The sequence below is a fragment of the Anaerococcus sp. Marseille-P9784 genome (assembly GCF_902500265.1).
Lineage (GTDB): Bacteria > Bacillota > Clostridia > Tissierellales > Peptoniphilaceae > Anaerococcus.
Genome location: NZ_CABVOZ010000002.1, coordinates 345,885 through 562,901 on the forward strand (window position 1 = coordinate 345,885; position 217,017 = coordinate 562,901).

The 217,017-nt window shown below is 32.0% G+C and carries 208 protein-coding genes and 5 tRNA genes (1 of these 213 cut by a window edge); 50 read left to right on the forward strand and 163 right to left on the reverse strand.

The window, feature by feature from the left end:
- Window positions 1-138 carry the 5' portion of an RNA-binding S4 domain-containing protein gene (locus GAN53_RS05550; protein WP_151409872.1) on the reverse strand. Its footprint begins 108 nt before the window's first position, so only the first 138 of its 246 coding nucleotides appear in the window; its start codon is at window positions 136-138; the stop codon falls past the left edge of the window.
- Between the two features lie 141 nt (window positions 139-279).
- Here GAN53_RS05550 and GAN53_RS05555 point away from each other — a divergent pair, with 141 nt between their 5' ends.
- Complete coding sequence (locus GAN53_RS05555; RefSeq protein WP_151409873.1) at window positions 280-1,314, forward strand: DNA polymerase IV; 1,035 nt, start codon at window positions 280-282, stop codon at window positions 1,312-1,314.
- 55 nt (window positions 1,315-1,369) lie between these two features.
- On the opposite strand, the gene GAN53_RS05560 is transcribed toward GAN53_RS05555, so the two are convergent.
- Both GAN53_RS05560 and GAN53_RS05565 read right to left on the reverse strand, forming a co-directional pair.
- Window positions 1,370-1,455: transfer RNA gene (locus GAN53_RS05560), tRNA-Leu, on the reverse strand.
- A 1-nt stretch (window position 1,456) separates the two neighbouring features.
- Window positions 1,457-1,533: transfer RNA gene (locus GAN53_RS05565), tRNA-His, on the reverse strand.
- Window positions 1,534-1,833: 300 nt separating this feature from the next.
- Between GAN53_RS05565 and GAN53_RS05570 the strand changes: the two genes are divergently transcribed.
- Together GAN53_RS05570 and GAN53_RS05575 are read left to right on the forward strand one after the other, a co-directional pair.
- Window positions 1,834-2,439, forward strand: coding sequence for a regulatory protein RecX (locus GAN53_RS05570; protein WP_151409874.1), 606 nt, complete (start codon window positions 1,834-1,836; stop codon window positions 2,437-2,439).
- Window positions 2,436-2,693: a GIY-YIG nuclease family protein gene (locus GAN53_RS05575; protein ID WP_151409875.1), complete on the forward strand. Its 258-nt coding sequence runs from the start codon at window positions 2,436-2,438 to the stop codon at window positions 2,691-2,693. The genes GAN53_RS05570 and GAN53_RS05575 overlap by 4 nt, the downstream gene beginning before the upstream one ends.
- Before the next feature lie 21 nt (window positions 2,694-2,714).
- On the opposite strand, the gene GAN53_RS05580 is transcribed toward GAN53_RS05575, so the two are convergent.
- From GAN53_RS05580 to GAN53_RS05700, 25 genes are all read right to left on the reverse strand, one after another.
- The gene (locus GAN53_RS05580; RefSeq protein ID WP_151409876.1) at window positions 2,715-3,341 is read right to left on the reverse strand and encodes a MinD/ParA family protein; all 627 of its coding nucleotides are present in this window, start codon (window positions 3,339-3,341) and stop codon (window positions 2,715-2,717) included.
- Window positions 3,342-3,355: 14 nt separating this feature from the next.
- Entirely contained in the window at window positions 3,356-6,805 is a 3,450-nt protein-coding gene (locus GAN53_RS05585) for a penicillin-binding transpeptidase domain-containing protein (protein ID WP_151409877.1), read from the reverse strand.
- Window positions 6,806-6,817: 12 nt separating this feature from the next.
- Window positions 6,818-7,306, reverse strand: a complete 489-nt coding sequence (gene mreD, locus GAN53_RS05590; protein ID WP_151409878.1) for a rod shape-determining protein MreD — start codon at window positions 7,304-7,306, stop codon at window positions 6,818-6,820.
- Window positions 7,299-8,195, reverse strand: a complete 897-nt coding sequence (gene mreC, locus GAN53_RS05595; RefSeq protein WP_151409879.1) for a rod shape-determining protein MreC — start codon at window positions 8,193-8,195, stop codon at window positions 7,299-7,301. The genes mreD and mreC overlap by 8 nt, the downstream gene beginning before the upstream one ends.
- A gap of 7 nt (window positions 8,196-8,202) precedes the next feature.
- Window positions 8,203-9,213 carry a rod shape-determining protein gene (locus tag GAN53_RS05600; protein ID WP_151409880.1) on the reverse strand — a complete coding sequence of 337 codons (1,011 nt, stop codon included), beginning with the start codon at window positions 9,211-9,213 and terminating at the stop codon, window positions 8,203-8,205.
- A 13-nt stretch (window positions 9,214-9,226) separates the two neighbouring features.
- The gene (gene radC / locus GAN53_RS05605) at window positions 9,227-9,907 is read right to left on the reverse strand and encodes a RadC family protein (RefSeq protein WP_151409881.1); all 681 of its coding nucleotides are present in this window, start codon (window positions 9,905-9,907) and stop codon (window positions 9,227-9,229) included.
- Entirely contained in the window at window positions 9,882-10,421 is a 540-nt protein-coding gene (locus GAN53_RS05610) for a Gx transporter family protein (protein WP_151409882.1), read from the reverse strand. Before GAN53_RS05610 ends, radC begins: the two co-directional genes overlap by 26 nt.
- Before the next feature lies 1 nt (window position 10,422).
- Complete coding sequence (locus GAN53_RS05615; protein ID WP_151409883.1) at window positions 10,423-10,803, reverse strand: NusG domain II-containing protein; 381 nt, start codon at window positions 10,801-10,803, stop codon at window positions 10,423-10,425.
- Window positions 10,804-10,910: 107 nt separating this feature from the next.
- Complete coding sequence (locus GAN53_RS05620; protein ID WP_151409884.1) at window positions 10,911-11,711, reverse strand: RnfABCDGE type electron transport complex subunit B; 801 nt, start codon at window positions 11,709-11,711, stop codon at window positions 10,911-10,913.
- A gap of 9 nt (window positions 11,712-11,720) precedes the next feature.
- The gene (locus tag GAN53_RS05625; protein WP_151409885.1) at window positions 11,721-12,293 is read right to left on the reverse strand and encodes an electron transport complex protein RnfA; all 573 of its coding nucleotides are present in this window, start codon (window positions 12,291-12,293) and stop codon (window positions 11,721-11,723) included.
- Window positions 12,294-12,302: 9 nt separating this feature from the next.
- Window positions 12,303-12,965, reverse strand: a complete 663-nt coding sequence (rsxE, locus tag GAN53_RS05630; RefSeq protein WP_151409886.1) for an electron transport complex subunit RsxE — start codon at window positions 12,963-12,965, stop codon at window positions 12,303-12,305.
- Window positions 12,966-12,973: 8 nt separating this feature from the next.
- Entirely contained in the window at window positions 12,974-13,516 is a 543-nt protein-coding gene (locus GAN53_RS05635; RefSeq protein ID WP_151409887.1) for an FMN-binding protein, read from the reverse strand.
- A complete protein-coding gene (locus GAN53_RS05640) occupies window positions 13,509-14,483 on the reverse strand; it encodes an RnfABCDGE type electron transport complex subunit D (protein ID WP_151409888.1) in 975 nt (324 codons plus the stop codon). The genes GAN53_RS05635 and GAN53_RS05640 overlap by 8 nt, the downstream gene beginning before the upstream one ends.
- Before the next feature lie 10 nt (window positions 14,484-14,493).
- The gene (gene rsxC, locus GAN53_RS05645; RefSeq protein ID WP_151409889.1) at window positions 14,494-15,813 is read right to left on the reverse strand and encodes an electron transport complex subunit RsxC; all 1,320 of its coding nucleotides are present in this window, start codon (window positions 15,811-15,813) and stop codon (window positions 14,494-14,496) included.
- Between the two features lie 64 nt (window positions 15,814-15,877).
- Window positions 15,878-16,534: a lytic transglycosylase domain-containing protein gene (locus tag GAN53_RS05650; protein ID WP_151409890.1), complete on the reverse strand. Its 657-nt coding sequence runs from the start codon at window positions 16,532-16,534 to the stop codon at window positions 15,878-15,880.
- Window positions 16,531-17,124 (reverse strand): dephospho-CoA kinase, encoded by a 594-nt coding sequence (coaE, locus tag GAN53_RS05655; RefSeq protein WP_151409891.1) that lies wholly within the window; start codon window positions 17,122-17,124, stop codon window positions 16,531-16,533. The genes GAN53_RS05650 and coaE overlap by 4 nt, the downstream gene beginning before the upstream one ends.
- A complete protein-coding gene (gene polA, locus GAN53_RS05660) occupies window positions 17,111-19,756 on the reverse strand; it encodes a DNA polymerase I (protein ID WP_151409892.1) in 2,646 nt (881 codons plus the stop codon). Before polA ends, coaE begins: the two co-directional genes overlap by 14 nt.
- A 235-nt stretch (window positions 19,757-19,991) precedes the next feature.
- Window positions 19,992-20,081: transfer RNA gene (locus tag GAN53_RS05665), tRNA-Leu, on the reverse strand.
- 103 nt (window positions 20,082-20,184) lie between these two features.
- A complete protein-coding gene (locus tag GAN53_RS05670) occupies window positions 20,185-22,146 on the reverse strand; it encodes a sodium-translocating pyrophosphatase (RefSeq protein WP_151409893.1) in 1,962 nt (653 codons plus the stop codon).
- A 157-nt stretch (window positions 22,147-22,303) separates the two neighbouring features.
- Window positions 22,304-22,534 carry a 30S ribosomal protein S18 gene (rpsR, locus tag GAN53_RS05675; protein ID WP_099320978.1) on the reverse strand — a complete coding sequence of 77 codons (231 nt, stop codon included), beginning with the start codon at window positions 22,532-22,534 and terminating at the stop codon, window positions 22,304-22,306.
- Window positions 22,535-22,555: 21 nt separating this feature from the next.
- Window positions 22,556-23,113 (reverse strand): single-stranded DNA-binding protein, encoded by a 558-nt coding sequence (ssb, locus tag GAN53_RS05680; protein WP_151409894.1) that lies wholly within the window; start codon window positions 23,111-23,113, stop codon window positions 22,556-22,558.
- Between the two features lie 3 nt (window positions 23,114-23,116).
- Window positions 23,117-23,401 (reverse strand): 30S ribosomal protein S6, encoded by a 285-nt coding sequence (gene rpsF / locus GAN53_RS05685; RefSeq protein ID WP_151409895.1) that lies wholly within the window; start codon window positions 23,399-23,401, stop codon window positions 23,117-23,119.
- 199 nt (window positions 23,402-23,600) lie between these two features.
- Entirely contained in the window at window positions 23,601-24,545 is a 945-nt protein-coding gene (locus GAN53_RS05690) for a P1 family peptidase (protein WP_151409896.1), read from the reverse strand.
- A gap of 10 nt (window positions 24,546-24,555) precedes the next feature.
- On the reverse strand, window positions 24,556-25,245 hold the full coding sequence (locus GAN53_RS05695; RefSeq protein ID WP_151409897.1) for a hydrolase: 690 nt from the start codon (window positions 25,243-25,245) through the stop codon (window positions 24,556-24,558).
- Between the two features lie 26 nt (window positions 25,246-25,271).
- Window positions 25,272-26,429, reverse strand: coding sequence for a nucleotide sugar dehydrogenase (locus tag GAN53_RS05700; protein WP_151409898.1), 1,158 nt, complete (start codon window positions 26,427-26,429; stop codon window positions 25,272-25,274).
- Window positions 26,430-26,722: 293 nt separating this feature from the next.
- Here GAN53_RS05700 and GAN53_RS05705 point away from each other — a divergent pair, with 293 nt between their 5' ends.
- Together GAN53_RS05705 and GAN53_RS05710 are read left to right on the forward strand one after the other, a co-directional pair.
- Window positions 26,723-27,724 carry an MsnO8 family LLM class oxidoreductase gene (locus GAN53_RS05705; RefSeq protein ID WP_151409899.1) on the forward strand — a complete coding sequence of 334 codons (1,002 nt, stop codon included), beginning with the start codon at window positions 26,723-26,725 and terminating at the stop codon, window positions 27,722-27,724.
- A gap of 146 nt (window positions 27,725-27,870) precedes the next feature.
- Entirely contained in the window at window positions 27,871-28,770 is a 900-nt protein-coding gene (locus tag GAN53_RS05710; RefSeq protein WP_151409900.1) for a diacylglycerol/lipid kinase family protein, read from the forward strand.
- A 117-nt stretch (window positions 28,771-28,887) separates the two neighbouring features.
- Here GAN53_RS05710 and GAN53_RS05715 read toward each other — a convergent pair whose 3' ends face one another.
- From GAN53_RS05715 to rpsL, 9 genes are all read right to left on the reverse strand, one after another.
- Window positions 28,888-29,802: an IS3 family transposase gene (locus GAN53_RS05715; protein ID WP_151409096.1), complete on the reverse strand. Its 915-nt coding sequence runs from the start codon at window positions 29,800-29,802 to the stop codon at window positions 28,888-28,890.
- Window positions 29,745-30,338, reverse strand: coding sequence for a helix-turn-helix domain-containing protein (locus GAN53_RS05720; RefSeq protein ID WP_151409095.1), 594 nt, complete (start codon window positions 30,336-30,338; stop codon window positions 29,745-29,747). The genes GAN53_RS05715 and GAN53_RS05720 overlap by 58 nt, the downstream gene beginning before the upstream one ends.
- Window positions 30,339-30,416: 78 nt before the next feature.
- Window positions 30,417-31,652, reverse strand: coding sequence for a hypothetical protein (locus GAN53_RS05725; protein WP_151409901.1), 1,236 nt, complete (start codon window positions 31,650-31,652; stop codon window positions 30,417-30,419).
- Between the two features lie 130 nt (window positions 31,653-31,782).
- Window positions 31,783-33,183 carry a beta-Ala-His dipeptidase gene (gene pepD / locus GAN53_RS05730; RefSeq protein ID WP_151409902.1) on the reverse strand — a complete coding sequence of 467 codons (1,401 nt, stop codon included), beginning with the start codon at window positions 33,181-33,183 and terminating at the stop codon, window positions 31,783-31,785.
- Window positions 33,183-34,403 (reverse strand): peptidase T, encoded by a 1,221-nt coding sequence (gene pepT / locus GAN53_RS05735; protein WP_263969947.1) that lies wholly within the window; start codon window positions 34,401-34,403, stop codon window positions 33,183-33,185. Before pepT ends, pepD begins: the two co-directional genes overlap by 1 nt.
- A gap of 133 nt (window positions 34,404-34,536) precedes the next feature.
- A complete protein-coding gene (gene tuf / locus GAN53_RS05740; protein WP_151409903.1) occupies window positions 34,537-35,733 on the reverse strand; it encodes an elongation factor Tu in 1,197 nt (398 codons plus the stop codon).
- A 15-nt stretch (window positions 35,734-35,748) separates the two neighbouring features.
- Complete coding sequence (gene fusA, locus GAN53_RS05745) at window positions 35,749-37,821, reverse strand: elongation factor G (protein ID WP_151409904.1); 2,073 nt, start codon at window positions 37,819-37,821, stop codon at window positions 35,749-35,751.
- Between the two features lie 14 nt (window positions 37,822-37,835).
- Window positions 37,836-38,306, reverse strand: a complete 471-nt coding sequence (rpsG, locus tag GAN53_RS05750) for a 30S ribosomal protein S7 (protein ID WP_151409905.1) — start codon at window positions 38,304-38,306, stop codon at window positions 37,836-37,838.
- Between the two features lie 117 nt (window positions 38,307-38,423).
- On the reverse strand, window positions 38,424-38,837 hold the full coding sequence (gene rpsL, locus GAN53_RS05755; protein ID WP_099320990.1) for a 30S ribosomal protein S12: 414 nt from the start codon (window positions 38,835-38,837) through the stop codon (window positions 38,424-38,426).
- Between the two features lie 205 nt (window positions 38,838-39,042).
- Between rpsL and tpx the strand changes: the two genes are divergently transcribed.
- Window positions 39,043-39,540, forward strand: coding sequence for a thiol peroxidase (gene tpx / locus GAN53_RS05760; protein ID WP_151409906.1), 498 nt, complete (start codon window positions 39,043-39,045; stop codon window positions 39,538-39,540).
- A 246-nt stretch (window positions 39,541-39,786) separates the two neighbouring features.
- A complete protein-coding gene (locus tag GAN53_RS05765; protein ID WP_151409907.1) occupies window positions 39,787-40,596 on the forward strand; it encodes a PepSY domain-containing protein in 810 nt (269 codons plus the stop codon).
- Window positions 40,597-40,648: 52 nt separating this feature from the next.
- Here the strand turns inward: GAN53_RS05765 and GAN53_RS05770 are convergent, their stop codons facing one another.
- The 8 genes from GAN53_RS05770 to GAN53_RS05805 form a co-directional block, all read right to left on the reverse strand.
- Window positions 40,649-41,941 carry a ClC family H(+)/Cl(-) exchange transporter gene (locus GAN53_RS05770; protein ID WP_151409909.1) on the reverse strand — a complete coding sequence of 431 codons (1,293 nt, stop codon included), beginning with the start codon at window positions 41,939-41,941 and terminating at the stop codon, window positions 40,649-40,651.
- A 141-nt stretch (window positions 41,942-42,082) separates the two neighbouring features.
- A complete protein-coding gene (locus tag GAN53_RS05775) occupies window positions 42,083-43,129 on the reverse strand; it encodes an ABC transporter ATP-binding protein (RefSeq protein WP_151409912.1) in 1,047 nt (348 codons plus the stop codon).
- Window positions 43,130-43,137: 8 nt separating this feature from the next.
- Window positions 43,138-44,268, reverse strand: coding sequence for an ABC transporter ATP-binding protein (locus tag GAN53_RS05780; RefSeq protein WP_151409914.1), 1,131 nt, complete (start codon window positions 44,266-44,268; stop codon window positions 43,138-43,140).
- A 5-nt stretch (window positions 44,269-44,273) separates the two neighbouring features.
- Window positions 44,274-45,191, reverse strand: coding sequence for an ABC transporter permease (locus GAN53_RS05785; RefSeq protein WP_151409916.1), 918 nt, complete (start codon window positions 45,189-45,191; stop codon window positions 44,274-44,276).
- An 8-nt stretch (window positions 45,192-45,199) separates the two neighbouring features.
- Window positions 45,200-46,126, reverse strand: a complete 927-nt coding sequence (locus GAN53_RS05790; RefSeq protein WP_151409918.1) for an ABC transporter permease — start codon at window positions 46,124-46,126, stop codon at window positions 45,200-45,202.
- Between the two features lie 70 nt (window positions 46,127-46,196).
- Window positions 46,197-47,894, reverse strand: coding sequence for a peptide ABC transporter substrate-binding protein (locus tag GAN53_RS05795; RefSeq protein WP_151409920.1), 1,698 nt, complete (start codon window positions 47,892-47,894; stop codon window positions 46,197-46,199).
- Between the two features lie 286 nt (window positions 47,895-48,180).
- Window positions 48,181-51,732 (reverse strand): DNA-directed RNA polymerase subunit beta', encoded by a 3,552-nt coding sequence (gene rpoC, locus GAN53_RS05800; protein ID WP_151409922.1) that lies wholly within the window; start codon window positions 51,730-51,732, stop codon window positions 48,181-48,183.
- An 8-nt stretch (window positions 51,733-51,740) separates the two neighbouring features.
- The gene (locus GAN53_RS05805; RefSeq protein WP_151409924.1) at window positions 51,741-55,508 is read right to left on the reverse strand and encodes a DNA-directed RNA polymerase subunit beta; all 3,768 of its coding nucleotides are present in this window, start codon (window positions 55,506-55,508) and stop codon (window positions 51,741-51,743) included.
- Window positions 55,509-55,801: 293 nt separating this feature from the next.
- Here GAN53_RS05805 and GAN53_RS05810 point away from each other — a divergent pair, with 293 nt between their 5' ends.
- Together GAN53_RS05810 and GAN53_RS05815 are read left to right on the forward strand one after the other, a co-directional pair.
- Window positions 55,802-56,590, forward strand: coding sequence for a hypothetical protein (locus tag GAN53_RS05810; protein ID WP_151409925.1), 789 nt, complete (start codon window positions 55,802-55,804; stop codon window positions 56,588-56,590).
- Window positions 56,591-56,633: 43 nt separating this feature from the next.
- Window positions 56,634-58,532: a fructose-bisphosphatase class III gene (locus GAN53_RS05815; protein ID WP_151409927.1), complete on the forward strand. Its 1,899-nt coding sequence runs from the start codon at window positions 56,634-56,636 to the stop codon at window positions 58,530-58,532.
- Window positions 58,533-58,671: 139 nt separating this feature from the next.
- Here the strand turns inward: GAN53_RS05815 and GAN53_RS05820 are convergent, their stop codons facing one another.
- The gene (locus tag GAN53_RS05820; RefSeq protein ID WP_151409928.1) at window positions 58,672-59,193 is read right to left on the reverse strand and encodes a peptidylprolyl isomerase; all 522 of its coding nucleotides are present in this window, start codon (window positions 59,191-59,193) and stop codon (window positions 58,672-58,674) included.
- Window positions 59,194-59,307: 114 nt separating this feature from the next.
- Entirely contained in the window at window positions 59,308-60,162 is an 855-nt protein-coding gene (locus tag GAN53_RS05825) for an SH3 domain-containing protein (RefSeq protein ID WP_151409930.1), read from the reverse strand.
- Between the two features lie 378 nt (window positions 60,163-60,540).
- On the opposite strand from GAN53_RS05825, the gene GAN53_RS05830 reads away from it, so the two are divergent.
- From GAN53_RS05830 to GAN53_RS05840, 3 genes are read left to right on the forward strand one after another with little or no spacing between them, the layout of a single operon-like run.
- Window positions 60,541-61,584, forward strand: a complete 1,044-nt coding sequence (locus tag GAN53_RS05830; RefSeq protein WP_151409932.1) for a D-alanine--D-alanine ligase family protein — start codon at window positions 60,541-60,543, stop codon at window positions 61,582-61,584.
- A complete protein-coding gene (locus GAN53_RS05835) occupies window positions 61,574-62,956 on the forward strand; it encodes a UDP-N-acetylmuramoyl-tripeptide--D-alanyl-D-alanine ligase (protein ID WP_151409934.1) in 1,383 nt (460 codons plus the stop codon). Before GAN53_RS05830 ends, GAN53_RS05835 begins: the two co-directional genes overlap by 11 nt.
- 9 nt (window positions 62,957-62,965) lie before the next feature.
- A complete protein-coding gene (locus GAN53_RS05840; RefSeq protein ID WP_151409936.1) occupies window positions 62,966-63,898 on the forward strand; it encodes a 1-phosphofructokinase family hexose kinase in 933 nt (310 codons plus the stop codon).
- Window positions 63,899-63,957: 59 nt separating this feature from the next.
- Here GAN53_RS05840 and udp read toward each other — a convergent pair whose 3' ends face one another.
- The 6 genes from udp to cls all read right to left on the reverse strand — a co-directional run bounded on the left by udp (window position 63,958) and on the right by cls (window position 69,404).
- Entirely contained in the window at window positions 63,958-64,731 is a 774-nt protein-coding gene (gene udp / locus GAN53_RS05845; protein ID WP_151409937.1) for a uridine phosphorylase, read from the reverse strand.
- 3 nt (window positions 64,732-64,734) lie between these two features.
- Window positions 64,735-65,181: a deoxycytidylate deaminase gene (locus tag GAN53_RS05850; protein ID WP_151409939.1), complete on the reverse strand. Its 447-nt coding sequence runs from the start codon at window positions 65,179-65,181 to the stop codon at window positions 64,735-64,737.
- A 9-nt stretch (window positions 65,182-65,190) separates the two neighbouring features.
- Window positions 65,191-66,450 (reverse strand): hypothetical protein, encoded by a 1,260-nt coding sequence (locus tag GAN53_RS05855; protein WP_151409941.1) that lies wholly within the window; start codon window positions 66,448-66,450, stop codon window positions 65,191-65,193.
- Window positions 66,447-67,313, reverse strand: a complete 867-nt coding sequence (locus tag GAN53_RS05860) for an ATP-binding cassette domain-containing protein (protein WP_151409944.1) — start codon at window positions 67,311-67,313, stop codon at window positions 66,447-66,449. The genes GAN53_RS05855 and GAN53_RS05860 overlap by 4 nt, the downstream gene beginning before the upstream one ends.
- Window positions 67,303-67,674: a GntR family transcriptional regulator gene (locus GAN53_RS05865; RefSeq protein WP_151409945.1), complete on the reverse strand. Its 372-nt coding sequence runs from the start codon at window positions 67,672-67,674 to the stop codon at window positions 67,303-67,305. Before GAN53_RS05865 ends, GAN53_RS05860 begins: the two co-directional genes overlap by 11 nt.
- 137 nt (window positions 67,675-67,811) lie before the next feature.
- Complete coding sequence (gene cls, locus GAN53_RS05870; RefSeq protein ID WP_151409947.1) at window positions 67,812-69,404, reverse strand: cardiolipin synthase; 1,593 nt, start codon at window positions 69,402-69,404, stop codon at window positions 67,812-67,814.
- A 630-nt stretch (window positions 69,405-70,034) separates the two neighbouring features.
- On the opposite strand from cls, the gene GAN53_RS09770 reads away from it, so the two are divergent.
- The 6 genes from GAN53_RS09770 to GAN53_RS05895 all read left to right on the forward strand — a co-directional run bounded on the left by GAN53_RS09770 (window position 70,035) and on the right by GAN53_RS05895 (window position 76,771).
- Window positions 70,035-70,199: a hypothetical protein gene (locus GAN53_RS09770; protein ID WP_192574096.1), complete on the forward strand. Its 165-nt coding sequence runs from the start codon at window positions 70,035-70,037 to the stop codon at window positions 70,197-70,199.
- A gap of 285 nt (window positions 70,200-70,484) precedes the next feature.
- Window positions 70,485-70,760, forward strand: a complete 276-nt coding sequence (locus GAN53_RS05875) for a type II toxin-antitoxin system RelB/DinJ family antitoxin (protein WP_151409949.1) — start codon at window positions 70,485-70,487, stop codon at window positions 70,758-70,760.
- Window positions 70,760-71,038 carry a type II toxin-antitoxin system YafQ family toxin gene (locus GAN53_RS05880; RefSeq protein WP_151409952.1) on the forward strand — a complete coding sequence of 93 codons (279 nt, stop codon included), beginning with the start codon at window positions 70,760-70,762 and terminating at the stop codon, window positions 71,036-71,038. Before GAN53_RS05875 ends, GAN53_RS05880 begins: the two co-directional genes overlap by 1 nt.
- A 427-nt stretch (window positions 71,039-71,465) precedes the next feature.
- A complete protein-coding gene (locus GAN53_RS05885; RefSeq protein ID WP_151409954.1) occupies window positions 71,466-72,239 on the forward strand; it encodes a bifunctional hydroxymethylpyrimidine kinase/phosphomethylpyrimidine kinase in 774 nt (257 codons plus the stop codon).
- Window positions 72,232-73,572 carry an MATE family efflux transporter gene (locus tag GAN53_RS05890; protein ID WP_151409956.1) on the forward strand — a complete coding sequence of 447 codons (1,341 nt, stop codon included), beginning with the start codon at window positions 72,232-72,234 and terminating at the stop codon, window positions 73,570-73,572. Before GAN53_RS05885 ends, GAN53_RS05890 begins: the two co-directional genes overlap by 8 nt.
- 127 nt (window positions 73,573-73,699) lie before the next feature.
- Window positions 73,700-76,771: a S8 family serine peptidase gene (locus tag GAN53_RS05895; RefSeq protein WP_151409957.1), complete on the forward strand. Its 3,072-nt coding sequence runs from the start codon at window positions 73,700-73,702 to the stop codon at window positions 76,769-76,771.
- Window positions 76,772-76,845: 74 nt separating this feature from the next.
- On the opposite strand, the gene GAN53_RS05900 is transcribed toward GAN53_RS05895, so the two are convergent.
- The 4 genes from GAN53_RS05900 to GAN53_RS05915 all read right to left on the reverse strand — a co-directional run bounded on the left by GAN53_RS05900 (window position 76,846) and on the right by GAN53_RS05915 (window position 80,858).
- Complete coding sequence (locus tag GAN53_RS05900) at window positions 76,846-77,085, reverse strand: Veg family protein (RefSeq protein WP_099321018.1); 240 nt, start codon at window positions 77,083-77,085, stop codon at window positions 76,846-76,848.
- 93 nt (window positions 77,086-77,178) lie between these two features.
- Window positions 77,179-78,561, reverse strand: coding sequence for an aminopeptidase (locus tag GAN53_RS05905; RefSeq protein WP_151409959.1), 1,383 nt, complete (start codon window positions 78,559-78,561; stop codon window positions 77,179-77,181).
- Between the two features lie 8 nt (window positions 78,562-78,569).
- Window positions 78,570-80,411 (reverse strand): molecular chaperone HtpG, encoded by a 1,842-nt coding sequence (gene htpG / locus GAN53_RS05910; protein ID WP_151409961.1) that lies wholly within the window; start codon window positions 80,409-80,411, stop codon window positions 78,570-78,572.
- 66 nt (window positions 80,412-80,477) lie between these two features.
- Complete coding sequence (locus GAN53_RS05915) at window positions 80,478-80,858, reverse strand: hypothetical protein (protein ID WP_151409963.1); 381 nt, start codon at window positions 80,856-80,858, stop codon at window positions 80,478-80,480.
- A gap of 94 nt (window positions 80,859-80,952) precedes the next feature.
- Here GAN53_RS05915 and GAN53_RS05920 point away from each other — a divergent pair, with 94 nt between their 5' ends.
- Window positions 80,953-81,165, forward strand: coding sequence for a DUF1858 domain-containing protein (locus GAN53_RS05920; protein WP_225791832.1), 213 nt, complete (start codon window positions 80,953-80,955; stop codon window positions 81,163-81,165).
- 57 nt (window positions 81,166-81,222) lie between these two features.
- Here GAN53_RS05920 and GAN53_RS05925 read toward each other — a convergent pair whose 3' ends face one another.
- The 13 genes from GAN53_RS05925 to GAN53_RS05985 all read right to left on the reverse strand — a co-directional run bounded on the left by GAN53_RS05925 (window position 81,223) and on the right by GAN53_RS05985 (window position 96,983).
- A complete protein-coding gene (locus GAN53_RS05925) occupies window positions 81,223-82,872 on the reverse strand; it encodes a putative manganese-dependent inorganic diphosphatase (RefSeq protein WP_151409965.1) in 1,650 nt (549 codons plus the stop codon).
- 9 nt (window positions 82,873-82,881) lie between these two features.
- The gene (locus GAN53_RS05930) at window positions 82,882-84,126 is read right to left on the reverse strand and encodes a hemolysin family protein (protein ID WP_151409967.1); all 1,245 of its coding nucleotides are present in this window, start codon (window positions 84,124-84,126) and stop codon (window positions 82,882-82,884) included.
- Between the two features lie 120 nt (window positions 84,127-84,246).
- Window positions 84,247-85,053 carry an ADP-ribosylglycohydrolase family protein gene (locus GAN53_RS05935; RefSeq protein WP_151409969.1) on the reverse strand — a complete coding sequence of 269 codons (807 nt, stop codon included), beginning with the start codon at window positions 85,051-85,053 and terminating at the stop codon, window positions 84,247-84,249.
- A 96-nt stretch (window positions 85,054-85,149) separates the two neighbouring features.
- Window positions 85,150-88,191 (reverse strand): type I restriction endonuclease subunit R, EcoR124 family, encoded by a 3,042-nt coding sequence (locus tag GAN53_RS05940; RefSeq protein ID WP_151409971.1) that lies wholly within the window; start codon window positions 88,189-88,191, stop codon window positions 85,150-85,152.
- 8 nt (window positions 88,192-88,199) lie between these two features.
- Entirely contained in the window at window positions 88,200-89,294 is a 1,095-nt protein-coding gene (locus GAN53_RS05945) for a restriction endonuclease subunit S (protein ID WP_151409972.1), read from the reverse strand.
- A complete protein-coding gene (locus GAN53_RS05950) occupies window positions 89,291-90,883 on the reverse strand; it encodes a type I restriction-modification system subunit M (protein ID WP_151409974.1) in 1,593 nt (530 codons plus the stop codon). Before GAN53_RS05950 ends, GAN53_RS05945 begins: the two co-directional genes overlap by 4 nt.
- 105 nt (window positions 90,884-90,988) lie before the next feature.
- Window positions 90,989-91,099 carry an N-6 DNA methylase gene (locus GAN53_RS09975; RefSeq protein WP_151410275.1) on the reverse strand — a complete coding sequence of 37 codons (111 nt, stop codon included), beginning with the start codon at window positions 91,097-91,099 and terminating at the stop codon, window positions 90,989-90,991.
- 122 nt (window positions 91,100-91,221) lie between these two features.
- The gene (locus GAN53_RS05960; protein WP_151409976.1) at window positions 91,222-91,560 is read right to left on the reverse strand and encodes an SdpI family protein; all 339 of its coding nucleotides are present in this window, start codon (window positions 91,558-91,560) and stop codon (window positions 91,222-91,224) included.
- 70 nt (window positions 91,561-91,630) lie between these two features.
- On the reverse strand, window positions 91,631-92,434 hold the full coding sequence (locus tag GAN53_RS05965; protein WP_151409978.1) for a class I SAM-dependent methyltransferase: 804 nt from the start codon (window positions 92,432-92,434) through the stop codon (window positions 91,631-91,633).
- Between the two features lie 92 nt (window positions 92,435-92,526).
- A complete protein-coding gene (locus tag GAN53_RS05970) occupies window positions 92,527-92,934 on the reverse strand; it encodes a GNAT family N-acetyltransferase (RefSeq protein WP_151409980.1) in 408 nt (135 codons plus the stop codon).
- A 10-nt stretch (window positions 92,935-92,944) separates the two neighbouring features.
- Window positions 92,945-94,198, reverse strand: a complete 1,254-nt coding sequence (locus GAN53_RS05975) for an ATP-binding protein (RefSeq protein WP_151409981.1) — start codon at window positions 94,196-94,198, stop codon at window positions 92,945-92,947.
- A 581-nt stretch (window positions 94,199-94,779) separates the two neighbouring features.
- On the reverse strand, window positions 94,780-96,429 hold the full coding sequence (locus GAN53_RS05980) for a hypothetical protein (protein WP_151409983.1): 1,650 nt from the start codon (window positions 96,427-96,429) through the stop codon (window positions 94,780-94,782).
- On the reverse strand, window positions 96,426-96,983 hold the full coding sequence (locus GAN53_RS05985) for an RNA polymerase sigma factor (RefSeq protein ID WP_151409985.1): 558 nt from the start codon (window positions 96,981-96,983) through the stop codon (window positions 96,426-96,428). The genes GAN53_RS05980 and GAN53_RS05985 overlap by 4 nt, the downstream gene beginning before the upstream one ends.
- Before the next feature lie 210 nt (window positions 96,984-97,193).
- Between GAN53_RS05985 and GAN53_RS05990 the strand changes: the two genes are divergently transcribed.
- Window positions 97,194-98,513: an NCS2 family permease gene (locus GAN53_RS05990; protein WP_151409987.1), complete on the forward strand. Its 1,320-nt coding sequence runs from the start codon at window positions 97,194-97,196 to the stop codon at window positions 98,511-98,513.
- A 60-nt stretch (window positions 98,514-98,573) separates the two neighbouring features.
- Here GAN53_RS05990 and GAN53_RS05995 read toward each other — a convergent pair whose 3' ends face one another.
- From GAN53_RS05995 to GAN53_RS06010, 4 genes are all read right to left on the reverse strand, one after another.
- Complete coding sequence (locus GAN53_RS05995) at window positions 98,574-98,870, reverse strand: MTH1187 family thiamine-binding protein (RefSeq protein WP_151409989.1); 297 nt, start codon at window positions 98,868-98,870, stop codon at window positions 98,574-98,576.
- Between the two features lie 9 nt (window positions 98,871-98,879).
- Complete coding sequence (locus tag GAN53_RS06000; RefSeq protein ID WP_151409990.1) at window positions 98,880-100,154, reverse strand: M18 family aminopeptidase; 1,275 nt, start codon at window positions 100,152-100,154, stop codon at window positions 98,880-98,882.
- A 102-nt stretch (window positions 100,155-100,256) separates the two neighbouring features.
- The gene (locus tag GAN53_RS06005; RefSeq protein WP_151409992.1) at window positions 100,257-100,514 is read right to left on the reverse strand and encodes a Txe/YoeB family addiction module toxin; all 258 of its coding nucleotides are present in this window, start codon (window positions 100,512-100,514) and stop codon (window positions 100,257-100,259) included.
- Complete coding sequence (locus GAN53_RS06010; RefSeq protein ID WP_151409994.1) at window positions 100,511-100,765, reverse strand: type II toxin-antitoxin system Phd/YefM family antitoxin; 255 nt, start codon at window positions 100,763-100,765, stop codon at window positions 100,511-100,513. Before GAN53_RS06010 ends, GAN53_RS06005 begins: the two co-directional genes overlap by 4 nt.
- A 178-nt stretch (window positions 100,766-100,943) precedes the next feature.
- On the opposite strand from GAN53_RS06010, the gene GAN53_RS06015 reads away from it, so the two are divergent.
- The 4 genes from GAN53_RS06015 to agaD all read left to right on the forward strand — a co-directional run bounded on the left by GAN53_RS06015 (window position 100,944) and on the right by agaD (window position 103,715).
- A complete protein-coding gene (locus GAN53_RS06015; protein ID WP_151409996.1) occupies window positions 100,944-101,519 on the forward strand; it encodes a xanthine phosphoribosyltransferase in 576 nt (191 codons plus the stop codon).
- A 111-nt stretch (window positions 101,520-101,630) separates the two neighbouring features.
- Window positions 101,631-102,104 (forward strand): PTS galactosamine transporter subunit IIB, encoded by a 474-nt coding sequence (gene agaB, locus GAN53_RS06020; RefSeq protein ID WP_151409998.1) that lies wholly within the window; start codon window positions 101,631-101,633, stop codon window positions 102,102-102,104.
- Between the two features lie 8 nt (window positions 102,105-102,112).
- Window positions 102,113-102,913, forward strand: coding sequence for a PTS galactosamine transporter subunit IIC (agaC, locus tag GAN53_RS06025; RefSeq protein ID WP_151409999.1), 801 nt, complete (start codon window positions 102,113-102,115; stop codon window positions 102,911-102,913).
- Window positions 102,903-103,715, forward strand: coding sequence for a PTS galactosamine transporter subunit IID (gene agaD, locus GAN53_RS06030; protein ID WP_151410001.1), 813 nt, complete (start codon window positions 102,903-102,905; stop codon window positions 103,713-103,715). Before agaC ends, agaD begins: the two co-directional genes overlap by 11 nt.
- 51 nt (window positions 103,716-103,766) lie before the next feature.
- Here agaD and GAN53_RS06035 read toward each other — a convergent pair whose 3' ends face one another.
- From GAN53_RS06035 to GAN53_RS06105, 15 genes are all read right to left on the reverse strand, one after another.
- The gene (locus tag GAN53_RS06035; protein WP_151410003.1) at window positions 103,767-104,408 is read right to left on the reverse strand and encodes an HAD family hydrolase; all 642 of its coding nucleotides are present in this window, start codon (window positions 104,406-104,408) and stop codon (window positions 103,767-103,769) included.
- Window positions 104,409-104,445: 37 nt separating this feature from the next.
- On the reverse strand, window positions 104,446-105,033 hold the full coding sequence (gene yihA / locus GAN53_RS06040) for a ribosome biogenesis GTP-binding protein YihA/YsxC (RefSeq protein ID WP_151410006.1): 588 nt from the start codon (window positions 105,031-105,033) through the stop codon (window positions 104,446-104,448).
- The gene (lon, locus tag GAN53_RS06045) at window positions 105,030-107,360 is read right to left on the reverse strand and encodes an endopeptidase La (RefSeq protein ID WP_151410008.1); all 2,331 of its coding nucleotides are present in this window, start codon (window positions 107,358-107,360) and stop codon (window positions 105,030-105,032) included. The genes yihA and lon overlap by 4 nt, the downstream gene beginning before the upstream one ends.
- Before the next feature lie 45 nt (window positions 107,361-107,405).
- Window positions 107,406-108,626 carry an ATP-dependent Clp protease ATP-binding subunit ClpX gene (gene clpX / locus GAN53_RS06050; protein WP_151410010.1) on the reverse strand — a complete coding sequence of 407 codons (1,221 nt, stop codon included), beginning with the start codon at window positions 108,624-108,626 and terminating at the stop codon, window positions 107,406-107,408.
- Window positions 108,627-108,629: 3 nt separating this feature from the next.
- On the reverse strand, window positions 108,630-109,223 hold the full coding sequence (gene clpP, locus GAN53_RS06055) for an ATP-dependent Clp endopeptidase proteolytic subunit ClpP (protein WP_099321044.1): 594 nt from the start codon (window positions 109,221-109,223) through the stop codon (window positions 108,630-108,632).
- A gap of 36 nt (window positions 109,224-109,259) precedes the next feature.
- Window positions 109,260-110,627: a trigger factor gene (gene tig / locus GAN53_RS06060; RefSeq protein ID WP_151410012.1), complete on the reverse strand. Its 1,368-nt coding sequence runs from the start codon at window positions 110,625-110,627 to the stop codon at window positions 109,260-109,262.
- A 66-nt stretch (window positions 110,628-110,693) separates the two neighbouring features.
- Entirely contained in the window at window positions 110,694-112,004 is a 1,311-nt protein-coding gene (locus tag GAN53_RS06065; protein WP_225791833.1) for a CCA tRNA nucleotidyltransferase, read from the reverse strand.
- On the reverse strand, window positions 111,991-112,953 hold the full coding sequence (locus GAN53_RS06070) for a YbbR-like domain-containing protein (RefSeq protein WP_151410014.1): 963 nt from the start codon (window positions 112,951-112,953) through the stop codon (window positions 111,991-111,993). Before GAN53_RS06070 ends, GAN53_RS06065 begins: the two co-directional genes overlap by 14 nt.
- Window positions 112,940-113,755 (reverse strand): diadenylate cyclase CdaA, encoded by an 816-nt coding sequence (cdaA, locus tag GAN53_RS06075; RefSeq protein WP_151410016.1) that lies wholly within the window; start codon window positions 113,753-113,755, stop codon window positions 112,940-112,942. Before cdaA ends, GAN53_RS06070 begins: the two co-directional genes overlap by 14 nt.
- A gap of 104 nt (window positions 113,756-113,859) precedes the next feature.
- Window positions 113,860-114,654, reverse strand: coding sequence for a ZIP family metal transporter (locus GAN53_RS06080; protein WP_151410017.1), 795 nt, complete (start codon window positions 114,652-114,654; stop codon window positions 113,860-113,862).
- A 5-nt stretch (window positions 114,655-114,659) separates the two neighbouring features.
- On the reverse strand, window positions 114,660-117,059 hold the full coding sequence (locus tag GAN53_RS06085; RefSeq protein ID WP_151410019.1) for a glycogen/starch/alpha-glucan phosphorylase: 2,400 nt from the start codon (window positions 117,057-117,059) through the stop codon (window positions 114,660-114,662).
- On the reverse strand, window positions 117,052-118,560 hold the full coding sequence (malQ, locus tag GAN53_RS06090; RefSeq protein WP_151410021.1) for a 4-alpha-glucanotransferase: 1,509 nt from the start codon (window positions 118,558-118,560) through the stop codon (window positions 117,052-117,054). The genes GAN53_RS06085 and malQ overlap by 8 nt, the downstream gene beginning before the upstream one ends.
- 10 nt (window positions 118,561-118,570) lie before the next feature.
- Window positions 118,571-118,873 (reverse strand): hypothetical protein, encoded by a 303-nt coding sequence (locus GAN53_RS06095; RefSeq protein ID WP_225791834.1) that lies wholly within the window; start codon window positions 118,871-118,873, stop codon window positions 118,571-118,573.
- Window positions 118,874-118,892: 19 nt separating this feature from the next.
- Window positions 118,893-119,495, reverse strand: a complete 603-nt coding sequence (locus GAN53_RS06100) for a hypothetical protein (protein WP_151410025.1) — start codon at window positions 119,493-119,495, stop codon at window positions 118,893-118,895.
- Complete coding sequence (locus GAN53_RS06105; RefSeq protein ID WP_225791835.1) at window positions 119,482-120,681, reverse strand: AI-2E family transporter; 1,200 nt, start codon at window positions 120,679-120,681, stop codon at window positions 119,482-119,484. Before GAN53_RS06105 ends, GAN53_RS06100 begins: the two co-directional genes overlap by 14 nt.
- Before the next feature lie 107 nt (window positions 120,682-120,788).
- Between GAN53_RS06105 and GAN53_RS06110 the strand changes: the two genes are divergently transcribed.
- The gene (locus GAN53_RS06110; protein WP_151410029.1) at window positions 120,789-121,412 is read left to right on the forward strand and encodes a thiamine diphosphokinase; all 624 of its coding nucleotides are present in this window, start codon (window positions 120,789-120,791) and stop codon (window positions 121,410-121,412) included.
- Window positions 121,413-121,459: 47 nt separating this feature from the next.
- Here the strand turns inward: GAN53_RS06110 and abc-f are convergent, their stop codons facing one another.
- The 5 genes from abc-f to GAN53_RS06135 all read right to left on the reverse strand — a co-directional run bounded on the left by abc-f (window position 121,460) and on the right by GAN53_RS06135 (window position 127,059).
- Window positions 121,460-123,382 carry a ribosomal protection-like ABC-F family protein gene (abc-f, locus tag GAN53_RS06115; RefSeq protein WP_151410031.1) on the reverse strand — a complete coding sequence of 641 codons (1,923 nt, stop codon included), beginning with the start codon at window positions 123,380-123,382 and terminating at the stop codon, window positions 121,460-121,462.
- Window positions 123,382-124,020 (reverse strand): redox-sensing transcriptional repressor Rex, encoded by a 639-nt coding sequence (locus GAN53_RS06120; RefSeq protein ID WP_151410281.1) that lies wholly within the window; start codon window positions 124,018-124,020, stop codon window positions 123,382-123,384. Before GAN53_RS06120 ends, abc-f begins: the two co-directional genes overlap by 1 nt.
- The gene (locus tag GAN53_RS06125) at window positions 124,013-124,735 is read right to left on the reverse strand and encodes a hypothetical protein (protein ID WP_151410033.1); all 723 of its coding nucleotides are present in this window, start codon (window positions 124,733-124,735) and stop codon (window positions 124,013-124,015) included. Before GAN53_RS06125 ends, GAN53_RS06120 begins: the two co-directional genes overlap by 8 nt.
- Before the next feature lie 9 nt (window positions 124,736-124,744).
- Window positions 124,745-126,565, reverse strand: a complete 1,821-nt coding sequence (typA, locus tag GAN53_RS06130) for a translational GTPase TypA (protein ID WP_151410035.1) — start codon at window positions 126,563-126,565, stop codon at window positions 124,745-124,747.
- Between the two features lie 107 nt (window positions 126,566-126,672).
- The gene (locus GAN53_RS06135) at window positions 126,673-127,059 is read right to left on the reverse strand and encodes an ATP-binding protein (protein WP_151410037.1); all 387 of its coding nucleotides are present in this window, start codon (window positions 127,057-127,059) and stop codon (window positions 126,673-126,675) included.
- 116 nt (window positions 127,060-127,175) lie between these two features.
- Between GAN53_RS06135 and rd the strand changes: the two genes are divergently transcribed.
- Entirely contained in the window at window positions 127,176-127,334 is a 159-nt protein-coding gene (gene rd, locus GAN53_RS06140) for a rubredoxin (protein ID WP_151410039.1), read from the forward strand.
- Window positions 127,335-127,514: 180 nt separating this feature from the next.
- Here rd and GAN53_RS06145 read toward each other — a convergent pair whose 3' ends face one another.
- The 8 genes from GAN53_RS06145 to GAN53_RS06180 all read right to left on the reverse strand — a co-directional run bounded on the left by GAN53_RS06145 (window position 127,515) and on the right by GAN53_RS06180 (window position 133,700).
- Complete coding sequence (locus tag GAN53_RS06145) at window positions 127,515-128,492, reverse strand: hypothetical protein (protein ID WP_151410041.1); 978 nt, start codon at window positions 128,490-128,492, stop codon at window positions 127,515-127,517.
- A gap of 81 nt (window positions 128,493-128,573) precedes the next feature.
- On the reverse strand, window positions 128,574-129,533 hold the full coding sequence (locus GAN53_RS06150; RefSeq protein WP_318655660.1) for a YitT family protein: 960 nt from the start codon (window positions 129,531-129,533) through the stop codon (window positions 128,574-128,576).
- A 19-nt stretch (window positions 129,534-129,552) separates the two neighbouring features.
- Window positions 129,553-130,734 (reverse strand): coenzyme F420-0:L-glutamate ligase, encoded by a 1,182-nt coding sequence (locus GAN53_RS06155; RefSeq protein WP_151410043.1) that lies wholly within the window; start codon window positions 130,732-130,734, stop codon window positions 129,553-129,555.
- Window positions 130,735-130,793: 59 nt separating this feature from the next.
- Entirely contained in the window at window positions 130,794-131,177 is a 384-nt protein-coding gene (locus GAN53_RS06160) for a hypothetical protein (RefSeq protein ID WP_151410044.1), read from the reverse strand.
- Window positions 131,167-131,910, reverse strand: a complete 744-nt coding sequence (locus tag GAN53_RS06165) for an NAD-dependent protein deacylase (RefSeq protein WP_151410046.1) — start codon at window positions 131,908-131,910, stop codon at window positions 131,167-131,169. The genes GAN53_RS06160 and GAN53_RS06165 overlap by 11 nt, the downstream gene beginning before the upstream one ends.
- Before the next feature lie 9 nt (window positions 131,911-131,919).
- Complete coding sequence (locus GAN53_RS06170) at window positions 131,920-132,657, reverse strand: hypothetical protein (RefSeq protein WP_151410048.1); 738 nt, start codon at window positions 132,655-132,657, stop codon at window positions 131,920-131,922.
- A 1-nt stretch (window position 132,658) separates the two neighbouring features.
- Window positions 132,659-133,357 (reverse strand): ATP-binding cassette domain-containing protein, encoded by a 699-nt coding sequence (locus GAN53_RS06175; RefSeq protein ID WP_151410049.1) that lies wholly within the window; start codon window positions 133,355-133,357, stop codon window positions 132,659-132,661.
- Complete coding sequence (locus GAN53_RS06180; protein WP_151410051.1) at window positions 133,350-133,700, reverse strand: hypothetical protein; 351 nt, start codon at window positions 133,698-133,700, stop codon at window positions 133,350-133,352. Before GAN53_RS06180 ends, GAN53_RS06175 begins: the two co-directional genes overlap by 8 nt.
- Window positions 133,701-133,881: 181 nt before the next feature.
- On the opposite strand from GAN53_RS06180, the gene GAN53_RS06185 reads away from it, so the two are divergent.
- The 3 genes from GAN53_RS06185 (at window position 133,882) to GAN53_RS06195 (ending at window position 134,892) form a co-directional block, all read left to right on the forward strand.
- A tRNA-Pro gene (locus tag GAN53_RS06185) sits at window positions 133,882-133,958 on the forward strand.
- A 399-nt stretch (window positions 133,959-134,357) separates the two neighbouring features.
- Entirely contained in the window at window positions 134,358-134,636 is a 279-nt protein-coding gene (locus tag GAN53_RS06190) for a hypothetical protein (protein ID WP_151410053.1), read from the forward strand.
- Window positions 134,617-134,892: a type II toxin-antitoxin system RelE family toxin gene (locus GAN53_RS06195; RefSeq protein WP_151410055.1), complete on the forward strand. Its 276-nt coding sequence runs from the start codon at window positions 134,617-134,619 to the stop codon at window positions 134,890-134,892. The genes GAN53_RS06190 and GAN53_RS06195 overlap by 20 nt, the downstream gene beginning before the upstream one ends.
- A 160-nt stretch (window positions 134,893-135,052) precedes the next feature.
- On the opposite strand, the gene GAN53_RS06200 is transcribed toward GAN53_RS06195, so the two are convergent.
- From GAN53_RS06200 to GAN53_RS06220, 5 genes are all read right to left on the reverse strand, one after another.
- The gene (locus tag GAN53_RS06200) at window positions 135,053-137,374 is read right to left on the reverse strand and encodes a zinc ribbon domain-containing protein (protein ID WP_151410057.1); all 2,322 of its coding nucleotides are present in this window, start codon (window positions 137,372-137,374) and stop codon (window positions 135,053-135,055) included.
- A gap of 69 nt (window positions 137,375-137,443) precedes the next feature.
- Window positions 137,444-138,379 carry an ABC transporter permease gene (locus GAN53_RS06205; RefSeq protein ID WP_151410059.1) on the reverse strand — a complete coding sequence of 312 codons (936 nt, stop codon included), beginning with the start codon at window positions 138,377-138,379 and terminating at the stop codon, window positions 137,444-137,446.
- A complete protein-coding gene (locus GAN53_RS06210; RefSeq protein WP_151410062.1) occupies window positions 138,376-139,620 on the reverse strand; it encodes an ABC transporter permease in 1,245 nt (414 codons plus the stop codon). Before GAN53_RS06210 ends, GAN53_RS06205 begins: the two co-directional genes overlap by 4 nt.
- Entirely contained in the window at window positions 139,617-141,140 is a 1,524-nt protein-coding gene (locus tag GAN53_RS06215) for an ABC transporter ATP-binding protein (protein WP_151410064.1), read from the reverse strand. Before GAN53_RS06215 ends, GAN53_RS06210 begins: the two co-directional genes overlap by 4 nt.
- A 143-nt stretch (window positions 141,141-141,283) precedes the next feature.
- Entirely contained in the window at window positions 141,284-142,456 is a 1,173-nt protein-coding gene (locus GAN53_RS06220) for a BMP family lipoprotein (protein ID WP_151410065.1), read from the reverse strand.
- Window positions 142,457-142,727: 271 nt separating this feature from the next.
- Between GAN53_RS06220 and GAN53_RS06225 the strand changes: the two genes are divergently transcribed.
- Window positions 142,728-143,447: an MIP/aquaporin family protein gene (locus tag GAN53_RS06225; protein WP_151410067.1), complete on the forward strand. Its 720-nt coding sequence runs from the start codon at window positions 142,728-142,730 to the stop codon at window positions 143,445-143,447.
- Window positions 143,448-143,527: 80 nt separating this feature from the next.
- Complete coding sequence (locus GAN53_RS06230) at window positions 143,528-145,033, forward strand: NAD(P)/FAD-dependent oxidoreductase (protein WP_151410070.1); 1,506 nt, start codon at window positions 143,528-143,530, stop codon at window positions 145,031-145,033.
- A gap of 83 nt (window positions 145,034-145,116) precedes the next feature.
- Here the strand turns inward: GAN53_RS06230 and GAN53_RS06235 are convergent, their stop codons facing one another.
- The 10 genes from GAN53_RS06235 to GAN53_RS06280 form a co-directional block, all read right to left on the reverse strand.
- Window positions 145,117-145,473 carry a DUF1667 domain-containing protein gene (locus GAN53_RS06235; RefSeq protein ID WP_151410072.1) on the reverse strand — a complete coding sequence of 119 codons (357 nt, stop codon included), beginning with the start codon at window positions 145,471-145,473 and terminating at the stop codon, window positions 145,117-145,119.
- Window positions 145,473-146,729 carry an NAD(P)/FAD-dependent oxidoreductase gene (locus GAN53_RS06240; protein ID WP_151410074.1) on the reverse strand — a complete coding sequence of 419 codons (1,257 nt, stop codon included), beginning with the start codon at window positions 146,727-146,729 and terminating at the stop codon, window positions 145,473-145,475. The genes GAN53_RS06235 and GAN53_RS06240 overlap by 1 nt, the downstream gene beginning before the upstream one ends.
- 10 nt (window positions 146,730-146,739) lie before the next feature.
- Entirely contained in the window at window positions 146,740-148,167 is a 1,428-nt protein-coding gene (locus tag GAN53_RS06245; protein ID WP_151410076.1) for an NAD(P)/FAD-dependent oxidoreductase, read from the reverse strand.
- A gap of 116 nt (window positions 148,168-148,283) precedes the next feature.
- Window positions 148,284-149,786 carry a glycerol kinase GlpK gene (gene glpK, locus GAN53_RS06250; protein WP_151410078.1) on the reverse strand — a complete coding sequence of 501 codons (1,503 nt, stop codon included), beginning with the start codon at window positions 149,784-149,786 and terminating at the stop codon, window positions 148,284-148,286.
- Between the two features lie 11 nt (window positions 149,787-149,797).
- A complete protein-coding gene (locus tag GAN53_RS06255; protein ID WP_151410080.1) occupies window positions 149,798-150,367 on the reverse strand; it encodes a glycerol-3-phosphate responsive antiterminator in 570 nt (189 codons plus the stop codon).
- A 125-nt stretch (window positions 150,368-150,492) separates the two neighbouring features.
- Window positions 150,493-151,089 (reverse strand): sugar transferase, encoded by a 597-nt coding sequence (locus tag GAN53_RS06260; protein ID WP_151410082.1) that lies wholly within the window; start codon window positions 151,087-151,089, stop codon window positions 150,493-150,495.
- Between the two features lie 44 nt (window positions 151,090-151,133).
- Window positions 151,134-151,832 carry a 16S rRNA pseudouridine(516) synthase gene (locus GAN53_RS06265; RefSeq protein WP_151410084.1) on the reverse strand — a complete coding sequence of 233 codons (699 nt, stop codon included), beginning with the start codon at window positions 151,830-151,832 and terminating at the stop codon, window positions 151,134-151,136.
- Window positions 151,829-152,155 (reverse strand): PadR family transcriptional regulator, encoded by a 327-nt coding sequence (locus GAN53_RS06270; RefSeq protein WP_192574098.1) that lies wholly within the window; start codon window positions 152,153-152,155, stop codon window positions 151,829-151,831. Before GAN53_RS06270 ends, GAN53_RS06265 begins: the two co-directional genes overlap by 4 nt.
- A 40-nt stretch (window positions 152,156-152,195) precedes the next feature.
- Entirely contained in the window at window positions 152,196-154,766 is a 2,571-nt protein-coding gene (locus GAN53_RS06275) for an ATP-dependent DNA helicase (protein WP_151410086.1), read from the reverse strand.
- On the reverse strand, window positions 154,763-155,263 hold the full coding sequence (locus tag GAN53_RS06280) for a GNAT family N-acetyltransferase (RefSeq protein WP_151410094.1): 501 nt from the start codon (window positions 155,261-155,263) through the stop codon (window positions 154,763-154,765). Before GAN53_RS06280 ends, GAN53_RS06275 begins: the two co-directional genes overlap by 4 nt.
- Before the next feature lie 93 nt (window positions 155,264-155,356).
- On the opposite strand from GAN53_RS06280, the gene GAN53_RS06285 reads away from it, so the two are divergent.
- From GAN53_RS06285 to GAN53_RS06295, 3 genes are all read left to right on the forward strand, one after another.
- A complete protein-coding gene (locus tag GAN53_RS06285; RefSeq protein WP_151410096.1) occupies window positions 155,357-156,532 on the forward strand; it encodes an NAD(P)/FAD-dependent oxidoreductase in 1,176 nt (391 codons plus the stop codon).
- Between the two features lie 91 nt (window positions 156,533-156,623).
- Window positions 156,624-157,217, forward strand: a complete 594-nt coding sequence (locus GAN53_RS06290; RefSeq protein WP_151409095.1) for a helix-turn-helix domain-containing protein — start codon at window positions 156,624-156,626, stop codon at window positions 157,215-157,217.
- Window positions 157,205-158,074: an IS3 family transposase gene (locus GAN53_RS06295; RefSeq protein ID WP_263969942.1), complete on the forward strand. Its 870-nt coding sequence runs from the start codon at window positions 157,205-157,207 to the stop codon at window positions 158,072-158,074. The genes GAN53_RS06290 and GAN53_RS06295 overlap by 13 nt, the downstream gene beginning before the upstream one ends.
- 122 nt (window positions 158,075-158,196) lie before the next feature.
- Here GAN53_RS06295 and GAN53_RS06300 read toward each other — a convergent pair whose 3' ends face one another.
- The 9 genes from GAN53_RS06300 to metG all read right to left on the reverse strand — a co-directional run bounded on the left by GAN53_RS06300 (window position 158,197) and on the right by metG (window position 167,749).
- On the reverse strand, window positions 158,197-159,489 hold the full coding sequence (locus tag GAN53_RS06300) for an NAD(P)H-dependent oxidoreductase (protein WP_151410097.1): 1,293 nt from the start codon (window positions 159,487-159,489) through the stop codon (window positions 158,197-158,199).
- Window positions 159,482-160,690, reverse strand: a complete 1,209-nt coding sequence (locus GAN53_RS06305; RefSeq protein WP_151410100.1) for an aminoacetone oxidase family FAD-binding enzyme — start codon at window positions 160,688-160,690, stop codon at window positions 159,482-159,484. The genes GAN53_RS06300 and GAN53_RS06305 overlap by 8 nt, the downstream gene beginning before the upstream one ends.
- Window positions 160,687-162,114 carry a UDP-N-acetylmuramoyl-L-alanyl-D-glutamate--2,6-diaminopimelate ligase gene (locus GAN53_RS06310; RefSeq protein ID WP_151410102.1) on the reverse strand — a complete coding sequence of 476 codons (1,428 nt, stop codon included), beginning with the start codon at window positions 162,112-162,114 and terminating at the stop codon, window positions 160,687-160,689. The genes GAN53_RS06305 and GAN53_RS06310 overlap by 4 nt, the downstream gene beginning before the upstream one ends.
- Window positions 162,111-163,295 carry a threonine ammonia-lyase gene (gene ilvA, locus GAN53_RS06315; protein WP_151410104.1) on the reverse strand — a complete coding sequence of 395 codons (1,185 nt, stop codon included), beginning with the start codon at window positions 163,293-163,295 and terminating at the stop codon, window positions 162,111-162,113. Before ilvA ends, GAN53_RS06310 begins: the two co-directional genes overlap by 4 nt.
- Before the next feature lie 113 nt (window positions 163,296-163,408).
- Window positions 163,409-163,639, reverse strand: coding sequence for a glutaredoxin family protein (locus tag GAN53_RS06320; protein ID WP_099321169.1), 231 nt, complete (start codon window positions 163,637-163,639; stop codon window positions 163,409-163,411).
- 45 nt (window positions 163,640-163,684) lie between these two features.
- A complete protein-coding gene (gene rsmA, locus GAN53_RS06325) occupies window positions 163,685-164,518 on the reverse strand; it encodes a 16S rRNA (adenine(1518)-N(6)/adenine(1519)-N(6))-dimethyltransferase RsmA (protein WP_151410106.1) in 834 nt (277 codons plus the stop codon).
- The gene (gene rnmV / locus GAN53_RS06330; protein WP_151410108.1) at window positions 164,515-165,045 is read right to left on the reverse strand and encodes a ribonuclease M5; all 531 of its coding nucleotides are present in this window, start codon (window positions 165,043-165,045) and stop codon (window positions 164,515-164,517) included. Before rnmV ends, rsmA begins: the two co-directional genes overlap by 4 nt.
- On the reverse strand, window positions 165,042-165,803 hold the full coding sequence (locus tag GAN53_RS06335) for a TatD family hydrolase (RefSeq protein ID WP_151410111.1): 762 nt from the start codon (window positions 165,801-165,803) through the stop codon (window positions 165,042-165,044). Before GAN53_RS06335 ends, rnmV begins: the two co-directional genes overlap by 4 nt.
- Window positions 165,803-167,749: a methionine--tRNA ligase gene (gene metG, locus GAN53_RS06340; RefSeq protein ID WP_151410113.1), complete on the reverse strand. Its 1,947-nt coding sequence runs from the start codon at window positions 167,747-167,749 to the stop codon at window positions 165,803-165,805. The genes GAN53_RS06335 and metG overlap by 1 nt, the downstream gene beginning before the upstream one ends.
- Window positions 167,750-168,009: 260 nt before the next feature.
- On the opposite strand from metG, the gene tyrS reads away from it, so the two are divergent.
- Window positions 168,010-169,260, forward strand: a complete 1,251-nt coding sequence (tyrS, locus tag GAN53_RS06345; protein WP_151410115.1) for a tyrosine--tRNA ligase — start codon at window positions 168,010-168,012, stop codon at window positions 169,258-169,260.
- Between the two features lie 155 nt (window positions 169,261-169,415).
- Here the strand turns inward: tyrS and GAN53_RS06350 are convergent, their stop codons facing one another.
- The 6 genes from GAN53_RS06350 to GAN53_RS06375 all read right to left on the reverse strand — a co-directional run bounded on the left by GAN53_RS06350 (window position 169,416) and on the right by GAN53_RS06375 (window position 173,303).
- Window positions 169,416-169,964 (reverse strand): DUF3793 family protein, encoded by a 549-nt coding sequence (locus GAN53_RS06350; RefSeq protein WP_151410118.1) that lies wholly within the window; start codon window positions 169,962-169,964, stop codon window positions 169,416-169,418.
- On the reverse strand, window positions 169,965-170,393 hold the full coding sequence (locus GAN53_RS06355) for a flavodoxin (protein WP_151410121.1): 429 nt from the start codon (window positions 170,391-170,393) through the stop codon (window positions 169,965-169,967).
- Between the two features lie 153 nt (window positions 170,394-170,546).
- Window positions 170,547-170,693 (reverse strand): FeoB-associated Cys-rich membrane protein, encoded by a 147-nt coding sequence (locus tag GAN53_RS06360; protein ID WP_151410123.1) that lies wholly within the window; start codon window positions 170,691-170,693, stop codon window positions 170,547-170,549.
- Between the two features lie 14 nt (window positions 170,694-170,707).
- Window positions 170,708-172,858 (reverse strand): ferrous iron transport protein B, encoded by a 2,151-nt coding sequence (gene feoB / locus GAN53_RS06365; protein ID WP_151410126.1) that lies wholly within the window; start codon window positions 172,856-172,858, stop codon window positions 170,708-170,710.
- The gene (locus GAN53_RS06370) at window positions 172,855-173,082 is read right to left on the reverse strand and encodes a FeoA family protein (protein ID WP_151410131.1); all 228 of its coding nucleotides are present in this window, start codon (window positions 173,080-173,082) and stop codon (window positions 172,855-172,857) included. Before GAN53_RS06370 ends, feoB begins: the two co-directional genes overlap by 4 nt.
- Window positions 173,082-173,303 (reverse strand): FeoA family protein, encoded by a 222-nt coding sequence (locus GAN53_RS06375; protein WP_099321180.1) that lies wholly within the window; start codon window positions 173,301-173,303, stop codon window positions 173,082-173,084. Before GAN53_RS06375 ends, GAN53_RS06370 begins: the two co-directional genes overlap by 1 nt.
- Window positions 173,304-173,682: 379 nt before the next feature.
- On the opposite strand from GAN53_RS06375, the gene GAN53_RS06380 reads away from it, so the two are divergent.
- Genes GAN53_RS06380 through GAN53_RS06390 form a run of 3 tightly spaced genes read left to right on the forward strand, consistent with a single transcriptional unit; the run spans window position 173,683 to window position 176,902 of the window.
- A complete protein-coding gene (locus GAN53_RS06380; RefSeq protein ID WP_151410134.1) occupies window positions 173,683-174,069 on the forward strand; it encodes a hypothetical protein in 387 nt (128 codons plus the stop codon).
- Window positions 174,050-175,867 (forward strand): acyltransferase family protein, encoded by a 1,818-nt coding sequence (locus GAN53_RS06385; protein WP_151410136.1) that lies wholly within the window; start codon window positions 174,050-174,052, stop codon window positions 175,865-175,867. The genes GAN53_RS06380 and GAN53_RS06385 overlap by 20 nt, the downstream gene beginning before the upstream one ends.
- Window positions 175,868-176,902 carry a threonine aldolase family protein gene (locus GAN53_RS06390; RefSeq protein ID WP_151410139.1) on the forward strand — a complete coding sequence of 345 codons (1,035 nt, stop codon included), beginning with the start codon at window positions 175,868-175,870 and terminating at the stop codon, window positions 176,900-176,902. It abuts the gene before it with no gap.
- A 48-nt stretch (window positions 176,903-176,950) separates the two neighbouring features.
- Here the strand turns inward: GAN53_RS06390 and GAN53_RS06395 are convergent, their stop codons facing one another.
- The 9 genes from GAN53_RS06395 to GAN53_RS06435 are packed head-to-tail and all read right to left on the reverse strand — an operon-like array spanning window position 176,951 to window position 182,356.
- Window positions 176,951-177,448 carry a YtxH domain-containing protein gene (locus tag GAN53_RS06395; RefSeq protein WP_151410142.1) on the reverse strand — a complete coding sequence of 166 codons (498 nt, stop codon included), beginning with the start codon at window positions 177,446-177,448 and terminating at the stop codon, window positions 176,951-176,953.
- A gap of 45 nt (window positions 177,449-177,493) precedes the next feature.
- On the reverse strand, window positions 177,494-177,700 hold the full coding sequence (locus GAN53_RS06400; protein ID WP_151410145.1) for a hypothetical protein: 207 nt from the start codon (window positions 177,698-177,700) through the stop codon (window positions 177,494-177,496).
- A gap of 9 nt (window positions 177,701-177,709) precedes the next feature.
- The gene (locus GAN53_RS06405) at window positions 177,710-178,174 is read right to left on the reverse strand and encodes a GyrI-like domain-containing protein (RefSeq protein ID WP_151410147.1); all 465 of its coding nucleotides are present in this window, start codon (window positions 178,172-178,174) and stop codon (window positions 177,710-177,712) included.
- Between the two features lie 58 nt (window positions 178,175-178,232).
- Entirely contained in the window at window positions 178,233-178,562 is a 330-nt protein-coding gene (locus GAN53_RS06410) for a hypothetical protein (protein WP_151410150.1), read from the reverse strand.
- 22 nt (window positions 178,563-178,584) lie between these two features.
- Window positions 178,585-178,986: an SH3 domain-containing protein gene (locus GAN53_RS06415; RefSeq protein ID WP_151410151.1), complete on the reverse strand. Its 402-nt coding sequence runs from the start codon at window positions 178,984-178,986 to the stop codon at window positions 178,585-178,587.
- Window positions 178,979-179,644 carry a CpsD/CapB family tyrosine-protein kinase gene (locus tag GAN53_RS06420; protein ID WP_151410154.1) on the reverse strand — a complete coding sequence of 222 codons (666 nt, stop codon included), beginning with the start codon at window positions 179,642-179,644 and terminating at the stop codon, window positions 178,979-178,981. Before GAN53_RS06420 ends, GAN53_RS06415 begins: the two co-directional genes overlap by 8 nt.
- Entirely contained in the window at window positions 179,637-180,431 is a 795-nt protein-coding gene (locus GAN53_RS06425; protein WP_151410157.1) for a chain-length determining protein, read from the reverse strand. The genes GAN53_RS06420 and GAN53_RS06425 overlap by 8 nt, the downstream gene beginning before the upstream one ends.
- Complete coding sequence (locus GAN53_RS06430) at window positions 180,421-181,206, reverse strand: glycosyltransferase family A protein (protein WP_151410161.1); 786 nt, start codon at window positions 181,204-181,206, stop codon at window positions 180,421-180,423. The genes GAN53_RS06425 and GAN53_RS06430 overlap by 11 nt, the downstream gene beginning before the upstream one ends.
- Window positions 181,196-182,356 (reverse strand): glycosyltransferase, encoded by a 1,161-nt coding sequence (locus GAN53_RS06435; protein WP_151410164.1) that lies wholly within the window; start codon window positions 182,354-182,356, stop codon window positions 181,196-181,198. Before GAN53_RS06435 ends, GAN53_RS06430 begins: the two co-directional genes overlap by 11 nt.
- A 117-nt stretch (window positions 182,357-182,473) precedes the next feature.
- Between GAN53_RS06435 and gltS the strand changes: the two genes are divergently transcribed.
- A complete protein-coding gene (gltS, locus tag GAN53_RS06440) occupies window positions 182,474-183,652 on the forward strand; it encodes a sodium/glutamate symporter (RefSeq protein WP_151410167.1) in 1,179 nt (392 codons plus the stop codon).
- 118 nt (window positions 183,653-183,770) lie between these two features.
- On the opposite strand, the gene GAN53_RS06445 is transcribed toward gltS, so the two are convergent.
- The 6 genes from GAN53_RS06445 to GAN53_RS06470 form a co-directional block, all read right to left on the reverse strand.
- Window positions 183,771-185,234 carry an APC family permease gene (locus GAN53_RS06445; RefSeq protein ID WP_151410170.1) on the reverse strand — a complete coding sequence of 488 codons (1,464 nt, stop codon included), beginning with the start codon at window positions 185,232-185,234 and terminating at the stop codon, window positions 183,771-183,773.
- A 116-nt stretch (window positions 185,235-185,350) separates the two neighbouring features.
- Window positions 185,351-186,232, reverse strand: coding sequence for an undecaprenyl-diphosphate phosphatase (locus tag GAN53_RS06450; protein WP_412835127.1), 882 nt, complete (start codon window positions 186,230-186,232; stop codon window positions 185,351-185,353).
- A complete protein-coding gene (locus GAN53_RS06455) occupies window positions 186,225-187,037 on the reverse strand; it encodes a tRNA 2-thiocytidine biosynthesis TtcA family protein (RefSeq protein ID WP_151410176.1) in 813 nt (270 codons plus the stop codon). Before GAN53_RS06455 ends, GAN53_RS06450 begins: the two co-directional genes overlap by 8 nt.
- A gap of 9 nt (window positions 187,038-187,046) precedes the next feature.
- Window positions 187,047-187,838, reverse strand: coding sequence for an MBL fold metallo-hydrolase (locus GAN53_RS06460; RefSeq protein ID WP_151410179.1), 792 nt, complete (start codon window positions 187,836-187,838; stop codon window positions 187,047-187,049).
- A gap of 635 nt (window positions 187,839-188,473) precedes the next feature.
- A complete protein-coding gene (locus tag GAN53_RS06465) occupies window positions 188,474-189,181 on the reverse strand; it encodes a hypothetical protein (protein ID WP_151410183.1) in 708 nt (235 codons plus the stop codon).
- 262 nt (window positions 189,182-189,443) lie between these two features.
- A complete protein-coding gene (locus GAN53_RS06470; protein ID WP_151410186.1) occupies window positions 189,444-190,595 on the reverse strand; it encodes an NADP-dependent malic enzyme in 1,152 nt (383 codons plus the stop codon).
- Window positions 190,596-190,795: 200 nt separating this feature from the next.
- Here GAN53_RS06470 and GAN53_RS06475 point away from each other — a divergent pair.
- Window positions 190,796-190,872 (forward strand) — tRNA-Pro (locus GAN53_RS06475).
- Between the two features lie 336 nt (window positions 190,873-191,208).
- Here GAN53_RS06475 and groL read toward each other — a convergent pair.
- Window positions 191,209-192,825 (reverse strand): chaperonin GroEL, encoded by a 1,617-nt coding sequence (gene groL, locus GAN53_RS06480; protein ID WP_151410189.1) that lies wholly within the window; start codon window positions 192,823-192,825, stop codon window positions 191,209-191,211.
- 15 nt (window positions 192,826-192,840) lie between these two features.
- The gene (groES, locus tag GAN53_RS06485) at window positions 192,841-193,122 is read right to left on the reverse strand and encodes a co-chaperone GroES (RefSeq protein WP_151410192.1); all 282 of its coding nucleotides are present in this window, start codon (window positions 193,120-193,122) and stop codon (window positions 192,841-192,843) included.
- A 135-nt stretch (window positions 193,123-193,257) separates the two neighbouring features.
- On the opposite strand from groES, the gene msrB reads away from it, so the two are divergent.
- A complete protein-coding gene (gene msrB, locus GAN53_RS06490) occupies window positions 193,258-193,698 on the forward strand; it encodes a peptide-methionine (R)-S-oxide reductase MsrB (RefSeq protein ID WP_151410195.1) in 441 nt (146 codons plus the stop codon).
- A gap of 55 nt (window positions 193,699-193,753) precedes the next feature.
- Here msrB and GAN53_RS06495 read toward each other — a convergent pair whose 3' ends face one another.
- Both GAN53_RS06495 and GAN53_RS06500 read right to left on the reverse strand, forming a co-directional pair.
- Window positions 193,754-193,915 (reverse strand): ATP-binding cassette domain-containing protein, encoded by a 162-nt coding sequence (locus tag GAN53_RS06495; RefSeq protein WP_225791836.1) that lies wholly within the window; start codon window positions 193,913-193,915, stop codon window positions 193,754-193,756.
- Between the two features lie 94 nt (window positions 193,916-194,009).
- Window positions 194,010-194,780, reverse strand: coding sequence for a hypothetical protein (locus tag GAN53_RS06500; protein WP_151410197.1), 771 nt, complete (start codon window positions 194,778-194,780; stop codon window positions 194,010-194,012).
- A 282-nt stretch (window positions 194,781-195,062) separates the two neighbouring features.
- Here GAN53_RS06500 and GAN53_RS06505 point away from each other — a divergent pair, with 282 nt between their 5' ends.
- Window positions 195,063-195,965, forward strand: coding sequence for a helix-turn-helix domain-containing protein (locus GAN53_RS06505; protein WP_151410200.1), 903 nt, complete (start codon window positions 195,063-195,065; stop codon window positions 195,963-195,965).
- 57 nt (window positions 195,966-196,022) lie between these two features.
- Here GAN53_RS06505 and GAN53_RS06510 read toward each other — a convergent pair whose 3' ends face one another.
- From GAN53_RS06510 to GAN53_RS06525, 4 genes are all read right to left on the reverse strand, one after another.
- On the reverse strand, window positions 196,023-197,198 hold the full coding sequence (locus GAN53_RS06510) for an ABC transporter permease (protein ID WP_151410202.1): 1,176 nt from the start codon (window positions 197,196-197,198) through the stop codon (window positions 196,023-196,025).
- Window positions 197,191-198,081, reverse strand: coding sequence for an ABC transporter ATP-binding protein (locus GAN53_RS06515; RefSeq protein WP_151410205.1), 891 nt, complete (start codon window positions 198,079-198,081; stop codon window positions 197,191-197,193). The genes GAN53_RS06510 and GAN53_RS06515 overlap by 8 nt, the downstream gene beginning before the upstream one ends.
- A gap of 82 nt (window positions 198,082-198,163) precedes the next feature.
- Complete coding sequence (locus tag GAN53_RS06520; protein WP_151410208.1) at window positions 198,164-198,370, reverse strand: helix-turn-helix transcriptional regulator; 207 nt, start codon at window positions 198,368-198,370, stop codon at window positions 198,164-198,166.
- Between the two features lie 14 nt (window positions 198,371-198,384).
- The gene (locus GAN53_RS06525; protein WP_151410211.1) at window positions 198,385-198,702 is read right to left on the reverse strand and encodes a DUF6442 family protein; all 318 of its coding nucleotides are present in this window, start codon (window positions 198,700-198,702) and stop codon (window positions 198,385-198,387) included.
- 239 nt (window positions 198,703-198,941) lie between these two features.
- Here GAN53_RS06525 and GAN53_RS06530 point away from each other — a divergent pair, with 239 nt between their 5' ends.
- Together GAN53_RS06530 and GAN53_RS06535 are read left to right on the forward strand one after the other, a co-directional pair.
- Window positions 198,942-200,261 carry a DUF438 domain-containing protein gene (locus tag GAN53_RS06530; protein ID WP_151410214.1) on the forward strand — a complete coding sequence of 440 codons (1,320 nt, stop codon included), beginning with the start codon at window positions 198,942-198,944 and terminating at the stop codon, window positions 200,259-200,261.
- Window positions 200,262-200,505: 244 nt separating this feature from the next.
- Window positions 200,506-200,682, forward strand: a complete 177-nt coding sequence (locus tag GAN53_RS06535) for an IS3 family transposase (protein ID WP_151410217.1) — start codon at window positions 200,506-200,508, stop codon at window positions 200,680-200,682.
- 105 nt (window positions 200,683-200,787) lie between these two features.
- Here GAN53_RS06535 and GAN53_RS06540 read toward each other — a convergent pair whose 3' ends face one another.
- Genes GAN53_RS06540 through uvrB form a run of 3 tightly spaced genes read right to left on the reverse strand, consistent with a single transcriptional unit; the run spans window position 200,788 to window position 205,849 of the window.
- Window positions 200,788-201,051 carry a hypothetical protein gene (locus GAN53_RS06540; protein WP_151410220.1) on the reverse strand — a complete coding sequence of 88 codons (264 nt, stop codon included), beginning with the start codon at window positions 201,049-201,051 and terminating at the stop codon, window positions 200,788-200,790.
- 9 nt (window positions 201,052-201,060) lie between these two features.
- Window positions 201,061-203,880 (reverse strand): excinuclease ABC subunit UvrA, encoded by a 2,820-nt coding sequence (gene uvrA / locus GAN53_RS06545; protein ID WP_151410223.1) that lies wholly within the window; start codon window positions 203,878-203,880, stop codon window positions 201,061-201,063.
- 1 nt (window position 203,881) lies between these two features.
- Window positions 203,882-205,849: an excinuclease ABC subunit UvrB gene (gene uvrB, locus GAN53_RS06550; protein WP_151410225.1), complete on the reverse strand. Its 1,968-nt coding sequence runs from the start codon at window positions 205,847-205,849 to the stop codon at window positions 203,882-203,884.
- Window positions 205,850-206,046: 197 nt separating this feature from the next.
- Here uvrB and dhaK point away from each other — a divergent pair, with 197 nt between their 5' ends.
- From dhaK to dhaM, 3 genes are read left to right on the forward strand one after another with little or no spacing between them, the layout of a single operon-like run.
- Complete coding sequence (dhaK, locus tag GAN53_RS06555; protein WP_151410229.1) at window positions 206,047-207,024, forward strand: dihydroxyacetone kinase subunit DhaK; 978 nt, start codon at window positions 206,047-206,049, stop codon at window positions 207,022-207,024.
- Window positions 207,024-207,623 carry a dihydroxyacetone kinase subunit DhaL gene (gene dhaL, locus GAN53_RS06560; RefSeq protein ID WP_151410232.1) on the forward strand — a complete coding sequence of 200 codons (600 nt, stop codon included), beginning with the start codon at window positions 207,024-207,026 and terminating at the stop codon, window positions 207,621-207,623. Before dhaK ends, dhaL begins: the two co-directional genes overlap by 1 nt.
- Window positions 207,616-208,002 carry a dihydroxyacetone kinase phosphoryl donor subunit DhaM gene (gene dhaM / locus GAN53_RS06565; protein WP_151410235.1) on the forward strand — a complete coding sequence of 129 codons (387 nt, stop codon included), beginning with the start codon at window positions 207,616-207,618 and terminating at the stop codon, window positions 208,000-208,002. Before dhaL ends, dhaM begins: the two co-directional genes overlap by 8 nt.
- A 122-nt stretch (window positions 208,003-208,124) precedes the next feature.
- On the opposite strand, the gene GAN53_RS06570 is transcribed toward dhaM, so the two are convergent.
- The 3 genes from GAN53_RS06570 to GAN53_RS09775 form a co-directional block, all read right to left on the reverse strand.
- On the reverse strand, window positions 208,125-209,039 hold the full coding sequence (locus GAN53_RS06570) for an IS3 family transposase (protein ID WP_151409096.1): 915 nt from the start codon (window positions 209,037-209,039) through the stop codon (window positions 208,125-208,127).
- Entirely contained in the window at window positions 208,982-209,575 is a 594-nt protein-coding gene (locus GAN53_RS06575) for a helix-turn-helix domain-containing protein (RefSeq protein ID WP_151409095.1), read from the reverse strand. The genes GAN53_RS06570 and GAN53_RS06575 overlap by 58 nt, the downstream gene beginning before the upstream one ends.
- A 956-nt stretch (window positions 209,576-210,531) precedes the next feature.
- The gene (locus tag GAN53_RS09775) at window positions 210,532-210,693 is read right to left on the reverse strand and encodes a hypothetical protein (RefSeq protein ID WP_180753310.1); all 162 of its coding nucleotides are present in this window, start codon (window positions 210,691-210,693) and stop codon (window positions 210,532-210,534) included.
- A 117-nt stretch (window positions 210,694-210,810) separates the two neighbouring features.
- On the opposite strand from GAN53_RS09775, the gene GAN53_RS06580 reads away from it, so the two are divergent.
- The 3 genes from GAN53_RS06580 to GAN53_RS06590 are packed head-to-tail and all read left to right on the forward strand — an operon-like array spanning window position 210,811 to window position 213,189.
- A complete protein-coding gene (locus GAN53_RS06580; RefSeq protein ID WP_151410238.1) occupies window positions 210,811-211,107 on the forward strand; it encodes an ArsR/SmtB family transcription factor in 297 nt (98 codons plus the stop codon).
- Window positions 211,108-211,335 (forward strand): heavy-metal-associated domain-containing protein, encoded by a 228-nt coding sequence (locus GAN53_RS06585; protein WP_151410241.1) that lies wholly within the window; start codon window positions 211,108-211,110, stop codon window positions 211,333-211,335.
- A 6-nt stretch (window positions 211,336-211,341) separates the two neighbouring features.
- Complete coding sequence (locus GAN53_RS06590; RefSeq protein ID WP_151410243.1) at window positions 211,342-213,189, forward strand: heavy metal translocating P-type ATPase; 1,848 nt, start codon at window positions 211,342-211,344, stop codon at window positions 213,187-213,189.
- A 101-nt stretch (window positions 213,190-213,290) separates the two neighbouring features.
- Here the strand turns inward: GAN53_RS06590 and GAN53_RS06595 are convergent, their stop codons facing one another.
- Together GAN53_RS06595 and GAN53_RS06600 are read right to left on the reverse strand one after the other, a co-directional pair.
- Window positions 213,291-213,989 carry a hypothetical protein gene (locus GAN53_RS06595; RefSeq protein ID WP_151410246.1) on the reverse strand — a complete coding sequence of 233 codons (699 nt, stop codon included), beginning with the start codon at window positions 213,987-213,989 and terminating at the stop codon, window positions 213,291-213,293.
- Between the two features lie 979 nt (window positions 213,990-214,968).
- Window positions 214,969-216,393 carry a hypothetical protein gene (locus GAN53_RS06600; protein ID WP_151410249.1) on the reverse strand — a complete coding sequence of 475 codons (1,425 nt, stop codon included), beginning with the start codon at window positions 216,391-216,393 and terminating at the stop codon, window positions 214,969-214,971.
- Between the last annotated feature and the right edge of the window lie 624 nt (window positions 216,394-217,017).

The following is a 217,017-nucleotide window of genomic DNA, read 5'->3' on the forward strand; positions in this document are numbered from 1 at the left end:
AATATCGCCTTTATCAATCGTGGAAGAAGCCTTTGCAATTGAGCCATTTATCAAAACTCGCTCGTTTTCGCAAGCTTCTTTTGCAACTTGTCTTCTTTTTATAATTCTAGAATTTTTCAAAAATTTATCTACTCTCATAAATCAATTTTACTAGATATATGGTTTTTTATCCACTTAAATGAAAAGCTTTAGCAAATTATCTATCGATTTGCAAAAAAGACTCGAAATCAGGCGAATTTATAGAAAATATTATAATAGTATAATGGTATTGGTGATAATATGAACGATATTTTGCACATCGATTGCGATGCTTTTTACGCATCTTGTGAAGAACTTAGAAATCCAAATTTAAAAGATAAGGCCCTTGCTGTTGGCGGACTTAGTAATAAATCAATAATTACAACAGCAAATTATAAGGCTCGCCAATATGGCATACATTCTGCAATGCCGGTATTTATGGCAAGAGAACTTTGTCCAAATTTGATTCTAATTCCAGTTGACCACAAATATTACAGGCAAAAATCCAAGGAAGTTTTTGATATAATTAGACCCTTTGGAGAAATTTTGGAACAAGTTTCAATAGATGAGGCTTATCTTAAAATAAATAGCAACAATCCCCTAGCCTTAGCACAAAAAATCCAAAATGAAGTTTATAGCAAAACAAAAATTGGAGTTTCCATTGGAGTATCCTACAATAAATTTCTAGCAAAACTTGCTAGCGATTGGAATAAACCTAAAGGTATCAAAGAAATTTCCAAAGAGGATCTGCCAGAAATTCTCCTAGACTTAGACATATCCAAAGTCCATGGTCTTGGCAATCATGGAGTAGAAAAATTACAAAAAATTGGCATATATAAAATTTCCGACCTAATGAAATTAGACCTTTCCTACTTGAAAAATGCTTTTGGCAAGCAAGGAGAATACATATACAATGTAATTCGAGGAGAAGATAATAGAAAAGTAAAAGAATCAAGACTTAGAAAATCCATAGGCAGAGAAAGAACATTTAGAGCAAACACCAAAAATAAAGATGTATTAGAAAACTATTTAAAACAAATATCAGAAAAACTAGAAGATGACATGAACAAAAATAATTTAATGGGCAAAACCGTAAATCTCAAAGTAAAAAATTCTAACTTCAAAATATATAGCAAATCAAAAACACTCCAAGAACCAATTTGTAAAAATGGAGACATATACCACATTTCCAAAGAATTGTTAGATGAAATATATAAGGGTGAAGAAATAAGACTAATAGGAATCTCAATTTCCAAACTATCAAAAAAAGAAACAAACCAGTTAAGTTTTTTGTAATAATAATATTACACAAAAAAAGAAGTGCTAATTTCTAGCACTTCTTTTTACTTGCTGGTGCGGGATAAAGGAGTTGAACCTTCACGAGAAATTCTCACTAGATCCTAAGTCTAGCGCGTCTGCCAATTCCGCCAATCCCGCATGGGGTGAGTAGTGAGACTCGAACTCACGGCCTCCTGGGCCACAACCAGGTGTCTTAACCAACTGGACCATACCCACCAGGTCATTACCTATTTAGTATACACTATTTAAAATATAAGTCAAGCTTTTTTATAAATTTTATATACTTTTTAAGGCCGATTTTTTAATACGTTACTTATTATACAAATTTTTATTTTTCTTGTCAATAGGAAGTTGAATTTTTTTAAATAAAATGTAATTTTCCCAAATTATAGTAAAATACCTATGAGGTGAATTTATGAAAGGCAGAAAAACTATTCTAAAAATTTTTGCTATTGTTATAGCAATTGCAATGATCGCACCAATTATATATAGTGCATACGAATCAATGGCTAGATTATGATTGTCGAGAGTATTGATTATTCAGATAAATTAAATTTAGTTATTATCACTATTGATGGCGAGAAATTTTTGATTTCTTATGATCTGTATTATGATTTGAATCTAAGTTCTGAAAGCCAAATAGATTTTGATAGCTACAAAGTTATTTTAAAAGACGATCAATATAATAAGGCAAAAAATTTAGCTCTTAGAAAAATTTCTTTTAGTCCAAAATCTTCAAGCGAAATTAATAAAATTCTAAAAGGCCAACATTTTGACCAGGATATTATAGAGAAAACTATAAATTTCCTCAAAGATTTTGATTTGATTGACGATGAGGCTTTTGTTAGGAGTTTTATTACTGACAAGCATAATATTTCTAAGTGGCCAAAAAATAAAATCCGCTATGCTTTAAGATCTAAAAATATTGATGATTATATTATTGAAGAATATTTAAGCGAAATTAGCGATGAAGATGAATATCAAAATGCCTATGATTTTGCTATAAACAAGGCTAAGGGAGATGATTCTTTTCAAATGAGGCAAAAAGTTTTTAGATTTTTGGCTTCTAAGGGTTTTGATTTTGATATTATAAATAATGTTCTTGGAGATATTTTCCAATGACTTATGGTTATGTTTATATTTTAAGGTGTGCTGATAATTCTCTTTATACGGGTTGGTGCAGAAATTTGGAAAAAAGAGTTATTTTACATAATTCTGGCAAAGGTGCCAAATATACCAGAGCCAAGGGTCCTTGTAAACTTGTTTATTACGAGGAAATTTCTGATATGTCTGAGGCTTTAAAAAGAGAAATTTCTATCAAAAAATTAAGTAAAAGAAAAAAAGAAGAGCTGGTAAAAAGTTTTAAAATCAATTGATTCTTTCTACCAGCTCTTTTTTTAGTGCTTAAATGCCATCTTTATTTTTTCAAAAAATGATATTTTAGGTATTTCTATTTTTTTATCTTCTAGCAAGTTTTCTATAACATCATTAAAGTATTGACCGTTTTTGACTAGTCCTAAGAATCTTTTATTTTTAGCTTCAATGGCGTTCTTATCATTTCTTATATCGTAATCTTCGCTTGCCTTGTTGATAAAGAAATAATCTCCTTCAATTTCTTTATTCAAGGAATCTGTATCGATAATTTCTATTATGATTTTATCTTTGATAAGATCCTTTGAAAGATTATCGATTACAAGATAATCATAGGAAATTTCGCCTAATAATTTTTCGACATCTTCTCCCCTAAATATATATTTATCTTCCAAAAGTGGACTTATGATAAAATCTAAGTTCTCATTTTCGTGGACAATTACCTTTTCTAATGGGGCAAGGGAAGAAAAATAATCTCCTATATCGTAAGTTATCATTCCATCTTTTTGAAAATAGTCTTCTATATTGGAATTTGGATTTCTTTTTGTCTGTAAAAGTAAGACTTTTCCGGTTTTTTGCAAATATTCTGCTAGATTTACCGAAAAATCTGTCTTGCCTATTCCTTCTTTTCCATTGATAATATATGTTTTCATTTTACTGCCTGACCTTAATTTCTTTTATTTGAATCGTTTTGGTTATTGGTAGAGTTGTTTTGATTATTTAGATTATTTGGATTTAGGTTTTCAATTATATTTCCAATTTCATTTGTTGGATTATCTCCCATTTGTCCCCTATCAACATTTGCTCCAGTATCTCCAGTATTGGTAAGATATACATCTAAATCGAAATATTTTGCAACTATATCGCGCATAATGGCTGAAGCATTATAAGAAGTATCGCCTTGGGTTAGGACTATACTTATTGCAATTTCTGGATCATCATAAGGTGCAAATCCTACCATCCAAGCGTAACTGTCGTATTTTACTCCATCGGCATTTTCGCCTTCTACTTCTGCTGTACCAGTTTTTATACCGATTTCTACTGGCAGTTGTGATAAGATTTTATTATTTTGTGCTACAAGCAAGGCACCGTATTTTATATCCTCAAGATATTTTCTATCTTTTAGGTCAATTCTGTTGCCTTCTGGAACATTGTTGAATAGAACATCTTGTGAATCATGATTTGTAACTTTGTCCACCAAGGTGTATTTGTAAAGATATCCGCCGTTTGTTAGGGTTGCAATCGCCCTATTCATTTGAATTGGCGTATAGGAGTTTTGTCCTTGGCCTATAACTATATTTAACATATCTGTTATATCCCAAACAGCTTGATTTAAATAAGTATATTTTATGGTATCGGCAAGACCTGCTCTTTGACCCTCAAGAATATGCTCTGGATCGTAACCTCTTTCATCTAAAAAGTCTAAAATTTTCTTACGTGTCCAGCTTTCAGGATCGTCTGTAAAGTTTACTATGTCTACTACATCATTTTCAAATTCGCTTTTTGATTTTTTTACATCATTTTTTAGGTGCAGTGGTAATTCTTTTTCCAGATAATTTTTAAGCATTAATCTTGTTACTTCTATTTTCTTATTTATTGAAGGGATATTTCCTGTTGCTTCTTTTGGTATATTTATTTCTATGCCTGTAGGTTTATCTAGGCCTAATTTTTCTGCAGCAATTCTTATGTCGTTTAATTCCAACTTCACTCCGACAGATCTGCCATCGCCTGGATTTTCGCCTAGAGCTAGACAATAGAAAAAGTAGTTACAAGAATCTCTAATTGCTCCATAAAGATTTTCTTCACCATGAGTTGTGCCTTTTTCTGTCCAGATTAGACAATTAAATCTTCTATTTCCTATATCCAAAAATCCATGGCAAGTATTGATAGCTTGTGGGTCAAGCCCTTTTTCTAAGGCTGCAAGGCTTGATACAAGTTTAAATGTTGAACCTGGAACTACTGCAGTTTGACTTGCTATGTTTAACATTGGTCTTGGAACTAGTGGTCCACTGTCTTCTTCTACTTGTAAGCTTTCCCAATCTGATTGAGAAATTCCTGTGGCAAATAAATTTGGATCGTAATTTGGTAAGGATGCCATAGCCAAAACTTGACCAGTTTTTACATCGGAAACTACTACTGCTCCACTTTCTGCATAGGCCGCTCTTCTTATCGGCATAAATAATCCATATTCGGATTCGTAAGCGTGGCCATTTCTAATGGCATCAAGAACTCCTGCCAAAGATTTTTCAGCTTGTTCTTGTAAGTCCAAATCAATTGAAAGATATAAGTCATCACCAGGTTCTGATGGGCTTTGAGATATGGTTTCTTTTCTATTGCCAGATGAGTCGACTGTTACTAAGCTTTTACCGTTTTTGCCCTTTAAATTATCCTGATAAGATTCCTCAATTCCTGCCTTACCTATTATCTCATCTCTTAAATAATCACGTTTTTTGACGTATTTTTCAATTTCAGCTTCTGTTGCAATTGGTCCCATATATCCCAAAATGTGACTTGCCACATATCTATTTGGATATGATCTAATTGGTATTGTATTTACAGCTATTCCAGATGTTTTTTTGATATTTTCTTTTATCTTTAAAACTGTGGATTCATCGATATTATATACCAAGTTAATCGGCCTATAGCCAAAGTTTCCTTGAGTATTAATCTTGTTATCTATCGTTAGGATTCCCAAGGCTTCTGTGTCAGAATAATCTTCCAATTTATTTATTTTTTTTAGGTATTGTAAGATAATTTTAGGATCAGTTTCCTTATTTAAGGTTTCGACAATTTTTTTGCTAGGATTTACCCTATCTTTGCTAGCATAATAGGTGTAAAAGTTTTTCTTTTCAATATTAAAGGTGTAATCCCATTTTTCAGGGTCATCATCGGTTACATCAATATTCGGATAAATATTATTTCTTGTGTTGGCATTTTGTGCCATGTATTTTACATCATTTGACAAAATCAACGGCTTTAGCAAGTTGTTTTTTTCTGCAAGTCTTGCCAATTCTTCTACTGGTGAACCTGCTTGTTGATTTTTAAAACTTACTTTTACCTTGTATTCATTTTTTTGATCGTCATTTTCGGTAATTACTTCTGTTTCAAAATTTGCGTAGACACCAAGATTTTCCAATTGTTGAATCAAAATATCTGCAGGTATAACATAAGCTCCATCATCCTTAACTACAGCTTGAGTTAAGACATCGCTTATGGTGGAATTTTTTACAATTTCGTAGAAATCATCGCATACTTTGCTATTAAGGTTGATTTTTTGATAAACTTTTGATAGTTTTGCTTTTTTCTCTACAAAATCCTCATCTGCTTTTACTGCACAAGGTTTTAAAACTATACTTCCCAATAGATTATTTTGATCCAAAATATCGTAGGCAAGCTTTCTTGCAAATGAATTTTCAAGCACTGATAACAATACCGATTTATCATCGCCTATGGCTTTTACAATATCTTCCATTGGATCATCGTTAATATCATAGCCAATTGACTTTAATTTTTCTGCAGAGTTTTCTTTAAAAGTAACTCTTAGATTGCCATTTTTTTGACTTACATGACAAGGAATATCTATTCCACGTTTTTTTAGGGCCAAAAGAGCAGTTTTTACGGTTTCGTATTCAATATTGTCATCTTTGTAGGTTGAGCTAATAAATTCATTTACCAATTCATTATCTACAAGTGTTGAAACTACAAGCTCATTAGGCATTTGCCCTAGGATAAAGTAATCTTCAGTCCTTTTGTAGGCAAAGGAATTAAGCTTTATGGCAAAGTCGTTGGTGTAATTAATTCCATCGCTTTCTAGAATTTTAACAAGTTCTGATATGTTTTTTATCCTATCTTCTGGATCAAGATTTGAAAGCTCATCTTTGTAAATTTGAATTGTAAAAGCTGGTATACTTGTTGCAAGCAACTTACCATTTCTATCGTATATATTGCCACGGCTTGCAAGATCGTCTACTTCTTTAACTTTTCTATTATCTGATAAATCTCTATAATAATCTCCTTGACTTATCATTACTGTGTGAAGTCTTATTACAATTATCGCTAGTAAGATTACTACTAATATTTGTATAAAACTTAATCTTTTTTCTTTTTGATTTCTCACTAGTTTTCACCCCTACATCCTATATGTTGGAATATACATAATTTTTTTAACTAATCCTATATAAATAAAGTATATAAGTCCGTTTAATAGAGATTCTACAATTAGTGGCAATGGCAAATAATTAAAAAATCCAGATTGGCGAGTCAAAATATAATAAATTAGACTTAGCAAAAGAAAATTAAAAATACTTGCTAATATTGTCAAAATAAAGCCTGTCGTTTTGCCTTTTCCAAATCTAAATGAATCGCTAGCTACAAAAGATCCTATCAAAAAATATGATAAGGATCTTACTCCAATAAAGCTAGTAAAGAGAAAATCTTCTAATAAGCCAAAGAATAGGGCAGAGTAGCTACTAGTTTTGCAAGATAAAACTTGGCTAATTGCTACAATTGCTGGCAAAAGCAAATTAACATTAGCTCCAAAAATATCAATTTTTGAAAATATGGTCGTTTGTAGGATGAATGATACTAGTAAAATTATAAAAGTTTTAAATTTATTCATTGGCTTTTACATCCTCCATTTCTCCATCTTCATTTATTTCATCATTAGAGAAATCGGCATCTCTTTTTAGGACTAGAACCCTATAAAGATGGCTAAAGTCTACTGGTGAATTGATTGTAATATTTTTTCTTAGTGAATCTTCGCTCATAGAAACATTGTTTATCTTTCCTATATAAATTCCAAAAGGATAAACTCCTCCCAAACCACTTGTAAGAATAATATCGGAATTTTTGGCATCGCCATCGACATCAAGCATAAAACCTTGGATTGTTTTTGCTGTGAATTTATCGATTATACCATAATCATTGGATCTGGCATTTACAAAGGAAACATCATTGGCTTCATTATTTATCGTTATAATTCTTGCAGTATTCTCAAAAACTTTGCTAACTTTACCAACTAAGCCAGTATAATAATTACTATCTCCAATTGCTTGTAAAATTATATCATTTTCTTCAATTCCATCAGCTCTTCCCTTATCAATTGTAAAAGTTTCTGCCATGGAATTAAGATCGGAATTTATAACGCTGGCCTTAATATAGGTGTTATTAGATTTATCTATAGCTTCTTTTTCATCTTTTAGAAATTTTTCCTTATTTATTATTGAATTTAATCTTGCATTTTCTAAAACCAAAGATTTGTTTAAGGCCTCTAATCTATTTACTTCAGCTCTAGTTTCCTTAGAACCGACAGTTTTTTCAACTTGTTCTATTATCTCTGATGAGATTGAATAAGTTACTTTCTCTATCGGCTTAAAGATAGTATTTGCCAAATTAGATCCAGCGCCAGAAATTTTATCCGTTTGTGAAGAAATTCCTATTAGAAATATTAGAATTATTAGTGTAATTATAAAAGATTTGTTTGATTTTTGTTTTCTTCTATATGTCATTTTTCCCCTACTTGCGATATTTAAAAAATCTTTCTGGATCTTCGAGAATTACTCCTGCGCCGTTGATGGCATCTGTTAATGGATTATCTGAAACATTGGAATTGATATTGGTCTTTGTTTCTATAAATTCTCTAATTCCTTTAAGCAAGCTAAATCCACCTGTTAAATAAAATCCATCTCTTTTTATGTCAGCGGTTAATTCTGGTGGAATTTGTTCAAAAACTTCATAGATTCCATTTACAAGCTCATCTGCATAAGGCAAAATAATTTCCACCAAGTCTTTACTGGTGATTTCTATAGATTTTGGGCTAGCTGAAAGCATATCTCTGCCTTCAACATTCATGGCCAAATCTTTATCTTTTATTTTTAGGCTTAGAATATTTACCTTTATTTTTTCTGCAGTATTAAGACCTATATCTAATTTTCTAATATCTCTAAAATAATCTACTATTTTTTGGTCGATAAAATCTCCACCCTTGTTGATGGATTTGCCTGCAACTATGCCATTTAAAGATATCACAGAAATTTCTGTGCTTCCAGCTCCCATACTTATGATCAATCTTCCCTTAGGATCTTCTGGTGATAAATTCATGCCAAAAGCTTGAGCTAAAGTTTGCTCAACTAAAATAATATCTCTAGATCCTGCATGCAAAGCTGCATCTAAAATCGCCCTAGTTTCTATATCTGTAATTCCTGATGGAATACAAAGGACAATTTTTGCTTGTATAAGCGACATTCCAGGATTTACCTTGGCGAAAAAATAATTTAGCATGGCCTCTGTTAGGTTAAAATCACTTATAACTCCGTTAACTATTGGCTTTACAACTTGCAAATTTGACGGAGTTTTGCCCATCATTTCCTTAGCTTTTTCTCCAATAGCTAAAACTTTTGTATTTGTATCATCAAGTACCATAATAGAAGGTTCGCTTAAAATTATTCCTTGATTTTTCTTATATACTAGTACATTGCTAGTTCCTAAATCAATTGCAAAATCATTTGCAATCATTCTAAATTTCATCTAATTATTGCTCCTATATATAATTCTCTCTTTTAAAACTATAATAATCGTTCTCACCTATTATTATATGGTCAAGAACGGTAATATCTAATAATTCACCAATTTTTACAAGCCTATCTGTTATTGCAAAATCATCCTTTGATGGTTTTGGATTTCCTGATGGATGATTGTGGGCAAAAATTATGCTTTTTGCCGATTTTTTAATAGCAGATTTAAAAGCTTCTCTAGGGTGAACTAGAGATTGATCTAGCGTTCCTTTGCTAATTAGTTCTTTAGATATTATAACATTTTTTGTATCAAGTAGGATAGCATAAAAGTATTCGTTTTTGGCGTTTTTCAATTCATCTTTTAGATATAAAAACACATCCTTGCTCTCTTTTATACTTTTTATCTCTTTTTGATTAAGTCTTTGGGCAATTCTTCTGCCAAATTTTAGGCTTGCAACAACTTTGCTGGCCTTGGCATTTTTGATTCCATTAATTTTACTTAATTCATTTACCTCAATATCGAGCAATTCCTCATAAGAAAAAGTGTTTAAAATTTCTCTTGCAAGCTCGATTGCGTTTTTATCCTTTGTCCCAGTTGATAAGATTATCGCCAAAAGTTCTTCATCTGTTAAGCTATCCGAACCTTCTTTGATTAATTTCTCGCGAGGTCTATCATCTTCATCAAAATCTTTTATCGATCTTTTCATTTTTAATATCTCCAAAATTTATCTTATCCATGTGACTAGTTATATAATTTACGCTTAAACCAACAAAAAAACTTGTAAATATGCCCATAATAACCAATATTGGAAAATAAAGATACATTTTAATATTTCCCATTACAAAAGATGCAACTAATATTTGACCAAAATTATGAAAAAATGCACCAATTTCACTTATTCCAACAAAACTAAAGGTTTTACCCCGTAATTTTAAACTTATTCCCATGGCAAGGGCTGAAAAAATAGCTCCACTTATCGAATAAAAAAACGAGCTTACAGATCCTGTAATAAGCATTAGCAAAAAAGATTTTAAAATTCCTACAAGCAAGGCGTATTTTAATGGATATAAATATAGGCAAATTAAAATAATCATATTGGAAAAACCAAGTTTTGCACCAGGAATCGGGACTGGAAGTGGAATCATCTGCTCTATTAAAGAAATTGCAAGGGCCATTGCTGTAAGTAAGGCTACATTTGTAACTTTCTTTGTACTATTCATTTTACCTTACCACCTTGTCAATTTCTGGTTGATTTTTTGGATTTTTATCGACAATTTCCAAAAAAACTTTGTTGGGTAAGCAAATAATTGTTTCACCACTTTTGCTAATGTCATGCATATGTACACAAATTTGATCTGGGCAATTGGCCTCATACATTGTGGCTTTGCCATTTTTTATGATGATTTTATTGTAATGATTTTTATCTTCTAAAACTATTTCTCTATCTATACTCAAATCATATTCTCCGTATAGTTTTGAGTCTTTTTCAATTCTTAAAACTTTTGGCGAATTGCTATTAGTTTTGCCCAATACTACTGCTAATATTATGCTCAATACCAATAAAGCCAAAGATAAAATTATATCTGCCCTTTTGATTTTCATAAAAATACCTCATTATATGAGTTTATATTAAATTTTTTTTATTGTCAATTATAGAATAAGTAAATTTAGGTAAAAAAATAAACCGGATAACCGGCTTATTTTACAATTTATTTATATACTTTAATACACTTGTTTGGACACTTATCAGCTGCTTCTTGCAATAAAAGTAAATCTAAATCAGGATTTATATTTTCTTCTGATAGATTTTTCTTCATTTCAAAGCCTTCTGGATAAGTTTTGGCACATATTGTACAACCTATACAAGCTTTGCTACATTTCTTTCTAGCATCCTTTCCTTTTTCTTGGTTAGAACAAAGAACTACTGCTTTTTGAACAAATGGTACTAAGGTTATTATATCTTTTGGACAAATTTTAACGCATTTTCCGCAGGCTACGCACTTGTTACGATCTACAAGAGCAAGACCATTATGGACATGTATAGCATCAAATGGACAAGCTTTTTCGCAAGATCCACATCCTAAACAGCCATAGTTACATTCTTTTTTGCCACCAAATAGGGAAATTTGTGCTCTACAATCATTTATTCCTGCATATTGATACTTATCTTTTGCACTTTCGCAATCGCCATTACATTTTACAACTGCTACTTGCTTTTCTCCACCTGCAACAGTTTCAACTCCCATGGCTTTTGCAACATCTGCTGTTGTTGCTGGTCCACCTATTACGCAAGCATCGACTGGAGCTTCTCCATTTGCTATGGCTTTTGCACAACCATCACAACCTGGATATCCACAAGCTCCACAGTTAGCTCCTGGTAAAGCTGCTCTAACTGATTCTTCTTCTATTGAAGTTTCTACATGAAATTTCTCACTAATTACTCCCAAAGCTATGGCAAAGATAAATCCTAATAAGGCAAGAACGATTACAGGGGTTATAATACTAGTCATTTCTACCTCCTATAATCCTGCAAAACCCATAAAGGCTATTGACATAAGGCCTAGAGTGATTAATGATAATGGAGCTCCTTTGAAAGCTTCTGGCATATCATTATCTTGAGTTTTTTCTCTTAAAAATGCAAGTATCAACAAAGCTAGCATAAATCCTACTGATGCAGATATTGCATATACTAAAGTTTGAATTAGATTATAACCATTGTCTATAACTTTTATTGCAACTCCCAAAACTACACAGTTTGTAGTTATCAATGGCAAATAAACACCAAGAGCTGCATATAAGCTTGGTAGTGATTTTTTCATTACTGCTTCTACTGATTGAACTAAAGTTGCAATTACAAGTATAAATACAACTGTTTGCAAATATTGAATGTTAAATTTTTCTAACAAATAATATTGAATAATCCATGTGATTAGGGAAGCTAGTGTTATTACGAAAACTACTGCAAATCCCATACCTGTTGCGGTTTCTACTTTGCTTGTTACACCAAGTGTAGGGCAGATACCTAAGAATTGTCCTAATACATAGTTAGATACAAAAATTGTTCCTATTATTATTGAAATTAAGCCACTCATTTTTATCTCCTAATTTGCTTTCTTTTTCTTACTTGTCAATGCAGCAAATCCTGCAAACAATAAGCCTAGCAAGATAAAAGATGATGCTGGTTGTAAGAAAAATCCTATCGTGTATTCTTTTGCAATAATTCGTACTCCAAATAAAGTCCCTGAACCAAAAAGCTCTCTTATAGATGCAAGTATTGAAATAGCAATAGTATAACCTAAGCCTTGGCTAATTCCATCTACGATTGATTCTATTGGACCGTTTTGTGAAGCAAATCCTTCAGCACGAGCAAGAATTATACAGTTTACTACTATAAGTGGAATGAAAATTCCTAGAGATTTATCTAAAGCTGGTGAGTATGCTTTTATTAACATCTGTACGATAGTTACAAATCCTGCTATAACTACTATAAATGATGGAATTCTAACTTCATCTTCTATGAAATTTCTAAGTAGGGATATTACTAAGTTACTCATTGTCAATACAAAAATTACTGCAATTCCCATTCCTATAGCATTAGTTAAGCTTGAAGATATAGCTAATACTGAACACATACCAACCATTTGTACAAGTACTGGGTTGTTTGTTAAGACACCATCTTTAAATATTTTGCCGAAATCGTGTTTTTTCTTTTCTTCTGTTTTTTCTTCTACATTTTCAATAAGTCTATCGATTTGTTGTTCCATAATAACTCCTATTTAAGCTTCTCTAATACGCTTCTGGCATCGTTGATACCACGAAGAATTGTAGTTGTTGAAATGGTGGCACCAGAAATTCCTACGATCTCATTTTCGCCACCTGTTTTTGAAGCCTTAACTTCACTATCCATACTAACTCCTACAGTTCCTTCTTTGAAAGCGTCTTCTTCCATTTGTTGGCCAAATCCTGCTGATTCGGAATGACTTAGTGGTGCAAAACCAGTAATTTTATTTTCACCATCTACTCCGATTAGAAATTCTATATTTCCACCATAACCACCAGGTGAATTAATTTGAAATACATAACCATCGCCATCAGCTGAGCTTGCCTTGTAGACATTTGTGACAGTATCTGGTTTTTCAACTTCAATTTCTTCATATTTATCAGCTGGATATACAATTGCCAATGATTGTTTTAGCTCTTCTGCCTTCCTTTCAGCAATAACTGGTGCTGTCATATTATTGGTAAAGGCTAAAAGCAAACCTGTTACAGTTGTAATAAGAAGTAATTTTAATCCAAGTTTTAAACTTTTATTCATTTGCTACTCCTTTGTTTTTTGTATAATCAACACCAAATACTTTTGGCATGGTATATTTTTCTATGATTGGTACTACAAGGTTTGCAAGTAATATTGAATAGCTTACACCTTCTGGATATCCTCCAAAAGATCTTATAATAGCAGTTAAAAATCCTGCCAAGACTGCAAATACAATTTGACCATTTGGTGTTACTGGGCTTGTTGTATAATCTGTTAGCATGAAAAATGCACCAAGTAACATTCCACCTGATAAAATATCTCTTAAAATATTATCAAAACCGTTGAACAAGCCTAAAAGTACGCTTGCTGTAACTATGTATATTAAAGGCATTTTTATGCTTACTACTCTTCTTATTAATAAATAAACAAAACCTATCATTAAAGCAAGTGCTGACACTTCTCCTAATGATCCAGGAATATTTCCTAAGAATAAATCCATTAATTTATAGCTTTCTGGATCAGATAAAGGTGTTGCAGATGTTATTGCAGCAATATCTACTCCATCTTTTAGTTGTGAAATTTTATCTGGAGCTATGAAATTTGTCATAGCGCTTGGCCATGATGCAAGCATAAATGCACGAGCTGCCAAGGCAGGGTTTACAATATTTTGTCCAATTCCACCAAAGGCCATTTTTACAACAACTATTGCAAAGGCTGCTCCTATAACAATTTGCCAAACTGGTAGTGTGCATGGTACGTTAAAGGCTAACAAAATACCAGTAACTATAGCTGAGCAATCTTTTATAGTATTTTCCTTTTTTATTGCTTTGTTAAACAAAGTTTCTGATAGTAGACATGTTAAAACTGATACAGCAATTAGTAATAAAGCTCTTAAACCAAAATAATAAATTGCTGCAAGTCCAGCAGGTACAAGTGCTATTACTACATCTAGCATTTCCTTTTGGACACTTCTATTACTTCTCACATGAGGAGAAGATGTAACTAATAATTTTTCTGTATTTTCCATATTTCTCCCCTTATTTTCCTGCTTGTCTTATTTGTCTTTTGCCAAATCTTATAGCTTCAACTAAAGGTCTTTTTGATGGACAAATATAAGAGCAAGATCCACATTCTATACAATCCATAATTCTGTATGATTCTGCCATATCTAATTTTTCCTTTAGGGCAAATTTGTGAATATACAAAGGCATTAAATTAACTGGGCAAACTTCAACGCATCTTGCACATCTTATACAAGGTTCAGTAACTTGTGGAATTGCTTCTTCTTTAGTTTGAACTAAGATACAGTTTGTAGCTTTTTCAATTGGTTTATCGTTTGTTGGTTGAGCAATTCCCATCATTGGACCACCGTTTATGATTTTGCCGATTTCCCCTTTTGTACCGGCTGCTTGATCTATTGCATATTCAAAAGCTGTTCCTATTTTTACCAACATATTTGTTGGTTTGTTAATATTATGACCTGTTACAGTCATCACTCTTTCATACAAAGGTTTATCGTAATAAATTGCTTCATAAACTGCATTTACTGAAGAAACGTTTGATACATTTACTCCGACATCCATTGGTAAACCACCTGATGGAACATGTCTATGAAGTACTGCATCAATAATTCTTTTTTCATCACCTTGTGGATATTTGGTAGCTAATTTTACTACTCTTAATTTTACTGGAGCATCATAATTTTTTAGATAATTTGAAATACTTTCGTAAGCTTTTGGCTTATTATCTTCGATTGCTATAATTCCTTCTTTGGCATCAACTGCCTTTACTAATAAAGAAAGTCCTTTTACAATCGCTTCAGGCTTGTTTTTAAGTATGTAATCATCACATGTGACATAAGGCTCACATTCTGCACCGTTAACAATTACTGTATCAATTGGTTTTGGAGGAGTGTATTTGATGTGAGTTGGAAAAGCTGCTCCACCCATTCCTACAATTCCTGCATCCTTGATTTTGCTAACGATTTCTTCTTTGCTTAAATCTACATGCTCATTTAATATGTACTCTTTGTTTTGATCAAAGCCTTCTGTATCAATTACGACAGCTTGAGCATTTTTACCTGAGGCTGTTTGTATATCAATGATATCTGTAACAACGCCAGCTACTGATGAGTGAATATTAGCTGAAAAATTACCGACTGCTTGACCGATTAATTGACCAACTGCCACTTCATCTTTTTTGTTTACTAAGCACTTACTAGGGGCACCTATGTGTTGAGTAAGCGGAATTACCACTTGTTTAGGAACTTCAAGTACTAATAGATTGCTATCTTCTGATAGTTCCTTAAACTCATCTATATGTACACCCTTTTTAAATGTTAAAACATCTTGGGCCATATTTCTCTCCTTTTTTTCTTTTGCTCTCTTATATTATAAATTAAATTGTTAAATTTCTCAATCATTATCTTATATCCGATAAAATTTGGTCAATAAATTTCATGTAATTATTGTAAGATAATTGTCCCAAATCCGATAATTCCATGTTTGTAGGCAAGCCATCTTTGTAAAAAGTTTTGTATACATTATAATTTGACAATACCTTAGTCACATATTGTCTAGTTTCATTAAAAGGAATTTTTGAAATGTCTGGATCGTCTTTATCCAATAGCCCCTCATCTATCCATTTATCGACATTTCCTACTCCACCGTTGTAGGCTGCAAGGGCAAGTTCTTTATTATTGTAATATTTGAAAAGATAATCATAATAACCTACGCCTAAATTTAGGTTATAATCGATATCGTTTAATTTTTCTGGATAATACTTTTCACCTATAACTTCTGCTGAATGTTTGGCGGTTTCATCTAATAGTTGCATAAGTCCCTTGGCATTTTGGTGGCTTTGGGCATCGTTATCAAAATCAGACTCGACTTTTACAATTGCTGCAGTCAAAAGCGGATCAACATTGTATTTATCGGAATATTTTTTTATTTGATCTTGGTAATTTATCTGAGTTCTTGAGGTCTGATAAGCTATTATTCCATAACTTAGGCCAATAACCGTAAGTATTGTTAGGATTATAAAACCTATAATTTTTCCTAAAAATTTTAAAACTTTCATAATAAATCCTTTTTTTCTAAAATTTCTTTTAATTTTTTATTAAGTTCATCAACTGAGGAACTATTATCAAAAACTACTTGACTTTTATCTATCATATTTTCCGTAGTTTTTTGACTTTCTAACTTGGTTTTGGCAAAAGTTAAATCTATGCCATCTCTTTTTGCTAGTCTTTGCAACTGAACTTGCTCATTTGCCATAACTAGCCAAACTTCATCTGCGGCAAATTTTTCCTTCATTTGAAAATACAAGGGAATTTCAATAAAAACAGCTTTCTTTGAAATTCGGCTTATTTCTTTATTTATTTCTTCCAAAATATTTTTATGAGTAAGTTCATTTAGTAGGGAAAGTTTCTTAGGGTCTGAAAAAATAATTTCCGCTAATTTTTTCTTATCTAAAAATTCTCCATCAAAAGCCTGATCAAAACATCTGGAATTTTTGATGGCAAGATAATTTTTTTCTCCTTTTTCAAGGAGTTTTTTGTTGATTTCATCAGCAGATATTAGATCAAAACCATATTCCTTTAAAAGATTTGACAAGGTTGATTTGCCCGAAGCTATCGTCCCTGTAATTACAATTTTACTTGGATTCATACATACTTTCTCCACTGTCAATTTCCACTTCCAAAGCTACTTTAAGTTTTGCTGCACTTTCCATGGAATCTTTTAATATCTTTTCAGCTTTTTGTTTATCTTCAATTGTTGATTCTAGGATAATCTCATCGTGGATTTGTAGGATTATTCTAGCGTTTACTTTCTCTTTTTTGAGATTTTCGTAAGTTTTTATCATGGCAATTTTGATTATATCCGCAGCTGTTCCTTGGATTGGAGTGTTTAAGGCAACTCTTTCGCCAAAACTTCTTACATTAAAATTCTTAGAAGAAATTTCTGGTATATATCTTCTCCTATTAAAAAGTGTTTGAGTGTAGCCTTTTTCTCTTGCATCTTTAACAATGTCTTCCATGTATTTTTTGATATTTGGATAAGATTTTTTATAATTATCTATATATTCTTTGGCAACTTTTCTTGGTATATTTAGATTTTGCGACAAACCATAATCGCTTATACCATATATTATACCAAAATTTACAGCCTTAGCTCTGTATCTTTCTTCTTTAGTGACCTCATCTATTGGTCTTTTAAATACCTCTGAAGCAGTTTTTGTATGAATATCAACTCCGTGATTAAAAGCATCGATCATATTTTGATCATTTGCCAAGGAAGCTAAAATTCTAAGCTCGATTTGAGAATAATCTGCATCAATTAAAATCATTTCAGGACTTGCTTTGAAAGCTTTTCTAATTTTCCTACCTTCTTCAGTTCGAATCGGTAGATTTTGCAAATTTGGTTCTGTTGAGGATAATCTGCCAGTTGATGCGATATTTTGTCTAAAGGTTGATCTAATTCTTCCATCTTCGTCTATTGAATTTTCCAAGCCTTCAATGTAAGTTGAGCGCAATTTATACATTTCTCTGTATTTTTCAATCTTTGGTATTATTTGATGCTTATCTCTAAGTTTTTCCAAAACTTTGGCATCTGTGGAAAATCCAGTTTTGGTTTTCTTTATTACTGGCAAATCTAAATCCTTAAATAAAATTTCGCCCAATTGCTTTGGAGAGTTTATATTAAATTCACTTCCAGCTAATTCGTATATATCTTTTGTTAAATCTTCTAATATTTGGTCGATTTCTTTTTTCAAATCTTCCAAGACATTGATATCAGTCACAAAACCATTTATTTCCATATCCGCCAAGACTTTTGATAGTGGGATTTCAATATCCTTATAAAGATCCAGCATCTTATAATTTTCTAATTCGCCTATAAGTTTTTCTTTGGAATTTTCTAGTGTGTACAAAAAAGAAGCCATATAATTATATAATTTTTCTTCTTCAAGTTTTTCTAAAGCTATTTTTTTAGCACCCTTACCTAGCAAATCACTTTCATTTAAAACTTCTTTGTCAGAAAAAGATTGGCTTAAATTTTTGATATCGTAGGAAGATCTTGATGGATCGATTAGATAATGCATGAGCATCAAATCATCATAAGCCATATTTACATTTATTCCTAATTTATCGAGCAAAACCAAATCTTCTTTTATATCAAAAGAAATTTTGTTAATTTTGGGATTTTCAAAAACTTCCTTAAAACTTTCAACAAATTTTTTATTTGGATCAATTACATAAGTTTCTGAATCTCTTGTTTTTATGGCAATTTTATAAATCTTAGAATGGATATAATTTTCACCATCAAAAAATGATTTAAAATAAAATTCTTTATCTTTATCTATACTTTTTAGTAATTTCTCAAAATCTTTTGAAATAACATAGTCAAAATCATGAATTTTTTCATCCTTGGTCTTACTATTATTTTCAAGTTTTTCTAAAAATCTATTGAAATTGTATTTGGAAAATTTTTCCTTTAGTTCTTCGATATTAGCTTCTCCCAAAGCTAAATCACTTAGATCTAAATCTACTGGAGCATTGGTAACAATAGTTCCTATTTTTTTGCTAAGATATGCTATATGCTCATTGTCAATTAGGCTTTCTTTAGTTTTTTTGCCAGAAACTTCATCTATGTGTTCGTAAAGTCCTTCCAAGGATCCGTATTCTTTGATAAAGCCTATAGCTTTTTTAGGTCCAATGCCATCTACTCCAGGAATATTATCAGACTTATCGCCCTGTAAGCCTTTTACATCTATAAGTTGTTTTGGAAAAAGGCCATACTCTTCTTTTATGGAATCAACGGTATATTCTGCCATATCAGAAATACCTTTTTTGGTTAAATATACAAAAATATTATCATCGACTAATTGCAAATAATCCCTATCGCCAGTTATTATTACAACTTTGTACCCATCTTCTTGGCCCATATTAGCATAGGTTCCAACTATATCATCTGCCTCATAACCTTCAAGATCAGTATATTTGATATTCATAGAATCTAAAATATCTTTTAAAATTCCAAATTGATAAGAAAGCTCTGAGGGCATCTTATCTCTTGTGGCCTTATAATCTTTAAATTCCTCATGACGGAAAGTCTTGCTACTTCTATCAAAGGCTACAAGCACAGAATCCGGCTTATATTTATCAAAGGCATTTTGATACATGGTCAAAAAACCATAAACTCCATTTGTCATTACCCCATCGTTATTAGTTAGATTTGGCAAAGCAAAAAACGCCCTAAATATTAAAGAAGAACCATCTATTAGCATTAGTGTTTTACTCATTACTCACTCCTTAACTAATAGTATAACTTAAATATGAAATAAATTAAAGAAAATCTATAAATTTAACAAAAAAGGACAGTATTGAATTGTCCTTTTAATATGTAAAATAAAAAAACTACAAGCATTTTATTTTATATCCGTTTATATTCTATTGTATAGAAATAAATTTATAAATATAAAAAGATATCAGCATAAATCAGCCAATATCTTTTTATAACCTTGTATAAATATTCTATGGTGCAGGATAGAAGATTTGAACTTCCACGACCTAAAATCGGTCACAAGATCCTTAGTCTTGCGCGTCTGCCAATTCCGCCAATCCTGCGTAAATACTAGATAATTATATAATTAATTTTTATTTTTGTCAAATAAGTCTATTCAAAGTTTGGTTTAAAAAAAGCGAGGATTTCTCCTCGCCTTTTGTTTTCTTATATAAATAATCCTGCAAATACTACAGAAACTATTGTCATAAGTTTGATTAAAATGTTTAGTGATGGTCCTGAAGTATCTTTGAATGGATCTCCAACTGTATCACCTACTACTGAAGCTTTGTGAGCATCTGAACCTTTGCCGCCTTCTACACCGCCTTCGATGTATTTCTTAGCGTTATCCCAAGCTCCACCAGCATTTGACATAAATATTGCCATCATTACTCCTGTTACCAAAGCTCCTGCAAGTAATCCACCAAGAGCGTGAGGTCCTAAGATAAATCCAACAATTATTGGTACAACAATTGCAAGAATACCAGGGATAATCATCTCTCTTAGAGAAGCTGTTGTTGAAATTTGGATACAATTTTGATAGTCTGGATCTGCATTTCCTTCAAGGATTTGATCATTTTCTCTAAATTGTCTTCTAACTTCATCGATCATTTGGCTTGCTGCTTTTCCTACAGAGTTCATTGTCAAAGCTGAAAATAGGAATGGAAGCATTGCTCCAATAAACATTCCAGCTACTACTCTACTATCAAGTATAGAAATTTCTGTTATATTTATTGATTCTGCATAAGAGATGAATAGTGAAAGTGCTGTTAATGCAGCAGATCCAATTGCAAATCCTTTACCAATTGCAGCAGTTGTATTTCCTATTGAATCAAGTCCATCTGTAATATCACGAACGCTTTCTGGTAGGTAGCTCATTTCTGCTATACCACCAGCATTGTCTGTTATTGGACCGTAAGCATCAACTGTTACTGTAATTCCTGTTATTGAAAGCATTCCTACAGCAGCAAGTGCTATACCAAATACTCCCATAACTTTAAATGAAAGCATAATTGCAATAGCAATTACTATGATAGGAAATACTGTTGAAAGCATACCAGTTGAAAGTCCAGCAATGATGTTGGTTGCAACACCTGTTGATGATTCTTTCGCAATATATTTTACGTGTTTATATTTATCTGAAGTATAAATTTCAGTTAATAATCCTATTAAAATACCAGCTACAAGTCCTGTAATTACAGCAAGAGCTGCACTGTAATTGCCAAAATATTTATTTGATAAGAATAAAGCACCAACAAGAACAATGGCTCCTGAGATATATAAGGTTCCCATTAAAGATTTTTGTGGATTGTTATGTTTACTTACTAAAAATACTATAGAAGCTATGATTGATGCACAAATTCCTAGAGCAGATAAGAATAAAGTAAATTCTATACCAGCATTTTGGAAATAAACTAGACCTAATGTCATAGAAGAAATTATTGCTCCTACATATGATTCAAATAAATCTGCACCCATTCCAGCAACATCGCCTACGTTATCTCCAACGTTATCAGCTATAACAGCTGGGTTTCTTGGGTCATCTTCTGGAATTCCTGCTTCTACTTTACCAACTAAATCAGCTCCAAGGTCAGCAGCTTTGGTATAAATACCACCACCAACTCTGGCAAATAATGCAACAGATGAAGCTCCTAGAGAATATCCCATAAGGATAGCTGGGTCTTTAAAATTGATATATGCAATAATTACTCCAATAAATCCAAGACCTGTTACAGCCATTCCCATTACAGAACCGCCTGAAAATGCAACCTTTAAAGCTCCATCTTGACCTTCTTGGTGAGCTTGGTTAGCACATCTTACGTTACTTGCTGTAGAAACTCTCATACCAATAAAACCTGCAAGCATTGATAACATAGAACCAAGTAAATAACAAATCATGATTCTAACATTTAAAAATATTGCTAGTAAAATTGCTACAACAACGACAAAAATTGCAATGAAGGAATATTCTCTCTTAATGAAAGTCATTGCTCCGTTTCTAATATAGCTTGAGATTTGTTGCATACGCTCATTTCCTTCTGATAGTGGCATGATTTTTGCTTTTATGTTAAAGCCCATGAACACTATAGCTAAAATGGCTACAACTAAAGATAAAATCTCAACAGACATAAAAATACCTCCTAAAAATTTGTATATATATATTTTAATGTATTTGTCAAAGATTTACAATGTTTTCTTAAATTAATAAATAAAAAACGCTTAAGCCATACACACATGCATTAACCTTAAGCGCTTATTATTGCTTATTGAATGTTTAATTTTTATTTTAGTTTTCTTCGTATGGTAATAATGCTACTTGTCTAGCACGTTTAATTGCACGTGTGATTTCTCTTTGATGCTTTGCATTAAGACCTGTCACTCTTCTTGGTAAGATCTTTCCTCTGTCGGAAATAAATCTTTTTAAAGTTTCAATATCTTTATAATCGATCACTTTTGAAGGATCTTTTACAAATGGATCAACCTTTTTTCTAGGTTTGAATCTTCTATTTGGTGCCATGTTATTCCTTTCTTTCTATTTTTAGAATGGAATCCTACCATCATCCTCAATTTCTGTGAAATCATCATCAAAGAAATCGTCGTTATCATCAAAAGCTCCTTGGCTTTGATTATTGTTTTGATAGCCTGTTTGAGAGTAATTATTATTGCCATAATCTTGGTTGCCACCATAATTATTGTTACCATAATCTTGGTTATCACCATAATTACTATTATTGTAGCCGTTAGATTGATTATCATTTCTTGAGCCTATAAATTCAACATTATTAGCCCAAACTTCTGTAGTATAAACAGTTTTACCTGTTTCTCTATCTTGATAAGAACCTGTATTTATGCTACCTTCAACAGCGCATTGACTTCCTTTTCTTAGATATCTGGATGCATTTTCACCTTGTTTACCCCATACAGTTATGCGGATAAAATCAGCTGTCGGACGATTTAAAGATTCTGCTTCTGCTCTTTTTTCTCTACTAAGTCTTTTGTCAACAGCAAGAGTAAAACTTGCCACTGCTTGGTTATTTTGAGTATATCTTAATTCCGGATCTCTTGTTAATCTGCCAATAAGTATAACTCTATTCATTGATTAGTCCTCTTTTCTGATAACCATGTATCTGATTATGGATTCTGAAAGTCTAAGTCTTCTTTCAAATTCCTTGATATGGTCAGGCTCTGATTTAAAGTCTACGATATAATAATATCCATCTCTCATATAATTAATCTCGTAAGCTAATCTTCTTTTGCCCCAGTCATCAACGCTTGTAACTTCACCATTTTCTGCAATTATATTTTTGAATTTTTCTAATAGTTCAGTTCTGCTTTCATCTGTCATATCAGCTTTGAAAATCAATACTGCTTCATAATTATTCATCTTTTCACCTCCCTTTGGTCAACGACCCCGTTAATTGCTCACGGAGTAGAGTGTTACTGATATATTCTACTATTTTAATTTTATTAAGTCAATATTTTCTTATTTAATATTATTATTTTTTTAATAAAATTAATTTTTTTATCTGATCTAGTTGTTCGAAGTAGTTCTATATGATTTTAATAACATCGTCGATTAATTTTCACTTGCTTTTTATTCCATTTTTACTTGTGCTAGCATAAATTGCATTTGCTATGGCTCTTGAAACAACTTTAGCTGCCAAAGCTCCAACTAGATTAAGGTCTGAATTTATTTCGTTAGTTGATAGAGCAAATATTGTATCGCCATCAAATCCTGTGTGAACTGGATTTATCGATCTTGCAAAACCATCATGAGCCATTTGAGAAATTTTTTTAAGCCTTGTTTTATCAAATTTTGCATTTGTTGCAATTATTCCAATTGTTGTATTTTTGTTGGCAAAGCTTGTAAAATCTACCATTGTTTTTGGCATTATATCAAGCGTATTTAAAATTTTCCCATCGACTTTTGGCCCTGCAATTTGGCTTTGTTTTTCATAATCGTAGATATCTCCAAAGGCGTTAACTGCAACTATGGCTGCTACAATCAGATCTTTTACTTTTATACTTGCAGATCCTAGGCCAGATTTCATTGCATTTTCCATGCCCAAAATTTTTCCAACAGTTGCTCCTGTGCCAGCTCCAATTATTCCTTGACGATTTTCATTTTCATTTGCATTTTTGTAGGCAATTTCACCCATTTTTTCATCAGGACGAATTTTCCAATCTTTATAAGCAAGGTCAAATAAAACTGCTTGGCTTACTATTGGCACTTTGCAAACTCCAACATCAAATCCCAAACCATCTTTTTCTAAAGCGTGCATTACCCCACTTGCAGCATCAAGTCCATAAGCTGAGCCACCACTTAAAATTATGGCATTTACAGATTCTACGCTGTTTATTGGATCTAATAAATCAGTTTCACGAGTCCCTGGTGCTGATCCCCTTACTTCTACTGAGCAAGTGTTATTTGCAGGCGGGATTAAGACTGTAAGTCCTGTTCCTGCTTTTAGATTTTCACTATGTCCAATTTTTATACCTTTTATATCGGTAATGTAACCTTCATACATATATAATTCCTTATTGTGCTATATCTTCATTTCTATATTTGTCCATCATTTGGGCAAATACTTCTGCACTTGATGGTGGTGTGTAGCTTATTGCATTAGCTCCTGCTTCTATCGTTTCTAAAATTTGCTCTCCAGTTTTGCCACCTGTTGCAATTATTGGAAATTTATCTCCTATATCAGCTCTAATTTTTCTTACTAAATCTGCTGTATATCTGCCACCAGAAATATTTAAAATTTCTGCACCTGCTTTGATTTTGCCCATATAATCATTTTTAAGACTTGTAACAGTTGCTATTACTGGTATATCGACAAATTCAGATATTTCTTTTATATCGGAATTTGGCATTGGAGAATTTACTACAACTCCATAAGCTCCGGCAAGTTCTGCTTCTATTGCAACATATTTTGATCTCAAACCTTGAGTTGTTCCACCTCCTGCTCCAATAAAACATGGAACATTTGCAACATTAATTATTGCATCAGAAATGGAGTTTTGTGGGGTGTAAGGATATACAACCATAATGCTATCGGCATTGGTATTTCTTATTATTGCAAGATCTGTGGTAAATAGTAGGGATTTAATTCTTTTTTCAAAAATTACAATGCCACTTGCCTTATAAATTTCTTTTGGAACTGTAATAAAAGATTTTCTTAATTTTGAATGAACCAAGGGTACGTATTTTTCTTTTTTCTCGCTCATAAATTACCTCTCGAAAATAATATAATTTAATCTTTGTTATAAATATCTCTTGTGTAAATCTTATTTTTTACATCGACTATTTTTTCATCAATTCTATTGGCAACGATTAGGTCGGATTTTTTAAATTCTTCTAGGTCGTTTACAATTTTTAGTCCGTAAAAATCACTTTCTTTTATGGTTGGTTCATAGATTATTACATTGGTTTTATCCTTAATGTTACTAATTACATCAAAAATCGCGGATTTTCTAAAATTATCTGAACCTTTTTTCATAACTAATCTATATATGCCTACAGTTTTTGGCTTATCTTTGAGAATTTGCTTACTAACAAAATCTTTTCTTATTTTGTTTGACTCAATTACCGCGCCAAAAATGGAATTTGGTACATTTTCATAATTTGCATAAAGTTGTTTGCTATCTTTTGGAAGACAATATCCACCATAACCAAAAGATGGATTGTTATAATAATTTCCAATTCTTGGATCGGAAGATACTCCATCTATGATATCTTTTGTCTTTAAGCCTTTGATTTCTGCAAAAGTATCTAATTCGTTAAAATATGAAACTCTCATTGCAAGGTAGGTATTGGCAAATAATTTCACCGCCTCAGCTTCTGTAGAATCCATAAAAAAGACTTGAGGATCATTTTTGGCTTGATTTTGGTACAATCTAGCAATTTTTTCTGCTAAGTTACCCCTATGACCAATTATAATCCTTGAAGGATAGAAGCTATCTTCTAAGGCCTTACCCTCACGCAAAAATTCTGGTGAAAATATTATATTATCACATTGATATTCTTCTCTTTTTGCCTTTGTGTATCCAACTGGTATGGTTGATTTTATTAAAATCGGAAGATTTTTATTTTCTTTTTTGATTTTTTCAATTACTTCATCTAAAAAAGATGTATCAAAATATTTTGTATCTTCATCATAATTTGTTGGCAATGCTAAGATAGCAAGATCACTATCAGCAAATAAGCCCTCTGGATTAGTCCTAACTTCTAAATTTAAATCTTCATTTGCCAAATAGGAAATTATCATTTTATCTTCTAAAGGTGATTGTTTTTTTGAAATCAAATCAACTTTATTTTTGTCAACATCTATTCCTATTACTTGGTTGTCTATAGATAATAAAATGGCATTGGATAATCCTACATATCCAAGTCCAAAAACTAAAATTTTCATAAATACACCTCATCAACAAATATCATACATTTAGAAAACAACTTTACAATATAATTTTGTCAATTTATAAGAATATCAAACTCTTGAAATAAAAAATAAGATCTATAATTACATAGTTGTTGAGAAAAATTATAGATTTTATCAGTTAAAATATTTCTAAAATTTATAAAATGATAATCCATAAGTTTTTTATATGACTAATTGTTATTTTATGAAATATATGTAATTATCAAAGCTTTATTTCAATCTGGTATAATTATATATATCATTTATATTATTAAAAGGAGGATTTAGTGAAACTAGGAGTTCATGATTTATTAATTAGAGAAGTTAACCAAAGTAACGAAGAAGTCTTTGAAAATACAAAAAAATTAGTTGAAGAATTAGATAAACTTTCTTATGATAGGTATTGGTTTGCAGAGCATCATGGATTTGAGAATTTACTTTCTGTATCCCCTGAAATATTAGCTAGTTTTTTTCTATCAAGAACTAAAAATTTAAATATAGGAACTGGTGGAACCATGGTTATGCATTATTCTCCACTAAAAATCGCAGAAACTTTTAAAACTATGGAATATCTTGCCCAAGGCAGAGTAGATCTTGGAATTGGTCGTGCTCCTGGTGCCGGTGCTTATGAAATTCGTGCCTTAAATAAAAATTTCTCAAGTAAATCTCGTGATTTATTTGATGAAATCAAAACCTTGCTTGATTATTTACAAGATAGAAAGCCAGATGACTTTACCTATTCTATGGCAAAGGCCATGCCAAAAAGTGGTGAAAATCTTCCCCGTCCATGGATGCTAGGATCAACTGGTCAAGCTATTAAAAAGGCTTCTGAATTTGGAATTGCTTACTCACACGCAAAGTTTTTTTCTGTAGAAACACCAGCAAAATTATTTGAAGACTACAAAAAAAATTTCAAACAATCAGCCTTTGCGGATAAAGCATATATTTCTATGTCCTATCAAATCCTAATTTCAGATGACAAAGAGGAGCTAGAGTATTTGGGGAAATCCTTTGATTATTTTCATATTCAACAATATAGGGGTAGCTCCAAAGGGTTAATCGATCCTGAAGAATTAAAAGATTATAAGTTTACCAGTCAAGAAGAGTCAATTCTTAAAAAATCTTATGATGCTAGGTTTATATTAAAAGGAAGCAAAAAAGAAATTGCTAATATTTTGGAATATGAAATTAAAACTTATGGTATTGATGAAATTCTTGGATTTACACCAATATATGGACTAAAAAATAGGATTAAAACCTACAAGGCTCTAAAGGAAATATTTGAATAAACATCGATTAATCATAAAAAAATTGTTTCTTAAAATTTATAAGCAAGAGTAATCTCGAATAATTTTATGCAAAAGATTTTTTTACTTAATTTTAAAGAATATCTATTAATTAATTTTAGCTACAAATAATTGAATAGGATGATTTTATGAGAAAGTTATTTTTAATAAGCTCACTTGCTGGTGCAACTGAGTTTGATTTTTCTAAAAAACAAATTGAAGAAATTTACAAGTCCTATGGCAAAGAAGATGAGATAATTGTCAAAGAAACCAAATACAAGGATCATATCAAAGAAATTGTTAATGATTTTCTAAAATCTGATTTTGACGAAAAAGTTATTATCCTTCTTGGTGGTGATGGATCCTTAAATGAAGTTATTAATCTTTGCCAAGGTAAAGATGTTGCTATTGGCTTAATTCCAACAGGGACTGGCAATGATTTTTCTAAAAACTTCGATTATTCTAATTTTAAAATCGAAGATACTTTTGATTTTGAAATTAGACCTATAGATCTGATAAAAGTGAATGAAAAATATTGTATCAACGTCACAAGTCTTGGTTTTGATACAGAAATTTTGTCAAAAGCCTACCAATATTTAGAAAAAGATAAGTCATTGGGCAAAAAAGCCTATGTGAAAGCAGTTATTAATAGAATTTTTCATCTTTCCTATATGGAATTAGATATTTCTTTGACCTTGGCTGACCAAAGGAAAATCAATCTTAACAATGAATATCTAATTTCTGCCATTTGTAACGGCTCTTACTATGGTTCAGGCTTTAATCCTGCACCAGATGGGAAAATTGACGATGGGATAATCAATTTAGTTCTTTGTGAAAAATTCCCAAAATTTAATCTCATTCCCCTAATATTAAAATATAAAAAAGGCAAACACCAAAATTCCAAATATTTATCTGAGTATAGGATAAAGAGTGGAAAAATACAAGCAAATAAGGAAATTTTGGCAAATATTGACGGAGAAATTTTTAAAACAAAAGAAATAAACTTTGAAATTTGCCCAAAAGCCTTAAATTGGTTGTATTATAAATAAAAAAGCTGGTAATTATATTCTAAGGTGACCCCACAAAGTTGGACCTAATACCAGAGTTAGAACTAAACTAGCCCTGGTATTTCTTTGTCCTATCCTACCCCTAGGGGTAGGAAATTTTTATGCTGCATTCTTCTTTCTGTATTCTATTGGTGATAAGTATCCTAATTTTTCTTTTATTCTTTCTTCGTTGTAATATTTTATGAAATCTTCAATTGTTTGTTTTAAGTGCTCGTATGAATAGAATTTATTTCCGTAATATATTTCTTGTTTTAATATCCCAAAGAAATTTTCCATTGGTGAGTTGTCTAAGCAATTTCCTTTTCTTGACATGGATTGAGTGATGTCATTTTCTTCTAGTTTTGATGTGTATTGCTTTACTTGGTATGCCCAGCCTTGATCAGAGTGGAATATTCTTTTTTCTTTATTTTTATTAGTTACCTCTATTGCTTTGTCTAAGGCTTTTAAGATTGGTTCTATTGTTGGGTGTTTTGATATTTCATAGCTAAGTATTTCACTGTTGTACATATCTAGGTATGGGTTTAGATAGAGTTTCTTTATTTGATATGTTCCTGTTTTATCTTTTTCTAAATACTTAAATTCTGTTGTGTCTGTTGTTATTTGTGTGTATGGTGTTTCCACTTTAAAGTTTCTTTTTATTTTGTTGTCTGATATTTTTCCTACCTGTCCTTTGTAGGATGAGTATTTTCTTGTTTTTCTTGAATAGCTTTTTACTTGAAGTTTTAACTTTTGAACTAATCGTTGTACTTTCTTTTTGTTTATTATCAGTCCTGATCTTTTTAACATTGCTGTTATTCTTCTGTAGCCGTAGTTTGGATTGTCTTTTCTTATTTTAAGTATTTTCTTTTCTAATTCTAGATCTTTATTTGGTTTATTTAAGCGTTTTTGCCAATACATGTATGTTGATTTGGCAATGTTAAAGTATTTTAACAAGTCTTTTAGTTTGTATTTATCTCTTAAGACTTTGATTGTTTCAGCAATTGTCTTATTTCTGTATCTGTCATTTGAGACAATTCTATCTTTTTTTTTATTGCATCATTTTCTAATTGAAGCCAATAGTTTTCTTCTTCTAATTTCTTTATCTTTTCTTTTAGTTGTGCTTGTGTTAATGATTCATTTTCTAAATTAGTTATGTTTGCTGATGATTCTATTTTAGTGTCTTTTGATCTCTTTGGGGATTTTGGCATTTTTGAAGGTCTTCCTCTCTTTTTAGATCTAAGTCCTTCAATTCCTTTTTCTCTATATTCATTGACCCATCGGGTGATTATTGATGGATTATTGATTTTAAGATTGTTTGCTAGGCTTTGATAGGACATTTCTCCTGTTAAGTACAAGTTTACTACATTTAACTTGAATTCCAAAGTATATTGTGTATTTTTTCTTTTTACTTTTAGTCCTTCATAGCCTTGTGATTTGTATGCATTTACCCAGCTTTTCACTACGCTTTCTGATGGTATGCAATATTTGTCTGATAAAGATTTATATGAGATGTTTGATTCTAAATATTCTTTTACTACTTTCATTTTGAATTCTGTGCTATATTTTGCCATTAAAAAACTGACCTCCGTTAGTTAGTTTTTAGGTCTAACTTTTGGGGGTCAGTTCAATTCTTATTACCAGCCACTTTATTATTCATTTTCAAGATCATTTTTGATATAATCTTCTGCCATATTTTCTAATTGCTCATTATCTACGTTTGATTTTTCTATCAAATTTTCAAGTTTTTTCTCATCTTTTTTAGTAAATTTTATACTATCGTCTACTTTTTTTCTCATATAGTAAGCTATGCCAACTCTCCAGTAGTTTTCTTTTTTTATATCTTCTTTAGTTCTAAACCAAGATATAAGAAGTAAAAACATCATAGCTATTCCTACATAACCAATGATGGGATAAAAAACCGAAACAAGTTTTTTAAATCCGCCAAAACTTAAAGCAAAGCCTACTAAAGTTATGACTACCAATAAAAACTTAAATCTATTTTCTTTACCATTTGAAAATCTTCGAGCTAGGGCATAAAAAAGTGAAATCCCCGTATTAAATATCATTCCAAATATAACTAGAGCCATGATTTTCCCAAGAACTGGATTTATATCTGAAATTATGTATAACATTGGAATATCAAGAGTTGCCACTTCTCTAATGCGTATAAATAAGGTAAAAGATATCAAAATTCCCAAAAGACCAGCAATCGCTCCGCCTAATAGTCCACCAATTCCAGCATCTTTTGGATTTAGTTCTTCTCCTCCTAAAACAAATCCCATTGAAACGCCACTCATTAGGCAAACTCCGTAATAGTTTAAAATAGTAAATATTAGCGAATTAAAATTTGACGGTAGTTTTATAGCAAAGTCATTAAGACTTGCCCAATCAGCTTTGAAATTGATAAAAGTATAGATAGAAGCTATTAGGGTTAAAATAATTATCATCGGCGTAAAAGAGCCTATAACTTTGGAAACTTTTTCAAAATCTAACATGCCAACAATTATTATCAAAGATGCACAGATAACTTGACCAATCCATTTGTCTATTGCAAAAGCTTGGTTTAAATTTGAGCCTGCTCCTGCTATCATTACAAATCCCATAACAAAACAGGTAAAAATAAGACCAAGATCCATAAATTTACCTATGAATTTATTGGTTATTTCTCCAAAAACGTCAGAATGATCGCTTGCCAAAAAGTGGGAACCCATTGTTAATAAAATTCCACCAAAAAGTATATGCAAAATCCCAACAATTCCTATGCCGATAAGACCAGGAATTCCTAGAGAAACAAAATATTGCAAGAGTTCTTGACCAGAAGCAAGACCAGCCCCTGTTACAACTCCAACATAAGCTAACATGATTGTAAATGATTTTTTACTCATAAAACCTCCAAGAATAATATTATACTGGTTTGTTATGTTTTATAAAGAATTGTATATAAATTATCTATTAAAGAAAATTTAACAAAAAAAGAACATAAACCCTGTTATATAGGCCTATGTTCTTATGATTTTACTTAATTTCTTCTAAAAGTTTTTTAACGTAAGCAAAAACTCTTTGGCAAGATTTAATTTCTAGCTTTTCTTCTGGACTGTGAGCGCCAGAAATATTTGGTCCAATTGAAATTATATCTAAGTGTGGATATTTTTCGTAGAAACAACCACATTCAAGACCTGCATGAATTACAATCGTATCAAATTCCTTGCCTTCCATTTCTTTGTAGACTTTTTCAGCAAGTGGTCTAAGTTTTGAGTTTTCATTATATTCCCAACCTGGATAAACTGCACCAATTGTATAAGCTAGAGAATTTTCTTCTAAAATTTTTCCTATTTTTTCTCTTAATTCATCAAGGGCTTCATGGTTTGAAGATCTTAGAGAAATTTCGCTTTTTAGATTTCCATCTTCTTCTTTGATTAAAGCTAAGTTGTCTGAAGATTCAACAGTCTTACCATCTTTCATAAAAGTATTTACGCCTGTAGGCATAGTATTAACCATTTTTATTACTCTTTTGCTAAAGTCCTTGCTATAAGCCTTTCCCTTAGCTTCTTTAACTGCTATTTGTAAATTTCCAAGCAAATCAGAATTTTCTTTTAAAACTTCTTCTTTTGCCTTTTCAATTTTTTCTAAACTTGTATCAAAAACCAAAACTTTGCCGGTAGATGGGATTACATTGTCAAAAGTTCCGCTTGTGAATTCTCCAATGCTTATTTCATCTTCAATTTTTTCTAAGATTTGACCTAGGATTTTTACTGCATTTCCTCTTTTTTCATGGATTTGCATACCTGAATGTCCACCTAAAAGTCCTGATAATTTAATTTCAAAGCCTTCTTTTTCGCTTAATTCTCCAATTTCTTGGCTTACGAAAAATGTTATGCCACCAGCAGAACCAACTGTAAGTATTCCTTCTTCTTCAGAATCCAAATTTATTAGATATTCCCCTTCTAAGACATCATCTGCCAAAGCTAAGGCGCCTGACATTGAAGTTTCTTCATCAGTAGTTACAACTAATTCTAGTTGTGGGCCCTTGTAATTTTTATCTTCCAATAGGGCAAGACCCATTGCAACTGCTATACCATTATCTGCTCCCAAAGTTGTATCTTTAGCTTTTAGATAATCTCCATCAATTACTGGAATTATAGGATCTTTGGTAAAATCATGAGTGGAATCTTCAGTTTTTGATCCAACCATATCCATGTGACCTTGGAGTATAACTTTTGGTGCATTTTCATAGCCCTTAGCTGCATCTCTTCTTAAAATAACGTTTAAATTTTCATCTTGATAAGTAAAAAGACCCAATTCCTTGCCAGTTTTTATTAAATAATCTGAAACTTCTTTTTCATGATGACTTACTCTTGGTATCTCCATTAGTTTTGAAAAATAATAAAATACTCTTTGAGGTTGTAAATTTTCCATTAATTATTTCCTTTCGCATTATTTATTATGATATTTTTAATAACTTCGTAAGATTTTTCCATCAAATCTACAGAAACTATTTCATATCTTCCATGATAATTATACCCACCTGTAAACAAATTTGGTGTTGGAAGTCCTTTATATGATAGGCTTGCTCCATCTGTACCACCGCGGATAGGCTTGATAATTGGTGTAAGTCCAACATTTTCTATGGCATTTTTTGCCAATTCCACAATTTCCATATGTGGTTGAACTTTTTCTTTCATATTATAATATGAATCTTTAATAGTAATATCTATAACATGTCCGTATTTTTTATTTAAAAAATCGCCTATTTCATTTAGCAAATCTTTTTTGGATTGGAAAGAATCTTTAAAAAAGTCTCTAACTATATAATCCATCTTAGCACTTGCTGCAGTTCCATTTATTTCTTGAAGCATATAAAAACCCTCATATCCTTCAGAATATTCTGGTCTTTGGTTAACTGGTAACATAGAATTAAATTCCATGGCAAGTAAAAGTGCGTTGATTAAAACATTTTTGGCAGAACCTGGATGAACAGCTTTACCTTCTATATCAACACTAACGCTACAAGCATTAAAGTTTTCGTATTCTAATTCTCCTACTGGCCCACCATCAATTGTATAAGCAAAGTCAGCACCAAATCTTTTTACATCAAATAAGTCTGCTCCTCTGCCGATTTCTTCATCTGGTGTAAAAGCGATTTTTATATCGCCAAATTTTAAGTCCCTATTTTCCATAAAATACTTGGCTATTGTCATAATTATTGAAACACCAGCCTTATCATCAGCTCCAAGTAAGGTAGTGCCATCTGTTGTAACTAATTTATGACCAGTCAAATCTTTTAAAAACGGAAATTCTTCATTGGTTAATTTGTATTTTTCGTTAAGAATTATGTCGTCTCCATCATAATTTTCTATTATTTGTGGATTAACATTTTTACCGCTTAGCTCTAAGGCTGTATCCATATGAGCTATAAGTCCAATTTTGGGAGCATCTTTGATAGTTCCATCAATTGAAGCATAAATATATCCATTTTCATCTTGCACTGCATTTTCAATGCCAATTTCTTTAAGATCTGCTACTAATTTTTTTCCTAATTCCAATTGTCCTTTTGTTGATGGGCAAGAGGAGCTTTTATCGTCACTTTGTGTATCGTAACTTACATAATCTAAAAATTTATCTAACATATATGACATAGTAACCTCCGTTAGTAGTGTAACACTTAATCCTTGACCTTGTCAATTTGATTACAATAAAGCTTATACGAAAAAAAGAGCAGACTATTTGTCTACTCTTTTTCATGTTTATTGTTTAGTGTAATAACACAGATTATTTAACAACCTTTGTTACTACTCCAGATGCTACTGTTCTTCCACCTTCTCTTACTGCGAATCTTAGGCCTTCTTCTAGAGCGATTGGTTTTTGTAGGGTGATTTTAAATGTTGCGTTGTCTCCTGGCATTACCATTTCTACGCCTTCTTCTAGTTGGATATCACCTGTTACGTCTGTTGTTCTGAAGAAGAATTGTGGTCTGTATCCACTAAAGAATGGGGTGTGACGTCCACCTTCTTCTTTGGTTAGTACGTATACTTGTCCTTCGAATTCTGTGTGTGGGTGTACGCTGCCTGGTTTTGCTAGTACTTGGCCTCTTGAGATTTCGTCTCTTTGTACGCCTCTTAGTAGGATTCCTACGTTGTCTCCACTTTCTGCTTGGGCTAGTGATTTGTGGAACATTTCTACGCCTGTTACTACTGCTTGGCTTGTTTTTTCGGTTAGTCCTACGATTTCTACTGTGTCGCCTACTTTTAGGGTTCCTCTTTCTACTCTTCCTGTTGCTACTGTTCCACGGCCTGAGATTGTCATTACGTCTTCTACTGGCATTAGGAATGGTAGGTCGTTGTCTCTTTCTGGAATGTCAAAGTATTCGTCTACTTCTTCCATTAGTTTTAGGATTTTGTCTGTCCATGGGCCTTCGCCACCTTCTTGTAGGGATTTTAGTGCTGAGCCTACTACTACTGGGCAGTTGTCTCCATCGAATTCGTATTCGTTTAGTAAGTCTCTTACTTCCATTTCTACTAGTTCGATTAGTTCTGGATCGTCTACTTGGTCTTCTTTGTTTAGGAATACTGCTATTTTTGGTACGCCTACTTGTCTTGCTAGTAGGATGTGTTCTCTTGTTTGTGGCATTGGACCGTCTGCTGCACTTACTACTATGATTGCTCCGTCCATTTGTGCTGCTCCGGTGATCATGTTTTTAACGTAGTCTGCGTGGCCTGGTGCGTCTATGTGTGCATAGTGTCTATTTGGTGTTTCGTATTCTACTACTGAGGTGTTGATTGTGATTCCTCTTTCTCTTTCTTCTGGAGCTTTGTCGATGTGTTCGTAGTCTACGTATTCACCTGTGCCGTATTTTTTGTTTAGTGCTTGGGTTATTGCTGCTGTTGTTGTTGTTTTACCATGGTCTACGTGGCCAATGGTTCCGATATTCAAGTGTGGTTTGGTTCTTTCAAATTGTTGTTTACTCATTTTAATCTCCTATTATTATTTATTTAATACTTCTTCTTTTACTGATTCTGGTACTTGAGCATAGTGGTCAAATTGCATTGAGTATGTTGCTCTACCTTGTGTTTTTGAACGAAGATCTGTTGCGTATCCGAACATTTCTGATAGTGGTATGAAAGCATCTAATACATGGATTCCATCTTTTGGATTCATTCCATCGATTTTACCACGTCTAGATGATACATCGCCCATTACGTCTCCAAGATATTCATCTGGTGTTGTAATCTCAACTTTTTCTATTGGTTCAAGTAATACTGGTTTCGCTTTGGCTACTGCATTTTTAAGTCCCATTGAACCTGCTACGTGGAAGGCTACTTCTGATGAGTCTACTTCGTGGTATGAACCATCAAATAGTACTACATGCATATCAACCATTGGATATCCGCCAAGGATTCCTGATGTTGCTGCTTCACGTACACCTTCTTCAACTGGTCTGATGTATTCTTTTGGTACTGCACCACCGACAATCTTACTTTCAAATGTGATTCCAGATCCTTCTTCTCCTGGTGTAACTCTAAGATGTACATCACCGTATTGACCAGAACCACCGGATTGTCTTACAAACTTACCTTGAGCTTCTGCTTCAGCTGTGATACCTTCTCTGTAAGCTACTTGTGGGTTACCTATATTTGCTTCAACTTTAAATTCTCTTAGAAGTCTATCTACGATAATTTCAAGGTGAAGTTCTCCCATTCCTGAGATTATTGTTTGTCCAGTTTCTTCATCAGATCTGGTTACAAATGTTGGATCTTCTTCAGCAAGTTTTTGTAGACCAATTATCATCTTATCTTGGGATGCTCTTGTTTTTGGTTCAATTGCTACTGAAATTACTGGATCTGGGAATTCCATTTTCTCTAAGATGATTTGATCATCTTGATCACATAGGGAATCTCCTGTTGTTGTATCTTTTAGTCCTAATAATGCAACTATATCTCCAGCATAACCAACTTCGATTTCTTGTTGCTTATTAGAGTGCATTTGCATTATACGACCAACACGTTCTCTTTTGCCTTTGGTTGCATTAAAGATATATGAACCAGATTGTATTGTTCCAGAGTAAATTCTTGTATAGATTAATTTACCAACGTATGGATCTGTTACAACTTTAAAGGCAAGAGCAGCAGTTGGACCATCATCTGTTGCTTTTCTTTCAAGTTCGACTGTATCGTCTTTAGGATCAGTTCCTTTGATATTTGGAACATCAAGTGGGCTTGGCATGAAATCTATTACTGCATCAAGAAGTGGTTGAACACCTTTGTTTTTGTAAGCTGAACCTAATAAGCAAGGGAATATTTTTTGTTCAATTGTTCCTTTTCTTATTGCAGCTTTTATCTCTTCAACGCTTACTTCTTCGCCCTCAAGATATTTCATCATTATATTATCATCAATTTCTGATAATTCTTCAAGCATATTATTTCTGTATTCTTCAGCTTGAGCTTTAAGATCATCTGGAATTTCGCTATATAATGGATGAGCTCCTAAGTCTTCTGTATTGTAGGTTACAGCTTCCATTGTTACTAGGTCTACTGCACCTTGGAATTGTTGTTCGCTACCTATCGGAATTTCAAGTGGTAGCGCATTAGCTTTTAGTTTATCTTTTATTGTTTCTACTGCCATGAAGAAATCAGCACCTGTTGCATCCATTTTGTTGATAAAACAAATTCTTGGAATGTGGTATTTGTCTGCTTGTCTCCATACAGTTTCTGATTGTGGTTCTACCCCGCTTTTTGCATCAAATAAAGCTACTGCACCATCAAGAACTCTAAGTGATCTTTCTACCTCTACAGTAAAATCAACGTGTCCTGGAGTATCGATAATGTTAATTCTATGATCTTTCCAAAAAGCTGTAGTAGCAGCTGAACCAATGGTAATTCCACGTTCTTTTTCTTGATCCATGGAGTCCATAACAGCTGTACCATCATGGGTATCACCTATTTTGTAAATTTTACCAGTGTAATATAAGATTCTTTCTGTTACAGTTGTTTTTCCGGCATCGATGTGAGCCATAATTCCTATATTTCTGGTATCTTTTAGTCCTACTTGTCTAGGCATTTATCCCCCTAAATTTAGTATCTGTAGTGTGCAAATGCTTTATTTGCTTCTGCAGCTCTATGCATTTCTTCTTTTCTCTTTACAGCTGCACCAGAGTTGTTAGATGCATCTAAAATTTCTTTAGATAATCTTTCAACCATTGTTTTTTCACCACGAGCTCTAGAAAAGTTTACTAGCCATCTTAAAGCTAGAGTTTGTCTTCTTTCTGGTCTAACTTCCATAGGAACTTGATAGTTAGCACCACCAATTCTACGAGCTTTAACTTCAAGTGTTGGCATTATATTTTCCATAGCTTGGTAGAAAACTTCTAGTGCGTCATTTCCTGTCTTTTCTTCTACGATATCAAATGCTTCGTAGACGATTCTTGTAGCAAGGCCTTTTTTGCCATCAAGCATAACGTTGTTGATAAGTTTTGTTACAACTCTGTCGTTATACTTAGCATCAGGCATTACTTCTCTTTTTGGTATATGTCCCTTTCTTGACACTTTGCTTCCCTCCTTTACCAATTTTTAAGTAATATCATTAGTACTCGACTAAATATATCGTTGTGTGCAAGAATGATTTCTATATATAATAGGTACATTATGCACTTATTTTAGATCCTAGTTTTGGCCTTTTTTAGCGCCGTATTTAGATCTACCTTGTTTACGTCCGTTAACTCCTGCAGTATCAAGAGTACCTCTTATGATGTGATAACGCACACCTGGAAGGTCCTTTACTCTTCCACCTCTGATTAGCACAACACTGTGTTCTTGTAAGTTGTGACCAATACCTGGAATGTATGAAAGTACTTCCGCACCATTAGTTAGTCTAACTCTGGCAACTTTACGCAAAGCTGAGTTTGGCTTTTTTGGTGTTACGGTTCTAACTGATGTACAAACTCCACGTTTTTGTGGTGATTGGTTAGGAGTAATTCTACTTTTTAAAGTATTGTAGTTATAACCTAAAGCTGGTGTATTTGATTTAGATTTTTCACTTTTTCTACCTGTCCTAACAAGTTGGTTAATTGTAGGCATAATGCACCTCCTTTTCTTTTATAATTTAACAATATTGGCAAGCATGCCAATACTTAAATATTCTACTATCTTCTAGTTGATATGTCAACTAAATTTCAACAACTAAGAGATATTAATGATAACTTTCAGAAAAATTTTAAAAAAATAATTTATTTAAAAATTTAATGGTATAATAAAAATGTAAATAAATTTTGGAGGTTTGAAAATGAAAATAACATTTGCAGGAAATGATGTAAATTTACTAGGAAAAGAAATTAAAGTTTCTGATAAAGCGCCTGAATTTAAGGCAACAAAAAATGATTTGTCAGTTTTTGACAGCAAAGAAAATGAAGGAAATGTGATAGTTTACTCAGTTGCTCCATCTCTTGATACAAGCGTATGTGCTTTGCAAGCAAAAAGATTTAACCAAGAAGCAAGCAAACTTGAAAATGTAAAAATCGTAACAATAACTGAAGATTTGCCATTTGCTCAAGCTAGATTTTGCTCAAATGAGGATATAGAAAATACCATAATGGTTTCAGATTATAAAGATCGTGAATTTGGAGAAAAATACGGATTCTTGATGGAAGAAAACAAATTACTAGCTCGTGGAGTTGTAATTGTAGACAAAGATGGAATTGTTCAATATGTAGAATACGTTCCAGAAGTAACAAACGAAGTAGACTTCGATAAAGCTTTAGAAGAAGTTAAAAAATTAATCTAATAATTTGAGGCTAGCTTATAGCCTCTTTTTTTATGGCTTTTTACAAAACATTACATAGATTAATAATTTTTTAGGAAGAATTGCAAAATATTATTATAGACGACTAATAAATTTTTATTATCACTTATTTAAAATTATTTTAATTATACAAATAAAATAACTATATTTTCATATTGACAATTTTTAAATTGTTGGTATTTTAAAATTAACAAATATAAAATTCCATCGTAATATTAGGAGTCAAATATGAAAATAAAAAAATTTATTAATATCTTTATATGTGTAACATTTGCACTTATCCTATTTTCGTGTACAGCTAATCAAAGTAAAAATATCAAAGCCGATGAAAGTAAAACTAGTAACGACAATGAGAAAATTTCTGATGAAAAAATCATAAATGTTCTTAAAAATTTAGGTTATGACATATCAAAAGAAGAATTTGACAAAAACTATAAGAAAAATATAAAATCCGGAAAACTTGAAGTTTTAGGAGATAAGAGCAGTAGTCTTCTTTTTGATAATAAAGGAGAACTTATTCATGCAGATTTTTTAGATTTACTAGAATTTTCTGATAATGAAATTGATAAAAATTACCCTAGCGAAACTTTTGTAGAATCAATCAAGGAAAATTTTATAGATAAAAATTACACTGAAGCATTAAAATCTGATTTTACTAAAGATTACATTGCGTATTCATTTTATGAGAAAAATCCAGCAGGAGTTTTTAATCCATACGATCAAATCAGAGTGGTTTTTGATAACTTAAAAGATAGGGTAATTTTATATAGTAAATTTAATGACTATAAAATCGAAAAAGAAGCAAAAATTAGTGAAGATGAAGCTAGTAAAATTGCTCTTGATTTTCTAGATAATAAAGCTAGTAAGGTAGACAAAATTACTTTGACCGTTGTTGATTCAAATGATTTTTTCGATGAAAATAAACAAAAAGAAAAAGAAAGTAAAGATTTGCATCTAGCATATATTGTAGAAATTGCTGATGATATGGTTTATGTAGATGCATATAACGGAAAAATAATCGGAGGAGATTCATATTAATAAAGGAACTGACCTATATTTTGTTAAACAATTTATAGGTCAGTTTTTTAATTTATTTTTTTATCAAAATCTCATACAAGTGATCATAGAAAGGTTTTGATTTAAAGATTTCTGCTGTGGAGTAGGATACTAAGCTTACTACTGATAGGCCTAATAAATAGTTAAAAGCTCCTCCTGTCATTTCCAAAACCAAGATTATTGCTGTAATCGGTGTTCTTACTATGGCTGAAAAGTGGCCACACATTGCCATCATGGAAAATACCAAAATTAATTGCGGATCAATTAAGCCTATATTTGCTAAAAAGCTTGCAAATATATTTCCTGCAAGTGAACCTATTACTAAAAGTGGAACTAAAGATCCACCTGGTATGCTCACTCCAAAAGCCAAGGCTAATAATAATATTTTTGCAAAATACAAAAAAAATAGTCTTCCTAGATTTGGATTTCCTTTTATAGGGAAAAATATATAAGATTCTCCTGAAGAAAATAGGTTAATATCGACCAATAAAACAAGTCCTGTGATTATGAAAGGAATCATATATTTTAAGAAAGGATTAATATTAATTTTTCCAAAAAATCCCTTAGACCCAATAACTATCTTGTTAAAAAATACTCCAGATAAGCCTGTAATTAATCCTAAAATTACTAGATGAATTATCATTTTTAGATGCATCACTTGAAATTTTGGAACATTTACCAAGGCTGGCAAATTTCCAAAGATTAGATCTGAAGTAATAACTGCTGAGAAAATTGTGATTGCTGTTGATAGAAAAACTTTTCTGTCAGTTTTTTTGAAAATTTCTTCTATGGTAAATAAAACCCCAGCCATTGGAGCGTTAAAAGCTACTGCTAGTCCTGCTCCTGCTGATGCTCCTATAAAATAAGACTTATCTTCTTCTGATTTGGTCATTTTATGGGCTATATCTCCAAGAAGACCGCCAATTTGTACGGACGGACCTTCTCTACCAAGAGTAAGTCCTGAACCAATTGTTAGAATACTTGCTATAAATTTCCTAATTAGAGTTCTAAAAGAATCGACATTTAGCTTATCATTTAACATAGCATAGATAACGGGGATTCCAGACCCATTGATATTTGGATCTTTTTTTGACAAATAATAAATAAAACTTCCTATAATGAAAAATAAGGCAATTATTAAAATGGAATAAGAAATATTTCCCTTAGCTCTTGCAAATAAATCGAGCATTAGGCTTGAATAAAATTTAATAAGCGTCTTAAAACTTCCTATAACTATTCCACATAAAATTCCTGTCCCTACAAATGTTAGTATTGTGGATAATTTTTTGGGACTATATGTACGATTAAAGTGCTTTTTTTTAGCCATAATTCCTCCTATGTTTTTTATTATAACAGAAATTGGCCGATGATTTAATTATAAAAAATAAATTTTTCAATAAAAAAACTAACTCTTTAAAGGCTTTTGCCATTTAAGGTTAGTTTTTGCTATTTATTCTGTTTCTTTAAATTAGAGTTTTATTTCTTCTTTTTTCTCTAATTCTTTTTTCATTCTTTCGATTTTTTCTATACCTTGTTCTAGTCCTTGATCATATAGGTGGCAAGCACATAGATGGTTTGGCTCAAGTTCTACTAGAGATGGTCTTTCTTTTTTACAAATATCCATTGCATATTTGCAACGAGTGTTAAATTTGCAACCAACAGGCGCATTGATTGGTGAAGGAATTTCTCCTTCTAGTTTTTCATAGCCTGCTGTTGATACATCAGGATCAGGTATAGGAATTGCTGATATCAAAGCTTGGGTGTATGGGTGATATGCACTAGCATAAATTCTTTCTGATCTTGCAACTTCAACCATAGATCCTAAATACATTACTCCAACCCTATCTGAAATGTGTGAAACCATTGATAGGTCGTGAGAAATAAATAAGTAGGTCAACTTTCTAGTATTTTGCAATTCTATTAATAAGTTTACAACTTGAGCTTGGATACTAACATCAAGAGCTGATATTGGCTCATCGCAAATGATAAATTCCGGCTCAACTGCAAGTGCTCTTGCTATACCTATTCTTTGTCTTTGTCCACCAGATAGTTCGTGAGGAAATCTTGCACCATGTTCGGCGTTTAGCCCTACAGTTTGCAAGAGATCTGAAACTTTAGCTTGAATTTCTTTTTCCTTCATATCCTTAAAGTGAACACGAATTCCTTCAGAAATTATATCTCCAATGGTCATTCTAGGGTCAAGGGAAGCGTAAGGATCTTGGAAAATCATTTGTGCTTGTTTTCTAAATTTCTTTTGTTGAGTTTTATCAAGTTTTGTTATATCCTCGCCCTTATATTTTATTGTTCCATTGGTTGGTTCATATAATTTGATAAGAGTTCTACCAAAGGTAGTTTTTCCACAACCTGATTCTCCTACAAGTCCAAGTGTTTCACCCTTATATATATCAATACTTATGTCTTCGCAAGCTTTTAGTTCTTGGTTTTTGCCAACTCTAAAAAACTTGTCCATATTTTTAACTTCTACAAGTACTTCTTTATTTTCTCTATTTTCCATAAAAACTCCTATATAGGTTTTTCTACTTTTGGTGCATATTCATGATTTAACCAGCATTTGCACTTGTGGAATTTAGAGAATTCATAAAACGGTGGTTTTTGAGCCCTGCAAATTTCCATAGCATATTCGCACCTATCTACAAAAGGACAACCTTTGATATCTTGAATTAGATCTGGAGGTGTACCCTTTAATGAATATAAAGCTTCATCTTTTGTAGAGTTCATCTTTGGAACTGATTTTAATAAAGCCCAAGTGTAAGGGTGTTTACCATCATAGAAAATTTCTCTAACAGTTCCTGTTTCCATTATTTCGCCAGCATACATTATTTGAATTCTATCTGCAAAATCTGCTACTACACCAAGGTCATGAGTTACAAGAACTATAGATGTATTTTGTTTATCTTTTAGTTCTCTTAATAAGTCGATGATTTGCGCTTGAATTGTTACATCCAAAGCTGTTGTTGGCTCGTCTGCTAGTATAACATTTGGATTACAAGCAAGAGCAATTGCTATCATAACTCTTTGACGCATACCGCCTGAAAGCTCAAATGGATATTGGTTAAATCTTTTGGCAGCATTTGGTATATTTACAGTTTCAAGAAGTCTAATAGCTTCTTCTTTTGCTTCAGCTTTGCTCATTTTTGTATGAATTAACAAAGATTCTGTAATTTGTTTACCAATTTTTGTAGTTGGATTTAAAGATGTCATAGGGTCTTGGAAAATCATTGAAACTTCTGAACCCTTGTAATCTTTAAGCTCATCTTTACTCATATGAATAACATCCTTACCCATATAATTAATTACAGAGCCTTCTTGGATTATTGCATTGTTTGGCAAAATTTGAAGAATTGACTTACTTACAACGGTTTTACCACAACCAGATTCACCAACTAAAGCTAAAACTTCTCCATCATAAATATCAAAGCTAACTCCTCTTATCGCCTTTACTTCTCCAGCATAGGTATCAAAGTGTAAGTTTAAATCTCTAACTTCTATAACCTTATCCCTATTTTCGTAAGACAATATTTGATGATGACTAACTCTATCAACGCTTAAACTATCATCTTTTATAATATTTTCTTTGTTTGTTTCATTCTCACTAATATTATTAGCTAAGTTAAATGTTTTTACTTCTGTCATATTACCTACCTTCTAAGATTTGGATCAAGGGCATCTCTAAGTCCATCGCCAAGGAGTGTAAATGAAAGCATTGTTAGGGCAATCATCAAAGCTGGGAATAGCAATTGGTATGGATAGAATTGGAAATAACTTTGTGCTGCAGAAACCATAGCGCCCCAAGAAGTTTCAGGTGGTTGTACACCAAGTGATAAATAACTTAGGAAAGCTTCTGAGAAAATATAACCTGGTACATCAAAAGAAATTGAAACCAAAATTACATTTAAAGTATTTGGTAGTAAGTGTTTTAAAACTATGTCTTTATTGCTTACACCAAGAACTTGAGCAGCCTTAATATAGTCATATTCCTTCAAGGATAAGATTTGTCCTCTAACAAGTCTTGCAAGACCACACCAACCAGTGATAGTCATGGCAAGAATAAGAGTACCAATTCCTGATGTACCAAGTGCAAGTCTTAGAATTATTACTATAAGTATATAAGGAATTGAAATTAAAATTTCAACAATTCTCATCATTATAGTATCAACTTTGCCACCAAAATAAGCAGAAATAGCTCCATAAACACTACCAATAACAGTAGAAATCAAAGCACCTGCAATACCAATGGCAATAGAAATTCTACCACCTCTCCACAATCTTGTGAAAATATCACGACCGAGGTTATCAGTACCAAACCAAAACTGGCTGTTTGGTGTTTGGTTTTTTGCTCCAACCATTTGATTAAACTCATATGGTGTTAGCATTGGTCCAATAATAACCATAACTGTCAAAATAATTAAGATGATAAGAGAAATTAATGCGAGTTTATTTTTCTTAAATCTTCTCCATGCATCTGACCAATAAGTAACAACTGGTCTTGCTATAAATTCTGAAGATTTTTGGTCATCAGAAATTTTATTAAATAAGGATTTATCAATACTTTGCATAAATTCTCCTATTCAGCTAATTTTATTCTTGGATCTACTAATCCATAAACTATATCTACTAACAATTGTACAACTAAGAATAATGCTGCATAAAATATAGTAGTTCCAATGATAAATGGATAGTCTCTTGAAGTAACTGAGTTTACAAAATAATATCCAAGTCCTGGAATTGAAAACATAGTTTCGATAATGAAGGATCCTGTAAATATTGCTGCTACTTGTGGTCCAACTATTGTAACTATTGGTAGCATAGCATTTCTTAGAACGTGTTTGGTTATAATGTTAAATTTAGAAACACCCTTAGCTTGGGCAGTCAAGATATAATCTTGATTTAAAACTTCTAGAACATTACTTCTCATATATCTAGAATATGTTGCAATAGAACCAAAACATAGGGCAATAGTTGGTATAACAGAATATTTAAATTCTCCTGTCCAACCAGAAGTTGGGAACCATCCCTTTTTTACACCCATCCAATATTGAAGAAGTGATCCTAAAACAAAGACTGGGACTGTGACTCCAATAATTGCAATAATTTTAATAACCGAGTCAGGCCATCTATTTCTGGTAAGAGCTGCTACAATACCAAAAGTAAGGCCTATTACAATACCTACTATCATTGCTTGCCCACCAACTTTACCAGAAATTGGTGCAGTTTCCTTAATAGTTCCACTAACTGATCTACCTGCAAATTTAAAACTTGAACCTAAATCTCCATGCATAGCATTTTCTAAGAACATTTTATATTGTTCTGTGGTAGACTTATCCAAACCGTATTTTATCCTATAGTTTTCGAGCGTTTGGGCTGGAAGTGTTTTACCTGCTGCTGTCAATGGATCACCTTGAATATTGTGCATTAGGTAAAATGTTATTGTGGTTATTATAAATAAGGTTATAACCATATATAATAACCTCTTTAGTATGTATTTCGCCATTATATCTCCTAAAATTGCAGAAGCTGTTAGAATCTAACAGCTTCTTACTTTTCTTATATTTTCTCTATTCTTATTTAATCTTGATATATTTATATCCAGCTGTAGAGAATTGGTTAATGTTGATATTTTCTATATTATCTTGGTAATATAGGGTTGATTTACCAGTAATAAGTGGATAGATAACATCTTCATCAACTAGCATTTGTTCAGCTTGTTTGTATAAATCAGCTGCTTTTTGATCATCAGTTTCAATTGCTGCTTCATCAATTAGTTTATCATAATCTGCGCTTGTCCAACCAGAGTTTACAGCTGCTGCATCAGATTTGAATAATGAAAGCATTGCTGATGGGTTGTTGTAATCTGCAAACCATGCTAAGAATGCTAATTGGTAGTCACCTTTTTGAACTCTACTAGATAGAACTGGCCATTCTAGTGTTTCTAGGTTAACTTTAACACCTAGTTTTTGTTGTAGGTTTTCTTGTAGGTATTCACCATATGCTTTTAAGAAAGTATCGTTTGTCATAATTAAGCTAATTTCAAGATCTTCTGGTTTTTGACCTTTGCCAATTTCATCAAGACCTTCTTGAAGTAAAGCTTTTACGTCAGAATTTTCTTCGATTGCTTTCTTTAGTGGTTCTCCAGCAAATTCTCTAAAGTTTATTGTATTTAGAGTAATACCACCTGGTACCCAGTAATAAGCTGGTGTTGATTGTCCAGAAAGAACAACATCATTTAATCCTTCTCTATCTAAAGCAAGGTTAAAGGCTTTTCTAACTTTTGCGTTTTTAAATAGCTCATCTTTGTGGTTTGGAACCATGTAATCCATTGATGGAAGTGCCACATCTGCTGTTGCGATACCTTCCATCTTATCAAATGTTTGTGTCCATTCAGGTAAGTTTGTAATTATTGACATAATTTCTTTTGCTTGGAAAGCGTTCATACGAGCGTTGATATCTGTTAATACTTTTAAGTTAACTTTTTCAAGTGATACCTTATCAGCATCCCAATATTCAGGGTTCTTTTCAAGAACTAATTGAGAGTTGTGTGTCCATTCTGTTAGTTTGAAAGGACCGCATCCTACTACTGTATCAGCTTCAGAACCAAATGCATCACCTTTTGCTTCAACAACATCTTGTCTTTGTGGGAAGCAAACTCTAAATGGAATTATTGATGTAAAGTAAGTTGCTGGATGAGATAGTTTAATTTCTAGAGTCATATCGTCTGTAGCTTTTACTCCAAGTTCATCAAGTGGTTTTTTGCCTTTGTTACATTCTGCAAAGTTTTCAATGTCTGCAAGTAAGAATGCACTTTCAGAACCACTTTCTGGATCTACTGTACGTTTAATACCATATTCGAAGTCTTTAGCTGTTAAAGGCTCTCCATCTTCCCATTTCATATTTGGTCTGATGTGGAATGTATATGTTTTACCATCTTCAGAAAGTTCCCAGCTTTCAGCTGCTGCTTCTTCAACTTTTAGTCCATCACCGTCTTCAACTAATCTTAAAAGTGGTTCATAGATGTTGTTAACTATTTTGTTACCATATGTATCTGAACCTCTTTGAGCATCTATAGAGTTTGGATCTGCTGCTATAAAAGAATTGTAAACAGTTTTATCTGCACTAGTTGCTGTCTCTGTGCTAGCTTGTTCTGTTGTTTTTGTTTCTGTGCTAGCGTCTTTGTTTTCCTCTGTTTTCTTATCTGCGTTATTTCCACAAGCTGTGAAAACTAATGCAAAAACTAAAGGAAGAACTTTAGTAAACCTTTTCATATTAAAAATTTCTCCTCCTGATTTTATAATATGTAGGTGGATTATTTTTCCCACCAACAGCATTATAACAGATAAAATGAATAATGTAAATTTTTTTTAAAGATTTTTTGCATATTTGACTAAGGTTTTCATATTTTCCTTAATTATAGTGAATAATAATACAAATATTTATCTTTTATTTCATTTGCTTTAAAGTTGATTTTTTATAAAGTGATATCTTGATATTGTTATAGCAAATTAAAAAGGACTGTTAGGGAATAAATTTTCCTTAAACAGTCCTTAAAATTTATATTTGCGCTTCTTCTTTTTCTAAAGCTTCCATGTTCATGGCAATTTGTGCATCTTCTAGCTCTTTTGTTTCATAATCTATTTCTACATCGTTGTAGCGTCTCATACCAGTTCCTGCTGGTATTAGTTTTCCTATTATGATATTTTCTTTAAGACCCATTAGATCATCGACTTTGCCTTTGATTGATGCATCTGTTAGTACTCTTGTCGTTTCTTGGAAAGAAGCTGCTGATAGCCATGAATTTGTTGCAAGAGAAGCCTTGGTTATACCAAGTAATTCTTGGCTGTATTTAGCTGGCATTTTGCCTTCTGCTTCCAATTTTTCATTAACTTGTTCCACTTCTCGTCTTTCTTGTAAGGATCCTGGTAAAAACTTACTATCTCCAGAATCTTCAATTTTTACTTTCTTTAGCATTTGACGAGTTATTACTTCTATATGTCTATCGTCAATTTCTACACCTTGGATACGGTAAACTTTTTGTACTTCCTTGGTGATATAATTTTGAACTCCAACTTTGCCTAAAACATTTAATACATCGTGTGGATCTAGAGAACCTTCTGTTAGTTGAGCTCCCTTTTCTACCACGTCTCCATCGTGAACAAGAATTCTTGAGCCAAATGGTATGTTATATTTTTGAGCATAGCCGTCTTCTGATAAGATTTCTACGTCAGTTTTCTTTTCATTTTGGATTAGACTTACTGTTCCAGAATTTTCTGCAATATAAGCAAGTCCTTTAGGTTTACGAGCTTCAAATAATTCTTCAACTCTTGGAAGACCTGAGGTTATTCCTACTCCTGCTATACCACCTGAGTGGAAGGTTCTCATGGTAAGTTGCGTACCGGGCTCACCTATTGATTGAGCTGCTATTATTCCTACAGCCTCTCCAATATTAACTGGTTTTCCTGTTGCTAAGTTTCTACCATAGCATTTTGCGCAAACACCTTGTTTTGCCTTACATTCAAGAACTGAACGTAGTTTAACTTTCTTTATACCTGCTTGTACTATTCTATCGGCTGTATCTTCATCTATTAATTGGTCTTTGCTAGCAATTAGTTCTCCATTTTCATCTTTTATATCTTCAAATGAAGTTCTACCAACTATACGGGTGTATAAGTTTTCTACTAGTTCGTTGCCATCTTTAAATTCGTAGGCTTCAACATAACTATGGGTATGGCAATCATCTTCTGTTACTATTACATCTTGAGAAATATCTACCATCCTACGAGTTAAGTAACCTGAGTCTGCTGTTCTTAGAGCTGTATCTGTAAGACCCTTACGAGAACCGTGGCTTGAGATAAAGTATTCTTGTACAGAAAGTCCTTCTCTAAAGTTTGCCTTTACTGGAATTTCTATTGTTTTACCATCAGCCTGGCTCATTAGTCCACGCATACCACCTAATTGTCTAATTTGGTTGGTTGAACCACGGGCACCAGAATCTGCAAAGATTTTTATGTTGTTATCATCACGCAAATCACTTAGTAGAGCGTCTGTTACCCTATCTGTTGTAATTCTCCAAATGTCTATTACTTTTTCATATCTTTCGTCATCTGTGATAAGACCACGTCTGTAAAGTTTTTCGTATTTGTCAACTTCGTTATCAGCTTCAGCTATGATATCCCATTTTTCTTTTGGAATGTTTACATCTGCCATAGATACTGTAAGACCTGAAAGGGTTGAGTATTTATAGCCTGTTTGTTTGATATAGTCCAAAACTTCTGCAGTTTTGATATTACCATGTTTTCTAAAACATTTACCTACTATATCTTTTAATACTCCAGAATCGATAACTTGATCAATTTCTAGTGAATATGGATCTTCTTTACGGTTTACATAGCCTAAATCTTGAGGAATTCCCTCGTTATAAATAAATCTACCTACAGAAGATTTTACAATTTTGCCCTTATCTTCTGGGTCTTTTTTGATTCTTACTGAAACTTCACTTTGAAATTCTACTGCTCCTGTTAGAAGAGCTTTTTTCATTTCATTGGTTGATTCAAAAACCATTCCCTCGCCTTTAGCACCTTCTTTGATAGTTGTTAGATAATATGCACCTAATACCATATCTTGTGAAGGGGTGGTGATTGGTTTTCCATCTTTTAGACCCAAAATATTATTTGTTGACATCATCAAAAGTCTTGCTTCTATTTGTGCTTCATTTGATAATGGCAAGTGGATAGCCATTTGGTCACCATCAAAGTCCGCATTAAATGCGTTACAAGCAAGTGGATGTAGTTTTATTGCCTTACCTTCTACAAGAACTGGCTCAAAAGCTTGAATACCAAGTCTGTGCAAAGTAGGGGCACGGTTTAATAAGACTGGGTGATCTTTTATAACTTCTTCTAAGACTTCATAAACTCTTGGATCTTTTTTCTCAACCATTTTCTTAGCAGCTTTTAGATTGTGAGCCATGCCACGATCTACGACCTTATTCATTATAAATGGCTTAAATAATTCAAGTGCCATCTCTTGTGGCAAACCACATTGGTTAAACTTTAGATCCGGACCTACAACTATTACTGAACGACCTGAATAATCTACACGTTTACCAAGTAAGTTTTGTCTAAAACGTCCGGATTTTCCTTTTAGAAGATCTGATAGAGATTTCATATTTCTATTAGAAGCACCTGTTACAGCTCTTCCTCTTCTACCATTGTCTATTAGGGCATCGACAGCTTCTTGAAGCATTCTTTTTTCATTTCTTACGATGATTTCTGGTGCTCCAATATCTAAAAGTCTTTTCAATCTGTTATTTCTATTGATTACACGTCTATAAAGATCATTTAGGTCAGATGTGGCAAATCTTCCACCTTCAAGTTGTACCATTGGTCTAAGCTCTGGTGGCATAACTGGAAGAACGTCAAGAATCATCCACTCTGGTTTGTTGCCACTGGTCAAAAAGGCATCTACAACTTCAAGACGTCTTGAAATTCTAACTTTCTTTTGACCTGTTGCTTCTTCAAGCTCTTTCATCAATAGTTCATATTCTTTTTCCAAATCTATATTTGCTAGTAATTCCTTAACAGCTTCAGCTCCCATCGCAGCCTTAAATTCTGTATCGTCTGGATATTTTTCTATTATATCTTGATATTCTGTTTCAGAGATTTCTTGCTTAACATATAGGTCTGTTTGGCCAGGATTTATTACTACATAAGAAGCAAAATAAAGAATTTTTTCAAGGATTCTAGGGCTCATATCTAGTAGCAATCCCATTTTTGATGGAATTCCTTTAAAATACCAAATATGACTTACTGGAGCAGCAAGTTCAATATGTCCCATTCTTTCACGACGAACTTTTGCCTTTGTTACTTCAACTCCACATTTTTCACAAACTACGCCCTTGTATCTAATTCTCTTATATTTGCCACAAGAACACTCATAGTCTTTGGTTGGTCCAAATATTTTTTCGCAAAATAGACCATCTTTTTCTGGTTTAAGGGTTCTATAATTGATTGTCTCTGGTTTTTTAACTTCACCATGAGACCAGGATCTGATTTTTTCAGGGGATGCAATTTTCATCCTCATCCCGTCAAAATTTTGTAATTCGCTCATAAATCTCCCTATTCTACTTCCTCGATGCTAAATCCGTCAGTGTCTGAATCTTTTTGATATAGGCTTTCAAATTCTTCTTCTATTTGAATGTCTTCACTATCTTCTTCACTTTCGCTTTCATTTTCTTCTGAACTATTCAAGTTTTGTGTTAAAGATCTAGTTTGGGATTTTATTTTTGATGCATCTATTTTGTCAACTTGACTAAATCTATCTTGTTCGTCTACATTTTCTTTAATTTCTATTACTGAACCATCATCATCTAATAGCTCAACATCTAGGGCAAGTGATTGAAGCTCTTTTACTAGAACTTTAAATGATTCTGGAGTTCCTGGATCTGGGATATTTTCGCCTTTTACAATGGATTCGTAAGTTTTTACACGTCCTGTAACATCATCTGATTTTACAGTTAGAATTTCTTGGAGGGTATGGCTTGCACCATAAGCTTCCAAAGCCCAAACTTCCATTTCTCCAAATCTTTGACCACCAAATTGTGCCTTACCACCAAGTGGTTGTTGGGTTACAAGTGAGTATGGTCCAATGGATCTAGCGTGGATTTTTTCTTCAACCATGTGATGAAGTTTTAGCATATACATTACGCCAACTGTTACTGGATTTTCAAAATTTTCCCCAGTTCTACCATCACGAAGGAGAATTTTTCCAGTTTTGTTGATATATGGTGCAGTTTTTGAAGCTTCTTCAAGAGCATCTTCAATTTCAGTATCCATTGCACCATCAAATACTGGAGTAGCTATTTTCCAACCCATAGCTCTTGCAGCAAGTCCCATGTGAACTTCAAGTACTTGTCCAAGGTTCATACGGCTTGGTATACCTAATGGGTTTAGGCAAATTTGGATAGGTGTTCCATCTGGTAAAAACGGCATATCTTCTCTTGGTAAAATTCTTGAAACGACACCCTTGTTACCGTGGCGACCACACATCTTATCGCCTACCATTATTTTTCTTTTTGTAGCTACATAAACTCTTATTACTTTATTTACACCTGGAGATAATTCGTCTCCATCTTTTTTGTCATATTCTTTTACATCAACTACAATACCTTCTTCACCATGAGGTACTTTTAGTGATGTATCGCGAACTTCACGAGCTTTTTCACCAAATATTGCACGAAGAAGTCTTTCTTCTGGTGATAATTCTGTTTCTCCTTTTGGTGAAACTTTTCCAACTAGGATATCGCCAGATTTTACCTCAGCTCCTATACGAATGATTCCATTAGCATCGAGGTTTTTCTTCATATCATCGCCGACATTTGGTATATCTTTTGTTATTTCTTCAGCTCCAAGTTTTGTTTCACGAGCTTCGCATTCATGCTCTTCTATATGAACTGATGTTAGAACATCATCTATAACAAGCTCCTCGTTAAGAAGCATAGCATCTTCGAAGTTGTAACCTTCCCAAGTTGTAAAGGCTATGAGGATATTTTTTCCTAAAGCAAGCTCTCCATCTTTGGTTGATGGACCATCTGCCAAAATTTCATTGGCAAAAACCTTATCGTGAAGTTTTACAATCGGTCTTTGGTTTATGGTTGTTCCTTGGTTGGCTCTTTTAAATTTAAGTAGATCGTAGACTTCAATTTCACCATTGTCATCTCTTTTTACTTTGATTTTTTCATCTCCAACGTAAACAACTTCCCCAGCGTTTTTGCTAACTACGCAAACCCCAGAGTCTTTGGCTGCCCTATGTTCTATTCCTGTTGCAACAATAGGTGCTTCAGATTTTAGTAGAGGAACTGCTTGACGTTGCATGTTGGCACCCATTAGAGCACGGGTACTATCGTCGTTTTCCAAAAATGGAATTAGTGATGCTCCAACAGAAACTATTTGTTGAGGAGAAACGTCCATATATTGGATGGATTCCCTTGGATAAATATCATTTTCACCCTTGTAACCACGTCCTGAAACTCTCTCGTTTACAAAAACATTGTTATCGTCAAGTGGTTCGTTAGCTTGAGCTATAATGAAATTATCCTCAACATCAGCTGTTAGATAGTCTATTTGGTCAGTTACCTTTCCTCCTGCTTCTACAATTCTATAAGGAGTTTCGATAAAACCATATTTGTTAACTCTTGCATAGGTTGTAAGAGAAGTTATAAGTCCTATATTAGGTCCTTCTGGAGTTTCTATCGGACAAATTCTACCGTAGTGAGAATCGTGAACGTCACGAACTTCAACTCCTGCACGATCTCTTGACAAACCACCAGGTCCTAGAGCTGATAGACGTCTTTTGTGAGTTAATTCACTCATTGGATTTGTCTGATCCATAAATTGAGAAAGTTGGGATGAACCAAAGAATTCTTTTATAACTGCAGTAACAGGTTTAATATTAATTAGTCCTTGTGGTGTTGCAAGATCTGGATCTTGGGTTGTCATTCTTTCGCGAACAACTCTTTCCATACGAGCAAGACCTACTCTAAATTGATTTTGAAGTAATTCTCCAACTCCACGAACTCTACGATTACCTAAATGGTCAATATCGTCAACATCGCCAACTCCTTCAAAAAGGTTGAATTGGTAATTTACTATGGCTAATAAGTCACTTCTTGTTATATTTTTTGGTGCAAGTTCTTTCTTTCTTTTGATCATCATAGAAAGAATTTCTTCATTATCGCTAGCTTCATCGATAATTTCTCTCATCACTGGATAATAAACTTTTTCAGCAAATTCATCTATGTCGTAATCAACATCTTCTAATTCTTCAAAAGATTTGATATCTACAAAATGATTGCCTACTATTTTTAGAACTTGATATTCATCTTCATTTGTTTCTTTTAATATATCGACAGAATTAATTCCAGCATTTTCTATGGCAATTGCTGTAGATCTATCAATAACTTCGCCTTTTTTAACGAAAAGCTCACCAGTTTCGCCATCAATTACATCTTCTGCAGCTTTTTCGCCTTCAATTCTTGGCCATAGAGCTAATTTTTGGTTATATTTGTATCTACCAACTTTTGCCAAGTCATATCTTCTATCATCAAATAATAAATTATTAATTAGGTTTTGGGCGGATTCTAAACTTGCAGGATCTCCTGGTTTAAGCTTTCTATAAATATCTATTAGTGCTTCTTCACTTGTTTGTGAATTTTCTTTTTCAAGTGTTGTTCTAAGATGTTTGGTATCTCCTAAAGCTTTTATTATTTCATCATCAGTTTGGAATAATAAGGCTCTAACCAAAGTAGTAGCTGGAAGCTTTCTTGTCCTATCCAAGCGTACATTTACTGTATGGCTAGCATCAGTATCAAATTCTATCCAAGCTCCTCTATTTGGTATAACAGTACAAGAATAAAGTTTGTCCCCGCTTTTGTCAGTTTCTTCTGCAAAATAAACGCCAGGACTTCTTACAAGCTGACTAACTATAACTCTTTCCGCACCGTTAATTACAAAGGTTGCAGAATCTGTCATCATAGGGAAATCTCCCATAAAAACTTCTTGCTCTTTTACTTCTTCTGTCTCTTTGTTGATAAGACGAGCTTTGACCTTTAAATCTCTTGAATAAGTTGTATCCTTATATTTTGCCTCTTGAATAGTATATTTTGTTTGATCGTCAAACTCATAGCCTACAAATTCAAGTATCAAATTGCCATTGTAATCCTCAATTGGAGAAATGTCTTCTAAAATTTGACCTAGGCCTTCATCTAAGAACCATTGATAAGAATCTTTTTGAACTTTTAGTAAATTAGGTAAATCTAAGACTTGAGGAAATTTAGAAAAACTCACTCTTTCAGTTTTTCCAAAGAACTCTTTGTGATATTGGACCATTAATTAAAACTCCTTCACTCTTTTAAACACGAAAGGCTAAAAATTAGCCTAAAATCCTACAAAAAATCTAGGTGTACAGATTTCTAGCAATGGCATATTATACCACAAATTACCTAGATTTGTCAACTAGAATTTCAGAAAATAATATTAAAATAAATTACATTACTCTTACTATACATACAATAATTGGTATTGTAAACACAATTTTTTTATTATACCACATATTTATAATTTTCTCTAGGATATTTATTTATAAAGACCAATTATGTTATAATATTAGTAATGGAGGATCTATGAAAAAATTAATTAAATTTATAAGCACAATTACCGGATTATTCCGATCCATAGTAACGATTTTATTTTTGCTTGCCATAGCTTTTACAATTTTGGTCGATATTAATTTACTTTACGCATCTTTTGATATTATAGGATTTAATTTTATTCCAAAAACTTTGATAAAAGCAACACTTATAATGATTTTTGCTATACTTTTTATCCTTAATATCATAATTACAAGACATATTTTTAGGGCAGCTGATAATGGTAAATATCATTTGTCTAATCTACTTTTTGCCTTGATATTTTTGGCCTTAGATGGATTTGTCTATATAAGCCTAAGAAATGAACAAAAATACTTCGTCTATGTATTTTTTGCCCTCAATGGTCTTATTGTAATTAATTCTATTTTTGGATTAATAGCCAAAGCTCGTGGTCTTTATGTAGATGATGAAAATAATGAAATCACAGATGAAAGTTTAGGCGAAAACAAAAAAGAAAATGATTATATAGAATTTGAAAAAAATATAGACCTAGATGAAGCTGAAGCAAATGAAGAAGAAGAGAAAGTCAAAATCTATACAAAAGATGAAAATGAGGAAAAAAATTCTGACCCAGAAACAAAAACAGAAGAGCAAGCATTTGTAGATTCTGCAAAACTCATAGAAGATTCTGATACTCACGAAGAAATTGACGATAAATTAGTTTACCAAAGTAATCCAAATGAGATAGATAGTGAAAATTTGGATGATGTAGATGTTTCTGATGCTGTTCAAAAAGATGACACAGAAAAAATAGACCAGTAATAAAGTCCTGCTTAATTAGAATAGATAATTTAAGGAGATTTTTATGCAAGAAAATTGTTACAAGTTGTTAAAAGAACATTACTACAGCAAGTCTAAGGTTAGAAATGAACTTATTTCTCTAAATTCAAAGCTTTATCTGCCAAAGGGAACTGAGTATTTTTTCTCTGATATCCACGGAGAATCTAGTGCATTTTTGCATTTACTAAAATCTGCTTCAGGAAATATTAGAGAAAAAACTTCTCTAAATTTTGGCGATACTCTTCTAAAAGAAGAGCAAGATAGCTTGGTTGACTTGGTTTATAATCCAAAAGAAGTCCTCCACGATTTAGAGATTAATGGAGGTCTTAACGAAGATTATCTTACCATAACTATTCATAGGTTGGTTTCTTTATTTAGATTTGTTTCAACCAAATACGCCAAAGATTATGTCAAAAGAAAGTTTGGTACTTCCTATACAAATATTGTGGATGAACTGCTTTACACCAACGATTCAGAATTTAATAAAAAAGTTTATTACGATAACCTTGTCGATAATGTCGTAAAATACGGAGCCGCCAAAGATTTTATAATCCTAATTTCAAAGCTAATTCAAAGAGTAAGTGTTGATAAGCTTCACGTTGTAGGCGATATCTTCGATAGAGGTCCATCTCCACAAATAATTTTAGATGAGCTAATTAATTTCCCTAATGTAGATATCCAATGGGGTAATCACGATATAGAATGGATGGGAGCTGTTTGTGGCTGTAAGGCTCTTACAGCAGCTTGTGTTGCAAATGCAATCCAATATAACAATTTTGATATGCTTGAAGATGGTTATGGAATAAATCTTCGACCACTCTATGAATTTACTATGAAAAATTATAGAGAAGACCCTTGCGAATTGTTTATGCCGAGAATTTTTGATGAAAATCACTACGATAATATCGATTCTCTAGTTGCAGCCAAGATGTTTAAGGCCATTTCAATTATAAGATATAAACTAGATGGGCAATTGATTGAGCGCAACAAAGAATTTAATATGGATGATAGAAATTTCTTAAAGCATATTGATTTTACAAATATGACTTATAAGGGCGAGCCTTTGAAGGACACAAACTTACCTACAGTTAATTCTAAAAATCCACTAGAGCTTACAAAAGGTGAAAAACACGTTATTGATAATCTCCAACAGGATTTCACCAGAGCTAGTAAACTTAATAAGCACATTGCATTTTTGTACGAAAAAGGTGGACTATATAAGGTGGAAAATGGTTCTTTGCTCTTTCACGGTTGCATTCCACTAAATGACGATGGATCTTTTAGGGAAGTAGAAATTGACGGAGGAGTTTTTAAAGGCAAAGCTATGATGGATAAATTTGATAGCGTTGCTAGAGAAGCATTTTATAATAAGGACCCTTATTCAGTTGATGTTATGTGGTATCTTTTTAATGGTAGAAATTCTCCGATTTTTGGCAAAAGTCAGTTTTCTTACTTTGAGAATATTTTTGTAGACAACAAAGACTTAAAAAAAGAAGACTACAATCCATATTTTAAATTATCCAATAGCGAAGAAATTGTTGATATGATTTTGGATGAATTTAACGTCAAATCTTCCAGAAGAAGAATTGTTAATGGCCATGTTCCAGTAAAAACTACCAAGGGAGATTCTCCTGTAAAAGCTAATAAGAAATTATATGTAATAGACGGTGGAATTTCAAAGCCTTACCAGGCTAAAACTGGCATAGCTGGCTATACCTTAGTTTATAACTCTCATGCAGTTTCTCTAGCTGAGCACAGAAGCTATGAATCTATAACTGAAGGAGTAAATTCCTATAGGCCAAATATCAAAGAAGTTGAAGTTCTCCACCCTAGAATGCTTCTAAAAGATACAGATCAAGGAAGAGAGCTAAAAGAACGCATAGAAGTTTTGGAATATCTTCTAAAAAATTATGATAATATTTAAAATAATATTTTAAATATAAAAAGCATAAATTCCATTAGAAAAAGTTTCACCCAAAATTTTGGAAAATTATAATTGAATATAAAAAACAATCTCTTGGAAAAGTTTTTATTCTTTTAATCCAAGAGATTCTTTTTTTTAATTAATATTTTTCAACTTCTGGATAATTTTCTCCAAAAGTTTCTACTGTAACTTTTTTCATTTTTTCTTCTTCTACTGGTCTATCGGCCCTATCGGTTTTTACATTTGCAATTTTATCAATTATATCCATGCCTTCTATAACTTTGCCAAAGGCTGCATATTCTCCATCTAGGTGTGGACTATCCTTATGCATTATAAAAAATTGACTTCCAGCAGAATCTGGCATCATTGATCTTGCCATTGATAAAACTCCGGCTTGGTGAGCTAAATCATTTTTAAATCCGTTTGAAGAAAATTCTCCCTTAATTGAATAACCAGGACCACCCATTCCTGTTCCTTGTGGATCTCCACCTTGGATCATGAAATTTTTGATGACTCTATGAAAAATCAATCCATCGTAAAAATTGCTATTTATTAGGGAAATAAAATTATTTACAGTGTTTGGTGCGATTTCTGGATATAGTTCTGCCTTAAAGATATCCCCATTTTCCATTTCAAAAGTAACTATAGGATTTTTTGCCATTGTTAACTCCTTTGTTTATTTAATGATAGTTTATATTTTACCAGCCTTAAATTATTTCTCTAGGAAAAATTTCCAAAGAAAAAACATCCCCATGAATGAGGATGTTAAATATTTTTAATACCAACCGTGTGATGCCCAGAATTGTTGAGCTGCTTCCCATGAACCATATCTTTGGTAAACATAATTATCAGCTGCTGCTTCTTGTTCTGCAGGGCTTGCACCGTAGTGAATTAATGATGGGTTAAGTTGGTATCTACCATAATAACCCCCTCTTGGATTGTAGGCTGTGTAAGAACCATTAGATTCTCTTTGAGCTATCCATTCTTTTGCCCAATTTGTTGTAAATTGTTGTTGTTCTTCTTGTTGAGTTTGATCTTCTTGGCTTGTTTGTTGGTTTGCTTGAGTGCTTTGATTGTTAGTTTGAGTTTGCACGACTTGTTGACTTTGTTGAGCTTGTTTGTTTTCTTTAGCCTTAGCATTTTTTTCTAAAGCTACGTTCTTTTCTCTAAAGCTTTCTAATAAGTTGTGGTAAACATAGCCAATTTTTCCATCAATTTCTACTTTTAAATAACCATTTTCAGCAACTTCTAAAACTTCTACAAGTTCGCCTTTTTGTAAAATTCTCATAACATTAGAGTTGATTGTTGGATTGTCTCTGAAATTTGTTGCTGCTATAATTTTATCTTCGCCAAGGATATGGAAATATCTTCTTGATACAAAGGCATCTTTGCCGTTAAAATCGATTTTTAACCAATCTCCTTCGTTAGATTTAATTTCATAGCTTTTCTCTTCATCGGAGATAAGTCCCATTACATTATCTCCTAAGCTTGCTTGATTTCTTACGTTTACTGCATTAGCTAAGTTTTTGTCAATAACTACCTTTGCCGCATCAGATTCTTTTGCATTCATAGCTATTATTGATGGGAAAACTAAAGCTGTTGCAAGTATATATTTTTTAAAATTAATCATATGTATTAATTTCCTTTCATTTTAATTATTATGTTTTGTAACAATAGTTACAAAATGTTAACAACTTCTTTTTACAAGTGCTATTATATCTTGTAATTGTGTAGAAATTATGTAGTTTCTTTTTAATATATTTTTATTTTTAAAATTTTGCCAATGCTTGTAATATCAATCTTTAGCCTTTAAAATCATAAGATATTTATCTTTCTAATTCCTAGTGGAAATCTGTATTTCTACACATTTTCTTCAAAAACTTTTATATTTATTTTGTAACTTTTGTTTTTTAATTTTTGTAATTATCTTTATAATTTAACTTTATATTTGCCGATAATTTTTATATGTAGTAAAATTTTATATATTGATAATGAAAGAGAGATTGCAATGATTGATGTCTACTTGCTTTTTGGTGGTCCTTCTAGCGAACATGATATAGCTTTAAGAAGTGCCCTAAATATTAGCAAAAATTTAAACAAAGAAAAGTACAATTTGAAATTAGTTTATATTAATAAAGAAGGATGTTTTTCTAAAGCCTTTGCTTTTGAAGACACTAGCGATGAATTTTCCCTAGTAAAAGAAATTAATTTTTCTAAAGCTGAGAGCATAGCTAATTTTATCGATGAAATAAAATCATTAGATCCTAAAAACACCGTAATTATTCCTGCTATCCATGGAACTTATGGCGAAGATGGAACAATTCAGGGATTTTTGGATGTTTTGGGCTTTCCATATGTTGGAAATGGACTTTTATCTTCTGCCATCTGCATGGATAAGGTTACTAGCAATGATATTTTCTATAAAAATGGTTTCCTCCAAGCTAAATATTTATATACATATAAGGAAGGCTTTGATGAAAAATTCTTAGAAAGATGCGAAAATGAAATAGGATTTCCTTTAATTGTAAAGCCTTCAGCTAACGGTTCATCTGTTGGTGTAAATAAGGTCGAAAATAAAGATCAATTGGCAAAAGCTATCGATGAAGCTTTAAAATACGATGACAAGGCCTTGGTCGAAGAGCTTATTGTTGGTCAAGAAATTGAAATTGCAGTTATTGGCGAAAAAGATAATATTCTAGCTACCAAACCTGCAGCATATATTACAGACCATATTTTCTTGGATTATGACGCAAAATATTTTGATAAGCAAACCATAGAAGAACTTCCTTATAAGATGGATCCAAAAGATGAAGAAAAAGCTAGAGAATTTGCCAAAGAATGTTACAAGGCTTGTGGCTGTTCTGGTTTTGCTCGTGTCGATATTTTCTATTCAAAAGATAAAAAGCTTTATATTAATGAAATAAATACTTTCCCAGGATTTACTCCGTCATCATTTTTTGCAAGACTTGCTATGCTTAGCTATGACAAGGACTTTTCTTATGTCTTAGATCAGATAATCGAAGATGGATTAAGGAGATTTGATGATAAATAAAACTTTAGGTCAGATTGCAAAAATGCTTAATGGCAAAATTTCTGATCATGATAAAGAAAATACAATAATTAAAGGAATTTCAACAGATTCTAGAACTATTGATAAAACAAACCTTTATATTCCTCTTGTAGGAGAAGTATATGATGGAAGAATTTTTATCAAAGAATGTGAAGAAAAAGGTGCAAGTGCCTTTCTTATAGATAAAGATTTTAATCTAAACAAAAATATTACCATTCCCTATATAATAGTAGAAGATACCAAAAAAGCTCTTATTGATTTGGCAAAAGCTTACCGAAGCGAATTGGATATGAAAGTAATTGCCATAACCGGTTCAAATGGCAAAACTACCTGCAAAGATTTGCTAGCTAAAGTCTTATCAGAAAAATTTCTAGTCCAAAAAACTATTGGAAACCTCAATAATGAAATAGGAGTCCCAAAAACTGTTTTGGACTTAGATCCTCAAACAGAAATTGCCGTAATCGAACTTGGCACAGACAATTTCGGGGATATTTCACTAACTACAGATATTGTAAAACCTGATATTGCTGCAATTTTAAATATTGGCGATAGTCACTTACTAAAACTAAAATCAAAAGAAGGTATTGCCAAGGCAAAACTTGAAATTGTAGAAGGATTGAAAGAAGATGGTTTGTTTATCTACAACAAGGATGACCCAACTTTAAGAAAGATCATTGCAGATTTTCCTATAAAACAAAAAGTCCTTAGCTTTGGTCTTGATGATAATTCATCTGATTACAAGATAGAAAAAAAAGAATCTAATTTTAATGGGGTAAAATTTAAACATAAGGACGATATTTTTGCTCTTCCACTAGTTGGCGATCATCAATTATATAATGGAGCCTTTGTCGCAATGGTCGCAAGCTTTTTAGGACTTAGGACAGATGAAATTAACAAAGGATTTTCAAAAGCTATAAGTTCAAAAAATCGTACTGAACTTATTGAGCTAGATGGTTTTGATATCTTGGATGATTCATATAAATCAAATCCTCAAGCCTTGTTAGCAGGACTAAAAATGGCCTATATGCTAAATGGCTATAGCAAAAAAATCGTTGTTTTATCAGATATGCTAGAACTGGGAGATGATGAGGCTTCTTATCATTTTGATATAGGAAAGAAAATTGATCCAAATAGTATCGACTATTGCCTATTCTTTGGACCTCTATCAATAAATATGTACCAAGCAGCCTTAGAAAATTTCCCAAAATCAAGAGTATTTTATTTTGAAAATAAGGCGGATTTGTGCGATAAGCTCAAACAACTAATAAGCAAGTCAACTCTTGTTTTTGTAAAAGGATCTCATGGAATGCATATGGAAGAAGTAATAGAAGTCATCAGAAAACTAAATATATAAGGAGAAATTATGATTTATACTGTAACCCTTAACCCTTCAATTGATTTATTAGTTGAATTGGAAAATCTAAATTTAGGTCAATACAATAATATAATAAATGAAACAACTCTTCCAGGCGGAAAGGCTCTAAATGTTTCAAGAATCCTTTCAGCCCTTAGAATACCATCAATAGCTACAGGTTTTGTCGGTGGTTTTCAAGGTATGTTTATCAAAGATTGGCTAGAAAAAGAAAGAATTCAAGCTGATTTTGTAGAAATGAAAAATGTCAACAGAACAAATATAAAGATTTTTGAAAACAAAAGAGAAAGTGTAATAAATTTTCCTGGACCTAAAATTTCCTCACAAGAAGTTAACGAATTGCTTTATTATTTATCCAGAGTAAGAGAAGGTGACACCCTAATTTTTGGTGGATCTGTCCCACCTATGGAAGAAAATAGAGATGTTGAAATTTATGACAGATTAGTTTCTGTCGCTACATCAAATAAGGCTGATTTTGTAGCTGATGTTCCAAGTAAGTATCTTTTAAATATGGTTAAAGAAAAGCCTCTACTAATCAAGCCAAATGGAGAAGATATTGCCGAAATCTTTGGAGTTGAAATTAAAGAGAAAAAAGATTACATTCCTTACGGCAAAAAGCTTCAAGAAATGGGAGCAAAAAATGTAATTATTTCCTACGGTTCTCAAGGTTCTATGCTTTTTGCTGAAGATAAGGTATATGCTTCAAATGAAATTGATGATGGTAGAGAAATTGTAAATACAACAGCTTGTAGAGATGCGATGATTGCTGGATTCTTAGGAAATTTGGTAAAAGATAATAATCCACTAGAAGCCTACAAAGTTTCAATTGCTGCTGCAAGTGCAACCGCCAGAGTTCTCGACTTGCCAAGTCATGATGAGATTATGGGAATGTTAAAATATGTTACAGTTGATGAAATAGAATAAGAATATAAAAGATCTCCCTTAATTTTAAGAGAGATCTTATTTTTTATCTTTAAAAGCTCCTATTTGTTTTTATCATCTTCTATTAAATATTCTAGTGCTTTAATGGCAACTTTTATAGGCATTTCCGTATCGTGAACTACAGGATTTTCCAAATTTTCTTTTTCTCTTTCTTGGTTAGCTACAACCAAAAAGCAAGCACCACACCTAACTTTTAGATAATGGCTAACTGTAAATAAGGCTGCAGATTCCATTTCGCTTGCTAGAGCCCCTAATTTTTTCCAAGCTTGCCATTTATTATTTAGTTCATAGGAAACTGGCATTTTATCTGCTTCATGCTGTCCATAAAAAGAATCCTTGCACTGAACAACTCCCAAATGGCTATTTTGTTTTAGGCTATCGGAAGCTTTTTTTAGGGCGCTTGTAACTAAAAAATCACTTACAGCAGGAAATTCTATAGGCGCATATTCTTTGCTAGTTCCTTCAGCTCTTATGGCAGCATTAGCTATGACTATATCGCCACTTTTTACATCAAGGCTAATTCCTCCACAAGTTCCAACTCTAATAAAGGTGTGTGCTCCTATTTTTGTTAGCTCCTCAATGGCAATAGCTGCTGAAGGTCCTCCTATGCCAGTTGATGTTACTGAAACTTTTTCTCCATTTAAAAATCCTGTATAGGTCACATATTCCCTATTATCAGCCACTAATTTTGCATTTTCAAAATGTTCTGCGATTTTTTTGCTTCTTTTTGGATCTCCTGGCAAAATTACGTATTTGCCAATATCATTACTGTCTAAATTTATATGATATTGTTTGTTATTTTCGCTATATTTCATTGTTTACTTCTCTCTAGGCAAATCAATTTTTATATAAGGAATCTTATTTCTTTCAAGCAATTCTTTTGCATAATCATCAACCCTATAAGCGTTGTTATAATATATTTTGCTAATTCCAGCTTGAATCAAGCTTTTTGTGCAATTTAGGCATGGAAAATGTGTTACATAAGCTATACAACCATTTACAGAAATTCCTTCCTTGGCACAATATAAAAGTGCATTCATTTCGGCATGAATTGTTGCTATGCAATGGCCACCTCTCATGGTATGTCCAATTTCATCACAATGAGGATTGCCTTTTATAGATCCATTATAACCAGTGCTTACAATTCGATTTTCTTTGTTGACAATTACACAACCTACATAAGCCCTGTCGCAAGTACCTCTTTGTGAAACTGTCATGGCAAGATTCATAAAGTATTCTTGCCAGCTTAACCTATCTTTTGCCATAATTACTCCTTAAAATTTAAGTCTTACTTTAAACAAAACATCAAATAGCTTGTAGCTTATCAAAAAGCCTAGGGCATATATTATTAAATTGATTAACATATTATATGGAGCTACAACTATGCTTATCAAATAATAAATAACTGATGTTAGTGACAAAATACCTAAAGTTTTTGCCCATATGCTAACAGGCTTTGAAATTATCATCAATCCAGATTTCTCGGAAGAAATTTTGCTATTAACTCCATAGGCCAAAATCGCCCACAATATTGCAATTACCAAAAATCCAGCAATGGATGGATAAGAATTGTCAACATTAAAGACTATGTCAAAAGGTTTAAAAAATTTTGGTAGAGAATTTGCAAAATTATTATAATTATCAGAAAAATCATAGGCTATTGAATCGTTAAATATTGCTATAATTACAAATATCAAAGTTTTTAGAAGTCTAATGGAGCCTATGGCAATAATTGATAGGCCAAGATGGCCTATGAAATTGCCAGCTATCATTCCCAAAGCTACTGCAAAAATACTCGTTGCAAGAAACATCAATAGCATTTTAGAAATTGTTTCTATGCCAACAAAGCTTATCAACGGACCCCAATCAGACGCTTTCATAAGTCCCATACCTATAAGATAATTTATCAAATATATGCTTAGTCCAAAGATAAAAACCATGATGCTTTTCATGATAATTTCATCTTTTTTTCTCCAAGGAAACATACATGTAAATTCATAATAAGGTAAAGACTCTTCAAAACTTGTAACTAGAATTGCTATTATGAATATAAAAAAACATATTGGCAATGTCAAATCCTCAATGTAATTTCCACCATAGGAATTTTCTATTCTGTTGCCCCCATTATCTTTCCAAGTTGTTAGATAATCACGATAAGTATAATAAGGTTCTGTTACAGCATAATAATCTCTACCATATTTATCTTGGAAATTTGTCATCATTTTTTCAAAATCTGACTCATTGTTAAATTTTTTATACTCATTTTCACTTAAATTGTATTTTTCTTCATAGGCTTTGGCGATTTCTTCTGCTTGACTTAAAAATTCCTTGTCAATTTTCCTGTTTTTTGATTCAAAACTTATGTTAGTTGCGCTTGCCATTTTATCTATGGATTCTTTAAAATTTTTGGAGTCCAAATCCAATCCTCTTTTTAATCCCAAACCGTTGGCAAGAGCTACCAAAATTGATATTAGCAAAATCCATATGCCAAATCTTTTCATAGTAATTCTAAATAATTTCTTAAAATCACTCATTTTCTTGCTCCTTCTTCTAAATAGAAATAATCTTCTACTTTGATTTCCAAGTTGTCATATTGAACGACATTTTCATCAGCTAGAATCTTTTCTAAGTCTTCTTTGTTTGAATCTATAAGCAAAGTATAAACTCTACCAATATTAGAAAGTATTATCGCTTTTTCTTTTATTTCATTAGGCAAGTTATCTTTTACGACAAGTTGGATTTTGTGTAAGTTGAGATTATTTTCTTCTGAGGTTGAGGATAATTTTCCATCTTTGCTTAGATATAAAATATTATCACAAATTCCAGTTAGATCTGACAGTTCGTGACTTGAAGCAAAAACTGCACATCCCTTATCCTTGGCATCTAGCAAATAATTGGTTATAAGTCTTTTATTTATTACATCCATACCATCGAGAATTTCATCTATCAAAATAACTTTCGTGTTACTTGCAAGAACTGTTATAAGTCCCAAAAGATTTTTTTCGCCCTTGGAGAAATTTCTCACAGATTGGTTTAAATTTATATTATTTTTAGAAATTTCATTTATAAAAAACTCCCTATCAAAATTAGGATACAAAATCTCATAAAAATCCGGAATATTTTTTACCTTATTATAATCAAAATAATCAAATCTATCTGGCAAATATGCTATATGCTCAATCGTTTTTGGATTGATTTCCAAAGAATTACCACAAATCTTAACTTTGCCTGAATCGTGCTTATAGATTCCAACTATTATTTTTAGTAAAGTCGTCTTACCAGATCCATTTCTTCCAACAAGACCTGTGATATTTCCCTCATTTAGTTTAAAGGAAATATTATCTAAAACTTTTTTCTCATCAAAAGACTTATTTAAATTAATAACCTCAACGAGCATTTATATCACCTGCCTTATTATAAAGCTTAGTAACATCATCCAAGCTGATGCCTAAGTATCTAGCTTCTATCAGATCATCTTGAAGTTTCTTCATCATATCATCAATTCTTGCACTAATTTTTGTATCGTCAAAGGATATAAAAGTTCCTATTCCCGTTTTCGTTTCTATAATCCCCTGTCTATCAAGCTCTCTAAATGCTTTTGAAACCGTAGCTTGGTTAATTAGAAGTTCTCTTGAAAGTTCCCTTACAGAAGGAAATTTATCTCCATTTCTAAAATATCCCTTGGCTATGGCTAATTTAGTCTGTTCTACCAATTGCATATAAAGAGGCGTATCTGAATTAGGATTTAAATCAAACAATATAATTACCTCCATAAATCGTTTTGTGCAACACCATACACTATTAGTATAAATTATATTATTATTATTAACTTTGTCAATACTTTAAATAAAAAACCACATATTTATAGGGATTACTATAAACATATGGTTGATTTTTAAAATAAAGTTGCAAAAGGTTTGGCGACATAAGCTACCGCCTTATCCATTGGAGGAATATTTGCCAGATCTTCCAATTTAATTTTGCTAGCAACGCTAAAGAAAACGTCAAAATCCTCTCTCATTTGGCTTATAGCTTCAGTATCATTCATCAAAACACCACACTCATAATTAAGATAAAGAGCTCTATAATCAAGATTAATCGTTCCTACAAAGCCAGACGAGTCATCAGATAGCCAAGATTTGGAATGGCAGAATCCTGGCGTATACTCGTAAATTTTAACTCCATTTTTTAAAAGCTGTTTGTAATGACTTCTTGCTAGGGCAAAGGCTACTTTTTTATCTGGAATATGTGGCAGGCAAATTCTAACATCTATGCCTCTTTTAGAAGCATTTATCATAGTAGAAATAATCTGATCTTCCAAAATCAAATATGGACTCATCATGTAAACATAGTCTTTAGAATTTTCAATAATGCTTAAAAGTGCATTTTTACCATAATCTTCCTTATCCTTAGGGCTATCACAAAACGGCAAAACAAATCCTTCTGCTTTTGTATCAAAATATTTTAGTAAATATTTAGAAAAATCTTCCATTTCATCTAAGGTCGAATTCCACATTTGTAAAAACATTATGGTAAAAGATTCAACTGCTGATCCTTCTAGTCTTAGTCCACAATCTTTCCAATGGCCAAATCTCTCATAAACATTTATATATTCATCGGCAATATTTATCCCGCCTGTAAAGGCGATTTTATTATCTATAACAAATATTTTTCTGTGATCTCTATTGTTATAATATGTTGAAACTATAGGAATCATAGGTGAAAAGACTCTACATTTAATACCCAAAGATTCCATTTGCTCTCTAAAATCAGATTTAACTCTTATCAAAGAATTAGTTCCATCATACAAAAGTCTAACCTCAACTCCCTCTTGAACTTTTTTTACCAATTCTTCAAGGATGCTACCCCACATATGACCGTAATCAATGATGAAAATTTCTATGAAAATAAAGTCTTTGGCAGATCTAATAGCAGTTAATATATCAGCAAAAACATCTTCGCCTACTGGGTAATACTTTGTAGATGTATTATTGTAAGTTACAAAGCCTCCAGTATCATAAAAGAAATTGCTTACATTGTAAACTTTTTTCTTATTTTCTCTTAAATAATCATAAAGTTTCGGATCTCTACGATAATAAGCTCTCCCCGCTTCTTCTAATTTTGTAACTTTTTCTTGTTCTTTTTTATGACCAATGCTAAAATGATCTAGCAAAAAAACTGCACTAGCAAAAGTTGGCCAAATAGCAATAAGCATAAACCGGGATAGTTTATAAGATGTGTTAATAGAATCCATATTAAGTATTATTAACATTATAATAGCCCTTAGAACCGCATCGCCTCCCAATAATACTGATGGTTCAATATCTATATACCAATATAAATAAAAAATAAGAGCAAGTTGTAAAAGTACCAATACCAGAAAAACTCCAGCACGACTAAAAAACAAAGAAAGCAAAGATTTTTTTGTTTTTTTCACATACTTATTTTCATTAACTTTTTCTATAATATTTAAAGCTTCATCTTTCATAATTTAATTATAATCCTATTGACTAAGGATATCAAATAAATGCTTAAATTACAACAATTAATAAAATTTTTTAAATTTTATTAATAACGAAATATAAGGGTACTAAACAATTTTTGTGACCGGTTTATGACGAGAAAATATTGAACTGTGTGCTATAGTTATTCAATAATAATCTAATTTATAGATAATATCTTAAAATTTACCAAATTTCACCTCAAGTAAGACTAAAATGGCTTACAGGAGTTTCTTGTTACTTTTAGTAACCCCACTTAAAAAACAACTAAACTTGGAAATGTTGCCCTCGAACAGTTCCCTAGGATTTTAATAAACAGCACCTCAGGAGGAGTCTAGCATGGTATTTAATATGATTAAACGTAATCGCTTGATAATATTATTTGATAAAATTATATATAATAAATAAATAAAAAATGAAACTCTACTGATGATTTTTTAAAATTATTACTTAGATTATTTTTTATTTTAAAATTTATTTTTTTCTTTTATGCTTAATATAGTCATTAACTTATAGAAAAATATATAAAAAACAATCGCCTTATACACGTGTATATTGTATGATATAAATACAATAAGAATTAACTTATTGAGTCAAGCAGGAGAAAGGAGAAACACATGGAAGAAATTGGGATGACTGACAAACAATTTAAATTTTTTCTAAAAAGATTATCTAAAGATATCGAAGAAATAAAAAAAGATATTAAAGAAGATCACAAAGAAAAGGCAATAGAAAAAATTGAAAGTTTGAAAGAAGATATAAAAACAACATTAGAAGATTAAGAAAAAGCCCCATTTAAAAGAGGTCAGTAAAATAAGGTTAAAGGGTAATCTTGCCCTTACCCTTTAACTAAATTATATACTAAGAGTAAATAGAAAGGCAAGGAAAAAAATTAAAAATTAAAAATCATCCCCATGCCAAAACTAAGCCCTAATTTCATCATTCAGTCAAAAATCCAACACCATTCTAGTAGCCAAAAATATAACCATCATCTAACTCCTTTCACATAAATATTAATTGACAATGTAAACCATTAGTATTATAATCATCATAAAGGAGATGGTATTATGGCAACAAGTCCAACACAAATACGTATAGATGAAGACGTAAAAAAACAAGCAACAAGCCTTTTCAAAGACCTAGGAATGGATATGTCAAGTGCAGTTAACATTTTCCTACGACAATGTATTCTTAGAGGTGGTCTACCATTTAATGTAGAAATACCACAATACAAAGAAGAAACCCTAAAAGCTCTAACTGAAGCAAAAGAAATATCCAAAGATCCCAAAGCACCTTCTTATTCTTCACTGGAAGAACTAAAGAAGGCTCTATTATCAGACTAATGTATAAAATAAAATTTACAAAAGCTTACAAAAAATCATACAAACGCATACTAAAGCGTGGTCTTGATATATCTCTTTTAGACAAAGTCATTGACAAACTTTCCAAAGGTCAACCACTAGAAGAAAAATACAAAGATCATCAATTAAAAGGAGAATTCTCGAATTTTCGTGAATGTCATATAAAACCCGACTGGCTTTTAATATATCTTATAGAAGATGATTTTTTAACTCTAACCCTAGTTGACACTGGATCACACTCAGATCTACTAAACCTATAACCACCCAAAAAGGGTGGTTTTTTACGAATAAATCTTTAAAATAATTTCTTGCAACAACTTCTTCGTACTAGTTTGAGCATTAGAAAGCATAGCCAACTTTTTCCTTAATCCCTAAATACTCATCCTTAACAATCATAAGCTCTTTACTAGCTTCCTTTGAGCCAATCACATCTTTTGATTTTATCATCTAAACCTCCTAAAGAAACATCAAGCGAGTACCGACAACGATATTAGCATAAAATTCATCCTGTGTAGCATTATAATAGAATGCTCCTGCTACGCCACCAATACCTGCACTACCACCTACAAAATAAAAAACACTTTTATCTACAAAAAAATTACTATCACAAAATTATAGCAAATTTTCGCCTTTAAGTTAACAAAAAAAAGATTATAATCAATAATGTAAGTTTTAAGGAGTTAATAAATGAGTAAAATTTTACTTATAAATGATTTTGTTTCAAAAGGAAAAATTGCTGGAAATATAATGGATGCTTGTTTATCTTATAAGCTTCACCAATGCTATTTTTTGCCAACAGCTTTGATATCTCACAACTTTTCTTTGGGAAATATTGCTAAACTTGATACAAGCTCTTATATCAAAGATTGTCTTGATAGTTGGGATAAACTTGGCTTTACTTTTGATATTATATTTATAGGATATGTAGAAAATAAAAAACAAAAAGATTTAATAATTGATTATATAAATAAAATTAAGTATAATCCTCTAATTGTCTTAGATCCGATTATGGGAGATGATGGTAAATTATATAAGAACGTAAATAATGATAAGCTAGAAATATACAAAGATTTGCTAAAGATAGCCCATATAATAATTCCAAATTCTACAGAAGCTAAATTTTTGGGTCTTTGTGATTTTGATAAACTCTTAGCTACAAATAAAAAATATTTGATAACAAGCTTAGATAATGAAAACAAACCCTACAATCTAGCAATTGATAAAGATTTATATAAAGTTTATTATAATAAAATAGATCTTAACTACGGTGGAACAGGAGATTTATTTGATAGTCTATTTTTGGATTATTACATAAAAACTAAAGATTTAAAAAAATCTATGGAATTTACCACAGAAGATATTTCTAAAATCTTAGAAATCCAAAAGAAAAAATACGGAACTCATCCATCCCTAGCTATCGAATCAATTCTTTGTGAAATTTATGGAGGAAAGTATGCTTGAAAAAAAATATTATAAAAGATCCATGGAGATAGCCTGGCCTGCGGTTTTCGAGTCTTTTTTTATAGCACTTGCAGGTATGATCGATACATTTATGATAAGTGGACTTGGACCTTCTGCAGTTGCTGCTGTTGGACTAACCACTCAACCAAAATTTTTGGCCTTTACAGTATTTTTTGCAATAACTAGTGCAATTTCAGCCTTAGTAGCCAGAAGGCAAGGCGAAGAAAATAGGCTAAAAGCCAACCAAACTCTGGTAACCGCACTTATAATTTCTATTATTTTTGCAATTTTAATAACGATTATTATGATATTTTTTACAGATCCTATTTTAAGATTTGCAGGAAGTGCTGAAGATACTCACCAAATGGCCAGGGATTATTTTATTGTGATAATGCTTGGAAATATCTTTAATGCCATAGCTTGGTCAATAAATGCTGCTCATAGAGGAGCTGGAGATACTCATACAGCTTTTATAACCAACGTTGTCGCATCAATAGTAAATATAATTTTTAACTATTTGCTCATTCAAGGTAATTTTGGTTTTCCAGCTATGGGAGCAAAAGGTGCTGCTCTTGCAACAGTTTTAGGAACAGTGGCTGAAACAATAATGTGCATCAAATCTTTAACTAAGAAAAATTCTTATATAAATTTTAAGGAAATGAAAAAACTTCCAATAAAAATTGATAAAGCTATTAGCAAGGAAATTTCAAGACTTTCAACAAATATCTGTGCAGAAATAATGTCAATGAGAATTGGATTTTTCATAACAGCCCTAACAGCTGCAAGGCTTGGAACAGAGTTATTTGCTATTCACAATGTAGGAATGAACCTCTTATCACTTTCCTTTTCTCTGGGAGATGGAATGAGTGTGGCTGTAATAACCCTAACTGGAAATGCCCTAGGTGCCAACAAAAATGATGAAGCCATAAAATATGGCAAGGCCTGCCAGCAAATTGGTTTGTTGATGAGCGCTATTATCTCAGTAATATTTTTTACCTTAGGAAAGACGATCTTTAGCCTATTTTTTGCAGATCCTTCGACAATTGATAAAAGTGCTATAGTCATTAGATATATTTGGCTTATAGTTTTCATGCAAATCTTACAGGTAATATATGGCGGTTCTTTAAGAGCTGCAGGAGATGTAAGATTTACCTTGCTAGTTGCCATAGTTTCAGTAACAATAATAAGATCTCTAGTAACAATTATAACCGTAAATGTTTTACATCTTGGTCTTGATGGAATTTGGATAGGCGTTTTAGCCGACCAAGTTAGTAGATTCTTAGGCCTAAGATATAGATTTAATAAAGGAAAATGGGTAGAGCTAAAAATTTAATTAAATTTTGAAAATAACTGAATCTAAAAAGTTTATCAAGCTTTTTGATTCAGTTTTTCTATGGTCAAAATTCTCTTTTATTGATATAATCAAATAAAGTAATTTGAAAATTAGAAAGGAAATTTGTATGAAAGTATTTAAGAAGATATTGCTAATCTTAGCTGCAATGGCTTTACTTGCTCTTGGTTTTTTCTTTGGCAAAAAATATGTAAGCAAAAATCAAGAAGTGGAAAATGAAGAAATTTCAGAAGATTCTTATGATGAAAATCAATCTTTGCAAGCTACAATCAAAGAATCCTATCCAGAAAAATCACAAAGAATAGATTTTCCTGACAATAATAACTTTTTTACCATTCCCGGAAAAGATAAGATTATTCAAACAGATCTGGGGCAATATGTGGATGGCGAACTTTTCGTTGATGTGGATTTAGAAGAATTTGACGAAAATATTTTTGAAAAATACGGGGCAAATATAATCGGCAAATGCGATATTTGGGGAGGCTATCAAGTAAGTATTCCAAATAAAAGTATAGATGAGCTTGAAGCAATAGCTAAAGAAATTGGACAAGAAAATGGAGTTTTAATCTCTGAAGTCCACTGGATAATACCTACTAAATCCAATGAATACGAATATCCTGATGATAATTTTAAAATTTATAGAAGTTTTCTTAGCAAAATTAATTTTTTTGCTCCAAATTTTAACAAAAATAACCTATGGGATGATTATTCTATCGATGACGGATATGACAAATTATCAAAGATTAATAAACCTACGAGAATTGATGGGAAAAATCCATATTGGGCTTATAAGGCTACCAACTTACCATATATGTGGGAAAATATGGAATATAATGATCCTGTAAATATTGGTGTTTTTGAAAGAGGAAAATTATCTATAAGTAATAAAAATAACAATTTTAATAAGGACTTAACATATGAAGATCTAGCGCTAACAAAATTTGACGGTGAAATGAAAGCTGGCTTTGAAGAGCGTTATAAAGATGCTATAGCAAAAGAAAAAGGCCATGTTTTTTATGTTTCATCTACACTTGCTGCCAAACATAATAATATTGGATTTTCTGGCATCAGCAAAAATTCAAAAATATATAATATTTACTACGCTCCTGAACTTTTGCCATATATGTTAGTCTATTCCATATATTATTCTGGAATTGATAAGATAAATATATTTAATATTTCTTATGGTTTTAATATGGGACTGCTTTATAGTATCAATGCTAATAATGAAATATTACAAAGAGATAAGACAAACTATAAGTTAGCAAAAGCACTTGGGATAAAAAAGAAAGATTGGGAAACTTTTGTAAGTCCAAGTAATGAGGATGCCAATAAAGATAAAGAAAAAATAAATAATGCGAAAAATAGACTTAATTTAGCTCTTAGAAAGATGAAAGATGAGGGCAAAGATTTCTTGATCGTACAATCTGCAGGAAATAATAGCAAAGAAATCGCCAAAGTTGAAAGTTTGTCAAATGTAAGAATAGAAAAAACTACCATGTTTGACGACCTAGACCCTGATCTTAGAGATCATGTAATAATCGTTGGTGCTTCTGCTCCAAAATTTGATGGTGTAAAAACTTATTTTAACGAATATTCTACAACAAAAAATGTCGATATAGTTGCTCCAGGAGAAAATATTCCTGGTTATGATGAAAATGGCAACGTCATTTTATGGTCTGGAACTTCAGCAGCTGCTCCTTTTGTAAGTGGACTTGCTTCCAATCTCTACGGTGCATTTCCTGATAAAATGAATGGCTCTCTTGCAAAAAAACTAATAATTGAATCTGGAAATATGGAGGTTGTCGACTCAAGAAATGGAAGAAACTCAAAGCTCGTTGATGCAAAAAAGCTTACAGATTTAATAATAGACAGTAAAGAAAATGAAGATGAAAAAGCTAGTGAAGAAGCTAAAGAAGAAACTAGCGAAAAAACCATAGAAGCAAAAACCAACAATTTCAACGCCAGTCCAAATACGGAATATGACGACCTTGGATTTATAAAATTATATAGGGATATAATAAATAATAAAATACCTTATACCAAATACGAAGATTTTTCAAAGTATATTAAGGAATCCTACTATAATGAAGATTTGAAATTTGGAATTTGCAAAGTTTCTGACTTTAAATATCCACTATTGGTCTTATCTGCAAGTCATGAAGGTTATAATTGGTATTCGATAGTTCAATACACCGGAAATGGAAATTATAACACTTGCCTATATATGGAGCCTGCTCAAGTAGATTTACCTTCAAATTATGTTTACACCTTTGAAGACACCCTTGTATTTATCGATAATCAACTTAATGATGAAATATATCTAATAGGCAAAATTGATAATGTAATAAAAATGCTTTATGGTTATTCAAAAACTATACAAGGTCCTGCAGATGTAAGCTTAAAATTACTAGGAATTGATAAAGACAATGCAGAAGCTTTTGACGAAGAAAGCTATAATGAGCTTGTTTCTAGATTAAAACCTGTAAAAATGTATCCAATGAATGATAAAACTTATATGGAAGTAATCGATAAGTATAAATCTGGACAATCAAATGGTGATGTTGCAAGAGAAAGTCTATACAATCTAACTATCAATAATCCATATACAAATAAAATAAGTTATCACGAGTTTTCCGTCATAGAAAAAGATAGCCTATATTATTTAGATGTAAATGACTACAACAAATTTTCTATGGAAGATTCTCCATATATGACAGATCCAGAATTAAAAAAATACAAAGATCCATATTTGAAAGTATTGGAAGCAAATGATGGCAAATATATTAAGAAAAATGAAGATGGAACGTATTACTTTTGCCTTTATCCAGGATTTTTACCTACTGATGATCCTAATTATATAGAATATCAATTCCAATATTTCCCAGAATACGGAGTAACTTGTTTTGCATATAAAGATTATATGAAAGAAAAAGAAATAATATTCTTAAAAAGTGATTACCAAGGAATAATTTACAATGATAAATTATATCTAGAAGCTGATTTTCTAAGCTGGTGGATGGGTTTTATCTATGATATTAATCCATCTACCAAAACTATAAATCTGACAGAAGAAGGTCACGATATAGGCGAAGAAGGTGTAGATTATATTAGAGTTTCAACAGCTTCCTACAATTCAATGGAAGAGCTATTAGAAGATAATTTTTCTAGAATAGATTAAAAATAAGAGGCAAAAAGAAAATAATTTAGAAATTTTTGGCAAATAAAAAGGGATGTTTAAAACATCCTTTTTTTTTATTCTGCGCTTAAAAGCTCTACGGTTGATGTTAGTATATCTGAATATGAATAACTAACAGTTCGTTCGCAATCAAAATCGTTATTAACTTTTACAGTAAAGACACTAGGAAAAGCATCTACAATGACACCAGTCTTTGTCTTTATTCTTTTTCTTCCCATGTCAGCTTTTAGTATAACTTCTTTGCCAATACTATCTTTGACCTTTTCCCTGATATCATTAACAGATTGTATCTCCATCTAACCATCCTCTCATAAAATACTCATTTATATTGTACTATATAAGTAGGATAAAGTCAAATAGCTTATATTATACTAGTTCTGAATTTCTTGTCAAATATTTTGGTAAAAAGATTTGTAAGCTTCTACAGTTGAGTATAAATCAGCCTTTGACACCAATTCTGTTGGTGCGTGCATGCTTATTACTGGTGTTCCACAATCAACAACGTCCATGCAATATTCAGCAAGTATAAAGGCAATTGTTCCACCGCCACCTGCATCTACAGCTCCAAGTTCTCCTGTTTGATATATAACATTGTTTTTATCAAAAGCAGCTCTTACTTCTTGTAAATATTCAGCGTTTGCATCATTTGAGCCACCTTTTCCACCTGAACCAGTGTATTTGGTTAGGGCTACTCCGCAGCCAAATTGGGCAGCATTATCTATTTCTGAAACGTCTTTGAAGTTTGGATCATAGGCTAAAGTAACATCAGCTGATAAAACTTTTGAATTTTTCAAAGTTCTCTTAAATGATATTAGATCAGCTTTGCCCTTTAGGTTTAATAGCTCAAGGATTGTATTTTCCAAGAATTGTGAGCTCATTCCAGTTGCACCATAAGAGCCTATTTCTTCTTTGTCTACAAATAAAGCTACCAATGTTTTTTTGCTATTTTCCATTGATAAAATTGCATTTAGTGTAGCATAAGAGCAAACTCTATCATCTTGTCCATGGGCAATTATCATAGAATTATCTAAGCCAGCATTTCTTGCTTTTATAGCTGGAACTGCTTCAAATTCTGCTGTTATGAAATCTTCTTCTATGATTCCATATTTTTCGTTTAGGATTTTTAGGATATTTTTCTTAACTGGATTTTCGCTGTCTCCATCTAATGGAATTGAACCTACTATAATTTGTAGTTGTTCGCCTTTTATAACATCTCTAGCTTTTTCATCCATTAGTTTCCTTGAAAGGTGGATTAAAAGTTCAGAAATTGTAAATACTGGTTCATCTTCCTTATCTCCAATAGAAATTTCTACTTTTTCTCCATCTTTTTTATAAATTACCCCGTGTAATTCTAGAGGAATTGTTGTCCATTGGTATTTTTTTACTCCACCATAATAGTGAGTTTTCAAATATGCTATATTTGTATCTTCTGATAGTGGAACTGGTTTTAGGTCAAGTCTTGGGCTATCAGTGTGAGCTCCAACTATTGCCAAACCATTTTCTAAGTCTTCGCTTCCTATTAAGAAAAGTGCCACAGCTTTTTCTTTGTTAACTGCATAAACTTTATCTCCAGCTTTTAGAGATCCTTCTTTGATCTTTTCATCTAAGTTTACAAAGCCCTTTTCTTCGGCACGTCTTATGATTTCTTTTGTTGCAAGTCTTTCTGTCTTTGCAGTATTTAAGAAATTTATATAGTCTTTTGATATTTCTTCTAGGTCATTTTTTTGATTTTCATCAATATTTAGCCATAGATTTTTTCTTTTGTATTCCATAATTCCTCCTAGATTAATTTCCAAATATTTTTGGTATAGGTCACAGGATCTTCAATTTCAAGTCCTGCCATAAGCTTTGCCTGATCTAACAATAACAAAGCCACCTCTTTTATCTTATCATCATCTTTGGCATCTTTCAACAATTGATAAGCCTTTGAAGATGAATTTATTTCAAGAACTTTTTCAGCTTTGACATTTGGAGTATTGATTTGATTTTTGAGAGTTTTTTCCATCTCAAGAGAAATCTCTCCCCTTTGTTTTATCATTGCTGGAATATCTGCTAATTTGTCGGTAAATTTAACATCAACCACATCTTCTGGCAAGGATTTTTTGATTTTTTCTATAAGATCATTTTCTTTTTCATCCTTAGCCGCTTCTGTATCTTCTTGAGCTATTGACTTAAATTTAATTTCATCATAAGAATCAAGCATTTTTATTAAAAATTCGTCAATTGGCTGATCTAAAAATAAGACGTCTGTATCCTTATCTACTAATTCAACAGCTGGAGAATTTTTGATTTTTTCTATAGAATCTCCTGTGGCGTATAAAATCTCGCTGTCAGTAGATTTCATTTTTTCCTTGTATTCTTTTAAAGAAATTTTCTTTTCTTCATTTCTTGAATAGAAAAGTAAAAGCTCTTCTAACTCGTCTTTTTTTGCTCCAAAAGATTCATAAATGGCAACTTTTATATTATTGCCAAATTCATCAAAGAAACTTTCGTATTTTTCCCTATCCTTATCTCTAAGCTCCAACAAATGAGCATTTATTCTCTTGTTAATTTGCTTAGAAATAACCCTTAGTTGCCTATCTTGTTGGAGAGTTTCTCTGGAAATATTTAAGGTTAAATCGTCACTTTCTACAACTCCCTTGGCAAAAGAATAAGCATTATCAAGCAAATCTTCGCACCTATCCATAATTTTTACACCGTGTGTGTAAAGAGTTAGGCCTTTTTGATAATCTTTGGAATAAAAATCAAAAGGCGCTTTTTTTGGTATATAAATGATTGCCTTAAATTCTAAAGTTCCTTCAACATTAAAATGAATCCAAAAAAGTGGCTCATCAAAACCAAAATGTTGATCCTTGTAAAAGTTTATATAGTCCTCATCCTTTAGTTCATTTTTATTTTTCTTCCAAATAGGAATTTCAGAATTTAGTACATCTAGCTCTTTGTAATCCTCATATTCTGGCTTATCTTCGGTTGAATCTTCCTTTAGTCTAGTTTTTGTAACTTCCATTTTGATTGGATATCTGATGTAATTTGAATATTTATTTACTAAAGCTTTTATCCTATATTGGTCTAAATAATCATCGTAATTATCATCTTCAGTATTTTCTTTTAGAAAAAGTGTGATTTCTGTTCCATGGTCAGCTTTTTCTATTTCTTTTATCTCAAAACCATCGGCATTTTCGCTTATCCACACATATGCCTTATCAGAATTGTATTTTTTACTTTTGACTTCGATTTTATCTGCCACCATAAAAGCAGAATAAAAACCAACACCAAATTGGCCTATAAGATCGCTTATATCGGAATCCTCTACAGATTTTCTAAAACTTTCAGTTCCAGATTTGGCAATAGTTCCCAAGTTTTCGGCTAATTCGTCTTCGTCCATGCCAATTCCAGTATCTTTGATTGTAAGACTTCTATTTTCTTTATCGGCGATAATTTCTATATAATAATCTTCCTTGTGAGTTTCCTTATCGCTTTTTAAGTCCATATAATATAATTTATCCAAAGCATCTGAAGCGTTTGAAATTAATTCTCTTAGGAATATTTCCTTATTAGTGTAGATAGAATTAATCATCAAATCCATAACTTTTTTTGCTTCGGCTTTAAATTGTTTTTTCATTTCCCCTCCTTAGCACTCTAAGATCGTGACTGCTAATACTATACTAAAATTGTAGACTTTTTCAAACTAATTTTTAATTCTTTCTTCAAGAGCTTTTAGCTTTTTGGATTTTTTTACAATCTCTTTTTGAGTTTCAAGCCTATTTGCCACAAGCTCTTCTTTTTTATTTGCCAAAGCTTTTTTGCTCTTTAGGCTTGTCACCAAAAAGCTTACCACAAAAGCAATTAAAAAAATCCCCATGATTTTGCTATCATCGACAAAATTTCCTATTTTGTAAATTCCTGCTACAATTCCAGCTATAATAAGTGGTGTAAGGAAAAACTTAGCAAAGGATAAGTTGCCACCTAAGTTATTTATCTTATCATTTTCTTCTTTTAATTTTTCTCTTAAAGCTGTAATTTCTGATAAAATCTCTTCTTTTTCTTTTAATAATTCTTCTTTTTCCATTAAAACTCCTTAAATTTTTTATTTTAATCCCTAGTAAAACACTTGTCTTTGCCTAAAATTGTAGTAATATATCAATAGGAAAAGGGGGGCTTTTATGGACAATACTAACACAACAGATGAAATGGAAATTACGCGCGATATGCTTATCGGCGATATTATAAAAAACAAACCTGAAACTATCAATATTTTGCTAATGGCAGGAATGGGTTGCATAGCATGTCCATCATCCTTATATGAAACCTTGGAAGAAGCTTGCATGGTTCATGGAATGGATGTTGAATATTTGCTAAGCGAACTAAACAGATAAAAGAGCTTATTAGAAGTTTATTTTTTAAACTTCTCTAAGCTCTTTTTTTGTCAAAATTTACTTAGCAGAAAGTATTGCATTTGTAAGTCTTGGGATGACTTGTTTTTTACGACTTAAAACTCCTGGAGCTGAAATTGTTCCATTTTTTACCTTGTTTTTAAATTCTTCTTCTATATCTTCTATATATTTGCCAACTACCAAAAGTTCGCTTGTTTCATTGAAAATATCTGTAAGAACCAGTACAAAGGTCGTTTCTCCATTGCGGTCAATTTTTTCTTTCATCAATTTTGTAATTTCTTCCCTAAGAGGACTAAGCTCTTCTGGATTCATGGTCATTACTTGGCCAACTCTTATGGCATTTTCTCCAATTGTAAAAGTTTTGACATCGCCTTCTACAATATCTTTGGCGGATTTGCCCTTTAATGATGTTGCAGCCCTAAACATTTTATCTGCAAATTCTTCTACATCTAATCCAGCAATCCTACTCATCCTATTTAATATTCTTCTATCGACATCTGTAGTTGTAGGAGATCTTAACAAAAGTGTGTCTGAAATTATCGCAGCACACAAAATTCCTGCAATGCTCTTACTTGGTCTAAGTCCACTTTCCAAATACATTTCTGAAATAATAGTTGCAGTTGAACCAACAGGCTCTGCCCTAAAGAAAAGTGGGGTTGTCGTTGCAATATTTGCCACTCTATGATGGTCGATAATTTCAACTATCTCTGCTTGATCAATATCGTCTATGGATTGATTTTTTTCGTTATGGTCAACCAAAATCAATTTTTTCATCTTGGCAGAAATAAGATGGTATCTGGAAATTGAACCTACAACTTTTTTATTTTCGTCAACTACCGGATATGATCTAAATCTTGATTTTGACATAGTATCTCTTACATAATCGATGGTATCAGTCGTTTGGAAATATATCAAATCTCCAGTAGTCATTACATGGCTTATTGGAATTGTCATTGGCAAAAGCCTTGCTGTCATAAAAGTATTGTATTCGGTAGAAATTATTGTCACCTGGTTTTTTGCAGCAAATTCTTTTATTTTCTCGTCAATATCAGAACCATTGGTCAAAATTATCAAGGCAACTTTTCTTTTTATCAAATATTCCAAATATTCTGACCTATTGCCCAAAATAACTATATCGCCTTCAGCAAAATATCCATCGAAGTCTTCGTTATCTTGATTCATCGCCAAAACAGTCATTTTCCCATCAAATTTTCTAGGATTTTCTGGCAAATACAAAACTTTTGCATTCAAAACATCATTGATATTATCCAAAGGTGTATTGGCAATGCCTATTATCCTGTCATCCCAGACGTCCATATAAGATTTGGTAATATTTGATAAAGAAGCGACAGCTTTTAGCTTCCCCTGATCATCTACCACAGAAAGTGAGTGTGTAAGTCCATCTTGGATAATATCCCAAGCAGTTCTAATAGGAATTGAAGGGTCGATTGCAAAAGCCTTATCAATATCTATATCCTTTACTTGCAAAATTATAGATTCTTTAATTTTGGGAGCTTCTAAGCCAAAATACTCTAAGACAAATTTAGTTTCCGGATTTAATTTGCCAAGTCTAATAGGAATGGCCTTAACATCCCCCTGCCTATTTTTTAGATCTGCATAAGCAATAGCCGCAACTACTGAATCGGTGTCTGGATTTTTGTGTCCTGTAATATAGACTGTCTCTTTCATATAATCTCCTTATTTAAATTCCACTTTCAGCATTTCAATTTTGTACCTATCAACCTTATCAACTATCAAAACCACATTATCAATTACTATTTTATCCCCTTGAACAGGAATTCTCGATAATTTGTCGATCACATAACCACCTATGGAATCATTTTTCATCTCTTCTAAGTCCAAATTAAAATAATCGTTAAAATCGCTCAGATGCATAGAAGCTCTTACTAGGAAAGATTTTTCGCTTAATTTAAAGATATCCTTATCATCAGTATCATACTCATCGTCAATTTCGCCAACTAATTCTTCTACAATATCTTCAATACTAACAAGACCGCTCGTTCCACCATATTCGTCTATAACAACCGCCAGAGAAACATTTTCTGCTCTCATATTGGTAAACAAATCGAAAATGTGCATATTATCATAAACATAAAAGGCAGGTCTAATTATTTCTGATAAATTAATATCCTTGCCATCTGCTATGGCAGAAACAATATCTTTCATATGCAAAATTCCCAAAATATTGTCTATATTTTTGCCATAAACTGGTATTCTTGAGTGATTGGTATTTTTTAAAATTTCGTTAAGCTCTTCTTCGCTAGCATCCACACAAATTACTTCCATATTGGTTCTTGGAGTCATAATATCTGAAACATCAGAGTTTCCAAAATCAAAAACATTATTAATAATCTCACTTTCTTCGTTATTAATAACCCCTTGCTCTTCTGAAACATCGACAATAGTTTTTAAATCTTCTTCTGTAACAAGATTACTATTATTTTCTTCTCCAACAATAGCTCTTGCTATGACGCCTGTAATTTTGCCCAAAATAATATTAATTGGCTTAAAAATAATATCACAAACTCTAATTGGCTTAGCAACAGTTAGAGCAACTTTTTCGCTATTTGCGCTAGCTATATTTTTTGGTGTAATTTCCCCAAAAATCAGAACGACAATAGTAAGAATAATAGGAGAAATAACAGCTCCCCTAGCTCCATAAACATCTGTAAAAAAAACAGTTGCAATTGTTGTCGTTACAATATTTACAATATTATTGCCAATTAAAATAGTAGATAAAACAGATCCTATATTATTAACTAGTTTTTTGACTATTGGAGCATTTTTCTCTCCATCTTTTTCCATTTGCCTTATTTTAAAAATATTTACACTCGTAAGGGCGGTTTCCGATGAGGAAAAAAACGCCGATAACATCAATCCAATGATTATAGCTATTAATTGGATCATATTAATTTTACTCATAAATCCTCCTAAGATATATATATTATATCAGTAAAAGACTAGCTTACCAACAAAGAGATGTGAAAATAAAAAAATATCAAGAAAAGCTTTCTAAACTTTAACTTGATATTTTTTTGATTATTAATATCCTTTTGCAACAAATTGCAAAAACTCATTTAACTGATCTTTTACATTTGAATTTAATTTCCTAACCCACTTTTCTGGGATAGAAGAATATCCAAATCTCGCACCGGAAATGCCGCCTGCAATAGCTGCAATTGTATCAGCATCACCACCGTGATTTACCGCACCTATTATACATTCTTCAATACTTTCTTTATTGCTCCAATATAAGGCATTATTAAAAGTATTAATTATGTATCCACTAGGCTCCATCAGTTGAATTTTCCCCAAATCAATCTCTTTTCCTTCTAGGGTATTTTTTATAAGAAGATTATATTTTCTAATAGCTTCCGCACAAGTCGTATTATTGTGAGTTATCTCTCCTTGGCTAATATTTAGTTCTAGGGAAGCTTTGTCATTAAGCAAGGCACAAGGTAAGGCTCTCATCAAACTACCATTTCCAAGAGCATCTTCGTCAGGATCTATATATTCTCCTATTTGCTGGTAAAAATTTATTGCCCTAAAACATTGATTTCCTACATCTTTGGGATTAGTGTCAAGCCATTTTCCAAAACTATCTGCACAATCTTTCTTAAAATTGGCAAAGTCGTTTTTCATCAAAACTTTCATCACGCAAAGAGACATCTCTGTATCATCTGTAACATCGCCAATTTTATGATCTAACCAACCACCACCTAAAATATCATCAACCTTGCCATATTTTTCTTTTATCTCATCTTCGCTCATAAATTCCGTAGTTGCACCCATAGCATCGCCAATGGCAAAAGCAAAAAGTGCTCCCTTTAATCTATCAGTAATATCCATCTAATCATTCTCCTATTTTGCAAGAGCTTATAATTTTACGCAAATTATCGAATTTTATTTAATAAAAATCCGCTCCTTAAATATTTCTATACCCCACTAATCCAAATACACCAAGACTTCTCTTTCCACAAAGTCAGCGGCTTCGGTTCTTATTAGCTTCCTGTACCTTAGTAGGCTTATGTTTTCGCCAGTTTCTTTGTTGTAGGCGTCTTTGTCTGCGTTTCTTATAAGGCTATCTTCTCCAAGAGCCTTGCTAGCTTGAGCTCTATCTTTGAAATGACTAGTGTAGAATATTAGATCGTCAGCTTTTACCTTGTAATGATCGGAAAATTCTTTTATTTTTTCTTCTATTATTTGATTTATTTTAATGCGTGCCAGCTCTTCTATGTTTTCGCTTACAAACTTAGCTGGTTCTTTTACCATATCTTGATAAATATCTCTGTAAACTTCCGATTTTTCTGGATTGGTCTTGGCAAGTTCTTCTATGGTTTTTTCTATCTCACTATCGAATTTTTCATCATAGGTCGGGCGATTTTTTGCCTTTTCTTGCATAAGACTTGCTAGATAGTTATAGTCTATAGTTCCTTGGTGGACTGAGATTGGTTCATAGTAGAGATCTATTACCGATTCATTTCCGCCAATACCTGGACCTTCTGGACCTTCTGGCAATAATGCCTTAATATAGTTATATTGTTCAAAGTATTTTTCCAAAGTCGTAACATCTATCAAATCTTTGTAATATTCCTCATCTTGTACATATTCACTATAGACCATGACAGCTGCATTGGCCTTGTCAAATTTTTGGAAGGCTGAAACATATTCATACATTTTCTTTAGACCATATTCGACTTCTGGATTTTCTACTAGTTCAAAGCTTAATAGATCTTTTACCGCAAGGGTGAACTTCTCCTTAGATTCTTCGTATGTTGGTGCAGTTACGAAATTTTCCCCACCGTTTGAATAAAGTTTGAAGGCTTTTTCTATTGCATCTTCAAAGGCTTTTGGACTTCTAAATGTAACTATTTGCCCATAGGTCTTACGATCATCGAATAGCCTATTTGTTCTGGAAAATGCTTGAATAAGGCCTTGTGGAGTCATAGGAAATCTATCTATCAAAAGTAGGGATAAGTTTGGTGAGTCAAAGCCTGTTAGAAGCCTATCTACAACAATGACTATATCCACCTGCTCAGCTCTAGACTTATACTTATCTTTTTTCCTTGCAAGTCTCTCATTTAGGTTGCGGTTATAAGAGCCAATAGTTTCAAGTGAAAAATTCGTCCCATATTCCCCGTTATAGTTAGCTAAGGCTTTTTTCATAGCTTCTTTATTTTCGATTGTCGTATTTTCATTTTCTGCAAGAGAATAGGTTATGGCAACTTTTGGGAAATCGGAAACCATAGATTTTACCCTATCAGAAACTTTAACTTGTGAATTTCCATCAATAACTCCCCTAAAAAGCCTGTAATAATCTTGGGCATCCTTGATAGATGATGTTGTAAGGATTGCTCCGTAGGTCTTGCCCCTGCCCCTGTCTAGGGCAAATTTTCTTATCATACCATTTATTATTTTATTTATGACGGTCAGTTTGTAATCATCTTGCTGGTAAATTTTTTCTGGTATATAAGGCTCAAGTTCTTCTTTCTCGTAATCATAAACATCTATATCAGTTTTGACCTTTTCCACAAGTTCGTAGACACCTTCTCCAATCATATCCATATTTTCCACTTGAAAACCGAGAACCGCCCCATCGCCAATGGCTTCTTTGACCGTGTATTCGTGAAGTCGTCTGCCAAATTGCTCTTCTGTAGTTTGTGGCAAATCTCCCACAGCCGCTTTTTTATTTTCTGCAAAAATTGGCGTACCCGTAAAACCATACCAGAGGGAATTAACAAAAAATTTCTTTAATATATTTTGTTGGCTTGGTGAAATAGCCCTGTGGCACTCGTCTATGACAAAGGCTATTTCAAGCTTTCTAAGCTTAGAAACTTCCTTTTCTTTTAGCCATCTTTCCTTATTATTAATCAAATAATTAAGCTTTTGGACAGTTGTCACCACCACCGACCTATCCTCTGATAGTAGATGATTTTTTAGATTTTTGACATTGTCAGTTGATTCTATATCAATCGTATCATTTGCCGCATAGGCCAAAAATGAATTTGTAGTTTGCTGGTCAAGATCCACCCTATCGACTATAAAAATCGTCTTTTCAATCCTTGGAATCTGATAGAGATTGCGACTTGCCTTGTAGGAAGTTAGGGTCTTACCAGAGCCAGTTGTATGCCAAACATAGCCTGACTCGTGAAGACTTGCCGCCTTTTTTAGGGCCTTGATGGCATGTATTTGATAAGGGCGAAGGAGTATGATATTTTCCCCCTCATTATCCAAGACACTATAATGGCTAATAAGCTGGTGGGCTTGGGGGATGGATAAGACTTCTCTGGCAAAACCTTTGAGATCATCGACTGGATTATTGTCCCTGTCATTCCACCTGGTAAGAAATTTTTTGTTAAGCTTAGTATCGGTGTTGGCTGCTATGTAACGAGTGGTAGCTCCATTGGAAATTACAAAACATTGTAATAAGGAAAATAAACCCCTGTACTTATCAGTTGCTATATAATTTTTGATTTGATTGTAGGCATCCATATGGGAGACCGATCTCTTTTTTAACTCTATTTGAATCAAAGGAATACCATTTATCAGCAAAGTCACATCAAAACGAGCGTTTTGGTCAAGGCCCATAGTCTTTGGAGCGACAAATTGATTTATAACTTGGTAAACACTAGTTCCACCAGCCACATCTTCTCTTTTAAAAACCATAAGCCTTACAGTTCCAAGGCTGGCGTCTTCTCTTTGTAGAGAAACTTTGGCAATGCCATTTTCCCCAACCAAAAACTTGCCCGCCTCATAAAAAGAGGAAAAAGTCATGGCATTTTGGATTTGGCGAAACTCAGAATCTGTCAAAGGATGTTCTTTAAGAATCGACTTGTTGTTATTCTCAAGAATCCTCCTAAAATTTGCCCAAAGAGCCTCGTGGGTCTTAATTTTTGGCTCATAGGTCCACTGGCTTTTGCCAGTAATTAGCTGGTTAATGAGGTCTTTTTCTAATTTTAATTCATCATCAAATTTTATCTCTACCATAACATCTCCTACACAAACATCTTTTGGAGTAAAGATTTTTTCATTTGCTTATATGATACTAGTAATTTTTCTTCTGTTTTGATTTGGGTGTCTAGGTTTTTGAAGAATTGCCCTATTTTTTGTTGTTCTTCTAAATCAGTTAATTTTATTTCTAAAAGACTTAATCCTTCTCGTGTTATCTGTGGCTGTCCACTTCCAGTTATAAATCTGTCTAATCTTGTATTTTTTAAGTAATAATACAAATAATTTTTATTTATCTTATCGTTTTCATCAACATTTAATACCATAGAATTACCTGTAATCCAAGTATATGGTTCTACATAATTGACATTCCCAACACTTGCCCCTCTACAACAGATTGTAACTTGACTCTTTTCATGATTATAATCATTGTAATAACCAATATAGTCATTAGCTCCAAAAACTCTGAATTTTCCTCCATCAATTAAATCCTCAGAAGTAATAGTTTGAGGTTGATATACTTTCATTTTTTGTAATTCATTTAATTTGAATAAATTCCATTCCCCATCAAATCCACTAAACCTAAACTCAGGGATTAGCTCGCCTTTTTTAGGGAAGATTTTTTGGAGCATGGATTTTTTGAAATCTTCCAGCTTGGAAACTTTGCCCTCTTGCTTTTCGATTAGAGCGTCAATCTTTCTAAACAATTCTCCGATTTTTTCTTGTTCTTCAATGCTTGTTTCAGTGACTCTTATATTATTAATATTTGATTTAGACAAACTCGGTAAGCCTGTAGATTCATCATATTTTAGCCAATTAATTCTTTGAAAAACTCCGAATATATAATATAAATTGCAATCTTTATTAGGCGTAGCAAAAAAAAGTGTATCAACTGTCCAAAATGGAGCTTTTAATATCATAGGTCTATTTATGGTTCCTTTTCTTCCAATACCAATTGAATCATGTTCAGATAAAAATTCATTTACATGTGTCATTAGTCCACCAGTACCATAAACTGGGTATAATCCATCTTCTAAATGCTTGTAATCTTTTCCCGAATTTATTTTTACTAGATCACTTAATTTCTTCTCTTCCCACTCCCCCTCAAAACCAGCAAATCTCAATTGAGGCACATTTTTCATAAATCACCGCCTAAGATTTGCATAAAGCTTTCAAGTTCTTTTTTGGCTTTTTCTGTATTTGCCACAAGATTATTCATATCGGCAAGGATTGCTTTTTTTAATTCTTCTTTTTCATCGTTGATAGCTTTTATATCAGCGGAAACTTCTGCCAAGTTTATTGGTTCTTCTTCCTCGAAAGTATCCACATATCTTGGAATATTTAGGTTGAAGGCATTTTCTTCTATTTCTTCAAATTTTGCCAGATGGGCAAATTTGTCTATTTCTTCTTTGGACTTGTAGGCTTTAAATATTTTTTGGATATTTTCTTCTGTTAGCTCGTTCTTGTTGCCTTTTTTGGCAAATTCGTTGCTTGCATCTATAAAATATACACTTCTGTCAGTCTTATCTTTTCTTAGTATTATCAAAGATACGGGAATTCCTGTGGAATAGAAAAGATTTGGGGCAAGGCCAATGACTGCATCTATACAGCCATTTTCTAAGAGTATTTTTCTGATTTTTTCCTCTGCGCCAGATCTAAAAAGTACTCCATGAGGAAGTAAGATTGCCATAATTCCAGGGTTTTTTAAGTGGTAAAAGCCGTGGAGCAAAAAGGCATAGTCCGCCTTTGATTTTGGTGGAAGTACTCCGTATTCTGCAAAACGTGGATCATCCAAAAATCCCTTGCTAGCTTCCCATTTGGCAGAATATGGTGGATTCATAAGAACTGCATCAAAGTTTGTCGGCTCATCTACTGGCCAATCGTCAGATAGAGTGTCGCCTTGGTTTAGGGTCTGATACTCAAGTTTTACATCGTGAAGAATCATATTCATACGTGATAAGTTGTAGGTAGAATTGTTAAGCTCTTGGCCAAAATATCTGATAAGCTCTGACTCGTTGGAAAAATTTCTAACATTTAGGAGCAAAGACCCCGAACCAAGAGTTGGGTCATAGACTGTAAGGCCTTTTTTGTCCTCCTTGCCATCCATGGCTATCATCGCCATAAGTCTTGATACTTGATGGGGTGTGTAGAATTCTCCGGCTTTTTTGCCCGATTCTGAGGCGAAATTTGCCAGCATATATTCGTAAACATCTCCAAGGACATCGCCTGTATAGTTGGCAAAGTTAACTTTTGCAAATTGTTTCATGACATTTGAAATGCGTTTGTTTTTTTCTTGTGGGAGCTTGCCTAATTTGTTGGAATAGAGGTCAATATCTTCAAAAAGTCCCTTATAATCGTCAGCAGAACGCTCGATTTCATTAAAGGCTTGGCCAAGATCATCTAACTGGAAAGTTCCTTCTTCGATTTCCTTTATGAAATGAGTAAAGGTGTGGTTAGGTTTTATGATAAAAGAATAATTGTTTTTTAGTTCTTCTGCAAGAAGGTCAGCATCTACTCCTTGCATTTCTTCTTCATATATTTTTTGAATCTCATCAAGGTTTTCATCTTCTACTTCAAGAATCTCTCTAACTTCATTAAGCATTTTATCTGATAGGTATTTATAAAAAATGATACCAAGTAGGTAATTTTTGTACTCATTGGCATCCATCTGAGAACGAAGGTCATCAGAGGCCGCCCAAAGTTTCTGGTAAAGATTAATACTAGTTTCCATATATACACTCTCCTTGTTAGTACAATTATAACAAATGTGTTGAAAAATTGGCAATCAAAAGTAGCTATTTAGCCAAAAATTCTGATTGTCCATTTTTTTGGGTACTTATATCGGTGTTTTTATACTCAGGTATTCTGTAGGAACATCTCTCATAATTATATTCATATGTAATAAGTTGTAAGTAGAGCTATTAAGCTCCTGGCCAAAACATCTGATGTGGTCGGCGTATTGGAGAAATTATTGACAATTTAATCTCCTTTATAATTATGGCCTATAAAATAATTACTATATAATAGTTACTCTATGCAACAAAGCTACAATTAAATTTTTAATAAATTCTAACTATTTTCTTTTTTTGATAATGCATTATTAACTTTGTATCCAATGATGAAGTAAAATAACATTTGTAATATAACTATAATTGTCATAGTTTTAATATTTAGACAATTACTAAACATTAGTATAATATTTAGCAACATAAAAGATAAGGCATATAATCTCAAAAGTTTAGCTGCATACTTATGCGCATGCTTCCAGTTTTGTTTTGATTTTGTACTTAATGCTGTTCTAAACCCACTATATTTAGCAATATCCCCCTTTGCTTTGTACTCATAATAAAAAGATAAAAACAACCCTGATATGGGCAATAGACTAATTACAACTTTTTCAAAATACATACGTAAACCTTCCCACTTTTTTAGTTTCTTTACTAATGAGGATGATCCTCAACAAACATTTTAAGTATTTTTACTTGGTTTTACAAACAAATATATAATGATTACTTGCCCCTAATAATTCTTCTTTGTCACAATGAGCGAGGTGCCAGTCAATATATCTTTGATAAGATAGATCACTCATATTATTAATCTGTTTTTGTAACAATTCAGAAAATCCACTAGAAGCAATTTTTCTAATGATTTTTAGGTTTTCCATTTCAAGCATTTCAATACATTCTGACAAGGTAAAGAATATAAAAGGTCTATTAATAAGTCTTTGTGTGCCAGAGTTATATCCTTCTGTTTCAAAATAATTTGATTCATAAACCATTTCCGTCATTGGAATCATGTCATGGTTTATAAAGGATACCAGGATATAACCTCCATCCTTAAGGACACGCTTCGCTTCTTGAATTGTTTGTTTTCTATCTTCTTTTTTAGACAAGTGATACATAGGACCAAAAAGCAGGACCATGTCGAAATACTTATCCCTGAGTTCATCCATGTCTAGTGAACTTTTATTTTCAACTGTAACATTATGAAATTTATTATTTTTGATTTTTTCTTTTAATTGTTTATAGTTATTTGTTGCAGGTTCGTAAGCGACAACTTCATTTACTTTTTCAGCTAAAGGTATAGTATAAACTCCAGTCCCTGCTCCAACATCTAGAATTTTTGAATCTTGATTTATAAGACTATAAATTTCTTTTAATGTTGTAATCTTTTCAACTTGCCCCGATTTACTAAAAAGTCTTTTTTCTTCATCAAAAAATTTATATAACTCCTCATTTCTTTTTAAGTCATCATCTATTTTTGAAATTTCTTGAAAATCCATATCATACTCCTATTATTATTATGCCGTGTGTCCTAAAACATAATATATCTTTACTATTAGCTTTGTAATGATAAAAAAACTTAAAACAAATTTTATTTCATAAAAGCCACAGACTTATATTTGCTAACCTTTGTAAATCCGTTCTTCTCATAAAACTTTATCGTTTTGTCAGTGTCATCTGTCAGCAAAATAATTTGTCGAATATCTTTATACTCATCAAGAATTATTTTTAATAGCTGACTTCCAATTCCTTTTTTCTGGTATGCTTGTAAAACTAAAATATCTTGAATATAAATAATTGTTGAGCTATCACCTACTACTCTTGCTAAACCTACTAGCAAATCATCATCCCAAGCTGTCCAAACTTTCAAGGAGTTGCTTATAGCTTGTTCTAGTTTTGATGGATTAGATGTGTAGGCCGTCCAAGAAACGTCACTGTATAAATTTATGATACTGTCTATATCTGGTATTACTTGCTCTTTTATTATAATTTCTCCCAATGTATTCTCCTTAGATTATGACTTTCTTATATTTAGTTGATCTTCCGCCACCAATTTTTTCAATCAAGTTTTTATTTATTAATTCCTCTAGCAAATTGAGAACTTTGGACCTGCTATATCCGCTTATTTCTGCTATAGATTTCGTGGTATCGTTACCTTTACTTATTAATGATAAAATCTGATTTTCTTCATCGGTTAAATCTATCTTCTTAATTACTGGAAGTATTATTGAAATAGAGTTTTGGCTTATATTAAACTTTGGTCTAGTGTAGTATTTTTTGTAGGATTCAATTATTCTTCTAATACCAGTACCAAATTGTTCGATAATATCTAATCTAAAGAATACATTTGCAATAATTGGATTTCTTATTACAGATAGGTCACCTTTTAAATACTCTTCTTCAGTTATTGTTTTTGGAAGCCCTCCAGGCGAGGATATTTCTATCCTATCATCATACATAGAAATTCTTATATTGGATTTAATATCCCATCTTCTATGAACCAAAGCATTTGCAACAGCTTCTCTAAAAGCATCTTCAGGTATTTGTTGATATCTGTTACGTTTAGATCCTTCAATTTTTTCATATTGGTAGTTGCTTTTATAAATAGCTAGGCTATCTTCAAACTGTTTTAAAATTGATTGACCACTGAGATTTTTTCTTTCAAGTATGGTATTGATATCTTCGCCAAACCTAGCTATATCAATTCCAACCATATCATTAGTGTCAGAAAACAATTCTCCAGCAATTGAATAATAATCATATTCATTACTGTATAGCTCTAATGTTTTTAGGATATCTAGATTTAATTCATTTATATTCAGTTCTTTTTTTAGTTCTTTTTCTAGATAATCAAATGTAAATTCTTTTTGATTACTTTTTAGCGAATCATACGATTTATTAGAACTTTCTAATATGAGGCTTTGGAGCTCTAGATTGTCCATTTCAATACTCGATGTCCCATGTCTAATATAAGCTTTTGAATTATAAAAGTATGGCTTATGCTTACCTGCTTTTACTTTCAAAGTTAAAGTTGAATTATCATTTATTTTTAGACTATATGTGGGATTTGGGTTTATAGAATCATTTATAGTATTTTCTATATTTAAAGCAAGGATATCAGGATTTTCTAATCCCACAAGCTCTCCATCATCATTTATTCCAAATATTATCTCTCCACCTTCATAATTTGCAAAGGCACTGACAGTTTTAAGAAAAGATTTGCTAAATTTTTCTTTTAATTCTAGATTTGATGTTTCTTTCATATATACCTCTATTAATATTATATATTTATTTTACGAGAATACAAAATAATCAAATAAATTTTACGCGAATAATCACGCGAATAGTTATTCACGTAAAATTATTCTATGTGATTATTATTTTACTATCCTTTTCACTGGAGAATTGGCTATAATTAGTCATTTCCCAATTTTAATAATCTCGTAAATTATTTTGTGCGAATAAGTTTTAATGAGCTTATTCGCACAATCATATTAAAAAAGAAATTTAAAGAATATGATAAAGTCAAAACTTTAGTTGAAAAAAGATGGATATCCACCAACCACTATTGGTATTATCGTAAGTTTTTATCCTAATTTTGATTATTGTTAAGTCGAACTCTGGGACACTGATGGAAATCCTGAGATGTAGTAACTTATGAAACAAAGAAACTCAAATTATTTTAAACACACTTGTCGGTATTAATATAACAAAAAGGCTATTTCAAGCTAAAGAAATACCAGAGCTAGTTTAGTTCTAACTCTGGTATTAGATCCAACTTTATGGGGTCACCTTATTTTAGGTGCTTTTAAGATTGGCTGATTTTTCAATTAAATGGCTTCGTTTATTTCTTACCGCTTACTTCCATATAGTAGTGGTCTTGGTCTTTGGAGAGGCTAAGTCTCTTAATGTTTTTTTCTAAATCAAAGGCAAAGTTTCTTTCTACTATGTCTAACTTGCCGTAGTCGATGATTTCTGTTTCGAATTTATCCAAATCTATGGATGAACCTATCTTACTTAATAAATCGTATCCAAATACTCCTTGCTCATTTCTCTCACCGTAGTAGTCGTAGGATCCTTGCTTGTAAGAGCTTATAGTTATTTGGCTTGTTTGATTTTCTCCTAGTTCGATTTCAAATTCAGCAAAGATAATTCTTTGGGTGTTTGTTACATCCATTAGGTCTATATTGCCATCTTCGTATCTCATCATTGGTTTTTCGCTCAAAGAACCTGTGGTAAAGAGTTCCTTGATGTAGAGAGCTTTGAATTCTTCGTAGGATAAGGTGTATGATGGAATATTGTGATTTTCAATTTTCCAGGAAGCAAAGTCTCTTTGTCTGGATTCTTGATTTTCTTTATAGTTGTCATATAGGATTGGAAGGGCCAAGTCTAGGGCAGAATCTAGGCTCATTTCCTCTCTTTTTAGGTCTGCTCCAGCATTTTTTAAATTATTTCTAAGCTTAGATGATGTGCCATCGTAGCCGTCCCAACCTCCTGTGCTTTGAGCTTCGATTGTGACTTTTGGTGTGTCCTGGCCTAGGATAATTAAATAGTGCTTATCTTTATGGTAGGGGTTTTCACCCTCTTTTGGGATGGAATATTGGTAAAATTCTTCTTTGCCATCATCAAATTTGCCAAACCCGTCAAAACCTAGGCTTAGAACCTTGGACTTATCCCTATCAATTTCTATTCCTGCTACTAGGGTTGGATTTTCATCTTCAGGGCTTTCATCACAGTAGCTATTTGTAAAGCTATAAACTGTTACTGGAATATCCCTAGTGTCTGGGGCTTGGTTTAGAGCGTCTTTTAAATATGACCCGTCATTTAATGTTTTTTGGTAGTCTTCCCAGGACATATAATCCCTAAGGTTGAGGGTTTCTTCTGGATCTATTTCATTTTCTGTAGAAACAAAGTCCCCTGTATATTTGCCATAAGACAATTTCGCCTGCAAAACTTTCCCGTCTTGGTCAATTTTGGGGTATGAATAGGCCAAGTCATCAGCGCTTGATACAAAAGGATAGAAGAGTTTTATTTTCTTTGCAGGTCCAGTGTTTTTTATCTGATATTGGTCTGTTAGCAAGGCTGTTCTCGGGCTTTGATCTGCAGCGTTTGTAGTAAAGAAATCAAAAGTTAATTTACGGTCAGCCTTTATATCCTCTTTCTGGTCTGTAGAGTCTAGGATTAGGGGTAGGATTGGTCCCTCATATTGCATAAATTGGCAAGACTCATCAGTTGTTATTTCTTGGGATGGACCCAACTCTTGCCTAGAATCAGAGCCTGGAAACTTATCTTTCAAAAATCTAACAGAAACAACGACTAAGGCTAGACATGCTGCAAGGGCAGCAAATTTTTTCCATGAAAAAGCTTTATTTTTGACCTTGGTGGTCGGCTCAATGATTTGACCCTCTCTTGATTTATAGGTATCTTCTTCTAGATCGCCCATAGCCTTAAAGAGAATTTCGGCATTTTTATTTTCCTTATTATTCTTACTCATAATAGTTCCTCGCTTTCTAAGCTGTCTTTTAGATTTTTTCTAAGCCTATGAAGCTTTGTTACAAGATTGTTGTACTTATAATTTGAATTTGAGGCGATCTCCTTGATAGGCATAGCGTAGAAGTAACGCTGTAGAAAGATTGTTTTATCTTCGTCAGATAAGTTGTTGACGAAGTTATTTAGAAACCTTAACAAGTCCCTATAAATTAGTTCTTCTTCCAAATCATAGGCACTTGGGATGGCTTCATCTAGCTCATCAAGTATTAATGGCATTTGCCCTCCTCCCCTTTTTTCGGCATGGTTTTTTCGATAGGAATCTAGGGATAAATTCCTTGTGATTTTTGCCAGAAATAATTTGAAAACATTGGGATTTTGAGGCGGAATTGTTCTCCAAGTCGTAAGATAGGTATCGTTGACGCATTCCTCTGCACTTTGAAAATCCGCCAAAATATTGTTAGAAATTTTAAAGCAATATGGTCTATATTTTAGGTCTGTTTCTTTTATTGCAGCTTCATCTCTATCAAAATATAATTTGATTATGTCCTTATCATCCATCAATGCATTCACCCCCTCTATCCTATAAGACGTATATTATCAAGAAATATTACATAGATCTTATATTTTTCCCAATCTGATAAAACTATTCATATTATATCAGATATTTATTTGGAATTTTTTATTTTCTTCCAATAAATTCGATATTACTTAGCAAAAATAGTAAATATTTAGTATAATGACCTTGTATCATTTAATAAGGAGGATTAGATGGAAAAGGAAACGTTTAATGAGAGAGTTTTTAAACTCAAAAAACACGGTACTGATACAAAAACCGAGATTATGGCTGGTATTACTACTTTTATGACCATGAGCTATATTCTTGCAGTTAATCCTAGTATCCTTGGCGATGCTGGTATGGATTCTGGTGCAGTGTTTACAGCTACAATTTTAGCTTCTATTGTTGCTATGCTAATGATGGCTTTTTATGCTAATATGCCATTTGCTTTATCTGCTGGTATGGGTCTTAATGCATTTTTCACTTACACAGTTGTTATGCAAATGGGTAAACCATGGCAATTTGCTTTGACTGCGGTATTTATTGAAGGACTTATTTTTATACTTTTATCTTTCACAGGTTTTAGAGAAGCTTTGTTTAATTCAATTCCTATAAATCTAAAAAAAGCAGTTTCTGTAGGAATTGGTTTATTTATTGCTCTTATTGGCTTGCTAAATGCAGGTATTGTTGGTCTTGGTGAAGTTTCACTTTCTTTGAATACTCTTGCTAGCAAGGAAGGTTTTGTATTTTTCTTAAGCTTAGTTATCATGGTTGTGATGACTGCAAGAGGAGTTAAGGGTGCTTTGCTTTGGGGTATGCTTATTTCAACAATTATTTCTTTATTTTTGGGCGTAAGTCATTTGCCTGATGGAAATGCAATTGTTTCAGCACCACCATCAATAAGCCCAATTGCTTTTAAATTGGATTTCTCAAATGTATTTTCTCTTGAAATGTTCTCAGTTTTGTTTGCATTTTTGTTTGTAGATATTTTTGATACAATCGGAACATTGACAGGAGTTGCAACTAAGGCTAATATGCTTGATGAAAATGGAAATTTACCTGATGGATCTAAGGCTTTACTATCTGATGCTATCGGAACAACATTTGGAGCTTTGCTTGGTACATCAACTATTACAACTTTTGTTGAATCATCTGCAGGTGTTGCAGAAGGCGGAAGAACAGGTCTTACTACACTTACAACAGCAATTTGCTTTGCAATTGCAGCATTTTTCTTCCCACTATTTTCAATTATTCCAAGTCAAGCAACATCAGCTGCACTTGTAGTAGTTGGATTATTCATGCTAACAACTGTTGCAGAGATTGATTTTTCAGATATTACAGAAGCATTCCCAGCTTTCATGACAATTTTGATGATGCCTATAACATATTCAATTGCTGAAGGAATTTCTTTTGGAATGATTTCTTATGCTGGAATCAAACTTTTAACTGGAAAAGGCAAGGAAGTATCACCATTAGTTTACATTCTAGCTTTGGTATTCTTAGCAAGATACTTACTTCCATTATTTTCATAGTTTTTAGAAAATTTTATAATTTTAAAAGGATTGCCAATTTTTGACAATCCTTTGTTTTTTTTATAATTTACTTTTTACTGATTTTACCTTATCTTCCATGTGGTAATTTTTATCTCTTCTATCGTCCATTTTTATTACTGTATAAACCCTATCTGAACCAGCCTTAAAAACTTCTTCTTGCATTTTTCTTGCAATTTCAAAGCACTTATCAGGGTCTGCTTCAATTACAGTTCCCATTGGGTTTAGATCGTGCTTTACATCATAATCTTTCAAAATTCTACTAGCACTTGCCACATACTTACTTACAGAAGTTTCTTTGCTTCCAATTGGTATTATACAAATTTCCATTACTGCCATAATTTCCTCCTAATATTCAACTTCATAAAATGCCTTATAAATTTTGTAGGCCTCGAAATGATCATCTATGCCCCCAAGTTCTCTAATTGAGTGCATGGCAAGAATCGGCTCTCCTACATCAATTGATTTGATGCCAATTAGGCTTGATGCAATTGGTCCAATTGTTGAACCACCTTGTTTATCATTTCTATTATGAAACTTTTGAATCTTACAAGAAATTTTATTTGCAAGATCGATTAGTCTAGGATTTGATCCTATATTTGATGAATAAGCGCCATTTGCTGCAGTTTTTATCACCAAACCGCCATTCATTTTGATTTTATTGGTTGGATCAGAATATTCCTTGAAATTTGGATGAATTGCGTGTGCTTGGTCAGCAGAAATGAGGTAGGAATTATTCATAGCTATATAAAAATCCTCTTCATCCAAAGAATTTAAAAAACAAATTCTTTTAAGAGTATCTTTCAAAAACGGCGAAAAAGCTCCAGCAGCTGTGCGTGATCCTATTTCCTCATTATCATTTAAGACTAGGACATTATTTTTCTTATTATCCGCATGGCAAAGTGCCATAAGAGATGCATGGACAGAGCCAAGATTGTCAATTCTACCAATTTGGTACATATCGTTGATAATAGTTCCTTTTTGCCTATCATAAAGTCCCAAATCGTAATCAAGTATGTCAGATGCCTTTATTGATAATTCTTCTTTGATTAAATTTTCAATAAAACCACCATCAAATTCAACTGTAATAGTCTTTACTATTGGATATAGATGATTTTGTGGATTAAATTCAAAACCCTTATTGGCTTCTCTATTCATGTGAATGGCAGGATTAGGGATAGTTAGTAAATCTTTATCAAAATTTACCAAAGATTCTTTTATCTTACCATCTTTTTTGTAAGAAACTTTTCCTGCAAGAGATAAAGTTCTATCAAGCCAAGTTGTATAAATCATTCCTCCATAAGGCTCGATATTAAATTTCAAATATCCCTCATCTTTGATTTCTGGATTTGATTTGATTTTAAAAGTTGGACTATCAGTGTGAGAGCCAATAATATCAAAACCCTTTGTCAAATCAGATGAAAGAGTAAAGGCGATTAGAGCTGAACCGTTGCGGGAAACATAATATTTTCCACCTTTCTTAATTTCCCATTTTTTGTTTTCTTTTAGCTCTTCAAAACCATGATCCTTTAAAATTTCCTCTGCATTTTTTACTGCAAAATAATTTAAGGGACTAGCATCAATAAAATTAATTAAATCTTTACAAAATTCTAAATTATTCATAAAATTAATATACTCCTCTTAAATGAAAATAATAAATATATGTTAGCTATGGCAAGTAATAAAAATGATAAAAAAAGAGTATCAGCAAAAACCTAATACCCTCTATTCATAATGCTTAGCACATGAAATAATTATTAAATTATCATTTTCAACTTTATAAATCAACCTATCTTCAAGAGTAATTCTTCTTGACCAATAGCCTTGTAATTCATATCTTAAAGCTTCTGGTTTTCCCAAACCCTCATAAGGATTTCTCATAACATCTCTAATAATATTATTAAGTCTTTTTAAGGTTTTCTTATCATTTTTCTGCCGATACATATATTCCTCAAAGGCTTTCTCATGAAACATTATTTTCATTCTTCGATAAGATCCTTTTGAATTACTTTATCTTCTTCAACTTCTTTTGCTCTTTGAATTAAGTCTTTATAATAATCAGAATCACTCATTATATAGGAATTTTCAAGTAAATTATTATATTCTTCAAGACTTATCATAACAACATTTCTGTCATTTTTTCTTGTAACAAGAATAGTTTCGAGATCATCAATGGTTTTATCGCAATAATCTTTCAAATTATTTCTAAGTTCGCTATAATTTACAGCTAACATAAAATCACCCCTTTTGTTTTATTGTACGAAATTTTGTACATATTATCAATAGGATGTGTAAAAAAGATTAATTTATTAATTCTAATGAAAGATATAAAATTAATGTAAAGAATATATGGTTTTTCTACTACAACTAGTATAATCTAATGTAAGTAGAAGAAATTTATAAGGAGTAAGCATGAAAGCATTAGAAAATAAAATTTTAGAAGAAGGCATAGTTCTTGGCAATGATATATTAAAAGTCGATTCATTTTTAAACCACCAAATCGATGTTGAATTAATTGACAAAATCGGAGAAGAATTTGCAAATTATTTTAAGGACAAAAATGTAGATAAAATACTAACAGTAGAATCTTCTGGTATTGCCCCTGCTCTTGCAACTGCCCAAAGACTTGGGGTAAATTGCGTTTTTGCCAGAAAAAAACAATCCTTAACTACCGATGAAAATATCTACCATTCAAGTGTATATTCATTTACCAAACAAGTTATGAATGAACTTATAGTTTCAAAAAAATTCATAAATGAGGGTGAAAATATACTAATGATCGATGATTTCCTTGCCAATGGACAAGCAGCCAAGGGCATGATAGCAATTATAAGACAAGCTGGCGCAAATCCAGTTGGTTGTGGAATCGTAATAGAAAAATCTTTCTCCAATGGTAGACAAATCATAGAAGACATGGACATACCAGTTTATTCTCTAGCAAGAATTGCAAAGCTTGAACCAGGTAAGATTGTCTTTGAGGAAAATTAATAAGTATAAATTTAGGATATATTGCATAAAATCAGTGTATGTTATATATCCTATTTTTTATATTTGATTGAAATTTAGCTCAATGCTATAATTGTTTATAAGGAGGCTATTATGAACAATATTATTCTAACTAGAATTGACAACAGATTAGTTCATGGCCAAGTAGGCGTAACTTGGACAAAAAACTTAAATGCCAATCTAGTAATCGTAGCAAATGATGAAGTAGCAGAAGATAAAATTCAACAAAAGCTAATGACAGTCATTGCAAAAAGTCAAGGTTTTGACATTAGATTTTTCTCACTTGAAAAAACAGCTGCAATAATAGATAAGGCTGCTCCAAGTCAAAAAATCTTTCTAATTTGCAAAAATCCACAAGATGTTAAGACTTTGGTAGATAAGGGTGTAGAAATTAAAGACCTAAATGTAGGTAATATGCACCAATCAGAAGGCAAAAAGCAAATAAGCACAAAAGTTTACGCCGATGATGCTGAGATAGATTGCCTAAATTATTTATACAATAAGGGGATTAATATTTTTATTCAAGATGTCCCTGGCAAATTAAAAACTCAGTATCAAGTAATTTAGGAGTTATTATGAATCAAATATCTTTATTACAAGGAATTTTATTAGCCTTAATGGCTTTTATAGTAGGAATTGACTTCTGGCTTGAGGGATTATTTATCTTTAGACCTATTATAGTTTCTACCTTAACAGGGTTGATTTTAGGAGATGTAAGAATAGGACTAGTAACTGGAGGACTTACAGAGCTTGCATTTGCAGGACTTACACCCGCTGGAGGTACACAACCACCAAACCCAGTTATGGCTGGAATTATGGCAACAGTTCTTGCCTATACCACTGGCAAAAACGAAAATGAAGTAATAGGTCTTGCCTTGCCATTTTCTTTCCTAATGCAATATATTTTGCTATTTTATTATTCTATATTTTCATTTTTCAATGTAAAATTGGAAAAAGCTGCAGATAATGCAGACGGACAAAGTTTTAGAAAATATGCAATTATACCGATGATAATAGTAGCTATAACCTATGCTTTGGTAGTATTTTTATCTACCTATCTTGCTCAAGATCTAATGAGAAACTTAGTAAATTCTTTGCCAGAATGGTTAACACACGGCTTAGAAGTTGCTGGAGGGGTTTTACCAGCAGTTGGTTTTGCAATGCTACTTAATATAATGTTTAAATTAGAATATTTACCTTATTTAGTAATTGGTTTTATTCTAGCAACATTTATAGAATTTCCAAATCTTTTACCAATAGCACTAATTGGTGCTTCATTTGCCTTGATAACTTACTTTAGAGAAAAAAATAACGCAAATGCAAATAAAGAAGTTTTTCTAACAGATGAAAAGGAGGATTATAGTAATGGAATATAATGATAAAGTTAAAGAAAAAGTTTTAACAGACAAAGATATATCAAATCTTGCCTTAAGATCTACCCTACTTCAAGCTGCATTCAACTACGAAAGAATGCAAGCAGGTGGTTGGGAACTTGCAATGTTACCAGCTCTTGAAAAAATATACAAGGACGATAAAGAAGGTCTTTCTATTGCTATGAACGATAACCTTGAGTTTATGAACACTCACCCTGTTTTGGCTGGATTTCTAATGGGAATGCTTATATCTTTATATGAAAGTGGAGAAAATAGAGAAACAATAAACGGTCTTAGAGTTGGACTCTTTGGACCACTTGCAGGCATTGGCGATTCCTTGTTATGGTTTACCTTATTGCCAATTGTCGCTGGTATTACAGCTTCACTTGCTCTTGAGGGGAATATAGCAGGTCCTATAATCTTTTTCATAATTTATATCTTAGTTTACTTGTTGAGATTTCCTCTAACCAAAGCTGGATATAAGCTTGGTATAAACGCCTTAGATTTTTCTTCAGAAGAATCTGCCCTTATATCAAAAGCTGCAACAATTCTTGGTATGACAGTTATTGGAGCATTAATTGCTTCATACATCAATATAGATGTTCTAGCAACCATACAAACAGCTGCAGGCAATACAGTAAGTATTCAAACTGATTTACTAGATAAAATTATGCCAAATATTTTGCCAATAGGATATACTTTCTTATTATTCTATTTCCTAAGGAAAAAACACGTTAGTCCAATCATGCTAATAGTTGTAACTTTCGTATTAGCACTAATTTTATCCTTATTAGGAATACTTTAGAAGATTTAAAAAACCCACTTTTAGGAAAATTTCTAAAAGTGGGTTTTTAAATTATTTTATTTTATCAATTACTTTAGCTAGATTTTCTAATTCTCTATTTGCTTGAAATGATTTTTCAAAACTTGAATCGTGGATTATATAATAATCCATCAAAGATTTTTGGCAAGCTAGATAACCATTGTAGGAATCTTCTAATATTAAGGCTTGGTCTTTGGAAACTCCTGCTTTTTGGGCTGCTTTGATAAAAATTTCTGGATCTGGCTTACTATTTTTTACATCTTCTCCAGAGATTATAAATTCAAAATAATCAGAAATATTTTCTTTATCTATTAGATATTCAATCTTATCTCTGTCATTTGATGATGCTATGCAGGCTCTTATATTATTTTCTCTTAGGAATTCCAATAATTCATCTAAGCCTTCTTTTTTTATGCTTTCATCGTATGTTTTTAGCCAATTATCTCTGTATGCCTCTAAATCATTTCTTAATTCTAGGACTTTTTCTTCAGTGCCTAGGTATTTTTTTAGCACTTTTCTTATTGTGCTTTCATTTAGTCCAGAAATCTTTGACCTTAATTCATCATCAAAAGTTAAATCATATTTGTCATCAAGGCTTTCCCAGGACTTATGATAGATTATTTCTGTATCTAACATTAGTCCATCCATATCAAATATTACTAACTTATATTTCATTAATTCTCCTTTTCTAAATCACAATTTCACTTTTTATCTAACTATTTACTATTACTTCAACTTGCTCATTTATTACATCTATGTTGTGACCTGTTTCAGAGCTATAAACAAAAATCAGACCGTCATCTTCAATATTTAACTTTTTCATTATTTGATTTTTGTGTTTTTGCAAGTTTCCCTTTGAAATTTTGTCGTATTTTGTGGCTATGATAAAGCCTGTAAAGCCAGAATCTATGATCCACTCATACATTTGCAAATCAAGATCTGTCGGCTCGTGTCTGATATCTACCAAGAGAAATACTTCTTTGAGATTTTCTCTTAGATGCAAATATTCGTTTATTAGCTTATCCCATTTGTCTTTTTCGGTCTTGCTAACTTTAGCATAACCATAACCAGGCAAATCGACAAGTCTAAATTTATTGTCTATATTATAAAAATTAATTGTCCTTGTTTTGCCAGGCTTTGATGAAGTTCTTGCAAGATTTTTTCTATTTAGAAAAGTGTTTATAAAGGTTGATTTGCCAACATTAGATCTGCCAACAAAGGCTATCTCACAAAGCTCATCTTTGGGCCATTGAGATTTAAAACCTGCCACTTGTTGAAGTTTTATTTCCTTAAATTTCATATCAAAGCCCTATCCAAAACTTGGGAAACATTGGAAACTTCTATGAAATTAATCTTATCTCTAATTTCTTTTGGTATATCTAAGGTGTCTTTTTTGTTTTTTTCTGGAATTATCACATCTCTTATCCCATAGGCGTAAGCTGCAAGAGCTTTTTCTTTTAGGCCACCAATTGGTAAAACATCTCCAGTTATTGTAACTTCACCAGTCATCGCTATATCTTTTCTAACTTTTTTGCCTGTTAGGGAAGAAACCATGGCAGTTGTCATGGTTATTCCTGCAGATGGACCATCTTTTGGTGTCGCTCCTTCTGGCACATGAACGTGGATATCTTTATTTTCGTAAAATTTGCCACGAATTCCTAAGTCTCTTGCATTTGATCTTATATAAGTCATTGCAGCTTGACCTGATTCTTTCATTACATCTCCAAGAGATCCTGTAAATTCCACATTTCCCTTGCCATCCATGACATTTGCCTCAATGGTTAGCATAGTTCCACCCACAGATGTCCAAGCAAGTCCATTTGCAACTCCAACCTTATCAACGGTTGAAATGTGGTCGTCAAAAAATCTTTCTCTGCCTAAATATTTTTCATAATTTGCCATGGTGACTTTGACAGATTTTTTGCCCTTTAGGATTTCCTTTACTGCACGCCTGCAAATTTTATCTATAAGACGTTCCAATTCTCTAACGCCAGCTTCTCTGGTGTAATTTTTGATAATTGTTTCTATAACTTTGTCAGAAATTGAAAGTTCTTTTTCATTTAATCCATTTTTTTCTAATTCTTTGCCTATCAAATATTTTCTAGCAATATTTTCTTTTTCGCTCATGGTGTAACCAGAAATCTCTATTATCTCTAGCCTATCGTAAAGCGGATCAGGAATTTCGTTTGGGTCATTGGCTGTAGTTATGAAAAATACATCGGATAAATCAAAGGCAATATCAAGATACCTATCTATGAATTTGTCATTTTGTTCAGGATCGAGAACTTCTAATAAGGCTGATGATGGATCTCCCTTAAAATCTGACCCTAATTTATCAAGCTCATCTAGCAAAAATACTGGATTATTAACTCCAGCTCTGTTGATATTTGTAAGGATTCTTCCAGCCATTGCTCCTACATAAGTTCTCCTGTGACCTCTTATCTCGCTTTCATCAGTTACTCCACCCAATCTCATGGTTACAAATTTCCTATTTAAGGCACGAGCTATAGATTTGGCAATCGAAGTTTTTCCAACTCCTGGAGGGCCAACTAAACAAATTACAGATCCTTGGTTGTTTTTATTTTTGATTCTTACTGCTATTGATTCTAGAATTCTTTCTTTGACCTCATCAAGACCGTAATGATCTTCGTTTAGGATTTGTTCAGCTCTTCTTATGTCTAGTAAGTCTTTTGATTTTTTGGACCAAGGAAGATTTGCCGCAAATTCTAAATAGGCGCTTATAACTCCATAATCAGGAGACATTTCAGGTATGGATTCTAGTCTTGAAAGATCTTTGAATAGGGATTTCTTGCTGTCTTTGTCTATTTTTAGCTTTTCAATTTTTGCCCTTAATTCGTCTGTTTCGCTTTCAAATTCACCAGTTGTTTCGTTGAGTTCTTTTTTTATTACATCGATTTTCTCTCTAAGATAGTATTCTTTTTGGGATTGGTTGATATTATCTTGGACTTCCTGGTCAATTTCAATGCTTAGATTTTTTAGGTCAATTTCTTTACAAAGAATTTGGTGAAGAAGAGTTAATCTTTTTTCACTATCAAGTTCTTTTAGCAAATCGTAATATTCATTGGCTTTTAAATCCAAATGATAGATAATTATATCGGCAAGTTTATGAAGATTTGACACTTCTCCTATGGAAAATACTGATTCGTCGTAAATATTGCCATCAAGTTCGACATATTTTTTAAAATCATCTATCAATAATTTTCTCAAAGCTTCTTTTTTTGCTGTTATTTCTTCATTTTCTTCGATATATTCATATTGGCTGACTTTGGCCTTGTAAAAACCTTCGGCTATCCTAACTTCTTCGATTTTTCCAATTGCTTTTGCACTTACATACACTCTTATATCGCCATTTGGAAGATTAAAGGATTCCTTAATGCTAACTACCATTCCATAATCATAAAGGCTATCTGAATTTGGATTTTCGTCAAAAATATTTTTTTGATTTACAAGAAAAACATCAGTGTTTCGTAAATTTGCATCTTCTATAGCTTTTTTTGATATAGATCTTGCGCAATCAAAATTTAGGATGGTGTTAGGAAAGGCCCATAATCCCCTAAGCGGGATAAGAGGATATTCACTTTTACTTATTTTATAAACATCATTCATTATTATTTCTCTTTCAAAAAAGGGAATGGCAACCATCCCCTTATCTTATCTTTTCTTATATTTTAGTTTACTCTTATCGTTAATGGATTCTTTTGTTACTACAACTTCTTTTATATCGGTTTTGGATGGGATTTCATACATCACATCTAATAGTAAATCTTCAAGTATAGTTCTAAGTCCACGAGCACCAGTTTTTTGTTTTATAGCCTTATCAGCTATAGCTTTTAGGGCATCATCTTCAAAAGTTAGCTTGACATTATCCAATTCAAGCATCTTTTGGTATTGTTTAACAAGTGAATTTTTTGGCTCTTTTAGAATTCTAACTAGTGCGTTTTCGTCCAAACTATCTAAGGTAACAATAATTGGAACTCTTCCTACAAATTCTGGAATTAGACCATATTTTAGTAAATCTTCGGTATTGACATCGGATAGATTTGCCTTATGATCAGAAGGTTTTATGTCAGCTCCAAATCCTATAGTTTTTTGAGCTTGTCTTCTGTTGATTATATCTTCAATTCCGTCAAAAGCTCCACCTAGGATAAATAAAATATTTGTAGTGTCAACCCTAATATATTCTTGACTTGGATGTTTTCTGCCTCCTTGTGGAGGAACATTAGCTTCAGTTCCTTCAATTAGCTTTAATAAAGCTTGTTGAACTCCCTCACCAGATACATCACGAGTTATGGATGGATTTTCACTTTTTCTAGTGATTTTATCGATCTCATCTACATAAATTATTCCATGCTCAGCCAAGTCAATATCATAATCAGCAGCTTGTATGAGCTTTAAGATAATATTTTCAACATCTTCTCCTACATAACCTGCTTCTGTAAGGCTTGTCGCATCTGCAATGGCAAAAGGAACATTTAGCTTTCTAGCAAGTGTTTGGGCAAGTAGTGTTTTTCCAGAACCAGTTGGGCCAAGCATAAGAATATTTGACTTGTTAAGCTCAACATCATCGTTAGTTTTATTAGAATTTATTCTCTTATAGTGGTTATAAACAGCTACAGCTAAGATTTTTTTGGCTTCTTCTTGACCTATAACATATTCATTTAGAAATTCATTTATCTCTACTGGTGTAGATAGATCAATTTCTGTAAAATCATCTTCGGGATTTTCTTTGCTATCAAAATCAATTATTTGCTGGCATAAGGCGACACATTCGTTACAAATGTATACATCTGGTCCTGCAATTAGCCTTTCAACTTGTGAGCTATCTTTGCCACAAAAAGAGCATCTCATATCATCAGATTCTAAATTTGCCATTATCTACTTACTTTCTATAACTTTGTCAATCAAGCCATATTCTAAAGCTTCGCTAGCTGTCATGGAAAAATCTCTATCTGTATCTTTTTCGATTTTTTTAAGAGTTTGACCAGTATTAGCTGCCAAAATTTTATTTAATCTATCTTTAATCTTAATGATTTGCTCAGCTTGGATTACAATATCAGAAGCTTGACCTTGAGCTCCACCTGATGGTTGATGGATCATTATGTTAGAATTTGGCAAAGAAAATCTTTTGCCTTTTGCACCTGAGGATAAAAGTACAGCGCCCATGCTTGCAGCTTGGCCTATACAAATCGTTGAAACATCTGGCTTGATATAGTTCATAGTATCATATATAGCAAGTCCACTTGTTACAACTCCTCCTGGTGAGTTTATATAAAATTGTATGTCCTTATCTGGATCTTCACTTTCCAAAAATAACAATTGAGCTATGATTATATCACTCATTTGATCGTTGACTTCGCCAGATAGGAAAATTATCCTATCTTTTAAAAGTCTTGAATATATATCATAGGCTCTTTCGCCCCTATTAGTTTGCTCAACAACTGTTGGAACTAAATAATTTCTAGTATTCATACAAATCTCCTTTAAATTTATAATGGAGTTTGATATCTACTTTTCTTCGCTTTCTTCTTTAGATTCTTCTTTGTGATCGTCATTTTCAGCAACAGCCTTATGATATTCTTCATGAGGCAAAGCTTTTGCTTTTTCTACTAAAAATTCAACTGCTTTACGTCTTTTAATATTTTCTTTTACTGTATCGTTTGATACGTTCTTTCTAAAGATTTCTTTGAATTTTTCGATATCGTCAACACCATACATTTTAGCTGACTCGTTGATTTCTTCTTCAATTTCTTCATCTGTTGCATCAAAGCCTTCTTTTAGGGCAACTTCATCTATAACTAAGTTTGCTTTTACTTTTGCAATAGCAGAATTTCTATATTGACTTCTAATTTGGTTTATATCCATCTTAGTCATTTCAATATATTGGCTTAGAGAAATACCCATTTGTTGAAGTCTTTGGTCAAGATTTTGCATTTCAATATCAATTTCATTTCTAATCATTGATTCTGGTGCGGAAACTTCACTTAATTTTACCAAAGCATCAACTGCTTGATTTTGCATAATATTTGTTCTATTGTTTTCTTTTTCTTCTTTTATTTTTTCTCTTAAATCATTTTTAAGTTCATCAAGAGTTTCAAATTCTGAAATATCCATAGCAAATTCATCGTCAATTTCAGGAAGTTCTTTTTCTGTAATTGAGTTGATTTCTACTTCAAATTTTGCATCTTTGCCTTGGAATTCTTTTGCTTGATAATCTTTAGGGAATGTTACATTAACATCAAATTTGTCGCCTTTTTTGTGACCTACAACTTGATCTTCAAAGCCTTTTATGAAAGTGTTTGATCCTAATTCTAGATCATAATCTTCAGCTTTTCCACCTTCAAATCTTTCCCCATCAAGGAAACCATCAAAATCAATATTTACTGTATCTCCCATTTTTGCTTCTCTATCTTCAACTGGGACGATTCTAGCATTTTCTTCTTGTTCTTTCTTTAGACGATTATCTATATCTTCATCTGTAACATTTGCGTCAACTTCTTCGATAATCATTTTATCGTAATCGCCTAAAACTGGATGAGGTTTAGTTTCAACATCTACTTTAAAAGTAATGTCTTTTCCTTTTTCTATATCATCAAGATCTACATTTGGTTGGTCAATTACTTCTAAGCCTAATTCTTCAACTGCTTTTTGGTAAGGCTCTGGAAATACTATTTGGATTGCTTCATCATAAAAGATTTCTGGGCCGTACATTTTTTCTAAAATTCTTCTTGGTACGTGACCTTTTCTAAATCCATCTAGTCTATATCTATTCTTATTTTTGTTATAAACTTTATTTATAGCCTTTTCAAATTCATCATAAGCTACTTCAAATTCAAATTTTGCTAAATTATTTTCATGAGATTTTAATTCTGTCATTTATTCCTCCTGCTTGATAGCTACTCATTTTTCTAATATACTCTAAAATATTTATCTATCAATATTTTACCTATTTTCTTTAATATATTTTATAATATCATCTTTATTATTTTTTAATTTTTCATCATAAATTAAATTTTCTATCTCTTTTAATTTATTTCCTAACTCTACTCCTTCTTTGTAACCTAGAAGAATTAGATCTTTGCCATTTATGGCAATTTCACTTCTATTTTTGGGAATTTCATCGTTTTTTACTTCTTCTAAAATTTTTAATCCCAAATCTATATTGGAAGCATCGCTAAAAGTTGTGCTTAAAACATCTGCTTTTTGTAAATCAAATAAATTAAGCAAATTTTCTTCTCCTAGATTTCTTAGAAGTTTTCTAACAGATTTTTTGGTGTAAGTATTGGTATTATCCATATGACGCCTTACTAAAATTGTCGTATCTTCTATAAACTTGTTGGAGTATTTAAGAATCTTTAACCTTTCTCTTAGGGAATTTTCAGAAACTTTCTGGTGGCCAAAAAATCTCCCTTCACCATTTTCGTCTAAGAAAAATGTGTCAATTTTGCCTACATCATGGTAAAGAGCTGCCATTCTAATATTTAGATTGGCCTTTGTCTTATCCAAAACATTTAAGCTGTGGTTGTAAACATCGTCTTTGTGAAAAGTTGAATGTTGGTTAAAGCCTTTAGTTCTAAAAACTTCTGGAAAGATAAATTCTAAAAGTCCCAGCTCATCTAAAAGTCTAATGCCCCTTGATGGTTTATTAGAAAGAAGAATTTTATTTATTTCTTCTCTTATTCGCTCTTTAGAAATTTCATTGATACTACTTGCCTTGTTTTTTATGGCTTTTTTTAAATTTTCTTCTATTTGAAAATCAAGGCTTGTAGCAAATCTTACTGCTCTTAGCGATCTTAGTAAATCTTCGTTTATCCTAGCTACTGGATCTCCGACAGCTCTTATTGTTTTTGTTTTTAGATCGCTTTTGCCATCAAAAGGATCGATAATTTTGCCCTTTCTTTTTGCCATGGCATTTATGGTAAAATCTCGTCTCTTAAGATCTTCCAATATATCTTTTGTAAAATCTACTTTATCTGGATGTCTTTTGTCCTTATAAGAAGATTCTTTTCGCATTGTGGTGATTTCATATTCAAAATCATAGTAGATAACTTTTATAGTCCCAAATTTTTTGCCTATATCAACAGTTTTATAATCCTTAAATACTTCAAGAATTTCTTCTGGCAAGGCTTGGGTTGATATGTCTACGTCATGACTTTCTTTATTTAGCAGACTATCCCTAAGACAGCCTCCTACAAGATAGGATTTATAGCCTTTTTCTTCTAGTAATGTTAAGATTTCATCATTGCTTATCATTTTCATCTTCTTTAGGAATTGGGATTTTTCTCATTTCTATTTTGTAGTTTACCTTGTTTTCTCCATTATAAATTTCTACTGATTCTGGTAAGTCAAGTTCAACTTCCCCTGAAGCATTGTATCTTAGGCCATTGATGTTTAAAGGTTTGGTTAATATTTCCTCAGTTTCTTTTATCACTGATTCAGGTGCTTTTATTACAATGCTTTCTGGATTAACGGTTCTTGAAACTTCCTCATATAAGTTATTTACATCGCCAAAGGTATTCAATTTTATTTTTACTTTCTTGGTTTCATAAACTTTAAAGGAAATATTTACATCTTCATCTGATTTTTTGACATCTCCAATAGGATTTCCAGACCTGTCTACAACTTGCAAGTTAAGATTATGAACTTTTCCATCTAAGAGATTAAGATCATCGACTTTCACTTCGCATCTATCAACCTTGTTTATAAGGCTTGCAGGGCCTTTTACCGTTATTTCTTTAGGTTTTAGGTCGTTTACTTCGACAATTCTTCCATCTTTTATGTTGTCATTTATTGTTAGATTTACTGGCAATTTTTTTGTTATTAGCTTTTGTATATTTAAGTTAATTTGGTTTGGATCACTATTTTCAACACTTACACCTGATGGAGTGTCAACTTTTATAGACAAAGATTGGATTCCTTCTCTTAGGTCAGAAATATCTACTGATGCGTAAATATTTTCTGCTTTTAGTCCTATAATTTTTTCTCTTGAACCTTTTAATTTTACGGTTGTTGTGAAGCTTTGATCTCCTCCAACTATTACATAGCCCGATTTTTCCAAATTTTCTTGGTTTTTAATTACAACTGGAATTGATCTAAAGACTTTGTTGACAGTTGGATTTGTGGAATTTATTACAAAAGTCCACATAAATATTGCCACAATTACTGATAGGATTTTTAGTTTATTATCGTTATTTTTCATCATTTTCGCCTTCTTTATTATCATTAATCGGTTCAAATGTTAAATCTTTTTTAAGTCTAAGACTTAGCGACTCGCTATCAAAGTATCTGTCAATTCTTCCAGCTTCAATAACTGAAATATTGCCTGTTTCTTCTGAAACGACTAATACTATGGAATCTGATCTTTCAGATATTCCAACAGCAGCTCTGTGTCTTGTTCCTAATTCTTTTGAGATTGTGTTAGAATTTGATAATGGCAAATAACAAGCTGCGGCTATAATTTGATTATCACTTATTATTACCGCTCCATCGTGTAAGGGAGTATTTGGAATAAAAATATTTATCAAAAGCTCACTTGAAACATCTGCATGAAGCTCTGTTCCACTTTCTACTATGTCATTTAGTCCAACTTCTCTTTGCAAAACAACCAAAGCGCCTATTTTTTGTCTTGATAGGGAGCTTGCTGCATTTACAAGTTCGTTTATGGTTTTCTCGCTTCTTTTTGCTCTTTCGCCTGTTAGAATTGACTTACCTCTTCCTATTCTCTCTAGGGCAGATCTAAGCTCAGGTTGAAATACAACTATGATAAATACAAGTGCTACTGTCAAAAATTGGTTCATTACCCAGCCAACTGTATTTAGGTTTAAAATATCGGCCAAGGATGCAAATAATAATACAATTATAAGTCCATTTAATACTTGCTCAGCTCTTGTATTTCTTAAAAGTGAAAATAATTTGTAGACTGCAAAGGATATTATCGCTATATCTATAATATCTGTCACTCTTATTAATGATATTGAATTCATAAAATTTGATAGATAATTCATATGTTTCCCCTTTTTATGCTCTACTAATATATTACTATTTTTTAAGGCTAAATGATAGTAAATATAATAAAAAAGCACTCACAAAAAAGTGAGTGCAAAATATTTTAGCCTAGCATTACATCTAAGATCATCATTATTACAAAACCTGCGGCAGAACCTAAAGTTCCTACATTGGTATGGCTTTCGCCTTCGCCTGTTGCTTCTGGGATTAGTTCTTCAACAACTACATAAAACATAGCACCTGCAGCAAAGGCCAATAAATATGGTAATATTGGAATCATTATTTGTGATAGCAAAATTGTTATAACCGCAGCTATTGGTTCAACTGCTCCAGAGCCAACACCTGCCCAGAACGCTTTATTTTTGCTAGTTCCTACGGTTTTTAATGGCATAGAAATTATAGCTCCTTCTGGGAAATTTTGTATGGCAATTCCTATAGCTAAAACCAAAGCTTGGGTCATGGTTATCTTGCCATGGCCATAAATAACTCCCGCAAAGGAAACTCCAACTGCCATCCCTTCTGGTATGTTGTGGATTACTACAGCTAAAACCATCATGGTAGTTCTTCTCAAACTTTCATTTTTTAAACCTTCAGGTTTATCGGAATCTATGTGTTGGTGAGGTATTGCACTATCTAAAAATAATAGGAAAAATATACCTATCAAAAATCCAATCGCAGCTGGAATCCAAGACATTCTGCCCATTTTCTCATCTACCATTTCCATGGCAGGTATCAAAAGTGACCAAATGCTTGCTGCAACCATAACTCCTGCTGCAAAACCTGACAAGGCTTTTTGAACTTTTGGGTTAATTTCATCTTTCATGAAAAAAACACAAGCAGCACCTAAAGTTGTTCCGATGAAAGGAATTAATATGCCCAAAATTACTTCTTTATTCATTAGCTTTATTTATATTCTTTGTAAGAAGGAGAATCTATCTTCCAAATTTCATCTGCATAATCAATAATTGTTCTATCTGATGAGAAGAATCCAGCGTTGGCGATATTGATTAAGCATTTTTTAGACCAAGTTAACTTATCTCTGTAATCGTAATTTATTTCTTCTTGGGTTTTCCTATAAGACTCAAAATCTTCTAAAACATAGTATCTATCAGCACGAGAAGAATCTTGTGGGTTGATAAGTTCATTATATATATCTAAGAACATAAATGAGTTATTATCACAAAGCTCTCCATTTACTAGTGCATCGATGGCATTTTTTAAATTAGGATCTGTTTGGTAAAGTTTTAAAGGATTATAAGTTTTTTCAATCGCATTTAATTCCTCTACAGTTCTTCCAAATCTATAATTATTTTCTTCGCCAGCTTTTTCAAATATTTCTATATTTGCTCCATCATAAGTTCCAAGTGTCAAGGCTCCATTTAGCATAAATTTCATATTACCAGTTCCACTTGCTTCTTTGCCAGCTGTGGAGATTTGCTCTGATACATCAGCTGCTGGATAGATTTTTTCTCCATAGGAAACTCTAAAGTTTTCTACAAATACAACTTTCATTTTTTCATTTACATCTGGATCATTGTTTACAACTCTTGCAACTTCGTTGGCAAGTTTTATAAAAGCCTTTGCCCTAAAATATCCAGGAGCAGCTTTACCACCAAAGATGAAGGTTGTTGGATAAAAGTCCATATCAGGATTTTCTTTTAGCTTATGGTAAAGATAAATTATATGGAGGATGTTAAGATGTTGGCGTTTGTATTCGTGAATTCTTTTTACTTGTATGTCAAATATAGAATTTGGATTGATTTTTATACCCTCATTATCCAAAATATATTTTGCAAGTTTGTTTTTATTTTTTTGTTTGATTTGCCAAAGCTCTTCTAAAGTTTCTTTGTCATCAGCATATTTTTCTAAGCCCTTTAATTTTTCAAGATGATATTTCCAATCATCACTTCCAAGTTTTTTGCTTATAAAGTTAGCTAGATCCCTATTTGAATATAGTAGCCATCTTCTTGGTGTAATTCCATTTGTCTTGTTGTTAAATTTGTAAGGATATATTTTATACCAGTGTTTAAAGGTGTCATCTTTAAGGATTTGTGTATGAAGCTCTGCTACTCCATTTATGGAAAATCCAACGTAAATTGCTAAGTTTGCCATGTGAACTTGATTATCTATAACAATTCTATAAGGATTGATGTCAGATTCATTCATGCCTTTTTCTTTAAATTCCTTTATTAGTGCATTGTTGATTTGATAGATAATTTCCAAACACCTTGGAGAAACTTCGCTAACTATGTCAATAGGCCATTTTTCGATAGCTTCTTGTAAGACAGTATGGTTGGTAAAGGCAAAAACTTTTTTAGAAATTTCTAAGGCTTCATTAAAGTTAAGACCATTTTCATCTACTAAAACTCTTATTAATTCTGCTATTGCGATATTAGGGTGAGTGTCGTTTAGTTGAATTACATGGTATTTGTGGAAGTTTTCAAAGCGCATATCATCTGAAAAATATCTCTTGTATTTTGCTACTAAGTCCTGGATAGAAGCTGAAACAAAGAAATATTGTTGTTTTAGTCTTAATAATCTTCCAGCTCTTTGAATATCATTTGGATATAGAACTCTTGTTATATCTTCAGCTCTATTTTTTTCTTCAACTGCTGCATCGTATTCAAAATTATTAAATTTATCAAATTGAAATTCTTCAAAAGGTTCACTTTGCCATAGGCGAAGAGTATTAACTTTGCCATTTTCTAAGCCAACTACAGGCATATCGTAAGGAACAGCTTTAACTTGTTGATCTCTAAAGTTTACTATTTTTGAATCAGAGTCAACTCTTATTGACCACTCATCTCCATCTTTTAGCCAGCTATCCCCTTCTTCTTTTTGGAAACCATTTTCAAAAGACTGCTTAAATAGGCCTTCTCTATAGCGAACTCCATAGCCGTACATATTAATATTTTGAGTTGCTGCTGAGTCCATAAAGCAAGCGGCAAGTCTTCCTAAACCACCATTTCCTAGTGCTGCATCATCTTCATAGTCTTCAATGGCCTCAAAGTCAATTCCTATGGAATTAAGTAATTCTTTAACTTCATCATAAATTCCAAGATTTATTAAATTGTTGCCTAAAGATCTTCCTATTAAAAATTCAGCTGAGAAATAGTAAGCTGATCTTTCATATCTGGACTTAGATTTTGATAGTCTCCATTCTCTGTTGATTCTTTGCATGATTGTATCGCAAAGTGCATCATATTTGTCTTTTTCGCTCGTTTCATCAAAACTTTTTAGTGTTATTCTTTGCAGATTTTCTATATAATCTTCTACAAATTTATCTTTCTGATTCTTATCCATTGTACCTCCCATACAATTTTGACATTTCTTTTATTTTTGATGCCAATTCTTCTGTAAAATCTTCTTTTTTTGCTCTCCATTTCCAATTATCGCCTAAAGTTCCAGGCCTATTGATTTGTGAAGTATTATCAAATTCCAAGAAATCTTGGATTTCAAAAATTGCTACATCAGAAACTGATGCCATCAAATTTCTAATGATTTTCCAGGAATAATTATCATCTTCGTCTAAGTCAAAGTATCTTTCAATTAAATCTAGCTCTTCCTCATCCATCTCGTCAATCCAACCTTTTAGAGTCGAAGAATCGTGAGTTGAAGAATAAACTATGGAATTTCTTTTATAGTTGTGTGGTAGATAATCACTATCAAAATTTTCTCCAAAGGCAAATTGAATTACATTCATCCCTGGCATAGCGTAGTGATCTTTTAGATCGTTGACTTCTTTGGTGATATAGCCTAAATCTTCAGCTATAAATTTGTTATCTGGGAAATTTTCTTTTATTAGGTCAAAAAGATCATAACCGTAAGCTTCTTCCCACTTACCGAATTTTGCATTTTCATCTGTTGCTGGAATTGCGTAATATTTTTCAAAACCTCTAAAATGGTCTAAACGAAGAAGATTGTAAGTTCTAAAAGCCATTTCTACTCTTTTTATCCAAAAATCAAATGAATTTTTTTTCATCTTATCCCAATCGTAGCAAGGATTGCCCCAAAGTTGACCATCTTCAGAATATGCATCTGGTGGAGCTCCTCCAACTATTAGTGGTTTTTTATCTTTTGGGTCAATTTGTAATATTTCAGAATTTACCCATGCATCAGAAGAATCGTAGGCCACATAAATTGGCAAATCTCCTATGATTTCAATATTTCTTCTGTTGGTGTATTCTTTAAGTTCTTCCCATTGTTTGAAGAATTCATATTGGATAAATACATAAAAATTAATATCTTCTTTGTGTTTTTTTCTAAATTCTTCTAGGGCTTTAGGATCCCTATCTCTTAGAGGTTGTTCCCATTCTACCCAGCTTATGTCAAGTTTATCTTTTTTGATTGCCATAAATAGAGCATAATCTTCTATCCAAAAGGCTTCTTTTTTTCTAAATTCTTTTATTTCTTTATCTAATTTTCCTTTTGAATTTTGATAGGCCTTTTCTAAGATTCTATATCTTAAATTATATTGGATGGCATAATCCACATATCTTTCATGATCGCCAAAATTTAGCGATTCCAAATCTTCTTTTCCCAAGAGTCCATCTTCAATTAGTAAATCCAAGTCTACAAAATAGGGGTTGCCTGCAAAAGATGAGAAAGACTGATAAGGGCTATCTCCATAGGAAGTTTGCCCTAGGGGTAAAATTTGCCAATATTTTATTGATGCAGCTGAAATAAAATCAACTACCTTGTAAGCATCTTTGCCAAATGTTCCTATTCCGTAGGGTGAAGGAATAGAAAATATAGGAATAATAACTCCATTTGATCTTTTTAGTCTTTCTTGTTTTATCGCCATTTCTTACTCCTTACAATAGACCTATAAAATTTATGACAGGAATTTCATAGGGGTGGTTTTCTTTTATTATTTTAAAGACTTTTTCTTTATCTTTAGATTTTATTCTAAATTCAAGTTTAACTTCTTCAACTTGACTTTCTTCTTTTTTTTCTCCTATAAATGGATTTGCATTTTCCAAAGGTATAAAATGACCGAGAACTTTTGTTTGACTGTAGACTCTGTCGTAATTTTCGTATTTTAAAATTCCACAGTTTGTTAGGGCGTCAATTAATTTTTCCTTGTTGGCTAAGGGAATAAATACCTCAACTTTCATAAATTTCGCTTGCATAATTTTATCTCTCAAAATATATAAGACCAGTGTAAGTCCTAAATTGCTTGTCAAATTCGTTAAAATTTATCCTATAAATCCTTCCCCAACTAGAAATTACAAGTTCATGGTAATCGCCCATATCATTTAATTCAGTAATTACAACTCCATGGTGGTTCATAACTTTTATGTCGTTGCTTATCCAATTTATTAATATTACTGGTAGGTCTTTTGCTAACGCATCGTTTATAAAATCAATCTTTTCACAAAGAGGGGCTTTATTTATCATTTCTTCTTTTATATGACTTTTTAAAAGCAAATTTCTTTGAAGTCTAATTTTGTTAACTCTTCTATCCAAAGAAATGACTGTAGGAACTCCATTTATGTGAGGGGTGAGTTTTTTATAAAAATCATAGTGAAAATCATTGTATTCTTCTAAGCTAAATATTTTGTTTTTTTCATACATATATAAATATGCGTTGGTAAAAGCCGTAACAACACAGGATCTATCCCTATAAAACTTTGAAACTCCCATATCTGCAAGGGAATTTTGAAAGCCTCCATAATATATTCCTCTATCAGTTTTTATCGGCAAAAATTTACCAACTTCACTATTAATCAATTTCATCAGCAGGTTCCTTATGAAAATCTTTTTTCTTTTTATTGATAATATCTTCCATAGTATATCCTTTTTTGATTAATCTAGCATCAATTTTTTCATGAGCAAGGGTGTATAAGACCGATGCAACTGGAATACTAACAAGCATTCCAATTATTCCAAATAATGAACCTCCAATTGTTACGCTTGCCAATACCCAAACTGCTGGAAGACCTACTTGAGCATTTGCTATTGCTGGATAAATTACATTTTCTTGTACTTGTTGAATTATTATATCATAAATTAGAAAAACTAGGGCCTTAAATGGTGATTCTATAAAAATTAAAACTGCAGAAATTCCAGCTCCAAAAATCGGTCCAAAAATCGGTATCAAATCACTAAGACCAACCAAAATAGAAATCATTGGCGCATTTGGTATTCTAAATATTAGCATGCCAATATATGTCAGAATTATAAGCATTGCCACTGCAATTAACCTAGAAAATAGATAATCCTTAAAAGTGTGGTAGGAAATACTAAAAACTCTATTTATATAATCTCCCGTATCTTCTTTAAAAAATGCATACAAAATTTTGTTGCCATGAAGAGCAAGCGTATCTTTGTAAAGTAGGACAAATATCGAAAAGACAATGACTGTAAAAACTGTAACTGCACTAGATCCTACTGAGTTAATAAAAGATGATGTTAGGGTAAATAAACTTACATCCTTTGATTTGATGATTTTAAACAAAGGTCCATTGATGCTTAGCCAATTTACTCCATTTGCCATATTGTAAAAATCATCGGCATAATTTTCTGTAATTGAATTAGCTTTCATTAAACTATAAATTTCTTCGACAAATCTCGGCCATTTTCTTGTTAAGGCAAAAGCAGAATTGATTATTTGTGGAATCAGGATATTTAATAGCAAAATTCCTATAATTATAATACTAATCCAGCTTAGGACCAAGGAAAAAAATCTAATGGTCTTTTCATGTTGAGGATCTTTGTAATTTTCTCTTATTAGTCTATAAAAAAAATTCATCGGTATGTTGATAATATAAGCAACCATAAATCCCGCAATGAAAGGTTGTATAATTTTTAAAAAATCTCTTATAAATTTAAGTATATTGCCCATATACCAAAAGATAAAAAATACACCCAAACCTATAAGCAATGTTTTTAATATTTCATTTTCTTTAATATTTAAATTCATAATATTTTTCCTTCTTTCACTACTAATTTAATTTTACCACTAATTACTATATTTCTCTAAATTATTAAAAATGGGTAAAATAATTGTAAGAATATAAGGAGATTTGCATGAATAAATGTTATATAATTTCAGCTGGAGATTATGATGGATTTTTTGATACAATTGATAAGAGTGATTTAGTCATTGCCGCCGATAAGGGTTATCAATATGCCAAAGCTTCTAAGATAGATCTTGATATTGTTATTGGTGATTTTGATTCATCCAACAAACCTGATGGAGAAAATGTTATTACTCTTAATCCCATTAAAGATTATACAGATACCATGGCAGCTTTGATGATTGCCGTTGAAAAGGGTTATAAGGAAATTATCGTCTACGGTGGACTTGGTGGACGTGATTCTCATTTTATTTCAAATATTAGAAATGCCCTAAAGCTAAAAAAAGATGGGATAAATGTAAGTTTTAAGAGTAAATATAAGAATATTTTTATTATAGATGATAAATTTACTTATGAATTTAAAGATTCTGAGGAAAATTTTTACGTTTCAATTTTTGCCTTGGAAAATATAGCTAAGTCTATATGCATAAGAAATCTTTTCTACGAATTAAATAATTATGATCTTAGCTTTGACGATTCTCTAGGAGTTTCAAATGAAACTATCGGCAAGGATTTTTCTATAAGTCTAGAAAGCGGTTATTTACTGGTTATCTTTGAAAGTAAAAAAATGTAAAAAAAGCTATTGGTAAAAATTTCAATTTACCAATAGCTTTTTTGATTTTATTCTATTTCCATGCTTAATTCTAGCCATCTATCATCAAGGATTGTCTTTTCTTCTTCTAAAGTTTTTATTTGATCAAAGGTTTCTTTTACCTGTTTTTGGTCGGCATAGAAGTTTTCCTCTAAGGTTAAATTTGTTAACTCCTTGATTCTTTCGTCAATTTCTAGGTGTCTTTCTTCTATTTCTTTGATTTCTGCCTTAATTTTTCTAATTTCATTTTTTTTAAGATTTATTTTTTTCTTTTCTTTTACAAGTTGAGTCTTGCTTATTTCTTTATTAGATTTTGGATCTTCTTTTGCTTCGCTTAGTTTTTTCTCATAGTAATCGTAATTGCCTAGATATTCTGTCATCTGCTTACTTTCCATTAGCAAAATTTTACTTGCAATTTTATTTAGAAAATACCTATCGTGGCTTATTATTAGTAGAGTTCCCTCATAATCAAGAATTGCATCTTCCAAAATTTCTTTTGAATCTATATCCAAATGATTGGTCGGCTCATCCATCAAAATGAAGTTATTATCAGAAATCATCAGCTTAAGTAGTGAGATTCTCGCTCTTTCTCCACCAGAAAGTTCAGAAATTTCCCTATCGACATCGTCATTGTAGAACATAAATTTTGCCAAATAGGATCTTATTTCAAAGTTTGTAAGCATCGGATAAGTTTCACTTATTTCATTAAAAATCGTGTTGGATAAGTCCAAAGATTTTTGCTCTTGGTCAAAATATCCAATATGTACACTTTGACCTAGATAAACTTTGCCACTTGTGGGATTTTCTTCTCCCAAAATTATTTTAAATAAGGTGGTTTTACCTACTCCATTTTCCCCAATTATTGCAGTTCTTTCAGATCTAAAGAGTTTAAATGAAATATTTGAAAAAATTTCTTTTTGATCAAAAGTCTTGGAAATTTTATCTACAGCCAAAACATCTTGGCCACTTAAAATTCTTGGGGTGAATTTTAATTTCATTAGATGACTTGGCTTATTTGGATTTTCAATTCTTTCCATCTTATCAAGAAGTTTTTGACGCGACCTTGATTGGGAAATCCCTCTTTTTCTTTTTGAACCGCCTTGGTTTTTTAGCCTATAGATAATTTCTTCTTGTCTATCTATTTCTTTTTGCTGGCTTTTGTACTGATGATAAAGGGATTCTAGATCCTTTTTTCGTTTTTTAATAAAACTTGTGTAATTGCCATTATAAGTGTTTAAAGTTCCATTATCTAAAAATAAAATTTTATTTACAGTGTTATCCAAGAAATACCTATCGTGGGATATTACTATTACTGATCCTTGGTAGTTTTTAACAAATACTTCCAAAAATTTGATGGCGTTTATATCCAAATGGTTGGTCGGCTCATCTAGCAAAATCAAATCCGGTTTTTCTAACAAAAGATATGCCAATTCGACTCTAGCTTTTTGTCCACCTGATAAGGTTTGTATGTCTTTGTCAAAATCTTCATCAGAAAATCCCATAGCTTTTAGGGTTCCTTCAAGTTCTGATTTTATTTGGTAACCGTTTTTTTCTTCAAATTCTTCAAAAAGTCTGTTGTGTTCGTGCAATAAATCATTTTGTTCCAGTTGATCTAGATTTTCTTTTGCAAGTTTTTTTTCAATTTCTCTTAATTTTTTTTCTATATCTATAAGATCTTTAAAAACACCAAGACAATAATCGTAGATGCTTTGGTGGCTATTTATCGATAATTGTTGCTCCAAATATCCTATTTTTACATCATTGGGAATAAAAATTTCTCCATCATCTTTTGAAATTTCATCTGTTAGAATTTTAAAAAGGGTGGATTTGCCAGCCCCATTATTGCCAATGAGCCCTGCCTTATCACCCTTTTCAATTATAAAATTGATGTTTGAAAATATATCCTTACTTGGATAAGATTTGCTTAGATTACTAACTTGCAATACATTCATTAATAATTATAGTCCTCCGGGGAATTAATAAAGTAAGTTAGGGTAAACAATGATTCATCAAGATGAACATTTTCAAGAACTACTCCATTGGATGTTTTTAAATCTACTGGAGAAAAATTCCAAATTCCTTTTACTTCTCCCTTACATAAGATATCACAAATTTCTTGAGAAACTTCTTTTGGAGTTGCAATTATTCCTATATCAATATTATTTTCTTTCAAATAATCAGATAAATCTTCTATGCTGTAAATTTCTTTGCCATCTTTGGTTTTTTGTTTTGTATTTTTGTCAAAAACCGCACTAAAAGTATAGCCTAAATCCTTAAAGGAAGAGTATTGATAAAGAGCATGTCCAATATTTCCATAGCCTATTAGTACCATGGAATATTTTTTATCAACTCCAATAATTTTTGACAATTCGTCCATCAAATCTCTAACATTGTAACCATAACCTTGTTGACCAAAGCAACCATAGTGGTTTAGGTCTTGTCTAATTTGGCTGGCTGTTAGTCCTGTTATATCAGATAATTCTTTTGATGAAACTCTTACTATTCCTTTATCGTTGATGCTTTCAAGATACCTATAATATTTTGGTAGTCTTTTTATTACTGCTAATGATACTCCATTTTCTTTAGTCATTTTCATTCCCACTTTCCATAAAATCTAAATCATCATCTGTTAATTCTTCTACAAGTACTACTTTTTCATTATTATACCCTAAATCTTTGTTAATTTCTGGATCATATGCAATTTTTTCACTATTTTCTATATTTTCAGTAAAAACATTATCATTTTCTAATGAATTTTTACTTAAATTATCATCAATATTTTCTTCTGCTTGGAGATTTGCTTCTTCTCCATCAACTAGGATTTCTTCTTTATTGTTTTCTATATTATTTTCTTTGATCGCTCCTAGTGATTTTTCAACATTTGCAATGGTTCTTGCCCTTTTATTTAATATTATTATATGGATTAGGTGAAGAGAATATAACATCATTAAGGTGTTATATATTATTACTTGGCTATTTTGATCCAAAACTTTTATATTGTAAGTTAAATTCATTGGTATTATAGGAATGAATTTCCCTAAAATCAAAAGAGCTGGGACACTTAGGATAGCAAATCCTATTGCCGTCATTATTGCAATAAATATGGAAATTCCATAAGTTTCTTTTTTTATTAGCACGCCTATTGTAAAAATTAGCAAGCTTATCCATGAGATGATAAATAATCCCGACCATATATAATTTAGTATCCAAATATTTGTTCTAATTGATATCATGGTTAATAGGAAAACTAAAAGTATCATAGTGCTTATTATTTGACTAAGCGTTTTTTCAAATTTTTTGTCCACTTTGGCCTCCTATTTATATTTTTTTGATTTGTATCTTAGGTTGGAATCTAGGATTCTCTTTCTAATTCTTAGATTGTTTGGAGTGATTTCTATCAATTCGTCATCTTCGACAAATTCCATCATTTCTTCTATGCTCATTTTTTTTGCTGGAGTTAGTAATATAGCATCATCTGAACCGCTTGCACGGGTATTTGTAAGTTTCTTTTGCTTGCAGACATTTACATCTATATCAAGTCCCTTTGGATTCATTCCAACAACTTCGCCTTCATAGACCTCATCTCCAGCTTCGACAAATAATAAACCACGCATTTGAGCTGTATTTAGTCCGTAAGCACGAGCAATTCCTTGTTCGCTTGCTATTAGTGATCCATCTTGACGTGTTTCTATGTCGCCCTTGTAAGGTTCATAGCCAGCAAATTCTGAGTTTAAAGTTCCCGTTCCTTTGGTGTCAGTTAGAAATTCTTGCCTATAACCTATAAGTCCTCTTGCAGGAATTTTAAATATAAGTCTTGTATAGCCTGATGAATTTGGATTCATATCCATTAGTTCACCTTTTCTTCTGCCAAGTTTTTCTATGACTGAACCAGTGTATTCTTGATCGACATCTATTGTTGCATATTCCATTGGTTCGTGTTTTTTCCCATCGATAGTTTTATACATTACTTCAGGTTTTGAAACTTGAAATTCGTAACCTTCACGTCTTAAATTTTCAATTAGAACTGATAGATGAAGCTCCCCACGTCCAGAAACTTTGAAACTTTCTGTTGTGTCTGTATCTTCCACCCTAAGTGAAACGTCAGTTTGTTTTTCCTTAAATAATCTATCTCTAATGTGTCTACTTGTTACATATTTCCCATCACGACCTGCAAATGGAGAATCATTTACTGAAAAAGTCATAGACAAGGTCGGCTCTGAAATTTTGGTAAATTCAATAGGTTCGCTATCTTCTTCTGTGCCTATAGTGTCTCCAATAGAAATATCTTCCATTCCAGATAAAGCAACGATAGATCCAAATTTAGCTTCTCCAACTTCTACTCTTTGGAGACCATCAAACTCGTAAATTGTTACAATTTTTGATTTTACCATCCTATTTTCATCGTTGTAATTAGTTATAATTGCATTTTCATTTTTTCTTATGGTTCCATTTTCAACTTTACCTATGGCAATTTTGCCTAGATAATCATTGTAATCTGTAGTAGAAACCAAAACTTTAAATGGCTTATCTTCATCGCCCTCAAAAACTGGCGTATAATCGATTATCGTATCAAGTAAGTCAGTCATATCATCTTTTACTTGATTCTTATCTAAACTTGCCCAGCCATTTTTTGCTGAAGCATAAACAAAAGGACTTTCCAAATATGATTCATCAGCTTCAAGAGCAATAAATAAATCTAGGATTTCATCTTCAACTTCGTCAATCCTTTGATCGGGTCTATCGACCTTGTTTATACAAACTATAGCTGGCAAGCCCAATTCGATAGCTTTTCTTAAAACAAACTTTGTTTGTGGCATTGGTCCTTCGTGGCTATCAACAACCAAAACAACAGATTCTGCCATATTTAGTACGCGTTCAACTTCTCCACCAAAATCAGCATGGCCTGGTGTATCTATAATATTAATTTTTATTCCCTTATAATGGATAGCGGTATTTTTTGAAAGAATTGTAATTCCTCTTTCTTTTTCAATGCTATTAGAATCCATAACTCTTTCATTAACAGTCTGATTTTCACGAAACAAACCAGAAGTTTTTAATAATCCATCTACAAGTGTAGTTTTCCCATGGTCAACATGGGCAATAATTGCGACATTTCTTACATCTTTTCTAAACATAAATCCTTCTTTCAAAATTCAAATCATATCAATATATTATATCGTAGGTTAATATATTATCAATAAATCACAGAAAAAACCACCTAGTGTAAATTCTAGGTGGTAATTTACAAATTGCTTTTTAGAGATACAAATGCAGTGATAATATTATTATCAACCAGCATTTTATCAGAGATAAAATCAACTATATGTAGACCTCTTCCATGTTCTGAAAAAACATCTTTTTTTCTATCAAAAATTATCCCTTTACCCTCATCTCTTACTTTTATCATACAATAATTATCATCAATTTCTATACTAACTTCAATTATTTTGCTAAAATCTTTATTATTTCCATGTTTATAGGAATTTGAAATCAGTTCATCTAAAATCAGCCTAATTTTAAATAAATTATCTTCAGATATCCCGTAGGCTTTAAGCAATGTAAGACTGGTATCTCTAAATTCTTTAATAAGTCTAAGATCTGTATGAAAGCTACGCCTAATAATCTCCATAAAAGCTCTCCTTAATTATTAACTTTATACCCAAATTTTTGATATTATTAATATCTCTCACAAAATATCGATTTAGTGGTATAATAGAGATATAAAATAACGAAAGGAGACAATTAATGAAATACGTATGTACAGCATGTGGATATATTTATGATCCAGCTCAAGGAGATGAAGATAACGGAATCAAAGCTGGTACACAATTTGACCAACTTCCAGAAGATTGGGTATGCCCAGTTTGCGGAGTAGGCAAAGATATGTTTGAACCACAAGAATAAAAAAATTTCAAAGAGGCTTAGGCCTCTTTTTTTTTTGAAAAATTTTACAAAATTTTAAGGTTTTTTATAAGATAAATTTGCAAAAAAATCATTTTTATATTTATATTATTATAATTTCCATAAAAAAATCGCCAGAAAGTTTATGACTTTTTGACGATTAGATTTTAAAATTATGGTTTTTTATTGTATATTTTGCTTAGTTTTATCCTTTGCTTTTAGCGCGTAATATATGGCAAATGATATGCTAAGTAAAAGAGCAAGGACTAATACTAATATTATGTAGTAAAGCTTTGATGATCTTTTTTGATTTAACTTTGGAGATTTTCCTAAATATATGGATTTGGTTAATTCTCCTTTGTTTTCTTCGTTTTTTTCATCCAAAGCGTTTTCTATATCGGTATCTGTTGCTTCAATTTCAACTACCAATGTTTGGTTTTTTTGATCAAATATGGTTTCTTTTTCTTTGTTTTTTTCCGATTTGTTTGGTAAATCATCGGATATTTTTATTACGCTTTTGTTGATTTTTTCGGCTGCTTCTTTAGCTAGCTCTTGCTTTTTTTGATTATTTGATGTTTGTTCAATCTTCTTAGAATATTCTTTTAATATTTCCTTGGTTTCTTTGGCAATTTTATCAGATTCTTTTTTGCTTATATCGTTTGATTTTAATATAGCTGTTGCCTTTTCGACGGCTTTTTCAAATTCTTTGTTATTATCTTTGCCAGCTTCAGTTTTTGAAGTTTTTGATGTTTCGTTAGGATTTTTTGGTTTTTGATTAAGTTCTTCTAAGAATTTGTTAACTTCAACTATTAGTTCATTTACTTTTTTTTCTTTTGCATCTTTTGTTTTATTTGGAGGAGATGGAGCAGTTGCCTTTAGAGGCTTTTGGGTGTTTGCTTTTGGATTTTCTAGATTTTCTTGATCTTTATTTTTTTCCAAATCTTTTTCACCATTGCTATCATCCGGCTTTTCTATCGGGTCGATACTAGGAGCTTCGTTATTTGCATTTTCACTTTCGGTTAAGATTAGCTCATCTCCACTTTTTAGTACAGTGTCTTTCTTATCTTCATTTGTTACTTCATTTGCTTCTACTCTAAATATAGGAGAGAAACATAAAGTCACAATGAGGATTAGCAAAAATTTCATTCTTTTTGACTTCATATTACCTCCTACTTTTGTTTCTTACCTATATTTTACACTTAATTTCTACACAATTCAATTAAATTATTGATTTTTAGCTTCTTATTTGCCATCGTTGGTCAGATAGAAGCCTTTGCCAATGATTTTTGAAGTATTTATTATTGTTATAAAAGCATAAGGGTCTATTTGTTTTAAAAATAATTTAGTTCTTGGAGCTTCTTTTGGTGATAATACTAGGAAAAATACAGATCGATTTACACCTTTGTATAAACCAAGTCCATCTAAAACTGTGGCAGATCTGTTTAGATCATCTCTAATAAATGCGCCAATTTCTTTAGGTTTTGTAGTTATTATTATAAATAGCTTATCAGTATTCATCGATTGAATTATTACATCGACAAATACTCCTTTAAGCAATAGTCCCAAAAATGATAGTAGACCTATTTCTATATCAAATATCCAAATTGATAAGAAAGTGAAGGTCGAGTCTACTACCAGCAAGGATTTTCCTACTTCAAGTGCCGAGTATTTTTTTATTATCATGGCGATAATATCTGTCCCACCCGAGCTTGCTGCAAGGTTAAATAATATTGCAGAACCAACCGCTGAAAGAATTAGGGTATAAATTAGCTCTAACATTTTATTATTTGTTAGTGATCCATGTACTGGCGCTATATAATCTAGTGCCAATGCTGTTAGCGAGTTTAGTATTGCCACATAGCCAGTCCTTAGAGTAAAATTCTTACCTAAAACAAAAAAGGCGACAATTAACAAAATTATGTTGATTATTAATGTTAGTTGTGCACGAGTTAAGGGTAGGAAGGTTGAGATTATAATACTCATACCCTCTACTCCACCAATTACAAATGAATTGGGATATTTGAAAAAATGGGTCCCCAAGGCCATAAGTATGGCTGCAAAACTCATCATAAGAAATCTTGTAAACTCGTCCATTGGGTCGTGATTGTATTTGGCTATGGCTCTTTTTTCTAAATAGGTGTCTATAAATTTGATTCCAAAGGCCTTATTATCTTTTTTTGCATTATTGCTAGCATTATCCACTAGTACTTCTCCTTATAAACTAATTATTAGAATAATTGTCAAAATATCCTTGAATTAGAACAATTGGAGTTCCTTTATCTCCAGAACCTGATGTTAAATCAGCTAATGAACCCAATAAATCTGTGATTTGTCTTGGAGTTGTTCCTAGTGTTTCATTTTTGCCAACTAACTCTTTTTCTTTTTTGGAAATTCTATCTACCATAGCTGAGGTTCTTTCTTCAATTGATAAATGTGAAAATTCATTATCAGCTATATATTTAATTTTTAGTTCACTTGGAGTTCCAAATAATCCACTTGTAAAAGCTGGAGATACAACTGGATCTGCTAGTTCCCAAATTTTTCCAACTGGATCTTTAAATGCCCCATCGCCATAGATCATTACCTCAATTTCTTTGTTAAATTCATTTTTAAGTTTTTCTTGAAGTTTTAATACAAATTCTTCGCCATTTCTTGGGAATAATTTTACTTCATTTTCTGTGGATAAGTTAGATCCCAAAAGTCCATATTTTTCGTTAAAGCCTGAACCATCAACTGATCCATCTAAGATTTCATCAAGTGATAAGATATTTTTGCCACCTGCTTCTTTTAGTTTTCTTTTTACGATTTCTCTGGTATGAATTGAGCAAACCAAAACATCTTTTGAGAATTTTAGAGCATCCACTGGATTATTTAGAAAATGAATTTCTGAATTTTTTGCATATTCGCTGTATAATTTCGGATAATCAATGTCTGTGAATGTATGTTTATATTCTCCAGCAATTTTTCTAAATTCATCGATGTCTAAAACATCTTTGTAAGGATTGATGTCGCTGTTAAATAGGTCCATTTCATCCATCAAATAGTTTCCAACTTCATCTTGTGGATATGATAGGCAAATGTGTAATTTTTTGCCACTTTTTGCTATTCCTCTAAGCAGAATTGAGAATCTATTTCTTGATAAAATTGGAAATAATACTACAAGTTCATCACCATCGAATTTGTTATTGATATCTTTTGCAATTTGGTCGATATTTGCATAGTTTCCCTGAGCTCTTGCTACAAGAGATTCTGTAACACAAACTACATCTTTATCATTAATTTCAATTTCGTGATTTTTGCAAGCATTTTTCACGCTGTCAAAGACGATTTCTACTAAATCGTCACCTTTTTCTATAATTGGCGCACGTAGTCCAATTGATCTTGTTCCTATAAGTCTTTTCATTATAATCCCCTTTCTAAAAAATTATACTTTCTATCTGAAAATTTAAAAGATGCTAGAGCTTAACTTCTAGCATCAAATTTTTCTCCGCATTTTGGACATTTCACTTTTACATTGCCTTTTTTCTTTGGAATTCTAAGTTTTTGCCCACAATTTGGACAAGCAATATACTTATAATCCTTACTTCTATTAAGTTTTGTTGCATCTTTTTTTCCGTTTTTAAAGGCTTGTTTTATTGGATCAACAAGTTTTTCTTTAAATTGTTTATTTTCCAATGACCTTCTTTCTTTTTGTCCGGAAAAAGATCTGTATATGGCAAAGACAAAAATTACAAAGCCAAAAGAATTTAGAAATGTTGATTTGGTGAAATATGATATTAGGCTAAAAATAATTCCCATCCATACCAAAAATATCCCAAATTCATCTATGTTTAGTTTATTTTTCATCATCTTCCTCTACTAACTTTTCCATAATCTTACTTATGTCACCTTGGAGAATATAATTTGCTATATTATCTCTGCTTGTAGCTTCCATATTTATCAAAATTAATTTATCTCCCCTATAAAAATCTATAAGGCCAGCAGCTGGATATACTGCAAGGGAAGTTCCTCCAATAATTAATACCTCAGCTTTTGCTATCAAATTTATAGCATAGGAAATATTGTCTTGATTTAGCCCTTCTCCATAAAGGACTACATCAGGTCTTATAATCCCCCCACATCTATCGCAAGTTGCTATATCCTCATACTTTTTAATATAGTCTAAATCGAAATTTTTTCCACAATTCATGCAATAATAATCCTTTATATTTCCATGAAGCTCGATTACATTTTTGCTTCCAGCATCTTGGTGAAGGCTGTCTATATTTTGGGTTATTATTCCTTTAAGTTTGCCCATTTTTTCTAATTTGCTCAAAGCATAATGGCAAGCATTTGGCTTTATTCCATCAACCATCAAATTTTCTTTTATATATTTCATAAATTCATCTGGATGCTTAATCAAAAACTCATGACTTAGCATATATTCTGGAGAATAGGCAGAATTATTTTTCCTATTGTAAAGTCCAGTTGCAGATCTAAAATCTGGCAATCCTGAAGCAGTTGAAACTCCAGCACCTCCAAAAAATACAATGTTGTTAGAATTTTTTATTATCTCTTTTACTTGATCAAAGGTATTCATTTGCTCCTCCTATGGTAAATCAATATTATCTTCCAAAAATTTTGACGTTTTTACAAAAATTCCTAAAGTTATCAACAAGTAATAAATAAATGGTGTAAGATTTTTATAGATTCCATATTTGCCTATTGCAAAAGGAAATACAAAAGCATAATCCATGGGTTTTGCAAGTTGTAAGCTTGTATTTACAAAAACTAGGGAAAAATATTTGCAAATAACATAAGCAATAAAAATTATAAGGGCAAGAAAAATTACAACAATGATTCCAGCCGATTTATTTTCCTTAAAATTACTTAGGACATTTTTGTTAATTCTAGCCAACAAAACTAAGACAAAGCAAATTAATGCAATTGCAAAATAATAAATTAGATCACTACCTATATTAAAATAAAATAACTTATAAAAGCCTAGCAAAAACATTAAATTTATTATATAAAAAATTGCAAAATTGACGATTTTGCTTGTCAAATATGTTTTACTAGATAAGGGTAGGGAGAAAATCAAATATGAATTTGCTTTAGTGAAATCCTTATCTACAAGACTAAATAAGTAAATAAAATTTTCAAAGATAAAAAATACTACTCCTCCTATAAATATAATTCTTATAAAGTCTTTAGTAAAAGTAAGGTTTAAATTTTTTACAAAGAGATGAAATACTATGGCAAAGGCCAAGAATATGGCATTTACTATCATAAGTCTTGTAATAATTTTATTATTTCTTTTTACATCAAATTTTAATAACTTTTTCATATCAATTCAAATATATCCTATCGTAAAAGTCAGCTAAGCTCAAATTTTCTTTGTTTCTTAAATCTTCTGCCTTAGCTTTTATAAAAATTTTCCCTCTATTTAAAAAAATCACATCATCAATCAAATCTTCAATCTTATCGATCTTGTGACTTGCAATAATCATGGTTTTTTTGCCGTCAATTTTATCGATTAATAAATCTATAATCTTTCCACTAGCTACCTGGTCAAGACCGTCAATTATCTCATCTAAGAGATAAATTTTTGCATCTAAGGATAAGGTAAGGGCTATATTTAATTTTTGCCTTTGGCCCTTGGATAAATTTTTAATAAATTTTGATGTATCTATGTCTAAATATTCATTAAGTCTTTCATTGTAATCCTTATCAAAATTTTTATAAAAATCTCCATAAAGTTCAATAAGATCATTTCCAGTAAAGTCTTCTTCGAAATCAAAAGTTGATGACTTAAAAGCTATAAATTCTTTGTTTTTGTAGCTTATATCCTCGCCAAATATTTTGACTTCGCCTTTTGTAGCTTTTGAAAGTCCTCCGATAATTTTTAATAAGCTAGTTTTCCCAGATCCAGATGGACCAAATAAACCCAAAATTTTGCCTTGGCAAATATCAAAACTTATATCATCAAGGGCTGTTATTTCCTTGTATTTTTTCTTAACATTCTGTAATTCTATTATCTTATCCATTTGCAAGATTCCTTAGCTTTAAATGTTCAATTGCCTCATCAAGGCTGATATCAATATCTTCCAAAGAATGTAAAAATTCGTTAATATAGGAATGGAGATATTCATATCTGATGTTGGCCTTTTTCTCTTCATTAACTCTTATATACAATCCATCCGATTTGCTTTCCAAAATTTGACTATCGATAAGTTCGTCAAAACATTGGTCAACATAGACTGGATTTATTTTAAATTTGCTGGTAAAAAATTTTTTGTCATTAATTTTACTACCGTTTTTCAAATTTCCATGTAAAATTTCTAGTTTTATATAATCTTCTAACTGATCTTTTTTAGATTTGTATTTCATAATTAATACCTATTTAAGAATTTAAACTTTTAAAAAAGTAAGCTCCTTATATTTTACTAATTTCCTATTTATGGTATTATTATATCAGACTTTTGTCCTTTGCCTAATAGGATTTAAAAAATTTTATTTTGCCCTTGACAGATATCTTTTATTATCGTATACTATATGAGTAAGCACTTAGCGGGGTGTGGCGCAGCTTGGTAGCGCGCGTGTTTTGGGAACATGAGGCCGAAGGTTCGAATCCTTTCACCCCGACCATCTTTATCAGACTTGAATGTCTGATTTTTTTGTACTTATTTTTAAACCACAAAATTTTATTGCTAACTCTAGGCTTTGAGAAGGTGAGCTCCAAAGCTTCGAATCCTTTCACCCCGACCATCTATATTATCAGACTTGAAGTCTGATTTTTTTGTACTTATTTTTAAACCACAAAATTTTATTGCTAACTCTAGGCTTTGAGAAGGTGAGCTCCAAAGCTTCGAATCCTTTCACCCCGACCATCTTAACAGTAGAGAAATCTACTGTTTTTTTTGTGCTTATTCTAATCCATAAATTACTACATTTGAAATTTAATCAATTATATTCTTATTTTCAAACTTGAATAAAATAATAAATAAACGTATGATGTGTATAAGCACATTGTTTTAGGAGGCTTTTATGGACACTGTTAGAAAAAATATTACTTTATCTAAAGAACAAGCCGAAGAAATTGAAAGATTTGCAAGATTAAATGATATTAGTGTATCAGAGTTCTTAAGAAATACAGCTCTTAAAGAAATTAGAAGGATGAATAATCTTGATTTGTTAGATTATTTAATAGAAAATTGCGATTATGTATCCGACGACGAACAAAAAGAAATTGACAAAGCAAATTTAGAAAATATTTATAAAGAAGATTGTAGAGAATTGAGTATCGATGAAATCTTACAAGGTTAAATATCATAAAAATGCTATTAAATTTATAAAAAAACATAAAACATTTGGTTTGAAATTTTATAAGGCTTTTGATGAATTACAAGATTATACACAATATAAGGGAAAATATGATATACGTAAAATCCGAGGTAATAAAAAAAATAATTTATTTAGGTTAAGAATAGGAGATTATAGGGCGATTTTTGAAATAGAGGAAAATGAAATAAACATAATATATGTCTTATATATAGACAGTAGAGGCGATGTTTATAAATAAAATTAATGAAAATAGTAGTAATAGCAACAATTTTATGTACCAATCTAAATTCTCATTGAGGGTTTGGCTTGGTACATTTTTATATTTAAAACAAAATTTCAGTAAAATACCCTCCTCGCTAATTTTTCCAGCAAAGAGGGTACATAATATAGATTTTATTTTATCTTTGAATTTTATTAAAGCTTTGACTCTTCATCTCGCCTTGTTCACTTATATTTATTGACCCATTTTCATATTTACCATTGATTGGAGTGTCGACGTTTACTCCTTGGATGGTCAATGAAACTTCTCCATTGTTTTCTTGGTAAGTTCCTTGGTGAACTCTATTTTCAATTTGATATCTCAATGATCCATCTGTTCTAAGACTCAATCGTGTGTTATTTCCTTGATATTCTCCAGCTACTGAATCTGATGTTGTAAAGTATGAGTTTTGATCGATAGCTATTGAATTTGCAATTTCCAAGCCTGATAGGGCATTGTTTACTCTGTCTAATACTTCGTCTAAGAATGAGAAACCATAGTATGGAATTTCATAGTAGGTGTAGTCATCTTCAACAAAGAATTTGTGATAGATTTCATTGTCGGTTGTTAGTGGACCATCAGTGTAGAATTTACCATCTTCATCTTTTTTAGATTTGACATTTTTGTATTCTACAAATGAATAATAGGTAAATTCGTTTGTGTATTTATCTTCGTAGTTTTCATTTGTCTTTATTTCATAAATTAGCATGACTCTGTTTTTGAGGTTTTCATCGCCAGATTTTTTACCTGTTATTGCGCCAAGATAATTTATGTTTGAGATTTTTGTAAATGATCTTTCTTGGAAAGTTTCTTTTATTAATTTTCCTGAATGCTCTTTTAATGTTCCTAGTAAATCTTTGTCAAGATCATCTACAGTTGTGATGTATCCATCATTATCAGTTGATTTTTCTTCGCCATTTTCTTTTTCTTCTTCTGCAACTGTAAAGGTCTTTTCTATTGGACTTAAAGTTACTCCAAAATCATTCTTGAGTGCTTCTTGATCAAATTCTAAGCTAATCTGATATTCTTCTCCACTTGATAATTCACTGGTTTTGCTTGGATTAATTTTAATTTCTGACATATAATCCGGGGCATCTTCTGTTAAGCTTGTCTTTAGACTTATATTTGGACTTTCTCCCTCATATTCTACTTTTATATAGTTAAAAGGATCTACGCTTTCTTCTAAATTTAGATTGTCAACTATCACAGGCTTTATCGTGCTTGTAAATAAGACATTGTAGCTATCTAGTAGACTTTGGTCAGAAATATTTGCCACAACAGTTATCTCTTCACCGTTTGATAGGTTGTTATCCTTGCTAAAGTTAAAGCTTGTTGTTTGCTCAAGTTCATCTACAAATTGTTTAGCTGCTGTATCATATTGATCAGATTTTCTGTCTTTTTTCTTATAGACTATTTGATTTCCAAATTCTGCTAATAAACGATCTTTATCTAAGCTAGCAGATGGACTTGCTTGACCATCTTCTCCAGTGAATGTAACATTGATATAGTTAGAAAGGTCTATTTCTACATCTTTTGTTTTTTTGTTTAGGAATAAATAAGCAATTATTATCCCAGCTACTAGTAGAATGATTGGTAGAAAATATATAGGCTTAAAAGAAAAAGGTTCTTTATTTTCTTCTATCTTTTCCTCTTTTACTTCTACATTTTCATTTACTAATTTTGTGCTTTCTATAATTTCCCTATTTTCTCTTGGAATTTCAGGGCTTTTTTGTGAAATATTTTCCTTAAATTCTTTTTCTACATATGAATTGGAATTTTCTTTTTGAAAATATCTTATGGCTTGTGGAATATTAGAAGGATCAAGAGTTTCTTTTTTATGCTTCAAGTCGTTAAGATTATCAGATTTTAAAATCCTAGCTACTCTAGCTTCGACGTATTCGTAAGGAATATTCTTTTCGTTCTTGGTCTTATTTTTTTTATCATTTGACTGATTAACAAAATTTTCCTTTAGATTTCCATCTTTGTTCGCTAGTTTTTTATCAAGAAAATTAGAGAATCTTTCTCCATTTTCCTTATGCCTAATATATCTGCTCTTCCTTTCATCTGTTGGATTATAACCATAATAAGCTGATGGAATTTCTTTTTTATCAGATGCTGGTTTTTCCTTGCTTTTTTCATTATCTTTAGTAGTTATATTTGTATCTACGACTTCATTATTTTCTTTGTTAGTATCTAAAGTTACTGAAGCTTTTTTCTTGATTTTGAAGTTTTTTAGCAAATTTTCAAATTTATTATTGGAATTTTCTTCTTTTCCCTTATTTTCTATTTTATTTTCTTTATCTGTAAGCGATTGATAGGTGGAATTTTCTTTTTCTTCTAAACTCTCAACCGGATCTTCAATTGGGATTTTTGAATAATTTTCATTTTTTAATTTATTTCCACAAACAGGGCAGAATTTTTCATCCCCATCTATTTTAGCACCACAATAAGTACAATACATTTAATCTCCTCGTTTCGGCTTATATATATTAATATACATCATTGACATAAATTTATAAAGCAAAAACATTTATATATTTTCAACTGTTAGGTAAGCCTTGCCAGATGCCTTTGGAGCTTTTGATCTTCTTTGGAATATTATTAATATTAGAAGGGTTGCTATATAAGGAATCATTGAAATAAACTCTATCGGCAAGGTTAAATTTGAACCGCCAAGATAGGTTGCTATTGCCTGAGCAAGGCCAAAAAATAGTGAACCAACCAAGACACCTTGAGGCTTCCAATTACCAAAAATAACAGTAACTAGGGCTATATAACCTTGACCAGCTATTAGCGTCGGCGAAAAGGAACTTACCACAGCTAGTGCCATGCTTGCTCCTCCAAGACCTCCCATAAAGCCAGAGAAAATTACAGCTAAATAACGTGTTTTTGTAACGTTGATATTTAAAGTTTCTGCTGCTTTTGGATGTTCACCAACAGCTATTACTCTTAGCCCCCATTTGCTTTTATATAAAAATAGGTAAAGAACTAAAACCATTATCAACGAAATATAAACTGTAGCATATTGGCCAAAAATATTTAAAAATATTTGATTTTTTGTAAGAGATCTAAACAATCTAGGGATTTTATTTTCAAGTGGTATTGATGGTGTTTGAGTTGCTCCATCAAAAAATAATCTTGCTAGGAATAAGGCAAGGCCTGGTCCTAGAGTATTGATTGCAATACCAGAGATAGTTTGATCTCCAGCAAAGCTTACAGATATTATGGCGTGAATTAAACCAAAAACTGCACCTGCAAGTCCTCCTGCTAGAAAAGCAATCCATGGATTTCCTAGATAATAACCAACTGTCGCTCCCATCAAAGCGCCAATTGTCATCATTCCTTCAAGACCTATGTTTACAACTCCTGATTTTTCGCTAATCATGCCACCTAAACCGGTCAAAAGTACAGGGCAAGCATTAGAAAAAGTATTTCCTATTATTAAAGCTAACATTACTAAATTCATTTATTTTGCTCGCTTTCTTTGTTTTCATCTTTAATGAGTTTTTCTCCTTTGTCAAAATTATCAGAAAAATCTGATAAATTTTTGCTGATAGCTTTAGCGTCGACAGAATTCTTCTCATTTTCTTTAGCTTCTAACAAGCTTTTCTTATATTGTTTTTTTCTTTGACTTTTTGCTCTAATAATTCTAAAGGCCAAAGGAATTGATGTAAATAAAATTATAGTACCAATAATGATATTTATTAACTCAGTTGGAACTCCAAGCACTCTTTGCAAGTTGCTTCCAGCGTATTTTAAGGAGCCGAAAAATAGACCCGAAAAAATCACACCGATAGGATTGTTGCTTGCAAGTAAGGATACGGCAAGTCCATCAAAACCATAGTTATCCATAGCAGATAAAACTGAAATGGAATAAGTGTATCCTAAGATGTGGGTTACACCAGCAAGGGCACATATAGCTCCAGAGATGGCCATTGATTGGATAATTTTCTTTGAGGAATCAATTCCACCATATTCGCTTGCCTCTCTATTTAGACCAACAGCCTTTAGCTGGTAGCCTAAAACTGTTTTGTTTAAAATATACCAGGCAATTATTACAGCTATTATCGCTAAAATTAAACCTAAATGAATTGGCGCTTTAAAAAATTTACTGAAAAAAGGTCCAAATTCTTTGTAAGAATCCTTAAATAAGGTTATCTTTGAACTTTCCAATATCTCATAAGAAGCAAATGAATTTTCTTGTTTAAAAGTTTGAGCCAAAAAATTTTGAAAGTAGAATGCAACCCAATTTAGCATTATAGTTGAAATTACTTCATGAATACCAAATTTCGCTTTTATAAATCCTGCCAAGGCTCCGTAGGCTGCACCTACAATAATTGCAATTAATATGGCAACTATAGGATGAAGAATTGGAGGAAGTGGCAATAAATAGCCCACCAAATAACCAACTATAGTTCCTACTATAAATTGTCCTTCTGCTCCCATATTAAAAAGACCTGTCTTAAAGGCAAAGCAAACACCCAAACCTGTTAGCATAATTGGGGTTGAATAAACTAAGGCCCAACCTATATTTCTTGGACTCTTAAAAATCCCATTTAACAAGGCAGAATAGGCTTCGATCGGATTGTAACCAGAAAATATTAATACCAAAGCTCCAACAGCAAGGCCTAAAAATATGGAAATTATTGTAAAAAGAATCTTGGAATTTTTAATATTTGTTTTTTTTACATTATTGATTTCTGTCATCTTCCACCTGCCATTAATCTACCAATTTCAAATTCGTCGGTTTCTTTAGGGTCTTTTTCTCCTACGATTTTGCCGTCAAAAATAACCAAAATTCTATCTGACAAATCCATTATCTCGTCAAGTTCAAAACTAATTAACAGAACTGCTTTGTTATTATTTCTTAATTCTACAAGGTATTGGTGAATAAATTCTATCGCGCCAACATCAAGGCCTCTTGTTGGTTGAGATGCAATTAAGACATCTGGATTATTGGAGATTTCTCTTGCAATTATTACTTTTTGTTGGTTGCCACCTGATAGGCTTTGGGCTTTTTGGTTGATATCTCTTGGTCTTATATCAAATTTTTCCACAAGCTTATTGGCATTTTCATCTATATTTTTAAAATTAAGCTTTCCTTTGGTAGAAAAAGGCTCATTGTGAACATTTTCTAAGATCAAATTATCTTTTACTGGATATTCCAATATTAGTCCTCTTTTTTGCCTATCTTCAGGGATGGAATTCATTCCCTTATCAATTATCATTCGTGGACTTTTATTTGTTATATCAGTTCCATTTAGGGTGATTTTTCCTCTATTTGATTTACTCATTCCCGTAAGAGCATCAATTAGCTCACTTTGTCCATTGCCATCAACACCAGCAATACCAAGTATTTCTCCAGATCTAAGGTCAAGATTTAATCCTTTTAAGATATCAATTCCACGCCTATCCTTAACCCATAAATCTTCAACTTTTAAAACGACTCCACCAGGATTTTGCTCGTTTTTGTTGACATTAAAGCTTACATTTCGACCTACCATTTTTTCTGCCAGAATATTTTCATCAATTTCTGAAACTTTTAGCTTATCAATAAATTTCCCGCGTCTAATAATGGTACAATAATCTGCCATCGCCTTAATTTCAGCTAGTTTGTGAGTTATTATTATTATTGACTTTTCCATTTGGGTAAGTCTTTGAATAATTTCTATAAATTCATTTATCTCTTGAGGAGTTAAAACTGCTGTTGGCTCATCAAATATTAGTATGTCAGCCCCCCTATAAAGTGCTTTTAAAATCTCTACTCTTTGTTGTTGGCCAACTGTAATATCTTCAACTTTTGCTAAAGGATCGATTTTTAAACCATAATCATCAGAAAGTTTCTGAACCTTTTTTATTGCAGCTTTTCTATCTAAAAATATTCCCTTATCATTTTCATAACCTAAAATTATATTTTCTGCTACCGTTAGTGGTTCTATTAGCATAAAATGCTGGTGAACCATTCCTATCCCGCAATCTATGGCTTTTTTGGGTGTCATGTTTGGATATTTTTCGCCATTAATTTCGACATATCCATCAGTTGGAGGAAATAAACCATATAAAATATTCATCAAAGTGGTTTTTCCCGCTCCATTTTCCCCCAGTAAAGCATGAACTTCACATTTGTGCAAATCAAAGTTAATATTTGTCAAAACTTGATTTTCGCCAAAACGTTTGCTTATGTTTTTCATAGATACGACAGGATTTTCATTATAATGTTTGTCCATAATCCAATCCCCCATTTTCTTATATTAATTTTATCATAGTTTAAGCAATTAGAATAGCTTGATAAGGATTTTTTATTAGTTTTATGCATTTGTTAAAGAACTTACAAAAAAAAGACCCCAAAAGAGGTCTTTTCGCATGAATTTTATTTTTCTTCTTCTATCCAGCCTTGGCTTATAGCTTCTTCTTTGTTTTGTGGAACTTCTATTTTTCCATCAATTATATCTTTTTTGATTTGTTCAACTTTTTCTTTGATTTCATCTTTTACAAGTCCATTATCTGCATAAGCAATTGATACTGCATTATCATCAGCTAGGGTAAATCTAACTGTCTCGCCACCTTTGAAGTCACCTTTTTGATATTCTTCTACTATTAATCTTACAGCATCGCCTACGCCTTTAATTGTTGAAACTAGCATATTATCTGGAGCTTCAGCTTGTTGGTCACGGTCTACTCCGATTACCCATTTATTGCTTTCTTTAGCAGCTTCAATTACGCCTATTCCAACTCCACCAGCTGCATGGAATACTACATCAGCACCTTGTTGGTACATTCTTTCTGCAATATTTTTTCCAGCTGCTTGATCGGAAAAGCTATTAGCATATTGAACTTGAACTTCTATATCTTCTCCTCTTTCTTTAGCTGCATAAGCAACTCCTGCTCTGTAGCCATATTCAAATCTGTCGATTACATCACCTTGGACGCCACCTACGAAACCAACATTTTTACTTTCTGTCATCATACCTGCAATATATCCTACTAAAAATGAGTTTTGATGATCAGCAAATCCTACACCTACTAGATTTTCAAGCTTGTCTTGGTTGTCGCTATCGATTATTACATAGTTTTTGTCTGGATTTTCTTTGGCAGCTGCTACTGTATCTTTATATAAAGCATAACCTACAGTTAAAATGATATCTGATTCAGAATCTAGAGCACTTTCTAGATTTGCCTTGTAATCAGCTTCTTTGTGGCTTTCGATATAATCAAATTTTGCTATACCATCATCTTGTGCTTTTTGTAAGCCTTCATAAGCTGATTGGTTGAATGATTTGTCGTTGACACCACCAAAATCTGTAACCATGGTTACTTTTACAGTTTCGCCTTCTGGAGTTTCAGAAGCATTTTCTTTTTCTTCTTCTTTTGTTTGATCAGCATCTTCGTTATCTTTGTTTTCTTCTTTGTTTTCAGTTTCTGTTGTTTGTTCGGTTTTTGCACCCTCGTCAGTTGTTTGCTTGTTCTTATCCCCAGAGCATGATGCTAAAACTAATGATAAAGATAAAGCAAGAGCTAGGGTCATAAATTTTTTGATTTTCATTTTCTTCCTCCATAAAATGTTTCTCTAATATAATTTTACCCCTTCTTGGTCATTGTCCACTTTTCTACTCTTATAATTTTAATAAATATCAGTGCTTATATATTGTGATTTTTGCAAAATAATGTATTTTATAATTATTTTTCATAAAGGCTTGCTATTTTTTTTATTTGTGTTATAATGAGTATAGAACTGAAAAGGTTTCCACAAAATATTATGACGAGAGCGAGAGTTGATTTATTCACTCGCTCTTTTTGTCTACAAGGAGGTATTTATGAGAGATATTTTTGTGGCTGAATTAGTTGGAACTTTTTTACTAATTCTACTAGGAGACGGTGTTGTTGCAAACGTATTGACTAGAAAAAGTGGTATGCATGGCGCAGGCCCTGTACAAATCACTCTTGCTTGGGGTCTTGCAGTTATGGTTCCAGCAACAATTTTTGGTGCAATGAGTGGTGCACACTTTAACCCTGCACTTACAATAGCACTTGCATTTAAGGGTGCTATAGGCTGGGATACATTGCTTCCTTACATAGGCGGACAAATGATAGGCGCAATGCTCGGTGCTTTATGCGTTTACATTTTGTACAAAGATCACTTTGAAGATCAATGTGACGAAGATCCAGCAACAGTACGTGGTTGCTTCTGTACTGGACCATCAATACCAAATACTGGAAGAAACCTATTATCTGAAATAATTGGTACTTTTGTTTTAGTTTTTGCTATTTTAGGCTTTGGTAATGTTGATGGCGCTGCAGGCGTTGGTGTTAACTATCTATTTGTTAACGGATTAATCGTATCTATTGGTATGAGTTTAGGCGGACTTACAGGTTATGCTATTAACCCTGCCCGTGACCTTGGACCAAGAATTATGTATGCAATACTACCTTTCAAGAAAAAAGTTGAACCTAATTGGGAATATGGCTGGATTCCAGTAGTTGGACCAATTATCGGTGGTATTTTAGCAGTTATTATCTTTAATATTGTATTTTAATTTATATTAAGATTAATGTTGTAAATTTATAAAGGCAAGTATTTTTACTTGCCTTTTGTCTATTAAGAATTGAGGTAAAAATGTATGATGTTTTAATTATTGGTGCTGGCGTTACAGGTGCATCAATTGCTCGTAATTTATCCAGATATAAACTTGATATTGCAATTTTAGAAAAAGCAAACGATGTTTCTATGGGTGCAAGCAAAGCCAATTCTGCAATTATTCATGGTGGTTATGCTGAACCACATAGAGAACTTCGTGGTAGAATATGCTATCCAGGAAGACAACAATTTAAAAAATTAAATGAAGAATTAAATTTTGGTTTTCTTGAAAACGGATCTTTGGTTTTGGCTTTCGAAGAAGAAGATATGAAAGCTTTGCAAAAACTTTATGATATGGGAATTGAAAATGGCTTAGACGATATAGAAATTATTGATCAAGAGAAACTAAGAGAAATAGAACCAAATGTATCTGATAATGCCATTGCAGCTTTATATTGTAAGGGTGCTGGAGTTTGCTCACCTTACGAATATGTAATAGCTTTAGTTGAAAATGCTCTTAGAAATGGCGCTGAACTTTTCTTAAATTCTAGAGTTTGTAAGATTTCAAAGGATGAATATTTTACTGTAGAAACCGAAGATGGCAAAAAATTTGAAGCTAAATACGTTATTAATGCCTCAGGTCTTGAAGGGGCAAAAGTTTCAAATATGATTGCCGAAACTAATTTTGATATCCATCCTAGAAGTGGCGAATATTTGATTTTCCAAAAAGGAACAGGCCAAAGAATTAAGCAAGTTTTATTCCAAGTTCCTACAGAAAAATCCAAGGGAATTCTTGCAACAAGAACTTATCACAACAATATACTTCTTGGTCCTGATGCCATAGATGAAGAAGAAATCGACTTATCAACTCATGAAGATAGGTTGATGTATATTTACAAAGAAGCTTTAAAATCAGTTAAGGATGATGTAATAAATCTAAGAGAATTTATAAGATCTTTTACAGGTCTTAGACCAGCAAGTTCAACTCATGATTTTATTATAGAAGAATCAAATATCAAAGGTTTTATCAATGTTGTAGGAATCCAATCCCCAGGAATTACATCAAGTCCAGAAATTGCAAAAATTGTCGAAGATATTTTAAGAAAATCTGGTCTAGCTTTGGAAAATGATCCTAATTTCAACCCTCATAGAGATCCAATCATTACTTACAAAGATTTGGAAGATATGAACAAGATCAAAGATAAGGTTGATTTACCAATGGGTAATCCTGACAGGATTGTTTGTAGGTGTGAACAAGTAAAAGAATCCACTATAAGAGATGCTATGAATCGTGGAATTCCTGTAGAAACTTTTGATGCTGTAAAAAGAAGAACTAGATGTGGCATGGGCTTTTGCCAAGGTCAATTTTGTAGACCAAGAGTTCTTGAAGTCATGGAAGATGAAATGGGCAAAAAGCCAATCGATGATCTTTTTGATAGCGAAAGAAATGGTCTTTCAAGACTAAATAAAAAAAGAATAAATGAACTTATCAAAGAAATGGAAGAAACTTCAAGAGCTGAAATAGAAGAAAAAGAAGAAAAGTAAAATTAAATGAAAAGTCCCCAAAACTTTTAAAATTTTGGGGATTTTTCATTTTTAGGGTTTTTATTTTTATGTCTATTAAGACCTTATAATCTTTCATCTGTTGCAATAACGTCAACTCCTGTATCAAGAACATTTGCTATTACAACATCACCTATATGAACAGGTGCTTTGATTTCTGCATCGTTAATTTGTTTCATACATTCAAATATCAATCCCTTTGGAATAGCGCTTGCAGTTTTTACTGGAACACTGTAATGAGAACCTCCATCAACTCTTACTGTTGAGCAAACCATTCTTTTTGGATCTTTTATTTCATTTCTTACGTATTCTTCGCCTTTTATGCAGGTATTGCCTGTAATATCGATTATTTCATCAGCTTCCATGGTTACTACTACTTGGCAACCTAGTGGGCAGTTGATGCATGTAAATTGTTTTTTCATCATTCCTCCAATTGTATAGTTACTTTCTTACTATTTGGGTCAATGTCTTCTTTTTTAAGTTTGATCAATTCCATTTCACCTGGGGCTAAAACTCTCTTTTTGCGGCTTAAGATACATTTGTCATCATTATAAACGGCAATTTTTCTTGAAGGATAAACATTGTTTACTCTAAATTTTACAATTATAGAATCATCCATGTTATCATAGTCAATGTATTGTGGCAATGTATAAGATATGCAATCTCCAGCTACTAAGTCGATTTTGTGAGATCCATCTTTTTTGAATTCGCCTTTTATATATTTAGCTGCATTTTCTGCTGCAAGTTCACTTTCTTCTGATACAAAATCTACCAAATCATGAACGTGCAAAACATTTCCTGCTGCAAATATTCCATCAACGCTTGTCATTAGTTTATCTGAAACTACAGCGCCTTTGGTTTTTGGATCAATTTCTATTTTTGCTTCTTTGGTCAATTCATTTTCTGGTAATAAGCCTACAGATAGTAAGATTGTATCGCATTCTATGAATTGCTCGCTTCCTTCAATTACTTTCAAGTGTTCATCAACTTTTGATAGATAAACTCCCTCTACTCTTTCGGTTCCCTTTATTCCTGAAATTGTAGTTGAATAGTAAAGTGGTATATCATAGTCGTGCAAGCATTGTACTATATTTCTTTTTAGACCACCTGAAAATGGCATAAGCTCTGCAACGCATTCAACTTTTGCACCTTCAAGAGTCATACGTCTTGCCATTATCAATCCTATATCTCCTGATCCTAGGATTACAACTTTCTTACCTGGCATATATCCATCAATGTTTACAAGCTTTTGAGCTGTTCCTGCACTATAAACTCCTGCAGGTCTACTTCCCGGTGTGTTTAAAGCTCCTCTTGGACGCTCTCTACAACCCATAGCAAGGATAATTGCTTTTGGTTTTATTACGAACATTCCATTTTCTTCATTCATCAATAGCAAAGTTTTATCTTCGTGCATATCCATTACTATTGTATTTAGCATTATATCTATGTCGCGTTTTTTAACTTCTACTATGAATCTTTGTGCATATTCTGGGCCAGTTAATTCTTCTTTAAATCTTTGAAGTCCAAAGCCATTGTGGATACATTGATTAAGAATTCCGCCTAATTTGTTATCACGTTCTACAATTAGGATATTTTTGATACCTTCATCGTAAGCTCTTACGGCTGCAGAAAGTCCAGCTGGGCCTCCACCAATTATTACTAAATCATAATCGCGCATCTATTTCTCCTTATTTTACTCTCTTTTCGATATAGAAAGAATCCTTACCTTTTTTGGTTACATCTTTCTCATCAATTCCCAATTCTCTGGATAAAATTTCTATGATTGAAGGTAGGCAAAAACCACCTTGGCATCTTCCTGCTGTAGCTCTAACACGTCTTTTGATTCCATCAACTGTTCTTGCTCCAACTGGTGCATGGATTGCATCTAAGATTTCGCCTTCTGTTACTCTTTCGCAACGGCAAATTATTTTACCATATTTAGGGTTTTTCTTGATTAGTTCGTTGTGTTCTTCGGCAGTCATTTCGCAAGTTTTTGGAATTGGGTTTCTTCCTGGTTTAAATTCAGTATTTTCTTCTAATTGCATAGATTCTGCTACCATATCTGCCATATATTTGCCTATAGCAGGAGCTGAAGTAAGGCCTGGTGATTCTATACCGATGCAATCGAAAAATCCTTTTCTGCTTTCTTCAAGAACAAAATCTCCACCAACTTCATGAGCTCTGTTTCCAGAAAAAGATGTGATTACTTGTCTTACTGGTACATTTTCTACAGTATCTTCAACTTTTTCTACTACTTCTTCCAAAGCTTTTCTTGTTGTAACTAAATCTGACTTATCATCTACAAAGTCAGCTGTTGGTCCAATTATTGTATTGCCATCGCAAGTTGGACTTACAAGAATTCCCTTACCTTTTTCTGTTGGAAGATTAAACAATACATGGTTAACAAAACCATTTGTTGCCTTATCCAAAAGCATATATTCGCCACGTCTAGCTTTAATGTTAAACTTATGATCATTAAATACTAAATCGTGGATTTGATCTGAAAATAATCCTGCAGCATTTACAACAGCCTTTGTTTCCAATTCTTCTCCATCAGCTGTGATTAATTTATAATGATCATCTTCTATGATTATATCTTTAATTTCAGTGTCTAGTTTGTATTCAACACCATTAAGATTTGAACCTTCTGCATAAGCAATATTCATCAAAAATGGATCTACTATTCCAGCATTTTTTGAATATAAAGCTGCATAGATATTTTTTTCAACTTTAGGTTCCATTTTTAGAATTTCATCTCTGTAGATGATTTCCATTCCGCTAACACCGTTTTCTATACCTTGATCATAAAGTTTTTGTAAATTCGGAAAATCTTTCTCATCATGGCACAAAACCAATGTTCCAATTTCTTTATATGGGAAATGCAATTCATCTGCCATTTCTCTCATCATATGGTTACCTAAAACATTCATTTTTGCTTTTAATGTTCCAGGTTCTGCATCATAACCACCATGGCAAATAGCTGAATTTGCTTTTGATGTACCTTCGCAAACGTCAGAATTCTTATCAACTACAAGGAAATCTCCCTTATATTTTGATAAATTATAAGCTAGAGAAGTGCCGGTTACGCCTGCACCTATTATAATAACATCTTTCATCTTTTCTCCTTATATGTAATAAAAAAGAGCCACTTTAGGGCTCTTTTTTTGGGCAAAGAGCACCTATTAATTAAGTGACTCTTTCTCTATAAAATATTAATATTTAAAATATTATATTATTTTAAATCTTTAGCCCAACCAACTGATCTAGAAATTGCTTTTTGCCAGTTGTAATCTTTTCTATCTCTTTCTTCAACGCTAATTTCTGGTTTAAATTCTCTTTCAACTTGACGATTTTCTATAATTTCATCTAAGTTCTTATAATAATCTACAGCAAGACCTGCAAGATAAGCTGCTCCAAGAGCTGTTGTTTCAAGTGTTACTGGTCTTTCTACGACTGTTTGGATCATATCAGCTTGGAATTGCATTAAGAAGTTATTTGCGCTAGCTCCACCATCTACTTTTAGAGCTTGTAGTTCTTTGCCTGAGTCAATACTCATTGCAGCAAGAACATCGTGTGTTAGATAAGCTAATGATTCTAGTGTTGCTCTTACTATATGATATTTGCTTGTACCACGTGTAATACCTACAATTGCTCCTCTAGCATATGGATCCCAATATGGTGCTCCAAGTCCTGTAAATGCAGGTACTACATAGCAACCATCTGTATCAGGAACTTTTGTTGCTAGATATTCTGTATCATCAGAAGCATCTACTATTCTTAGTTCATCTCTTAGCCATTGAATTGCAGAACCTGCTACAAAGATTGAACCTTCAAGTGCGTAATTAACTTTGCCTTCTTCAAGACCCCAAGCTATTGTTGTTAGTAGACCGTTTTTAGATTCTACAGCTTCTTCGCCTGTGTTCATTAGTAAGAATGCACCTGTACCATAGGTATTTTTTGCATCTCCTGCTCTAAAGCAAGTTTGTCCAAACAATGCTGCTTGTTGGTCACCAGCCATACCAGCGATTTTTATTGGAGAACCAAATAATTTTTCATTTGTTTCGCCATAAACACATGATGATGGTTTAACTTCTGGAAGCATGCATTTTGGAATATTTAATATCTTTAATAATTCTTCGTCCCATTCAAGTGTATGGATATTAAAGATCATTGTTCTTGATGCGTTGGTATAATCTGTTACGTGAACTTTACCACGAGTTAAATTGTATACTAGCCAGCAATCAACTGTACCAAATAGCAATTCGCCATTTTCAGCTCTTTGTTGACCATTTTCAATGTGATCTAGGATCCATCTGATCTTTGTTCCTGAGAAATATGGGTCAACAACAAGACCAGTTTTTTCTTTTATCATTTGACCGTAGCCATCAGCTACTAATTTATCAGCCATATCTGCTGTACGACGACATTGCCATACTATTGCATTGTAAACAGGTTCACCAGTTTCTTTATCCCAAACTATGGTAGTTTCACGTTGGTTTGTGATACCTATTGCAGCAATTTCAGATGCATCGATATTTTTCTTTGCTAAAGCTTCTGTACAAACTCCTAATTGTGTTGACCAAATTTCTGTAGCATCATGTTCTACCCAACCTGGTTTTGGGAAATATTGAGTGAATTCTTTTTGTGCTACTGAAATGATTTCGCCTTTTTTGTTAAAAACAATCGCTCTGTTACTAGTTGTTCCAGCATCTAATGCCATTATGTATTTGCCCATATTATCTCCTCCTACATAAGCCATACTTTATAATTTGAAGATGAGATTGCTATCGCCCCTGCGTTTAAAGCATTTATAACTTCTTCTCTTTTAGCAATTAAACCACCTGCTATAAGTGGAATATTGGTTCGTTTTTTAACTTCTTTCATTTGGTCAGGCAAAACACCCGGAAGAATTTCTATTGCATCACAATTAACATCCTTAATAGTTTGTTTCATGTTTTCAAAACTTATGCTATCTATTAAGAAAAATCTTAGGATAGTAAATAAACCAAGTTTTCTTGCATAGGTAACATTTGAAGGTCTTGTCGAAATCACTCCATCGGCTTGGGTATAATTTTTTATAAAGCTAGCAGCATAATTAGAACTTGATAAGCCCTCAATCAAATCCTCGTGTACTATAACAACTTTATTTGCATCCTTAAGTTTTTTTACTATGTGTGGAATCGTTTCTATATTACCGTATAAAACAAAGACCACTCTATTTTCGCTTTCCAAACATTTATGCAAATCCTTATTATTTTTAATTGCCATAATTACTGGATTATCATAAAGTTCTTCTAATACACTAATGCTAGACATCATACCTCCAATAAAAGAACAAAACGAGCCCCTAAAAATTACATTGGCTCGTTCTCATCATTCATCTTATTATATATATATTTTATCATATATTTTTATTTTTGCAAATCTTTTCCTAAGTTTTTTTAAAATTCTTTTTTACCCTCGCTAACCCCTTCAGCTTTCAATACTTTAGGTATGGTTTTTAGCAAAATTTTCAAATCATTTCTAAAACTGATATCATTTGCATAAATTCCATCTGTTTTAGCTTTTATTTCTGGTGGAAGATTATCTCTTCCAGAAATTTGTGAAAGTCCAGTTATGCCAGGCTTTACACTTGCTGCTCCATTTTCATATCTTAGATCTAAGAGCTCTTTTTCTTTAAGTATTACAGGTCTTGGCCCAATAAAACTCATATCGCCTTTTAAAATATTAAATAATTGTGGGATTTCATCGATAGAAGTTTTTCTTAAAAATTTCCCCCAAGGGGTTATAAATTCATCTGGATTTTCAAGTTCATAGGTTGAAGCATTATTAGGTGCTGTCATTTTCATAGATCTAAATTTATAACAAATGAAAGCTTTATTATCAACTCCAGCTCTTTTTTGTTTAAATAATATAGTTGCCTTAGGCTCATTTATTTTTGAAATAAGTCCAACTATCAAAATCAATGGACTTAGAATTATTAGAAATATTAATGAAAATATAAAATCTAATATGTTTTTTATATATTTTTTGTACATTTCTTTAACTCCTCATCCATAGTATTTTTTTATTATATTACAAATTAATCCAAAAACAAAGATAAATCTTCTTCGGATAATTCTATATATTCTCCTTCTTTTAACACAGGATCAAGTTCTAAATTGCCAATTGCAATTCTTTTTAAGCCTACTACTTCATTAGAAAGATTTGAAAATAATCTTTTCACCAGGTGAAATTTCCCTTCGGTAACTTTTACCAAGGCTTTTTTATCTTCCAAAATTTCTAATTTTGCAGGTCTTGCTGTATAATTATCTTCCTTAATATAAACACCTTTTTTAAATTCCTCTATAAGCGACTTATCTATTTTATCTCTTGTTTCTACCAGATAAGTTTTCTCAATATTAGAATTTGGGCTTGTAACTTTGTGGATAAATTTACCATCGGTGGATAGTAGAATCAATCCTCTTGTGTCCTTGTCTAATCTTCCAGCTATTGATAAATTAAGTCCTTGATAAAATTCATCAAGCAAATCTATTACTGTTCTTTCTTTATCGTCAGTAGAAGATAAAACACCTGCTGGTTTATTCATCATTATATAAATATTTTCAAAATAATCTACAAATTCTCCCATATAGAAAACCTGATCGATTTTTGGATCAACTTGTGTAGAGGAATCTTTTACTATTTGCCCATTTATTACTAAGCCACCTTTTTTGGCGTTTTTCTTGATATTTTTTCTCGTATCAAGATTAGAATTGCCAATCATTTTATCTACTCTCATTTTTTATTCCCATCAATTACGTTATTAACGCAAACTGTAAGTTCCTCATAGCTTTTGTAAAAGCTTGATAAATAGACTTTTCCAGCGTGTGTAATATAGTAATATTTTCTTCTAGGTCCTATTTCAGATTTTTTATAAGCACCCAAAATAAAACCTTTTTGGTTTAATCTTTTTAGAATCGGATAGACAGTTCCTTCTGTCATCGTGTAAAATCCATTCCTTTTTAGCTCTTCAACAAGCTCATAACCATAGGTTTGGTTATTTTTTATTATATGAAGGATAACTCCTTCTATTACTCCTTTTAACATTTGAGAATCTATCATTTTATCACCCTACTATATTGTATTACACAGTAGGATTTTATCAAGGACGACTACAATAATATTTCATTGGACAATATTTGCAAAGCTTTATATCATCGGTTTTTTCATAAATATTTTCGCTTAAAATATTTTTTGCTATCCTATCAATACTTTCTATGTCGAATGCTTTTTCATCAACTTTTATAAGCTCATCTTTTTCGATAAAATATAATAGCAAATCTTTTGTAGAAGCTTTATTAATTTCTCTTAGATATTTGTAGGTAATTAATTGTTTTTGATAGGCTTTTAAGCTTTCCTCTGTGTATGATCCTGTTTTGAAATCTATAATTGATCCATCAGAAAAAATGGCGTCGATATTTCCTTGAAGTATATAAAAATCCCTATCAGCCTTGTAATTCACCTCACTAGCAATTATAGGAAAATTTTTTTCCCTAAAATTTCTTATAGAATTTTTGTAAGCAGGATTTTTTTCTAAGAAAATATTAAGATTATAATCTAGCTTTGGATTTTCTCTATTTTCTTCTATATATTGGCAAATTTGGTGAACTCTACTTCCAAAAATTAGACTTGGATTTTTTGGCAAGGTAAATCTTAATTTTCTAAGAAATTTATATTTTAATGGGCAAGATTCGTAAACTTCAATATCTGTGGTAAAGGCAAGGATTTCTTTTTCAATCTTTTCTTCATAGCGAATGAAATTAATAGTCGAAAGTTTTGAGCTATCATCAAGATTATTGGCAAAATCAATTAGTCTAGAATCTGTTGAATTATCCAAAATTACCAATAGATTTTTTGCTCTGGTAAAGGCGGTGTAATATTTTCTGTAAAAATCAATTTCTTCCAAATTTTTATCCTTAGATTGATTTTTATATTTATCTAAGATTCCTCTACTATTTGCTCTTGGAAAATCATTTAATCCTGAAACAAAAACCACGTCAAATTCGAGACCCTTGGAATTGTGTATGGTCATAAAATTTATGGCATCGTATGTTTTATCAATTTCATCAAATTCTTTTATAGAATTGTTCTTGAAAAAATAGAAGATATAACCGTAGATAAATTCTAAAAAATAGTTTTTTCTATCACTTGCAAAAATTTCCTCATATTCACTAACAAGCTTTGTGAAAGTTCCAATATTATTTAAGGCTCTATCACTTTCCAAATCTCCAAGTTTTTTCCCTAAAATATCTTGTAAGTTTTTAATGGCAAAAGCCTTATAAATTATCTGGCTAATGGTTTTTGGACCATTATTTCTAATTTTTTCTATAAAGCTATCTATTTCTTTATTTTTAAAGCTTTGATCGTCAAAAAGCTCTGCTAGATATCTTCTAAAATATAATTTTTGCATCTGATCGTAAGATAAATCTTTCTGATAAGAAAGATTTGAAGGATAAGAGCTAAAAATTTTTACTAAAATGTAGATTAAAATCCTAATCTCATTTCTGTCAAAAAACTGACTCCTGCCCAAATTTAGAACTTTAAGTCCTCTTTTTTCCAAATAGTTTTGTAAATTTTTTGGATAATTAGAATTTAAAGTTGGAAATAAAAATCCAATCTGGTTAAGGGCGATTTTCTCATTTAAAATTTTGATAATCTTGTATAAATTTTCAAAATTATCAGCCCTAGCTCTTACTAGGCAGTTGGCATTTTCATTTTCATCAAAAGCCACAATTTCTTTTTTCTCGACTATCCCACTTGTATTTAAAAATTTCTGTGCCTTATCAATTATGGCTTGATTTGACCTATAATTAATATCCAACTTGTAAAAATTCGCAGAAACTCCCAATTTTTCCTGGCAAATCTCATCAAAATTTGTGATATTTTTAGGATCTGCTCCTCTAAATCTGTAAAGAGCCTGGTCGTCATCTCCAAAAACCATGATATTTTTGCCCTTTAATAATTTAAAGGCAATTTCTTGTTGGATAAAATTTGTATCTTGATATTCATCGATTATTACAAAATCTATGGACTTTCTGATTTGATCTCCGATTTCCTCATCAGCAAGTAGGTCGTAAAAATTTTTCAAAATCATTTGAAAATTCAACAATTTTTTATCTTTTAGAAGTTTTAAGTGACTTTGATAAATTTCGTAGGCAAATCTATCTTTTGGATCTTTTGAATTTTTAAGGATTTCAAGATCGATTAGATTGTTGGTAATTTCTGCAAAAATCCCTTGAATTCCCAAAACTTTATTTGCTCCCAAATATTTGTCAAAACCATCTATTTTTTCAAATAAGGATAGATTTTTTTCTAACAAATATTGTTCAAAGTAAGAATCTATAACTTTTTCTTTAAAAAAATCATCGTCAAGTTTTTTGTATTTATCTATATAAATATTTGCCAAAGAGTGAAAATTACCGATTTTTAGGTCAATTAAGTTGGAATTTATCCCCTCTTTTTTAAATTCGCTGATGATTCTAGTATTTAGTTCCTTGGCAGCTTTTTTGGTAAAAGTTGTAATTAAAATTTTATTGGCGGCAATTCCCTCTACTTTTATCAGTTCAATAACTTTTTTTACAATAGTAAAAGTTTTGCCAGTTCCAGGTCCAGCAATGATTGCTGCTGGAGTTTTTGCCTCATAGATTACTTCTTTTTGTTTGTCATTAATCATAAGATCAACTCATAGGCAAATCTTTTTATAAAAACACCGCTATCATCAATAAAAATTTCTCCGACATAAGAAAAGTTCATTTTCTCAATCAAGGATCTCATCCTGAAATTATCCTCGTGAGTATCAATTCTTAGGCAATCTTTACCGCTTTCTTTGGCTTTTTTTATAATTTCATCAAAAAAAATACTTGCAAGGCCTTCTCCCCTATGGTCAGTATCCACACAAAAAGTATGGATTACAAAATAATTTTCTCCCTTCATCTTATTTATTACAGGCTCATAGGTCTTTTCTTCTTCATCGGATAAAAAAGCGTAGGCTAATATTTCTCCGTTTTTTTCAAGAACATAGGATTTACCGCTTGAGATTTGACGAATCAAAAGTTTTTCATCTGGATTTCCTCTTTGCCATTGGTCTACACCGTCATTTTTTAGTGAAATTTTCGCTTTTTTTACAATTTCTTTAATTTTATCTAAATCATTTATATTTGCTTTCCTCATAAAATTATTATACCATTTGGCTTTAATGTAATTTGTTAAATTTAGGGTAAAATTTATGTATAGAGTAAATTATAGAATTATAAAGAGGTGTAAATGTACGATTATTTAATTATAGGTAACGGCATAGCAGGTCTTGCCGCTGCAGAAGAAATTAGAAAAAACGATGAAAACGGCAAAATTTTAATAGTTTCAAAGGAAGAAATTCCAACATACTGGAGAACAAGACTTTCAGCTTTGATAGCTAAAGATTTTGACAAAGATGATATATATGTCAAAAAAGAAGCTTGGTACCAAGAAAAGAATATCGAAGAGAAATTAGATACCGAAGTTGAAAAACTAGATTTAGAAAATAACAAGGCTATTTTGGCAGATGGAGAAGAAATAGAATACGCTAAAGTTCTTTTGGCAACTGGTGCAAGAGCTTTCGTTCCTCCAATCAAAAATGTTGAAAGCAAGGGCGTATTTGCTATAAGAAGTCTTGATGATTTGATAAGTTTTAAAGAATATGCTGCTGATAAGAAAGAAGTTGTAATAATTGGTGGAGGAATCCTAGGTCTTGAAGCTGCTTTTTCTGTAAAGGAATTAGGCAAAGAAGTTTCTGTTATCGAGGCAGCTGATTATATCCTAAATCGTCAATTAGATCATGAGCTTTCTAAAAAACTTGAAAAATCCTTAAATGATATGGGTATTAAAACTTTTACTGGCAAAGCAACAGAAGAAATCTTGGTAAATGATGGCAAAGTTTCTGGCATCAAACTTTCTAACGGCGAAGAAATAAAAGCAGATGTGATAATGGTTCAAGCAGGAGTTCGCTCAATTATCGATCTTGCAAAAAATTCTAATCTTGAAGTTGACCGTGGAATAATTGTAAATGACAATTTACAAAGCAAAAAAGAAAATGTATATGCTGCAGGCGATTGTGCACAAATTGGAAACTTTACCATCGGTCTTTGGACAGCAAGTCAAGAAATGGGCAAAATTGTCGGTCGCAATATGACTGGAGCAAAGGAAACTTACGAAAAACCAAAACCATTCTCAACTTTGATGATTGGAAATATCAAGGTATTTTCAGCAGGAATGACTTCTGGAGAAGGCATTGAAGAAATGAAAACTGAAAAAGATGGCAACATCTACAAACTTTTCAAAAAAGACGGCAAATTTGTAGGTGGCATCCTCTGGAATGACATAAAAATGCAAAATGATGTAAAAGATCTTGTATTTAACGGCAAAAATTTAGAAGATACAAAATTAGCAGAAATTTTCAATTAATTCTTTCAAAAAATAAAACAGCTTGCTTAGATTTTTGAACTGACCCCCAAAAGTTAGACCTAAAAACTAACTAACGGAGGTCAGTTTTTTAATGGCAAAATATAGCACAGAATTCAAAATGAAAGTAGTAAAAGAATATTTAGAATCAAACATCTCATATAAATCTTTATCAGACAAATATTGCATACCATCAGAAAGCGTAGTGAAAAGCTGGGTAAATGCATACAAATCACAAGGCTATGAAGGACTAAAAGTAAAAAGAAAAAATACACAATATACTTTGGAATTCAAGTTAAATGTAGTAAACTTGTACTTAACAGGAGAAATGTCCTATCAAAGCCTAGCAAACAATCTTAAAATCAATAATCCATCAATAATCACCCGATGGGTCAATGAATATAGAGAAAAAGGAATTGAAGGACTTAGATCTAAAAAGAGAGGAAGACCTTCAAAAATGCCAAAATCCCCAAAGAGATCAAAAGACACTAAAATAGAATCATCAGCAAACATAACTAATTTAGAAAATGAATCATTAACACAAGCACAACTAAAAGAAAAGATAAAGAAATTAGAAGAAGAAAACTATTGGCTTCAATTAGAAAATGATGCAATAAAAAAAAAGATAGAATTGTCTCAAATGACAGATACAGAAATAAGACAATTGCTGAAACAATCAAAGTCTTAAGAGATAAATACAAACTAAAAGACTTGTTAAAATACTTTAACATTGCCAAATCAACATACATGTATTGGCAAAAACGCTTAAATAAACCAAATAAAGATCTAGAATTAGAAAAGAAAATACTTAAAATAAGAAAAGACAATCCAAACTACGGCTACAGAAGAATAACAGCAATGTTAAAAAGATCAGGACTGATAATAAACAAAAAGAAAGTACAACGATTAGTTCAAAAGTTAAAACTTCAAGTAAAAAGCTATTCAAGAAAAACAAGAAAATACTCATCCTACAAAGGACAGGTAGGAAAAATATCAGACAACAAAATAAAAAGAAACTTTAAAGTGGAAACACCATACACACAAATAACAACAGACACAACAGAATTTAAGTATTTAGAAAAAGATAAAACAGGAACATATCAAATAAAGAAACTCTATCTAAACCCATACCTAGATATGTACAACAGTGAAATACTTAGCTATGAAATATCAAAACACCCAACAATAGAACCAATCTTAAAAGCCTTAGACAAAGCAATAGAGGTAACTAATAAAAATAAAGAAAAAAGAATATTCCACTCTGATCAAGGCTGGGCATACCAAGTAAAGCAATACACATCAAAACTAGAAGAAAATGACATCACTCAATCCATGTCAAGAAAAGGAAATTGCTTAGACAACTCACCAATGGAAAATTTCTTTGGGATATTAAAACAAGAAATATATTACGGAAATAAATTCTATTCATACGAGCACTTAAAACAAACAATTGAAGATTTCATAAAATATTACAACGAAGAAAGAATAAAAGAAAAATTAGGATACTTATCACCAATAGAATACAGAAAGAAGAATGCAGCATAAAAATTTCCTACCCCTAGGGGTAGGATAGGACAAAGAAATACCAGGGCTAGTTTAGTTCTAACTCTGGTATTAGGTCCAACTTTGTGGGGTCACCTTATTTTACTAAGCAGCTGTTTTTCTTTTTAAAGTTTCATTGAATTTTGTCTACGTCTTAATCTTGTTATGGTTGCTTTTTCGTCAATTTCTACCATAGACATATTTATAAGACTATCTTTTTTGATATCACAAATTGCCTTGGTTTTTGGAGTAATCAGACCAATTGGCAGCAAATCTTCATCAATAGATCGAACATGGCTTGTTAGTTTGCCAAAAACTTTTTCCGAACCAATTCCATCCAAAGTTTCGCCTTTTTTGATATCTCTTTTTGCAACTGTTACTGTATCTGCAACTTGGCCTTGAATTGGAACTATAGTAGCTTCATTTTCCACAACTGCCTTATAAATTGTAATTGGTGCTTCAAGACTTGTTAGATGGTATGGCCTATACATCAAATAATTTGGTCCATCTCCAAAACCTAAAAATTTCATCAAATCTCTTACATCTTCCTTATCACTTGTAACTATAATAAAAACTCCAGGAGCCATTCCTTGGGAAAATTCAACGACCTTATAATTATTTAAAATTCCACCATCTTTTTTTAATTTAAAATCATTGACAGCTGTTTCTGGGCTTGTTTTTATTCCATGGCAACCAAATGTATCTGGCAAAAATCCAAGAGCATTGCAAACACTATTTAGCTCTATCATGGTGTTAGTTCCATCTACAAAACTTGTTAGCATTTTTGGATTAAGATCTTTTGCTTTTGCTTCTTCCATGAGATTTTCTGGAGTTTGGTAATTGTCAAGCCTGTTATTTTTGCCCTTAGCGGCTACCAAAACTTCAAGTCCCATACCAAAAGCATATTCGCAAAGATCAATTATAGCTCCCGGCTCATCTCCCAAAATTCCAGTATACACAACTCCAGCTTTTCTTGCCATATCTGCTAAAACAGGGCCAACTGTCGCTTCACATTCCACATTAAAAGAAATCATGTGTTTATGATATTGGATAGTTTTTCTTGCAATAACTGCCCCAAAAGAAGGATTTCCAGTACAATCGATAACTGCATTTATTTGCAAAAGTTTGTAAGAAAGTCTGTAATTTGTTGAAACACAAACATAACCCTTTTCCAAAATTTCATAGCCTTCGTTATAATCATCTGTATAAATTATCTTATCTTCATTAACTCCAGATTTTACCAAGGCTTTGATAGCTTTTTGCGGAGTTTTATCGATTACAAGTTTAACCTCCATGGCATCGATATTTGCAAGCTGTGAAATAAGTGAAGTTCCCATTTTGCCACAGCCAATTATAGCAAGTTTTATCGACTCGCCGTTATATTTCATTTCATTTAAATTTCTACTAATTTTAAACATTTAAGCTCCTTAAATAATCAGCTAAAACTTTTGCAGAAGATGATGCCCATTGGATATTATAGCCTCCACAAGCTCCATTAACATCCAAAATTTCTCCGATAAAAAACACATCCGGGAAAATTTTTGACTCCATAGTTTTAGGATTTACAAATTTAGTGTCAACTCCACCAATTGTCAGCTGGGCATTTTCACTATCGTGAATTTTTGTAATTTCAAAGCTTAGATTTTTTAAAGTTTTAACTAATTTTTCCAAGTCGTAAGTTTTTAATTCACACAATTTTTTCTTAGGACTTAGCTTTAGCAATTTAATTACATCTCCTATAAGCTTCTCATTTATTATACCGATTAATAAATCGTATAAAGATTTATTTGGAAAATTCTTTATTGTTTTTTCTAAAAAATCATAAAATTCCTGGTAAGTTTTCTCTGGATAAAAGTCAATTTCAACAGATACTTTTTTCTTATCTCTTAAAGCAAGGGATAATTCATTTGAAATATCCAAAATTGCAGTGCCAGTAAGGCCATAATCTTGAAAAATTATATCATCTATTGAAGATTTTATAAATTTCCCTTCCACAAACAAGCTAGCCTTGCCGGTAATTCTTGTTCCCTTGGCTTTTTTGCTAAATTTTTCTTTACTTTCAAAATTTGTAATCCCATAGGTCATTTTTGTAAGAGGAATTTCATTTTTTATTAAAGCAAAAATTTTGCCATCAGATCCAGAATTTGCCAAGCTTTTGCCACCTGTCGCAAAAACTAATTTGTCATAGGAATATGATTTTTCATTAGTTTCAACTTCTTTTTTTAAAAAATTTATAGCTTCTACTTCTTGATTAAAGATAAATTTAGCATTTTCTTTTGAAGAATTATACAAAGCATCTCTAATAGTTTTACTTGACATGGTTTTTGGATAGCATCTACCAGAAGGAAGATTTGTCGTTGCGATTCCAATATTATTTAGGTATTTTATCAAATCGTAATTTGTAAAATTATCTAAGGCATATTTGAAAAAGTCTTCATTTTCTGATTTATAAAAATCGTAAGAAAAATTTAGATTTGTAAAGTTACAGCGACCATTTCCACTTGCAAGTAATTTTCTGCCAGAAAATTCGTTTTTTTCTAAAATTGTAATTTCACCACAGTCCATAAAATTTGCAAAAAATAAGCCTGCAATTCCTGCTCCAATTACTAAGATTTTCATATTTCCCTTAAAGCTTCGTGTATGGTTTCATATTCATTATAATATGTTTTTTCGTTGCCGTGATGTTTTAGAAATCTTTCTTCGCCCTTGCCAAGAGTTACTATATAATCGCCTTTGTTGGCGTTTTTTATAGCCCATTTGATGGCTTCTTTGCGATTTTCGATCTTTATATATTCTCCATGAAATTCTTCAATTCCAGAAATTACATCACTTGTTATATTTTCATAAGTATCAAATTTATTATCATCTGTTGTAAGAACTGCAAAGACCTTGTTTTTGGCGCAAATATTTCCAGTGGATTTTCTAAATTCAAAATTTCTATCCCCATTTACTCCAAAAACTGCGTAAGTTTTTACATCTTTTGGAATTGTTTTAAAAAGCGAATCAAAAGCCACTGGGGTGTGAGCAAAATCTATTACTATATTTTTGCCCAAATCATTTTCTATAAATTGAAATCTTGATGGAATTCCCTTAAATTTGATGAGATTTTCTGAGATTTCTTTAAGATCAACGCCCATTTGATTTAGACAAGTTATGGCAGCAAGTGAGTTATAAACTTCATAATCTGCTATGGAATTAATAGTAAAATCTTGATCTTTTACTTCAAAATGTGTAGTTTTTCCTATTTTTTTGATGTCATAAGCTCTATAATCAGAGCCTTCATTTAGCCCAAAAGTAATTACATCATTAAAAAGTTCTTTAGATTTTCTCCCATAAGGATCGTCAAAATTTGCTATTTTTACCTTGCTAACCTCAAAAAGTTTCATTTTTGCAGCAAAATAATTATCCATTGTTTTATGATAATCTAAATGCTCTGCCGAAAGATTTGTAAAAACTCCGTAATCGAAATTTATTCCCAAAAGTCTGTTTTGGTCAAGGCCGTGGGAGCTTGCTTCAATTACAGCCCTATTAATATTTTTTTTAAGACTTTCATTTAAAACTTTATTTATGAAAAATATATTAGGTGTTGTGTTTGGAGTTTCAATCCTTTGACCATTTACAAAAGCTCCGTCTGTTCCAATATTTGTGGCAGATCCAAAAATTTCCTTAATCAAAAAATAAATCAAAGAAGCAGTTGTGGTTTTGCCGTTGGTGCCAGTTACTCCAACAAGGGTCATTTTTTTTGCTGGAAAATCTGCCAAAATATTTGAAATTTCTGAGGTTATTTTTCTGCTATCAGAAACTTTTATATAATTTATATTATCCAAATAATCAATGTCTTCAGTGTGGATTATAGTTTTTGCCCCATTTTCTATTGCATCTTCTATGTATTTATGACCATCCAAGACATTGCCCTTGATTGCAGCAAAAGTATCGGCGTGGCTACAATCCTTGGAATTATTGCTAATTTCTTTTATTTCACTATCATTTTGTTTTTTTGCTGATATATAAGAAATTTTCTTAATCAATTGTTCAAATTTCAATGTATTATATATCCTTTCTTAGTAATTACATCTCTAATTTTATTTACATGATCCATACCATTTGTTTCTAGGGTAATTTCTACATTTATATTTTTATATCTGCTTGAAGCTTTTAAGCTATCATGGTTTATAGAAATAACATTGGCCTTGGTATAGGCTATATCAGATAAAAGTGCCTGAAGTTTTCCTGGAATATTTGGTATTTCTACAGTGATTCTTGTAATTCTTCCTGTTTCATATAGACCTCTATTTATAAGTTGAGAAATAAAGCTCATATCGATATTACCACCACTTACAAGTGAAACTACGTTTTTATTGTAAAAATTTAATTTGTTCAAGGCTGCTAAGGATAAAGCCCCTGATGGTTCTGCTATTAATTTGTGACGCTCCATTAGGCTAATTAGTGCCATCAAAATTTCCTCATCACTTACACTTACCCAATCATCTACATAATCTTTAGCTATTTCATAAGTGTATTTGCCAACTTCAGCAACAGCAGTTCCATCTGCTATGGTATCAACTCCGTCTAATTTTACTATTTTACCTTTTTTGATTGCCTCTTGCATGGAAGCAGCACTTACCGGCTCAACTCCAATTACTTTTATTAAAGGACTAATTTGTTTGATACATTTGGCAAGACCTGCTATAAGGCCGCCACCGCCAACTGGAACTATTACATAATCCACATATTCAAGTTCATCGACAATTTCTAAGGCTATGGTTCCTTGACCTTCTATAACGTCCAAATCATCAAATGGCGGAATAAAGGTAAAGCCTTTTTCTTCGGCTAATTTTATGGCATGCTCTTTACATTCGTCAAAATTTTCTCCATATAAAACGACATTTGCCCCATATTTTAAAGTTCCCTCGACTTTTATCATCGGAGTTTGCTCCGGCATACAAATTGTAGCATCAATTCCTAATTTATTGGCAGAAAAAGCTACCCCTTGGGCGTGATTTCCAGCTGATGCTGTAATAATTCCCTTTTCTTTTTGGTTATCTTCCAGTTTTGATAGCTTATTGTAGGCTCCTCTTATTTTAAAAGAACCAGTTTTTTGCAAATTTTCCGGTTTTATGTACACCTTATTATTAGACAAATCTGAAAAATAATCTGAATAAAACAAATGAGTTTTGTTTATTACTTGGTCAACTCTTTCTTTAGCACTTATAAAATCAAACATTGTATTCCTCCTAGTCATATTATAGCATTTTTTTAAAACTAATATATAGAAACAGAAAAAACTGTTGCTTGCAAAACTTTTATCTAAAGTTCATTTAGCAACAGTCTTTAATTTTATAGGCCTAATTTTTTTTCGATAGCTGCCTTGTCAAATCCTACAATGTCTTCGCCATCGATATTTATTACTGGAACTCCTCTGTATCCTTTGGAAACAAGATATTCCACAGCATCTGGATTCTCATCGATGTTCATTTCTTTAAATTCAATATTATTTTCATTAAAATATTGTTTTGCAGCCTTGCAAAAAACACAAGTATTTGATGTATAAATTTTTATTTCTGCCATTATTAACTCCTTTTATATTCTACTTAAAGATTTATACCCGATTTTTTATAAAATATCAGCTAATTTGATAAAATCATCTAAAGATAAATTTTCAGCTCGTAGATTTTCCCTAAGGCCTGTTTTTTCAAAGGCAATTTTAAGATCTTCCTTGCTTGCCACATCCGATAGTGAATTCAAAATCGTCTTTCTTCTTTTGTTAAAGCCTGCTCTTACAAGATTAAATAATTTCTTTTGATCGACCTTTTCATCATAAATTCTAAGTTTTAGATTTAAAATGCTTGAATCGATTTTTGGTTGAGGCATAAAGACTGTTTTTGGCAAATTCACCAAAATTTTGGCATCGGAATAAAATTTAACAAAGACTGATAAGGAAGAATAATCTTTGTCATTAGCACTTGCCACCATCCTTTGAGCAACTTCTTTTTGAACCATAATGGTCATATCCTGGCAAGGAAAATTAGATGTAATTAGTAGTTCGATTATTGGCGTTGTGATGTAGTAGGGAAGATTTGAAACAACCTTAAAACTTTGGTTGCTAAATTCTTCTGCTATGAGTTTTTTTAGGTCGACTTTTAATATATCTTGGTTAATAACTTTGACATTTGAAAATTCTTCAAGATTTTGCTGTAAAATTGGAATTAAATTCTCATCTATCTCTACTGCTAAGACTTTTTTGGCTGTTTTTGCCATTTCATAAGTGATAGTTCCAATTCCAGGCCCAATTTCAAGGACATTTTCATTTTCTATATCTGCTATATCAATTATTTTATCTACAAAATTCTTATCGATTAGGAAATTTTGTCCAAGAGATTTTTTGAATTTAAAATCGTAGAGATCTATTATCTCTTTTACAATTTTTGGTGAATAAAGTTTTTTCATAATTTGTCTACCGCCTGGTTAAAGTCTTCTCTTTTAATCCCAAATGAATTTAGTTTGGATAAAAGTTGTTTGGAATTGTAGTAGCCTATACCCAATAAATCTCCAAGCTTTTCGCGTCTAATTTTGGAGTTTTTACCTATGGTTAGGTCATTTTCTAACAAATCAGCCATGGTAAATTCATTTCTTTTTTCAACAACTTCCGCTTTAGCTCTATTTAATGCTTCTATTATTACTTGTGGATCTGCATTTTCTACTCCCAAGTCATTTTTTTTGATAGCATTTTTCCTGTCGATGTAGGCGTCTTTGGCTGTTGGAATCTCTCTTTTTATCCTAGCTCTGATTTTTTTTCCAGCATAATCTGGATCTGTCAAAATTATTATCCCCGTAAGGTCATTTATTTTTTTAAGTTTTTCTATCAAATCCTTGCCAAAGCTTAGACCATTTGTGCAAATCATTTCGCAATCTACCGCTCTTTTTACATTTGCTATGTCATCTTTGCCTTCGACAACTATTGTTTCTTTAATCATAAATCAAAAAACTCCTTGGTATTGTTGTAAGTTTTTTTACAAAGCTTTTCTAATTTCATATCCCTAAGTTCGGCGATTTTTCTTGCAACTTCGATGATTTTTCTAGGGTCATTTCTAAGTCCTCTGTAAGGCTCTGGGCTAAGGTAAGGACTATCTGTTTCAAGCATTAATCTATCCAAATTTACATTTCTTGCGGCAATTTGTTCGTTTTTGCCATTGGAAAATGTTACAACTCCGCCAATAGAGATGTAAAAACCCATATTCATATAAGTTTCTAAAGTTTCCAAATCATCAGAAAAGCAATGAATTTGAATTTTTAAGTCTGTGAAATTTTTTAAAATCTCCATAGTATCTTCTTTTGAAGATCTTTGATGGATAACTGCTGGCAAATTTAATTTTCTTGCCAAATCAAGCTGTTTTATAAAAATTTCTTTTTGTTTTTCCTTATTGTCATCTCTCCAATAATAATCAAGACCGATTTCGCCTATTGCTACGATTTTTTCATTTTTTGCTAAATCTTCAATTTTTTCCAAATCGCAATCGCCTATATGGTCGACTTCTTCTGGATGAAGGCCTACCATGGGGTAGATGTTATCGTAAGCTTTTGAAAGTTTAATATTTTCTAGTGAATCTTCTAGATTTGTGGCTGGCAAGATGAGGGCATTTACAGAAAAATTAGACAGGTCACTAATTATAAATGACCTGTCATTGTCAAACTTGCCATCGCAAATATGGCAGTGTGAATCAATTAATTTCATTATGAAACCTTACTTCCTGGCTTCATATTGCTTAAGGTGGTTAAAATTGATAAGTCTTCATCAAATTCTGCTGATAAAATCATTCCTTGGCTTTCAATTCCACGCATTTTTCGAGGAGCAAGGTTTTTAACCACTATAACATTTTTGCCAACTAAATCGCTTGGCTCATACCATTTTTTGATGCCAGAAATGATTGTTCTTGGCTTATCTTCACCAATATCAACGCTAAATACTAATAATTTGTCAGCATCTGGATGATTTTTGCATTCCAAAACTTTGCCAACGACAAAATCAACTTTGGCAAAATCGTCATAAGAGATTTCATTTTTTTCTTCTTCTTTTTCGCTTGATTTATTTTTACCAAGCCTTTTTTCAATTAGGGCATTGTTTTTATCGTGTAATTTTACTAATTCTTTGTCGATATCCAATCTATCAAATAAATTAGCACCCTTATTTACCTTTAATCCTTCTTCTAGAAGTCCAAATTCTCCTGCTGAAGCAAAGCCTTTATTTTCACAAGCAAGTTTTTCCAAAATTTCCTTGCTGGTGTTTTTCATCACTGGCTCTATTAATTGAGCGACAATTCTTAAAGATTCTGCCAAATTATACAAAACAGTGTTTAATCTTTCTTTGTTTGCTTCATCTCTTCCCAAAATCCAAGGCTCAGTTTCATCTACATATTTGTTGGCACGTCTGATGAAAGTCCAAAGGCTTTGAAGAGCATCGTTAAATTTAAAGGCATCCATTTGGCTTACAAAATTATGGTAAGTTTCATTTGCCAAAGCTTTTAACTGATCATCAACCTCATCAGAAACACTTCCCTTAGCGATTATGCCACCGTTATATTTATCGATCATTGATGTAGTTCTTGAAAGAAGATTACCCAAGTCATTTACTAAGTCAGAATTATATCTTTCCATAAATTTTCTGCTTGAGAAATTTCCATCAGATCCAAAATTAAATTCACGAAGGACAAAATATTTTAGGGCGTCCACTCCATAAAGTTCACAAAGTGGTTCTGGATACATGATATTTCCCTTAGATTTGCTCATCTTATCGTTATCAAACAAAATCCAACCGTGGGCAAAAACTTTTTCTGGAAGTGGCAAATCAAGAGCCATCAAAAGTGCTGGCCAAATAATAGTGTGAAATCTTACTATATCTTTGCCTATTAAATGAACGCTTGCTGGCCAATATTTATTAAATTTCTCCTTATCATCTCCATAACCAATGGCTGATAAATAACAAGATAAGGCGTCAATCCAAACATAAACTACATGCTTATTATCAAAAGGAACATCAACTCCCCAATCAAAAGAATTACGAGTTACAGATAAATCTGTAAGGCCTTTTTCGATAAAATTGTTAAGCATTTCTTTTTGTCTAAATTGAGGTTCTAGAAATTCTGGATGATTTTTAAAGAGTTCTTTTAATTTATCTTCGTATTTTGAAAGTCTAAAAAAGTAGGTTTCTTCTTCTTGATATTCAACATCTCTTCCGCAATCAGGGCATTTGCCATCTACTAATTGAGCCTCAGTCCAAAAAGCTTCGCAAGGTGTGCAATAATATCCCTTGTATTCACCCTTGTAAATATCGCCTTTTTCATAAAGTTTGGTAAAAATATTTTTTACATCTTCTTCATGTTGAGCTTCTGTTGAGCGGATAAAACAATCATAATCAATTTCAAGTTTTTTCCAAAGTTCTATGGTTTCTTCTGCAATTTTATCTACAAATTCTTTAGGAGATTTGCCAGCATTTATTGCACTTCTCATGATTTTTTGGCCATGCTCATCAGTCCCTGTTGTAAGATAAGCATCATAGCCTTGTAAATTTTTATATCTTTTTAAAACATCTGCAATAATTGAAGTATAAGTATTTCCAATATGTAAGTTGCTATTAGGATAATATATTGGAGTTGTTATATAATATGGTTTTTTCTCTGTCATTCTTAATCCTTTCGATTGAAATATAATTATATTTTACTTCTTTTAAGCTTTATTTCATTTTCCTTGTTAATTGCTAATAAAAGTGTATACTAAAAATAAATATAAACTTATAAGAAAGACCAGTAGGATTATTCCGAATTACAACTTTCTTTTGTTTTACGCCAGCCTTGGGTCTGTCAAGGCATAGAGTATAAAAAGAGGTGGTACCGCGATTTTCGCCCTCTTATGCTCTTTTTTTGTGCTTATTTTTAGGAGGAATTATGTTACACGCTTACAAAAAAGAATACGATAATGTTTTTGACGAACTAGTTGATCGTGGATATTATGAACAATCTACAAATGAAGAAGAACTAAAGAAAAAGCTTAAAAATGAATCTGTTAAATTTTATTGTGGTTTTGACGCCACCGCAGATTCACTAACTGTTGGCCATTTAATTCAAATTATGGTTATGATGCGCATGCAAAATTATGGCCATAGACCTGTTGCCCTACTAGGTGGCGGAACAACCCTAATCGGTGACCCATCAGGAAGAAGCGATATGCGACAAGTTATGACAGTAGAAAAAATAAACCACAATGCAGAATGTTTTTACAAACAATTCCAAAGATTTTTGGATTTTTCTGATGGAAAAGCAACTTTGCTAAATAACAAAGATTGGCTGCTTGAGTTAAAATTCTTAGAATTTTTAAGAGATGTCGGCAGCGAATTTTTGGTAAATGAAATGCTTAAAAAAGACGCCTACAAAAACCGTATGGCAGCTGGTGGCCTTACATTTTTTGAATTTTCTTATATGCTCTTACAATCTTACGATTTTCTTAAAATGTATAGAGATGATGGGGTAACTCTTGAAATAGGAGGCTCTGACCAATGGTCAAACATCATAGGCGGAGTAGATCTAATCAAAAAACACGAAAATGGCGAAGCTTATGGCATGACTTTTTCACTTCTTACAACAGCTGATGGAGTAAAAATGGGCAAAAGCCAAAAAGGAGCTGTATGGCTTGATAGCGAAAAGACAAGTCCTTATGAACTTTTCCAATATATGAGAAATGTAGATGATAGAGATGTTGAGAAATTCTTATTGCAATTGACATTTTTACCAACTAAAGAATGTAGGGAATTAGGACAAGCTAAAGATGCTAAAGACATAAACCACGCCAAAGAAATTCTAGCCTTTGAGGTTACTAAATTAGTCCATGGCGAAGAAGAAGCAAAGAAGGCACTTGATGCTGCAAAAGCTTTATTTGCAGGAGCTGGCAATGAAGATGCTATGCCAACTACAAATATCAGCAAAAATGATTTGCCAAAGGGACTTTTGCAAATGATGACAGATCTAGGACTTACTAAATCTAATGGTGAAGCAAGAAGACTTGTAAGCCAAGGTGGAGTTTCTATCGATGACGAAAAAATTACAGATACTACCTTTGAGATTACAGAAGATTTGTTTAAAGACGGAAAGATAATAATAAGAAAAGGTAAAAAAGTTTTCCACAGAGTATTGATAGGATAATTTTTAAAATAATATTTAAATAAAAAAGCAATCACTAGGCTAAATAGCTAAATGATTGCTTTTTTACTATTTGTGTTTACGCATGTACATTTCTATCGGTTATTTTATATTGGAGACCTTTACCGATGTCTATTAATTTCTTAACAATTACTATATTAATTTTTCTTTACTAATATGTTTTTTAATTCTATGTTTTTATCCACCATTGCCTTATACTCAGTCCTAACTTTATTATACATTTCAAAAAGCTTTAGTTTTTCTTGCTTATTTTTATAAACTTTGAAATAACCACTGCACAAATAATTTTTGCCATTATTTTCTATAAATCCCATGACATCTTCGTAAGGATATCCCAAAAATAGTCCAATTTCATGGGGAAAATTATTGGCCAAAAGTTTTTTTTGCAAACATTTTATGCAAGTATCAAGGTTATTTGTCTGATAACCACAAGAAGTCAAATAAATTTTTGTTTGTTTGGAATTTATTGATTCAAGTAGATTAGCCTTTCTAAAACAAAGTATTGAAGATGTATTTTTTCTCTTTGATATAAGAGTAAAATAAATATCAATCTTGTTAAAATCCTCATTCCAAATTTTTATCAAATAATCCACATCATAGGCTTCATTGGAAATAGTAAATAAATTAGCAGGCTTAATTTGCCCTAAAACTTGGCTACAGTATAAAGCTAATATTTCATCTGCCATCTACAATTTTGCAAGGAGATCATCTGCTAAATCTTTACAAGCATCAATTGCCTCATCATCAGGATAGTCATATGCTGCGAGTCCATCAGAAGCAAGGTTGATATTGTCATTTTCACATCTTTCTTGCCAAGTTCTCATCCATTCTCCATCATTCCATTCGTAAGAACCAAATATCACAACAGGTTTTCCTGCCAAATCATTTTCAACACTTGCAAACATTGGTTCAAATTCGCTATCTTCTAGCTCTTCATTTCCCATTGCTGGGCAACCAAAAGCAAATCCATCAAATTCTTTAATTCTATCTTTTGAAAATTCGCTGCAAGTTACAAATAAAGCTTCGTTCTTCTCATTTATTCTATTTGCAATAGCATTTGCCATTGCTTCTGTATTACCGGTTCCTGACCAGTAAATTATTGCTATTTTTGCCATAATTTTCTCCTTAAATTTTATTTGATATTATTATATCACATTATGATATTGATTATCAATACCATAATGTGATATTTTTGATTTTTTTTTAACTTTTTTTAAAAAAATATAAAAAAACTAATCCAAGAAAACAAGGATTAGTTTTTAAATTCATTATTTGTTATTAAATAATTTATTATTATTATGGCAAGAGCAGTCCTTACAGCCTGTTTTGTTGTCATTTACTATAAATCTTTTATAGACTATAAATGCACAAAGACAAACTATCAATATTAGTAAAATCCATGATTGTAAATTCATAAATCCTCCAAATCTTAGGCAAGTTCTGCCTTAAATGATCTATTTTCTTTTCTAGATTTTGCTGGTCTAAATAATAAATATAACATTACAATTAAAAAACCTACTGCTATAGCTGTTGCAATTGTGAAAATTCCATTAGCAAATAGGTTGGCAAATTGGTAGAATATAAAGCTTATTACATAAGCAAAGCACATTTGATAGCCTATGGTTAGTAAAGTCCACTTATTATCTCCCATTTCAGTTTTTATTGCACCAACTGCAGCAAAGCATGGCATACAAAGCATATTAAATAGTAAGAATGAATAGCCAGCTATTGGAGTTCCTATTGCAGCGTTGAAAGCAGCTAATAGTTCTGGGCTTTCTTCTGTTACATCAGCTCCAAGCCCTAAAACAATTCCCATGGTATTTACAACATTTTCTTTTGCTACAAAGCCTGAAACTGTTGCAACTACGGCTTGCCAAGTTCCAAAACCAAGAGGTTTAAATATAAAACCAATTTTTGATCCAATAACTCCTATAATTGAATTTGCACCATCTTCTTCAACTAAATTTAAACTAAAGTCAAAGTTAGTCAAAAACCAGATTACTATAGCTGAAAGTAAGATTATCGTTCCAGCACGTTTTGCATAAGCCTTCGATTTGTTCCAAACATCTTGCAATACCGATGTAGGTCTTGGAGCATGGTATGGAGGTAATTCCATTATGAAAGGTGCAGGATCTGATTGTAGAATTTTAAATTTCTTTAAAATAATTCCACTAATAACTATTGCTAAAATTCCAACAAAGTAGAAAGAAAATGTAATTAGTGATCTATTTGTAGGGAAAAATGCTCCAGCTATAAGAGCAATTACAGGAAGTTTTGCACCACATGGCATAAATGATGTTGTCATAATGGTAAGTCTTCTATCCCTATCATTTTCTATAGTTCTAGATGCTTGGATTCCAGGAACTGCACAGCCTGTTGATACCATAGCTGGAATAAAAGATTTTCCTGAAAGGCCAAATCTTCTAAAAATTCTATCCATGATAAAAGCAACTCTTGACATATAGCCTATATCTTCAAGTATTGATAAAAGTGCAAATAATACCATCATTTGTGGCAAAAATCCAAGAACAGCACCAACGCCTGCAAATATACCATCAGTTATAAGTCCACTGAGAACTTCATTTATTTGCATAGATTCTAAAAATGATCCGACAGCTGGAATTAAAGTGTTATCAAAAAATCCATTTACAGCTTCAGTTGCCATTGTTCCTGGCGATTTTGAATGAACTGCTAGAGAATATACTACAAACATTACAAGGGCAAAAATTGGAAGACCCAAAATTCTTGATGTTACAATCTTATCTATCTTATCAGTTGTACTTAGCTTTGGAGCAGCTTTTTTCAATATTTTTTCGCTTAAAACTTCAAGCGCATTGTATCTTTCGCTTGTAATTATAGATTCTGCATCGTCATCTAAATCTTCTTCTATTTTTTCTCTAATATCTAAGATTTTCTTCTTATCTACTTCTGATAAAGAAATCTTATCTAACATTTCTTCATCATTTTCAAAAGCTTTAATTGTATAGAAACGTGATAAATTACTATCTACATAAGGATCTACAATATTTTTGATATCCAAAAGCGAATTTTCCAAATTGTTTTCATAGACGAAATAATTAGGTTCGGTTTTCTTATCGATTTCTTTATTTATCTCTGCTATTAATTTTTTAATTCCAACTTTTTTGCTGGCAACAATCTCAATTACAGGACATCCTATAGCTTTGCTAAGAGCATCTATATCTATGTAATCCCCTCTTTGCTTTACAATATCGGTCATATTTAAGGCGATTATTGTCGGTATTCCCAATTCCAAAAATTGGCTAGTTAAATATAAATTTCTAATTAAATTTGATCCATCGACTAAATCTACAATTAAATCTGGTCTTTCATTTACTAAGTATTCTCTAGCAACTTTTTCTTCCAAAGTATAAGGTGATAGAGAATAAATTCCAGGCAAATCTTGGATAATTATTTCTTTATGTCCTTTTAGATTTCCTTCTTTTTTATCAACTGTAACCCCTGGCCAGTTTCCTACTCTTTGATTTGAGCCTGTTAAGGCATTAAAAAGAGTAGTCTTGCCTGAATTTGGGTTTCCAGCTAGTGCTACTTTAAATGTCATATTTCCTCCACAAGAATATTTTCTGCATCATGTTTTCTAATAGTAAGTTCATAACCTCTTAAATTAATTTGTACAGGATCGCCCAAAGGTGCGACTTTTCTTACAAAAATTTCAGTTCTTTTTGTAATTCCCATATCCATTATTCTTCTTTTAGTAGGACCATCACCTTCAATCTTTGCGACCCTTAGATTTTCTCCTACTTTAGCATCTTTTAAAGATTTCACTAAATAACCTCCCTAACATAAATTCTTTTTGCTATCTCTTTTGATAAAGCAAGTCTGTTTCCGTCAATTGCAAATATGTAATTTACTCCATCAAATCTTTGCAGAGTTATCTCTTTGCCCTTTACAATCCCCAGATCTGATAAATGTCTTTTCACTTCATCTTTTCCTTTTAAGTCGACAACAATAACCGTATCGCCTTCATTACATAAAGTTATCGGCATATATCCTCCTTTAAGAAATTTTATATATCTTTAAATTTTATTTAAAAAAATAGTGTTTTCTTATGTAATAAGTATACCATATAATATTTTAAAAAAATCACTTTATGAGTATATACCAACAACCTTAATATTTCAAGCTTATGTAAAGAAAAATTTATTTTTTAATTATATTAAAGCCTAAAAATAAATCGAAAGAAACCAGCCTTTTTGAGATGAATAAACAATTAAAAATATATGAGGATAATTAGAAATTTTAAATATCTAAATAAAATTTTTTTAGTGAACAATAATTATACGACCCTTTTTTATTTTTCTAAATTTTTATGATTTTTCCGATTTTTTGATATAATGATAGTATAAATTTTTATGAGAGGATATTATGGAGAATAAAAAATTTACATCTTATTTTGGATTATTTATTGGTATTTTTATAATTATTTCCCTTATTTATATTTTTTCTCTGAAAAAATCTAGGGAAGTTAGTGATTATAAACTAAGCGAAGATATTTCTTATAGTGGGAAAATTGTCGAGAATAAATTTTCTGGCCAAGGGGAACTTAAAAGCCCTTATGGAACATATAGTGGAAATTTTGAAGATGGTAGATTTAAGGGATCTGGAAAATTTGTAAACGAAGATTTTACCTATGAAGCTAATTTTGATAAGGATAAGGGCAACAAAGATATAAAAATCACCCTAAAAGATGGATCTGTTTACAAAAAAGTTGATGATACTTGGAGGAAGATAGATGAAAAGAACAAAGATTAATGGACTTGATTATATACGCGTCTTGGGGATTTTTCTTGTTATTTCTTACCATTTGTTTCCACAAGTTGTAAGAGGTGGTTTTCTTGGCGTTAATGTTTTATTTATTTTGTCAGGATTTTTAATTACCTATCATCTCTTAGATGAATTGTATGAAAATGGCAATATTGATTTAAAAAATTTTTATAACAAGAGATTTATAAGGATTTTTCCTCCAGTTTTGCTTATGGTTTTTCTTACAACAATCTTTTCCTTTTTTATTAACAAAGATTACACCGTAAGATTTTTTGACCAATTTATAGCAGCGATTTCTTTTAATTACAACATCTTTGAAATTATAAGAGGCGGTTCTTACGAAGCTCAATTTATTAAGCAGCTTTTCATGCACACCTGGTCTTTGGCTATAGAAGTTCATTTTTATATACTTTGGCCACTTTTAATTTCTTTAATCTTTGCAAAGATTAAAAATAAGGGCCACATAAAAAGAAGATTTTCTTCTAAATTTATGAATTTGTGCCTAGGCTTATACTTATTTTCTTACATACTTACTTTGGTCTTGGTGTTAGTAAATAAGGATAATATTGCCTTTGCCTATTTTTTTGATTTTACACGCATGGGATCTTTTGTAATTGGCTCACTTTTGGGATCTTTTGTAAAAAGATTTTCTTTTAAGAAGTTATCTTACTACAAGCTTTCCCTCATCTTTAGCCTAATCTTATTGGCATTTTCCTTTGTCTTTTCCTATAACAATAAGCTAACTTACGGGCTTGGATTTTTGCTTGCTGATATAATTACAGTTTTATTGATCCTCATCGCTTATTCAAATAAGGATCTTAAAGAAAATAAGATTATAACACAACTTTCCAACTATTCTTACGGAATATATGTTTTCCATTGGCCAGTTTTAGTTATAATTTCAAGTTTTATCGATAATTACTTGCTAGCCCTATTACTTACTGTAATTGTAACAGGATTATTAGTTTTATTTAACTATCATATCTTTGAGCCACTTTTTGTCGGCAAAGATGTCGACCTTAATTTTATAAAAAATAAAAAAATAAACCATGAAAAATATAAAATTTTAATTCAATCTTTGATGATTTTTATATTTATAGCATCTATGAGTTTTGCTTACGCTGTTAGCAAAAATTCTTCCGATATGGTAAGTCTTGAAAAAACAATTTTAGTCGAATCAATCAATCAAGATATTGATAAGATAAAGCTTGATAAAGAAAAAGTTGATGGGCTTATAAAAAAAGACGAAGATGAAAGATACAAAAAAGCCAAAGAATCAAATCAAGGCATAACAGTTTTGGCAGATAGTGTTTTGCTTGGCAATAGAAATATGCTAGAAGAAAATATTGAAAATCTACACGTCAATGCTGAAGGTTCAAGGCCTCTAGAAAATGGTGCAGAAATAATAAGACAATTGCAAAAAGAAGGCAACTTAGGATCTATTGTAGTAATAGCACTTGGTACAAATGCCATAGCAGAACCTAAGGAAAGCTTGGAAAATATAGTAAAAGCTTTGCCAAATGGGGACAGACTGATATTTGTAACCTGCTATGACAATAGATATGACCAACCTCACAGAGTTTCTACCGCCATGCAAGAAGTTGCTAAAAAATATGATTTTATTACTCTAATGGAATGGGAAAAAGAAGGAATTGCCCACCCAGAATATTATAAGGGAACTGATGGCGTGCATTTTTATGGAGTCCAAGAAGCTTACGATGCTTACTTAAAAATGTTAAAAGAAGCAATAGATAAGTCTTTTAAAAACAAAGCAAAAGGAGAGTAAATGTATTTTTTCGTAAATGACTACAACGACATAGGAAGAGATGACATTTTACAAGCTTTAGTAAAAGCAAGTAGTGAAAATAATTATGGCTATGGTTTTGATAAGCATAGCGAAAATGCAAGAAAATTAATAAAAAAAGCTCTTGCTAACGAAAATATCGACATTCATTTTATACCAGGAGGAACAGGAGCAAATGTCTTAGGCCTTGCTTGTGGGATGCAACAAGAAAATTCCGTACTTGCAGTAAAAACTGGTCATATACAAGGCCACGAAGCAGGATCCATAGAAGCCACAGGAATAAAAATTGAAACGATAATTTCTCCAAATGGAAAATTAAGCCTTGAATTATTAAAAGAAAAATTTGCTCATTTTGGCAGTGAATATCTAACAGTTCCAAAAAAAGTTTACATTTCAAATACCACAGAGCTTGGAGAAGTTTATAGAAAAAAAGAATTAGAGGAAATTTATAATTTTTGCAAGGAAAATGACCTATATTTATTTATGGATGGAGCTCGTCTTGCCCACGCCCTTGCCAGCCAAAAGTGCGATTATAATCTAAAAGATATCCCAAATCTTTGCGATATTTTCTATCTTGGCGGCACTAAAAATGGTTTTTTGTTTACTGAGGCATTGGTAATTGTAAATGACAAGCTAAAGAAAAATTTTATAAATTTACAAAAGCAAAAAGGTTCTTTAATGGCAAAAACTTTTGTAGCTGGGATTATGTATGAAACTGTATTTGCTAAAGAAAATGGTTATTTAGAAACAGCGGAAATTGCCTATAAAATGGCTGAAACTCTTGCAAATGGCATTGTTAACAAAGGCTTTAACCTTGCCTATCCATTTGAATCAAACCAAATTTTTGTAAAATTAGATGATAAGGACTTAGAAAAATGGCAAGAATTTGCATCCTTTGAAATAATGGAAAAAGAAAATGGATCAAATATAGTAAGGCTAGTTACAAGTTATAGAACTAAAAAAGAAGAAGTTGAAGGATTTTTAGCTAAGATACAAGACAAAAAGCTCGATTTTTAAATAAATCGAGCTTTTTCTATTAATTTAAGGATAAATATATGAAAAAAATTATTTTATATCTTTAGCTAAATCTTCGCTTTTTTTCTTTACATCTTCTACAATATCTTCGCCTTTTTTCTTAGCATCATCGAAAGCTTTTTCTGCTTCCTTTTTGGCATCATTTGCTAAATCTTTACCTTCGTCTATAGCTTTTTTAGCTTCTTTCTCGCCTTTTTTTACTAATTCTTCACCTTTTTTTAATACATCATCAAACATTTCTTTGCCTCCTTCTTTGGCTTTTATACTTTTTGCCTTTAATCCTCTGCTATTACTATAAATTAAATAAGTAGCTGTAGCGGCAGCTGCTGCTATCATTAAATTTCTACGTCTTTGTTCTTTTTCGTATTCATAATCTTCAAAAAAATCTAAATCTGGAATATAATCTGTTGGATCAAAACGATTAATTTTATAAGCTGTTTTTGCTAAAGAAAGCATATCCCCAGCATCCAACAAACCAAGTCTATTATTTAGTTTTAATAAATTCATTGCTAATTTTAATTTTCCCATTTTTTTCACCTCTTATATTTTATACCCAAGTTTTTATAAATATTTTCACCTACAATCCTCACAATCATCTAAATTTTTATGATCATCTTGGTAATTATAGATAAAACTAGAATTTATCTTCTTTGCCTTTGGTATTTCTCTTATCTCAACTAATTTATCTCCGTAGAAAATTTCCTGTTCGCTTTTTTCATCAGTTTGCATTTTGCAAGAGCTAAATAAAAAGATAAATAATATTACAAATATTTTTTTCATCTTAAAACCTTAAATAATGTGTGGATTTTTCATTAAACTTATGTAAAGCTCTGAGTTTCCAATTCTTTTATTTTCCATATCATATTGGTAATACTCTACATCACTTGATAAATTGTGAAAATATTTTTTGTTAGGGAAAAATTCTTCATAAACATATTTATATGCATCTTCTAAACTTTCTTCTTCATTTAGGAAAATTTCTAAATAAAGACTTTGATCGATTTGTCTATCTATAAAATCAAGATCATCTAAAATTTCATTATCAGCAATTTCAAAGCCAAGAAAATAAGTATATGAATCATCCGTTGCATTGTATTGCATAAGTCCGCAAAAAGACTCTAAATCAACAAGTTTACTATCTATATAAGTTTTGATAAACTCATTTCTAATGGCTAGGGCTTCATCCCTATTTTTTATCTTATAAGATTTACCCTTTAGTTTTAAAGCAGATTTTTGATCAATATTAGTATCCATAAAACCACCAACTTTCTTTACTTAATATATACCCTAAATTAATCTGTAGCTTTATGCTTTAATTCTCAATCAAATTAAATCTTAATAACAAGATAAGCATTACAAGCATCAATAAGATTCCTATAATTGTAAAAGCGTCTATTCTTTTTTTAAGGGCTAGTATTACTAGTGATATGGATAGGAGGAACATAAACAAATATATTTGTAAAAAAATATAATCGCCGTCATTTTTTATGATAAAAAACATAGCAATAAAACCTAATATTGTTGTTATTATTCCTAGATATTTGCTTGATTTTTTCCTATCTAGTATATATTCTAGAAAACTTATAACACCAATAGTAAGTATTGCTGGCCATATCATATTTTTTATTAATAATAATTCCATTTTTCCTCCATTTTACTAGATTTTATTTTTCTTTTAATAAATCAGATCTGATATATCCTGTTTGACCGTTGATGCTTACTCTTGTCCAATTGTCTGATTCTCCAAGTTTTATTATTTCATCTTCTGCATTTACTGTTGTTAGTATTTCTGAAGTTTCACTTGGAGCTACTCTTACATTTACCAAATCATCTACTGTATAGATTACTCCATCAGAAGATTCTTCATTTTCTTTTTTATCTTGGTCAGCTGTTTCTGTTTCTTCTTTTTTGTCAGTATCGCTATCTTTGTTCTCATCTAAGTCTTTTTCGTTTTCTTGACTAGTTTCTGTTTCTTCTGGATGTCTAACTGAAACATATCTATCTTCTGTACATCCTGTTGTTGAAATTGCTAGTAATAATATTAAAAGAAACTTTACTTTATTCATCATAACCTCCAAACAAGTCATCTAATTCGTCTTCACCGTACTCATAGCCAGTAATAACTATTCCCAAAATATTGGCATTAGCTTTTTCTAGTTGCTCCATTGATTTTTGAGTTGTCTTTGTAAAGCTTAACTCATCTTTTGCAAAAACAACACAGTAATCTGCATTTGCAGCAAACATATTTGCTTCAGCTATGTCAGTATTTTCCGATAAATTCATAAATACGTAATCGTAAATATTGGAAATGTCCTTTAAGAAATTTTTTATAATCTTAGGCTCTAGAAACTTATCTGCATAATCGATAACTTTTCCTACATTAAGATAAACTAAGTTATCAAATTCATCGTCAGTTTCTACTAGACTATCAATATCATATCCTCCAAGTATTACGTCTATAAAGCCTCTATCGTTTGGTTTTTTGATTAATAAATCAAAATCTGAATCTCTAAGATTTGCATCTATAATAAGTATATTATTGCCATCTTCTACAAGATGCCTTGCAATATTAACAATATTTTCTTCTTTTTGAGTATCTTTGCTTGATGCTGTAAAAGCTATACTTACATTAGATTTGCCAATTTTTTCTGTGATTTTATCTTCTAAATTATAAAAAGATTGGAGAAGAATTTCTCTATTCTCATCTGTTTTTTTTCTAAACATCTATCTCTCCTTTTTTATAGCTTGGAATTCTTCCTAGGATTTCATATTTGCTAGATTTTTCTTGACTCATTTCTTTGATTTCCTTAGAATCAATTACTTGAGTACTCTGGCTTTGATCTTCTTGTATATTTTCTTTATTATCTAAATTTACTTGAGAGTCTTTTTTTCTTGACTTATCAGATACTTCTCTAAGTTCTTTTACTTGATTAGCTTTTGATGCTGATAAATTTTCCTTCTCAACTTTTCTATTGTAAGAATTTATCCTAATAATTTGAATTAGCCCCCACAAAACAAGCGCAATTGATCCTGCAATTATGGCATATCTCATGCTATTATCTAAAATACCAGCAGATCCATAAGAATATTCCATAACACTTGCTCCAGAGTTATAAATATTATTTAAAACCCTAACTGAATATTCGGCATATTGATCTGCCAAGTCTTCTGCTCTAAGCTTATTTGTATCGACAACAACTATATCGATTATTGAAGAATTTTCTGTTGGTTTGATTTCAAGTTTGGAATCAAATTTTCCAACATTCCAATCAATAGCCAAAGTTTCCAAAGTTTTTTGTTTGATCTTTGAGCTATTAATAGTTGCTGCATAAGTTTTTGCAGTATCTTTTGCATCGTCAACATTTTCGACGTTAGTAGTTATAACTTTTGCCTGAGCCTTGTATTCTTTGTAACCTCCAAAGTTTAGAGCAAAGTAGGTAATCATTCCAACAATAATACCTGCTATAATTGCAGATGGGATTGCTAGGAATAAAGATTTTCTATTTCTCATTTTCTCCTCCAAATTCTTTTGCCCCTTTTATCATTAATTTTCGGGCATTTTTTATATCACTTATTTTTCCTCTATGATTTCTTAAAAAGTATTCTATGTAAAGTCTATAGGCTCTTGGAAATAAAGCTTTAGAAAGTTTTCCCTTATCAAAGAAAAATTTGTCATTGTAGCCAGTAAACCAAGTAGAATTGTCATTATAGATTTTAGCTATTAATTTTGTACTAGTCCTAAGTCTTAGACCTTTTTTGAAACAATCTCTAATAAAAAGACTATCTTCTCCAGAACCATTGTCAGTTCCCGCTCCAAAATATGTTGAAATTGAAATGTTATTTCGCCTTATTGCTTCTTTTTTAAAGGCAAAATGCACTGACCCATATTTTAAAGACTTGTAAAATTTAAGATTTGAATCTTTTTTTACCTTAATAATCTCTTCGCCATTTTGGTAGATTATAGTTTTAAATATAACAAAATCTGCATCAGGATAAGCCTTAAATTCGCTTAAGATTTTATCTTTATAGCCTTCTTCAAAAACTTCATCATCATCGGCAAAAACTAGTATATCAGCTTTGCTATTAAGAATTGCTAAATTCCTGCTAAGGCCAAGACCTCTTGTATCAGTTGAAATCATCCTGATTTTTTGATCATTTATATTTATTTCTTCATAAGAATTATGATCTGTCTGATTAATAATAAGAGCATCAGTTTCTAAATTAAATCTCTTGTAACAATCTATGGACTTTTCATTCATAGTTGAAATTAGAACTTCAATTTTCATCAATATCCCTTGTCGATTCGGCCTTTTCCCAAGTTGCCTTACTTTTGCCAGTAATTTGATTAAATGCTCCATGAATTTGAGCTAGCATCATTAGGCAATAATACATAGGAAAATTAAAAATCTTGCTTCTACTTTCAGTTAGTTTTCCAATTGTTGCAAGGGTGAAAAACGCCACCTGCAAGAGGAAAAATATCCTATAAAATACTCCATCATTAAGCAAAAACAAATTGCTTATAATTAAAAGTATGTGGAAAAAGCTTTGCAAAAATCTCAATGTTTTGTGGTTAAAATGAAAGAAAGAAAAATATCCATATTCAAAAATATTAAGTCTTCTTAGATTTGTAAATAAATTAGTTAAAATCCTTCTTTGCATCCTAACTTTTCTCTTATACTCATCTTTGCTATTGGCTCCTGCATATTCAACTGCAACAGCTTTTGGATTGTATAAGGCTTTCTTGTGGTTTAATCCAGCATGAAGTGGCATTTCATAATCGTGGCTACTTACCAAATCATAATGCCTATAATCTTTCTTTTTTACTGCATAGATTGCGCCATTGCCCGCAGCAATAGTTGAAATTTGGGATTCTATCTTTCTTAATCTTAGTTCCATATTCCAATAAGAGTTTTCTGCCACAACAGATGATTTTCCATCATCTTTTGCATAAATTAGCGAACCGCAGACATATTCTATATCATCAGCAGTAAAAAAACTTACCAATTCATCTATGGCATCTTTCTTAAACATAGAATTGGCATCGGAAAATACCAAAACTTCACCTTTGGCAATTTCTACCGCCTCATCTTGAGCGTTGGTCTTGCCTAGGTGATTTTTTACAGTATTTACTTTTATATCGTATTCTGGATGATTTTTAATAAATTTCTCGCAAATTTCAACAGTTCTATCATTCGAAGCATCATTTGCAATAATTGCCTCATAGGATGGATAGGTTGTTTCTATGATATTTTCAAGCTTTCTTTCAATAACTTTTTCTTCATTGTAAGCTGAAATAATAATTGAAACAAAGGGTTTATAGCTATAATCCTTTTCGTTTTCTCTTTTTATAAACTTATCCATGATAAATAAGGTTATAGGATAGCCAATCATGGCGTAAAATAAAGCAAATATGCTAATATAAAAAATTATTTTCATATATCCCTCAATTCTTAATAATTATATAATAAAAAAGGCTTTTTTCCAATTATTTTTATCTGTTATTTTTTTTAATTTTGTTATATAATAGTTAAATATAAAAATAATGAGGTTTATATGCAAATAGAATTAGATATTTTACAAACATTGGGAATTGCTATTATAGCTTTTGCCCTAGGAAATTTAATAAAATATAAAATAGAATTTTTTCAGAATTTTTTTATCCCTGCTCCTGTAATTGGTGGAATTATAGTTAGTTTTATAGTTTTTATCCTAAAGGAAAGTGGATCATATGAAATAAAATTTGACGATATTTTGCAAGATTTTTTTATGAACATATTTTTTACTTGTATAGGACTTACTTGTTCCTTTAAACTTTTGAAAAAAAGCGGAGTTTTGGGACTTAAGCTTGCCCTTGCAATAATTATTCTTTTGCCACTACAAAATCTTATTGGGGTTATACTTTCATATTTCTTAAAGATTAATCCACTTTATGGCATAGCCATGGGTTCAACATCTATGACAGGTGGCATTGGTTCAGCCATAAGTTTTGGCAAAATTATGGAAGGCTTTGGAGCAAGTAATTCAACAGAAATTGGAGTAGCCGCCGCAACTTTTGGACTTTTGGCAGGATCTTTGGTTGGAGGACCAGTTGCTAAAAGATTAATTAGAAAAAATAATTTAAAAAGTTTTGCCCTTGAAAATGACACTAAAGAAAATGCAAAATCCTTGCTTATAAATCAAAAAACTTTGATAAGAGCTGTTATAATCATTGGCCTATCTGCTTTTCTTGGAACTTTTGTAAATAAAGTTTTGACATTGACAAGCTTAAAATTCCCTTATTATGTGGGTTGTCAATTTGCTGGACTAATAGTTAGAAATATTTATGATTTAGGAAAAAAAGATATAGGTATCGAAAATATAGAAACACTTGGCAATATTTCTCTTGCCCTATTTTTATCACTTGCTTTGATAAGCCTAAATATAAGCGCAATTGTAGGCATTGCCCTACCAATGATTGTAATCATGCTTGCTCAAGCAGCTTTTATTGCAATCTATACAAGCATTGTAACCTTTAATCTAACAGGAAAAAACTACGATGCAGCGGTGATGGTAGCAGGCCATTGTGGTGTCGGCCTTGGTCAAACTCCAAATGCCATTGCAAATATGGATGCGATTATAGAAGAAGAAGGCCCAAGCGAAGTTGCTATGTTTGTATTTCCAATAGTTTTGGCAATAGCAGTTAATCTAACAAATCCTATTGTAATTACACTTTTTATTAATATTTTTAAATAAAAACTTATCCTCTTAGAAAATTTGCTAAGAGGATTTTTTATAGTTAAAATAAATACAAATAAAAAATTCCATAAGCTTAACTTTAATAAAGATAAACTTATGGAATTTATTTTAAAAATTATTTTTCTTCTATAAATGTATTTTCTCTGCCATCTTCTTTAGCTCTAATGCTTGGGAAAATTAGCCCTAAGCCGATTAAAACTACTGGTGTTAGAATATTTAAAAGCATTTGTAATTTATTATCTGAATACATTCCTAGTAAGCATGAAAGAAGTGTTATTGTAAAGCACCAAGCTCCCCAGAACATTCCAAAACTTCTTGATTTGGCAAATTTATATTCTCCATTATCATAACTTTTTTTCTTTAATAAGAAGTAAGCAACAAATACCCAAAGATATCTTAGTGGCATTGTTACAGAGTTTAGTTTGTTTAGAGTTTGTAAAACTGCTGCAGCTCCTGTTGATAGCATTTGGAAAAGTATGATTGATCCTGATAGGATTACTACCATTTTTATACCATTAATATATGCTCCATATTTGTTCTTCTTTAGTAATTTGTGTGGAACATAAACGCTTGTTTTAGGATCATCTAATAATATTCTTAGTGGTGCATCTATACTTAAAACTAGAATTGATAACTGACCAATTAAGTTTGCTAGAGCGTAGATTATTAAGAAAAAGTTTCCAAGTCCATAGTATTGACCAAGTTTTTGGAATGCCCAATAAGCTCCATTGGCAACATAAGAATCAAAGCTTTCTTTGCTTGCATTAATAACTGCAGGATCAAACATTCTTCCCATAGCTATTGTTCCAAATAAGGCAGATATTACTACCATTATAGCTGCTGCAAGCATAGCTTTTGGGAATCCTTTTGATGGATCGCCTTTCATTTTGTTGATGTATGGAGATATTTTTTCAACTCCTCCAACAGCAAATACCAAAATTGAAAGCGAAGTGAAATATCCAATGTTGAAAGTTGGTAGTATTGCTTTGAAAGATAAGTCGATATTGTTATAATCTGCACTTGGATTAACAACTGGTGCAAAAAGTCCAAGAATAATATATAAAATTCCAAGTACAAACATTGAACTTCCTGCAATTTGTGTCAAAGTTTTTAGTGGATTAAGTCCACGACTAGCGATATAAGCAAAAACCAAAAGCAAAACCAAAGTTACTGATTGAACTACAACTGGTTTTAAGGCATCGTAAGTTTCAGCATTGTGGAAAACTAACCAACTTAATGCTTTCAACGCTCCTGAACCTTTGCCAGTAATATATGGAATATGTACTGCCCAATAAGTCCATCCTGCATAATAAGCAAGTTTTGTTGTTGAAGTTCTTTCAACCCAAGAAGAAACTCCTCCGCCTAGATCTTTAAAAGTTGATCCTAATTCACCAACCATAAGAGCGTATGGAATGAAGTAAAGAGCAAACATCAAAATCCATGAGAAAATAACTTGTGTACCATTAAAGTACATAAAGCCGTTGGCAACATTGCCAAAGCCCCAAAGAGTCGCAAAAGCCATAAAAGTTAAGCTTAGTACGCTTATCTTGACTCTTTCGTTTGAATCATTTTTATTCATAATTCCTCCTAATAATTTATAAATTTAAAATAACATTTTCCCAAGATAATGTCAACAGAAATCAATAAAAAAAGCTATGAGAAAACATAGCTTAATATTTATTGATTATAAAGTTTTTATAAAGACAATCCAAAATATCCAAATACTATTAGAGAAAGAATTATTCTATAGATTCCAAAAGGAATGAAGTCGTGTTTGCTAATGTATTCCATGAATTTCTTAATGACAATGTAGGCAACTACAAAGCTTAAAATCATTCCTATTGCAATTAGTAACCATTGAGATCCTGTAAATCCATGAACGTTTTTAATAACTTTTAGCAAGGTTGCTCCAAGCATTGTTGGAATTGCTAGGAAAAATGAAAATTCTGCACTAGCTTCTCTTGATAGACCCAAAATCATTGCGCCCATGATAGTTGCTGCAGATCTACTTGTTCCTGGAATCATAGCAAGAGCTTGGAAAAATCCGATCATTAGGACAGTTTTGTATGGGACATTTACTATATTGTCGTGGACAAAGGCATTTCTGTTCTTGTTTCTTTTTTCCACAAAAATAATAATTAAACCCCAAAGAAGAAGCATTGTTGCTACAACCATAGGATTAAATAAATGCTCATCAATAAAGTCGTCAAATAAAAATCCCAAAATTCCTGCTGGCAAAACTCCAACAATTACTCTTTTCCAAAGTTCTATGGTTCTTTTATCTGGATGAGTAAGTCTATAATAAAATTTAGATTGGCCGTTAAGATTTTTGTAATTTCTTGGAAAATATTTATAAGTTTTTTCATAATCCCAAGGATTAAGTCTTCTAAAATACAAAACTACAACAGAAAAAATTGCCCCCAATTGGATTATTACATTAAAGGCATTGGAAAATTCCTGAGGTTCTAATTTTACAAATTGATTTACCAAAATCAAATGGCCAGTAGAAGAAATCGGTAAAAATTCCGTTACGCCCTCAACTATAGATAAAATCAATACTTTTATAAATTCAATCATCAAATTCCTCCATAAATGAATGTTTAACTCCTTTTAATTGATAGCCAATGACCATATCGCAATTTACATTTTCTGCTGATCTTAATATTGATTTCTCAACATCTGGATTTACTTCTTTCATTTGGCTAATCATATTTTTTATCATTTTTCTTGTGTAGGCTTCTTGCGATTTTGTAACTGAGCAAGCACAATTTAGGGCAGTTAGTCCTACATAATCACGCCATTTTATTATATCCTCTTCTCTTACATAATAAAAGGGACGAATTAGTTCCATGTCGCTAAAATTTTGCGCCTTTAGCTTTGGCTTCATGGTCTTGAAATTTCCTGCATAGAGGACATTTAGCATGGTGGTTTCTATGACGTCATTCATATGATGGCCAAGGGCGATTTTGTTTGCTCCCAATTCTTTGGCCTTGGCATAAAGGGATCCCCTTCTCATTCGTGCGCACATATAGCAAGGATAAGCGCCTTTTGTGATATGCTCTGAAATTTCAAAAATATCTGTCTGATAAATTTTACCATCTATATGTAGATATTTTAGATTTTCTTCTAATTTGTCGCGATTTTCCTTGTTATAACCTGGATCCATGCATATATAAACCACATCAAAATTTACTTTGGAGTGCTTGTGAAGTTCTTCAATGACCTTTGCAAGCAAAAGTGAATCCTTGCCACCAGAAATTGCAACCGCAATTTTATCATTGTCATTAATTAATTTAAATTCCTTGATGGCTCTAATAAAAGGCGACCAAATTTCTTTTCTATATTTTTTTATAATAGATCTTTCTATTTCTTTTATTTCCATTAATTTTCCTTATAGTTCAACTATTCCAGAAGGCTTGTACCTATCTGCAACATCTAGCAAAATATCTTTGTCGGTATCAAGACCTAGACTTCTTAGGTAATTATCAACGGTTAGTCTTGATAGTTCGGGAGTGTTGTTGGTTTCTGATAAGTGACCCAAAAAAACTTTTTCATTTTTCCCTTCAAGGGCATCAGCCAAGGCTTCTGCGGATTGGTCATTTGATAGATGGCCCATATTTCCCATAACTCTAAGCTTTAGCGGATAAGGATATGGTCCTCTTTTTAGGGCTTCCAAATCGTGATTGGCCTCCATATAATAAATATCAGAGCCTTTTATTTCGTAAGCCATTTTCTCATCGACTATGCCCGTATCAGTTAGGATGGTGATTTTTTTGTTGCCTATGTAAATGATAAAACCAACAGGCTCATTGGCATCGTGGTGGATTTTTATTGGATAAATATCCATTGAGCCAAAGCTTAAAAATTTGTTGGATTCAAATAATCTAATATTTTCTTCTTTAAGCTTGCCACATTTATTAAATAAACCTTCCCAAGTTCCCTGGTTGGCAAAAATTGGCAAATTGTGCCTGCGACTCATAGTTCCAAGACCCTTTGAGTGGTCGGCATGCTCGTGAGTTACAAAGATCGCATCTAATTCTTTTGGCGATTTGCCGATTTCTCCTAGTAAATATTCAATTTTTTTAGCTGAAAATCCTGCATCAATTAGAATTTTTGTTTTCTTATATTCCAAAAATATACAATTTCCACTTGATCCAGAAGATAATATAGCAAATTTATCCATTTCCCCTCAAATCAAAATATTTTCTCAAAAGCTTTACAATATCAGCTTCACTTATTATTTGGTTTAAAGCATTATCCTTTTTTCATTAAAACTCTTTATTCGCCTTTATCCTAATAAAATATAAAATAAATTAATTATTATAATAATCTTGCTATAAAAATCCAAAAAGAACTCATCTAAATTAATTACTATAATTCTATATTATACTTCATCAACATCTATTTAAGTTTAAAGAAAAAAACTTTTAGTTTCATCTTTACGATGACTTTTACTTGTTTACAATTTATGGTTCTAATTTTACCAAAAACACTGATCCATATAATTATTTTTTAAAAATATTTATTTTATTTTCTAAAATAAAAAGAGCCGATTATTTTAATCAGCCCTATAACTTATTAACTATTGTACCATTTTAATTTAACTATTCAATTTATTTATCATTGCTTTTTTTGAAAAAAGAATAAAGAACTATACTTATCCATATACCTGAAAAAATTGATAGTATACTACCTGCTATTGTTGCTAGACTACAAGTACCAAATATCCCACGATCAGCATTAAAGATAATATAAAGTCCATATACAAATAAAACTGCAATAATTACACTTATTATTATTTTCATTTTTTCTTTCATATTATATTCTACGATCTATACTATACATTGAAAAACGAGTAGGTATTAAAGCCTTATCTGTTTTTTTATCAATAACTTTGTTACTAGAACTATTTATCTTATATTGAGTAAATGATACCTTATTGCCATAAAACTTTACTCTATACTCTCTTGAATTAAAATAGCTATTCTCAGGTGGCCCCTTAAAAGATTGAGTTTCTTTGTATTCTGCAGTAATAGAACCACCTATATCTCCTTTTGCAAAAGCAGTTCCAGCTATTATACTTGTTGTGACAGTTCTCGTATATGTTGACGAAAGTTTTATATTTAGATCTTTTGCTGCAGAGGTTATAAAGTAATCGTTAAGTGCAACTTCTTTGCTTGAATTAATATAAGTTCTATTTTTAAATCCACTTAAAAAATTTAAATTTACATTATTGAATTTATCAATCTCTCTAGAGGAGTTATTTTGACAATCAGAATTCTTACCATCACTAACTTCATAGATTGTTAAGGTTTCCCCTTCTCTTAAATTATTGCTATCTATAAGTTCTTGTATTTGTGCTTGGCTTAGTGAATTTTTATCATTAGTTTTTGAAACTACATTTATAATTTCTCCTTTGGAATTAGTAAAATTCATTTTTACATCATGACAATTCTGTGCATAAGCTGCTTTAGGTAAGATAAGTATTATTAGTAGACACAAAAAGTATTTTATATTATTTTTCATATAAATCTCCAAAATTTTAAAAATTTTTGTTTTGCTACAACAATTATCTAATTTTAGATAATATTTAATTTTTGATTATAGATAAGAATACATATCAACCATCTCCTATTTTTGATTTTAAATATTATCGTATACATTCTATTCTCTTGTTGAATATATTATTTATCTTAAAATAAGATATACCATTATCTTTTTTAAATGTCAATAAAAAAACAAAGTTTTTTAGACTTTGTTTTCCTATATTTATTCTAATTAATTCTTGTTATTTTAGTTCTTTTACAGCTTTAGCAACTGCATCAGCGATCCCTTCTTCAAAAGCAGATGGTATTACATAATCTTCGTTTAGTTCATCATCTTCTACAAAGGCTGCTAGAGCTTTTGATGCTGCCATTTTCATTTGGTCAGTAATTTGTGGAGCACGAGCTTCTAGAGCGCCTTTGAAAATTCCAGGAAATGCAAGAACGTTATTGATTTGGTTTGGATAATCAGATCTTCCTGTTGCAACTACTTTTGCGCCAGCTTTTTTAGCTAGGTCATAATCTATTTCAGGAACTGGATTTGCCATAGCAAAAACTATAGCGTCTTTGTTCATTTTTTTGATATCATCTTCATCTAATAGATTTGGAGCAGAAACACCAACAAAAACATCAGCTCCTACTATGGCTTCTTTTAATGAGCCTGTGAAGTTTTCTGGGTTAAACATTTCGGCGATTTTTGCTTTTACTGGATTTCCAGAGCTTAACATAGTGTCACTAATTGCGCCGTGTGAATCGCAAACTATGATATTTTTTACTCCCAAATCTCTTATTAATTTGGCACAAGAAAATCCAGCTGCGCCTGCTCCAGAAACTACAAGTTTGATATCTTCTGGTTTTTTATTGACTAATTTTAATGCGTTGATTAAAGCTGCAACTGTAACAATTGCTGTACCGTGTTGGTCATCGTGAAATACTGGAATATCAAGCATTTCTTTTAATTTATCTTCTATATAAACACATCTTGGTGAAGAAATATCTTCAAGATTGATTCCACCAAAAGTTGGTGCTATATTTTTAACTGTTTGGATTATTTCATCAGCATCTTGAGTATCAAGAACTATCGGAACTGCATTAACATTACCAAAAGCTTTAAATAAGACAGCTTTTCCTTCCATAACTGGCATTGCTGCCTTTGCGCCAATATTACCAAGACCTAAAACTGCTGAACCATCAGAAATAACTGCAATTGTGTTAGCTTTTGATGTATATTCGTAAGCTTTTTCTTCGTCTTTTGCAATTTCTCTACAAGGTTGGGCAACTCCTGGTGTATAAGCATAGGTCAAATCTTCTGCATTTCTAACTTCTGCTTTAATTTCTGTTGCGATCTTTCCTTGCCATTGTTTGTGTTTTTCTAGTGCTTTTTCATAAACGTCCATAATAAACTCCTTTACTTTCCTAGAAATATTCTACTTGTTAGATTTCCAATAGTATTACAAGCTTATATTAACACTAAAGCTAAAAAATTACAATCTTTTTCACAAATAACTTAATTTCATTACAATAATTTATATTTTTATGTGAAAAAGTGTATAGATTTGATTTATAAGACAAAAAGCTCTATAATTATAAATATTGACGGGGTGTAGCGCAGTTTGGTAGCGCACTTGTTTCGGGAACAAGAGGTCGAAGGTTCAAATCCTTTCACCCCGACCAGATTTTATATTAAAAATTTGTTAAAAAATTTGATAATAATCTTAAATTTCTAAAAACAAAAAAATCATCAAGTTTATTTCTTGATGATTTTTTACTTATTCATGATTATATTAACTCTTTAAGGCTTTAAAATTGAGCCATCGGCGATTTTGTATCGCTTAAACGCCACTTGGCTTTGGCCCTCGTCACTTCGCTACTGTGGCTGTTCCGTACCTTTTGGGCACAGGTCCCTCCAAAGACCAGGTAAAGATGCCTTGATTTGACATATTTACCCCGAAAACTTAGTGCGTGAGCACGAATGAGCTTCAGAGAAGCGGGTTTTCGTACGGGCTAGTTTTAATACATACCAGGCATGCCTTGAGGCATTGGTGGTTCTTCTTTTGGTATGTCTGCTACTGCTGCTTCTGTTGTTAGTAGTAATGCTGATACGCTTACTGCGTTTTGTAGGGCTGATCTTGTTACTTTTGTTGGTTCTACTATTCCTGCTTCAAACATATTTACGTATTTGTCGTTGTAGGCATCGTAGCCTTCGTCTTTGCCGGATTCTTTTACATTTTGTACTATTACTGATCCGTCCATTCCAGCATTTTCTACTATTTGTCTTAGTGGAGCTTCAAGAGCTTTTTCTATTATTGCTGCTCCTGTTTTTTCATCTCCAAGTAGTTTTTCTTTTACTTCTTTTACTTTTTCTATTGCGCCGATTAGTACTACTCCACCACCTGCAACTATTCCTTCTTCTACTGCAGCTCTTGTTGCTGATAGAGCATCTTCGATTCTGTATTTCTTTTCTTGCATTTCTGTTTCGGTTGCAGCTCCAACATTTATTACTGCTACTCCACCTGCAAGTTTTGCTACTCTTTCTTGTAGTTTTTCTTTTTCGTATTGACTATCTTCTTTTTCTATTTGTTGACGAATTAGGGAAACTCTTTCTTCTAGAGCTTTTTTATCTCCCTTGCCTTCTACTATTGTTGTATTGTCTTTGTCAACTTTTACTTTTTTAGCAGAGCCAAGCATTTCTATTTCTGTTTCTTTTAAATCCATATTTAATTCTTCAGAAATTACTTTTGCTCCTGTAAGGATTGCTATATCTTCAAGCATTGCTTTTCTTCTATCGCCGTACCCTGGAGCTTTTACTGCAACTACATTGAAAGTTCCACGAAGTTTGTTTAGGATTAAGGTTGTTAAAGCTTCGCCTTCAACATCTTCAGCAATTATCAATAGTGGACGACTTGCTTGAACGATTTGTTCTAGTAATGGCAATAGGTCTTGGATATTAGAAATCTTCTTATCTGTTATTAAGATATATGGATCTTCTAATTCTGCTACCATTTTTTCATTGTCTGTTGCCATATATGGGGATAAATATCCCTTGTCAAATTGCATTCCTTCAACAACATCTAGGTGAGTGTCAGTTGTTTTTGATTCTTCAACTGTTATTACTCCGTCATTTCCAACTTTTTCCATAGCATCTGCTATAAATTTACCGATTTCTGGATCTGAAGATGAAATTGTTCCAACATTTTCGATTGAATGTTTGTCAACAATGTCGTGAGAATTTTCTTTGATGTAGTCAACTACTACTTCAGTTGCTTTTTTTAGACCTTTGTTTAGTACAATTGGATTTGCTCCAGCCGCTAAGTTTTTTAGGCCTTCTTTGATGATAGCTTGAGCAAGAACTGTAGCTGTTGTAGTACCATCTCCTGCAACATCATTTGTTTTGGTTGCCACTTCTTTTACAAGTTGAGCTCCCATATTTTCAAATCTATCTTCAAGTTCAATCTCTTGGGCGATTGTTACGCCATCATTTGTTATAGTTGGTGCTCCGTAAGATTTGTCCAAAACTACATTACGTCCCTTTGGTCCAAGAGTTACCTTTACTGCATTTGCTAATTTATCAATTCCACGTTCTAAACCATCACGTGCATCTTTTCCATAATAAATATCTTTAGCCATTTAAAATTCCTTTCCTTATCTTACAACTGCCAAAATATCAATATATTTTACAACCATATACTCAACATCATCAAGCTTTACGCTTGTTCCTGCATATTGAGAATAAATAACCTTATCTCCAACGTTTAGAGAATCTTTTTTCTTATCGTCATTTAAAATATCTTCACTAATTGCAATAACTTCTGCATATTGTGGTTTTTCTTGAGCTGATTCTGGCAAAACTATACCAGATTGAGTTGTCTTTTCTGCTTCAGCTTTTTTTATAACTACTCTATCTCCAATAGGTTTTAATTGCATTTTAATCTCCTTAACTAATATTTAGCACTCGCAGGTGCCAATTGCTAATCACATTTATAGTGTACTATCGATAAAATTAAAGTCAAATATTTTTCTCAAAAAAGAAGTACAATAAATAAAAACAAAGGAGAAAATATGTATAAAAAACCAAGCGATGAGTATTTAAGAGAAAATTTAAGCGAATTATCCTATGAAGTAACACAAAATTCAAAAACCGAAAGACCATTCTCATCAAGCTATGACGATTTTTATGAAGATGGAATTTATGTTGATATAGTTTCTGGCGAGCCACTTTTTTCTAGCCTTGATAAATTTAACGCAGGTTGTGGTTGGCCAAGTTTTGCAAAAGTAATCGAAGGTAGCGAACTAGAAGAAAATTTAGACCTAAGCCATGGCATGAGAAGAACCGAAGTAAAAAGTAAGCTTGCCAAAAGCCACTTAGGTCATGTTTTCCCAGATGGGCCAAAAGAATTAGGAGGCCTACGCTATTGCATAAATGGAGCTTCCATAAGATTTATCCCAAAGAAAGATTTGGAAAAAGAAGGATATGGAGATTATTTGAATTTATTCGAATAAATAAAAAAATGGTGGTTGGCAAAATTAGCTAACCACCTTTTTGAATGTTCATTTATTAATCTGCAGTCCATCTTAGCAAGGTGCTTTTGCCACAACCAGATTGTCCTAAAATGCAGACAAATTCTCCAGAATTAATTTCTGTTGTAATATCACTAAGAATTAGCTTACCGCCTTCTTCATAAGCAAAAGATAAATTTTTAATACTTATATCGCTCATTATCTCTCCTATCTTCTTTACTACTATAAAATTTACTAATATATAATATAATACACTTTATAAAATATAAAAAAAGAAAAGCTAGCAACTAGCTTTATCTTTTTACTCTTATATATCTCATTGGGTTATACATTGCCCAGGTTGAATTTGTCAATAAATCTACTCCAAAAATTATATTTACGTCATTTTCTTTGATATTTGGATTAACTTCTACCTTTGATAAGAAAATTTCATCTTGATCTATTTTTACTTTCAAAGGAGTTCTTAAGGTTAAATTTTCATTTCCCAGATCCAACATATCGAGCGTTTTATCTTTTTCATCTTTTGCAATTACTTTATCAAATATTTCTTTTTTAACACAAGTAATAGGTCTTGATGTATCAAGGCTTGCAAGCATTCTTTCTCCTTCAAATTCAACATTTATAACTAGAGAATTTGGCTTATCTTTGGCCTTACTTTCCCTAAAATCGTCAATTTGAACTTGAAAATCTCCTATTCTAAGATCTCCCCTAAAGCAAAGCTGGCTTATTATATTCCAACCCAAAATCATATCAGCTGGAAATTTATTGCCCAAAGGATCAGCCATTAAATTAAAACTTTCATCGCTTGCTACAATTACTGGAGCCGATCCAATTTCAAGGTCTCCAAGTCTTAAATTTACCCTCGCTCTTCTCCATTTTCTTTTCTCGTCTATATATTTTTCATCAATATATTTGACATCAATAGTATCTGCAATTGACTGTTTTAAAAGGCTATTGCCTCTTGTATCAAACATAGTAGTTACTTCTTTTCCAGAAACTAAAGTTTCTAAAAAAATGTAATTTAGGTATTTTTTGTCAGATATTGGTATTTTGGTAAATTTCATTAATTCTCCTTTTAATTATCTCTTTCTTAATCAAATAATTTCTCTTATATTTCTAACTTTCAAAATTTAAAAACTTTTGTAAAGAAAAATTTTCCCATAAATTCTTATCTTTTTATTATTATACCAAATATATATTTTGGGGTATATGATTTATAGATAGTTTGCAAAAAAACAGCTAAAATTACAATAATGCAACTGGTAGTTGACAAATTTCCTAATCAAATTGGTGGAATGACAGGGCATTTTTTCATAGAATATAGATGAGAAATTAAGGAGGATTTTATGATTTTAGCAGATAAAATTATTAATTTAAGAAAAAAAGAATCAATGACCCAAGAAGATTTGGCAGCAAAAATAGGAGTTAGTCGTCAATCTGTTTCTAAGTGGGAATCCACTATGGCCATGCCTGATTTGGATAAGATAGTGAAGCTTTCTCAAATTTTTGGAGTTAGCACGGATTTTCTATTAAATGACAAATTAGGAATGGAGGATATTATAGTAGAAGATAGTGTAAGTGAAAGTAATGTCAAAACGATTGATAGTGAAATGTTAAACGACTATCTTAAAATCTATGATAAGATTGCTGTTAATGTAGGATTAGCTATTTCTCTTTTGGTATCATCACCTATCCCAAGCACTTTGTTAAATAATCCAATAGGAAGTATTTTAACTCTAAGTTTTGTCGCTTTAGCAGTCGGACTTTTCCTTATTTCGGGGTTTAGCTCACAAAAATATGACTTTATAGAAAAAGAACCTTATGATTTTTCCTATGGAATTGAAGGAGTGATTAACAAAAATATGGATGAATATAAGCCCATTGTTAGTAGAAATGTAATAATTTCAATAGCAATCTTTATTCTTTCTCCACTAATAATAATGATTTTTGAAAATAAAATTAATGATGATATATTGACAAGTATTTTTCTTTTCATAATAAGCCTAGGAGCCTATATAATAAGTCATACTATGGTCAAAAACTCAGCTTATCAAGATCTATTAAAATACAGAAATCCAAAAGAGCAAATAAAGGATAATAGATTGGCAAAAGCGTCAGGAATTCTTTGGGTTTTAGCAATTGGACTTGTTATAATGCTTGGCTATCAAACAGGCAATTGGGAAAAAAGTTGGATTCCAATTATCGCAGCTATAGTTATACAAATATCCATGGTTATATTTTTTGATTAATATAGAAAGCAATAAAATTCCCTCAATTTAAAAAAATTGGGGGAATTACTTTTAATATTATTTTTTCTTTTTGAAGAAAAATCCTTCAGTTGAATAGTTTAGGATATTTTTCTTGTAAACTTTCTCTCCAAATTTATAGAATAAAAAGATGGCTACAAGAAGTATTGCTATGGCAATTATTCCTGAAAGTAAATTTGCATAACCATTTAAAAGCCTTAATGGCATAAAGAATGTCGATGCAAATGGAAGATATGAGAGGATCTTTGAAATGATCACATCTCCCTTGTTCATCAAAGTCATTGCCAAGAAAAACATTATGACAATGCCCATTGTTAAAGGCATGCCCATCTTTCCAGCATCTTCAATTTTTGTTGCAAATGAGCCAAGCATTCCAGCGACAACTAAAAATAAGAAGATTCCTAGCAAAAACAATACTATAATCTCAGCAAAAATGGCAAGAGAATTTGCATTTACAGAAAAATCTAAAGGCAGACCATCAAGTATACCATAAGCTTTTGCTATGTTGAATCCTATAGTTCCCATTATTATATAAATTGCAATTTGTACAAGAACTGCCCCGAAATTCCCAAGAATTTTGCCTTCAAAATAATCTCCAGGCCTAACTGATGAGAAAATAAATTCTATCATCTTTGTGCCTTTTTCTGTGGCTGTTTCTGTTAATATCACATTGATAAAGGTTAGAGTTATCATATACATTAAAATTAGAAAAACAAAATAAATCGCCATTCCCAAGAATTTATTGTCCTGATTCTTATCTGCAATTTGATTAATTACAGGGCTTTTTGCCAAAGATTTAACTTGATCTTCTTTTAGATTTGCATTTTTCATATTAATGCCATTTTGAATTTGACCTAAAGTTGTTTGTAGGATGACTTTCTCGCTCATAGAAGCCTTGCCTTCAAAATAATCTGCCACAACAATTCCATCTTCTTCTCTTACCTTTGCATAAGAAGATACTTCCTTATCGTCCAATAATTTCTTTAGCTCTTCTTCGCTTGTAATTTTAAAGTCATAGTTAGGATTATCTTCAAAATATGCTTTAAGATTATCATCGGTAACTATTGCCATTTCCCCACTTGAAGAACCTGTAAAATATCCTATCAAAAGAGAAATTGCCATCATTATAATTGGAAATAAAACCATAAACCAAAAAGTTCCCGATTTTATTTGTCTAAGGAAAGTCTCTCTTGCAACAATTTTCATTCTATTCATCGCTTTCCACCACCTTTGCAAAAATTTCGTTTAAACTTGGCGCTTGTTGGTTAAATTGATAAACAAAGCCACATTTATCCGCAATTTCTTTAAATAAATCTTTGGAATCTTCTTCATCAAATAATTCTATTTGCCAAATATTTCCTATTTTTTTGTAGGCTTTGACCTTTCCCTCAATTATTGAAGATATATCCTTATCTGTCTCAATGATTACTTTTTCCCTGGCAAAAGAATTTCTAACCTCGTTTGGACTTCCATTTAAAACTACCTTGCCATTTTTAAGCATGACAAGTTTGTTGCACAAGCTTTCGATATTTTCCATATTATGAGATGAAAATAAGATAGTCATTCCCATAGCGTTTAATTCTTTAATTATATCTTCTAAAAGTCTGATATTGTAAGGGTCAAGTCCAGATAATGGTTCATCTAGGATTACAAATTCTGGTTTATAGATAATTGCAGCTAAAAGTTGAGTTTTTTGTTGGTTACCTTTTGATAGAGATTTGATTTTATCAGTAAGTTTTCCCTTAATTTCAAATCTATCAAACCATCTTTGAAGCTCATCTTTGTCCAAATTTTCCATTTGGTTAAGTCTTGCAAAATATCTTATTTCTTCTTCTATGGTCTTTTTTGGTGAAAGTGATCTTTCTTCTGGCAAAAATCCGATTTTTTCTAGGGGGGTTTTTGCTATTGGCTCATTTTCGTATAAAATTTCGCCCTTATAATCGTCAAAAAAGTTCATCATACACCTAAAAAGAGTAGATTTCCCCGCTCCATTTTGACCTATAAGACCAAAAACATCTCCTTTTTCAACTTCAAAGGATACATCATCCAAAGCCTTGACTTCGCCAAAAGATTTGGATACGTTTTTTATCTCAATCATAGCTTTACTCCTTTATATTTCATAGTTAATAATTAATACTTTCGCTTTCAATTTTACCATAATTTGTCAGCATACAACATTGCTAAAAGTAAAATAAATCTTCAAATTTTTCATCTAAGGCTATGCACAAAATCAAAGCTAGCTTGGCAGTTGGGTTAAACTGACCAGTTTCTATTGAACTAATAGTGTTTCTAGAAACACCAACTTCATCGGCTAGCTTTTGTTGGGAATAGTCCTTTGCCTTTCTTACTTCTTTTAGTCTATTTTTTAGTACTAATTCTTCATTCATAACTAGACCTTTTATTAGTTAAAACTCATAAAATGTGCGATAAGACTAAGTATTGCTCCTAGGGCAAAGATTATTCCCAAAACTAGATCTTTATTTTCTTTGATATATTTGTATCTGACTAGAATCATAGTTCCCATTATAGCAAAGTATATGGCTTGGCCAGCAAAATTATATTTATTGAAAAAGAATTGATCTCCAGCCACTATAATAGCAGTTACTAGTAGACCTACTTGACTTGACATCTTACCTGCTTTTGTCAGTGCATCTAGCAGATATTCATCATTTTTCTTATAATCTTTCCTGCTTTTTGCCAGTATCTCTTCTCTATCCATATTTTTCTCCTTTTTGACAAGTATACTTGGTAATTTAATTATACATATGCCAAGTGTACTTGTCAATAATTAATTTTTGATATAAGAAAAGACTGCCTAAGTGAACTGAACTGACCCTCAAAAGTTAGACCAAAAAACTAACTAAATGAGATCAGTTTTTTTCTAAATTTTTATTTTTGTAACAAATGTTACTGATTATCATTATCTTATGCCGTATAATTATAATAAGGAGTGATAGTATGAAAATAGATATAAACAAGGTCATCTATGACCTAATAAAAGATAATGACAAATTAAAAAAAGACCTCATTGGACTTGGTTTTACTGGCCTTGATAATCCTCTCATGGTAAAAAGTTTAGGAAAGAAAATGTCTCTTAAGCGTGGGGCAAAGATGATGGGGATAAAAGATTATGAAAAAAACCTAGGGGATCTTGGATATGACTTGTATGACTCATCAGAAAATCCTGAAGTTTTGGAGAGGAAAAAATTAATTAAATCCTACCTTCATAGATTGTCATCCGGTGAAGATTTGGAATATGTGAGGGCTGATTTTAAGAAAAGTTTTGAGGGCGTTTCTTCTTCAGAAATCATGGATGCCGAAGAAGAACTCTTGGAATCTGGTATGGATAAGGATCAGGTAAGAAAACTCTGTGATGTTCATTCTGCCTTATTCCATGGTGAGACAGAAAGTGAGAAAAATCCTTCTACCTACGAGGAAGGTTCATTTTTGGATTATTTTGCCAAGGAAAATGATAAAATCAAAGAAATACTTGAAAATGTAAAAAAGTCCCTAGAAAATGACCAGGACCTAGGAGAAGATATCTACAAGGTCTTTAACCATTACAAGAAAAAAGGCGACTTAATTTATCCAATCCTAAAGGCCAAATATAATAAACCAGGCCCATCAGATGTCATGTGGGCAGTGGATATTGATATAGCAAAGAATTTCAAAAAAGCTATGAAACTTAATAAAAAAGACCTGGCCCTAGAAACCATAAAAAGAGCTGTGGAGATGACCTATAAGGAAGAAAATATACTCTATCCTTTGGCCTTTGAAACAATTAGCAATGAAGATTTTGACCTTCTTTACAAAGATCTTGGTGACTATGACCACGACCTTGTTTCCTACAAAAAAGCGGAAAATAAAAAAATAAATGAGTACACAGATGGATATATAGATTTTGCCAAGGGCAAGATGAGAGTTGACCAATTAGAGGCCATGCTTGATACTTTAGAAATAGAAATAACCTATGTTGACGAAAATGACATAAGTTCTTATTACAACGACCACAAGGGCAAAAAAGTCTTTAAAAGACCAGAATCATCCTTAGGTAGGGAAGTTTATTATTGCCACCCACCTCAGGTTGAGCCGATTGTAAGGGGCCTAATCAAAGAATTCAAGGCAGGAAGTAAAGATTCTCTAAAACTTGTGAGAAATATAAAAGGTAGGGACTTTGCCATTTCCTACTATGCAGTAAGGGATAAGGATGGGGTCTACAAGGGAGTTGTCGAAACAGTCCAAGACCTAAGTTTCTATAAAGAATATCTTAATAAATAAAAACCAGACCGACTAGGTGAACTGACCTCCCCAAAAAAAAGTTGGACTAAAAAGCCAACTAAAGGAGGTCAGTTTTTAAATGGCAAAATATAGCACAGAATTCAAAATGAAAGTAGTAAAAGAATATTCCACTCAGATCAAGGCTGGGTATATCAAACAAATCAATATACATCAAGGCTAGAAACAAAGGCAGTCACCCAATCTATATCCACAAAAAGGTAACTGACTTAGACAAAACTTGCCAATGGAAAACTTCTTTGGAATACTAAAACAAGAAATATATTACGGAAGAAAATTCTACTCATATGAACACTTAGAACAAACAATTGAAGAATTCATAAAATATTACAACGAAGAAAGAGTAAAAGAAAAATTAGGATACTTATCACCAATAGAATACAGAAGGAAGAATGCAGCATAAAAATTTCCTACCCCTAGGGCTAGGAAAGGAAAAAGAAATACCAGAGCTAGTTTAGTTCTAACTCTGGTATTAGGTCCAACTTTGTGGGGTCAGCTTATATTTTTACTAATCTTCTTTCATTAATTTTGAAATGTCGTCAATTCCCACCGATTTTAGCAAGTCGTCTATTTCTTTTGAATTGGCATTTAATTTTGCAATTAGATCTTTGGCGTCATCTTCTGTTAGCTTGTCTAAGTTTACATCTTTTAGCCCTGGAATTTCATTTGGCAAATCAATTAATAAATCATTGCCATCACCAAAAGAAAAACTTACTGGTCTGCCATTTTTGCTTGTATCAATTTTATTATCTCTTTTATCTTCTAATCCCATATTTTTCTCCTATTTTTTTAATATTTTCTTTAAATATTTGCCTGTATATGAATTTTTGTTTTTGGATACTTCTTCAGGAGTGCCAAAAGCTACTAAGTTGCCCCCGCCATCTCCTCCTTCTGGACCAAGGTCAATTATATTATCCGAAACTTTTATCACATCAAGATTATGCTCAATTACAACTACTGTGTTATTTTGATCGACCAAACGATTTAGGACATCGATTAGTTTGTGGACATCTGCCATGTGAAGACCTGTGGTTGGCTCATCTAATATATAAAGTGTTTGCCCTGTTCCGACTTTTGAAAGTTCTGTTGCAAGTTTTACCCTTTGAGCTTCTCCTCCAGATAATTCGGTTGACGGTTGGCCAATTTTGATATAACCAAGTCCAACATCGTATAAGCTTTGCAATTTTCTAACTATTGGCGGATGATTTTCAAAAAATTCTAAGCCTTCTTCGACAGTCATATCCAAAACTTCAGAAATATCCTTGCCCTTATATTTTACCTCAAGAGTTTCTCTGTTGTAACGCTTGCCATGGCAAACTTCGCATGGCACATATACATCTGGCAAAAACATCATGTCTACTTTGATTGTACCATCACCAGAGCAAGCTTCACAACGGCCACCCTTGACATTAAAAGAAAATCTTCCTTTGGCATAGCCACGCATTTTTGCTTCGTTGGTCATGGCAAAAACATCTCTAATATGGTCAAAAACTTTGGTGTAAGTTGCAGGATTTGACCTTGGAGTTCTGCCTATTGGCGATTGGTCGATAGCTATTATTTTATCGATTTTTTCAAGGCCTAAGATATCATCGTGTTTTCCTGGTCTTATTTTTGTTTTGTTTAATTTTTTGGTTACGGTTTTATATAAAATTTCATTAATAAGTGAGGATTTGCCAGAGCCAGAAACTCCAGTTACAGATGTTAGGACTCCAAGGGGAATTTTTACATCGATTCCTTTTAGATTATTTTCTCTAGCTCCCTTGATCTCTATAAAATCATCGCTTGTTCGTCTTTTTTGAGGTAAGACAATTTTTTTCCTGCCGGATAAATAATCTCCAGTTATGGAATTTTTGCAATTTATTAAATCATCGACACTTCCCTTTGCCACAATTTCACCACCGTGGATACCTGCCAAAGGCCCAATATCTACCAAATAATCGGCAGCTCTAATGGTATCTTCGTCATGCTCTACTATTATTAGGGTATTTCCAATGTCGGTTAGATTTCTCAAAGATTTGATCAATTTGTCATTATCTCTTTGGTGAAGGCCAATTGACGGTTCATCAAGGACATAGCAAACTCCCACAAGACCTGAGCCTATTTGTGTAGCTAGCCTTATTCTTTGACTTTCTCCACCTGATAAGGTTGAGGCTTTACGATTTAATGACAAATAGGAAAGTCCAACATCATTTAAAAATTTAAGCCTTGCCTTGATTTCATTTACAATAAGCTCTGCAATTTGAGCTTTCATTGGTGAAAGTTTTAGATTTTCAAAAAATTCTAAGGATTTTTCTACAGATAAGCTTGTAAGTTCGGAAATATTGGTATCGGTAACTTTGATAGCCAAAACTTCTGGCTTTAGCCTATCGCCATGGCAAGTTTGACATTCTTCCTCGCTCATATATAATCTAAATTTTTTCCTTACATCTTCTGAATTGCTTCTTTGGTATCTGTCGTGGAGATTTTTTAAAACTCCTTCAAATTTGGCAGTGTATCTTTTTCTGCCGGAAAAATGACTGTCAAAGACAAAGGTAATTTCTTTTTTTGTCCCATAAAGAATCTCATCGATCATCTTTTTCGGTGCATTTTTGATAGGTTCATCAAGTGAAAAATCGTAAGTTTTTGCTATGGCATTTATAACTTCATTGTAGTATGTTCCTTTGCCTGCAGAAGCATAAGGTTCTATTGCTCCTTGGTTGATGGATAAATTTTTATCTGGGATTATCAAATCTTTGTCGATTTGTAGATGAAAACCAAGTCCATTACAATCTGGACACATACCCAAAGGAGCGTTAAAAGAAAACATATTTGGGCTTATTTCTGGCAAAGACATATGGCCATCAGGACAAGCAAGTTTGCTGCTCATTAGGATTTCTCCACCGTCTATTATATCGATTATTACAAGTCCATCGGAAAGATTTAGGGCAGTTTCTATGGAATCTGAAAGTCTAGTGTTGATATTTTCTTTTACTACGATTCTATCGACAATTATTGAAATGTCGTGCTTTTTTGTTTTGGAAAGCTCTATTTCATCTTCCAAATTATGAATTTCTCCATCTACAAGAACTCTTACAAAGCCTTGTTTTTGGATATTTGCCAAAGCTTTTTTGTGTGTTCCTTTTTTCTCACGAATTACTGGAGAAAGTATTTGTATTCTTGTTTTTTCTGGCAATTCCAAAACCCTATCGACCATCTGGTCTATGGATTGGGCCTCGATTTTTTTGCCACAAACTGGACAATAAGCATCTCCAATTCTTGCAAAGAGAAGCCTATAATAATCGTAAATTTCTGTAACTGTCGCCACAGTTGACCTTGGGTTTCTGTTGGTTGTTTTTTGATCGATTGATATGGAAGGTGAAAGTCCTTCTATAGAATCACAATCTGCCTTATCAAGATTTCCTAAAAATTGTCTGGCATAGGATGATAGGCTTTCTACATAGCGCCTTTGTCCTTCTGCATAAATTGTATCAAAGGCTAAAGTGGACTTCCCACTTCCGGAAAGTCCTGTAAAAACAATCATTTTATCCCTTGGCAATCTTAGGTCGATATTTTTTAGGTTGTTGGTTCTTGCACCTTTTATAACTATATCATGTTCTGTCAATTTATACTCCTGGGAAATTTTCCTTCATTTTCTTTATCTGATCGCGAATATTGGCAGCTCTTTCAAAGTCCAATTCCTCAGCCGCCTTATACATTTGCGCTTCGAGATTTATAATAATTGTATCTATATCATCAGCTGTAAATTCTTCAATGTCGTTATCTTCCAATTTCTTTGTAACTTGAATCATCTGGCCGATATTTTTTCTAATTGTAGTTGGGATAATATTGTGTTTCTTGTTAAATTCCGTCTGAATTTCACGTCTGCGTTTCGTTTCATCCATTGCAACTTTCATAGAGCCTGTAATGCTATCTCCATAAAGAATTACATGTCCCTCAGAATTTCTTGCAGCTCTTCCTATGGTTTGGATTAGAGATCTTTCACTTCGCAAAAATCCTTCCTTATCTGCATCAAGAATTGCAATAAAACTTACTTCTGGTATGTCAAGACCCTCACGCAAGAGGTTGATTCCAACTAATACATCAAATTCTCCAAGTCTAAGCTCTCTAATAATTTCACTTCTTTCGATGGTTTTTATATCAGAGTGTAAATATTTTACCTTGATACCATTTTGGGTAAGATAAGTTGTCAAATCCTCTGCCATTTTCTTAGTAAGTGTTGTAACAAGGGTCCTATCGCCTTTTTCTGTCGTCTTATAAATTTCATTCATCAAATCGTCAATCTGATTTTCTGTTGGACGAACTTCTACTTTTGGATCCAAAAGTCCAGTTGGTCGTATGATTTGATCGACCATTTGACCCTTGGTTTTTTCCATTTCATAAGGTCCTGGTGTTGCTGAAACATAAATTGCTTGATTAATTAAACTTTCAAATTCAGCAAATTTTAATGGTCTATTATCAAGAGCTGATGGAAGTCTAAAACCATAATCAACCAAATTTTGCTTACGACTCCTATCTCCCTCATACATTCCACCAACTTGCGGAATTGAAACATGGCTTTCATCGACCATTAGCAAAAAATCTTTTGGAAAATAATCTATTAGTGTGTAAGGCCTGGATCCTGGCGCTCTTTGACTAAGGTGCCTTGAATAATTCTCTATTCCAGAGCAAAATCCAATTTCTTTTAGCATTTCTATATCATAGCGAGTTCTTTGCTCAAGTCTTTGAGCTTCGAGAAGTTTATTTTCCCTATTTAATTCATCTAAGCGCTCAGCAAGCTCTTCTTCTATGGTTATAATAGCTTTTTCGGTTTTTTCGCTAGTTGTGGCATAGTGACTTGCCGGATAAATATAAGCATGGCTTAGTTTTGCCGTAACTTTGCCAGTTAATGAGTCAAATTCGGAAATTTCTTCTATTTCATCTCCAAAAAATTCAATTCTTATAGCTTTTTGGTCAAAACCAGCTGGAAAAATATCCAAAATATCCCCACGTCTTCTAAAAGTTCCTCGATCAAAATCAATATCATTTCTCACATATTGAACATCGATTAGCTTTCTCATAACTTCTTCTGGAGCGATTTCTTGGTTAGGGCGAAGGCTTACCACAAGTTTTTTGTAATCGATCGGATCTCCCAAACCATAGATACAAGAAACACTTGCCACAATTATTACATCTTTTCTTTCAAAAAGCGCCATAGTTGCAGAATGTCGCATCTTATCAATCTCATCGTTGATTGAAGAATCCTTGGCAATATAAGTATCAGTTGCAGCAACATAAGCTTCAGGCTGGTAGTAATCGTAATAGGAAACAAAATATTCCACAGCATTATCTGGGAAAAATTCCTTAAATTCTGTAAATAATTGGTAGGCCAAAGTCTTGTTATGGGCCAAAATAAGGGTCGGTCTTTGGACTTTTTCTATAACATTTGCCATAGTAAAAGTTTTACCAGAGCCTGTAACCCCTCGCAAAATTTGGTGTTTTTTGCCAGAAATTAGCCCTTGGGATAATTTTTCAATAGCCTCTGGCTGATCGCCTTTAGGCTTATAGCTAGAATTTATTTTAAATTTCTGCAAAAAATTTTCCTTTCTTAATTTCAAAATATATAAAAAACTCAGGATAAAAATCCTGACAATAATATTCAAAGTTCAAGTAAAATATACTATTTTACTAGGTTTTTTCAATTATCATAAATTATTAGAAAAAGATTTTTTGGGTATATATCTATCAGAGGAATCGGAAAATTTAAGAAAGGATTAGAAAGGTAGAAAATATGAAAAAATTAATCAACAATCCGCAAAATATCGTAGATGAAATGCTAGATGGACTTGTAAAGGCAAATCCTAAGGAAATTGTAAGACTTGAAAACACCAACGTAATCGCAAGAATAGATGCGCCAGTAGCTGGCAAAGTTGGTCTTATCTCTGGTGGTGGCTCAGGTCATGAACCAGCACACGCAGGTTATGTTGGCAAAGGAATGCTAGATTGTGCTGTAGCTGGCGATATCTTTACATCTCCAACTCCAGACCAAGTTTTAGAAGCTATCAAAAAAGCAAATTCAGGCAAGGGCGTATTTATGGTAATCAAAAACTACCAAGGCGACGTTATGAACTTTGAAATGGCTGGAGAAATGGCTCAAATGGAAGGCATTGACGTTGATTATGTCATTGTTAACGACGATATAGTTGTTGAGAAAAAAGAAGACAGACGTGGCGTTTGTGGTACACTATTTGTTCACAAAACTCTTGGCGCAATGGCAGAAAATGGTGCAAGCCTAGCTGAAATCAAAGAAATGGCAGAAAAAATCGTAAAAGATATCAAATCTATCGGCATGGCAACAAAACCTTGCATAAATCCAGCAGATGGCAAAGAAAGCTTTACTTTAGCAGATAACGAAATAGAAATGGGAATCGGTATCCACGGCGAAGAAGGTATCCAAAAAGAAGAAATGAAATCTGCTGATGAAATCGTTAAGGAAATGGTTGACAGACTCCTAGTAGAAATAGAAGATAAGGATAGCGAATATGCAGTATTTGTAAACGGCATGGGCGCAACACCAGAAATGGAACTTTATATAATAAACAATTCCCTAGCAGATTATCTAAAAGAAAAGGGCATCAAAGTTGCTAGAACTTATATAGGAAACTTCATGACCAGTATGGATATGGCTGGATTTTCAATCACTCTATATAGAGTTGACGAAGAAAGATTAAAATTATTGGATCAAGAAGTTCACGTAGTGAGGAAATAATGGAAATAAAAAAAGTACAAGAAATTTTAAACAAAGTTTCAGATGAGATTATAGCAAACAAAGATTATTTAACAGACCTTGATAGATCAATAGGTGATGCAGACCACGGAGTAAATATGGCAAAGGGTTTTGGCTTTGCCAAAGAAGCTATTGAGGGCGAATTTTCCGATTACAAATCTTTGTTTATGAAAATTTCTATGACCCTAATTTCCAAAGTTGGTGGAGCAAGTGGCCCACTTTACGGAACATTTTTCATGAAATTTGCTCAAGAATTAAATAATATAGAAGATTTCAACCGCGAAGTTTTAAACAAAGCTTTCCAAAGTGGAGTTGAAGGTGTTAAACAAAGAGGCAAGGCAAATCTTTTGGATAAAACTATGGTCGATGTCCTAGAACCAGTTGCCGATGCACTTAACGAAGGCAAATCTTATAAAGAAATTATAGATCTTGCCAAAGAAAAAATGGAAAAAACCAGCGAATATAAGGCAAACAAGGGACGTGCTTCCTATGTTGGAGAAAGATCCATTGGTCATATAGACCCAGGTGCAGCAAGCTCTTATTTGATGATAAAAACTGCTTTTGGAGAATTAAATGATTAATATTCTAATAACAAGTCACAGCAACAAGCTTGCCCAAGGTCTTACAGAACTAATTTCCCAAATGGCAACAAATGTAAGAATAGAATATTCTGGCGGCACAGAAGACGGGGAACTTGGCTCAAACTTTGAAGAAATAAACCAAAAAATGACAGAACTTGCCGAGGATGGCCTAGTAGTATTCTTTGACCTTGGTTCATCAATGATGAATTGCCAAATGGCTTATGATATGCTAGATGAAAATCTCAAGGAAAAAGTCATAATAGCAGGCTCTCCACTTGTAGAATCTGCCTTTGAAATAGCAATTGACATTAATGAAGATACAAAATTAGAAGAAATAAAAGAAAAAATAGCTTCTTATCATATGAATAAGCTAGCATAAAAGCAAAAATAATCGACTGGGGAAATAAGGTGACCCCACAAAGTTGGACCTAATACCAGAGTTAGAACTAAACTAGCCCTGGTATTTCTTTGTCCTATCCTACCCCTAGGGGTAGGAAATTTTTATGCTGCATTCTTCTTTCTGTATTCTATTGGTGATAAGTATCCTAATTTTTCTTTTATTCTTTCTTCGTTGTAATATTTTATGAAATCTTCAATTGTTTGTTTTAAGTGCTCGTATGAATAGAATTTATTTCCGTAATATATTTCTTGTTTTAATATCCCAAAGAAATTTTCCATTGGTGAGTTGTCTAAGCAATTTCCTTTTCTTGACATGGATTGAGTGATGTCATTTTCTTCTAGTTTTGATGTGTATTGCTTTACTTGGTATGCCCAGCCTTGATCAGAGTGGAATATTCTTTTTTCTTTATTTTTATTAGTTACCTCTATTGCTTTGTCTAAGGCTTTTAAGATTGGTTCTATTGTTGGGTGTTTTGATATTTCATAGCTAAGTATTTCACTGTTGTACATATCTAGGTATGGGTTTAGATAGAGTTTCTTTATTTGATATGTTCCTGTTTTATCTTTTTCTAAATACTTAAATTCTGTTGTGTCTGTTGTTATTTGTGTGTATGGTGTTTCCACTTTAAAGTTTCTTTTTATTTTGTTGTCTGATATTTTTCCTACCTGTCCTTTGTAGGATGAGTATTTTCTTGTTTTTCTTGAATAGCTTTTTACTTGAAGTTTTAACTTTTGAACTAATCGTTGTACTTTCTTTTTGTTTATTATCAGTCCTGATCTTTTTAACATTGCTGTTATTCTTCTGTAGCCGTAGTTTGGATTGTCTTTTCTTATTTTAAGTATTTTCTTTTCTAATTCTAGATCTTTATTTGGTTTATTTAAGCGTTTTTGCCAATACATGTATGTTGATTTGGCAATGTTAAAGTATTTTAACAAGTCTTTTAGTTTGTATTTATCTCTTAAGACTTTGATTGTTTCAGCAATTGTCTTATTTCTGTATCTGTCATTTGAGACAATTCTATCTTTTTTTTTATTGCATCATTTTCTAATTGAAGCCAATAGTTTTCTTCTTCTAATTTCTTTATCTTTTCTTTTAGTTGTGCTTGTGTTAATGATTCATTTTCTAAATTAGTTATGTTTGCTGATGATTCTATTTTAGTGTCTTTTGATCTCTTTGGGGATTTTGGCATTTTTGAAGGTCTTCCTCTCTTTTTAGATCTAAGTCCTTCAATTCCTTTTTCTCTATATTCATTGACCCATCGGGTGATTATTGATGGATTATTGATTTTAAGATTGTTTGCTAGGCTTTGATAGGACATTTCTCCTGTTAAGTACAAGTTTACTACATTTAACTTGAATTCCAAAGTATATTGTGTATTTTTTCTTTTTACTTTTAGTCCTTCATAGCCTTGTGATTTGTATGCATTTACCCAGCTTTTCACTACGCTTTCTGATGGTATGCAATATTTGTCTGATAAAGATTTATATGAGATGTTTGATTCTAAATATTCTTTTACTACTTTCATTTTGAATTCTGTGCTATATTTTGCCATTAAAAAACTGACCTCCGTTAGTTAGTTTTTAGGTCTAACTTTTGGGGGTCAGTTCAGAAACCTGGTCGATTATTTTTTATGGGAATTTTTAAACATTATAAATAAACACCCGCTCCACCATCTTGAGTGTAACCTCTACTCTGGGATGTTGAGTGTTACCCCACCTGGCATGTTGAGCGTTACCCCACCTGGCATGTTGAGCGTTACCCCACCTGGCATGTTGAGCGGAGGGAATCGAAGATTCCCGTAGTCGAAACATCTCTTTGGAATGAGGAAATCTTTATAAAACAAAACACCCCCAAGATCCTTCGACTCCAGTTTGCAAAAGCAAACTTCCGCTCAGGATGCCAGCTGAGTATAAGTGTTATAGGAAAATAGAAAAATTTGGTGTCTTTTTATTTATCATAATTTTAATAATAGCCTTCGTCCTTGGAGGGCGGCTTTAAGGGACTTTCGATTGTCCCCAAAGCCCCCTCCAAACCACCCAGCAAAGGACACCCTGTAAACGACCATTGCATGGCAACAAGGGTAGGAATTGCTTCGCAATGTCCTATTTGAAATTATCATCACAAATTCGAGACAAAAAACTGACTGATTTTTCAAACTTTTTAAAACTATTTTTCAAAAAAAGAATTCGCGGAGCGAACTTCTTCTGCTCATTGCTCCACGCAGTGGCGAGTAACAAGGGTAGGGGTTTGGGGGAAGGGACGTAGGGGTCTCCGTAACCCCTCGTCCCTACGCCCCAAAAACGAAGCAATTTTTTTATATAATAGAATAATAAAAGAAATCTAATTATTATTAAATTCACAATAAAAAAATATTTCTATGTTTTTATTTTGATTTTTTAAACCCGATCTTAAAGCCGCCCTCCAAGGACGAAGTCAATAAAGTTAAAAAATATTAAAATATAAGATAATAATTAATTAAAAAATTTACATTCAAAATATACAAACTTCTCACATTGACATATAATTCTCGCCTTTTTTTGACCTTATAAATAAAATCAAGCCTATTAGCAAGAAGAAAAATCCAACTCCGCCTTGTTTTTTAAAAAATAGTACAACTGATGCAATGATTGCTATTATCGCTCCTATTTGTTTTAATTTTTTATCATCCATATTATTCCTCGCTTTTCTTTTTAATACTTATACCCAAAATCAAAAATTTTTTCTTGACAAAATAAATATATGAGTTACAATAGATATGAACATATGATCATATGAATAGAGGTGTATATGAGAACTTTAACTGACGAAGAAATAATTTTCGATCTGGCAGATTTATTTAAGCTCTTTGGCGATTCGACAAGACTTAGGATTTTAAATGAGCTTTTTAATGGCCCAATGAGCGTTGGTGACATAGCCGAAGACTTGGAAATGAGCCAATCTGCCATAAGCCATCAGCTAAAAAGTCTAAAGGATAATAATTTAGTTGCTTCAAAAAGAGATGGCAAGTCCATATTTTACTCACTTGCCGATGACCATGTCAAAACAATTTTTAAAAGTGGATTAGAACACATAAAGGAGAAATAAATGAAATACAAATACAATATAGAAAGCGAAAATTTATGCCCACATTGCGCTACAAAAATCGAAGATGCTATGAAAAAAATTGATGGCGTTATAGATGTCAATCTTTCAGCTCTTACAAGAAAATTAAAGCTAGAAACAACTGATGATGCTGATATAGAAAAAATCATTGAAGAAGCAAATTCCCTAGCAGAAAAATACGAACCAGGAACAAGTTTTGTTAAAAAGTAGGTTATTATGTTTAAGCAGATGACAGAAAATCACAGAAAAACACTCACAAAGCTAATTTTTCTTGGGATTTTTACCTTATTTTCATATCTACTTTCTAGAAATATTGCAAATAAAACTTTGATGATGATAATTTTCTTAGCCATTTATTTATTGGCTGGCTGGGAAATAATCACAAAAGGTATCAAGGGAGTAATTAACGGCCAAGCGCTCGATGAAAATTTCCTTATGTCCATAGCTTCCCTTGCGGCCTTTGCCCTTGGAGAATATGTAGAGGCCATAGCGGTTATGCTTTTTTACAGCTTTGGAGAATTATTTGAGGAAATTGCATCTTTCAGGTCTAGAAAAAATATCGAAAATTTGATAAATTTGGTTCCAGATATTGCAAATATAGTAAATGAAAATGGTGAAATTTCCCAAGTTGACCTAGACGATATAAAAGTTGGCGATATACTTTTGATTCGTGATGGAGAAAAGGTTGGAGTTGATGGCGTAGTTGTCGAAGGAGAAGGACTCATCGATACTTCTTCTGTAACTGGTGAATCTATGCCAGTTGAAGTTTCAATCGGCTCAGAAATAATCTCATCTTCAATTATGAAAGAAGGAATTATTAAAATTCGTGCCGAAAAAGAATTTGAAGATTCACTTGCTGCAAAGATTATGGAACTAATTGAAGATTCAGCTTCAAGCAAATCACAAAGCGAAAAAATGATCAGCAAATTTGCCAAAGTTTATACGCCAATAGTTGTTGGTATTGCCTTGTTAGTGGCAATAGTTCCCCCAGTATTTTTTAACAAAAATCTCTACGATTATATCTTTAGAGCGGCAACCTTTTTGGTAATATCATGTCCTTGCGCCTTGGTCCTATCCGTTCCACTAACATTTATGTCAGGCCTTGGCCTTTCTAGCAAAAATGGAATATTGATTAAGGGTAGCCAATGTTTTGAAGCCTTGGATAAGTCCAAAGTCCTACTTTCAGATAAAACTGGAACACTAACCACTGGCGAATTTGAGCTAAAAGATATTATTTATTATGGAGAAGAAGATAAGGAAAAAATTCTCGATTACATCTACAATATGGAGCTAATGTCAACTCATCCCATAGCCCAAGCGGTTGTAAAATCCCTAGATAGAGAAGAAAAACCTCAATTATTTAAAGAAATTTCTAACGAAAAAGGTCTTGGCGTAAAAGCAGAGACCAATGATGGTAGATTAATAAAACTTGGATCTAAAAAATTTGTAGAATTTGACCAAGAAGAAAGCCAAAGAGCAATTTATCTATCAATTGATGGTAATATTTGTGCGAAAATAATAATTGAAGATCAAATCAAAGCAAATTCCAAAAAAACCTTACAAAGACTAAAGAAACATTTCACAGACATTGCAATTGTCTCTGGCGATTCTGAAATACCAGTCAAGGAAACTTCAAAGGCCTTGGGTCTTGACAAATACTATGCAGAAGTAATGCCTGATGAAAAACTAAGAATTATGGAAAATTACCAACAATCCGGCCAAAAAGTAGTATTTGTTGGTGATGGCATCAACGATGCACCAGTTTTGACAAAGGCAGATCTTGGAATTTCTATGGGCGAGGGCGCAAGCGATTTGGCAATAGAATCTTCCGACATACTAATTGTAAATGGCGAATTTGAACAAATGGGTAAGCTAATGGACATAGCTGATGTCACCAACAAAACTGTCAAAAATAATATTATTTTTATACTTTCAATAAAAATTGCCATCTTAATTTTGGGCCTACTAGGCTTTGCCAATATGTGGCTAGCAATCTTTGGAGATGTTGGAGTATCAATAATAGCAGTCCTTTATTCAATGAGAATACTAAAAATCAATATATAAAAAACAGACCTAAGGTTAAAATCATCAAGAAATTTACTCTTTATGGGATTAGATTAGTTGATTTTACCAAAGGTCTTTTTCTTTGTTTCTTTTTATGAAAATTACTCATAATGCAATTGGTTAAAAACTTCGTCCTGGTACTTATTCCGCAAAATAAAACCGTCAGTTTTATCTTCCGTTGAATCTTCTAATTTGTAATTATCTTTTAGCTTTGTTTGCTCTTTTGGCAAAAATTCTTCTGGTGTTTTGGGGATAAATAAATAATAATCAGCATCAACCTTAATTCCCAAGGCAAAATCCACATTAAAATGCGTTCCATCGTGGGCGCCATATTTTGACGTGATGGTAAATTCCTCCATTTGCATCATTAGCACATAGTCATTAACTTGCTTAACGAGTTTAAATTTCCCCTCAAAAGTTGATTCGTGAATTTCTCCAACCAAATATCTGTTTTTGGCATATTGGTCAAGTCCTCCATCAAAACCGTCACTTTTGATTGTCCCAATATATGAGCCATGGAAATTTCCATCTTCGTCAAAAATAATCTCAGTCCAACCCGTATCCTCACCATAATTTCTAATAAGTTTTTGCCCCTTTAGCTTATCAAAAATAAAGGCTGAAAGCTTGTTAAGATCGTGAATTTCTTCAGATTTAGCTTCCAATTTTTCAGTCTTTGGCAAGGATTGTGGTTTTTCGCTTATAGTTCCACAAGAAATTAAAAAGAAAATGCCAAATATTACGAGAATTGATTTTTTAAGGAATTTTATTTTTTTACTGTTTTTAGGATTTTTTTTAGTCATAAATGCTCCAGTGCTGGTAAAAGTTTTTGATTTTTTTTATTTTTTTTCTAGTCTTTAGGATAATTATATACTATATGAGGTGAATTTTAAAAGATTCAAAATTATTAAATGTCTTATATTTTATGAAACTTTGAATTTATCTGCTTCGTCATTGGAGGGCGGCTTTAAGGGACTTTCGATTGTCCCTCCAAAGCCCCCTCCAAACCACCCCGCAAACCTCACCCTATAAACGACCATTGCATGGAGCAACAAATGTAGGAATTGCTTCGCAATGTCCTATTTGAAAACCTAGAACCACCTGGCATGTTGAGCGACCGAAGCGAGTCGAAACATCTCGTTGGAATAATATTTTTTATAATCATTAATATAGTAGTCTTATGATCAATCACGATATATGATAGATATCTTATATTTTTTTATTAATTAACTTCTTGCCTCCGTTCTTGGAGGGCGGCTTTAAGGGACTTTCGATTGTCCCTCCAAAGCCCCCTCCAAACCTTCCAGCAAACCTCACCCTTAAACGACCATTGCATGGAGCAATAAATGTAGGAATTGCTTCGCAATGTCCTATTTGAAATAAATTTTATAAATTTGAGAGAATAAACCAATTGATGTTCTCAAGTCTTTAAAAATCCAAATATTTCAAAAAAAGAATTCGCGGAGCGAACTTCTTCTGCTCATTGCCCCACGCAGTGGCAGAGGGGTTAAAAAGGTTTAGGGGGATCGGGGGAAAGGAAATAAGGGGCCTCTGCCGCCCCTAATTCCTATCCCCCGAGTTCGAAGCCATTTAATAAAAATTATGAAATATTATAAGACACCAAAACAGTAAAAATAATAAATAAAAATACACAAAAAAACACCCACAACATTGTGGGTGGTTTTTTTCAAGTGAGTACCGCGCGTTACTTTATTTTTATAGAGCCTGTGAGTGCACTCTTTTGCTGGCTCTTTTTGTTTTTAATAATTAATCTTAGATAGATTATTTATTTTTTTTGCTTGTAGCGTAAGCTACTGAAGCTGCTGCTAATACGCCTGCAACTCCTGCTACTCCAGCGATACCTGTTTTAGCGTTTTTGCCTGCTTTTTTAGCTGGTTTTTTTGTATCAGCTGGTTTTTTTGTATCAGCTGGTTTTTCTTCTGGTTTCTTTGTATCAGCTGGTTTTTCTTCTTTACCTTGGTTAGCTTCGTTTTCTTTTAATGTTTTTTCGATTTCAGCTGTGTTTTCGTTTAATTTGTCTGTTAATTCTTTAGCTTTTTCTTCAGCTGTTTTTTCATCATCTGCATAAGCTGTAGAGATTAGGCTAAATCCAACTTTTTGACCAAGTAATTCTTTAGCTGATTTGATAAGTTCTTTTTGTTCAGCAACTATTTTGTCAAGTTTGTCAACAACTTTAGCAATTGTTTTTGGTGTATTTTCTTTTAGGAATTTAACAGATTCGATTTTTATTTCAGCGTCTCTGATTGCTGCTTCAAGTTTTGCTCTTGTTTCAGCAGAGATTCCCTTGTCAACTTTACCAGGTTTTGTTGTTTCTGTTGTTGTAGTAGTTGTTGATGTTTCTGTTTTTGGTTTTTCTGTTGTTGTTTTTGTTTCTTTTGTGATTATTGTAATATCACCAAGTTTTTCAGCTTCAGCAATAACTTTTCTGCTAAGACCTAAATCATAAGCTTCTTTTCTAGCTGCTTCAAGAGCTGCATAAGCTGCATCTAATCTTTTAGCTGCTGCTTTTCTGTTTTCTGTAGCAACTTCAAGTGCTTTTTTAGCTTCTTCTACTTTTAGAACTAATTTTGATTCTACTGTATGATTTACTAAAGCATTGTGAGCGTCAACTAGAACGTTAAATCTATCAACGTCATTGTTGTATTCTGTAACTAATGTACGTGCTTCATTTTCTTTTAATGTAGTTGGAGCATTTGTTCCTAAACCTGCATAAACTGCTTTTGTAAAGTGAACGATTTGTGTTCCTTCAACTAATGCTGTTACTGCAGTATTATCAGAATGTACTTGTGCTGTAACTTCCCATGTTAGTTTGATATCATTTTTTTGGAAGTTTTGGAATGATCTAGCTAGTAAGCCATATCTTTCAACAACTTTTTCATGAGCTGTATGAATTGCATCGTAATAAGCTTTTAGGTCAGCTTTAGCAGCTTCTAATTTTTTTGCTGCTTCAGCTTCTTTAGCTAATGCTTCATCGTGCTCTTTTACTGCTTTTCTCCAAGCTTTGAAAGCATTTACATATGCTTTACCTTTTTCTGTATATTGCCAAGCTGCTGGGTATTCTGCATTTGTTGTTCCAGTTGTTTCTGTTGTTGTAGTTGTTGTTGTTGTGTCAGCGTAAGCTGGAGCTATTGCTGCAAGACCCATAGCTAGTGCTAAAGCGCCTGCTGCGAATTTATTTGTTTTCATTTTAAACATCTCCTTTAATTTTTACTAATTTTTAATTAGTACTCACTTTTCACTTCTTATAATACACTCTTTGCTACAAAATTGCAACACATTTGTAAAATTTGCCAATATTTCTAAAAAATATTTTTTAAAAATACTTCACAATCTCTACACAATGTGTAAATTACTTTGTTTCAAAGCTTAGGTAAAACAAGAATTTTCTAAGGCTTTTGATCCTCTTTTTCAAATATACATAAAATTTTGGTGTTTTATGTATTTTTCAAGTAAAAAAACCTTAGCAACTAACAATATTTTGCACTCATGATTTGGAAAAAAACTTAATTTTTTCACTTTCATTTATATAAACATCGCCAGTTATATTAATTTTAACATTTGTTTTGAAAGTGTCAAGGGGGTTTGTTGTTTTTTTGTAATAATATTGGTTTTGGGTTTTTTTATTTTGAAGTGCAGACTTTTTTGGTGTCTTGTAATTATTGATGATTTTTACTGATAGCCTTCGTTCTTGGAGGGCGGCTTTAAGGGACTTTCGATTGTCCCTCCAAAGCCCCCTCCAAACCTTCCAGCAAACCTCACCCTTAAACGACCATTGCATGGAGCAATAAATGTAGGAATTGCTTCGCAATG

What these genes read in the sequence shown, in the direction of transcription:
- GAN53_RS05555 (WP_151409873.1), top strand. Translation starts at nt 280, where the DNA reads ATGAACGATATTTTGCACATCGATTGCGATGCTTTTTACGCATCTTGT.
- GAN53_RS05570 (WP_151409874.1), top strand. Translation starts at nt 1,834, where the DNA reads ATGATTGTCGAGAGTATTGATTATTCAGATAAATTAAATTTAGTTATT.
- GAN53_RS05575 (WP_151409875.1), top strand. Translation starts at nt 2,436, where the DNA reads ATGACTTATGGTTATGTTTATATTTTAAGGTGTGCTGATAATTCTCTT.
- GAN53_RS05580 (WP_151409876.1), bottom strand. Translation starts at nt 3,341, where the DNA reads ATGAAAACATATATTATCAATGGAAAAGAAGGAATAGGCAAGACAGAT.
- mreD (WP_151409878.1), bottom strand. Translation starts at nt 7,306, where the DNA reads ATGAATAAATTTAAAACTTTTATAATTTTACTAGTATCATTCATCCTA.
- mreC (WP_151409879.1), bottom strand. Translation starts at nt 8,195, where the DNA reads ATGACATATAGAAGAAAACAAAAATCAAACAAATCTTTTATAATTACA.
- GAN53_RS05600 (WP_151409880.1), bottom strand. Translation starts at nt 9,213, where the DNA reads ATGAAATTTAGAATGATTGCAAATGATTTTGCAATTGATTTAGGAACT.
- radC (WP_151409881.1), bottom strand. Translation starts at nt 9,907, where the DNA reads ATGAAAAGATCGATAAAAGATTTTGATGAAGATGATAGACCTCGCGAG.
- GAN53_RS05610 (WP_151409882.1), bottom strand. Translation starts at nt 10,421, where the DNA reads ATGAATAGTACAAAGAAAGTTACAAATGTAGCCTTACTTACAGCAATG.
- GAN53_RS05615 (WP_151409883.1), bottom strand. Translation starts at nt 10,803, where the DNA reads ATGAAAATCAAAAGGGCAGATATAATTTTATCTTTGGCTTTATTGGTA.
- GAN53_RS05620 (WP_151409884.1), bottom strand. Translation starts at nt 11,711, where the DNA reads ATGACTAGTATTATAACCCCTGTAATCGTTCTTGCCTTATTAGGATTT.
- GAN53_RS05625 (WP_151409885.1), bottom strand. Translation starts at nt 12,293, where the DNA reads ATGAGTGGCTTAATTTCAATAATAATAGGAACAATTTTTGTATCTAAC.
- rsxE (WP_151409886.1), bottom strand. Translation starts at nt 12,965, where the DNA reads ATGGAACAACAAATCGATAGACTTATTGAAAATGTAGAAGAAAAAACA.
- GAN53_RS05635 (WP_151409887.1), bottom strand. Translation starts at nt 13,516, where the DNA reads ATGAATAAAAGTTTAAAACTTGGATTAAAATTACTTCTTATTACAACT.
- GAN53_RS05640 (WP_151409888.1), bottom strand. Translation starts at nt 14,483, where the DNA reads ATGGAAAATACAGAAAAATTATTAGTTACATCTTCTCCTCATGTGAGA.
- rsxC (WP_151409889.1), bottom strand. Translation starts at nt 15,813, where the DNA reads ATGGCCCAAGATGTTTTAACATTTAAAAAGGGTGTACATATAGATGAG.
- GAN53_RS05650 (WP_151409890.1), bottom strand. Translation starts at nt 16,534, where the DNA reads ATGAAAGTTTTAAAATTTTTAGGAAAAATTATAGGTTTTATAATCCTA.
- coaE (WP_151409891.1), bottom strand. Translation starts at nt 17,124, where the DNA reads ATGAATCCAAGTAAAATTGTAATTACAGGGACGATAGCTTCGGGCAAA.
- polA (WP_151409892.1), bottom strand. Translation starts at nt 19,756, where the DNA reads ATGAGTAAAACACTAATGCTAATAGATGGTTCTTCTTTAATATTTAGG.
- GAN53_RS05670 (WP_151409893.1), bottom strand. Translation starts at nt 22,146, where the DNA reads ATGTCTGTTGAGATTTTATCTTTAGTTGTAGCCATTTTAGCTATAGTG.
- rpsR (WP_099320978.1), bottom strand. Translation starts at nt 22,534, where the DNA reads ATGGCACCAAATAGAAGATTCAAACCTAGAAAAAAGGTTGATCCATTT.
- ssb (WP_151409894.1), bottom strand. Translation starts at nt 23,113, where the DNA reads ATGAATAGAGTTATACTTATTGGCAGATTAACAAGAGATCCGGAATTA.
- rpsF (WP_151409895.1), bottom strand. Translation starts at nt 23,401, where the DNA reads ATGAATAATTATGAAGCAGTATTGATTTTCAAAGCTGATATGACAGAT.
- GAN53_RS05690 (WP_151409896.1), bottom strand. Translation starts at nt 24,545, where the DNA reads ATGTATGAAGGTTACATTACCGATATAAAAGGTATAAAAATTGGACAT.
- GAN53_RS05695 (WP_151409897.1), bottom strand. Translation starts at nt 25,245, where the DNA reads ATGAGCGAGAAAAAAGAAAAATACGTACCCTTGGTTCATTCAAAATTA.
- GAN53_RS05700 (WP_151409898.1), bottom strand. Translation starts at nt 26,429, where the DNA reads ATGAAAATTTTAGTTTTTGGACTTGGATATGTAGGATTATCCAATGCC.
- GAN53_RS05710 (WP_151409900.1), top strand. Translation starts at nt 27,871, where the DNA reads ATGAGAAAGTTATTTTTAATAAGCTCACTTGCTGGTGCAACTGAGTTT.
- GAN53_RS05720 (WP_151409095.1), bottom strand. Translation starts at nt 30,338, where the DNA reads ATGGCAAAATATAGCACAGAATTCAAAATGAAAGTAGTAAAAGAATAT.
- GAN53_RS05725 (WP_151409901.1), bottom strand. Translation starts at nt 31,652, where the DNA reads ATGAGTAAAAAATCATTTACAATCATGTTAGCTTATGTTGGAGTTGTA.
- pepD (WP_151409902.1), bottom strand. Translation starts at nt 33,183, where the DNA reads ATGGAAAATTTACAACCTCAAAGAGTATTTTATTATTTTTCAAAACTA.
- pepT (WP_263969947.1), bottom strand. Translation starts at nt 34,403, where the DNA reads ATGTCATATATGTTAGATAAATTTTTAGATTATGTAAGTTACGATACA.
- tuf (WP_151409903.1), bottom strand. Translation starts at nt 35,733, where the DNA reads ATGAGTAAACAACAATTTGAAAGAACCAAACCACACTTGAATATCGGA.
- fusA (WP_151409904.1), bottom strand. Translation starts at nt 37,821, where the DNA reads ATGCCTAGACAAGTAGGACTAAAAGATACCAGAAATATAGGAATTATG.
- rpsL (WP_099320990.1), bottom strand. Translation starts at nt 38,837, where the DNA reads ATGCCTACAATTAACCAACTTGTTAGGACAGGTAGAAAAAGTGAAAAA.
- tpx (WP_151409906.1), top strand. Translation starts at nt 39,043, where the DNA reads ATGAAAATAACATTTGCAGGAAATGATGTAAATTTACTAGGAAAAGAA.
- GAN53_RS05765 (WP_151409907.1), top strand. Translation starts at nt 39,787, where the DNA reads ATGAAAATAAAAAAATTTATTAATATCTTTATATGTGTAACATTTGCA.
- GAN53_RS05770 (WP_151409909.1), bottom strand. Translation starts at nt 41,941, where the DNA reads ATGGCTAAAAAAAAGCACTTTAATCGTACATATAGTCCCAAAAAATTA.
- GAN53_RS05775 (WP_151409912.1), bottom strand. Translation starts at nt 43,129, where the DNA reads ATGGAAAATAGAGAAAATAAAGAAGTACTTGTAGAAGTTAAAAATATG.
- GAN53_RS05780 (WP_151409914.1), bottom strand. Translation starts at nt 44,268, where the DNA reads ATGACAGAAGTAAAAACATTTAACTTAGCTAATAATATTAGTGAGAAT.
- GAN53_RS05785 (WP_151409916.1), bottom strand. Translation starts at nt 45,191, where the DNA reads ATGCAAAGTATTGATAAATCCTTATTTAATAAAATTTCTGATGACCAA.
- GAN53_RS05790 (WP_151409918.1), bottom strand. Translation starts at nt 46,126, where the DNA reads ATGGCGAAATACATACTAAAGAGGTTATTATATATGGTTATAACCTTA.
- GAN53_RS05795 (WP_151409920.1), bottom strand. Translation starts at nt 47,894, where the DNA reads ATGAAAAGGTTTACTAAAGTTCTTCCTTTAGTTTTTGCATTAGTTTTC.
- rpoC (WP_151409922.1), bottom strand. Translation starts at nt 51,732, where the DNA reads ATGAGCGAATTACAAAATTTTGACGGGATGAGGATGAAAATTGCATCC.
- GAN53_RS05805 (WP_151409924.1), bottom strand. Translation starts at nt 55,508, where the DNA reads ATGGTCCAATATCACAAAGAGTTCTTTGGAAAAACTGAAAGAGTGAGT.
- GAN53_RS05810 (WP_151409925.1), top strand. Translation starts at nt 55,802, where the DNA reads ATGAAAAAATTAATTAAATTTATAAGCACAATTACCGGATTATTCCGA.
- GAN53_RS05815 (WP_151409927.1), top strand. Translation starts at nt 56,634, where the DNA reads ATGCAAGAAAATTGTTACAAGTTGTTAAAAGAACATTACTACAGCAAG.
- GAN53_RS05820 (WP_151409928.1), bottom strand. Translation starts at nt 59,193, where the DNA reads ATGGCAAAAAATCCTATAGTTACTTTTGAAATGGAAAATGGGGATATC.
- GAN53_RS05825 (WP_151409930.1), bottom strand. Translation starts at nt 60,162, where the DNA reads ATGATTAATTTTAAAAAATATATACTTGCAACAGCTTTAGTTTTCCCA.
- GAN53_RS05830 (WP_151409932.1), top strand. Translation starts at nt 60,541, where the DNA reads ATGATTGATGTCTACTTGCTTTTTGGTGGTCCTTCTAGCGAACATGAT.
- GAN53_RS05835 (WP_151409934.1), top strand. Translation starts at nt 61,574, where the DNA reads ATGATAAATAAAACTTTAGGTCAGATTGCAAAAATGCTTAATGGCAAA.
- GAN53_RS05840 (WP_151409936.1), top strand. Translation starts at nt 62,966, where the DNA reads ATGATTTATACTGTAACCCTTAACCCTTCAATTGATTTATTAGTTGAA.
- udp (WP_151409937.1), bottom strand. Translation starts at nt 64,731, where the DNA reads ATGAAATATAGCGAAAATAACAAACAATATCATATAAATTTAGACAGT.
- GAN53_RS05850 (WP_151409939.1), bottom strand. Translation starts at nt 65,181, where the DNA reads ATGGCAAAAGATAGGTTAAGCTGGCAAGAATACTTTATGAATCTTGCC.
- GAN53_RS05855 (WP_151409941.1), bottom strand. Translation starts at nt 66,450, where the DNA reads ATGAGTGATTTTAAGAAATTATTTAGAATTACTATGAAAAGATTTGGC.
- GAN53_RS05860 (WP_151409944.1), bottom strand. Translation starts at nt 67,313, where the DNA reads ATGCTCGTTGAGGTTATTAATTTAAATAAGTCTTTTGATGAGAAAAAA.
- cls (WP_151409947.1), bottom strand. Translation starts at nt 69,404, where the DNA reads ATGAAAGATGAAGCTTTAAATATTATAGAAAAAGTTAATGAAAATAAG.
- GAN53_RS09770 (WP_192574096.1), top strand. Translation starts at nt 70,035, where the DNA reads ATGGAAGAAATTGGGATGACTGACAAACAATTTAAATTTTTTCTAAAA.
- GAN53_RS05875 (WP_151409949.1), top strand. Translation starts at nt 70,485, where the DNA reads ATGGCAACAAGTCCAACACAAATACGTATAGATGAAGACGTAAAAAAA.
- GAN53_RS05880 (WP_151409952.1), top strand. Translation starts at nt 70,760, where the DNA reads ATGTATAAAATAAAATTTACAAAAGCTTACAAAAAATCATACAAACGC.
- GAN53_RS05885 (WP_151409954.1), top strand. Translation starts at nt 71,466, where the DNA reads ATGAGTAAAATTTTACTTATAAATGATTTTGTTTCAAAAGGAAAAATT.
- GAN53_RS05890 (WP_151409956.1), top strand. Translation starts at nt 72,232, where the DNA reads ATGCTTGAAAAAAAATATTATAAAAGATCCATGGAGATAGCCTGGCCT.
- GAN53_RS05895 (WP_151409957.1), top strand. Translation starts at nt 73,700, where the DNA reads ATGAAAGTATTTAAGAAGATATTGCTAATCTTAGCTGCAATGGCTTTA.
- GAN53_RS05900 (WP_099321018.1), bottom strand. Translation starts at nt 77,085, where the DNA reads ATGGAGATACAATCTGTTAATGATATCAGGGAAAAGGTCAAAGATAGT.
- GAN53_RS05905 (WP_151409959.1), bottom strand. Translation starts at nt 78,561, where the DNA reads ATGGAATACAAAAGAAAAAATCTATGGCTAAATATTGATGAAAATCAA.
- htpG (WP_151409961.1), bottom strand. Translation starts at nt 80,411, where the DNA reads ATGAAAAAACAATTTAAAGCCGAAGCAAAAAAAGTTATGGATTTGATG.
- GAN53_RS05915 (WP_151409963.1), bottom strand. Translation starts at nt 80,858, where the DNA reads ATGGAAAAAGAAGAATTATTAAAAGAAAAAGAAGAGATTTTATCAGAA.
- GAN53_RS05920 (WP_225791832.1), top strand. Translation starts at nt 80,953, where the DNA reads ATGGACAATACTAACACAACAGATGAAATGGAAATTACGCGCGATATG.
- GAN53_RS05925 (WP_151409965.1), bottom strand. Translation starts at nt 82,872, where the DNA reads ATGAAAGAGACAGTCTATATTACAGGACACAAAAATCCAGACACCGAT.
- GAN53_RS05930 (WP_151409967.1), bottom strand. Translation starts at nt 84,126, where the DNA reads ATGAGTAAAATTAATATGATCCAATTAATAGCTATAATCATTGGATTG.
- GAN53_RS05935 (WP_151409969.1), bottom strand. Translation starts at nt 85,053, where the DNA reads ATGGATATTACTGATAGATTAAAGGGAGCACTTTTTGCTTTTGCCATT.
- GAN53_RS05940 (WP_151409971.1), bottom strand. Translation starts at nt 88,191, where the DNA reads ATGGTAGAGATAAAATTTGATGATGAATTAAAATTAGAAAAAGACCTC.
- GAN53_RS05945 (WP_151409972.1), bottom strand. Translation starts at nt 89,294, where the DNA reads ATGAAAAATGTGCCTCAATTGAGATTTGCTGGTTTTGAGGGGGAGTGG.
- GAN53_RS05950 (WP_151409974.1), bottom strand. Translation starts at nt 90,883, where the DNA reads ATGGAAACTAGTATTAATCTTTACCAGAAACTTTGGGCGGCCTCTGAT.
- GAN53_RS05960 (WP_151409976.1), bottom strand. Translation starts at nt 91,560, where the DNA reads ATGTATTTTGAAAAAGTTGTAATTAGTCTATTGCCCATATCAGGGTTG.
- GAN53_RS05965 (WP_151409978.1), bottom strand. Translation starts at nt 92,434, where the DNA reads ATGGATTTTCAAGAAATTTCAAAAATAGATGATGACTTAAAAAGAAAT.
- GAN53_RS05975 (WP_151409981.1), bottom strand. Translation starts at nt 94,198, where the DNA reads ATGAAAGAAACATCAAATCTAGAATTAAAAGAAAAATTTAGCAAATCT.
- GAN53_RS05980 (WP_151409983.1), bottom strand. Translation starts at nt 96,429, where the DNA reads ATGAGTAAGAATAATAAGGAAAATAAAAATGCCGAAATTCTCTTTAAG.
- GAN53_RS05985 (WP_151409985.1), bottom strand. Translation starts at nt 96,983, where the DNA reads ATGGATGATAAGGACATAATCAAATTATATTTTGATAGAGATGAAGCT.
- GAN53_RS05990 (WP_151409987.1), top strand. Translation starts at nt 97,194, where the DNA reads ATGGAAAAGGAAACGTTTAATGAGAGAGTTTTTAAACTCAAAAAACAC.
- GAN53_RS05995 (WP_151409989.1), bottom strand. Translation starts at nt 98,870, where the DNA reads ATGGCAGTAATGGAAATTTGTATAATACCAATTGGAAGCAAAGAAACT.
- GAN53_RS06000 (WP_151409990.1), bottom strand. Translation starts at nt 100,154, where the DNA reads ATGAATAATTTAGAATTTTGTAAAGATTTAATTAATTTTATTGATGCT.
- GAN53_RS06005 (WP_151409992.1), bottom strand. Translation starts at nt 100,514, where the DNA reads ATGAAAATAATGTTTCATGAGAAAGCCTTTGAGGAATATATGTATCGG.
- GAN53_RS06010 (WP_151409994.1), bottom strand. Translation starts at nt 100,765, where the DNA reads ATGTTAGCTGTAAATTATAGCGAACTTAGAAATAATTTGAAAGATTAT.
- GAN53_RS06015 (WP_151409996.1), top strand. Translation starts at nt 100,944, where the DNA reads ATGAAAGCATTAGAAAATAAAATTTTAGAAGAAGGCATAGTTCTTGGC.
- agaB (WP_151409998.1), top strand. Translation starts at nt 101,631, where the DNA reads ATGAACAATATTATTCTAACTAGAATTGACAACAGATTAGTTCATGGC.
- agaC (WP_151409999.1), top strand. Translation starts at nt 102,113, where the DNA reads ATGAATCAAATATCTTTATTACAAGGAATTTTATTAGCCTTAATGGCT.
- agaD (WP_151410001.1), top strand. Translation starts at nt 102,903, where the DNA reads ATGGAATATAATGATAAAGTTAAAGAAAAAGTTTTAACAGACAAAGAT.
- GAN53_RS06035 (WP_151410003.1), bottom strand. Translation starts at nt 104,408, where the DNA reads ATGAAATATAAGTTAGTAATATTTGATATGGATGGACTAATGTTAGAT.
- yihA (WP_151410006.1), bottom strand. Translation starts at nt 105,033, where the DNA reads ATGAAATTTAAGGAAATAAAACTTCAACAAGTGGCAGGTTTTAAATCT.
- lon (WP_151410008.1), bottom strand. Translation starts at nt 107,360, where the DNA reads ATGAATGATGTTTATAAAATAAGTAAAAGTGAATATCCTCTTATCCCG.
- clpX (WP_151410010.1), bottom strand. Translation starts at nt 108,626, where the DNA reads ATGGCAAATTTAGAATCTGATGATATGAGATGCTCTTTTTGTGGCAAA.
- clpP (WP_099321044.1), bottom strand. Translation starts at nt 109,223, where the DNA reads ATGAATACTAGAAATTATTTAGTTCCAACAGTTGTTGAGCAAACTAAT.
- tig (WP_151410012.1), bottom strand. Translation starts at nt 110,627, where the DNA reads ATGACAGAATTAAAATCTCATGAAAATAATTTAGCAAAATTTGAATTT.
- GAN53_RS06065 (WP_225791833.1), bottom strand. Translation starts at nt 112,004, where the DNA reads ATGATAAGCAATGATGAAATCTTAACATTACTAGAAGAAAAAGGCTAT.
- GAN53_RS06070 (WP_151410014.1), bottom strand. Translation starts at nt 112,953, where the DNA reads ATGATGAAAAATAACGATAATAAACTAAAAATCCTATCAGTAATTGTG.
- cdaA (WP_151410016.1), bottom strand. Translation starts at nt 113,755, where the DNA reads ATGAATTATCTATCAAATTTTATGAATTCAATATCATTAATAAGAGTG.
- GAN53_RS06080 (WP_151410017.1), bottom strand. Translation starts at nt 114,654, where the DNA reads ATGAATAAAGAAGTAATTTTGGGCATATTAATTCCTTTCATCGGAACA.
- GAN53_RS06085 (WP_151410019.1), bottom strand. Translation starts at nt 117,059, where the DNA reads ATGGATAAGAATCAGAAAGATAAATTTGTAGAAGATTATATAGAAAAT.
- malQ (WP_151410021.1), bottom strand. Translation starts at nt 118,560, where the DNA reads ATGGCGATAAAACAAGAAAGACTAAAAAGATCAAATGGAGTTATTATT.
- GAN53_RS06095 (WP_225791834.1), bottom strand. Translation starts at nt 118,873, where the DNA reads ATGAAAGTTGAGGTATTTATTCCCTTAGCCAACAAGGAAAAATTAATT.
- GAN53_RS06100 (WP_151410025.1), bottom strand. Translation starts at nt 119,495, where the DNA reads ATGAAATTGATTAATAGTGAAGTTGGTAAATTTTTGCCGATAAAAACT.
- GAN53_RS06105 (WP_225791835.1), bottom strand. Translation starts at nt 120,681, where the DNA reads ATGAATTTAAATATTAAAGAAAATGAAATATTAAAAACATTGCTTATA.
- GAN53_RS06110 (WP_151410029.1), top strand. Translation starts at nt 120,789, where the DNA reads ATGAATAAATGTTATATAATTTCAGCTGGAGATTATGATGGATTTTTT.
- abc-f (WP_151410031.1), bottom strand. Translation starts at nt 123,382, where the DNA reads ATGAATGTATTGCAAGTTAGTAATCTAAGCAAATCTTATCCAAGTAAG.
- GAN53_RS06120 (WP_151410281.1), bottom strand. Translation starts at nt 124,020, where the DNA reads ATGACTAAAGAAAATGGAGTATCATTAGCAGTAATAAAAAGACTACCA.
- typA (WP_151410035.1), bottom strand. Translation starts at nt 126,565, where the DNA reads ATGTTTAGAAAAGATGTAAGAAATGTCGCAATTATTGCCCATGTTGAC.
- GAN53_RS06135 (WP_151410037.1), bottom strand. Translation starts at nt 127,059, where the DNA reads ATGGAGATTATTAGGCGTAGCTTTCATACAGATCTTAGACTTATTAAA.
- rd (WP_151410039.1), top strand. Translation starts at nt 127,176, where the DNA reads ATGAAATACGTATGTACAGCATGTGGATATATTTATGATCCAGCTCAA.
- GAN53_RS06145 (WP_151410041.1), bottom strand. Translation starts at nt 128,492, where the DNA reads ATGAAGTCAAAAAGAATGAAATTTTTGCTAATCCTCATTGTGACTTTA.
- GAN53_RS06155 (WP_151410043.1), bottom strand. Translation starts at nt 130,734, where the DNA reads ATGAAAAGACTTATAGGAACAAGATCAATTGGACTACGTGCGCCAATT.
- GAN53_RS06160 (WP_151410044.1), bottom strand. Translation starts at nt 131,177, where the DNA reads ATGAAAAATAAACTAAACATAGATGAATTTGGGATATTTTTGGTATGG.
- GAN53_RS06165 (WP_151410046.1), bottom strand. Translation starts at nt 131,910, where the DNA reads ATGAATACCTTTGATCAAGTAAAAGAGATAATAAAAAATTCTAACAAC.
- GAN53_RS06170 (WP_151410048.1), bottom strand. Translation starts at nt 132,657, where the DNA reads ATGAAAAAGTTATTAAAATTTGATGTAAAAAGAAATAATAAAATTATT.
- GAN53_RS06175 (WP_151410049.1), bottom strand. Translation starts at nt 133,357, where the DNA reads ATGGATAAGATAATAGAATTACAGAATGTTAAGAAAAAATACAAGGAA.
- GAN53_RS06180 (WP_151410051.1), bottom strand. Translation starts at nt 133,700, where the DNA reads ATGAAATACAAATCTAAAAAAGATCAGTTAGAAGATTATATAAAACTA.
- GAN53_RS06190 (WP_151410053.1), top strand. Translation starts at nt 134,358, where the DNA reads ATGGACACTGTTAGAAAAAATATTACTTTATCTAAAGAACAAGCCGAA.
- GAN53_RS06195 (WP_151410055.1), top strand. Translation starts at nt 134,617, where the DNA reads ATGAAATCTTACAAGGTTAAATATCATAAAAATGCTATTAAATTTATA.
- GAN53_RS06200 (WP_151410057.1), bottom strand. Translation starts at nt 137,374, where the DNA reads ATGTATTGTACTTATTGTGGTGCTAAAATAGATGGGGATGAAAAATTC.
- GAN53_RS06205 (WP_151410059.1), bottom strand. Translation starts at nt 138,379, where the DNA reads ATGAATTTAGTAATGTTAGCTTTAATAATAGGAAATACTTTTTCTAAT.
- GAN53_RS06210 (WP_151410062.1), bottom strand. Translation starts at nt 139,620, where the DNA reads ATGACAGAAATCAATAATGTAAAAAAAACAAATATTAAAAATTCCAAG.
- GAN53_RS06215 (WP_151410064.1), bottom strand. Translation starts at nt 141,140, where the DNA reads ATGGACAAACATTATAATGAAAATCCTGTCGTATCTATGAAAAACATA.
- GAN53_RS06220 (WP_151410065.1), bottom strand. Translation starts at nt 142,456, where the DNA reads ATGAAAATCAAAAAATTTATGACCCTAGCTCTTGCTTTATCTTTATCA.
- GAN53_RS06225 (WP_151410067.1), top strand. Translation starts at nt 142,728, where the DNA reads ATGAGAGATATTTTTGTGGCTGAATTAGTTGGAACTTTTTTACTAATT.
- GAN53_RS06230 (WP_151410070.1), top strand. Translation starts at nt 143,528, where the DNA reads ATGTATGATGTTTTAATTATTGGTGCTGGCGTTACAGGTGCATCAATT.
- GAN53_RS06235 (WP_151410072.1), bottom strand. Translation starts at nt 145,473, where the DNA reads ATGAAAAAACAATTTACATGCATCAACTGCCCACTAGGTTGCCAAGTA.
- GAN53_RS06240 (WP_151410074.1), bottom strand. Translation starts at nt 146,729, where the DNA reads ATGCGCGATTATGATTTAGTAATAATTGGTGGAGGCCCAGCTGGACTT.
- GAN53_RS06245 (WP_151410076.1), bottom strand. Translation starts at nt 148,167, where the DNA reads ATGAAAGATGTTATTATAATAGGTGCAGGCGTAACCGGCACTTCTCTA.
- glpK (WP_151410078.1), bottom strand. Translation starts at nt 149,786, where the DNA reads ATGGGCAAATACATAATGGCATTAGATGCTGGAACAACTAGTAACAGA.
- GAN53_RS06255 (WP_151410080.1), bottom strand. Translation starts at nt 150,367, where the DNA reads ATGTCTAGCATTAGTGTATTAGAAGAACTTTATGATAATCCAGTAATT.
- GAN53_RS06260 (WP_151410082.1), bottom strand. Translation starts at nt 151,089, where the DNA reads ATGTACAAAAAATATATAAAAAACATATTAGATTTTATATTTTCATTA.
- GAN53_RS06265 (WP_151410084.1), bottom strand. Translation starts at nt 151,832, where the DNA reads ATGAGAGTAGATAAAATGATTGGCAATTCTAATCTTGATACGAGAAAA.
- GAN53_RS06270 (WP_192574098.1), bottom strand. Translation starts at nt 152,155, where the DNA reads ATGATAGATTCTCAAATGTTAAAAGGAGTAATAGAAGGAGTTATCCTT.
- GAN53_RS06275 (WP_151410086.1), bottom strand. Translation starts at nt 154,766, where the DNA reads ATGATTAATGACAAACAAAAAGAAGTAATCTATGAGGCAAAAACTCCA.
- GAN53_RS06280 (WP_151410094.1), bottom strand. Translation starts at nt 155,263, where the DNA reads ATGAGGAAAGCAAATATAAATGATTTAGATAAAATTAAAGAAATTGTA.
- GAN53_RS06285 (WP_151410096.1), top strand. Translation starts at nt 155,357, where the DNA reads ATGTACGATTATTTAATTATAGGTAACGGCATAGCAGGTCTTGCCGCT.
- GAN53_RS06290 (WP_151409095.1), top strand. Translation starts at nt 156,624, where the DNA reads ATGGCAAAATATAGCACAGAATTCAAAATGAAAGTAGTAAAAGAATAT.
- GAN53_RS06300 (WP_151410097.1), bottom strand. Translation starts at nt 159,489, where the DNA reads ATGTTTAAAATTAGTAGAAATTTAAATGAAATGAAATATAACGGCGAG.
- GAN53_RS06305 (WP_151410100.1), bottom strand. Translation starts at nt 160,690, where the DNA reads ATGAAAATCTTAGTAATTGGAGCAGGAATTGCAGGCTTATTTTTTGCA.
- ilvA (WP_151410104.1), bottom strand. Translation starts at nt 163,295, where the DNA reads ATGTTTGATTTTATAAGTGCTAAAGAAAGAGTTGACCAAGTAATAAAC.
- GAN53_RS06320 (WP_099321169.1), bottom strand. Translation starts at nt 163,639, where the DNA reads ATGGCAGAAATAAAAATTTATACATCAAATACTTGTGTTTTTTGCAAG.
- rsmA (WP_151410106.1), bottom strand. Translation starts at nt 164,518, where the DNA reads ATGAAAAAACTTTATTCACCAAAAATTGTAAAAGAGATAATAGATCTC.
- rnmV (WP_151410108.1), bottom strand. Translation starts at nt 165,045, where the DNA reads ATGATTAAAGAAACAATAGTTGTCGAAGGCAAAGATGACATAGCAAAT.
- GAN53_RS06335 (WP_151410111.1), bottom strand. Translation starts at nt 165,803, where the DNA reads ATGAAATTAATTGATTCACACTGCCATATTTGCGATGGCAAGTTTGAC.
- metG (WP_151410113.1), bottom strand. Translation starts at nt 167,749, where the DNA reads ATGACAGAGAAAAAACCATATTATATAACAACTCCAATATATTATCCT.
- tyrS (WP_151410115.1), top strand. Translation starts at nt 168,010, where the DNA reads ATGTTACACGCTTACAAAAAAGAATACGATAATGTTTTTGACGAACTA.
- GAN53_RS06350 (WP_151410118.1), bottom strand. Translation starts at nt 169,964, where the DNA reads ATGGCAGATGAAATATTAGCTTTATACTGTAGCCAAGTTTTAGGGCAA.
- GAN53_RS06355 (WP_151410121.1), bottom strand. Translation starts at nt 170,393, where the DNA reads ATGGCAAAAATAGCAATAATTTACTGGTCAGGAACCGGTAATACAGAA.
- GAN53_RS06360 (WP_151410123.1), bottom strand. Translation starts at nt 170,693, where the DNA reads ATGAATTTACAATCATGGATTTTACTAATATTGATAGTTTGTCTTTGT.
- feoB (WP_151410126.1), bottom strand. Translation starts at nt 172,858, where the DNA reads ATGACATTTAAAGTAGCACTAGCTGGAAACCCAAATTCAGGCAAGACT.
- GAN53_RS06375 (WP_099321180.1), bottom strand. Translation starts at nt 173,303, where the DNA reads ATGCCGATAACTTTATGTAATGAAGGCGATACGGTTATTGTTGTCGAC.
- GAN53_RS06380 (WP_151410134.1), top strand. Translation starts at nt 173,683, where the DNA reads ATGGAGAATAAAAAATTTACATCTTATTTTGGATTATTTATTGGTATT.
- GAN53_RS06385 (WP_151410136.1), top strand. Translation starts at nt 174,050, where the DNA reads ATGAAAAGAACAAAGATTAATGGACTTGATTATATACGCGTCTTGGGG.
- GAN53_RS06390 (WP_151410139.1), top strand. Translation starts at nt 175,868, where the DNA reads ATGTATTTTTTCGTAAATGACTACAACGACATAGGAAGAGATGACATT.
- GAN53_RS06395 (WP_151410142.1), bottom strand. Translation starts at nt 177,448, where the DNA reads ATGGGAAAATTAAAATTAGCAATGAATTTATTAAAACTAAATAATAGA.
- GAN53_RS06400 (WP_151410145.1), bottom strand. Translation starts at nt 177,700, where the DNA reads ATGAAAAAAATATTTGTAATATTATTTATCTTTTTATTTAGCTCTTGC.
- GAN53_RS06405 (WP_151410147.1), bottom strand. Translation starts at nt 178,174, where the DNA reads ATGGATACTAATATTGATCAAAAATCTGCTTTAAAACTAAAGGGTAAA.
- GAN53_RS06410 (WP_151410150.1), bottom strand. Translation starts at nt 178,562, where the DNA reads ATGGAATTATTATTAATAAAAAATATGATATGGCCAGCAATACTTACT.
- GAN53_RS06415 (WP_151410151.1), bottom strand. Translation starts at nt 178,986, where the DNA reads ATGAATAAAGTAAAGTTTCTTTTAATATTATTACTAGCAATTTCAACA.
- GAN53_RS06420 (WP_151410154.1), bottom strand. Translation starts at nt 179,644, where the DNA reads ATGTTTAGAAAAAAAACAGATGAGAATAGAGAAATTCTTCTCCAATCT.
- GAN53_RS06425 (WP_151410157.1), bottom strand. Translation starts at nt 180,431, where the DNA reads ATGAGAAATAGAAAATCTTTATTCCTAGCAATCCCATCTGCAATTATA.
- GAN53_RS06430 (WP_151410161.1), bottom strand. Translation starts at nt 181,206, where the DNA reads ATGAAAATTGAAGTTCTAATTTCAACTATGAATGAAAAGTCCATAGAT.
- GAN53_RS06435 (WP_151410164.1), bottom strand. Translation starts at nt 182,356, where the DNA reads ATGAAAATAATTTTTTATATTAGCATATTTGCTTTATTTTACGCCATG.
- gltS (WP_151410167.1), top strand. Translation starts at nt 182,474, where the DNA reads ATGCAAATAGAATTAGATATTTTACAAACATTGGGAATTGCTATTATA.
- GAN53_RS06445 (WP_151410170.1), bottom strand. Translation starts at nt 185,234, where the DNA reads ATGAATAAAAATGATTCAAACGAAAGAGTCAAGATAAGCGTACTAAGC.
- GAN53_RS06450 (WP_412835127.1), bottom strand. Translation starts at nt 186,232, where the DNA reads ATGATTGAATTTATAAAAGTATTGATTTTATCTATAGTTGAGGGCGTA.
- GAN53_RS06455 (WP_151410176.1), bottom strand. Translation starts at nt 187,037, where the DNA reads ATGGAAATAAAAGAAATAGAAAGATCTATTATAAAAAAATATAGAAAA.
- GAN53_RS06460 (WP_151410179.1), bottom strand. Translation starts at nt 187,838, where the DNA reads ATGGATAAATTTGCTATATTATCTTCTGGATCAAGTGGAAATTGTATA.
- GAN53_RS06465 (WP_151410183.1), bottom strand. Translation starts at nt 189,181, where the DNA reads ATGAAAAATAATATAAAATACTTTTTGTGTCTACTAATAATACTTATC.
- GAN53_RS06470 (WP_151410186.1), bottom strand. Translation starts at nt 190,595, where the DNA reads ATGGACGTTTATGAAAAAGCACTAGAAAAACACAAACAATGGCAAGGA.
- groL (WP_151410189.1), bottom strand. Translation starts at nt 192,825, where the DNA reads ATGGCTAAAGATATTTATTATGGAAAAGATGCACGTGATGGTTTAGAA.
- groES (WP_151410192.1), bottom strand. Translation starts at nt 193,122, where the DNA reads ATGCAATTAAAACCTATTGGAGATAGAGTAGTTATAAAAAAAGCTGAA.
- msrB (WP_151410195.1), top strand. Translation starts at nt 193,258, where the DNA reads ATGTATAAAAAACCAAGCGATGAGTATTTAAGAGAAAATTTAAGCGAA.
- GAN53_RS06495 (WP_225791836.1), bottom strand. Translation starts at nt 193,915, where the DNA reads ATGAGCGATATAAGTATTAAAAATTTATCTTTTGCTTATGAAGAAGGC.
- GAN53_RS06500 (WP_151410197.1), bottom strand. Translation starts at nt 194,780, where the DNA reads ATGAAATTTACCAAAATACCAATATCTGACAAAAAATACCTAAATTAC.
- GAN53_RS06505 (WP_151410200.1), top strand. Translation starts at nt 195,063, where the DNA reads ATGATTTTAGCAGATAAAATTATTAATTTAAGAAAAAAAGAATCAATG.
- GAN53_RS06510 (WP_151410202.1), bottom strand. Translation starts at nt 197,198, where the DNA reads ATGAATAGAATGAAAATTGTTGCAAGAGAGACTTTCCTTAGACAAATA.
- GAN53_RS06515 (WP_151410205.1), bottom strand. Translation starts at nt 198,081, where the DNA reads ATGATTGAGATAAAAAACGTATCCAAATCTTTTGGCGAAGTCAAGGCT.
- GAN53_RS06520 (WP_151410208.1), bottom strand. Translation starts at nt 198,370, where the DNA reads ATGAATGAAGAATTAGTACTAAAAAATAGACTAAAAGAAGTAAGAAAG.
- GAN53_RS06525 (WP_151410211.1), bottom strand. Translation starts at nt 198,702, where the DNA reads ATGGATAGAGAAGAGATACTGGCAAAAAGCAGGAAAGATTATAAGAAA.
- GAN53_RS06530 (WP_151410214.1), top strand. Translation starts at nt 198,942, where the DNA reads ATGAAAATAGATATAAACAAGGTCATCTATGACCTAATAAAAGATAAT.
- GAN53_RS06535 (WP_151410217.1), top strand. Translation starts at nt 200,506, where the DNA reads ATGGAAAACTTCTTTGGAATACTAAAACAAGAAATATATTACGGAAGA.
- GAN53_RS06540 (WP_151410220.1), bottom strand. Translation starts at nt 201,051, where the DNA reads ATGGGATTAGAAGATAAAAGAGATAATAAAATTGATACAAGCAAAAAT.
- dhaK (WP_151410229.1), top strand. Translation starts at nt 206,047, where the DNA reads ATGAAAAAATTAATCAACAATCCGCAAAATATCGTAGATGAAATGCTA.
- dhaL (WP_151410232.1), top strand. Translation starts at nt 207,024, where the DNA reads ATGGAAATAAAAAAAGTACAAGAAATTTTAAACAAAGTTTCAGATGAG.
- dhaM (WP_151410235.1), top strand. Translation starts at nt 207,616, where the DNA reads ATGATTAATATTCTAATAACAAGTCACAGCAACAAGCTTGCCCAAGGT.
- GAN53_RS06575 (WP_151409095.1), bottom strand. Translation starts at nt 209,575, where the DNA reads ATGGCAAAATATAGCACAGAATTCAAAATGAAAGTAGTAAAAGAATAT.
- GAN53_RS09775 (WP_180753310.1), bottom strand. Translation starts at nt 210,693, where the DNA reads ATGGATGATAAAAAATTAAAACAAATAGGAGCGATAATAGCAATCATT.
- GAN53_RS06580 (WP_151410238.1), top strand. Translation starts at nt 210,811, where the DNA reads ATGAGAACTTTAACTGACGAAGAAATAATTTTCGATCTGGCAGATTTA.
- GAN53_RS06585 (WP_151410241.1), top strand. Translation starts at nt 211,108, where the DNA reads ATGAAATACAAATACAATATAGAAAGCGAAAATTTATGCCCACATTGC.
- GAN53_RS06590 (WP_151410243.1), top strand. Translation starts at nt 211,342, where the DNA reads ATGTTTAAGCAGATGACAGAAAATCACAGAAAAACACTCACAAAGCTA.
- GAN53_RS06595 (WP_151410246.1), bottom strand. Translation starts at nt 213,989, where the DNA reads ATGACTAAAAAAAATCCTAAAAACAGTAAAAAAATAAAATTCCTTAAA.
- GAN53_RS06600 (WP_151410249.1), bottom strand. Translation starts at nt 216,393, where the DNA reads ATGAAAACAAATAAATTCGCAGCAGGCGCTTTAGCACTAGCTATGGGT.